Below are 230686 nucleotides of genomic sequence, written 5' to 3' on the forward strand. Positions count from 1 at the left end.
GAGGTCATGAACCAGTTTCAAAAGATGCTCGAACGCGATCATGCCAAGACCAAGATCACGCAAGTGTCTGAGCTCGGTTTGGTTGAAATGACCCGAAAACGTACGCGTGAGTCGTTAGAGCATTTACTTTGTGAATCGTGTCCGACCTGTCAGGGACGGGGGTATGTCAAAACAGCCGAGACGGTTTGTTACGAGATATTTCGAGAAATTTTACGTTACGCGCGAGCTTTTGAATCACAGAGTGGCTTTACTGTTGTCGCACATCCTTCAGTGATTGACCGGCTACTTACGGCAGAAGCGCCAGCCGTCGCGGATCTTGAGCATTTCATCACGCGTGTCATAAAATTCCAAGTTGAAAATTTATACACGCAAGAGCAATACGATATCATTTTGAGTTAAAGATGTAACAAGATTTCGCTTAATCCTTGTTACAACTGAAATTTTACTTTTATTGGCGAATTTTCAATACTAGGGACACAACGTAGCCAAAGACTTTTCTCCCATATTAGTCTTAGCAAATATAAGGGGTCTCTCGCATGAATGTTAGTGAAAGAATATTAACTCAAGGTTTAAAGCATATGATCGACAGCAAAACGGCTGCATCTTGTTATATGGTAGATGATCAAGGTAAAGAAGTTCAGATCACAACCGCAATGATCCGTAATGTGTGCCATCAATTACTTAAACAATGTCGTACCATTAAAAACTAAAGGGCTATTTCAGCCCTTTCGTTTTGTTTGTAATGATCAGAATAACAATAAAGAGATTAGGACGCCGCGGCGTCTTTTTTAACGTCGGTAATAGCGCTTAAATCCGCATCATTGTTTGCAATCACTGCTTCGAAGCGCTGAATTTCATCTTCCAAATGTGTTAAAAGGTTTTGCATACTTGGTAAGGCATTACGGCAAGCGATCAGACCAACTTCAAGTTTGTCTAAATAGCTGGTCATGGTGATATTGAGCGCCTGACCGTCTAATACAATTGAGGCAGGGTACAATGCATCGAGCTTGGCGCCATTCCAGTACAGTGGTTCGCGTGGTCCTGGTACATTGGAGATGACCAGATTAAATGCCTGACGTTTTGGCATAATCCCTGACAAGATATTTAAGCCTGCAGGACCATAAACCACCGCACTATAGTTAAGAATCTGGTCACTGGTCATACGCTTAAAACGCTGTTTCGAGTTTTGTACACTACGACGAATAATTTGCAAACGTTCAAGCGGATCATTTTTATGCGTTGCCAAATTGGCCAGAATCATGGTGATACGGTTACTGGTATCGGAATCATCATCTCGAACAGAAGCGGGAACCATCGCAATGAGCGGCTTTGAAGGCAAGCTGTTGTGACTAAGTAAATATTCGCGAAGTGCGCCCGAGCAGACCGCCAAAATCACATCATTAATGGTCACGCCTAAAGCTTTGGCAATATCTCGAAAGCGATCCAGTTCAAATGATTGCGCAGCAAAGCGGCGTGATGAACTCACGCGCTGATTTAATATCGAGCTAGGAGCCTGAAAGCTTGAAACATGATCGGGATTACGACCAATATCTTTAAAAAGCGTCTGTGAGAGTTCTTGCACTACGGTTGGTGTGGCCTGTAATTGTGTTTTGAGCCCCGTGATAATTTTTTTGATTTTACTGACTTTAGGTTCTTTTAGGCGTTTGGCACGTTTACCTTCGACACACCAAGGTGGAACAATACTTTTTTCATTCACATCGTGAGACAGAGATTTTTCAATCAGGCGCATACCTGCCACGCCATCCACCATGGCATGATGGATTTTAAAATACATGGCAAAACGATTGCCCTCGATCCCTTCAATAATATTACAGGTCCAAAGAGGTTTGGCACGATCGAGCAAGGTACTGTGTTCTTGTGAGATATACACCAGAAGTTCACGAATTCGAGCTGGATGAGGCAGCGCAACATGACGAAAGTGATGATCTAAATCGAACTCTTCATCTTCATCCCAAAACAAACCATTAAGTTTGTTATTGAATGGTGGAACGGGAATCGACTTTGAAATACGAATATCATTTACCAAATCTTGTATGAACGTCGCTGGTGCATTGTCAGGAATTTGGAATAAAAATAATCCCCCGACATGCATGGGCTGTTGTCTTTTTTCTAATGACAAGAAGATAAAATCAATCGGATGTAATGGGCGCATAGCGTGGATTGCCTCACTGCAATGATAATAATAACCCTGATATGAGCTATGTTTTTAGAATTATAGAACCGTACAACTAGTATATCGTTATTCGCCGACATAAATCTAACAAATTATGTTGAATAGCGAGTTCATAAAAAAACCACTGTAATAACAGTGGTTTTTTTTGAATTATTTATTCACATTACCGGCATGTAAACCACATTCTTTTTTGGTGGCTTCTTCCCACCACCAGCGCCCCTCACGCTCGTGCTGGTTTGGCAACACCGGACGGGTACATGGTTCACAGCCAATCGAGATAAAGCCACGTTCATGCAGCGGATTGTATGGAATTTCCATCATGCGAATATAATTCCATACATCGGCACTCGACCAGTTAGCCAGCGGATTGTATTTGATCAGCTGTTTGCCGGGGCCAGAAAATCCAGCATCCGCTTGAACAACGGGAATTTCGTTCCGTGTACCCGGACTTTGATCTTTTCGTTGACCTGTAATCCAGCCATCGAGTGTGGCCAGTTTCTTGCGAAGCGGTTGAACTTTTCGTATTCCGCAGCACTCAGTATGTCCATCTTCAAAGAAGCTAAACAAGCCTTTTTCTTTCACCAACTGCTGTACCGCATCCGATTCTGGAAAACAGATTTCGATCTCGATATTGTAATGCTTACGAACCGTTTCGATAAACTGATAAGTTTCAGGATGCAAACGGCCTGTATCGAGGCTAAAAACGCGAAACGGTTTACGCAAACGAGAGGCCATATCAATCAGCACCACATCTTCGGCGCCCGAAAATGAAATTGCAATTTCACCTTCTTGATTCAGTGCAAGTTCTAAAATTTCAGTTGGATACTTATCTGCATATTCGGTATTGAGTGCATCAACCAAATCGAGAGTAGGGATGGCGGTCATATAGGCTCCTGGCAACAGGCTTGGATGCGTATTATATAGCGCAGCGTTCTTTAAAGTGCCGAATTTAGAATAAATAAATCAACGATCTTGGGGTACACAATGAAATCTTCAACGATGACCCATTTTTGATCAGCTTAATGCTATTATACATCCATTTTTAAAACTGACAGTTGGAGTCTTCCATGGAAATCGTATGTCTTGATCTTGAGGGTGTTTTGGTTCCGGAAATCTGGATTAATTTTGCAAAAAAAACAGGAATCAAAGAGCTTGAAGCCACCACACGCGATATTCCGGATTACGATGTCTTAATGACTCAGCGTCTTAATATTTTAAAGCAACATGGTTTAGGCCTAAATGATATTCAAGCGGTGATCGCAGACATGGGGCCACTACCGGGCGCTAAAGAGTTTGTGGAATGGGTACGTACGCATTTCCAATTGATTATTTTGTCCGATACATTTTACGAATTTGCACATCCGCTTATGCAGCAACTGGGCTGGCCAACTATTTTCTGTCATAAACTCGAAACAGATGAAAAGGGGATGATCAGTGCCTATAAACTTCGTCAACCAGATCAAAAGCGCGAAGCAGTCAAAGCGTTGCATGGCTTAAACTTCCGTGTCATTGCTGCCGGTGATTCTTACAATGACACGACGATGTTGGGTGAAGCCGATCATGGTTTCTTGTTTGATGCGCCAGAGAATGTGATTGCAGAATTTCCTCAATTTCTAGCGATTCATGGTTATGATGCGCTGAAAGAAGCGATTCGTGCCGTATCGCAGCGTGACATTCCGGCGTAAAAACTGAACGATAAAAAAGGCGCTAGATGCGCCTTTTTTATTTGATTCGTGCTTAGAACTTGTAGCCAATTTTCATGCCATAGGCAATAGCATGATTATCACTGAACTCTGCTACATAGTCGCTGCTTCCAGCTTGTGCACCCGTCTGTGCTTTGGCATCACCCAGCCAGAAGTATTTTACCCCGCCTGCAATAAAGTAATTCGGTTGTGGGCTATATTGCACACCCAATCCGACATTCCAGTAGCCTTCGGTTGGTCCAAGTGTAGTGACCGGATTTCCAGCACCTGAATCCCAGCCCACAGAAACGTTGCCGGCCCACTGCTCATTAAGCTTGCGACCCACACCAACATTAGCAGACCACTGATCATCTGAGTATTCAACCAGATTAAAACCATTTGGGCGACTAATCAGCGGACCAACCGCTTCGGATACTTTGCCGAACTTGTAAGGTTGAATTGAAAAATCTTTCCAGTTGACCCAGCGTACATTGGCAAATGCAACGGTATTGGCCATGATTCCGGTTTGGAAATCAAGATTCACCGATTGAGGTGTAGTAATCGTGGTTTTACCATTGCTATTGATTGCTGCTAGTTGTGAACCAGATACACCCAAACCAGAAAGCACAGTTGTTAAGGCTGGAAAGCTGAGTAATGATAGATTTTCATCAATATTGACATCGTGATCAATTTCAGAGCGATAGGTCAAAGATGTCTTTAAGGCAATATCTGGAATTTGATAAGCAACACCAGCTAGCCAGCCTACGCCACTGGTTTCTTTAATATTGGCATCGTAGCCATTATACAGGCTGTAGGCTTGACCTCTCAGTTTTACGTTCCCCTTAACTGTTTGATAGACAGGGCCTGCATAGAAATTCCAGTTTTGGTTGGGTTGAAAGCCAAAAACAAAGGCTAAATTTTGTGAGTCAACCTCAACTTGAGTGGCACCACGACCTAAGAATCCACCTGCTGCAGTCAATGCACCAGCAAGCTGTTGAAACTGAGGGCTAGCTAAAACTTGCGCTCTAGCTACTGCGCGTGTTTGATCTGTGATGGGAATGTTTTGTGCTTTTAATGCTGCCTCAGCTCGGCTGGTGACAATATCATCAATTGCTTTGGCTGATAAAACAGAGTCGGTACCCGGATTCGATACGAACACATTATTGCCAGAATATTCTGCTTTGGCACCAAATGGCTGATCGTAAAGTAAACCAAATGAAAAATGATCGGCCACTTGTAGTTTGAGAACCGCGCTTGGGAAATAATAATCTTCCGCCATGTCGCCAATGTCACGACGTGTGGTGCTGCTTCCTGCTTCTTTACCCGAAACATCTGGATCTAGAATAGAAATGCCTGCTTCAAAATAATTTCCTGGTTGCAAGAATCCCGACATAGACTGACCCGAACGGTCTAGCGCTGCTGCAAAGGCGCCAGTCAGTGGTAAGCTTGCAAGTAATACAGCCGTACTTAAGTGTTTTAATTTCATTGTATTTTCCCTTGAACATCAATGTTTTATTATGGTGTTCCTTCATGGAACTGATGTTTAAACTTTTTCCTTTCGATCTAAATGCCGAAAATCAAAAAGTTACTCCGTGGTACAAAAATAACACAATTCACAGGCGTGTAAATGCTGGAAATGAACCAATTAGTATAAATTTTTCGCTTTACGCATCATTTATGATCTATATTTGATCAACTTGTGTGCAAGATAGAGCTGAACTATGAAATCATTATGGATTTTCGTAGATTGAATTGTGTAGCTAGTTCAATCCATCAAATCGCAATGAGCTTAATCGTTGGACTTTCTCAAGTTTAAGGAGAATCTCATCAAGCTGTTTAATACGCTTGACCTCATCCCATAAACTTTTTGCTTCAGGGTAGGCCTTGGTCATCATGCCCAACCACTGCTTATAGCGGCCAATCATTCCCACTTCGGTTTTGAATTGACCACTCAAAAAGCGTTGTTGCAGCACCACCAGATCTGACCATGTCATGAGTGACTGGTCTGAGTTTTCTCGAATACATAGGGTAAGGTCAGGCGTTGTCACTGCACCACGGCCCAACATTAAGTCCTCACACTGTGATTGGGCTTGACAGGCTTTGGCATCTTGGTTGTTCCAGATCTCACCATTGGCAATTACTTGAATATCAAGTGCGGCCTGAATTGGCTGAATTTTTTCCCAATAAGCTGGTGGCGTATAGCCATCTGCTTTTGTTCGCGCATGTACCGTCAGCCAGCTCGCGCCTGCGGCTTGTATCGCATAGGCGTTGTCCATCGTGTGGTTTTCATCGAGGTAACCCAGACGCATTTTTGCAGAGACCGGAATATGAGCAGGTACAGCATCGCGCACCGCCTTGACCAGTTCATGTACCACATCGGGTTCATCGAGTAGAACTGATCCACCACGATGTCGGTTTACGGTTTTGGCTGGGCAGCCAAAATTCAGATCGATGGCAGGTGCGCCCAAGGCCACCACTTTTTCAGCATTGGCTGCCAGCATATCTGGATTATTCCCCAAAAACTGCACATGGACTGGCGTACCAGCCGCAGTTTTACCGTTATTTTTAAGCTCTGGGCAATAGCTGTAATACACATGGTCGGGCAATACGCTATCGGTAACACGGATAAACTCGGTTACGCACCAGTCAAAGCGGCCAACATGAGTGAGCACATCACGCATGATCGGATCGGTTAAACCTTCCATTGGTGCAAGAATGAGTTTCAACGTATATACCCTGACTGGTTTGAATAAACCAGAGCGTTATACGCATTTTTACAGGCGATGTCCAGTCATGACATGGCTTAAAACAGCAAGCATCAAATACCCAGAATGAGCTCTAAAATCATTTTGCTGCCAATAAATCCGATGGCAAGTAAAATAAAGCCGATCAGGGTAAAACGAATGGCTTTTTGGCCTCGCCAGCCAAATTTTGCATGACCAATCAAGAGAGCGCCATAGATGATCCATGAAATTATGCTAAACACGGTCTTGTGAGCCAGATGCTGACCCAAGAAATTTTCAACGGTAAAAAAGCCAAAAGCCAGCGCGACGGTTAAAAGCACAAAACCAGTACGCAGCAAATCGAATAACAAGGATTCCATGGCCTGAAATGGAGGCAATAAATTCACCCAGAAGCGATGTTTTTGCTTCTTTTTGAGTTCGCGATCTTGAAACCAAAGCAAAATTGCATGAATGGTTGCCATCAGCAGTACAGCATAGGCAGATAGAGACAAGATAATATGTAGGTCTAGACCGAGGCTATGCCTTTCAATGAACTGATCTGGTCGACTAAACGCATAGCCTAAAATAAGGCCCGTGGCTGCCACGGGAATTCCGATCAGATTCAGTGCCAAAATAGGCCGAAACGTACTAAAAATCAGGCTCATGAGCAGCATGAGACCTGAAGTAAATGAAATAAGGTTAAATACGTCGTAATTGATTCCAAGCGGAGTCAGCATACTGTTATATAAAACAGCTGCATGCAACGCCAAACCTAAACTGACCACACTGCCAATAAGCCAAGAGTTGGGATTATGTTTTGACATCAAGTGCATAAACAGATACCAGAATGAGGTCGTATACGCAATAAGTGCCAAAATGGTATAAACCAACGGGAGACTGATCATGTCAAACCTTTTTCGGGATTTAGAATATTCATCTAGATGAGATATAAATTCGCGGCGAACTACAGTATCCTATAGCATCTTATGCATAAATTTTCTATTTTGAGAAAGATTTTTTTGCAACTGGCCATTTTTAGCGGATTTTGCAATGTTTGATACCTTAACAGAACGACTCACGCAGAGTTTAAGAAATGTTACTGGCTCAGGGCAGCTAACCGAAGACAATATTAAAGATACCTTACGTGAAGTACGTATGGCACTTCTTGAAGCTGATGTTGCGTTACCTGTAACTCGTGAATTTATCGCGAAAGTTAAGGAACAGGCATTGGGTCAGGAAGTGATGACTCAGCTTTCCCCTGGGCAGGCATTCGTCAAAATTGTGCATGACGAACTGACCAAAATGATGGGTGAGGCCAATGAAAGCCTCGATCTTGCGGCAAAACCACCCGTGGTGGTGTTACTTGCTGGTTTGCAAGGTGCGGGTAAAACCACCACGGCTGCAAAGCTTGCACGTTTTTTACAAGAACGCCAAAAGAAAAAAGTCGCGATGGTATCTGCCGACGTATATCGTCCGGCTGCGATCAAGCAGCTACAGACGGTAGCGAGCGAAGTAGGCGCGATCTTTTTTGAATCGAATGCCAATGAGAAGCCGATTGATATTGCCAACCGTGCCATTGAGCAAGCCAAAATTCAGTATGCCGATGTACTGATTGTCGATACCGCAGGTCGTTTACATGTCGATGAAGACATGATGGGCGAAATTAAAGCATTACATGCCTCGATCAAACCGACAGAAACCTTGTTTGTGGTCGATGCCATGACTGGTCAGGATGCTGCCAATACTGCGAAAGCATTTAACGATGCTTTACCGTTGACGGGTGTGATTTTGACCAAAACCGACGGTGATGCACGCGGTGGTGCAGCACTTTCTGTTCGTGCAATTACTGGTAAACCGATTAAGTTCTTGGGTATGGGCGAAAAGCTCGATGCTCTCGAGCCGTTCCACCCTGAACGTATCGCACAGCGTATTCTTGGCATGGGTGACGTTTTGTCACTGGTGGAAGAAGTCGAGCGCAAAATCGACAAAGAAAAAGCCGAAAAAATGGCGAAAAAATTGCAAAAGGGCGGTACTTTCAATTTGGAAGACATGCTCATGCAATTTGAACAGATGAAAAAAATGGGCGGCATGATGGGCTTTCTGGATAAACTTCCAGGCATGAGCAATTCAGGTATCCAGCAGGCGATTGAGCAGGCCAATCCTGAAAAGCAAGTCAAGAAAATGGAAGCCATTATTCAGTCGATGACGCCTAAAGAGCGTAAAAATCCAGATATTATCAATCCAAGCCGTAAAAAACGTATTGCGGCTGGTTGTGGTATGGATGTTTCTGAAATCAATAAATTGCTTAAACAGCACAGTCAGATGGCAAAAATGATGAAAAAATTTGCCAATCCGTCTGGCATGAGCAAAATGATGCGTTCATTCGGCAATCTGCAAAAGCAGTTTGGCGGTGGCGGTGGTGTCGGGCCATTGTTTGGCGGAAAAGACGACAAGAAATAAGCTTAAACAGCATAAAAAAGGCGCTACGGCGCCTTTTTTATGCTTTAGGTACAAGCGGGCTGATACTGTAGATAATGCTGTAAGCCTTTGAGTAAAAGATCAGATTCGATTTGCGGGGAATAATGCTGTAAGAATTTAGCAAATAATGGCGCATCGCCACCCGTTAAAACCAATTGCTGCGGTGTACGCTGCATAATGGCTTCAATTGTACTGACCAATCCCAGTAAAATCCCGTGATGTACGGCATCTATGGTGTTGTGTCCCGGATCAAGATCATCAAAGGCAGAATCTGGAATTTTAATTCCTTTGGTATTTTGAATCAGCGCATCACGCTGCAAATATAAATTCGGCAGAATATAGCCACCCAAATGCTGGTGGCCTTGAACCAAATCGATCGTCAGAGCGGTGCCGCAGCCAATCACACATACATTTCGATCAGGCTGGGCAACCGCCAGAACTTGTAGCCAACGATCAATTCCAAGTTGGGCAGGTTGCTCGTAGCCACATTTGAGTTGTGCGTACTCGGCATGTACTTGAGCCATGACAATCGGAATATTTAATCGGGCGAGAATTTGCTGGATACGGGCATTATTTTCTGCATCGAGTACCGATGATACACCGACACGCTGAATTTTCTGATGATTAAAGTGCTGGATAAGGCCGAGTAGTAAATCCGCAGGTGATTGCAAATGCAGCTCGGCAGCATGTTCAATCGTCTCACCGTTTTGAGTGATCCAGTATTTTAATCGGGTGTTGCCGATATCGAGCCATAACTGTTTCATAGTGCCGATCCATCTTCATGCTGAATCAGACGCATACGACCTTGATAAAAATGCTTCAGGCCTTCTTGATCATGCACCATCACCGCGCCTTCGCTATTAATACCTTCAAAACTACCCGTAATGTGACCCTGATGATGCTCAAAACGGATGGCTTGATGCATAAAGGCAGCATAATGGTTAAATCGCTGGTCGAGGTTATAGCAGCCATGATCAAACCAGTCCTTGGCATTTTGAATGGCAAGGTAGAGTTGCGCAATCAGCTCCGTCCGGTCTGCCTGAAGTAGCCCCAAATCGCTCAGCGAAGTAACTGCCTGATCAGTCGGCAACTGCATGGGTGTGACCAGATTCATGCCTACGCCAACAATCGCCTGATGAGGTGATAACGGCTCGACCAGAATACCTCCCCATTTTCCTTGTAGGCTATATAAATCATTCGGCCACTTCACCTGTAATTTAAGCTCGCTTAAAGCTGGCATTTGTAAGATATTTAATGCAATTTCAAGCGCCAGACGGCCATCAAGCGTTGTTTGAGTATTGACCAGTGTGCTTAAATAAATGTTACCTTTGGGTGAAATCCATTCGCGCTGGTGCTGGCCCCGTCCTTGGGTCTGAATCTGGCTGCACACCAATGCAGTTGCAACATTTTTTTGCGCAAGCTCACGCACATCATCGTTGGTCGATGTGGTGCTTTCTTTGAGAAGAAGAATTTCTGGCAGTTGCTGTGCGTCTAAAAGACGTTGTCTGAGTATACGTGTCTCTAAATCCATGTTGAATCTGAGAAAAGTGGAAAATTATTTATGGAGTTAATCATATATCTGGCTATTGGTGCAATCGCTGGATTTGCCGCAGGCTTATTTGGTGTAGGTGGTGGGTTAATTATTATTCCAATTTTATACGTGGTGTTTCATCAGCTTCAGTATGATCCTACCGTGATCATGCACATGGCGGTGGGTACGTCTCTGGCGACCATTATTGTGACCTCGATCAGCTCTGTGATGGCACATCATAAAAAAGGTGCGGTACTCTGGCATGTATTTAAAAATATGGCGCCTGGGCTGGTGATCGGATCATTGGTTGGAGCGGGAATTGCCGATCTATTGTCTGGCCCGCATCTGCAACTGATTATTGGCAGTTTTGCAATTTGGGTAGCATTTAAAATGTTTAAAGGCGCTCATACTGTGGTTGACCAGACACAATCTTTGCCGTCGCGCGCCATGCAAATTCTGGCGGGATGGGGCATTGGTGTAGCTTCCGCTATTTTCGGAATTGGCGGTGGCAGCCTGACAGTACCTTATTTGAATAAAAATGGCGTGGTGATGCAGCAGGCAGTTGCTACTTCGGCTGCCTGTGGCTTACCGATTGCCGTTGCGGGGGCGCTTGGCTTTATGTGGTTTGGTTATCAACAACACGTTTCTGTTCCGAATGCAATTGGCTATATTCATCTCTATGCGTTTACGGGCATCAGTATCATGAGCTTTATCACTGCCAAATTGGGGGCTCGTGTGGCGCATCAGTTATCGCCTGCCATGTTAAAAAAATGTTTTGCTTGCTTATTGACCACGGTAGGCATTTACTTTATTTATCAAGGCTTATCTTAATTAAACCTGAGCCAGTTGATTGATCTTTTTTAAATGATGCAGCGTATGCGGAAATGAACAGTCATCCTGTAAAAGACGGCAATTGGCTTAAAATGCAATAAAATTGTTAGACAAAGACATAGCAATATTAGATTCAAATCAGTTAAAAACAATAAACACCATGCAGGATTGGCACAAGTGCGTCCAATAAAAAATGAAAAAAGGTGAGCCATGAATCTTGATGACGTAGACAGTCTTTCAGAACACATTGCACGACGGATCGGTGAGCAAATTATTGTAGGGGAATTGGTCGAAGGTGAGCGTATTCAGGAGCTTCGCATTGCTAAAGAGCTTGACGTGAGTCGTGGCTCAGTGCGTGAGGCTTTGTTGCTGCTTGAGCGTACGCATCTGATTGACATCTTTCCGCGACGCGGTGCGATCGTGTCCGAAATGTCTTCACAGCAAGTCAAAGCTTTATTTGACAGCAGTGTGTTGGTACTGGGGCACATTGTGCAGCGCCTGAGTGAAAGCTGGCGCGGACATGAAGCAGAGCAATTACAACATTTGCTTGTGCAGCTTGAAGAGCAAGTTAAAGCAGGTGACACCGAAAAATTTTACGATGGCATTTTCGACTATTTGGCTGCCCAGCACGATATCGTGGGAAATCCCTATTTAATGAAATTTTATAAAGAGCTGTTGCCTTCGTTGCGCCGTAGTTATTTTTTAACCTTAAATACCTCCCGACGCGAGTTACAGGAGGCTTTTGCGCTGTTTAAGCTGGTGATTGATGCAATTTTAATCCGAAAATCACATCAAGCCACTTTATTTATGGAAGATTTTTGCCGACACTTGCGTAACTTGGTGTTGGACTCCTTGACGCGCATGAAACAGATCGAACTGGCATGGGCGCGCCGTTCACGTCGTTCTTCGACGCGCTAATCGTTTCAAGTATCCACACCAGATGATGAGATATGTGCCTGCATTTAGGCATGTATAAATAATAGACATCATATTTCTGGATTGATTGAGACACTATGCGTTTAAGCAGTTTAAAACTTGCGGGCTTCAAATCTTTTGCTGATAGTGCCACTTTGCACTTTAAAGCCAACCGTACAGCGGTTGTGGGGCCCAATGGTTGCGGTAAATCCAATGTAATCGATGCCATACGCTGGGTAATGGGCGAATCCAATGCCCGTCAATTGCGTGGTGGCAGCATGCAAGATGTGATTTTTACCGGAACGGCAAAACGTAAACCTGTGGGAATGGCCAGTGTCGAATTACGTTTTGAAAACACCTACGGAAAATTAGGCGGCACCTACAATGCCTATTCGGAGCTTGCAGTACGCCGTCAGGTGAATCGCGATGGAAAGTCCGAATACTTTTTAAATGGTACGCGCTGTCGTCGTCGTGATATTACCGATATTTTCTTGGGAACAGGCCTTGGGCCGCGTTCCTATGCTGTCATCGAGCAGGGCATGATCAACCGCCTGATTGATGCCAAACCCGAAGAAATGCGTGTATTTATTGAAGAAGCCGCAGGTGTCTCACGTTATCAGGCACGCCGCCGTGAAACGCTTCAACATCTTGAACATACCGAGCAGAACTTGGCACGGCTGGACGATATTGCACTTGAGTTAAAAAGCCAGCTCAAAACGCTTAAACGTCAAGCCGAAGCAGCTATTCAATATAAAACGCTAGAACAAGAGATCAAAACGCTCAAAATTGAAATTTTATCTTTTCAATCTGAACAAAGCCTGCACCTACAACAAGAATATACCGTGCAGATGAACGCATTAGGTGAAGAATTTAAACTGATTCGCTCAGAACTCAACACCATCGAACATGATCTTGAGTCGACCAGTGCCTTGTTTCAGCGCTTAATTCAACAATCGACACCCCTGCAAACCGAATGGCAATCTGCCGAAAAAAAATGTGCTGAGCTTAAAATGGTGCTCGAACAAAAACAGAGTTTGTTTCAGCAAAATAGCGTAACGATTGGCCAACTTGAGCAACAAAAAGCGCAAACCAAAGAGCGTATCCAGCTGAGTGATATTCAACTTGAACATTTACATGAACAGATAGAGCAGCAAAATACTGACTGGCATCAAGCTGAAGCCGATACACAACAGGCTGAGCAGCGTTATGCCGATTTACAGACACAGCATGTACAGGTTCAATCGCAATTTGAGCAACTCAAAGCCCAGATTGAAAAGTATCAACAGCAAAAGTCTCAAATGACAGCTCAAATGGAGCAACTGGGAAAATCGATTGATCGTACCCAGCAGCAAAAACAGACCTTACAGCAGCAGCTTGCGCATATTTCATCACAGGTGCAAGATGACGCACAACGTGAATTACAGCATGCACTTGAACAGCAGCAGCATGAGGTTTTCGTGCTTGAGCAAAAACGAGATGAGCTAAATGCTGTACTTACGCAGTTGCACGCGCAACAGGCGCAGCAAAAAGCCCAGCTCGATCCGCTTGAAACACAAATCAAGGTGTTGCAAACAGAGCAGAAAAATCTGCAACAACTGGTAACCAAGCAAAGTAACAAATCTCAGGTAGGTAGCACGCAACTTTTACAAGTATTACAACTCAAAGAAGCGGGGCGTCCATACGCTAGTTTGATCGAGAAACTGTATAACCGCTGGATGGACGCGCATTATTTAGATCAGCATCAACCTTTTCAAAGTGAAATTGCCCGTCAGGTTCGTCCGGTAACTATGGCGCCGCAGAGATCATTTGCCAACTTAGTCGCTTTGGCAGACTGGATTGAAGCACCGCAGCTCTCACTTTGGAATGATATCTGGATCATTGACACATTAGATGCTGCATTAGCTTTGCAATCCTCATTGAGTGTGGGGCAAAGCTTATTGACGCTCGACGGTTATCATGTGGCCAGAGACTGGATGATTGGTCTAGATTATGACCATCAAAGTCAGAGCAGTGGCATGCTCAGTCACCGTATTCGGCTCGAAGAAATAGCCCATGAATTACCGCAATGTATCGCTCAGCGTGAAACGCTGATGAACGCGTGGCAAACGCTTGAGCAGCAATGTGAGATGCAGCAGCAAAATATGCAGCAGATTCAGCGTGAGCTCAAAGATCTACGGCCGCTTGTGCAAAAAACTGAGCTTGAAATTGCACGCCAACATGCTTCCGCACAAGCGTATGTGCTGCAACAACAGCAACTACAGCAACAGCTAACTCAACTTGAGCAGCAGCTTGAAGAAGATGCCATGCAGCGTGATGATCTGGAGATCGACTTGCACGCTCTACAGTTAAAATTAGATGCACATTTGCCGCAATATAAAATTCAGCAACTCGAGTGGGAAACGCTTACCGAGCAAAAAGAGCAGGCATTTGAGCAATTACAGCAGCATCAACAAACACGTGAGTTATGCAGTCGTCAGTTGGCACAGGCCCAGCAGCAAATTGAGCTACTTGAAAAAGATCTATCGTTTTTAAAAACGCAAATGCAGCAGATTGTGGCACAAATGGAGCAGGCGAAAAAATTTGTCGATCCGGTACAACTGGAGCTGCCCGCGTTAGAAACCGAGTTTTCCGAGCAGTTTCAAAAAACTGAAGCCCTGCAAAAGCAGTGGAAAGAGTGGCAACTGGAGCTGAATCATGTTCAGGAAAAACAGCAGACACTGACTGAGCAGCGCCATGATACTGAGCAAAAAGATGAGAAGATCCGTGCTGCACTGGAACAAAAACGTTTGGCATGGCAGGCCACAAAATCGGATTTGGCGCACTATCAAGAACAGCTTGAGGCGCTCAATGCACAAACATGTACCGGCCTAAAAATTGATCTTGAGTCGCATCAGCAACGGCTCGATAAAACCCTCAAGCAGTTTGAAAAGCTCGGTGCAGTCAATTTGGCAGCCTCTCAAGAGTATGAAGAGGTTTCTGCACGTTTTGATGAATTGAATCATCAGATGCAAGATTTGGAAAACACGGTCAATCAGCTCAAAGATGCCATGAAAAGCATTGATTTAGAAACCCGTAAACTGTTTATGACCACATTTGATCGGGTCAATCATGAACTACAAGATCTGTTTCCAAAGGTATTTAATGGTGGCGAGGCTGCATTAAGTCTTGAAGATGACTGGCAATCGGGTGTAAAACTAATGGCACGGCCACCAGGTAAGCGTAACAGTTCGCTGGCGCTGCTTTCCGGCGGTGAAAAAGCATTAACCGCTTTGGCATTGGTATTTGCAATTTTTCGATTAAATCCGGCGCCTTTTTGTGTGCTGGACGAAGTGGATGCACCGCTAGATGACGCCAATGTACAACGCTTTTGTAATTTGGTAAAAGAACTATCTGAGCACGTGCAATTCATTTACATTACACATAATAAACTTGCAATGACAATGGCAACTGATTTACTGGGGGTCACCATGCCAGAACCGGGCACCTCTAAATTAGTTACCGTTAATTTGGAAGAAGCAAAAGAATACGGGTTAGTTACGGAGTCATAGTATGGAAGTCACCACGATTGTGGGTATTGTTGTAGCCGTGATCATCATGATTATTGGGTTAAAACTACTGCTTAAAAGATCAACACCCGCTGAACCTTCTCTCGAAAGTGAATTACACATTGACTCTCAAAGTAATCAGCCGATCATTCCGCGTCATGTGCGAGATCAGCTTCCAGCTCAGGCGCCTGAACAAAACGAGCGTAAAGAGCCTACATTGCAGGCGATTCCAGATGAGCAAGATGATCCAAAATCTGCGTCTGTAGCGACAGAAGCAAATCCAGCAGAACCAGCGTCTGCTGCTCCAGCTGCCACACAGTCCGATGTCGTGGTGCTCCAGCCGCTCAATACAGAACCTACCGCCACGACACCAGTGACTGAATCTGCGGTGAAACCTGAAACTCAGCCAGAGCCTAAGGAGGCTGAACTTAAGCTTAATCCAGATGTTGCAACGGTTGAAATTGCAGAATTTGACGGCGAAAGTAGCCTTCTTGATGTGCATTTATCTCAGCAACAACAGTTTGATGACGAAAGTGCTTTAGCTACAGCGGAACAAATTTTGGCACTGAATGTTTATCCAAATCCGCGCCGTGCGCTTTCGGGCGATAAAACGCTAAAAGTATTGCTGAAATATGGTTTACGTTTTGGTGAACTCTCTTGCTTTCATCGTTATGAAAAAACCGATGAACCAAGCCCGCTCATGTTCTCTGTACTTCGCATGACCGATAACGGTCCGGCAGGTTTTGATCTTGAAGCATTATCGGTCGAGCAAGTACAAGGTTTGGCTTTTTTCTTGGCACTGCCGCATAACAATGCGCTCACTGGCTTTGACATGATGGCAAGTATTGCAGGTCTGGTTGCCCGAGAAATTGACGGTAAAGTGTATGATGAAAACAACAATGAACTGACACCACAGTTGAAAGAACACTGGCGTCACCATGTGATTGACTATCGTTCATCACAGGCATCAGTTTAAGCTAAAAATCTTTTATACTGATAAGCAATACGACAAAATTGAGGGCGGATGTTTCCGCCCTTTTATATGGTGAAATTTTATGATGCAACCTGCTGATATTGTTGCGCAGATGCGGCAGCTGATTCAATTAATCGCAAAACACAATCATGCTTATTACGTGATGGATCAACCCACCATTACCGATAACGAATATGATCAGTTGTTTCATCAGCTTAAAGCACTTGAGGCCGATCATCCTGATCTGGTACAGGCAGATACACCCACCAATCGCGTGGGTGGGCAGGCATTAACAAAATTTCAAACCGTAACGCATACAGTTCCGATGCTGTCGTTGGGGAATGTATTTAATCAAGAAGATTTATTTGCTTTTGCACGCCGGATTGAAGAGCGCTTGCCCAATCAACAGATTCAGTATGATGTCGAGCTAAAGCTAGATGGTCTGGCAATTTCACTGTGGTATGAAGATGGAAAGCTGGTGCGTGGGGTCACACGTGGCGATGGTGAAACAGGTGAAGACATTACCCAAAACGTGAAAACCATTCGCAATTTACCGAAACATTTACATCATAGCTCACAGCCTGTCCCGCGCTTCTTAGAAGTGCGTGGTGAGGTTTTGATGCCAAAGCTCGGTTTTGAACGTTTAAATGCGGCCAACGAGGCCAAGGGTGAAAAAACATTTGCAAACCCGCGTAATGCCGCAGCTGGAAGTTTACGACAGCTTGATCCGAGTATTGCAGCATCGCGTCCCTTGGCATTTTATGCCTATGGTATTGCACAGTGTGAGCCTGCACATGGCTTGACCAGTATGCATGAAAGCTTGCAATGGTTAACAGCGCTGGGTTTTGAGATTGCGGAGCGTCAGTTTCTGTGCTCATCGATTCAGGAAGTCCAGCAGCGCTACGAGCAAATACAGCAAGAGCGGCCTCAACTGGCAGTTGAAATTGATGGCATGGTCATTAAAGTCGATGATCTGAAACAGCAGCAGCAACTGGGCTTTTTAAGCCGTGAGCCGCGCTGGGCCACCGCCTATAAGTTTCCTGCAGAAGTTGCCATGACCACAGTCGAAAATATTGACTGGCAGGTTGGGCGTACTGGAACACTGACGCCAGTGGCACGTCTGACGCCTGTTTTGGTGGGTGGCGTGACGGTATCTAACGTGACACTGCATAATATCGGTGAAATTCACCGTTTAGATGTGCGTATTGGCGATCGGGTCAGTGTATATCGTAGTGGAGATGTGATTCCAAAGGTGGAGAAAGTCTGGCCAGAATTTCGCCCTGAAAATGCAGTTGAAGTGCACTTACCAACACAATGCCCGGTATGTTCATCCCCTGTGGTGATGCCTGAAGGTGAAGCACTGGCGCGTTGTTCGGGTGGTTTGTACTGCGCCGCACAGCGTATCGAAGCCATTCGTCATTTTGTATCACGTAAAGCCATGGACATTGAAGGCTTGGGAGACCGTTGGGTGGAGTCATTGCTGCATCTTGATTTACTTAAAGATGTTGCAGACATTTATCATTTACAAGAGCACCGTGAAAAATTGCTCACCATTGAAAAAATGGGTGAGAAATCTGTACAAAACTTGATTGATGCGATTGAAGCCAGTAAAAAAACCACATTGGCACGTTTTATCTATGCACTCGGTATTCGAGGTGTGGGCGAAACAACGGCCCGAATGCTGGCCAATACCTTCCAGACACTGGATACCTTGAAACAGGCCGATGTCGACATGCTGAAAAAAACGCCAGATGTCGGTGATATTACCGCAGAATGGATCTACGATTTCTTTTTGGCAGAGCACAATGTCGAAGTTATTGAACGCCTACTGGCAGCGGGAATTCACTGGGATGCACCGATTGCTCCGACACGTCAGCCACTCAATGGTGAAAGCTGGGTGGTTACGGGGACGTTAAGTACCATGGGGCGTGACGAAGCCACACAGCGCTTGCAGGCATTGGGTGCGCGTGTGAGCGGAAGTGTATCGAGTAAAACCAAGTGTGTTGTGGCGGGTGAGAAAGCGGGCAGTAAACTCGATAAAGCAGAAAAACTGCAAGTTCGAGTGATGAATGAAGATGAGTTTTTAGCATTTTTAGCGCAATACAGCGCTTAAAGGTATCTCACCGCTTATGGCTCTTGAATCTATATTGGATGATTGATTCAAGCATTATTAAAATAAAAAAGGCAGTCTTTGGACTGCCTTTTTTTTGCCAAAACGAGGTATGACTACTTTTCGCTTATTCGAAAAATTAGATTCGTTTTTTAATGACACCATCATCAAGTAATTGCTGAAAATGCTCACAGACACTTGCTTCTATGTTGCGATAGCGAATTCCGAGTTCTTTTTGACTTCGTGTTGCATCAAAATATATTGGATAGCCCATGTTCAGTTTGATAAATTCACGAGAGTATCCAAGCAATGGCCCAATCAGCGAAAATGCTTTTTTAGGCACAGTAAAATGCGGAAATGGAAAGCGATAACCAAAACACTGCGTCAGTGCTTTACCCATTTCCAAAAGGCTTAAACTTCCGCCAGAAACAATATATCGCCCGTGTGCATCATCATTGAGTGCAGCAGCCACATGTGCATCGGCTACGTCGCGCACATCGACGATACCGTTCCACATAGGCGGAACACCAAACAAGGTCACACCGTTGGCAAACTGTTGTAGTAACTCAATACTTCCAGACTGGCTAGAAGCGGTCAGAGAAGGCCCCATCACCAATGCCGGATTGATACATACCAAAGACCAGCGATCTTGTTGCTCAGCCATTTCCCATGCTTTACGTTCGGCAGCAACTTTAGAATAAGAGTAAGGCTGATGGGTTTCGCTACTGGTTGTATTCCAGCAGCTTTCATCAAATGCGTTATGTGGCGTTTGTTTAATTTCGATGGCATCACCATAGGTAGCGGCAATACTTGAGGTCACCACGACGCGTTTCACCGAGGCTGTACGATTGACCGACTCAAGCACATTTTCAGTGCCTTTTACTGCTGGCTCGATAATATCTTTTACGGCATCCTTGTAATTGGTAATCACAAAGGGCGATGCGGTATGAATCACGATTTCGCAGCCCTGCATCGCCGTATCGAAAGCACCTTGATCGAGAAGATCTGCTTTAAAAAAATGAATTTGCCCAGAAGATTTTTCTGCAATGTCTACGAGATGTTGAAGTTTTTGAGTCTGGGATGGATCTCTTACTGTGGCATGAACTGTAAAGCCTTGACCTAATAGTCGCTCGATAATCCAACCAGCGACATATCCAGTCGCACCTGTGACAAGAATCGGGGTATTTTTTTGCATTTTTATCATCGTTTTGGCAAGTGAAATGAAGGTACTTGAATCATATTAGCTGGCTTTGCTGTTTAATGCAGTTTTGATTTTAAAATAATTTTTAATGATGCATAAAATGGATTATTTTGTGTTTTGTTACAAAAAGATAAACGCTCTAAGGCCTAGGTTAACCACTTAAATTTTTGCTAGAAAATGATCGCAAACCACTCATTTCAATCAACAAAATAGGATAACTCGAACTGTAAATGCGTATGTTTATCATTTTAATTTTATAAAAATCAGTAAGTTAAGGTGTAAAAAGCTTTGCAATTCATCTGGGGTTTGCGCATAATAAGTAAAGAATACGGGAGAATTGAAATGCGTGGCAATCCAGAAGTCATAGACTATCTCAACATGTTGATCGGTGGCGAACTGGCTGCTCGTGATCAATATCTGATTCACTCCAGAATGTATGAAGACTGGGGTTTGAGTAAAATTTACGAGCGTATCGATCACGAAATGCAAGAAGAAGCTTCGCATGCCGATGCCATCATTCGTCGTGTTTTGTTCCTAGAGGGAACACCAAACATGCATCGTGATGACATTGAGGTGGGTACAGATGTCGTTACGTGTTTGAAAGCCGATTTGGCCTTGGAATATCATGTTCGCCAGAAACTTGCTGATGGCGTGAAGCTCTGTGAAGAAAAAGCTGATTATGTGACGCGTGATATGCTTCGTGCGCAAATGTCGGATACCGAAGAAGATCATACCTATTGGCTTGAAAAACAGCTTCGTTTAATTGAACTGATGGGCCTTCAAAATTATATTCAGTCTCAAATGTAAGACTCTTAAACTCAGCTCCGGCTGAGTTTTTCATTTTATTTTTCTTCATAAAAACCAAAACTAAATTGCTATATCTCGCTATTCGACGATCCCTTTCTTTTTTTTATTTTTCAGTATTTAATAGACCTCAAATTATATTATCTAACTATTTGAATTCATTTAATTCTAATTGGGGGGAGATCAATGCCTTTAATCCGTGTGATTGGTAAAGAAAATCATAAAGTCTTGCAAGAGCTTTCAGACAATTCATTAAAACTTGACCAAGCTTCTGTAGTTGTTGCCAATTTACCTTCGGATCAAATTGATGAAATCGTCAAAGACGGCACAAGCATGATTATCAAGCTTAAAGATGGTGAAATTATTATTATCGATCAGTTTTTTAACGAGCATTCAACCAATCAGAACAGCTTAGTATTACAAGATGAATCACAGAAACTCACTTGGGTGCAGTTTATTGAGGCACAAGGCAATTCTCAGCCGCAGTTGGTATTTGAGCGTGTTGAATCTACTGATGCACTGATCTATCACGGCGGTGGAATGGCGATGGAGCCAGTTTGGTCTTGGGCAGTCGTTCCTTTAACCGCAGGGGGTATTGCGCTTTGGGCGCATGATCATAAAGATAAAGATCATGAAGAAAATAATAATGAGGCTGCACCAAACACAACTAATAGCAGTGAAAATACGGTAGTTGTCGTATCTGAATCTTCATCGACTCAATCAGATGATGAAACAGCAACTGACAATTCAGCACAAGATCAGAGCGAGCCATCAACTTCAAATACAGATTCAAGCAGTGATGACGTCGCTATACTAGTCAGTGAAATTTTAGATCAAAGCGATGCTTCTTCTACAACATCGATTACATCGACTGCCAGTAATGTATCATTAGAGATTTATACCAGCAGCACCGATCTTTATACAGATCTAATCAGTAGCAACTCTATCATTGTATAAAGACAAGGTGGGCTTTGTACCCACCTCGCATGACTTTAAAACACAGTTATTTCGCCTGAAAGCGTTTAAGATCATTAAAGACATCATTGGCGTGCGTCTGGGTATCTACGCTGGTGTAGTGATACACAATAGTACCTTTCGGATCGATCAGAAAACTTTCACGTTTGGCAATTTTTACAATACCCAGATTACGTACAATACCAAACTTACTTGCAAGTTCATGGTTGTTATCGGCTAAGATTGGAAAATTAAGCCCTAATTTTTCCGAAAATTTTTGATGTGATTTGACATCATCTAGGCTCACGCCTAACACCACAGCATTAGACTTTAAAAATTGCGGGTATAACGCTTTAAACTGATTGGCTTCTTGCGTACAGCCCGGAGAATTATCTTTTGGATAGAAATACAACACCACCCATTTACCTTTGTAGTCATTCAAACTGTGCCATTTGCCATTTTGATCCTGTAATCTAAATACAGGGGCAGGCTGGCCGACCCATTGTTTATCGGCTTGATTGGATGAACTCAAGGGATTTGCGGCAATCGTAGATGTTGTGACTGTACCTGCCAGTGCCAGTGCGATTGATAAAGCGATAGTTTTCATCATGATAAACCAGAATTGTTATTTTTAATGCCTGTATTTTAGCAGTGATGAAGATCGATTGCTGTAGTGTTGATGTGATTATGCCATGGTCATCGTTTATAACTCTTTTATACTGGGTCAAATTGTTATTTTGTGCTTAGAGTTTTGAAATGGCTCAAATTTTACTCATTACAGGTTGGGGTGGTGGAACAGGGCTACTTGAACCGCTTCAACAGCAATTACAGCAGTGCGGTCATACGGTTACATTAATGAATATCTTTGATGCATTCGATCCTGTTGTGATGCAAGATCGGGTTCAACAGGCAAAGACTGCCGATGTAATAATAGGTTGGTCATTAGGCGGCCAACTTGCCTTGCTTTTGGCTCATGCGTTACAACAAGAGACAGGAGACACGTTGCCCGTGATCACACTCGCGAGCAATCCATGTTTTGTTGCACAGTCAAACTGGGAATGTGCCATGTCACAAGAGACGTTTGCAGCGTTTAAAGCTGGATTTATGCATGATCCGGCAAGTACGCTCAAGCGATTTGGATTGCTGGTCACCAAAGGCGTTACAAGTGCAAAACACGATTGGACTTTTATGCAAAGTTTGTTACGGGCACAACCTATTTCGTTGCTTCAACAAGGATTAAAACTCCTGCAACAACTCAATCTGGTCGATACACTAAAAAGTTATTCAGGAAATCAACTTCATGTGTTTGCAAGGCAAGATGCATTAGTTCCTTGCCAAATTGTTGAAAAAATGCAGTATTTAGCTTCAGAAAAAATTAAAGTAATTACTTTTCATGATGCTGCGCATAGTTTTCCATTTACGAAAGTGATTGAAACTTGCAAGGAAATTGAAAAATTTATTCAAACATCGGTCTAAGCTTTAGCCGAAATGATGGTTCTCGCAATTTATTTCTAAACCGAGCAGGTTTAACATGGTGGCGATTGAAGTATTTAAGCAATAAGGAGTCATCCGTGGTGGATCAGTTTGATTTGGAACATATCTGGCATCCGTATACCTCGATGATGAATCCATTGCCAACTTTTAAGGTTAAGCGTGCTTGCGGTGTTACTATTGAGCTTGATGACGGGCGTCAATTAATAGACGGTATGTCATCTTGGTGGTGCACCATTCATGGCTATAATCATCCTGAATTGAATCAGGCAGCCAAAGACCAGCTTGATCAGATGTCACACATCATGTTTGGTGGTTTTACCCATGATCCTGCCATCAATCTGGGCAAAATCCTGTTAAAAATAACGCCGCCAAGCTTAGATAAAATCTTTTATTCCGATTCTGGGTCGGTGTCGGTAGAAGTCGCACTTAAAATGGCCGTGCAATACTGGACTGCTCAGGGGTTATCGCAAAAAACTAATTTCATTACAACGCGTTCTGGTTATCATGGTGACACATGGAACGCGATGTCGGTGTGTGACCCCGTGACGGGTATGCATCAAATTTTTGGTAGCAGTCTTGCAAAACGTATCTTCGTGCCGGCGCCACAGACGCCTTTCGATGCAGACTGGAATCCAGAAGAAATGCACGTGGTCGAACAGATGCTTGAGGCTCATCATCAAGAGTTAGCGGCATTTATTATTGAACCGATTGTTCAAGGTGCGGGGGGAATGCGCTTTTATCATCCCGAATATTTGCGCCAGCTCAAACAGCTCTGTGATAAATATCATTTACTACTCATTTTTGATGAAATTGCGACAGGATTTGGCCGCACAGGCAAACTCTTTGCATGGGAGCATGCTCAAGTTGAGCCAGACATCATGTGTATAGGTAAAGGATTAACGGGTGGTTATATGAGTCTGGCCGCCACCTTGACCAGTAAACATGTTGCTGAGGTCATCAGTCAGGGAGAGGCTGGTGTATTTATGCATGGGCCTACATTTATGGGAAATCCACTGGCGTGTGCGGTGGCATACAAAAGTACCCAGTTGCTGATTGAGCAAGACTGGCAGAGCAATATTCGCCGTATTGAAACAAAGTTGCAGCAGCTTCACTCGCTTGCGGAGCTAGACCATGTCGCCAATGTACGTATTTTGGGTGCAATTGGTGTCGTAGAGCTGAAATATAATGTCAACATGCGTGAATTACAGCAGCGCTTTGTAGAGCTTGGCATCTGGATTCGGCCATTTGGTAAATTGGTGTACATAATGCCGCCGTATGTGATTACAACGCATGAGTTAGAACAGTTGCTCCAAAATATGATCAAGGTGGTGCGTGAAATGGAACAGGGAGTACATTATGGCGTTGCTTGATCATTATGCTCAGCAACTCGAGCAATTAAAGCTAAGCGGGAATCTGCGTCAGTTTAAGCCAAATCAGCAGCAAGATGCCTACATCGAGATTGCTGGGCAGCGCATGTTGAATTTATCTTCAAATGATTATTTGGGTCTGGCTGCCGATCTGACCTTGCGTGAAGCATTTTTAGATTTACAGCCGTTAGCGCGCTGTTACTTTAGCTCTTCTTCCTCGCGTTTATTGACTGGAAATTTTGCTGAGTATGAGCAGTTTGAACATACCTTGAGTGAGGCTTTTGGTGGTAGAGCCGCGCTTTTGTTCAACAGTGGCTATCATATGAATATTGGTATTTTGCCTGCTTTGGCCGATGCCAAGACCTTGATTTTAGCCGATAAGCTGGTACATGCCAGTATGATTGACGGCATTCGGCTTTCACCAGCCAAGTACGTTCGTTATCGTCATAATGATTTAGCTCATTTAGAAAAGCTGCTGACTCAATATCATGATGATGATCAGTTTGATCGGATTATTATTGTCACTGAAAGTATTTTTAGTATGGATGGTGATGAAACCGACCTAAAAGCGTTGGTGAGCATCAAAAAACGCTTTAGCAAAACCATGCTCTATGTAGATGAAGCCCATGCGATAGGCGTTCGGGGAGAATTAGGTTTAGGCTGTGCAGAACAATACGGTGTGATTCAAGAGATTGATTGCTTGGTCGGGACTTTTGGCAAAGCGCTGGCTTCAGTGGGCGGTTATCTGATTTGTGATCCGATCTTACGAACTTATCTGATTAATACCATGCGACCACTGATTTTTAGTACCGCCTTGCCCCCAATTAGCATCGCCTGGACACATTTTGTTTGGTCGAAGATGTTACATGCACAGCAGCAACGTACACATTTGGCCGCAATCAGCGAGCATTTACAACGCGCTGTGGTTGCAAAGGGGTATAGTAGTCCATCGAGTAGCCATATTGTGCCAATTATTGTGGGCGAAAGTCAGGCTGCCGTTGATCAGTCGAAACGTGTGCAAGATTGTGGTTTTTATGCCATGCCTGTACGTCCACCTACTGTGCCGCAGCATAGCGCACGCTTACGCATTTCATTAACCTCAATGATTCAATTACACGATCTTGATCGATTGGTGAGCTGTTTGTGAAATTAGATAAAACACGCATAGCACAGCGTTTTGCCAAAGCAGGGCAAAGCTATGTCGAGCAAGCAGTCGTTCAAAAAGCGATTAGTCAGAAATTAGCTGAGCTGATGCAACAGTATTGTCCAGTAGCGTTGCCACATGTCTTTGAAATTGGTTGTGGCTCGGGTAATCTCACGCACCATGTATTGGCCAATTTTGCGATCAGTCGGTTGTACCTCAACGATTTGTATGCTGATGTACAACAGCATTTTCTCGATGAACAACCGATCACATGGTGCATAGGCGACATCGAACATATCGATTTACCTACAGCACTCGACGCAGTGATTTCTAGTTCAGCAGTGCAATGGGTGCATGATTTGCCCCAACTGCTACAGCGCTGTCATGATGCCTTACAACCCGGCGCTTGGCTGTGCCTATCAAGTTTTGCTCCATTAAATTTCACCCAAATTAAGCAATTAACCGGGCAAGGTTTAAGCTATTGGTCGCGTCAAGATTGGCAAACGCAGTTACAGCATGCTGGCTTTGAGTGCGTCTATCTGGAAGATCAACTGCTTGAGATGTCTTTTGATACCCCCAAGGCAGTGCTCAAGCACCTGAAACTGACCGGCGTGACAGGAACAACTCAAGGTAATCAGCCGCACTGGACCAAAGGCACCTTACAAAAGTTTTATCAGGATTATCAGCAATTTCAAAATAATGAAGGTCTATATCCTTTGACCTATCATCCGCTTTACTGCTTGGCACGGAGAACAACATGACAGCATCGGTTTATTTTGTCAGCGGTATCGATACCGAAATTGGTAAAACCTTTGCCACGGGTTATCTGGCAAAAAAATGGAGCAGCGAAGGCCAGCGTGTGATCACGCAAAAGCTCATTCAAACAGGCAATCAAGAACTGTCTGAAGATATTCAAAAGCATCGTGAAATTATGCAAACCGGCTTGTTGCCTGAAGATCTTGAAAAGCTGACCATGCCCGAGATTTTTAGCTATCCGGCATCGCCACATCTGGCGACAAAAATCGATGGTCGTGAGATCGATTTTGATAAAATCGAACACGCTACAGCAACGTTGATGCAACGCTTTGATACGGTCTTGCTTGAAGGTGCAGGCGGTTTGATGGTGCCGTTAACCGATCAGTTGCTCACCATTGATTATATTGTGAAGAGAAAATTTCCAGTTATTTTGGTGAGTTCTGGGCGCTTGGGGAGTATCAACCATACCTTACTGAGTCTTGAAGCGCTCAAGCAACGCGGACTTACACTCTATGCGTTGGCGTACAACCTAAACGATGAATCCAAAGATCCGCTGATTTCACAAGATACGGCAGCTTATTTAAAACATTATTTGCAGCAACACTTTCCAGAGGCGCTGTGGATTGATATTCCAAAGTTTTAATTTGTATCTTATAGCTTATATTTTAAAACGTAAAAATATCTACAGAACAGACGACATATAAAAATTGATGTGCGCTGTATATTTAGCCATTCTGTTTGATTAATTTATAAAAAAAGCCAATGTAGCGTTCTACATTGGCTTTTAATGTTTATTGCATAACCTAACAACTAAGACTTACATCTTTTTAAAGCCTTTTTGATAGTTCGGTGCTGGACGACGGGTATTTTTCATGCCGCCTTCACGTGTGTTTTCAGTTTCGCTGGTGTCACGTTTTTGCTGGCGTAAATAGCCGCCACGACGCGCTGCCATCGGCTTTTCGGCCATACGTTCAGTACGACGTTTTGCCATACCGTATAAGCCAGTGCCTTGACGTGGTTTGAGTTCAACCAGTTTGGTTAAGCTATCGATATCGCCTTTGTCGAGTTCCATCCAGCGGCCAGTACGCAATTCACGCGGTAAAATAACTGAACCGTAGCGGGTACGAAGCAGGCGGCTGACTTTAAGCCCTTGAGATTCGAACAAACGACGAACTTCGCGGTTACGGCCTTCTTTAACCACGACCTGATACCAACGGTTGATTCCGTCACCACCGAGCTCAGAAAAAGATTCAAACTTCGCTGGACCATCATCAAGTACGACACCATTGAGTAAGGTTTGACGAATTTGAGGGGTCACTTCACCCATGACGCGTACGGCATATTCGCGTTCAATTTCATTAGAGGGGTGCATCAAGCGGTTGGCCAGTTCACCATCGTTTGTAAACAATAATAACCCAGTACTGTTGATGTCGAGACGTCCCACCATCACCCAGCGATCATTGGCGATTTGTGGCAAATGATCAAACACGGTTGGACGCTGTTCTGGATCGTTACGAGAACAGATTTCACCTTCTGGTTTGTAATAGATCAGTACGCGACGACGAATTTCGTCTTCGATCTGAAATTGTACCTTACGACCATCAATCCTTAATTCATCGCCTGGTTCAATCCGTTCACCAACTTGAGCAATTTGGCCATTCACACTGACGCGACCCGCGGCAATGACCTCTTCCATATATCTGCGAGAACCTAAACCAATTCGCGCTAATACTTTTTGCAATTTTTCACTCATGACAGCATAACCTTAGAAATAATTGTCAACAGTTCACCGATTTATGATTTGGGTGCATGTACATCCAAACCCATAAACGCGTCCTTGGCATCCTGCAGGGGAGGCAATTGACCCAGTGAGACTAGGCCAAACGCATTCAAAAATTGAGGCGTTGTAATTAACAACGCAGGTCTTCCGGGCAAGTCTCTAAAACCAGATTCCTTGATCCAGTTCCATTCAAACAGCAGCCTTAAAATCTGACTGTTATTTGAGACGCCCCGTATTTGTTCAATATCCGCACGTGTCACAGGCTGGTGATACGCAATCACCGCAATCGTTTCAAGAAGGGAGGGAGACAACTTTGTTGGACGTTCAGGCCAAACTTGCGCAATTATATTACGATATTTTGAGCGAACCTGAAACCTAAAACCTTGAGCAGTCTCTATTAATTCAATAGAACGACCATGCTGCAACACGGCAAGTTGTTGTAGAAAATGACGAAGCTGTTGCTTACTGTATTGATTGTTAAATGCTTCTTTTAAACGTGCCAGTGAAACAGGCGCGTCACTTGCAAACAAAATGGCTTCCATTTGCAACAAGACTTCATGATGAATATCTTCAAAAGACAGTGCAGCACTTTGGTCTATGGTCATATCTGAGCTCCTTGAATTGCGAGCGGTGCCTCTACACCAGAAGCGATGATTTTAATTTTTTGCTGGCGCGTCAGTTCTAAAATGGCCATAAACGTGACCACCATACCCATGCGCCCCTGTTGTGGCTTTAACAGTGAGACAAAGTTTAAAATCTCACCCGATTGAACCTGTGCTTCAATATATGCAATACGCTCTTCAAGTAAAACAGGTTCTTGTGCAACGGTATGCATCACTGGTTCGGGACGATTAAAAATACAAAACAATGCATCGTGAAGGCTTTGTACATCATAGCCTTCATATATCGGCGCAATCACACCTAATCCGACATTCGGATGAAAGGTATCACGTTCCAAAACAGGAAACTGTCCAAGACGTTCGGCTGCTTTTTTGACGCGCAAATAGGTTTCTAAACGATCAATCAGTGCTTGTTTAGGGTCTTTTTCAATAGAGAGCGTAGTTGGTTTTGGAAGCAAAAGGCGCGATTTTAAATCTGCAAGTAATGCCGCCATCACCATATAGTCGGCAGTCAGTTCGATATCCAGCGATTTCATGGCGTCCATGTAAGCCAAATATTGCGTGGCAATTGGGGCAATATCAACCTGCAATAAATCGAAACCGTTTTTTTGAATCAGGTAAATTAAAAAGTCGAGTGGGCCCTCGAAATGTTCGAGTAATATTTCAAATGCAGCAGGCGGAATATAAAGATCTTCAGGAATAGACGCTTGCCATTCATCCAATACACGAATATTGGGAAGGTGATCTTCTGAAGAAGGTAAAGCTTGATTCATTACAATATTAGGCCACGCGAATTTTCAAAGGCATGAAAGTGTTTCGTAAGTAACGCATAATCGCTACTTAAAAAGGAGAAGTAAATAAAATATGCGCCATTCTAATCTAAATTTGGTATCGAATACATTGCCTAAAAGAATAAAATCCAAAATTAAATCTATGAAGAGGCACATTGTTGATGCCATCTTCGTGAATTGGTGACATGATTTAACTGCTTACACTACTTATTTAGCATGTTGGTCTTAAGTTTTTTGATCCTCAATGCAAAAACATATTCATATAAAACACATTTCAAGGACTAAAGATGAAATCGAATCAATTTGGTCAGCCCGTGGGTGATGCGGTAGCGCTCGCTGTCCCGATTCAATTTAAAGCCCATACACTTATGGGAAACTATGTCGATTTGCTGCCCATTGAAAAAGATACATTTACTTTAGATTATGCCAAGCAGCTCTGGACATGCGTGAATTCAGAGCCTGATGCAAGGTGTTGGACGTATTTGCCTTATGAAGCACCACAAAGTGAGGTTGAGCTTGAGCAAAATCTGAGGCGTAAGTTTGGCTTTGAACCTTCTCATCATTATTGGATTGTCGTAGAGGGCAAGGCGGTTGGTTGGGTTGCACTGCTAAATTTACGCGCGCAGCATGCAGCAGTCGAGATTGGTAATGTTTACTTTTCGCACCGATTAAAACAAACACCCGCTGCCACTGAAGTGATCTTCTTATTGTTGAGAGATTGCTTTAAACAAGGTATGCGTCGCGTGGAATGGAAGTGTGATGACCTCAACCAACCTTCAAAAAATGCAGCACTTAGATTCGGATTTACGTATGAGGGGTTGTTCCGGCAAGATCGGGTGACTAAAGGACGTAATCGTGATACCGCTTGGTTTTCAATGATTGATATTGAGTGGCCAACGCGTCAAAACACCTATTTGCAATGGCTTGATCCGCTGAACTTCGACAAATTGGGCAAACAAAAAAGACGTTTGGAAGAATGTGCGAGTCAGGAGATTTAAGACTGATCAGCATGTCAGTGCTTATTCAAAAGCACTGACATCGCCGGCACCTCGGCGTACAACTTCCGGATTTTCTCCCGACAAATCTACAATACTGGTGGTAGTGAGCGTACCGAAGCCACCATCAATGAAGACATCGACACGCTTAGCGAGCTGGTTTTCAATATCATAAGGGTCATCGAGTGGATCGTCTTGCCCCGGCAATATCAGGGTACTGGTCAAGATCGGTTCGCCCAGTTCTTGAAGTAAGGCCTGACAGATTGGATTGGTTGGAATACGTAAGCCAATCGTTTTTTTCTTGGGGTGCATCAAGCGTTTAGGGACTTCGCTGGTTGCAGGTAAAATAAAAGTCGTGATCGAGGGTGTGTTGGTCTTAAGTAGACGATACATCGCGTTATCCACTTTGGCATAGGTGGCAATATCGGATAAATCACAACACATAATGGCATATTGATGTTTTGGGCCTAAGCCACGGATTTGAGCAATTCGCTCCATTGCCGATTTATTTCCAATTTGACAACCAATCGAGTACGCCGCATCAGTCGGATAGACCACCACATCGCCTGCTCGGATACGCTCCACTGCTTGATGAATTAAGCGTGCTTGCGGATTGTCTGGATGTATATGCAAATGCAACATATCTGGATACTCCTTGATTCTGTTATTGTTTTAAAGTCAGTGTTTACATTTAAGCATATGCGCTGCGTCGAATGCGTGACCACAAGTAGAGATTATGTAATCTAATCCAGTGCGTTGCGTAAAAATTCATGTGCGCCAAGAAGCTCACCGTCTCGAGTGGTCATACAAATACATTGAATAAAATGCAATGCATCGGCAGGAATTGTGGTCTCGCCTGAAAAAAACTTTTGCACCTGAAGAAAGACATTGTCTTTAAATCGCGAGCCGTCACCACCATCGCCAGTTAAGTTATCTAGAGATACTCTAAATTTACGCCCAAACGCTTGCGCAAATAACCATTCAATGGCTTGGGGTTTGATTTCGACTTGTTCAAAAAGCGCTTGCTGCTCGGCTGTACGGCCATCAGGAGCATACCAATAGCCCAAATCTGGCAATAAGCGTCTTTTGGCGCCGGCAATCGTCCAGTGACTGATTTCATGCAAGGCACTATTAAAGAAGCCATGCGCAAACTGAATACGCGCAGGCGTATGATTTGATGCAGGAAAATACTCAGGTTCTGCTTCACCTTTCACTAAAGTCACATTTTGATGGGAAAACCAGTGATTAAAGTGTAAAATGAGCCAGTCCACCTGATCCTGCTCAGTTTGTAAATTTCTCCATGGTGAGAGTTGCACTGTGTCTATCGACAAGGCAGAATCACACGTGAGATGGGTGCGAACAAGTGATGAAGTTGTTACTTCAGGTTGCGGCTGCAACAGGTGCATTGCTTAATTTACCCCGAGTTCTGTCAGATTTGGTACAAAATTGTATCTTAATCTTTGACAGAGTACTGATGAATTTGTAGAATTGCCGCCTTAATTATGTCAGCAAATACCTTTCCGGCACAGATTGAGCCGTATAAATGGGCTGAACAAGGCTTTACATGGTCAGGAACACTGCCATTGTCTCGCTTTGCTCGTATTGCTCGTGAAGCTGTTGGATCAATTAATGATCAATTGATCTATATAGACTGTAAACTATCAATGGATGCGTATCATCGCGTTGTATGGTTTGATGGTCATGTTGAAACAAAAGTTCCGCTAGAATGTCAGCGTTGTCTGGAGCCAGTGGAAATTCCTCTTGTTTCAGATTTCCGTCTTGCCTTGATCGATGATGAGTCACTGATAGAGCGCTTGGATGAGGATGCTGATTTCATCGTTTTAGGTGAAAGTGAATCGTCAACAAAGGGTGATTTTACCACTCCTGCGACTGTTGATTTGCTCTCATTACTAGAAGATGAACTGTTACTGTTGATGCCTCTGTCTCCCAAGCATGATGCTTGTGAACATAAACATCAGCCTACCGTTCAGGACATTGTTGAAGAAAAACGTGATAATCCGTTTGATGTTTTAGCAAGTTTGAAAGGTAAACTTAACTCATAAGTGTTATACTTGTTGGTTGAGATAACTGAATTTGTTCTGATCCATTTTTTTCGATCTTTGTAAGGAGCCATCATGGCCGTTCAGCAAAACCGTAAAAGTCGCTCTCGCCGTGACATGCGCCGTTCACATGACGCTTTAACCGAGAATGCATTAACAGTTGACCAAACTACTGGTGAAACTCATCGCCGTCACCACGTGACTAAAGATGGTATCTACCGTGGTCGTCAATTATTCGCTAAAGCAGCTGACGCTGAGTAATTTAGTGAATTTGCATTGAGCTTAAGGCTTTAATGTAGAAAAAATGGGAGCGAAAGCTCCCTTTTTTTGTTGTTTTTCGCAATTATAAAATCTATAGAATAATGATAAATTTCCGCCTTAGAAATTAAGCAAAGACGAAATAAAGGATTTTTATATGTCTGCTAAACGACTCGATCAAGTCGCTCAAGCAACGAAAACTGCATTTGTATTTCCTGGTCAAGGTTCGCAAAAAGTCGGCATGCTCGCTGAACTTGCAGAGCAGTTTAGTGGTGTGAAAGAAACCTTTGCGGAGGCTTCTGACGCAGTCGGTTTTGATTTGTGGCATATCGCACAAAGTGGCGAAGGGCTTGATCAAACCGAAAACACTCAGCCGGTACTATTAACGGCAAGTATTGCGTTATGGCGTGTCTGGCTGGATTTAGGCGGTTTGGCCCCTAAATACCTTGCAGGCCATTCACTTGGCGAATACAGTGCGTTGGCGGCTGCGGGTGCGTTGTCGCTCGGCGATGCGGCCAAATTGGTCAATCTGCGTGGTAAATTGATGCAAAGCGCAGTCCCTCAGGGTGTGGGCGCTATGGCGGCAATTTTGGGCTTGGCAGACGATCAAGTTATTGAGCTTTGTAAGCAAGTGACAGCAGCAGGTGAAGGCTCTGTCGAGGCAGCAAACTACAATGCTCAAGGTCAGGTAGTGATTGCAGGTTCGGCAGCATTGGTCAATCAAGTCATGACGCTTGCAAAAGAGCAGTCGGGTAAAGCGATTGCACTGCCTGTTTCAGTACCTTCGCATTGTTCATTAATGAAGCCTGCGGCAGAAAAATTTGCTGAAGCATTGGAACAAACTGCCATTGAGCTACCAAGCCTACCTGTAATACAAAATGTAAACGCAGGAATTGCCTCTGACGTGACTCAATTACGCCAAGCGTTAACTGCGCAGTTGTATCAATCTGTGCAATGGACACGCACCATGCAATATTTACAGGATCAAGGCATCCAGTACATTGTTGAGTGTGGCCCGGGTACAGTATTAAGCAATCTGGCGAAACGTTTACCAAATATTGAAAAAGCATTTGCGATCGATACGAATAGTCGCATGGAAGATGCCCTAAATGCAGTTTTAGTGGCTGAAGGAAAAATTGCATGACACAACAACGTAAAGTTGCATTGGTAACAGGCGCGAGCCGTGGCATTGGTGCAGCGATTGCCCAGCAACTTATTCAAGACGGTTTCTTTGTCGTTGGTACAGCAACCAGCGAATCTGGGGCTGAAAAATTATCTGAAAGTTTTGGGGAGCAAGGTACAGGCCTCACCCTAGACGTACGTAATTTGGATGAAATTGAAGCAGTTGTTTCAAACATCGAACAAAATTATGGTCCAGTTTTGGTCTTGGTCAACAATGCGGGTATTACGCGTGACAATCTCTTGCTGCGTATGAGCGAAGATGACTGGGACGACATTCTAAATATTCATCTGAAAGCGGTTTATCGTCTTTCTAAGCGTGTATTGAAGGGTATGACTAAAGCTCGCTTTGGCCGTATTATCAATATCAGTTCGGTGGTTGCACATTTTGCAAACCCAGGCCAAGCCAACTATTCAGCCGCTAAAGCCGGTATTGAAGCGTTTAGCCGCAGCCTTGCAAAAGAGATGGGTAGCCGCCAGATTACGGTGAACAGTATCGCACCTGGCTTTATTGCGACTGAAATGACTGATGCGCTGAGTGAAGATTTGCGCAAGAAGATGAGTGATCAAGTCGCTTTGGGTCGTCTTGGTGAACCACAAGATATCGCAAATGCAGTAAGTTATTTGGCTTCCGATAAGGCAAGTTACATTACTGGCACGGTATTACACGTAAATGGTGGTTTATACATGGCCTAAGTGCTGATGTATTAACTTTCAAAAAATCCAATATTCAATTACACTAACGGCATTTAAAACGCCACAAGCAATGAGGAGAATTCCTGTGAGCGATATCGAACAACGTGTTAAGCAAGCAGTTGCTGAACAACTTGGTATGAAAGCAGAAGAGATCAAAAACGAAGCATCTTTCATGGATGATTTGGGCGCTGACTCTCTAGATCTAGTTGAACTTGTTATGTCTTTCGAAAATGACTTCGACATCACGATTCCTGATGAAGATTCAAACGAAATCACAACTGTTCAATCAGCAATTGATTATGTAACCAAAAAACTTGGTTAATTAATTGATGTTGATAAAAGCCACCGCAAGGTGGTTTTTTTATGTGTGTGATTTAAGATATGTGATGCAATTTACATTTTATTACTTGATGTAAGGGAATCACCACTTAAATCAGAGTGATTTTCAGTTTTACTAGAAAGGCGTTTATTTGCTTAATGAAAAAAACAACAGGAGAAAATGATGGGCCTTTTTGATTTTGTTAAAGGAATTGGAAAAAAGAATCAGGCACACGTCGAACAAGCATCAACACCAGCCGCTACACCTCAGGAACCCACAGCCCAGCAAATTGCTAATCAGTTACTGGCGCATGTACAGCAACTTGGTTTGGGTGTGCAAGGGTTGGTGATCAACTATAACAGTACTACCGATCTGGCCACGATTCAGGGTAAGGTGAAAAGTCAGGCCGACAAAGAAAAAATTGTACTGGCTGTGGGAAATATCGATCATGTGGCGAAAGTGGATGATCAAATGACAGTCGAAGTGCCAGAACCAGAAAGCCAATTTTATACAGTTAAATCGGGCGATAATTTATCTAAAATCTCAAAACAATATTATGGTGATCCAAATCACTACAATAAAATTTTTGAAGCGAATCGACCATTACTTAAAGACGCAGACGATATTTTTCCAGGGCAGGTACTGCGTATTCCTGCTTAAGGTGTGATAGGTAACTAAGTAAAAGGGCGCAATTAAATTGCGCCCTTTTTGCATTATGGCTATAGCTTGCTATGCTTGTAACGTAATTTTAAGCTCCATCTACAGTGCACATTATAATACTTAAAACCGCTTTGGAATCTTTTGCCCATTTGGAACGGGAGTTTCAGCATTTTTAAGCACACCAAATAACCACACTTCCGCGTGTTGAACCGCGATTTTAAGCTCATCACCCAAAGCCAGACGTCCTGCTATAAAACTGGCCAATGAACATCCTGATCCGTGATATTCACCTTCTAGGCGAGGGCAGGTACTTTCTGCAATCAGTTCACCTTTTACAAAGAGCTGATTGCGAATATGATCTGGTGTTGCTTCATGGCCGCCTTTCACCAAAATCGCCTGCGCACCTAAATCAAATAGTTTTTGTGTGGCGTCTTCAATGTTGTCTAATCCCGTCAGGGCACGCAGTTCGACAGTATTCGGTGTAATGATGGTTGCCAGTGGAATGAGTTCAACAAAGGCTTTCACCAATGTGGCTTGATCGCCTAGCGAGCCGCCGCTGTTGGCCACCAGTACTGGGTCAAGTACATACTGATAGTTAGGATGCGCACGTAAAAACTCAGCCAATGCTGCAATATTTTCAGTGGTACCGAGCATACCCGATTTTACACATCGAATGGGTAAATCACCCACAACGGCACTTGCTTGTGCAAGGAGTAATTCTTTCGATGTTGCTTCAAAACCAAAGACTTGCTGCGAATTTTGAATGGTGAGTGCTGTACAGGCGATTGCTGCATGTGCGCCACTTTGACCAATGGCTTCAATATCGGCCTGTAATCCAGCGCCGCCAGAAGGATCAAGACCAGAAAAACAAAGAACGGTTGGACGCACGACGATCATCCTTAAAATATTGAATTTGAGGTAGTATAGGCAAGTTTAAAAAAACTCTCGACCCTATTTTTTCATCTGACATTGTTTGAGTATGAATTGTGAGCAGCATTAAAAATATTTTGATCGACCTTGATGGCACGTTAACTGATCCAAAAGTCGGAATCACGACATCAGCACGTTTTGGGCTAAATAAAGTAGGTTGTGTGTTGCCTGAAAGTGAAAATATTGACTGGATCATTGGTCCACCACTTAAGGCATCATTGGCAAAAATTTTAAATGTTGAGCCAGAGCATGAACGAGCAGAGCAGGCTTTACAGGGTTATCGTGAGCGATTTTCAGTGGTGGGGTTATTTGAAAATGAGCTTTATCCACATGTGGCTCAAACGCTAGCAGCGCTTAAAGAGGAAGGCTATCGACTATATTTGGCCACTGCAAAACCATACGTTTATGCAGTACGCATATTGGAGCATTTCAGACTGCTTGGCTATTTCACGCATCCTTATGGAAGCGAGTTAACAGGTGAGCGTACCAATAAAGGTGACCTGATTGCCTATATTTTGCAGCAAGAGCAGCTTGATGCTGCCGAATGTGTCATGGTTGGAGATCGCGAGTACGATATTTTAGGTGCGCGTCGTAATGGAATTGAGACCATTGCGGTGGAGTACGGTTATGGCTCTGCACAAGAACTAGATTTGGCAAGGCCAAAATATCGTATTCAACGTTTTGATCAACTTTTAAATATACTGATCAAGCATGAGGATGTAAGGTCTAAGTAACATATATTGAGTTTAAAAATGTTTGATTTTATTTTTAAATATCTAGCTTTACTAAAAACTGATTAAGAATCAGTGGTATTTGCTAAATTTTTAATAGGTTTTAATACAATAAGAATGAGAAAAAATGAGAAGTTATCGGATTGATATATTAAGAGGAGTAGCTATCTTGTTGGTGCTACTTCATCATTTTAATATTCCTTATAAATTACAAGATACTTGGCTGGGTATTTCAGTTTTGGGTGAGCCCTTAAGTGCTTTAGTTGCTCGAAACGGTAATTATGGCGTCACACTATTTTTTGTCATTTCAGGTTTTCTTATTAGTCAGCATACTTTGAGTCGAGAAGGCCATTTATCCAAAATCAATATTCGGAATTTTTATCTGCGGCGTATTGCTCGTATTGTTCCTTGTTTAGTTCTGCTGATATCTATGGTTACACTATTGGGAAGTTTCGGATTGCAACCTTTTCTGAATCAGGCACCCATTGGTATAGAGGTTTCTTATCACCTTACTGTTTTTGCTGCATTGACCTTTTGGATGAATCTTTTAATTATCGAATATGGTTGGGTCAATTATGCTCTAGGAGTGCTGTGGTCGCTTTCGGTTGAGGAAGTTTTTTATCTGGCTTTTCCGCTTTTATGTTTGATACTGGGCAGAAGTAAATTTAAATTTTTTGTTTTATTTCTTATATTGATCATTGTCTATGCCCCATACTTTCGCTTTTTGCATGCGGGCGAAGAAAGCGGTGCATATTTGTATCATTATTTCTCAAGTTTTGATGGGATTGCAATCGGGTGTCTTACTGCGCTGCTGGCACAAAAAATATCAATTCGATTTAGGAATATTCAGCCTGTCATTTTTATTGTGATTGCTCTGATGATTGCTTTATATGGTTATGCGCCGATCAAAGAGGTGAGTACATGGAGTATAAGTGTATTTGCGCTATTAAGTGCAGTATTAATATTTTGCTCTATCCAACCGCAACAAGCTAAAAACTTAACCTTTTTTTCTAAAATATTGGTTTGGATCGGGCAGCGCAGCTATGAGATGTATCTGTTTCACTTGATTGTTTTGGGGTTAATCAAGGTGATGTATATTCCAAAAACAACCTTGCCAGATCAAAAAATCATGCTACTTATTGTTTTTTTTACTGCGACTTTTATTTTGAGCTGGTTAATCGAAAAATATTATTCGTCGCCATTAAACCTAAAGATTCGGGATAAATGGGTCATTAAAAAGCCTCAGATTGACTGAGGCTTTATTATAATTTTTGCTAATTAAAACTGCGGTTTAACCACCACCAGTATAACGACAGCAAATAAAATCAGTGTCGGCATTTCATTAAAATAACGCCAGAATTTGTGTGATTTGTAATGCGCATTTCCAATCAATTTTTTACGATAATACCCGCACACAAAATGATAAATAACCAGCAGTCCCACTAACCCCACTTTAATATAAAACCAAAGCGCTTCATGATAATGCCGAGTGGCATCGCCCCAATCTACTAAAAAGTGAGCCGTGATCAGCGTTGCAATCATGGAGGGCCACATGATACCGCGATACAGCTTACGTTCCATAATTTCAAAGCGACGATGACTAATCTCATCTTCACTCATGGCATGATAAACATAAAGTCGAGGTAGGTAAAATAAGGCAGCGAACCAACACACTACCGCAATAATGTGTAATGCTTTGACCCATAAAAATGCGTCTGATGGAGCATCCATTACAATTCCTTAAATTAAGACAATGGTGGAAAGCTGATGATTTGACGTAACAAAACAAAATGAAATCATCAGGTTTGCACCCAGCGAATATGGACAGTATTCAATGTTGGATTGAATTTTTCAAGAGGGTAATGGCAACCTGCCTTTTACTTATGTCGACGTTGAGATATCGTTCAGCAAGCGTGATGATTGAATTTTAATGTAGTCGTATTGTGAGTAGGCTCAACAAAAAAGCGGAACCATTGTTCCGCTTTTTATATACATATATGTTACTTAAAGAAGGCCAATCGGCTTTGCAAAAATGGCATTAATTCCATTTTTTGAAAATTAAGCAAGCATTCACACCGCCAAAACCGAAGCTGTTGCTCATTACCGAGTTAAGCTTGGTATCACGCTTTTCAAGTACGATGTCGAAGCCTTTTGCGCCTTCGTCGAGTTCAGTCACGTTGATGTTTGGTGCAATGAACTCATTTTGAAGCATTAGGACTGAGTAGATCGCTTCGTGAACACCTGCTGCACCCAAGCTATGACCAGTCATAGATTTGGTTGAGCTGAATGCAGGAACTTTACCTTCACCGAAGGCACGTTCCATTGCTTTAAGCTCTGTAATATCACCAGCAGGAGTTGATGTGCCATGTGTATTGACATAGTCAATCGATTCAACACCGTGTTGCTTGGCTTCATCAAGTGCCATCAAGATACAGCGTGTTGCACCTTCACCGCTTGGAGCAACCATATCTGCACCGTCTGCGTTCGCAGCATAAGCAACAACTTCAGCTAAAATGTTAGCACCGCGTGCTTGAGCGTGTTCAAGTGATTCAAGTACCAAGAAACCGCCGCCACCAGCAATCACGAAACCATCACGGTCAGCCGAGTATGGACGAGAAGCAGTTTCAGGTGTGTCGTTGTACTTTGAGCAAAGCGCGCCCATCGCATCAAACAACAAGCTTTGAGACCAGTGATCTTCTTCACCGCCACCTGCAAGAATCAGGTCTTGTTTACCTAATTGGATGAGGTTATACGCATAACCAATTGCATCTGCAGATGTTGCACATGCGCTGGCAATTGAGTGAGATACGCCTTGAAGTTTGAATGCAACACCAACGTTCGCGGTAATGGTGTTGGTCATGTTACGTGGTACAAAGAAAGGTCCCACTTTACGTGCGCCTTTAGTTTCAAGTAATTCCTGCATTTCAACAACAGATGCAGTTGAACCGCCACCACTGCCACCTACGATACCGTAGCGTGGATTGCCTTCAAGGTCCGCAGCAGTCAAACCTGCATGCTCAACCGCAGCAACTGCTGAGTTATAGGCATACATTGCACAAACACCCATAAAGCGTTTGAGTTTACGATCAATATTGTCAAAATCTTGTTCTGCAGCTGCACTCACATGGCTTTTAAAGTTGAGTTCTGCATAAGTTGGGTTAAAACGTGTGCCTGAGATTCCATTTTGGAGTGAATGAGTGACATCTTCTAGAGTGTTACCAATACATGAGTTAATACCCATACCAGTAATTACAACACGTTTCATTTAAGTATCCCTTATATGGTGATAGTCTTGAGTTTGTTTCAGTGCGCCAAAAAATTTGACCAATCGGGTGCAACCGTCAGGCGCAATAGCTGATTGTTTAAAATTGCATTCATAATAACAGAATGATTTTTTAATTCTTATGGCAAATCTTATATGTATTCCTAACTGTGCTATGTTTCAGCATCAGGCATCGTGGTGTACAGCAATTAACTAAAAGAAACAGATTAAAGTTGAGATAAATCCGTACTCCACCTAGTATTTAGCATTAAATGAAAGAAACAGAATATAGAGGTACTTGATGACCAATTCTAATAATAATCAAAGCCAGAGCCTGTTGTCGACAGCCTTTGGAGTGGCTAAAAAGCTCAGCTCTTCGGGTTTGGATGTCTTAAATCATGTTGCTCCCGGCACAATTTCCAAGATGAATTCCAATATGGATCAGTCACGTACCGTAGAAGGAAAATCACAAATCAAGGGCGCGTTTGAAATTGAAAAGTATGATAATCCTCAGCAGATGTTGCGTCAGCACTTGCCGAAAGTATCACATCAGCTTTTAGGTCGACATTACGGCCGAGTCTATAGTGTTGCAAATTTTCTATCGCCAGATTTCCAAGACAAGATTGCCGACTATCTTTTTGACCGCCTTAATGACTTTACGGCGCAAACCAGTTCGCTAGAACGTGTACTTGAAGAGGCTGGGGTTAAGCGCATTGAAGATCTGACCACCAATCCAGATCGCTCGCAACGATTGAGTCATGCCTTTATTGAGCAAAATAAACTGATTGCAATCGCACAAGGAGCATTCAGTGGCGCAACTGGTGTTGCTGGAGCGGCCCTTGATGTTCCATTGTCACTGCTTCTGGCGCTACGCACTATCTATCAAACGGGGCATGCGCACGGGTTTAATTTAAGTGATTCTACTCAGCAAGATATCGTCGAGTTTGTTTTTAAAGAAATTGATTTGAGTCTGATCGCAGAAAAGCAAACCTTGTTGCTTGCGCTCAAAACCTTGAAGTCGATGTTACAAACACATGATATTAGTCAGTTTCAGCAACTTTTAGGCTCAAGTAATGATGCTGAAGCCATTAAAAAATGGTTTGTAGATGAGACAGGCGAACCAAAATTTAGCTGGTTGAATGGGGTATCTCGCTTTTCTGCTATCGGGAAATTAACGCCTGTCGCCGGTGCTGCGCTAGGTGGAATATATAGCTGGAAACTGATTGAAGATGCAGGTAATAAAGCACAAGCCATTTTTGGTGGAGCTCGTCATTACCTGCTTGAACATCCCGATGAGCAATTAACCCCTTTACAGGCATATCATGCTGAGGCGTCATTATTTAAAGCAGTACCCCTTAAAGAACCTCAAGCTGCACAACAAAATACGGAAGAAACCAAGATAGCTGCTGAGACTGAACAAGTATCTGTCGAAAATCCAGTGGTGGCCAAAGTTAAAGTCACTCGAAAAGCTCCAAAAGCTGCTCAGACTGAAGCTGAAATTGACGATGCAGTACAGCAAAAAATTGAACATCTTGCCGATCACTATGTTGAGCCTCATGAAGAGAGTGAGCCACAACAACCCGCATTAAAAACAACGGAAGTTGAAGAAGGTACTGAGGTTGCTGCGTTTGATGAGACACAAGCAGCACCTGCAAAACCTAAACGTAAAAGAACACCGAAACCGAAAACGCCTTAATGTCATTAAACCGTCAACAAAAGCGTTTATTTTCTGCTGTCTGAAAACGTGCGCAAGTCAAGAGATGGTCAACATTTGCTAACGCTGCCGATGTTGACCATTTTTACATCTTGGCTTACAATTGCATGCCCTCAAAAAGAGGTGTTTTCTTTTTGAGGTTTTCAATTAACGGGAGAATTGCCATATGGCAACAACAAATCAGTTGATCCGTAAGGGTCGCACAACTTTGATTGAAAAATCCAAAGTTCCTGCGTTGAAGGCTTGTCCACAACGTCGTGGTGTTTGTACACGTGTTTATACTACTACACCTAAAAAACCTAACTCAGCAATGCGTAAGGTTTGCCGTGTTCGCTTAACTTCTGGTTTTGAAGTATCTAGCTACATCGGTGGTGAAGGCCATAACCTACAAGAGCACAGTGTTGTTCTTATCCGTGGTGGTCGTGTTAAAGACTTACCAGGTGTACGTTACCATACCGTTCGTGGTTCTTTAGACTGTGCTGGTGTGAAAGATCGTAACCAGTCTCGTTCTAAATACGGTACTAAACGTCCTAAGAAGTAATTCTTAGTTCGATAAAGCCGAAATCCTTTAGCGTTTCGCTTGTTTGAATTCTTTAATGTTTGAAATTCAAGCGACGTATAGTAAGGCCAGCGTAGCGTGCATGACACTTGCACAATCTGCTGGATCATCCTGAAGTGTCATATTTATAGGTAGTTTTAAAATGCCAAGACGTCGCGTAGTCGCTGCTCGTGAGATCCTTCCAGATCCTAAATTCAGCAGCCAAACAATCGCTAAATTCATGAACCACGTTATGCAAGACGGTAAAAAGTCTGTTGCTGAAGGTATCGTTTACGGTGCTTTAGAACGCGTTCAAGAAAAAAATAAAGTAGACCCAGTAGAATTTTTTGAAGCGACGCTTGAAAAAGTTCGTCCTATGGTCGAAGTAAAAGCACGCCGTGTTGGTGGTGCTACTTATCAAGTACCAATGGAAGTACGCCCATCCCGTCGTACTGCCTTGGCTATGCGTTGGTTAGTAGATGCTGCTGCTAAGCGTTCTGAAAAAACTATGGCTTTACGTCTTGCTGGCGAGTTGCTTGATGCAGCTGAAGGCAAAGGTGCTGCGATCAAAAAACGTGAAGACGTGCACCGTATGGCTGAAGCGAACAAAGCCTTCTCTCATTACCGTTTCTAAGCGGATAAAACAGTCCCTCATCAGGAGAATACTCATGCGTACTGCATCTCGATTTAACATCGCACTTTACCCAAGTGGGGGATTTGCGGGTATTTAAGTTGCCCACCTTGAGTGTTCGAGCGCATCAATTTCATGTTGGTGCGTCCTGTTTTAAACAATATATTTAGGAATGTAAGTCATCATGGCTCGTCAAACCCCGATTTCTCGCTACCGTAACATCGGTATTTCTGCGCACATCGACGCAGGTAAAACTACAACGACTGAACGTATTTTGTTCTACACAGGTGTATCTCACAAAATTGGTGAAGTACACGACGGTGCAGCAACAATGGACTGGATGGAACAAGAGCAAGAACGTGGTATTACCATTACTTCTGCTGCAACAACTTGTTTCTGGTCTGGTATGGGCAGCCAGTTTGACCAACACCGTATCAACGTAATTGACACCCCGGGACACGTAGACTTCACAATCGAAGTTGAACGTTCTATGCGTGTTCTTGACGGTGCGTGCATGGTTTACTGTGCAGTTGGTGGTGTTCAGCCTCAGTCTGAAACTGTTTGGCGTCAAGCGAACAAGTACCAAGTACCTCGTTTAGCATTCGTGAACAAGATGGACCGTACAGGTGCAAACTTCTTCCGTGTTGTTGAACAAATGAAAACTCGCCTCGGCGGTAACCCAGTGCCAATCGTTGTGCCAATCGGTGCAGAAGATACATTCGCTGGTGTTGTTGATTTGATCGAAATGAAAGCGATCATCTGGGACGAAGCTTCTCAAGGTATGAAGTTTGAATACGGCGAAATCCCTGCTGACCTCGTTGATACTGCTAACGAATGGCGTACCAACATGGTTGAAGCTGCGGCTGAAGCGTCTGAAGAGTTAATGGACAAGTACCTAGAAGAAGGTGATCTTTCTAAAGAAGACATCATCGCAGGTCTACGTGCACGTACATTGGCATCTGAAATTCAAGTGATGCTTTGTGGTTCTGCGTTTAAGAACAAAGGTGTTCAACGTATGTTGGACGCAGTTATCGAATTCCTACCTTCTCCTACAGAAGTTAAGGCAATCGAAGGTGTTCTAGACGACAAAGCTGAAACTAAAGCAACTCGTGAAGCATCTGACGAAGCACCGTTCTCTGCACTTGCGTTCAAAATCATGAACGACAAATTCGTAGGTAACTTGACGTTTATCCGTGTTTACTCAGGCGTTCTTAAACAAGGCGATCCAGTATACAACCCGGTTAAATCGAAGCGTGAGCGTATCGGTCGTATTGTACAGATGCACGCAAACGAACGTCAGGATCTTGACGAAATTCGTGCGGGTGATATCGCAGCGTGTGTAGGTCTTAAAGACGTTACCACAGGTGATACACTGTGTGATGAGAAAAACATTATTACACTTGAGCGTATGGAATTCCCAGAGCCAGTAATTTCGTTGGCAGTTGAACCAAAAACTAAAGCTGACCAAGAAAAAATGTCAATTGCTTTAGGTCGTTTGGCGAAAGAAGATCCATCATTCCGCGTTCGTACAGATGAAGAATCTGGTCAAACGATCATTGCGGGTATGGGTGAGCTTCACCTTGACATCATCGTTGACCGTATGAAGCGTGAATTCGGTGTTGAAGCAAACATTGGTAAGCCAATGGTTGCATACCGCGAAACAATCAAGAAAGTTGTTGAGCAAGAAGGTAAATTCGTTCGTCAAACAGGTGGTAAAGGTAAATTCGGTCACGTCTATGTCCGTCTTGAGCCGCTTGATGTTGAAGAAGCTGGTAAAGAATACGAATTCGCTGAAGAAGTTGTAGGTGGTGTAGTACCTAAAGAATTCTTCGGTGCAGTTGACAAAGGTATTCAAGAGCGCATGAAGAACGGTGTCTTGGCTGGTTACCCAGTTGTAGGCGTTAAAGCGGTTCTATTTGACGGTTCTTACCACGACGTCGACTCTGATGAATTGTCGTTCAAAATGGCAGGTTCTTATGCATTCCGTGATGGTTTCATGAAAGCAGATCCTATCCTTCTTGAACCAATCATGAAAGTTGAAGTTGAAACTCCAGAAGACTACATGGGCGATATCATGGGTGACTTAAACCGTCGTCGTGGTATGGTTCAGGGTATGGACGATCTTCCTGGCGGAACAAAAGCAATTAAAGCAGAAGTTCCACTAGCAGAGATGTTTGGTTACGCGACTCAAATGCGTTCTATGTCTCAAGGTCGTGCGACTTACTCTATGGAATTTGCTAAATATGCTGAAACTCCACGCAACGTGGCAGAAGGCATCATTTCGAAATTCCAATCTGGCGGTAAAAAAGGTGACGACGAGTAATCTTTCGATTACTATAAGCCCAAACTAATTTTTAGTTAAAAAACCAAGCGCTCATGAGTGACCCTCATGAGCAGTTTATAAAGGAAAAACTCATGGCTAAGGCTAAGTTTGAACGTAATAAGCCACACGTAAACGTGGGCACAATTGGTCACGTTGACCATGGTAAAACAACTCTTACTGCTGCGATCGCAACTATCTGTGCGAAAACTTACGGTGGTGAAGCGAAAGATTACTCGCAAATCGACTCGGCTCCAGAAGAAAAAGCACGTGGTATTACCATTAATACTTCACACGTAGAATACGATTCTCCAATTCGTCACTACGCGCACGTTGACTGCCCGGGCCACGCCGACTACGTTAAAAACATGATTACTGGTGCTGCTCAGATGGACGGCGCGATTCTTGTGTGTGCAGCGACTGACGGTCCTATGCCACAAACTCGTGAACACATCCTTCTTTCACGTCAGGTAGGTGTACCTTACATCGTTGTATTCTTGAACAAATGCGACCTTGTAGACGACGAAGAGCTTCTTGAGCTTGTAGAAATGGAAGTTCGTGAACTTCTATCTACTTACGACTTCCCTGGCGACGACACTCCAGTGATCCGTGGTTCTGCACTTGCAGCGCTTAACGGTGACGCAGGTCAGTACGGCGAGCCTTCAGTTCTTGCGCTTGTAGAAGCACTAGACTCTTACATCCCAGAGCCAGAGCGTGCAATCGACAAAGCATTCTTGATGCCAATCGAAGACGTATTCTCAATTTCTGGTCGTGGTACAGTAGTAACTGGCCGTGTAGAAGCTGGTATCGTGAAAGTAGGCGAATCAGTTGAAATCGTAGGTATCCGTGATACACAAACTACGACAGTAACTGGCGTTGAAATGTTCCGTAAACTTCTAGACGAAGGCCGTGCGGGCGAGAACTGTGGTGTTCTTCTTCGTGGTACTAAGCGTGAAGACGTACAACGTGGTCAAGTACTTGCTAAACCAGGTACAATCAAGCCGCACACTAAATTCGACGCAGAAGTATACGTACTTTCTAAAGAAGAAGGTGGTCGTCATACTCCGTTCCTTAACGGTTACCGTCCACAGTTCTATTTCCGTACAACTGACGTAACTGGTGCAATCCAATTACAAGACGGCGTTGAAATGGTAATGCCAGGCGACAACGTTGAAATGTCAGTAGAATTGATCCACCCAATCGCAATGGACCCAGGTCTACGTTTTGCGATCCGTGAAGGTGGTCGTACTGTAGGTGCTGGTGTTGTTGCGAAAGTAACTGCATAATCACTATTCAGTGAAAAAAGCGCTCCTCTGGGGCGCTTTTTTTATGTCATCAATTCATCGAGATTTAAATAAATCCGTTTTATCTATTACATCTTTTTCTCTTGCGTCGAAAAATCCGTTTCACTCATCACGTCTTTTTCTCCTCATGTCCTTAACTGACATTTCTGTGTCCTAAACTGCACTTACACGTTTTTATGAAAGAAGTATGATCTTAATCAAGAAATTAAATAAGAACGCAGGGGTCTTTTACCCTTGAGGAGTCGTTGGCATGAACGCTAAAGTGAATATTACCAACCGTGCAGGTGCAAGTTTTCCAGTTCGTCGTATGAACTTTGACTTCAACGATGTACCCGAATATTGGATGAATGGTTCTGCAGGTCTGACCCATTTTATGACTGCTTTATCTGCTTTATTTCCGGATGGTGAGAAGTTTTTTATCGATTCGGTTCGTGCAGTACGCTACCATCCTGCAATCAAAGACAACGATGCATTGCAAAAAGAAATCAGTGCCTTTATCGGTCAAGAAGCCATGCATACTCAAGAGCATGTTGGCTTTAATGCCTCGGCACAAAAATATGGTCACGATGTGGCAAGCCTTGAGCAAAGAACAGGAAAAGTCATTCAGACCGGCCGTAAAATTTTTGCAAAACTGGTCAAACCGTTTGGTATGACACAAGAAATGGTTGATTTAACCGCTACTACAGCACTTGAGCATTTTACTGCGACCATTGCCTCACAATTATTACGAAACCCACATATTCAAGCGCTTATGACTGATGATACGATGTCGACCATGTGGTACTGGCATGCAATTGAAGAGAATGAGCATAAAGCCGTAGCCTATGATGTGTTTGAGGGAATCTTTGGTCGGGATTTAAAAGCTTATTCGCTTAGAAATACGGCATTGGTAGTCTCTATGCTGGCTATTTTTATTACTCAGTCATATTTTGTTGCTAAGCTTTTACAAGAAGATGGTAAATTAAATCTGAAAGAGCTTGGCACAATTTATACGTATGCCTATAGCCCATCTAAAGGTATTATTACTGGCATGTTAGATGAAATGTTGGCGTACTTTAAGCCTGGGTTTCATCCGAATGATTTAGATACCAATAACCTGTTGGCAACATGGAAAGCCAAACTGGGTTTATAAGATTTAAAGTTAACTCCGTGGGCAAGCAATTGCCCTTTTTTTATGCCGAGTTGTTGGTTAAGATTGTGCCCCGAGTCTCTTCATCTAAATCTTTATTATGCAAACTCCCGTGATTCGTAAAATGCAACATGACGATGTTGAAGCTATCGTGGCGATTGAGCGCTTGGTTCAAACTCATCCATGGTCAGCACAGCAATTTTATGAAGCGGTGGATTCATATCAAAGTACCGTGATTGAAATACAGAATAAATTGGCGGGCTTTTGTATTTTGCAGCCTGTTCTTGATGAAGCCAATTTGTTATTGATGGCAATTGATCCTCGGCAACAGGGCAGAGGGCTTGGCTTTGACTTACTCGATGCGTCGATCAATCTTTTAAGTAATCAACCTGTGCAAATTTTTCTAGAAGTCCGCGAAAGTAATGCAGCAGCGATTCATTTATATGAAAAATCTGGATTTCACCAAATTGATTTACGACGCAATTATTACCCAAGACCAGAAGGTGGACGTGAGCATGCCATCATTATGGTGAAAGCATGCAGTGATAATTTTGCCGATTTATTTAAGTAAGCAGTGCTTATTTAATCAGTAAGCTGTTCCATTCAGAAGGTAAAATGGTCATCAATGACTCACCCAGTTGATCAATTTCTTCTTGCGACAGTGCGCGATTCAGGCGGCGCCATTGGCCGTCTAAAAGTAATTCGAGGGGAATATACTGAGATTTGTAATTCATCTTTTGTGAATGTGGCACCCAGTAACCTAAATATAAATAATCGAGCTGTAACGATTGCACATATTCGAGCTGTTTAAGAATTGCAAACACACCCAAAGATCGGCGCTGCTCGGCTGGATCAAAAAAGGTATAAACCGCAGATAATCCGTCGTCCATCAAATCACATGTTGAAACGCAGACCAAGCGATCATCTTTCCATAATTCTAAAAAGAAGCTTTCGGTACAACTATGCACCAGAAACTTTTCAAACTGATCTAGACTTGGTGGAAACATATCGCCATCGGCATGGCGTTCATTAATGTAACGCTCATACAAGGCATAATGCACATTTGTGGCGGCATGTGTGGGCACAATCGACATGCGCAGATCCTGATTTCGTTTCCAGGCTTTCTTCTGCATGCTGTTCATTTCAAATTCGTCGACCGGTACGCGGCAAGACAGGCACTGTCTGCACAAATGGCATTCTGGACGATACACAAAGTCGCCGCTACGACGAAAACCAACGCGTGAAAGTTCAGAAAGCGTCACCACGTCAATCCGGTGGATTGGATCGAGAAACACCATGCGCGCAGATTTGTTGTCTAGATAGCTACAGTCGTGGGGCGGGGTAATATAGTACTGTAAGTCATTAAGAAGGGACTTTGGGTGGTAAGATTTCATCGTGTATGTCCCCTCATTGTTATCATTCGGTTAGTTTTGCAATTTGGGCAATTCTTTTACTTGAAAATACACGTTCTGAATACTTTTTCCAATTGATAGGGGGCTCAATAATTACATCTTGTAACGATTTTAAGTAGTCTTGACGAGAAAGTGTACAAGCACCCAAGCTTAATAAATGGTCATTGACCAGTTGACAGTCAATCCAGCGCACTTGATGTTCCTGCCCAATCAGCATGAGCGTATAAAATGCCATTTTGGAGGCATCGGTACGTGTACTAAACATTGATTCTCCAAAGCAGCCTTTACCAATACTCACACCATATAATCCGCCTACTAATTGATCTTCTTGCCAAACTTCGACGCTATAGCCGTAGCCTGCTTTAAACAGTTCGACGTAGCCTTGTACGATATCTTCTGAAATCCAGGTGTCATTGGTGTAATTGCGGGGCAGGGCGCAAGCACGAACCACTTGCTCAAAGGCACGATTAATGGTCACTTGATAATCGTATTTTTTCATACTCCGAATAAGTGTTTTACTTGGCCGATATTGCTCGGGATAGATGACACAACGAGGATCGGGACTCCACCAACAGATCGGATCACCTTCATTAAACCAAGGAAATAATCCATGTGTGTAGGCTTCAAAAAGTGTTGAAGGTTCTAAATCTGCCCCGATGCAAATCAACCCTTGACCCTCTGGGTCGGCTTCAACTGGATCGGGAAACACATACATCGAAGGTAAAATCATGAAGGGAGAGAGAATAAAAAAGATCGGCCTTATTTTAGCCGATCTTTTAATGTGATGAGAACTGCTGTATGACTTAGATGTTTTCTAAGTATTTGTCTGCATCAAGTGCAGCCATACAGCCCGAACCCGCCGAAGTAATCGCTTGACGGTAAATGTTATCTGCAACGTCACCTGCCGCAAAAACACCCGGAACTGAGGTTGCAGTTGCATTACCTTGCGTACCGCTTTGGACTTGAATATAGCCATCACGTAGCTCAAGCTGACCTTCAAACATGCCCGTATTTGGCTTGTGACCAATTGCAACGAATAAGCCTTGTACATCAACAGTTTGTGTGCTTTCGTCTTGAGTCGATTTCAAGCGTACGCCTGTAACGCCCGTATTATCACCCAAAACTTCATCGACTTGATGGTTCCAGATAATGCTGATTTTGCCTTCTTTCTCTTTTTCAAACAGATGATCTTGCAAGATCTTTTCTGAACGAAGGCTACTACGACGATGAACCAGTGTGACGTGAGCTGCAATATTCGATAAGTAGAGTGCTTCTTCAACAGCAGTGTTACCACCACCTACAACCATCACGTTTTGACCTTTGTAGAAGAAACCGTCACAGGTTGCACAGGCACTTACGCCCTGACCCATAAATGCAGCTTCCGATTCTAGACCGAGGTATTGTGCAGTCGCGCCTGTTGCAATAATTAAAGCATCACAGGTGTACTCTTCCATATCGCCTTTTAAAACGAATGGACGGGTATTTAAATCAACTTCATTGATATGGTCATAGACAATGTCGGTACCGAAACGTTCTGCATGCGCCTGCATACGCTCCATCAATACCGGACCGGTTAAACCTTCAGGATCGCCAGGCCAGTTATCTACCTCAGTTGTTGTAGTCAACTGTCCACCAAGTTGTAAGCCTGCAATCAGCGTTGGCTTCAAATTGGCACGTGCAGCATAAACTGCAGCGCTATAACCTGCAGGACCAGAACCAAGAATAATAAGTCGAGAGTGACGAGCGCTCATGACGAGTTCCTTATTAATATCGAAATTTTTGAAATTATACGTGAAAGTTGAGCCAAATGGCGTCGTTTTGATGTGGATAATATTGATCAACTAAATCGAATTGAGCTATATACGATTTTATTGAAAGATGTTAACAACAAGCTTCAACAATCATGCATCATTTTTTACAGAACAGGTGCATAATATGTGAATTAATTCGTTGCCGGTTTTGAGCCAACGAAAGAACAAATGAATTCATTCAAACTGGTTTTACAGGACAGTATATGACTGCGGTGTCGAGCGTTTATGCACAGCGTTTATTAATTACATTATTTTTGGTTTCGTTCGGGATTTATCTGTTTGTCGCGACTGTGACATATACCCCATTCGATCCCGGCTGGATGCATATTTCAAGCGACACTCGAAATGTCTCGAATGCCAGCGGCGTTGCCGGTGCATGGATTGCTGATTTGCTGTTTGGCTTTTTAGGCTGGGCGAGTTTACTGATTCCATTGTTTTTGTTTATTGAAGCCATTCAAGTCTGGTGGCCACGCAGTTTTCTAAACCGACCGTTTCGCTATGCAGCGCAGTTTTTTATTATCTTAGCCACCTCTACATTGCTTTATCTGTACTGGAATGTACCAGCAGATACGCTAGCCAATGCCTCAGGAGGCATTATTGGCTATGAGCTGGGTGAAAGTCTGTCCGGTATCCTGACCATTTATGGTGCAACGCTGTTCTTGCTGGTATTTTGGGTGCTATTGCTCACCTTGGCATTTGGTATTCAATGGAATCGTACATGGGCAACACTCAAAGCAACACCAGCTTATTTACAAGACCTATTTTATAAAAACGTCTCTCCGAATGAGTCTGACTATGATTTGACGGAGCAATCAGTCAAGAAAGCGCCACAATCGGTCAGTGCTGCATCTAAAAGCGCTTCTGCTTTACCAGAACAAGCGGTTCAACCAGAGCAAGAAAACCCAAGTATTGCGCCAGCGGCACGTACCCATCAGTATGTGGCAGATGACGAGACGGTTGAGCGGTTATTCCAAGATGTCGTTGCGAAAGAACAGCGTGCCCAGCAGCAATATCAAGATCCATTACCTGTAGATGATCAGGAATTTGAGAAAGCGCTTGAAAAGGCACATCGGCTTGAAAGTGAATCAAAGCGTTTGGTACCGACCGGAGAGGTATGGAAAGCGCTGCAATCTGATGATCTGACTCACAAACAGGAAATCGATGCATTACTTCGTGCCGCAGATGATGAACATGGACAATTAAATGCACAAGCTCAGCGTGCACACACAGATTCAGTCTCAGCTCATGATCAGTCAAATCCTTTAAATAAAGATAAACTGAACTGGAATGACGATCAGATTTTTGATGAATTACTGGCCGCTATGCCGAATCAATCGGGGTCTGACATTCACACGCCGTTTGTCTCGCAAGCGCAGCCAACTACGCGTTCAGAGACTGATCATTTGATCGAACAAGTCGAGCAGACGCTTAAAGCGTCATCTACAACGCATCAGCCTCAAAATCGATATGCGGCGTATGAACCAGAAGAGCAGTCTGATCTTTTGACTGAAGAAGAAATCAGAGCACCAGAGCCACTCAAACAAGCGCCTGTTGCCAAAGCAGTAACGCCAGAAAGCGAGCAGGCAGCACTTTCAAAAGAAGCCTTCATTGAAGCTTGGCAGGAAACCGCAGGTAAGCCGGTAGAAGATGAGTTTGATTTTGACGCCCCACTCACAGATGCTTCGGGAAGGCCGATGTCACGTGCAATGCAGGTGGCACAAAAGCGTCGTGATTTACCAACGTTACCGGGCTTTGAGTTACTTGATAAAGTTGATCCGAATAAGAAGGTCAACTTCACTGTCGAGCAACTCGAACGTTTATCTGAACTGCTTGAAATCAAGTTACAAGAATTTAATGTGAAGGCCAAAGTGGTCGAGGCTCAGCCTGGCCCGGTGGTTACACGATTTGAGCTTGATCTGGCGCCCGGTGTGAAAGCATCTAAAGTTACCAATATTTCACGTGACTTGGCCCGCTCGATGTCGATGGCATCGGTACGTGTGGTTGAAGTCATTCCCGGCAAGCCTTATATCGGTATTGAAGTACCAAACAGCGCGCGTGAAATGGTGCGCTTGATCGAGCTGCTTGAGACACCGTCATTTAAAGACCCTGCCGGCTTACTCTCGATGGCTATGGGTAAAGATATTTCAGGTAATCCTGTCATTACCGATTTGGGTAAAGCACCGCACATGCTGGTAGCAGGAACGACTGGTTCGGGTAAGTCGGTCGCAGTCAACTCCATGATTTTATCAATGCTGCTCAAATATACCCCAGATCAGCTTCGCCTCATTCTGATTGACCCGAAACAGCTTGAATTGGCCAATTACAACGATATTCCACACTTGCTTACTCCAGTGGTCACAGACATGAAAGACGCGGTGAGTGCACTTAACTGGTGTGTCAATGAAATGGAACGCCGTTACAAGCTGATGTCATTTTTAAAGATCCGTAAACTGGCAGACTATAACCGTAAGGTTGAAGAAGCTATTGCTAACGGTGAAGATTTGATTGATCCAACGTGGAAGCCAAGTGATTCGGCCACCCAAGAACGTGCTCCACGCTTACAACCTTTACCTTCAATTGTGATTGTGGCGGATGAGTTTGCCGACATGATTATGCAAGTAGGTAAAAAAGCCGAAGAAATGATTACCCGACTGGCGCAAAAATCTCGTGCTGCCGGCATTCATCTGCTATTGGCGACTCAGCGTCCTTCTGTAGACGTTATTACGGGATTAATCAAAGCCAATATTCCTACACGCGTTGCACTGCGGGTTAACAGTAAAATTGACTCACGAACGATTTTGGATGCGGGTGGTGCAGAAGATCTGTTAGGTCATGGTGATATGCTATTTCTTGGACCTGGAAAAATTGAGCCTGAGCGTGTACATGGTGCCTTTATTAGCGATGATGAAGTGAATCGGATTTGTGATGCATGGCGCGAACGCGGTGCCCCGAATTATGTTGATGAAATTTTAACACCGTTTGATGAAGAGCCAAGCGCACGTGGTTTTGAAGATGGTGGAGAAGGGGGATCTGATCGAGATATGCTCTATGATCAATGTGTGGCATTTGTTTTGGAAACTCGTAAAGCATCGACGTCATCCTTACAGCGCAAATTTAGTTTGGGCTACAACCGAGCTGCTCGAATCATTGATCAGATGGAAGAAAATGGTATCGTAAGTGCTATGGGCGCCAACGGTAAACGAGAAATATTGGTCTAAACCAAACCATCATAAAAAAACCTGCATCAAGCAGGTTTTTTTAGCACTTATGCAAACTTTGCCAGTACCTCTAAAAAAGGCTCGCGCTGACGCGGAAATTCAGCAATCACATCATGAATACGCTGACCTTCAGGATTGGTCGCGTTCACATCACGGCCATCGGCAACAAACTGAGTCAAAAGACGCTCATAGTCGTTTGGACGCATGTGTTTAAATGCATGATACAACACATGAAAATCGGCATTTACACCGTCTGGAGGAAGTTGGTTAAGGTAGGCAAAAACACGTTCATCTGACCATTCTTCATTGAAAGTTGCTGGCTGTGATAATGCCATAACACGCTCCTCTTACACTTTAAAAGCAAAATTTGAGACAGGATATTTTGAATCTTTTAACGAGACGCACCGTTGTTCAAGTCTACTCGAAGCACAGCTTCTCGTCTTGCGACTGGGCAAAGATGCTCGCTCCAGTCCACTCGAAGCACAGCTTCTCGTCTTGCGACTGGGCAAAGATGCTTGCTCCAGTCTACTCGAAGCACAGCTTCTCGTCTTGCGACTGGGCAAAGATGCTTGCTCCAGTCTACTCGAAGCACAGCTTCTCGTCTTGCGACTGGGCAAAGCGTTGCTTTGCTGATCCAGTCTCATATTTTGCCTTAATTTCTGGGTGATTGACCAATCAGTAATGAAATTATCGTTCTTCAGGTAAATTGATATTCATTTCAAGCATTTCAATATTTGCTTCTGAACGTACCTGCATTTGAATATGGTCTTCACCCACACCACGTACATAACGACTGACCACTTGCATGATCTCTTTTTTCATTTGATCAATTTTGTCTTGACTCAAACGTCGTCCCAAGCCCTGTTCAGAGGCAACAATTACTTTCAAACGATCTTTGGCAGTTTGTGCGCTTGATGATCTCTCGTCAGTTCCGAACAGTTTACTCCAAAATCCTGCCATCGTTATGCTCCAAATAGTCGAGCCAACCAGCTTTTTGGTTGTACTGTAATGTGTCGATAAGGGCGTTCTTCACCTAAAAAACGTGCAACCAAGTCATCATATGATTGGCCTGATTTGGTTTCAGAATATAAGATGACCGGTTTACCTTCGTTTGAAGCTTGTAAAACACCCGGGCACTCAGGAATAACTCCTAAGGTTGGAATGCGTAAGATATCCTTTGAGATATCATCAATCGTCAGCATTTCTTGGCGATCTGCACGTTCTGGATTAAAACGTGTGATACACAAGTGCTTACGAATACGCCCTTCGTTCTGTTCGACTTTTTTTGTTTTGCTGTCCAGCATTCCAATAATACGATCAGAGTCACGTACCGATGAAATTTCTGGATTGGTCACAATAATCGCTTCATCTGCATGATACATGGCTAAAATTGCGCCACGCTCGATACCCGCAGGTGAGTCACAAATAATATAATCAAATTCTTGTGATAATTCTTCAATAACACGAGCCACTCCGTCGTCAGTCAAGGCGTCTTTGTCACGTGTTTGTGAAGCTGGCAAAATATAAAGATTTTCAATATCTTTGTCACGAATCAGCGCTTGTTGCAAACGTGCTTCATTGTTGATGACATTCACAAAGTCATAGACAACTCGACGCTCACACCCCATGATCAAATCAAGATTACGTAAACCTACGTCAAAATCAATCACAACAGTTTTATGACCACGTAGGGCTAAACCTGTTGCAAAAGATGCACTTGTTGTAGTTTTACCTACACCACCTTTGCCTGATGTTACGACAACAATTTTGGCCACCGAATCCACTCCTATTATGGTCATACGCCCGATCTTATGGGCCTATTTGGTGCTTAATTTATACCTTAAAATTCCAAAGCCCGAAATTCAAGTTCTTGCTTATCGTTTAAATATATATGTACAGATTTCTTTAATACATCTTTAGGGATGTCTTCTGCAACACAATACGTGCCTGCAATTGAAACAAGTTCGGCTTCAAGGGCATGACAAAAGATGCGAGCAGCAGGGTTTCCACCTGCACCCGCCATAATGCGGCCACGCACATTTCCATAGATGTGAATGTTGCCTGAAGCAATCACTTCAGAACCGCTGTTCATTCCTGCATTTAAAATAATGTCGCCATGATCTTGTACCAGACATTGTCCGGTTCGCAAAATTTCGTCATGGTAAGATGTTTTGTGCGAAATCGCTGTTTTCGTTGTTGGTGTTTTTGTTTCAGCGTTTTTCTCTGTCACTTTGGCTGACTGAACCACAACTTCTTCTTTCGTGGCCTTGATCCGCTGCAGAGGTTGGTCGGCTGGCATCACAGGAAACTGAATCGATTTGGCCTCATCGCTCAATAGGCCATCTATCACGGCCATTGGCTGTAAGCCCAGACTAATCAGCAACTGAATCAGTGCAATCAGTTCTTGTTCTACCGTACTGTCAAGAATAACCAATGTGCCTTGATAGGCATCTTCATTTAAAATTGCGGTAAGTTGTTGCCGGATGACATCATGATCATTGGTATCGAAGGTTAATCGGGTAAAATTAACCATTCTTCCTGTAATCCGTATATCAGCCATAATGATTCCTTGAGAACTTCTGACGTGCCACTGGCCCTGAAGTTGGGTGAGTAAATAGATCAAATCCTAGAACAAATTATCCGAATTCTCTAGGGACTAGCCTAAATATTTTATCGATATGCTTATTCTTTGGCTTGATCGTGTTGTTTAAGTACTTGCTGCCAATGTTTCACTTTAACTTGTTTACGAATAGATTCCAGACTTTCAAATACAATTGATTCGACCAGTTGTTCAAGTTTTTGGTTATCAATATTCACTTCACTAAGCCGTTTCGATATTAACTGATAATTGGCATTGGGCTGCGCTACAGAGCCTTCAACAAATGGAACAATCAACCCCGATGTAATATTTTCGCCCAAACGCTGACCAATGCTCTGAATTTGCGATTCAATGCGTCCGCCTACAATCGGAATGAGTCGAAGCAGTTGGGTTAGCTCGGGTGTATCTTCAATCGCCTGATTAACAATTTTACCCACACGCTCAGCCATGATCGGTTGCTGGGTTTTTAAAGCCTCTGCCAATGAGTCTTGCAAAATTTCGGCAAAGGTCTGCGCAAATAGTGCCCGATGATGATCAATCAAATCATGTAAAATCTTTTTATGGGTCGAGCTGGTTTCAAGCTCTTGCTTAACACCATCGAGTACCGTGATGACCACTCGATCGGAGAGTTCTTCCATCACAACTTGATAATAAAAACGACCGCGTTTCAGCCAACTGCCTGGTATGACTTGATAGCCCATTTCATAGAGTCGATAGCCAATGATTCCCGCGCGAAACAAACGTAAAAAACGTAATTGCGGCAAAATCGCTAAAATTTCGTACCAGTGAATAAATGGAAAGAAAAACCAGCGCTGATGATGTTTGTACACCACTGCAATTGCCCAGCGAATCAGCAGTTCCACAATTAAAAAGCCAATGAACCACGCTTCGCTGACAATCACCCAAGGGTGCAGTTGGGCGCGGTAAAATGTTAATAATGTTTCAAGGTGAATTTGCTGAAACAGCCACTCGCCAATGCTGCTCATCAAAAAGTAATTGGCGCCTAAGCAAAAAAGGTTAAACACAATGATAAACACCATAAAAATATCGTAAAGCAAAAACAGCTTGAAGGACAAACTGCCGGGCTTTAGATGCTGGTATTTATTTTTAATGTCTGAACTTTTTTGCTTCATGTGGCGTTACATCTTAAGTAGAGCTGTTGGAGTATTTGGCTTTCATTTCGGTGATCAACTGATCCTTTTCAGTCCAGAGCTGATCTACCCAGTCTTGAAAACGTTTACGATAGACTTCGTCATCTTCGTAATCTCCGCCCAATACCCAGTCTGGCAGTTCAATTTTGCGTAAATTCACCGCAATTTTGGATACATCACCTAGCCAGAAATCGCCGTAACCGGGTATACCGTCTGGGTACACAATCGTCATGTCGACCAAAGCATCGATTTTATCGCCCAGAATATTCAGCGCCAAGGCCAGTCCACCCGCTTTAGGTTTGAGTAAATGCTGATAAGGTGAGCCTTGCTGATCATGTTTTTCTGGGGTGAAGCGAGTGCCCTCTAAATAGTTCAATAAGGTAAACGGCTGGCTTAGCAATTGTTCGCAGGCTTGACGTGCTTCTTCAAGATCACGGGTTTTGAGCTCGGGATTTTTCTGGATTTGTTCTTTGGTATGACGTTTCATCATTGGGAAGCCTAAAATCTTGAAGGCTTGTCCCACAAAGGGAATAAAAATAAGCTCCCATTTGGTAAAAAAACGCGTCAACGGCATACGTGTCAGTCCAAAATACTGATTGACCGTGGTATCGACCCAGCTTTGATGATTACAGGTCATGAGATAACGACCTTGCATGCTTAAGTCGAGGGCTTCATCGATAGTGATATCCCATTCTAAATGTGGCAAAACATGGTCGATCAACCAGTTATTAACATTTAACCAGCTGTTAGTGATCTGGATATTGGTTTGATCCACCACCCGCGATTTTTTGAACAGTTTGGTCAAGCCCAACGCCAGTACGGGTGGGCCATGTAAAAACGTACTTCCTGTAATGACACTGCCTACAGTCAGCCCGCGTGTAATTTTTTTTAGCGCCGATTGCTTGTTTGCTTGCGTAGACATATGAAAAGTCCTGACGATCCAATTTCTAAGGGTATGAGGGTGTGATCAATATAGACCGAGTGCTAAAAATAAAAAAGGCATCCCGATAAAGAATGAATAAAATGTGATGAACTGCACAATTAATTGGGTATTAAATATTACAAAATGTAAATAAAAGCGATATTCTTAACAAAATATCAATGGTCTAAGTGGCTTTTTTATTTCATCATTTTCACAGACAACAAGACAAACGAGGAGGCATGCAATGCGTGCACTAGTTATTACAACTGTAGTTGGGGCGGCGGTAGCACTTGCAGGTTGCCAAACAACTGGAAACAATCTTGGTGGCGTAGAATACGATAAAGCTGCCCTAGGTACACTCATCGGTGCTGCGGCAGGTTATGGTATTTCTAAATCCAATGCAAACTCTAGCCGTCAAAATAACCGTGCTGCTGCAATTGGTGCGATTCTTGGTGGTGCAAGTGGTTTGTACCTCGACCAAAAAGAGAAAAAATTACGTCAACAAATGGCGGGTACTGGTGTAGAAGTTAACCGTAACCCAGATGGTTCTGTCGGCTTGGTAATGCCAGGCAACATTACATTTGACACCAACAAGTCGAACATCAAACCGAACTTCTACTCAACTTTGAACAAGGTTGCGCAAACTTTGTCTGAAGATAACCGTAGTGCGATTTTGGTTACAGGTTATACCGATAATACTGGTAACGATTCGATCAACATTCCATTGTCACAAGCGCGTGCACAGTCTGTTGCTAATTACTTGAGCGGTCAGGGTGTATCTTCTGCACGTATCAATGCACAAGGTTATGGTTCATCTAACCCAATCGCGTCAAACGCAACTGCACAAGGGCGTGAGCAGAACCGCCGTGTTGAAATTAGCATTTACGAGCGTCAATAATCGTCGCACGGATATGTAAAAACCACCTTCGGGTGGTTTTTTTATGGTTAAAATCCGTTTCATTACGATGGGCATTGGCGCAATAGATGTCTATAATCACGCTCGGAATCATCAGGGGAATACATATGTCTGCAGCCAGTCATTTAAATGACAAACAACAAGAAGCCATGAAATATACTCAAGGACCGTTGTTAGTGCTTGCAGGAGCGGGTTCGGGCAAAACATCGGTGATTACGCAAAAAATCGCCTATCTGGTTAAACAGTGTCGCATTCCTGCACATCGTATTACAGCGATGACCTTTACCAACAAAGCGGCGCGTGAAATGAAAGAGCGTGTGACGCAGTTATTGTCACGTGAAGAAGCCAAAGGTCTATCTGTTTCGACATTCCATACCTTTGGTTTGAATTTATTACGCATTGAGCTGAAGCATACGCCGCTAAAAAATAACTTTTCAATTTTAGATGCCGACGATTGCAAACGAATTCTGATGGATTTAATGCATCGTGATAATTTATCGGGCGCCGAAAGCAAAGAACTCATCGCCAAGGCCATGAAAAAGATTTCTGACTGGAAAAATGATCTGATTGTGCCAGAGCAGGCACACAGTACCTGTGAAACGCCAGAAGATGTTCAGTTTGCGCACTTATACCAGTTATATGAGCGAAATCTGCGTGCCTACAACGCAGTAGATTTTGACGATTTGATTGTATTGCCAACACGTCTATTGCAAGAAAATGCCGAAGTACGTGACAAATGGCAAAACCGGACCCGTTATTTGCTGGTCGATGAATACCAAGATACCAACACCGCCCAGTATATTCTGGTCAAGCTTCTAGTGGGAGTAATGGGGCAGTTTACTGCGGTTGGTGATGATGACCAGTCGATTTATGCATGGCGGGGTGCCAAGCCGGAAAACATGGCCTTACTCAAAGAAGATTTTCCAAATCTTAAAGTGATTAAGCTTGAACAAAACTACCGTTCGACCAGCCGGATCTTAAAAGCGGCCAACGCCGTAATTGAACATAATCCACATATTTTTGATAAAAAACTGTGGAGCGATAAAGGTCATGGAGAGGTCATCCGTATCATTACCTGTCGTAATGATGATGATGAGGCCGAGCGTGTGGTGAAAGACCTGATGACGCATAAGCTCATGAACGGAAAAAACTGGAAAGATTATGCGGTTTTGTATCGCGGTAACTTTCAGGCGCGTATTTTGGAAACCCAGTTACGCCAGATGCAGATTCCCTATAAGCTTTCGGGTGGACAATCGTTCTTTGCCCGCGCTGAAATTAAAGATGTCATGAGCTATCTGCGTTTGATTATTAACCCAGAAGATGACAGTGCTTTTTTACGTATTATCAATACGCCTAAGCGTGCGATCGGACCAGTCACCCTTGAAAAACTCGGACTGTTTGCGCAGGAAAATCATTTGTCCCTTTTGGGCGCGTCATCGGATCAGCGCTTAAGCATGGTGCTACCGAAAAAGGCCATGACACAGTTGCATGAATTTGCAGACTTTGTGCAGACCTTTACGCGAGAATTACTCGATGACGATGAACCTGTGCCTAAAGTCCGCCAGATGATGAATGAGGCAGGCTATATCGACTATATTCGTGAGCAAGCGGCAACGCCTGCGCAAGAAAAAAGCAAGCTCGACAACATCGAAAGTCTGTATAACAGTATCCAGAATCTACTGAATCGTACCGACGATGTAGATGATAAAAACATTGAAAGCGTGATTCGAAAATTGGTGCTGCTCGATCTGCTCGAACAGCAGCAAGAAGAGGAAGATACCGACAAGGTCAATTTGCTGACCCTACACGCTGCCAAAGGTCTTGAGTTTCCATTTGTGTACATTATGGGGCTGGAAGAAGAACTGCTGCCGCATAAAAACTCGATTGCTGCCGATACTATCGAAGAAGAACGCCGTTTGATGTATGTGGGAATTACTCGCGCACGACAAGGCCTTACCCTGACCTTGGCTGAACAGCGTAAAAATGGCGGTCAGATGAAACAAATGACACCGAGCCGCTTTTTGGATGAATTGCCGCAAGATGAACTTGAATGGCTCGGTCGTAAGAAAAAACTTGCAGCCAATGTCGATCCGAAAGAGCAGGCACAGCAATATCTGGCCAATTTAAAAGCTTTATTAAAACGTTAATGCAACAACTTAGGAATGATGATGAAAGTCCAAGTCAAATTACTGGATCCTCGTGTAGGAAAAGAATGGCCATTGCCAACGTATGCAACAGCAGGATCTGCTGGACTGGATTTGCGTGCTTGTTTAGATGATGCCATTGAGATTGAACCAGGGCAAACGGTACTGGTGAAAACCGGTATGGCGATTTACATTCAGGATACCCAATTCGCAGGCATGATTTTGCCGCGTTCAGGTTTAGGACACAAACACGGGATTGTGCTTGGAAACTTGGTGGGCTTGATCGATTCAGACTATCAGGGCGAGCTGATGATTTCGGTATGGAATCGTGGTCAAACCACATTTCGTTTAGAGCCAGGTGAGCGTCTAGCACAATACGTGCTGGTTCCTGTGGTGCAGGCCGAGTTTGAACAGGTCGAAGATTTTGTCGCAACAGACCGCGGTGCAGGCGGTTTTGGACACACTGGAAAGCAGTAATTTTTCTAATAAATGCCTGTGTAAACAGGCATTTATTTATTTATAATTGAATGTTATAAAAAATTATATTAATAATATCGGGTTATCGATCTGATTTTTTATTTTGGCGTCTTTATTTTGTCATTGTACCTAAATTTTTTTCAATTTTTCCCGTTTTGCTAACATAGGCATAAGAAGAACAGACTTATGGATATAAAGCAGACTTTTCCGTTTCAGATTTTTCGTGCCTATGATATTCGGGGAAAGCTCAATGTGCTGACACCGGAGCGCATCGTGGCCATTGCACATGGACTGGCACAGCAATACCTCGCTGCGGGTCATACAAAGCTTGTGCTCGGCTATGATGCCCGTTTGACTGGTCCTTATTATGCTGCGCTGGTTCAAGCAGTCTTGGGTGAACACGGACTTTGTGTAACCAATATTGGTTGCTGTTCAACACCCCTCATGTACTTTACTGCACGATCACATGATGGCAATGGCATCATGATTACGGCCAGTCATAATCCTAAGACAGACAATGGCATTAAATGGGTGATGGGAAATCAGCCACCAAGTCCCGAGATCATTCAGCAAGTGGGATGGTATGCCTCTCAAATTCGTGTTGATTTAAGTCCTTACTTACATCTCCAATCGACTGTAGTACATCAAGAAAATGCCTATTTCGACCGTTATGAAGATGCACTCGTTCAAGATATTCAGCTGAATCATCGCTTTAAAATTGTATTAGACGGCTTACATGGTTCGGCAGGTGAAGGAACGCGTCGCTTACTGGAGTGTTTGGGATGTGAGGTTATCGCAATTCGCTGTGAGCCCAATGGTCATTTTCCAGATCATGCGCCAGATCCTTCACAGGCGCTACATCTGCAGACACTTCGTCAGTACGTCTTGGCAGAGCAGGCCGATTTGGGTATTGCACTTGATGGCGATGGTGATCGTTTGGTCGTGGTCGATGAGCATGCCACGATTATCAGTGCAGATCGTTTAATTTCACTATTTAGTCAACTGTGTCTGGCTGCACAGCCAGCGCATGAAGTGGTTTTTGATGTGAAATGCTCGACCATGGTTCGCAATACCATTTTGGCCTGTGGCGGGCAGCCCACCATGATTCGAACTGGTAGCACTTTCTTGCGTCAATATTTGGCAAAATCGGCTGGACGGGCGATTTTTGGGGGTGAATACGCAGGTCATTATGTATTTAATGATGGCCGAGGCTATGGCTTCGATGATGGCCCATACGCGGCATTACGTTTACTTGAATACATGGCGGCACATCCGACACAGTCGTTATCGAGCTTACTGGCGGCCTATCCTGAGCGTTGTAGCACAGAAGATCTGTACATCAATACTTATGAAGCAAATCCTGTGCATGTATTGCAGGATATTGAAGCACAAGGGCAGACCTTTCAGGCGCTACTGAGTCGTACCGATGGGATACGTCTCGATTTTCACGATGGATTTGGCATTTTACGTGCATCGAATACCGGAGAGTACTTCACTGCGCGTTTTGATGCAGAAACACCACAACGATTGGCAGAGATTAAACAGATATTCGTGACCATGTTGCAAAAAAAATACCCTAAACTTGCACATGATCTTTCACAGGCCTAATTAAGGAGAGGCGAATGCCACATCAGCACACCGGCATCGATAAAGCAAAAATTTTGACAGAAGCATTGCCGTATATTCAGCGCTTTTCAGGAAAAACACTTGTGGTCAAATATGGCGGTAATGCCATGACCGATCCTGAGCTGGAAAGCTCGTTTGCGCGTGATATCGTTTTGTTAAAAACTGTCGGTTTAAATCCGATTGTGGTGCATGGTGGTGGGCCTCAAGTCGACTCTTTACTCAACCGTTTGGGTCAAGTGTCCGATCGAATTGATGGTATGCGAGTGACCGATCAGGCCACCATGGAAATTGTAGAAATGGTGCTGGGTGGAAGCGTCAATAAATCGATTGTAAACCTGATCAATCAACATGGTGGACGTGCCATTGGGTTAACTGGTAAAGACGGTAACCTGATTCGTGCACGCAAATTGTTGATGGAAAAACAAGATGAGCAAGGCGAGATCAAACATATCGATTTAGGTATGGTGGGCGAGGTAGTCGGCGTGAAAACCGATGTCCTTGAAATGTTTACTCAAGGCGATTTTATTCCTGTGATTGCCCCTTTGGGTGTCGATGAAAGTGGCAACACCTATAACATCAATGCCGATTTGGTTGCAGGCAAAGTGGCTGAAGCACTGGGCGCAGAAAAACTGATTCTGCTCACCAATATCTCGGGTGTACTGGACGAAAATAAAAATCTTTTGACTGGGCTATCGACCAAAGAAGTCGATCGTCTGATCGAAACTGGCGTGATTTATGGCGGCATGATTCCGAAAGTGGGCTGTGCCTTAGATGCAGTTAAAGGTGGTGTGGTCAGTGCGCATATTGTCGATGGTCGTGTACCGCATGCCACTTTATTGGAAATTTTTACCGATCATGGTGTAGGCACTCTGATTACCAACCGAGTTGCGCCTAAAGCAGAGCATTAATTTTTCGAATCTAGAAAAAGACCAGTGATGACTGGTCTTTTTTATGGGTATCGATATTGGTCATATAGTTGTCATGCGGGTGTTTTAGTGTAAGCAAAGAAAAACACGGGGTGAGCTTATGCTAGACAAATTGAATCATTATCGACACCACTTAAATTTTCCATTACTACGTCAAAAACCCTCAACCACCCAATATAAGTTTGAGTGGGTTGAAACCTTAAAAGAATTAGAAGAAGTACAACGCTTTCGTGCTGAACAGTTTGGCCCACAGTTTGGCATTCATTTTGACTCAGGTTTAGATCAGGATGTCTATGATTTTGGCTGTGAGCATGCAGTATTACGTGAAAAATGGTCTGGCGAGATCGTGGCATATACACGTTTGAAACACTTTTTGGGGCATGAACTGGCACAGAGTTATAGTGCTCAAGAGTTTGATGTGGTGGGGCATCTATCGCATGTACCCAGTGTGGTCGAAATTGGTCGAACCTGTGTGCATCCGCAATTTCGTTCTGGTAAAGCACTGTCTATTTTGTGGTTGAATCTGGTGCCTAAAATTTTGTGGTCCATGAAAGCCAAATACCTCATGGGTTGTGTCAGTATTCATCTAGATAATAATGCTGCCCGTGTCTATCATACGCATCGGAAAATACAGCAGCTTACGTCTGCGCAAAGCTTAGATATTGCCTCTAAACACCCTTATGAGCCGCAGCATCCAGCTTATAGCTTTACCCAAGATGAGCGTATTCCTAAGCTGTTTCAGATGTACTTAAGCATGCAAGCTCGATTATCCAAACAGGCATTTTATGATGAAGCCTTTCAATGTTTGGATTATTTTGTATTGCTTGAGGTGAACCAAATTGCCAAGTCTTTTGTCATGAATAAACGCGTTCAGCGCCGGCCTTAGCAGAAAAAGTGCATAAGATGTATCAAAATTGAGATTTGCAAGGCATTGTGCTCTCATGCACAATAGACTTTACATCTAGATCATTCTTGCCTTTACCGTTATGTGCCAGCTACTTGGAATGAATTGTGCAACGCCTACCGATATTACCTTTTCGTTTAAAGGATTTTCACAACGGGCGGGCATTACTTCCGATCATTCCGATGGGTTCGGGATTGCTTTTTTTGAAGACAAAGCCTGCCGTTTGTTTGTCGATAATCAGTCTGCGGTAGAATCTCCGATTGCCGAGTTGGTGCGTAATTTTCCAATTAAATCACGCAATGTGATTTCTCATATCCGCAAAGCCACTCAGGGTAAGATTACCCTTGAAAATTCGCATCCATTTATGCGTGAGCTGTGGGGGCGACAGTGGATTTTTGCCCATAATGGCGATTTGCATCATTTTAATCCGCGCCTGACTGGCCGTTTTGTTCCAGTTGGCAATACCGACAGTGAACGTGCTTTTTGTTATTTGCTGGATCAGTTGGTAGAACGTTTTGGTTATACCGAGCCCAGTATTCATCAGATTTTTACCGCGCTTGAGCAGATAGCGCCTCGAATAGCCGAACATGGAACATTCAATTACTGCTTATCTAATGGTCAGGCTTTGTACAGTTATGCCACAACGAAGTTACACTGGTTAGTCCGTGAACATCCCTTTAAAGCCGCTCGATTGATCGATCTAGATGTCGAAGTGGATTTTAGTCAGGTGACCACTGCCAAAGATCGCGTGGCGGTGATTACCACCGAGCCACTGACTCAAAATGAGGTCTGGATGCCTTATCAACCAGGTGAGATGATTGTGTTTCAAGATGGACGCCCGATTAAGCAAGCTTTAACCCGAGTAGAGCGTTTAGAGCGAGAGGCACTCAACCCTGAACTTAAACGCATTACCCGTGCCGACCAGTATTAAACCCGGTATTCAATAGAAAGGCGTTGCAAAATTGAGATCAATCATTTTGGGTCGAAAACGTTCTGTTTTTGAATAGAAACTTTGATTTTCAGGTCGGACAAAGGCAAAATATCGGCAGACTTTATTCAAGGTATGCATGATGCAGGATTCTCCTTTATCACGATGGCTTTCGCCACTTATGGCGTTTTGTTTGAGCTTGGTGATTATTGTTACCCTCGCGCCGGCAGTCGGTATTCAAATTGATCGTCAGCTTGATTTTTGGTTGTTATGGCTCGGTAGCATGGTGATTTTGGCGTTGCCTGTGTGTTATTTGGAAATTGCACTGGCGCGCCGTTCAAAAACCACAGCGCTGAACGCACTTTCACGCCTAACGCGGGATGCCGATGCGTCTTCTAAATGGCGTTTGGTGGGCTGGTTGGCTGTGGTATTCATTGCATTTTTGGCTGGCGGAATTCTTTCTCATGCCAGCATGCTGTTACCGCAACAATTCACTTTAGGTGTTGCACCTAATCTATTGTTGATTGTACTTGCGGTGCTGGCATTTGGCTTATCCTTTGTATCACGCCAGATTTTGCTGCTCATCACTGCAATTGCGTTGATTGCGTCTATCGCGCTTGGTCAGGTTTATGATGCTGCTCAGCTTCAGCCATGGCACTGGACATCACTTGAATTTAAAGAGTGGGGCAATGCCACTGTTCTGGCTCTTGTGGCGAGTGGTTTAGGTATGGGCCTATACTGGCAAACAACAGTAAAACAGGTCGATCAACAGGCATCAGCCAGTGCTTCTGTACTGCCGATCTGGTTGGCACAATTGGTGGCTGTGATTGCGTTTGGCTTTGTGTCAATTCAGCAAATGGTTCCTGTACTGACTTGGGTGATTGCTGCAATCATGGCATCGGCACTGCTCCTACAACTTGCTCGTGAACAGTTAATTGAGCGTCAGGCTGCGCTGGCATTACAGTGGGCAGTTCCAGTTGTGGCTGTTGTGATCTGGGCAATTCCTGCCATTCAGGCAGAATTTTATATTCTGACCATGCTTTGGGGGCTACTGTTGTGTTTGATCTACGCGATTTTTGCGGGATGGATTATGAAAATCAGTCACTTGCGTAAATCGATGAATTTTAGTAGTGAGCTATTTTATAATCTTTGGCGGATTGCTGTCCGTATTGTCTTACCTTTAGGCATTCTACTGGCGATGATTTCGGTACTTGGACAACTGTTTACATGAGTAATCTTCAGCAGGTCTGGGTGGCTTATGCCGCACCAGATCAACAGTTTCATCTTGCTGTTGCTTTTGAAGCCGGAATGACAGCGATAGAGGCCATTGAAAAAAGTGGACTCTTGCTTGCCACACAGCTAGAAATGCCATTACAAGTGGGTATTTTTGGTATTCGATGTGCGCTTGAACAGCCGCTTAAAGCAGGCGATCGGGTAGAAGTGTATCGAGCTTTAACCATTAATCCAAAGGACATTCGACGCAAACGTGCAGAAAAAAATCCGGTTGGTCGTTTTCAAAAGGGTAATCGCTTTAAGTGATCGCCAGTATATAAAAAACCCCTCGTATGAGGGGTTTCTTTTTTTGAGGAAGCCTTTATAGTGGTGGCGCAGTCAGTATGGCTTCTTTTGAACCTGGTAAGCCCGGTTGAGACTCTGGTAGGGTATCGATACCTTCAATATTGGTGACGATACCAGACTGGTCAAAGTAGATTTTTAGATGCTGACCGCGCGCTGCCGGAATTTTTGCTTTTTTGGCATAAGTTCCCGGAATATAGTTGTACACGTAATCCCAGCGATATGGATTTAATGGATCTGTAATTGTTGGGCTACCGAGTAAAAACTTTACCTGTTGGTAATTCATGCCCACCTGAACTTTTGATGCTTGAGCTTTGGTTAAAGGGGTTCCTTGAGGAATATCAACCTTATAGACGCCGAGCGTTGAACAACCAGCAAGCAGTGAAGTGACGAATAACGCCAACATAAGTTTTTGCATTTTGCTACACTATCCCGATAAATTATGATGCATTTGATCCAAGGATAGATCATACTGCATCTCATCACGATTGCCTATTCCAACTTGAGATTTGTTGAGAGACCCTTTTTTATGCCGATTTCCAATCAAGATTTACGAAAAGCTGGACTGAAAGTCACCCTTCCTCGAATTAAGATTTTGGAATTACTAGAAAATTCAAAACAACACCATTTGAGTGCAGAAGATATTTATAAAACTTTGCTTGAACAAGGTGAAGATGTTGGTCTGGCAACGGTTTACCGAGTTTTAACACAGTTTGAAGCAGCAGGAATTATTCAGCGCCATCATTTTGAAAACAATCACTCTGTTTTTGAAATCATGCAGGAAGATCACCACGATCACCTTGTTTGCTTAAATTGCAACAAAGTTGTTGAATTTACAAATGATATTATTGAGCAAGAGCAACACTCCGTTGCTGAAAAGCACAATTTTACTTTGACAGGCCACTCATTGAATCTATACGGTTATTGCAACAACCCAGATTGCAAAGACGCACTGCGTAAAAAGTAAGGATTTCACATAAATCCAACAATAAAAAAGGGCAGATAATGCCCTTTTTTTCATTTTAGATCATGACGTTGACCGTCAAAGGTGATTTTTCGATCGACTTCAAGCATTTTTTCTTTTTGATCAATTGCGGTATTGGCTTCTTGAGAAAGTTTGATCTGCAAACGCAGATTGTTGGGTGAGTCGGCATGTTTGAGTGCATCGGCATAACTGATTTGTCCGTGTTCGTGTAATTCAAACAAGGCCTGATCAAAGGTCTGCATCCCCAGTTCACCAGAGCGTGCCATCAGTTCCTTAATTTTATAAATCTCACCTTGGCGAATGTAATCCGACATCAAAGGTGAATTGATCATCACTTCAACGGCAGCACGGCGACTTTGACCATCAGGCGTAGCAATCAGCTGCTGAGAGATGACGGCTTTTAAGTTAAGTGATAAGTCCATCAATACCTGCTCACGCCGATCTTGCTCAAAAAAGTGAATGATACGCTCTAAGGTCTGATTGGCGTTGTTGGCATGTAAAGTTGCAAAAACCAAATGCCCGGTTTCGGCAAATGCCAGTGCATAATCCATGACTTCACGTGTGCGGATTTCACCAATCAAAATAACGTCTGGTGCTTGGCGTAACGTATTTTTTAAAGCCACTTCGTAGGAATCAGTATCAATACCGACTTCGCGCTGCGTAATAATACAGCCAGCATGTGCATGTATAAATTCAATCGGATCTTCAATGGTAATAATATGACCGCTTGAGTGTAGATTACGGTGATGAATCATCGACGCAAGCGAAGTGGATTTTCCTGTTCCTGTTGCACCAGAAAACAAAATAATACCGCGTTTAGTCAAGGCCAAGTCCTTGAGAATCGGTGGTAGCTGTAGTTGATCTAGCGTCGGAATTTTGGTTTCGATGCGGCGGATAACCATGCCGGGTAAATCACGCTGCTGAAAGGCACTTACACGAAAGCGCTCAGTACGTTCGCGGTTTAAAATGGCGAAATTACATTCATGGGTTGCCATGTACTCATCGCGTTGCTTTTGCGTGGTGATCGAATCAATCAACTGCGCGATCATGTCACCGTCTAATTTGGTTTTGGAAACCGGGGTAATTTTGCCATTAATTTTTAATGATGGCTCAACACCAGCCGTAATGAACATATCGGAGGCTTTGTGGGTTGCCATTAAATTGAGTAAATCATTAAAGTCCATGCGGTGCTTCCTGATGGCTTTGTGTTGTTGTTTTATAAGGATTCTGGTGATTTTGCCACGGCGCGTGCCGTTGGTAAGTTAATGATGCCTTTGGCGACCAGTTGTTTAAGACTTTGATCGAGCGTGGTCATGCCATGGCTTGCACCCGTTTGAATCGAAGAATACATTTGCGCAACTTTTCCTTCACGGATCAAATTACGAATGGCCGGAATACCAATCATAATTTCATGTGCTGCCACACGGCCGCCACCTTCTTTTTTTAACAAGGTTTGTGAAATAACCGCCTGAAGGGATTCAGACAGCATGGTACGAACCATATCTTTTTCCTCTGCGGGAAATACATCGATAATTCGATCAATGGTTTTGGCTGCCGAGGTCGTGTGTAGCGTACCAAACACCAAATGTCCGGTTTCTGCGGCAGTCAATGCCAAGCGTATGGTTTCCAGATCACGCATTTCCCCCACCAGAATGATATCGGGATCTTCACGCAGTGCTGAGCGAAGTGCCTCATTAAAACCAAGTGTATCGCGGTGCACTTCGCGCTGGTTGATCAGGCATTTTTTGGGTTCGTGTACAAACTCGATCGGATCTTCAACCGTTAAAATATGATCATAGCGATGATGATTAATATAATCGAGCATGGCGGCAAGGGTGGTCGACTTCCCCGAGCCTGTTGGGCCGGTCACTAACACCAAGCCGCGCGGATAGTCACAGATGTCTCTGAAAATTTTTCCGAGTCCGAGTTCTTCAAGCGTCAATACCTGTGAGGGAATGGTTCGAAAAACGGCACCTGCACCACGGTTCTGATTAAACACATTGACACGAAAACGGGCCAGATTTGGCACCTCAAAGGAAAAGTCGGTTTCGAGCTTTTCTTCGTAATCGCGGCGCTGTTTGTCATTCATAATGTCGTAAACCAGCCGGTATACTTCGGAATGTTCAAGTGCGGGGAGGTTAATGCGTCGAACTTCACCATCGACGCGAATCATGGGTGCCAAACCTGCAGACAAATGTAAATCAGATGCTCTGTTTTGGACTGAAAATGCCAGCAGTTCGGTTATATCCATATTTCCCCCAAAAAATCGTTAAAATCTTTCATTATTTTGTAGAATATTAAGTGCTTTTCCCAAAGCTTAACAACATTCAAGGCCGAGGTTAAGTAAAAAATATGTTTGAAATGAGAACCCTGTCAATGAATCCGTTTAAAGATGCGCGAAATCACGTTATCGATCAAATCCAGTCGGCTTGTGCGCGAGTACAGCGTGATCCGGCAACGGTCGAATTACTGGCAGTATCAAAAACACATCCAAGTTCGGCGATACGCGATATGTACGAGCTTGGTCAGCGTTGTTTTGGTGAAAACTATTTACAAGAGGCGCTCGATAAAATTCAGGCACTCAAAGACTTAAATATCGAGTGGCATTTTATTGGCCATGTTCAGCGCAATAAAACCAAATCGCTTGCGGAACATTTTGATTGGGTGCACGGGGTCGATCGTTTGATTATTGCCGAGCGCCTGTCATCGCAGCGCGCCGAGCATGCGGCTGATTTAAATATCTGTCTTCAGGTCAATATTGATCATCAGCAAACAAAAGATGGATGCCAACCTGAGGACGTCGCGGAACTAGTACAAACTATTAGCCGCTTACCCAAGCTGAAGTTACGCGGAATTATGGTCATTCCTGCACCGGAGCATGCAGAGGCTTTTGAGGCAGCCAAAACGCTTTTTGATGCTGTCAAAGCCCAGCATGCACATCCTGAACAGTGGGACACCTTGAGCATGGGCATGTCGGCAGATTTGGATGCTGCCATTGCAGCAGGCTCGACCATTGTACGCATTGGTACGGCTTTATTTGGTGCACGTGACTATAGTCACGGTGTATAAATCTGTAAATTTGATATATGAAATATTTGTGATCATTGAGATTTTTTAATTCAGATTTAATGGTTGGCTCGTATACCACTAACACTGGTTTTCACGAGACATTTCATGGATCTTTTGCATGTTTTTATTTTAGCGGTGATACAGGGGCTGGCGGAGTTATTGCCAGTTTCTAGCTCTGCCCATGTGATCTTGGCAGAAAAGCTGATGGGTTTCGACCCTTCGGCACCAAATATGACTTTTTTGCTGGTGATGCTCCACACAGGCACCATGTTTGCGGTCATTGTGTATTTTTGGCACTCATGGAAAAAAACCTACTTTTCTGATTGGGCGTCATTTAAGCAGCGCGCTTGGTATGTGTTACTGGCAACTGCCATGACGGGTGTATTGGGACTTTTGTTGCAATCACTGATTAAACACGTATTTTTTGGTGGGGCGAGTAGCTTTGAAATAGAGCATTTATTCAGCAATGCCAAATTAATGGCTGCTGCACTTGCTGCGGCAGGTGTATTGATTATTTTATCTTCTCGTTTGGATCGTGGTCAGCAAGGTGATGTCCGTTTGCCAAGTGCCATCATCATCGGTGCGGTACAGGCTTTGTGTCTGCCTTTTCGTGGTTTTTCTCGTTCGGGTGCCACCATTTCCACAGGTTTGTTTTTGGGAATTTCCCGTCAGAAAGCAGAAGAGTTTAGTTTTGCTCTGGCGGTAGTTTTAACCCCAGCGGTAATTGCTAAAGAGCTGTTACGCTTGTTGCATGCCCAACAGACCACCACTGGTACAGCACATCTGACCTTAAGTAGCTTATTTTTGCCGAGCTTGTTTGGAATGGTTTTTAGCTTTCTAACGGGGTTGTTGGCACTGAAGTGGCTTTCGGCGTGGCTGGAGCATGGTCGCTGGTATTTATTTGGAATCTATTGCTTAGCCTTTTCGGGTGTGGTGTTGGCATTGGCTTAGATGTGTGCTTTTACAAAATACGTTGGAGAGCATAGGTTCTCCAACGTATTTTATTTTTATAAGTATTTGTTCAATTGAACGTTGAATACATGATTTAAGACTCAACACGTTCGATAGCAGGTTCAATCGATAACAGTTCGATTTCACCAAATACCGTGGCAAAAGGAACGTCTTTGGCATCGAGTCCAGTGCCGATTCGAACAAACTGATCGATAGGCCCCATGCGTGTGGCATCGAATAATACCCATTGATTTTCAAGATACACTTCAAAGATGGCATGGAAGTCGGGATCTGCATTGTAGAACGGCATGTAACCCACCACAAAGCGCGCAGGAATATTTAAGGCACGGCAAATCGCAATACCTAAGTGAGCAAAATCACGACATACACCTGCACGATTGACCAATATATCGCGCGCTGTGGTGGTACTGTCGGAAGATCCAGCTTGATACACAATATTGTCATGAATCCAGTCACAGATGGCTTGCACTCGTGCATAACCTTTGGGCAATTCACCAAAAGTATTTTGTACCATAGTGCCAATCAGATCTGATTCGCAAAAGCGGCTTGAACCCAGATAAAACAGCGTATAAGACGGCAATTCATGAATTTCACATTCGCGTAATGCGGTATTACGCTCAGGAATATGCGTATCTACGTCGGCATGATAAGAAACACGCAGTTCACCTTCTGGTGCGTGTAACCGAATCAGGCGATTTAATCCGCCGTCGCGCTCATATTGCTCGAAATCGAGCTGAGGTTGAAACTCAAATGACTCCTGCTTACAGGTTTGCCATGGATGATTGGCTGCTTCAAACTGAAAAATAAATTCGGTCGCTTGAATCACCCGGTAATGGAGATGACAGTCAATTTTAAAGCTAGGCATATTAAAGAACTCAAAGAAAAAATAAGATTTAATTCTTCTTCATCTAAAAAATTGATCTTTATTGTTGTCAGAAGAGATCATTTTTTGTTTTGAATCTGAATGAAAATCAAAGCTATCAGTTCTGATGAGTTTTTCAATTGTTGCTCCACCCAAAATGCGTTGTACAAAGGTAAAGCGTGTTTAGCCCACCACCTGAATTCGACTTGAACCTGAACCCAGTGGTTGTACCTGAATCTGGACTGGAATTCGTTCGTGCATATCCTGAATATGAGAGATCAGTACTACCTTACGACCTTGACTTTGCAACTGATCGAGTGCATTCATCACCATATGCAATGAAGATGCGTCGAGCGTGCCAAAGCCTTCATCGATAAACAAGGATTCGATTTTCATCGATCCAGAGGCCATATTGGCAATTGCCAGTGAAATGGCCAGCGCAGTAAGAAAAGACTCACCACCAGAAAGTGAGGCCACAGCACGTATTTCACCGTCCATATCATGATCGACAATGGCGAGACTCAGTGAGTTTTCTAGCCGTTTTAGCGTATAGCGCTGTGAAAGCTGAGTTAGTTGCTGATTGGCATATTCAAGCAGAATATCCAGATTATATTGCTGCGCCAGATCTCGAAATTCTTTACCCTTGGCATCGCCAATCAGGCTTGAGATTTTGTGCCAGCGATGCTCTTGTTGCTGGATCAGTTGAATTTGTGCTGCAAACTGCTGCTGCTTGATCAGATTTTGCTGATGTAACTCGAGTTTTATTTTTAAATCGTCACGCTGATCTGTACATTGCTGTAAAGCCACTTGATTGGTGGCAATCTGCTCAGATAACTGCGCAGCCTCTATCTGAGGCGTTGCCTCAAGATGTATATCGAGCTGATGTTGTAGTGTGTTGAGTGCAGAAATAGCCTCGCTCAAGCCACGATCTGCGTGTTGGATGGCTTGGCGAATCTGCTGTTCTTGAGAAGATGATATCGCCAGTAATGCTAGCAATTGATCTTCTTCAAAAAGAGGCTGCTGTGCCAGCCATGCATTGATTTCAGTGGTGCATTGTGTCAGTGAGTCATGTTGTTGCTGTTGCTTGGCCTTTAATTGCTCGAGCGCATTTTTATGCTGTTCAAAACGTTCGCGTGCGAATTCAAAGCTTTGTTTAATCTGTTGATACTGCTGCTGCAATTGCTGGCGCTGCTGATCATGCTGTAGTAACCATTCATTGGCTTTAAGGTTTGTCGAAGCTGTCATGGTGATGATGAGCTGGTTGGCAGCTTCAGTATTTTGTTTACCCATCGTCTCAATGTCTTTTAATTGCTGCGTACATTCTGTGTGCTGCGCATTGAGCCCGGCGAGATTGGATTTTAATAATAGTAACTGCTGATGTTGTTGCTCTTTGTGTTTAACTAAGCGTTCTGTTTGTTCGAGCAACTGGCTCCGTTGTTGTAGTGCATTTAATATAGTTTGTGAAAATGTCACGCCATGCGTGTACCAAGCCGATTTATCCTCGGTAGTTAAGCACGCGACAATATGCTGAACGTGTTGTTGTAATTGATCGACCGTCTCAAGCTGATGGCTGGTGTGCTGAATACGTTGACTCAGCTGATGTTGCTGTTTACTGGCTTGCTGGAGTTGATGTAACTCATGCTCAAGCTGCTGTTGCTCCTGAGAGGCCTTTTGCATTAAAGCATCAAGCTGAGCGTTCGCCTCTTGTTCAGCCAAGCGCAAGTCGAGCTGTATATTGCACGCCAACAAATGCTGCTGTAATTGCTGTTCATGCACATTTTGTTTTTCATGCAGTTGCTGTAAATCGTCTTGCAATTGCTTGAGCTGGGTTTGACTTTGCGTGTACTGCTGCTGCGTTTTTTGCCAAAGGTCGAAAGACTGTTGTTCCTGCTCAATGGCTTGTTGTTCTTGTTGTTGCTGGAGTTCATACAACGCTTTGGAGAGCTGACTTTGATCTTCACGATAAGGATGTTCGGTACTGCCACACACTACGCAAGCTTCACCGTGTTTTAGCGCTGCGCGTAAATGTTCAATGTTTTCTGCGTGGAGCAAACGTTGCTGTTGCAATATCTGCTGAATTTTTTCGCGCTCTTGCTTTGCCAACACATAGGCTTGTTCGGATGTGTGGGTCGATGCGTCTAATTGTTGATTGTGCTGTTTGATTGTCTCAAATTTATGTTTCAGGCTAGTCATTTCATTGTTTAATTCGAAATAACGCTGAATTTTTTGCTGTGTACTGTGTAAATGGTTGCTATGAACCTGCTGTGCTTGTTTGCGTTGTTGTTTACTCTCGATATGCAGATCAATTTGTGCTGGAGTACCAAACTGCGATATTAAAGCATTTAATTCAGCCTCATCATGCTCAAGCTGCGTTTGTGCATCCCGAATAGAACCTAAACTCTGTTCTACTTTTTGGTACTGCGTAATAAATTGGCTCAACTGCTGCATGTGCGCATTTAAGCCTTGGTCTAGTGGGGCGTACTGAGCACTATTTTTTAATTGTTCGATGCTTGCTGTATGTTGTCCATTAAGCGTGTGAATGGTTTGCTCTAATTGCTGCTGTTGCTCAAGCAATGGCTGTTGCTGGCTTGTAATTTGGGTTAAGCGATGTCTGGTTTTGTTATAGTCTTCTTTAATATGCTCGCGTTTTTGCAAATGACCGCGCAAATCGGCAAGCTCTTTTTGATACTTTTGTTCAAAGGCTTGAAACTGATGTAGGCTTTGTTCGACTTGGCTATAGCGCGTTTTTTCTTGCTCGAATTGTGTGCTTAGGGTATTGAACTCGGTGTGCTGAAGTTGAATTTGTGGAATGAGTTGTTGTAGTGTTTTTTGGATCTGCTGCTGCTGAAATACAATGGGACGTATCTCAGAAAATGTTTCTAACTGGCTCAGCAACAGGCGATCTTTCTCAAGGCTTTCTTGTGCTTTAAGTTGTACATCGTAATGTTGTTGTTTTAAGCGGATATCCTGATCAAGTTTATCGCGTTGCTCAAACCATTGCTGTTGTTGTCTGAATTGCGTCTTTGCTTCTTCAAGCCGCACCACCTGTTGCTGAACCGATTCAAATTGCGCTTGTAACTCAGCTACTTCCTCATCTGAGCGTATCTCGATATAGCCCAAATGACTTTCTAAACTTTTACGTTGATTGCTGATTTCTCTGGTTTTTTCAAATGCCAGTTGTCCAATTTTAGCAAAAATCGCCGAGTTGGTCAGGTATTCAAGCAGCTCACCCCGTTCGGTGTTACGTGCTTTTAAAAAAGCCGTCACCTCAGATTGCGCCAGCAATACCGCACGGGTAAATTGCTCAAAACTGAGCTGCGTGATGTGCTGTATATGTGACTCTACCGCTTTGCTTTTGTCTGCAACCACCACGCCATCGGTGAGGCACTTGAGTGAGCGTTGAACATTTTGCAGTTTGCCGGTGGCATTCTCGCGGGCACGTTTAATTTCCCAGCGCGCCATATAATGTTTTTGATCCTGTGCGACAAAGCAGAGTTCAGCAAAACCGTGCGCACAGCCGCGGCGTAAAACGGTCAAAGGGGAGTTGGTCAGGAGCTCGGAGCCATCGACATCGGTAAGCTTGCCATCGCTTTCTTTGAGTCGTGGAATTTTGTTAAATAAAGCCAGACACATGGCATCTAAAATGGTGGATTTACCTGCGCCTGTTTTACCCACAATCGCGATCAGTCCTGCACTAGCCAAAGGCTCAGATTCAAAATCAATGAAATGCTCGTCAGACAAAGAGGCCAGATTTTTGAGTCGGATGGATAAAATTTTCATGAGATGGCTTTAATTCTTTTTAAGTTCTTCAAGTTGTTGTTGTGCCTGCGCAACAAGGCTCATAAAGTCTTTTTTAACGTCATCATCTGCGCTATAGCCTTTTTTGTCCCAAAGTTGTTCAAACAGTTTTTCAGGCGTTGGCGGTTCGAGATGAACCTGTTGCTCTAGACGACGGCTTGATCCATCTGTGGCGTATTGTCTGGAAATCCGAACCAATCGGTAACGGTTTGCAGGCAAAGCCTGTTCAAATTGTTGACGAAGATTCGGCTGAGGTGGTGTGCGGCTGAAATATTCGATGTCGACGTATTCGCGCTGATCAATCTCTTCAATTTCGCCATGTGGGAGTGCTGCCAAGCTTGTTAAAACGTCTTGCAATTCACCTGTAATTTTATGCAGCTTCACGCTTCTTGGCACCAGCAAGGCATCACATTGAAGATGATTGTCTGAAATTTCTGGCTTAATGGTCACATCCATTACTTGGTGCTTATAGTTGATTTCACTAAACGACAGGGGAATAGGGGAGCCGCTATAGCGAATATGGGTCTGACCTACTTTCTGAGGTTTATGTAAATGCCCCAGTGCGACATAATCGATCGCATCTTCAAAGAGTGCTGTAGAAAGCGCTTCTTCATTGCCAATGATAATCGGACGTTCTGAATCTGAGGTTTCACCGCCCTGCATATGCGCATGTGACATCATAATTAAGGCCTGATCATCGGTTTTGCGGCGTTTGGCCTCGGCAATCAGTTGCTGGTGTAAATAACCAATCGCATTTTGACTGTTACTGGTCTGTTCGTTCACGCCCGTAATTTCGGCCGAGCGTAAAAAAGGAAGAGCAATGCACCACGCCACAATCTGTTGTGCCTGATCGTAAATCGGTAAAATCAAGCGATCAAGATTCAAGGTTTTATCTTGATTCCAGCGAATCACACCCACCGCTTTGGCATTGTATTTTTCTAATAACGGCTCGACCTGTTCAATGCGATAACCCGAATCGTGATTTCCTGCAATCATTAAGGTTTGCATATGCGGCGCAAGGTTATGCGCATCTGCCAGAAATTGATAAAGCTGCTTTTGGGCCTGTGAACTTGGATTAATCACGTCAAAAATATCACCCGCTATTAATAAGGCATGAGGTTGTTTGACCTTGATTTGCTCAAGTAACCATGCCAGAAATTGTTCATGCTCGTAGTGGCGGGAGTGATTATAAAAAAACTGCCCCAAATGCCAGTCTGAAGTATGAAAAAAACGCACGGTCATTGCTGATGAACTACCTGTTTTTGAATAGCAGATAAGGTAGCATAAATCACAATCCAATTCAGATGCTACTCAAGTGAAAAGCTGATTTGGTTTTTACTTAAAACAGAACAAGAGATTCATAATGACCATTCATCAATATGATTTAAAAATTCGTTGGATTGGAAACACAGGTGAGGGTACTCAAACCTATCAATCCTATCAACGTGATTTTGTCGTTGAAAGCAAAAACAAGCCCGCAATTCCTGGCTCGGCAGATCCAGCTTATCGTGGAGAGGCTAGCAGATGGAATCCGGAAGATTTGATGGTTGCAGCAGCATCGGCTTGTCATAAATTATGGTATTTGCATCTTTGTGCAGTGAATCATATTTGTGTAGTCGATTATATTGACCATGCATCTGGATTTATGGACGATGCTCATCCTGAAAAACGAGGCCACATCACGCACATTGTTTTAAAACCACAGATTATTTTAAAAGCAGGTGCAAATCTTGATCTGGCACGTCAACTTCATGAGCAGGCGCATCATGAATGTATGATCGCAAACTCGGTGAACTTTCCAATTATGTGTGAAGCTTCTTTTGTATTTAACGCATAGCCTTTAAAATTAAAGCAATAGATTGAAAACTAAAAAATGGTCTTGGATAAAAAAAACAGATCACTAAAAAATAAAGACCGACGATTCGAGTGATGAGAAATCGTCGGTCAAAAACTTTAAATCACGTTTGGCTGCTAACAAAACATATCTAAAGTGGATGTCATAGTGAAAGGTCTCCGATTTACTGCGGATGCCGTGCAATTAAAATCGGTTGCTGCAGACCTTATACCCTTAATAACGAATGACCGACCAAAATGGTTGACAAGAACATGAAAAAAAATTGAAAAAAACATAAAATAAATTTTTATTGTTGATGTTGTGGTGTGCATGACTGCTTTACGCCGTTATTTTATCTGGTTTTTTCTGATCTGTTTACTGACTACCCTCATTGCAGGCGTAGTGGCTGCAATATTGCCAATAGGCGTGGGTGGAATAGTAACAGCCGTACCGTATTTGGTGGCTATGATTGTAGTGCTCTATCAGTTTTTAAAACGTGAAAAACGCGCCCCAACGCAGCAAGAACGAAAAAAACTGACTTTGGGTTTCACCTTAATTTTCTGGGGCTATAACTGCGCTGGCGTATTGCTGGGTTTGTATTTGTTTTCACGAAATGACCCAGAAATTATTCAAAACTTTTTACTGTATTTGCAACAACCTCAATTTGTGAGCCTGATTGCGATTATGGTACTGGTTTTGGCGATTCCACTATATCTGATTACGTACTGGTTTTATGGTAAGCAGGCGCAACGTATGGCCGACAAAATGTTTCAGTAACAGGGTTTTAGTGGATCAATCGAGTGCGTTACACTCAAGCTTAAGAAGAGCAATAAGCAACGTGACAGACTATGAACCAAAAACTTCCAACACTTTTAATTACAGGCGCCTCAGGCTTTATCGGTAGCCATTTATTGCCTTATTTGCTGCATTTGAATTATCGCATTTATGCCCTGACGCGACATTTGGCGCAATCCTTTCAACATGAAAATTTACAATGGATTGACGATTTAAACCAGATCGATCAGCCTCTCGATTATGTGGTGAATCTGGCCGGTGAAAATATTGGACAGCGGCGCTGGACCAAAGCACGTAAGCAAGCCCTGATCGACAGTCGCATCAAGACCACACAACGTGTCTTTGAATGGCTGCTACAGCATCAGCAACAACCAAAGCGGATTGTATCGGCATCTGCCATTGGTTATTACGGCATTGATGAAAGTGAAACTTGGCAACAGGTATGCGACGAACAATCACCACCGCAGTCAATTTTCATGTCTGAACTCTGCCAGCAATGGGAAAAAACTGCGCTGTCGTATACGCAGTTTGATACCAAAATCATGCGCTTGGGCGTGGTATTTGCCAAAAATGGGGGCATTTTGCCACAGATGATGCTGCCAATTAAGCTCAATACAGTGGGTGTGATTGGTTCTGGGCGCCAACCTGTAGTCTGGGTACATATTGAAGACGTGCTGGCGATTATCGAATTTTTACTGCATGTGCAGAGTGAGCAAATTGTGTTTAATGCCGTTGCGCCCGATCACACCACGCAAAAAGCCTTTGTAAAAACCGCCGCTCAGCAAGTAAAACGCCGTCCGTTTCTCCCTGCGCCGGCGTGTTTGTTTAAAACTTTACTGGGTGAACAATCGCAACTTATTTTAAATGGCCAGTTTGTTGCACCCAAAGCGTTATTGGAAGCTGGATATCAGTTTAAATTTCCAGCTTTAGCGCAGGCCCTGCAAGATATTTATCCTTAAACGCTCAGCTCTATTTCGCTGCCCTGAAATAGTCGCTCGGGCGCGTATGGCTTTGGGTCGGTGAAAGTGGGTTGATCAAGCATAAGCTGGCGTAACAATCGTGCAGAGGCTGGCCCCATGCACAGCCCATTTCGAAAATGTCCGGTGTTGAGCCAGAGATTTTCGATATTTGGCAGCATGCCGATATAAGGCACCCCGGTCGGCGAGCTAGGGCGCAAGCCCGCCCATCTTTTAATGACTGGAAACTGTGCCAGTTCAGGCACCATGTCCAAACAGGCCTCTAAAATACGTTGCTGTGTGGATGTGTCGGTGTCGGTGCTGTAGCCACAGTCTGCCATGCTTGAGCCACATACCACATGACCATCTTGTCTTGGAATCAAATACATCACCTGATTCATACACATGGTGGGTAACCAGTGCGCAGGCGTTTTAAATAACAGCATTTGGCCTTGTACAGGGCGTACCGGCAGACGAACGCCCAGTTGATCGCTCCAGAGTTGACTCCATGCACCCGTTGCCAGCACAAACTGGTCGGCGTGAAAAACTTGCCCTGTAGCACTCTTCATGGCCTGTATGCTGTCTTGATCAAATATAAATTTTTCAATGGGTTGATCATCAAAAAACGCAACGCGTGGATGCTGTTTTAAATACTGCACAATCGATTGCAATAGACGCGGATTACGAATATTAGACAGCGCTGAAAAATAAATCGCGTGCTGATATTTATTGGCTATCCATGGATTAATCTGTTCAAGTGCATCACGCTCGACATAGTCAGCGCGTTGCATAGGCTGATGAAAATGCTCGGCATAATCGAGCCCGATTTCAAAATCGGATTCATCGAAAATAAGCATGCCAGTATTATGGATTTCAAAATCAATACCGGTTTGAGGCAGTAACTTTTCATTCCATGTTTGGTACAGGTCTTTGCCATGCTGGGCAAGGGTATTGACCGCATGTGGATAGCGCCACGGATACATCGGTGACAATATTCCACCACCTGCCCATGAGGCAGCCTGACCGGCGCGCTGCTGATCAAAAATCGAGACCTGACAGCCGTGCTCGACCAGTTCCAAAGCGGTTAATAGGCCACTGATTCCAGCACCAATAATGGCAATATGCATGCTCATGTTCGATTCATTCACACGTGAGTTTAGTTCATCTCTTTAAGTTTTTGGGCTGCAACATCTGCAAAGTAAGTCCAGATTCCATCTGCACCTGCGCGACGACAGCTCATGAGTGATTCAAGAATCACGCTTTCGGATAACCAGCCATTTTGAATCGCACCTGCCAGCATGGCGTATTCACCACTGACCTGATAAATAAAAGTAGGCACGCCAAAGGTATCTTTGACTTCACGTACAATATCTAAATAAGGCATGCCGGGCTTAACAATCACCATGTCGGCGCCTTCTTGCAAATCCAGTGCAATTTCATGTAAAGCTTCGGCACGATTCCCTACATCCATCTGGTAATTGTATTTATTACCGCCTTTTAAGTTACTGGCCGAACCGACCGCATCACGAAACGGCCCATAAAAACTTGAGGCATATTTGGCTGAATACGCCATGATATTGGTATAGATAAAGTTATTTTGCTCAAGTGCCTGTCGAATTGCCCCGATACGTCCGTCCATCATATCGCTTGGTGCAATTACGTCGGCACCCGCAGCGGCGTGGCTTAACGCTTGCTTGACCAGACATTCTACGGTTTCATCGTTGAGTACATAGCCGGTGTCATCGATAATGCCATCTTGACCGTGCGTGGTATATGGGTCAAGCGCGCCGTCGGTGATGAGCACCATTTCAGGCAGTTCTTTTTTGAGTAAACGACAGGTTTCTTGTACCAGACCGTCGTCACGCCAAGCAGCTTCAGCACTCAGGCTTTTGTCTTCTTGCGGGGTGACCGGAAAAAGAGCCAGCTTAGATACCCCAAGTTCGAGCAGCTGTTCAGCTTTTTTTAGCAACAGATCTGCTGACAAACGATGAATATTGGGCATACTTGGAATTTCTTGGCGCTGATTTTGGCCAGGCAATACAAATACTGGATAAATGAGATGATGAGGTGTCAGATGCGTTTCACTGACCATGGCGCGCAGTTGATCATTTTTACGGATACGACGCATGCGGGTTGCTGGAAAAGCGGGACGATTGAACGTATAAGTCATAACAATCTCAAGGTTCAGTATTAAACTTGTGGGATATTGTAGACCCATCAGCAGGCATTTGTACAAACTGAATTAGTGTTAACGCAGATTTATCGATATTGAGTGTTTTATGAGTGAATCAACAAAACTATGGACGGGGCATATTCATTTAGGTGAAGAAATTGACCTAAATGTAATTTTAAACCAGTTATGTCATGCGTTTAATCATTCGCCTTTCTTCTCGCACAATGCCATGACCATGCGGGTGGTCGATGGGCAAATTGAAGGTTATTTTGAAATGAAGCCCAGCCTGATTGGCAATGTTGCCTTTCAGATTTTGCATGGAGGGGTTGCCGCAACCTTACTCGATAGCATTGGTGGAATTGTCGCGATGGCAGAAGTTTATAAACGTACTGAAGCTGCGGATATGCCAGAGGCCATCAAAAAAGTATCACGTTTAGCCACTGTCGATATGCGTGTCGATTACTTGGCGCCGGGGCGGGGTAAATTTTTTATTGCGCGGGCGGAAACCTTAAGATTTGGCCGCAAAGGCTGCACCATGCGCATGACCATGTTTAACCACGAGCAAACCCCGATCGCTACTGCGATTGCCTCATATGCCTTTTAAATAGTCACCCAAAATCCACAAATCTGGGCCACAGTCTTGAAGCGCTTTGCTGCGTGGTCGAGCGTTTGTGGGTTAAAAGCAGTACATCAGGTATCAGATTTATTCAAAAAGACTAAGTGCTGTATTCTCAATACATGCGGTTTTGAACGCTCAAGTTATTTTTTTATTCTCAGCATATGAAAAAAATAAGTAGAATTGCAAAATTTTGAAAATATCAATTGTCATCTTGCGTTTCTTTTAAGGTTCAGTTCAGGTTCTCTTCCTAAACTTAAAATTATCTTAAGAACATCGTGGCAATTTTTACTTGAGCTGATTTAGGAATACCCAATGACTGATTCTCCACAGGCTTCTGCATCCGATCAAAATGGGGATGCTTTAAAGGCGAAACGAAAGAAATTATTAAGTATTTTTGCTTTGGTGGTCATTGTTGCCGCGATTGTGTTTGGCATCTGGTATGTGTTTTTCAATCACACTGTGAATACCGATAATGCCTATGTGGGCGCCGACACTGCACAAATTACCTCCATGGTGACAGGGCAGGTGTCTGAAATTTTGGTCAATGATACCCAGCAAGTGCATAAAGGCGATATTCTGGTCAAAATTGATCCGAGAGATGCCGAAATTGCATTGGCAGAGGCCAAAGCAATGCTGGCCAAAGCACAGCGTACCTATCGTCAAACTGCTGCCAATGGACAATCTCTCAATGCACAGGTTCAGGTGAGTGATGACGGCATTGCCAGCGCACAGGCGCAAGTGTTAAAAGCACAGGCCGATTACAATAACGCCTTGGAAGAACTTAAGCGTCGTCAGGTATTGAGCGAATCGGGTGCCATTTCTAAAGAAGAATTAAGCACTGCCCAAACTGCAGCGCGCACAGCCAAAGCGGCTCTTGATGTGGCCAAAGCCGCACTGTCACAATCGCAATCGAATCGTAATGCAGCACAGAGTACATTCGATGCCACACAGGCATTAATTAAAGGCACTTCTGAAGCTTCTGCACCGGATGTACTGAGTGCGCAAACACAGGTTCAAAAAGCACAGCTAGATCTAGATCGTACCGTGATCCGTGCCACAGTCGATGGTGTGATTGCAGGTCGAAGCATTCAGGTGGGGCAGCGTGTTGCACCGGGTACTGTGCTGATGAAAGTTGTGCCAGTTTCGCAGCTTTATGTCGATGCCAACTTCAAAGAAAGCCAGCTTACTAAAGTACGTGTAGGCCAAGCTGCTACGCTGACCTCCGATCTATATGGCGATGACGTGGTATATCACGGAAAAGTCATTGGTTTTTCAGGCGGTACGGGTTCGGCATTTGCACTCATTCCTGCACAAAATGCCACGGGTAACTGGATTAAAGTGGTACAGCGTTTGCCGGTTCGTATTGCACTTGATCCGAACGAACTCAAACAGCATCCTTTGCGTGTGGGCTTGTCGATGGAAGCCACGATTGATTTGTCTAAGAAGTAAGTTCTCATGACAACCCAGATAAAAACTCCATTTGCTGAACTCAGCGGCGCACGACTTTTTCTGGCCGCCTTCGTGATTGCACTGTCAAACTTTATGGTGGTGCTCGATACCACCATTGCCAACGTTTCGGTGCCACACATTACGGGTAATCTGGCAGTTTCTGCCTCACAAGGCACGTGGGTAGTCACATCCTATTCGGTGGCCGAAGCGATTTGTGTTCCACTGACTGGCTGGTTGGCCAGCCGTTTTGGCACTGTGCGTGTGTTTGTCGCGGGATTGATCGGTTTTACCCTGTTTTCTTTTTTATGTGGCCTGTCGACCAGTCTTGAATTACTGGTGCTGTGCCGAATCGGGCAAGGTTTGTCGGGCGGCCCACTCATGCCGCTGAGTCAAGCCTTACTGATGCGAATTTTCCCGAAAGAACAACACGCGCAGGCCATGGGCTTATGGGCCATGACCACGGTATTGGGTCCGATTTTAGGTCCGATTTTAGGTGGGGTGATCAGCGACAATCTGTCATGGCACTGGATTTTCTTCATTAATATTCCGGTCGGAATTATTTGTGTCATGGCAACTTTACGGCTGTTACGTGTTGCTGAAACAGACACTATGCAATTACGTATCGATCGGATCGGATTGTTTTTACTGGTGCTCTGGATTGGCGCGTTACAGTTAATGCTCGATTTGGGACATGAGCACGACTGGTTTAGTAGCAGTCTTATTGTAAGTTTTGGAGTAATTGCGGTACTCGGCTTTATTTTGTTTTTGATCTGGGAAATGACCGATCAACAGCCTGTTGTGAATTTGAGAGTATTTAGGCACCGAGGTTTTACCGTTTCTGTACTGGCGCTGGCCTTTGGATTTGGTGCATTTTTTGGCAGTATCGTACTCATTCCTCAGTGGTTGCAAATGGATTTGGGGTACACCGCCACATGGGCAGGCTATCTGACTGCTACTATGGGGATTGGTAGTATTACGATGTCGCCAATTGTGGCCAAGCTGGCCAGCAAGCATGATCCGCGCGCATTGGCGTGTTTTGGCTTGATCTTGCTGGGTGTTGTGACCTTGATGCGTGCTTTCTGGACATCCGACGCCGACTTTATGGCTTTGGCATGGCCTCAAATCCTGCAAGGTTTTGCGGTGCCTTTTTTCTTTGTACCGCTCTCGAATCTGGCGCTAGCAGCCGTCGAGCCACATGAAATTGCCTCGGCTGCGGGACTCATGAACTTTTTGAGAACCATGGCCGGTGCAATTGGTGCATCGATTGCGGTTACCTTATGGGATGACCACGCCATTGTGTCGCGCAGTGAGTTGGTGTCAAAACTACAGCCGCAAGAGGTACAAAATACCTTAACGCAAAATGGATTTAGCACTGAAACAGCGCTGGGCACCATTTCCAATTTGGTTGATAAAGAATCGATTACATTGGCCACCGATCATGTTTTCTTGGTGTTTTCATTGGTGTTTTTGGTGGCTGGTCTGATTATCTGGTTAAGCCCTAAACCAAAGCATATGATGGAAGGCCCACCGCCGCATTAAGTCATCTTTGTTTTGATCAAACGTGGCCGTGTGGAGCCACGTTTTTATTGCTTAAGTAAAAAATAATAAAATTCAATGGTATAAAATAATATGCTAGAAAATTGATCGATTGATCAAAAAACATTGTATTTTTTCTCCATATTGGCTTCATAATTGCTGACACAGGACGTTCGATAACAAGTAAAGCATGGAGATTCAATGCAAAAAAAATACACCCTGATTCTTGGCGGGGTTTTAAGTTTAGGATTACTACACGGTTGTAACGATTCTAATGATCAAGAACAAACTCAAAACTACACCATCACCGACAATAATCCCAATAGCTGTAATCAGCTCGCAAGTAATGGCTCAACGGTAGTCGTGGGGAGCGGGCAGGCAGGCGATCCATCAGCGCCTGAGCCAGCATCGGCTTACCGTTTGGGGCTTAAGGCCAAAACCTCAGATCAATATATGGTGGTTGCCAATACACCACTTGCGACCAAGGCTGGCTGTGATGTTTTAAAAGCCGGTGGGAGTGCAGTGGATGCTGCGATTGCCGTACAGGCAGTACTGGGCTTGGTCGAGCCGCAATCAAGTACCATTGCTGGTAGTGCATTTATGATGTATTACGATGCAAAAACTCAAAAAGTGACGGCATACGATGGTCGTGAAACGGCACCTGCGGCTGCCAATGAATATTATCTGGTTCGACAAAATATTGACGATGCCAGCTCATCAGCACCTGTACCTAGCGCAAGACGCAGTGGACGTTCAATTGGGGTGCCTGGCGTGATGCGCATGCTGGAAATGGCACACAATGAGCATGGCAAACTTAAATGGAATCAGTTATTTGACAATTCGGTACAACTGGCTGAAGGCGGCTTTAAAGTACCGGGACGTCTAGCGGCAGCCATTCAAAGCAATGCAGCATCGTTAGCTCTCGATGCCAATGCAGTCAAAACCTATTTTCACCCAGATGGAACGGCCTACGCTGTGGGTGAAACCATGACCAATCAGGACTACGCCAGAACCATCCGTACGATTGCGGCCAATGGTGCACAGGCGATGTATTCAGGCCCGATTGCACAGGCAATTGTAAATAAAGCCCAGCAAAGCGTAGGCGATGATGCAGCCAAAACTCCGATTACGCCAAGCTTGATGACACTCAATGATTTGTCGAACTATCAGGCTAAAAAGCGTGATGCGATCTGCTTTACGTATCGTAGCCAGTATCATGTATGTACCATGCCACCGCCGTCGTCAGGAGGGATTGCAGTGGCTCAGACGCTGGGAATTTTAGAGAATTTTGATCTTGCATCATATGCGCCAACACAGCCTGAAAACGAAGGCGGTGTACCAAGTGTCATGGGCGTACATTTAGTGTCTGAGGCTGAGCGTCTGGCGTATGCCGATCGGGATAAGTATGTAGCAGATACCGATTTTGTGGCTTTACCAGCACAAGGTATTAGCAGCATGATTGATAAAGCCTACCTGAAAAAACGCGCTGGATTGATTAACACTGAAAAATCGATGGGCGTTGCTACTGCCGGTGATTTTAATAGTAGTGCTGCAATTGATAAAACAGTGGAGCATGGCACCACCCAATTTACTATTGTGGATGCCTATGGAAACGTGGTTTCCATGACCTCTACAGTTGAATCGAGCATGGGTTCGTTCCATATGGTCGATGGATTTTTGCTCACCAACCAGTTAACCGATTTTAGCGCACAACCGATGGACAGTTCTGGCAATTTGGTGGCTAATCGTGTTCAGCCAAACAAGCGCCCAAGAAGTACCATGGCACCGACACTGGTATTTAAGGGAACTGCGCCGGGCGACTTTTATATGGCTACAGGTTCACCGGGCGGTGGAACGATTATTCAATATGTGGTGAAAACCTTGGTGGGTGCGCTAGATTGGAAACTCGATGCACAGCAAGCGACCTCACTGGTAAATTTTGGCGCAACCAATAGTGCTACCACCAATGTTGACAGCTCTAATACATCGCTAGATTTAAAAGCGCTTGTGGCAGGACTGGAAGCCAAAGGCCATAAAATCAATTCCGCTGCGCAAAGTAGTGGTGTTGCTACCATTATGCGTACTGCTGTGCAGAACCAAAAAGCGAAGTACGTTGGGGGTGTAGATCCGCGCCGTGAAGGTATCGTTTTGGGCAATGGTGCGTTGTAATCAAAAGCCTTTTTTAACTCTAAAAAAAGCTGCAATTCGTTGCAGCTTTTTGAATTAAATTAACTCAGATTTTGCGCGTTTCAGTGCCTGATTCCACTCAAACAATCGTGATTCACGTTGATCTTGCTGCATGGCAGGCTCAAAGGTACGATCAAGCTGCCAAGAGGCAGAGATTTCATCTAGATTTGAAAACACACCCGCTTTCAAACCCGCCATGGCAGCAGCGCCCCATGCGGTCGATTCAAGCATTTTGGGCCGAAGTACGGGTACATTTAAAATATCGGCCTGAAACTGCATCAGCATATCGTTTTGACTGGCGCCACCATCGACACGTAATTCTTTAAGCGGTTGAGACAAATCAGATTGCATGGCACACAGCACATCCGAAACCTGAAAGGCAATCGCTTCAAGTGCAGCGCGTGCAATATGCGCTTTTGTGGTTCCGCGTGACATTCCACATAGTAGTGCTCGGGCTTCGCTGTCCCAGTGAGGGGCGCCAAGTCCGGTAAATGCAGGCACCAAAATCACGCCGTCACTACTTTTGACTTGCTGCGCCAATTGTTCGACCTGTGCACTGTTTTGAATAATTCCAAGTCCATCCCGTAGCCATTGTACAATTGCTCCAGCCATAAATACGCTGCCCTCAAGAGCATAACGGGTTTGATTTTGGCATTGCCACGCCAAGGTAGTCAGGAGCTGGTTTTGGCTTAATTTGAGGTGGTCGCCTGTATTGAACAGCATAAAACAACCAGTGCCATAGGTATTTTTGGCTGCCCCTGCATCGAAGCACGACTGACCAAACAACGCAGCTTGCTGGTCGCCTAAAATACCGGTAATGGGAATGGTACTGCCGAGTAAGCCAGGTGCCGTGTCTGCAACGTAGGCATCTGATGAAATAATCTTGGGCAGCATTTGATGGGGGATATTAAACTGAGTCAGAAGTTGTTCATCCCATGTTTGTGTTGAAAGATTCATGAGCATGGTACGAGAGGCATTACTGGCTTCAATAATATGCTCGGCACCTTGGGTTAGATTCCATACCAGCCAACTGTCGATGGTGCCAAACGCCACATGGCCTTGTTCGGCCAGAGCACGAAGTCCGTCAATATGTTCGAGTAACCACACCAGTTTGCCTGCACTAAAATACGGATCGATGCGTAGCCCAGTTTTTTGCTGTACGGTATCCAGCATTTGCTGTTCGATTAAATGATTGCACCACAATGCAGCACGCCGATCTTGCCAGACAATCGCTGGCGCCAACGCTTTGCCTGTGCGTTTGTCCCAAACCACAGTAGTTTCACGCTGATTGGTTAGCCCTAACGCTTTAATATCTTTGGCCAGAAGATGAGCGGAAGCCAACGCTTGCTGGATGACCGCAATCTGACTAGACCAGATCTCATTGGCATCTTGCTCCACCCAGCCAGAATGCGGTGTTTTAATACGGGTTTCGCGCTGAGCAGTGGCATGGATATGACCTTTTTCGTCAAAAATAATGGCGCGGCTAGAGGTGGTTCCTTGGTCGAGTGCAAGCAAGTAGCTCATATTTTTATAGTGATGGTCTTGAAAAATAAAATAGTAGCTCAATTATCAGGTTAAATACATGACTGCTGTTTAGTTGGTTATAAATTGCATAGCAATTTTTCAGGGTTGTGCTATAGTGTAAAACTCATCTGGGGATGTTATTGGCTTCGACGCTGGTGATGAAGCTCATAGATGCATGCCGAGAGCGCATTTTCTCTCGTAAATAAAATTTGCATTTTTATAGTCGCAAACGACGAAACTTACGCTCTAGCTGCCTAAGGGCAGCTTGTCCGCTTCCTAGAATACTTGTGGTTTAGGAACCCGACCGAAGCGCACGCACACAAGTCCGTATAGAGCCAAGCCTCGGGGCTTTATACCAAACTTAGAGGATCGCGCCTTGTACCCTGTTCGTCGGGTCGCTTGGTGTTAAATCAATAGACGATATCTAAGCATGTAGTATTCTCGAGTGTAGTGCTGGCGGACGCGGGTTCAACTCCCGCCATCTCCACCAAAATTCGAAAAAGCCCCGAATTCATCATTCGGGGCTTTTTTTATTTTGTTTTAATGTTTTTAAAAATCGGATAACACATTCAATTTTTAGTGAAAAAATTCAGCCACAAACGCCGCTGCAATAAAAGTTCCAAAATTTGCGCATAAAGAAACGACCACGATACGCCAACCCAGTTTTCTAAAAGCAGGAATATCTTTTGCAATTGAAAGGCCTGCAAATGCCAGCATAGGGGTAATTACAGATAATATATGAATCTCACCCACAATTCCTGTAACTGTTTCATGCCAAGGAAACCATGGAGAAGCCATATACATCGCGATAATCGATACATAGCAAACCGTTGGAACTTTCTTGCCAGTAAGATGGTAGATCAGATCTCCCAATATTGAGATCAAAACTAAAATAACACCCGCAATGATCACGGTAGCGCTAAATTTTCCAGTTAAAATGGTATTTGCTGTTGTCGCTAATGCAATAAGTGCAATCCAAGTGAAGGCTTTTTCAGCTAAACTTAACTTGGTTTTTTCCTCTTCAGATTCTTTTACGGTGCTATAAAGAAACTCATTGTCATGCTGTTCTACTTGATTTCTTTTAGAAAAACGCCCTAAAACTGGTTCGAGTATCTTATAAGCATAGATGGCCAACGGGAGTGAAATAAATAAAGTAAAGTAGGTGCCAAGTGTTGTGGTTAATAGATTAGACGCGGCAGCCAAAGCCATCACTTGTTCAGCCGTGGCCGGATCGACTTGAGCAGAAATAGCACCCGCTGCTGCAGCCATCATACTACCAGAGCCAATACCTGAGGCCATAGCTAAAGATAATGGATGAAAAACATTCAAGCTCGCGATAAAACCGGCAACGATTGCAATAAATAAAGCACCAATTAATGTTCCCGTTATGTATTCAGCTAAAACACCACGGCCTTCGGCAGAATTTAATCCATATTTTTCGGTAATGATGGCTAGACTAGGTTCGCGTCCGACAGAAAATGTTGCACCAATTGATTCGCGTTTAATACCTAGTAGCAAGGCAATTGGCATTGCAAATAAAATAGTACCGACAAAATGCCCGAGCTCTTGAAACAATAATGCCCAACCCGATTGAATAATCAGTGGAATCGATGAGCCTACAATCAGCCCTTGTTTGGCGATAAAAACAAGCAGTGCAGGGTAAAGAATATTTGCACTTTTAATCTGTAAAGGCTTATCTATTTTAAGTGGCATCCATTGTTTTTGACTCAGTAAGCCAAATGTACAACCTAAAATCAGAGCCCATACCATCGGAAGTAAGGCAATTTTTCCGGAGCCTAAAGGGATATTAATTGTACCAATAGATTCGGCAATACAAATGATGAGAAATGCAGATAATATTATATATCCGTATCCATAATTTATATTTCTTGCGTTGGTTTTCATATTAAAAACATTATCTCGCATTTTACTTCTTCCTTTTAGTGGGCATAATTTATTTATTAATAAAATTGCAAAATATATGCCATGATTTCCTGTTTTTATAATACGCAATATGTATACAATGCTCAAATGATGTGTATCAAAATAAAAACACTAAATTTCATGTTTAATTATTTATTTTTCAATAACTTGTTATGAATTTTTGGATGGATGGTTGAGTGCTAAAAACATAAAATTTTGTTGCTTAAATTAGAACATAAGGTTTTCAAAATATTTTTTAGAATTAGAATAAATTTGCATAATAAAAGTGCATTTTAAATTTACTAATGGAAATAAAAAATCTCTTATAGAGGCTATAAGAGATTTTTTTAATATTTATTTTGACGATTATTTTGATAAGGTGGTTTCAACCAAACCGATCCAAAATTTTATACCCGTTTCAATGACATTGTCATTAAAATCATAATAAGCATTATGTAGTGGTTTGGATGGTTCTACTCCATCGACGCCTAGCCAAAAATATGCACCAGAACATTTTTCTAAAAAATATGAAAAATCTTCTGATGCCATAGAAGGTTTGACATTCCAGTGAACTTTAGAATCTCCAAATAGTTTTTGGGCGACATCGCGAATGGTGATGGCTGCATCTGTATGATTCATTGTCACTGGATAACCAGAAAAAAATTGGATACTTCCTTTTACGCCGTGTACAGGAGGGAGCGCCTCAACCTGATCTTGAAGGAGTTGTTTCACCTGTTGACGAACTTGAGGGTCTAAACAACGAAAGGTACCTTTGATCGTGACATATTCAGGGATGATATTGATTGCTTCACCTCCCTGAATTTGAGTAATACTGAGTACAGCAGAATCTTGAGCAGCCAATCGTCTAGAGCTAATGGTCTGAATCGACAGAATGAGCTGGGCAGCTGCCACAATTGGATCAAACCCTAATTCCGGCATAGCAGCATGACAGCTTTTACCTTCAAGCTGGATTTCAAAGGTATCCATAGATGCCATCATTGCGCCAGGATTGACGGCAATATGGCCAGCAGGAAGTCCTGGCCAGTTATGTAAACCATAAATAGCAGACATTGGAAACTGATCTAACAAACCTTCTTCAAGCATTTTGGTTGCACCGCCTAAACCTTCTTCGGCTGGCTGAAATACGAAATGCACTTTTCCATGAAAATTTCGGTGTTCACTTAGGTATTTGGCCGCCCCTAAAAGTATTGCAGTATGTCCATCATGACCACAGGCATGCATGGTACCGTGATGACATGACTTATGCGGAATATCTGCCAGCTCGGTAAAGGGAAGAGCATCCATATCGGCACGAAGTCCAATTACTGGGCCAGAGCCATTTTCTAAAGTTGCCACCACACCTGTGCCAGCAATGCCTTCTAGCACATCCAAGCCAAACGAGCGTAACAAATCAGCGATACGTTTTGAGGTTTGAATTTCCTGAAATCCGATTTCAGGGAAGCGATGGAATTGTTGACGCCAAGTAATGACTTCATCAATAAAGACTTTAGAAATGTTCATAGCTTATCCCTCTCCAGCACCATAATTAAAACTAAAAGTGGGGGAATCAGATGTTTCGACCCAAACACTTTTTACTTCACTATACTCTCGAAGTACATCAATTCCTGAAGATCGGCCATAACCGCTGTCACCGTAACCCCCAAATGGTGAACTGACATGAATGGTTTTATAGCCATTAATCCAGAATGTACCCGCATTGATTTGCGCTGCTACACGATGTGCGCGTGCCACATTATTGGTCCAGACTGCACCTGCCAAACCGAAACGACTGTCATTGGCAATGCGGATAGCATCTTCTTCATCTTTGAATGGAATAGCAATGACCACTGGACCAAAGATTTCTTCACGCGCGACATACATGTCATTATGGCCTTTAAGCACCGTTGGGTTGATATAGAAGCCATCTGTCTTAGGCACGGAAATCACATCGCCCACCACTTCTGCACCTTCTTGTGCTGCCTTTTCTAGCATATTACAAACATGGGTATATTGTTTGATATTGTTGATTGGGCCCACTTCTGTATCTTTACTTTCAGGATGACCAACACGAATTTTTTGAGCTGCCTTGGCAACATCAGATACAAATTTTTCGTAAATACTTTCTTGGACCAAAAGACGTGACCCAGATACACAGCTCTGACCTGCGCCACCAAAAATTGCGGAGATTGCACCTTTGACGGCATGATCCCAATGGGTATCTTCAAAGACAATATTGGCAGATTTTCCACCTAACTCTAAGACACAAGGTAAACAACGTTTTGCTGCTGCCATCGCAATATGACTACCCGTTGCAGGTGAACCGACAAAACAAATTTTTCGAATATCTGCTTTGGCAATCAGTTCTTGGCCAATTGTGTGGCCATAACCCAAAATAACATTGACCAGACCTTTAGGTGCACCTGCACGCTCAATTAAAATGCCGACAACCAGCGAACTAATCGGGGTTAATTCGGATGGTTTTAAAATGACGGCATTGCCTGCAGCAAGGGCAGGAGCAACCTGCCAGCCACACGTATTCATGGGGGCATTCCACGGGGTAATCTGCATGATGGTACCCATGGCTTCATAACGCACATAGTTCAAATGGCTGGTCGGTACCGGAATAACTTCACCATGAAATTTATCAACCCAACCTGCATAGTATTCAAACATTTCTGCCACACGAACCACATCACCGCGTGCGTCGTTGTAAGGTTTATTTGAGGTGACACATTCAATGTGTGTTAAACCGTCAACTTCTTTTCTAATCTCGGCACCTATCATGTACATGATTCGACCACGGTCTTTAGCAGTCAGTTTCCACCATTGTTTTTGTGCCTGTTTTGCCGCATCACTTGCTAAGGCAACAATCGACGCATCTGCATCTGGATAGCTAAACGTAACCTGATTGTCATGTGCTGAATGCATTTCAATGAGTTCGCCTTTTCCAATGACGAGTTCACCATTAATCCAGCTTCCGAGTTGTTCTGTACCTAAGTAAGACTTGATGATATTTTTTAATTCTTGAAACATGATGTTCTTTGTCCTTATCCAAAAAATTCGAGATCGGTATGTTTTACAATCGCTGTAAAATCATCTGTGTCGGAGAGCTGTGGCTTACTGCCTTCACGCCACAAAGCCACGATTTTTTTAGATACAGGTAAGTCGAGTTCAAGCGCATCAGCCATATCTTGGGCCAGTCCTACATCTTTGCGCATGAGCCCCATACTAAATCCAGAGTTATAGGCTTTATTGAGTACCCACTGTGGAAACATGGCTTGGCTTGCTGCGCTTCGGCCTGAACCTGCATTAATGCCCGCTAACAGTTTTTCTGGGTCTATTCCGCAATGAACAGCAAGGCTCATGGCCTCTGCGGTGGTAATTAAATGTGCTGCTGCCAAAAGATTATTGGCAATTTTGGTAATATTTCCTGCGCCAACTCCACCTACATGCACTTGTGTTGTACTCATTGCTTCCAGCACAGGTTTAATTTTATGCATGACGTCATCTTCTGCACCAATCACCATACTCATCGTGCCAGTTGCAGCACCTTTTGGCCCACCAGATACAGGTGTATCAGCAAAATACATTTGTTTTTCTGCAAGCGCTGCGGCAACTTTGCGACTCGTTTCTGGTGTCGAGGTGGTTGTATCGACGATAATTAAGCCAGCGTGACCCCGTGTTAGTACACCGTTTTCACCGAAAATAACTGCTTCAACATGTTCAGCTTTGGGTAATGAAATAATTAGAATCTCAATATGATCCAGAAGTTCTTTTAAATTTTTTACTGGCTGTACACCATGCTTTTGCGCTTCGATAATTGCTTGTGTTGATAAGTCAAATCCGTAAACCTCAAAATCTTTTGAAACGAGTGTGGCGGCCATACCCGCTCCCATATTACCTAACCCTAATACACCTACTTTCATATTTGATACTCGTAACGCTCAATGCGCTAAAGATGGTTTAAATCAAGATCTGTGCAAAGCCAAAGCGTATTTAGAAGCGTTTGAGATGTTGACCAAGTCATGATTGGTTTGGTCTGTTTAAGCTTTTATAACGGTCAAATATGCTTTACAAGATTTACGAATACGAGTATAGATATCAGACAAATTGGTTATCAATAACAACGATTCTTAAAGTTTGTTGCTTTTAACGCAACACACAAGTTAGGTTAAAAGAATGAGCTATGTGCACGAAAACCGTATTAAATTTTTCTTTGAAGCGGTGAATAAAGGGAGTGTCCGTGCTGCTGCGGATGCGCTGGATGTTGCACCTTCTGCGGTGAGTCGACAGATCAGCCAACTTGAGCAAGAACTTGCGGTGACATTAATTGAACGACATCGACGTGGGATAAAAGCCACTGAAGCTGGCGAAGAAGTTCTCAAATATTACAAAGCCTATTTAATCCAGCAGGAATTGCTATTAGAAAATCTTCAATCTTTACAGGGATTGCAAAAGGGACACATCTTTATTGCAATGGGTGAAGGATATATTGACGATGTTGCGGGCTTACTCAGTGAGTTTTCTTCACAATTTCCCGAGATTAAGTTGCATTTATCGATTTGTAGCAGTAACGAGGTGATTCGAAAAATAACGGAAGATGAGGCACATCTAGGATTGGTGTTTAATCCGGCAAGAGATCCCAAAATTCGTAGTCACTTAGCAATGGATCATCCGTTGTCTATTATTCTTCATAAAGAGCATCCGCTTGCACAAATAAGTCCAATTGAATTGAGTCAACTGAATCAATATCGACTTGCCTTAACGGATGTTTCACACGGAATTCGACAAATTATTTCTCAGGTGGAAAATCTCACAGGTGTCGTGTTAACCCCAACTTTGGAGTGCAACAATCTATCTACTTTAAAAGCTTATGCGATAAATGGCGGAATTACCCTTTTACCGAAATTCACCATCGAACATCACGCACATTTATATCCTGATCTCATCGCACTTCCGTTGCACCATCCGACATTTGCGCAAACAAAATCGCATATTATTACTCGATTAGGCAGGCAATTGGGCAACGCTGCTAATACGCTGTTGCACATGTTAGTTTATGAAATGAAAAAGCGTGATCACGATTAAACTACTCGAACTTCAAAAGCTTTAAGACAAACTTACAGAAGATCTGCGATACGCTTGATCTCTTCCATCACCGCTTTACAGGCAGGTGTAAGATAACCATGCTTTGAAACCGATAGCGAAATATAACGTTTCAACTCAGGATTTACGATTTTTGCGGCGTTCACTGCAGTATATTGAGATGCCTTGATTAATGCTTGAGGGCCCAACAAGCTATACAGTCCATTTTCAGCAACCAGATGTGTCTGCAGGCTAATTGAATCTGCTTCAAATACAATATTTAGATTTAGCCCGTGTTCATAAGCCATATGATCAAGAAAATTACGCCAGTTACTTGGCCGGCAAAAGGTAACCAGAGGAAGGTGCTCAATGGCTTTAAACTCGATCTCTTTGGCTTGGGTGAGAGGGTCATTTGCGCAACTGACCAGATAGGTATCCGCTTCGGCCAGATAAATATCACCATGTTTAGGGGTTGGACTAAACCGATACAGCAAAGCGAGATCGACATTACCTTCTTCAAGCCATTTTTCCAAATGTACGCCTTGCCCCTCGCGGACCGATAACTTAATACGCGGATATTTTTGCTGAAGTACTTTATAGAGCGTGGTGAGTAATGGGTGCGCGGTAGAAGGTAAGCTGGCAATCCTGACTGTGCCAACAGGCGTATCGGTTGAGTGTAAAATCTCATTATTAAACTGGTCGGTTACATTGATCCATGCATAGATTTTGGGCAATAAATGCTGACCCAAATCGGTCAGTTCGACACCTCGGCCTGTCCGGTTAAATAGCCGGCCTCCACATACGGCTTCAAGTTCATTGATTTGTCGGCTGATTTGCGGCTGATTGGTATTTTGTAGCGTTGCGACTTTACTTAAGCTTCCTAATTCAACTGCATCTAAAAAGGTTTTCCATAACGCGTAATTCATCGATCAATCCTGAATCTTTTTAAAAAAAGGTATACAAAAACAGTATAACTGAAATGCAAGAAATGGTAATTCCTCTATATCTGAACTCTTTCTATACTCCATTTATGTTCTCTGAAATCAAAAATGAACCCTGCTTAAGGGCGAATGAGAATGATAAATCACATAGTATAGGAAGTACGGTTATGAGCTTAGATTTACGTGGACTTACCCCAGCACCAGTAACACCATTCACACGCGATGGTGCGGTAGATCACGACGCGATTCAGCGCTTAGGTTCTTGGTTAGGTAGTATCGATGGCGTAAAAGGCCTGGTGGTTTTAGGCCACGCAGGTGAAGGTACATTTCTTTCACAAAAAGAGCAGATGCAGGTGATTGAAAGCTTTGTCAAATCTGTCGATGATCGAATTCCTGTAATTGCAGGGATCACGCTTGAAGGTACGTCTGTTGCGGCAGAAGAAGCAAAGCGTGCAGTCAGTGCAGGTGCATCGGCAGGACTCATTTATCCTTCGCATGGCTGGCTACGTTTTGGATATCAAAAAGGTGCTCCACAAGATCGTTACAAAGCAATTTATGAAGAGAGTGGCTTACCTTCAATTTTATTTCAATATCCAGATGCCACTAAAGCCACTTATGATTTAGATACCTTACTCGATATTTCTGCACAGCCTGGCGTATTTGCCATGAAAAATGGTGTGCGAAACATGCGTCGTTGGGATGTCGAAATTCCGATTATTCGCCGTGAGCGTCCTGATTTACAGGTATTGACCTGCCACGATGAATATCTTTTACATACCATGTTTGATGTAGATGGTGCTTTGGTCGGCTATGGCAATATTGCTCCAGAGCTATTGATTGAAATGATCAAGGCAGGCAAAGCCAAAGATTACGAGAAAGCACGAGCATTGCACGATCAGCTGCTTCCTGTCACACGTAATGTTTACCACCGCGGATCGCATATGGAAGGCACCGTCGCACTCAAACATGCTTTGGTTGCACGCGGGATTCTAGATCATGCAACTGTTCGTTCGCCTTTACTTCCACTGGCAGAAGGGGCAGAGCAGGAGATTCATGAAGCGATGCGCCAGGCTGGCATTGGAAAGGTCAATCTCGCTCAAGCCATCGCTTGAAGAAAAAAGGCTAGCCTATGCGCTAGCCTTTTTTTAGGTTACTCTGCCTGAGGCAAAAATCGGGCATGTCATTTAAAAATAACAAGAAAATATGCGTGCGATTTTTAGTCAAACGGTTTAGGTATAAAACAACAAAACTACGAGGAATGTAGTTGATAAGGAGAACGGAGATGACCAATCTAGCGGATGTAGAATCAATTCGTCATCATCAACAAAATGCACACATCATTGCACGATTAGAACGACTACCCGTCACTAAACGATTGCAATTCATGCGAATCACCATTGGAATAGCCACTTTTTTTGATGCCTATACCGTACTTGCAATTGCCTTTGCTTTACCCCAGCTGATTACAGAATGGCATTTAACTCCAGCCTACGTGGGTGCCATCATTGCAGCGGGTTATGTTGGCCAACTCATAGGTGCCATTTTTTTTGGTTCTTTGGCTGAAAAAGTTGGGCGGCTACGGGTCTTATTTTTTACCATCATGTTGTTTGTGATGATGGATATTGCATGTTTATTTGCATGGAGCGGATTATCGTTACTGGTTTTTAGGTTTTTACAAGGTGTAGGTACAGGTGGTGAGGTTCCTGTCGCGAGTGCATATATCAATGAGTTTATTGGAGCAGAAAAACGTGGCAAGTTTTTCTTGCTTTATGAAGTGCTCTTCCCGATGGGACTGATGTTTGCAGGAATGGCTGCATATTTTCTGATGCCGATCTATGGTTGGAAAGTCATGTTTATTGTCGGGCTGGTTCCATCTTTACTGGTTATTCCATTACGTTTTTTCTTACCTGAATCACCACGCTGGCTCGCCTCGAAAGGACGTTTTACTGAAGCCGATAAGGTTGTGAAAATTTTCGAACAGGGGGCGTTAAAACAAGGTAAGGCACTTCCTGAACCTGTCGTGAAAGATATCAATCCACAGGCAATGGCGAAAACCAACTGGCGTGAACTATTTCAGGGAATCTATCGTAAACGTACCTTCACTTTGTGGGGAATGTGGTTTTGCGTATATATGGTGAATAACGCTATGGTGACCTGGTTACCTTCACTATATAAACAGCATTTTGGCTTACCATTGCAGACCAGCCTTGGTTATGGCTGGATTACCTCGGGAGTCGGGGTGATTGCTTCGATCATTTGTGCGCTCATGATTGATAAAGTGGGCCGCCGTCCTTGGTATAGTGCTGCTTTCTTTTTGGCGATTATTCCTTTAATGAGCCTGTCTGTGCTTGGCGCAACATCTGCGATACAGGTTGTGGTACTCGCTACGCTCAGTTATGCAATTTTACAAACCATCTCATTTTCTCTATATCTCTATGCTGCTGAGCTGTATCCGACACGTTTACGTGCGATGGGAATCGGCTTTAGTACCGCTTGGTTACGTGCAGGATCTGCAATTGGGCCAGTAATTGTTGGATTAATTGTTGGAGGTTATGGCATTCAGTATGTATTTAGCGTACTGGCAATCGTGGCACTAATTGGTGGATTGGTGACGTTCTGGTTTGCCATCGAAACCAAGGGCCAAGTCTTAGAGAAACTCTCTCCTTAACTTTATATGACATATCTAAAAATTGCCTAGCTGAAAGGTTAGGCAGTGTTTTTATTCATGCTTAAAAAAGGATATTTAAAATGAATAAGGGCTTATTATTAAGCGTATTTGGCTTGGGATACACTGCATTTTGCCATGCAGATATACCTCAGAACTATGGCCAACTCGAACTTAAACTCAATACCCGTTACTGGAATGATCAAGGCGTTGCACATCCAACATTACTCAATCCCAACCCGACGACCAGCCGCTATGAGCAAAGTGCGCTAGGGATGGAACTAAATTACCGTTCGGTATATTGGCGTGACTGGTTGGGAATAGATGGTTCTATATATGCGGTATCGAAACTGTTTGATACGGGTAAACCTACGCCGCAGCTGCTTGAAGTTGAAAATAATGGCAAACTGGCACAGAATTTTGCAGTTTTGGGGCAGCTCTATATTAAAGCCAAATTGGGCGAGGGGAGCGAGATTAAAATCGGTCGTCAGCTGCAAGATTCACTATTATTAAAAAGTACCAATACCCGAGCTGTACCCGATACATTTTCAGGCGTTAGTGCTCAATTTAAGCTGAATCCCGAGCTCAATACTTATCTGTCCTACTATGACCGCTGGAAGCCACGTAGTATGGACAGCTTTGAAAAGTTAGTCACAGATAACAACGAACATATTCCTTATGTGGCTTTGATGGGTGCGAAATATCAAACGCAGCAATGGACGCTAAATACCGAATACTTAAAGAGTAAGGATTATTTAGAAAAGTACGGCACAATGGTTCAATATAAATTACCGTTTGCGTCCAGTACATGGTTATTGACAGGCGGGGCATTCTTTTCAAGAGATGATGGAAATTTGTTTAAGTGCGCAGCAGAAGCGGATCTGGATTGTATAAAAGGACAACAGATATCTAATCGTGGGAACGGCTATTTTTTTGATATTAACTGGATGATCAAGCGCTTCGAATTGGGTGCAGCAATCTCAAAATTTGATGGTTTCTGGATTGAAGATAACTTTTCGACGCATTCAGATCGTATAGGGGGACTGACTCAGGACCATGGGACCAATCCTTTTCCGACGTCTTCTGCTATAGGGCCAGATTTTACCAACAATGACGAGACGGCGGTTGCGCTTCGCTTTAGATATAACTGGTCGGATATGATTCAGGGCCTCAAGACTGAATTAAAATACGCTTATGGATTTGGTGCGCACCAGAGTAACATCAGCAGCGAGATTGAAGGTCAGGAACGTTATTACGATATTGGCTTTAGCTACAGTGTACCTTGGATAAAGAATCTGGATTTTCGTTATTCATATCTGCATTATGATTCCAAATTTGAGCATGCTGCGTTAGGCGAAAAAATTAATGGAATGACCCGAAAAGATTGGGATCAGCATCGCTTACTGATCAATTATCGTTATACATTTTAATGCGCTATTAAACTGTAAATGAAAATTTGGAAATAATAAGTATCTAAGAAAGTGAAACAATAACGACCAGTCCCAAATTCATCATTTGGGTCTTTTATTATTTTTTTTAAATTATAAAGACAAATCTGTCTAAAAAATATTTACAAAAATGTAAAGCTTGCTATTATTTTGTTAACTGGTTCTCACTTTTATTTTACAATAATGAAAAATATGCATGCTCAGCTTCAAATATCTTTTAAAAAAACAGTATTGGCCTTAGCTTTAACGGGTACGTATAGCGCAGCAATGGCTGCTGAACCGAATCCGCAGCAGCAGATTGATGCGGCAAACTATCAGATTTTGCAGCAACAGCGTGATGAGGCCTTACAAAAACAGATTCAGCCATCGGTCAACGTCAATTTGGGGCAAAACGCTCCTGCGCTCACGGCGAATCAACTTCAGTTCCTACAATCACATTCTGAAACGCCGTGCTTTGCCATTCAGTCGATTCTGCTTGAGGGGGATGGTGCTCAGCAATTTCAGTACACACTTAAAGACGTGACGCATGGGCAAAATAATGTCATCGGCAGATGCCTTGGTGTACAAGGCTTAAATCAAGTGTTGAATCTGGTGCAAAACCGGATCATTGCAGATGGTTATGTTACGACACGGGTTTTATTGCCTGCACAAAATATTGCCTCAGGCCAGCTTCGTATGGTGGTGATCCCTGGGCGAATCGATCAGGTCAAGTTTGCTCAAGGCACCTCGGCACGCGCGCACAAAATCAATGCGCTTCCGATTAAATCGGGTGATGTGCTCAATATACGTGATCTAGAACAAGGCCTAGAAAACTTTAAACGTGTACCAACAGTTGAAGCAGATTTTAAAATTCAACCTGCCGAAAATAACAATACACCGGGTTATAGCGATGTCATGCTTGCATGGCAGCAATCGAAACCTTACCGCATCAATTTAAGCCTTGATGACTCAGGCGCTAAATCAACTGGACGTTATCTGGGAACGGCCACCGTATCGCTCGATCATTTACTGACACTCAATGACTTATTTTATGTCAGTTACAACCATGATTTGGGGGGAGGTTCTGGAAAACACGGCAGCGATGGGGTGTATATGAGTTACACCATCCCGTTCGATTATTGGTTGCTCACCAGTAGCTACAGCAAATCGGATTATAACCAGACCGTGGCAGGTGCGAGCCAGAGCTATCAATATAGCGGCGAAAGTGAATTGGTGGGTGTCGATCTCTCTCGTGTGATCTATCGGGATGCGCACAGAAAAACCTCACTCGGGGTGGGAGGCTGGTCGCGTCAGTCTCGAAATTATATTGAAGATGTTGAAGTTGAAGTGCAACGCCGAAAAACTGCAGGCTGGAAAGCCATGCTGGATCATGTTGAATATTTTTCTAATGCGACTTTAGCAACCAATCTGACCTATAAACGAGGCACAGGCTGGCTGGGAGCCATGCGTGCACCCGAAGAAGCATTTGATGAAGCATATACCCGTGTAGGAGTTTTACAGGCCAATGCCAGCTTGCAAGTACCATTTAAAGTGGGCGCGCAGAATCTGCAATATACCGCCGAATGGCGTATGCAACGAAGTAACAAACCTTTAACCCCACAAGACCGTTTCTCGATTGGTAACCGTTATACCGTACGTGGCTTTGATGGCGAACAAACCCTACTGGCCGATAACGGCTTTTTGGTGAGAAATGAATTGAGCGGTTCGATTTTAAGTCAACCGCATTACTGGTATGCCGGTATTGACTACGGTGAAGTGGGTGGACGCACAGCGTATCAGCCGAATCCATTGCCAGGTACAAGCTTGCTGGGCAGTGTCGTGGGTTTACGTGGCCAGATCGCGCCACTGCGCATGAGTTACGACGTCTTTGTGGGCGCTCCGCTGAAAAAACCAGATAACTTTAGAACAGACCATTACACCACGGGCTTTAGTGTGAACTGGAGCTATTGAGCATTAGACGATCAAAGCGACCGTCCAATGATGTGAATGTGTTTTTATAGAAATGAAGATTGAGTAAAACAAATGAATAAGAATTGCTACCGTGTTATTTTTAGTCAGGCCCGTGGTCTATTTATTGCCGTGGCCGAAATTGTCAAAAGTCAAACCAAACAGGCTGGGCAAACTTCCGCCTCAACGTCGGCAGATACGGTGGCAGTCACGGTTTCGCCGATTCATTATAAAAAACTCAATCCGCTTAACTTTGCCGTGATCGGGTGTTTGGGGGCTTTGGTGATCAGCCTACCCATGAGTACGGTGGCAGATACGCAAATTATTGCCGATAAAGGCGCACCAACGTCGCAGCAAGCCACCATCTTAAACAGTGCTAATGGTACCACGCAGGTGAATATCCAGACGCCGAGTGCCGGTGGTGTGTCACGCAACACTTATACTCAGTTTGATGTAGGGCAAGAAGGCGCCATTTTAAATAACTCACGAAATAACACCCAAACTCAAATCGGTGGCTGGGTACAGGGCAATCCTTGGCTTGCAAAAGGTGAAGCCAAAGTCATTTTAAATGAAGTCAACTCGAGTAATCCGAGTCAACTCAAAGGCTATATCGAAGTTGCCGGAAAACAGGCGCAAGTGGTCATTGCCAATCCGTCTGGTTTGGTCTGTGATGGCTGTGGTGTGATTAATGCAGATCGTTTTACCCTGACCACAGGGCAGGCGGTGATGAATCAGGGTTATCTGGAATCGTTCCGTGTTCGCGAGGGGCAAGTGACGATTGACGGTAAAGGTTTAAATGGAAGTCTAACCCCGTTTACCGATATCTATACACGTGCTTTAAAAGTCAATGCAGGCCTATATGCCAATGAGCTGAACACGGTGTTAGGTCAAAATGATATTCAAGTCAAAGACCAAGTAGCGCCTCAAATTACCGCAACGACGGGTGCTACAAGTGCACCGATATCCAACTTTGCTTTAGATGTAGGCCAATTGGGCGGAATGTATGCTGGGAAAATCTTTCTGGTGGGAACCGAGCAAGGCTTGGGTGTACGTAACGCCGGCACGATCAATAGCACTCAAGGTATGCTGAGCCTCAATGCCAACGGGGATTTGGTCAACACAGGCAATGTGATTGCGAATAAAGATCAGGTACAGCTGAAAGCTCAAAATGTTCAAAATACGGGTAACGTGAGTAGTGCCACATCACAAATTTCTGTTGAGAGTCAAAATCTAGACAATACAGGTTTAATCAGTAGTGCCGATGAGTTGCATCTGAATCAACAGAATCGTTTAAATAATAGCGGCACATTGAACGCTGCTCGCGTTGTGATAGATGCGACCAGTTTAAAAAATAGTGGATCTATCGAACAAACAGGTATGCAAGGGCTGGATTTGAAGTCAGGTTCAATGACCAACCTTGGCGGTAAAATCGGCATTGCTAAGAACACGACAGGCAGCGGTACGGGCGGGTCGACAGGTGGAACAGGATCAGAGACCGCTCCATCAAATCCTGCACAAGATGGGGGAAGCTTGCAGGTTGCTACCCCAGTAAACACTACACCAAAAACGTATGACCAAGGTTATATTCATGTTAAAGACCAACTGAATAATGATCAAGGAACCATCATTGCCAATGGCGGTGTAGATGTCGAGAGCCAAAATGGGTTAGATAACCAAGGCGGTCAGCTCAATTTGGGTCATGTGAAAATACAGGGCGAGCGCTTTAATAATGATCAGGGGCAATTGACCGTTAAGCAGGCAGAGATTCAGACCAGTAGTTTTAGTAATCAGCAAGGATTACTACAATCACTCACATCTTTAGATGTAAATAGCCAGTCGGTTGATAATCAGGGCGGTAAAATGAATGCCTTGAATAATATTCGTCTGATCTCAAGTGGAAATATTCTCAATCAAGCAGGGCAAATCGCGAGTTCGTCTGAACTTTATTTACAGGGGTTGGGCCTAAATAACAGTGGGGGTGATCTGGAGGCTGGACAATTATTAAAATTGAGTCTTTCAGGTCATTTAAATAACCAGAAAGGAAAAATAGTCACTAACAATAACTTGGATAGTTCACTTGTAGGTTTAGATAACGACCAAGGTGAAATTTCTGCAAAAAATATTACGATTCAAAACCAAGATCAGGCTTTAAATAACGGCGCTGGAACGATTTATGCTGATCAAATTTTAAAAATTCAAACCGGGTCTTTAAATAATGCAGTCAATGGTACGTTATCGAGTCATGAAAATCTGCAAATTGACAGCCAGCAACTTGCCAATCAGGGCTATATTCGTGCTGATCAACAGTTAAAAATTAACAATACAGGTGTTATGACGCAGCAAGGAGGTATTCTTTCTGCCTATGGAAATATTGATTTAGCGAGTCAGCGCCTTATTGGTGACGAAAAAAGTGTGGTCGCGGTCGGTATCAATGCTCAAGGTGAGCAAGATCCAAATGCTCAAGCCGATTTAAAGATTAAAACAGAACAGTCACTTGAGCATCACGGCAAATTACTGGCAAGTCGTAATATTGATTTAGATGGAGCAAATGTAGATGTATCGCAAGGAACGGCAGCAGCTCAAAATATTACGATTACAGCGCGTGATGGAGATATAAATAACCAGTCAGGTGTATTGCAGGCTGATGCTATTCAATTAATTGCAGTACAAAACGAGCAAAGTTTAATTAACCAAAGCGGTCAGATTCTTGCGAAAAAACTGAATCTGAACATTGGGAAAGACATTAATAACCAACAGGGTTTGATTCAGCACACCGCAACAGATGACCTGAATTTAACTGTTCAGGGAATTATTAATAACCAGCAAGGCCGTATTCTCACCAATGCAAATCAGTTCAATATTCAATCACAGGGACTCAATAGTGACTCTGGTGTGATTTTGCATTCTGGCCAAGCCGGCTTAACTATGGATATACAAAATATTCAGGCGCAAAAGGCTGAATTGAGAACGAACGGCGCACTCAAACTTACGACCAATCAAGCACGATTAGATCAATCAAAAGTGTCTGCTACTCAAGCCAATATTCAAGCCAACCAATTGACTGACCGTAATGGTGAAATGCTGTTGAGTGCTGCAAATGGCCAAAGTTCAATTCGTGTAAATAGTGACTATCAACATCAAGGCAGTGTATTACAAAGTCATCACAACTTAGATATTCAAGCAGGTTCGCTGAATAACCAAAACGGGACCATTCTGGTCACTCAAAATGATTCATCTTCACAACCTGTTCAGCTCAATATTGTCAGCCAAAATGATATTCAAAATGATGTGGGTAATATTGTGAGTGAAGGCCAGCTTACACTAAAAGCTGGAAAGGGATTAAGCAACCAACAGGGTAGTATCGTTAGTTCGAATGCGCTTGAGCTTAAAACAGATCAGTTAATTAATAACCAGTCAGGGCAGATACAAGCGAAGGAGATTAAGCTCTCTGCATCAAACTTAGATAATCGTTCAGGAGTCATTGCGGCTAAAACGGGTGATGTATCACTCAATATTAATAATGAACTCAATAATGGTCGTGTTGAGCAAGCTAAGTCGGCTGGTATTATTCAGGCAGTACAAAATATAGATGTGCAGACTGGGCGATTAGACAATAGTGGTCTGATTTACGCCGGCCAAAATCAACAACTCAAAGTTGCTCAAAATCTTAACAATGCTGGACAGGTCGCTGCTCAAAATAACTTAAATATACAGACGGCTACACTGACCCAGACTTCTGCAGGGAGCATGATTGCTGGTTTAACATCAGAGGGTGCATTAGCAAATCAGGGTAATCTTGGCATTGATGCTACAGGTGCTATAAATGCGCAGGGGCAACTCATCGCGGGCGGTGATTTGAAGAGTCAGGCCGCGAGCCATGTGTTAAATCAAAGCCTTGTTCAAGCAAAAAATATTTCGCTTAGCAGTAAATCTGGTCAGTTGAGCGCTCAACACAGTTCGATTCAGGCCGCAGAGCAACTTAATTTAACCACTCCTGATACGCTAGATACCCAACACGCCAACTTAAAGGCAAATAAAGTTCAAATTAATGCTAAAGACTTAAATAACCAGTCAGGACATATCCAGCAAACAGGTTTAGATGATACTCAAATTTCGTTGACAGGTGATTTAAATAATCAAAACGGGCAAATTGACAGTCTAGGCCAAAAACTACAGATCAATGCCAATCATTTAAATAACCAGAATGGTCTGATCCAGTCTGGCACAGCAGACAGCCAACTAATACTCGCAATTGCCAATACGCTCAATAATAATCAGGGCAATATCAAAACTGCTGGTCGTTTGCAAACCAATAGTTCCGAGTTAAACAATGACGCTGGAACGCTACTTAGCTTCAATGGCTTTAACATCAATACACAGCAGCTTAGCAATCAAGCGGGTCAAATTGTTGAGGCTGGAACACCAGACAATGTTGTTAACCAATTCATTGTTAAAAATCTTCTAAATAATAGTAATGGCAAGATTCAGACCAATCATAATCTTGAAATTCAGGCTGGTGCGTTAAAAAACAGTGCGGGCAGTATTGTCACCGCAGGTACAGCAGGTCTTAATCTCAATACAGCCTCACAACTCGATAACCAGTCTGGAAATATTCATTCGAGTGGTGATCTCAATCTAAATGCACAAAACATTTTGAATGATCAGGGACAAATTCTTGCTGCAAAACATGCTCAGCTAAATAGCCAAAACACCTTAAGTAACCAAGCGGGATTAATCGCAGCACAACAACAATTAATGATTCAAAGTGCCGCCTTAAATAACCAAGCGGGTCAAATTGGGTCGGTCGATGCGGGCATAACGATCCAGACGACTCAGCAAGCACTGAATAATCAAAGTGGTAAGATTCAGGCGAATCAAGCGATTAAACTCGATGTACAGGGGCTTGATAATAGCCAGCAAGGCTTGATTAGTAGTACTAAAGGTGACCAAAGCAACATTCAGATTGATACTCACCAGCAGAGCCTGAATAACCAAAATGGGCAGATGAACAGCGGGAATACCTTACAGATTAGTACCGATAGTCTGAACAATCAGCAAGGTCTAATCAATGCACAGGGTGATCTTGGTATAAACGCCGTGCAACTGATTGATAACCGTAAAACTAATTCAAATTCCACCCAGACAGAGTTGGCTCAAGGTATTCAATCTTTAGGGCAAGTCTTATTACAAACTTCAGAATTAAATAATGAACAAGGTCAGGTTATTGCTGGTAATGGATTAACCATTCAAGCGCCTCAGGTGAATAACAGTAATGCGGGCTTATTCGCCAGTGGACAAAACTTACTGATCGATAGTGTTGGACAAGCAGGTACGATTAATAATCAGAAAGGCAAAATCAGTGCGAATCAAAACATTAGCCTCAATACAGGCCTGATGGGTGGAAGCCAACTCGATAATAGTCAGCAGGGCCTGATTAGTGCGGCAAAGCAAGTCAAAATTGCGAGTCAAAATATTGATAATTCAGACAATGACCAGAATTACGGTATTCAGGCAGGGCAAGTAGAAATAGCTGCAAGTACTTTAAATAATAGTGCTGGGCGCATCTCTGCTGAGCAGCAACTGAATTTAAATATTTTGGATAATTTAAATAATACCAAAGGCTTAATTAGTAGTCTTGATCAACTAACAATACAAGGTCAGCAAGACAATAACCGTCTAATTGTAAACAATCAGCAAGGGATGATTATTGCAGGTGAAGAAGGCTCATCAACTGCAGGTTTAAATATTCTAGCCAAAGGTTTAACAGGCGACGGTAAGGTCTTAAGTCAGGGACAGCTCAATCTTCAGCTCAATGATGATTATGTACAAGATGCTCAAGGTCAGTTGCAGGCACAGGGAAATTTAAACCTAAGCTCTAAAGGTAAAGTGAGCAATCATGGCGCGATCAAAAGCAACGGACAGTTATCTATTTCAGCAAATACAATTGAAAACGCTGTAGATGGCAGTTTGGAAAGCCAGCAAACTCAACTTAAAGCTGTAGGCGTACTCAATAACTATGGACTCATTAATGGTGCAAATACATATGTTCAGGCAGGCCAACTCAATAATATTGCCGGACGTATTTATGGTGACCATATTGCAATTCAGGCGAGTACTTTAAATAACCAAAGCCTCAATGGTTTAGCGCCAGTCATTGCCTCAAGAGGTGATCTGGATCTGGGGGTACAGGTTTTAAACAATCTGGAAAATAACCTTAATCATCAAAGTGGGTCGCAAATTATTGCCATGGGCGACTTGCGTATAGGAGGTTCGCTTGACTCTCAGTGGCATGCGCAAGGAACTGCGCAGCAAGTCAATAACCGAAGTGCTGTAATTAATGCCAATGGCAATATCGACTTGAATGTTGATACGGTGAATAACCAGAATGTTTTTTTTACAATCAAACAACAGCAGACTACAGCGCAACTTGATTACTGGAATATGTATATTTCAGATTCGCGTGCCGGAAGGTACAACCCTGGTTATCAGTTCTTAATTACGCAGGAAATCTATAGCCAGAATCCAGATCTGTTTAGCAAGTTACAGGCCGCAGATCCAACCGTGACACAATACTATAATGCCACGATGGAGGATTATTTAAGCCGTCCAGAAGGCCGCTTCTTTATTGTCAGTAACAGTGGAGACAGTTCGGCTGGCAATATGTTTAAAGGTTATTTGGTTTACAACGGACAACTTTACAGTACTGACCACTATGAACATGTGAAAAGTACTCAAACGACCACGACGACGGTAGCAGATGAGTCAGCGCCTGCTGTGATCAGTGCTGGAGGCAATTTAAGTTTCACAGGCACAATCAATAATGACAAAAGCCAAATTATGGTAGGTCAAAAGCTGATTGGAGATGCCAAAGCAATTCACAATGTCGATGCTAAAGGCACCAAAATTACGCATGAAGAAGGAACGGTAACGCCGAGTTCGGGCAGTTATGACGGTAAGGGGCACGATCGTGTCTGGGCTTCTGGTGAACAGGCTTATAACCCAGCAGATGTGACCAAAGGGGTAGATTTATTTATCTATGAAAATCCGACCACTGCGACGCCTGTTAAAGTGCAAGACCAAACCCAGCAAGTCAACAAAGATAATTTGACTGAACAGGCGCTGAGTCAAAACCATAACGCCAGTGTGATTGATCAGCAAACTACACAGACGAATCAAACCGCAGCAGTTCAACAAACGACAGCTCAATCTGATCGTATTCAATCAAATGACGTTCAAATAGGTCAGGCACAGCTTAAAGGCGTAGTCGGGGCAAACACAGCCGATTATAAAGCCTTGAGTAGTAGCGCAGTCGATCAAATTCAAAACAATGAGACAAAAGCGACATCTGTTGAGGGGCAAACAGCACAGATTGATGGTAGTGGTTTTGAAATTCGTACCAACAATGCCAACGTTAAAGTTCCAAATAATGCGTTATATAGTAAAAATCCAGACAGCCGTGCTCAGTACCTTGTGGAAACAGATCCAGCGTTTAGTAACTATCGCAACTGGCTATCTTCAGATTATATGTTGAATGCATTAGGGCTTGATCCAGCACTTCAACAAAAAAGATTAGGTGATGGTTACTATGAACAACGTATGGTACAGGACCAAGTTGCTCAACTCACTGGCTACCGTTTCTTACAAGGATATGCTTCCGATGAGGAACAGTATAAAGCGCTCATGAACAATGGGCTGAGTTATGCAAAACAGTACAACTTACGCCCCGGTATTGCACTCACGCCAGAACAAATGGCGCAGTTAAGCAGTGATATTGTGTGGTTGGTCGAAAAAGAAACTACCCTACCAGATGGTACAAAAACCAAAGCTTTAGTGCCACAGGTGTATGTTAAAGCGCGTGTGGGTGATTTAAAAGGCGATGGCACTTTAATTAGTGCCGATAGTATTCAGCTTAATTTAAGTAAAGATTTGACCAATGCAGGAACCATTGCAGGACGACAAGTTATTCAAATTAATAGCCAGAATTTAAACAACCTTGCAGGGAACATCCGTGGTAGCGTAGTTAGCCTGGGTACAGAAAAAGATTTAAATAATATTGGTGGTATGATTCAGGCCGATCAAGCCATGAATTTGCAGGTAAAAGGTAACCTGAATATTCAGTCCACCACACAGAGCAGCCAAAATGCATTAGGCCAGAGCAACTATAGCTGGACAGGAATAGATCGAATTGCGGGTCTTTACGTCGGTTCAGCACAACAGCAAGCGTTGAATGATCAGCCAAGCTTAGTGATGAACGTTGGGGGTGACACTCGTATATTGGCGGCAAATATCCAAAATAATAGCGGTGGACAAACGATTATTCGTACAGGCGGTGACCTTAAAGTCGGTAGCCTGAATACACAAGTGACCAACAATGTGGTGGGTAGCTCAAAAGCTTATCATTTAGATACACGACAAGTTGAGGTCGGCAGCCAAATTAAGAGCCAAGGCGATTTAAGCTTACAAGGCAATAATATCCAGATTCATGGTTCACAAATCAGTAGTTCAGAAGGCCTAACCGCGTTACAAGCTAAAGAGCAACTCCAGATTGAAGAGGGTCGAAACAAACTTGATCAACAAGATCAGTCAAGCTTTACTAAGAAAGGTAAATTGAGCAGCTCTACGACCAGCGACTTTAGCCATCGTAGTTCAGATATTGCGGTGGGCAGTATTGTTGAAGGCAAAAAAGTGCTATTGGATGCAGGAAATATCAATGTCCGTGGCAGCAATATAGTGTCTGATGAGTTGACCCAGATACAAGCCAAAGAAAATGTGACGATTGAAGGTGCACAAAACCAGTACAACAGTGAAACCAATAGCGTTGTTAAAAAATCAGGCTTTATGTCTACAGGCGGTATTGGTTTTAGTTTAGGTAAAAAGCAAGACACCACTTTACAGACCGGCCAACAACTTACCAATAGTGCCTCTCAGGTGGGCAGCTTAAATGGCAATACCAATATTATTGCAGGTGAGACCTATCAACAAACAGGCAGTACAGTTTCATCGCAAAAAGGTGATGTAAATGTACAGGCACAGCAAATTAATGTAGAAGCGGCCAAAGAACAACAAGACAGCCTATACAAACATGAGATGCAGCAGAAAGGTCTGACCATTGCGGTGAATGTACCCGTAGTGACTGCGGTACAAAGTGCGGTTGAGTCGACCAAGCAAGTGGGTCAGAGCAAGAATGATCGTGTGAATGCCATGGCAGCAGCCAATAGTGCATTTGATAGCTACAAGGCAGGCCAGACGTTATCAAAATTAAAAGATATCGCCAGCTCAGAAGGCAATCTTGCAAAAGCGGCGAATGTGAGTGCCACGATTACCTACGGAGAACAAAAGAATACCGATCAAACCCAAGTTCAGAGTACCAACGCCAGCGCCAGCCAGATCCATGCAGGTGGTAAAGTGAACCTGAACGCGACAGGCGCAGGTGAACAATCCAATATTAACATTATTGGCTCAGACGTTATCGGGCAACAAGGTACTCAGCTCGTAGCGCAAAACAACGTCAATATTCAAGCAGCACAACAAACCCGCACAGAAGAAAGTAAAAACCAGAGTAAAGGCTGGAATGTGGGCGTTGCAGCAAGTTACGGGCCACAAGGAGGTGCGGCTGGCGTGACGGCAGGAGGTAATGTTGGCAAAGGTAAAAGTAGTGGCAGTGAAACCAGCTATCTCACCAGCCAAGTAGGAAGCAAAGACAGCCAGACCATCATCCAAAGTGGTAATACCACAAACATCATTGGTGGACAGGTGCAAGGCAAAGGCGTAAAAGTCGATGCTAAAGAACTGAATATCGAAAGCCTGCAAAACACAGCCAACTACAACAGCACACAACAAAACATAGAAGGCCAAGTTACGGTCGGTATTGGAACAGGAGTATCTGCTTCAGGAAGTGCGAATAAAACCAATATCAACGCCAACTATGCTTCGGTACAAGATCAGGCAGGAATATATGCAGGCGATGACGGCTATCAGATCAATGTGAAAAACAATACCGATTTAAAAGGCGCGATCATCACCTCAAACCCACTTGCGGAAACCTTGAATAAAAACAGCCTCAGCACAGGCACGCTCACCTATACGGATCTTCACAACCAGACCGAATACGATGCCAAAGGCCTAGGAGTAAGTGGCGGCGTAAATGTGAAAGGTGGATGGGATGGCAGTGGAAAAAATAAAGAAGGACGACCAAGCAATAGCGTTAACAAATCAGTGGGCTTTGGATTAGACAGTGACAAAGACAGCAGCTTGACCAAGAGTGGTGTGAACACTCAAAACATCACCATAACAGAAAGCATTGCCCAGCAGGCACTCACAGGCAAAACCATAGCACAAGCCAAAGCGGACATATACACCACAACCAGTACAGAAAATGCGAAGGAGAACAGCGGAGCGATTGCGAATAACTTTGACAAGGACAAAGTACAAAAAGAGATCGGCACACAGATCGCAGTGACGAAGCGGTTTGACGAAAATAGACAGGCAGCCAAACAAGAAGTTAATACTTTATCGGATACAGCCAAAGAACAATATGAAAAGGGTGAGATTACAGAAGCACAATATCAAGCCAAACGGGAAAATTACAAAAACTTAGGCCTGCTGATCGATACAGTGGCCTCAGGCTTATCCGCTCCGACAAGTTCAGGTCTAGGAATAGCAACCGCGACACTCAGCCCAGCGGCAAGTTATAAGATTGGTCAATATTTCAAAGAACAAGCGAATAAAAATGCAAATGGGCAACTGACAAGTGGTCAAGAAGCGGCACATATTTTAGCGCATACGGTACTTGGCGCAGCAGTTGCGGCGGCTGGTGGAAATAATGCGTTGACTGCGGGACTTTCAGCAGGAGGAGCAGAGGCAGCGGCACCAGTACTATCGAGTTTCTTATATGGAAAAGAGGCCAAAGACCTTACAGCAGAGCAGAAATCTACGATCAGTTCTATTGTCGGTTTGGCAGGCACAGCATTGGGCGCTACAACGGGTGATGTCGCAACTACAGTACAAAGTGGGCAGGTGGCGCAGAATGCGGTGGAGAATAATTTATTTGGTGTAATAACTAACGATAGTAAATTTGATAAGCAAAAAAATAATTATTATTTTCAAGCATTACATGCATGTCAAAATGCAGAGTGCGAAAAAAATGTAATTACTCAAAATGCATTGGCTGCAATGAAAAATGTATCTAAAGTAGTTGATGTGAATAATACAAACTACAAGATCGGTGATATTGTCTCAGATCCAAAAGATGCTTCAGGCTTACGCTATTTGGTAGTAAATGAAAGTGGTGTGCTTAAGGCCAAACTATTACCTATAGAATATCAAGTGGTCTATTCCGTAAATCAATTGAATAGTGGAAGATCTTTGGTACAAGGTGGAGCATTAACTTCTTTAATTGCTAATACAATAAAAAGTGGTCATGATCTTTTTTCAGATAAGACATTATTTACTAAACAAGAAATAACCGCTTTGGATAGAGTATTTGCTGGTTTAGAAGTAGTAGGAAATACTTTACTTATAGGTGGTTCTGTATTACCTAAAAAAATATCGATAGATTCGTCTACTGTTAAAGAAAATAATTTTTATCGAGATAATGATTCAATAACAGAGACATTTAATTATGGAAAAACTATTTCTATTGATCCAACTAGGCTTTCATTTTCTCAAGCAACGGTTTCTCATCAGAAAGGTGGAAAAGCTTACAATTACAACAGTATGGTTGATAGTATGAAGAGAGATGGTTGGAATGGGGATCCAGTTGATATTGTTATTATGTCGAATGGTACAGCAACTAGTATGGACAATACCCGTATTCTAGCTGCTCGCGAAGCTAATATTGATGTGAAAGCTAAGGTTAGAGACTTTAATACACCTTTAACTAAAGCTGAAAGTGAACGTTTTAAAGTAAATGGTAAGACACCTAATACTTGGGGAGAAGCAATAAAATTGAGAGTAGAAAAGCAAGCTAGCCAGAAGGGGACCCCTGATAATTGGTCTATACAATTTCCTTATGGAAGTATTTTTGATCCTAAAGTAATAAAGAGTAAATAAATAGGGTAGATTGTTATGTTTCAAAATACTTTCAAACCATTTAGTGAAGATGAACTGCCACAGTATTTTAACTATCCTGTAAAATATTTGGAATTATCTAAAAACTTGAAACCTTTACATTCTATACCATACTTCTCTTGGTGGTTTCATGATGCTGTGGAACCTTTGGATGAAATTATGGAGATTTATTTTAGCCTTACAGGGCGTAAAAATTTAATTGTATTTGCCAGAGATAGTGATTGGGCAGCTTGTTTTGATGCAACAGATTACAGTGGTAATCCTAAAGTTCTAGTGTACGACCTTGGAAATAGAGAAAATCATTATGAGAAAAAGAATTTTGATGAATGGTTAAAATTCATCATTAGTGAAATCTAATTATTGTATTAATATGATTGAGATAATTTATCTTATCTGATTTTAACTTTTTTAATTATTGAATAAGGCTTCCACCTATGAGTGGAAGCAAAATTTTCATTCTACTGAAAAGAAATAAACTCTACTGGTACATGTTTAACTAACCAGACTTCATTTTCAGCTTGGAAAAATTCGAATCCAATCTTATGCATTTCTAAAGCACGAATCACTAAAATATGTGGTTTGCCATAACGTGTTCCCACAGATAGGGCAGTGTCTTTGCTTTCTGTTAGATGGACATATTGACGCTCTTTAGAGATTAGACCTTGTTCTTTAATGGACTCTACAAACCTTTGGGCCGTACCATGATAAAGAGAAATTGGTGGCACAAGCTTTTTAAGTGTGATGTCGACACTTACAGTTGAATGGCCTTGTACAGCGCGAATAAATTTACCATCATCAGAAATTTGGAAGCGGTTTTTATCGCTATTAATCACAATGTTTTTAATAATTTCTTCGTCTAAAGTCACATTTTTAATTGGTTGTGACTTTGAAATTAATTCTTCAATATTTGCCCAACCTTCACGATCTAATATCAGATCAATTTCTTCTGGTTTGTGTCTTAGAATAAAACTTAAATATTGGCTAATTGCTTTTTCGTTCATAGGTATAGACTATTAGGGTTTCTTATATTTTAATGATTTTATTAACTTATAGGAATGTTAAAAGTAATTTAGTACCAATAAAAATTATTAGAGTACTAATTAAAAAAAGACAGACAGACTAGTATTCAAGGTGGTAACACCACAAATATCATTGGTGGACAGGTGCAAGGCAAAGGCGTACAAGTCGATGCCAAAGCGTTGAATATCGAAAGCCTACAAAACACAGCTACCTACAACAGCACACAACAAAACATAGAAGGCCAAGTTACGGTCGGTATTGGAACAGGAGTACCTAAAAATGAATTTACTGTTACAAAATGGGCCGTAGATCAAAATGGTAAAAGTTTTCCTGCTGAATACAGGGTATTATCAGGCAGTAATAGAGGTACGGAAGTTAGTGTAGATTTGGGTCATACTTCTAGCGGAACTCCAGGTGCTCCACATGTAGGGTGGCAGACTCCAGGTAAGAAAAATACGGTCGGCCATATTTTCTTGGATAATGTTAACGTAAATAGATCAAAATCAAAGGATTAATTAGGTGTTGAATAATATGACTTTCTTTATAGATGATTTTATTGAAGTAACTGAAAAAAATGATATTCATTTTTATACACTATCACAAGAAGAAAGCAAGCATATTTTTCGGAGAGTATTTGATAAGTTTTTTTCAAATAAATTATCTATGGAAAAACCTCTTGAAATTCCTCTTTGGCAATTCTTAAATAAAGAAAATTCAATAGGAGTGCATTTGCCGAATGCTGCTGGACATAGAGAGCTATTTTTAAATCAATTACCGAATATAAAAAATGTATATTTCTTATTTGATTTAGAGTTTTCTAATAAAATATTAAAGTTCAAACTTTTAAGTGATTTGGTAATTGTTTTAGAGGATTCATATAACTTTAATTTCTATATATTTGATGAGTCATTTAATTTTTTATTATCATGGAATAAAGATGAAACATTATTTGGTTCGGGTGATGCAAAAGAATTTGTATTAAAGGTTAAGGAATCATGGAATCTATGAAAGATTAAGACATATAGGCTTTATTACACAAATCTGTTCTTAAAGGCTTCTTCAGCAATATAATTTCTAGATGAAGAAGCCTACACTCAAATCTACCGTACAGCCTGATCCTAGCCAAAATAATGGACAATGCATCCCTATCAAGCCAAACGGGAAAATTACAAAAACTTAGGCCTGCTGATCGATACAGTGGCCTCAGGCTTATCCGCTCCGACAAGTTCAGGTCTAGGAATAGCAACTGCGACACTCAGCCCAGCAGCCAGTTATGAAATAGGACAATATTTTAAAAAACAAGCGAATAATAATCCAAATGGGCAACTGACGAGTGGTCAAGAAGCGGCACATATTCTAGCGCATACGGTACTTGGTGCAGCAGTTGCCGTGGCTGGTGGAAATAATGCGTTGACTACGGGACTTTCAGCAGGAGGAGCAGAGGCAGCGGCACCATTATTATCGAGTTTCCTGTATGGAAAAGAAGCCAAAGACCTTACAGCAGAGCAGAAATCTACGATCAGTTCTATTGTCGGTTTGGCAGGCACAGCATTGGGCGCTACAACGGGTGATGTCGCAACTACAGTACAAAGTGGGCAGGTGGCGCAGAATGCGGTGGAGAATAATTTCTTATCCGTTAAAGAAGCTGCCAGAAAGAGTGCATTAATTTACAATTTATAGGCGCTGTTTGCATTGAAATGATGTATATGAATCACACAGATGTATGTACAAGCACTTTCCAAAATAAGGAAGTTAGCTAACAACTATAACCAAAATGCCTTTCAAAAATTTGCTTAAAGTACTGTGCGCTACTGTAACCAATCTGATTGGCTACATTTTCTACTGAAACACCTTCTTTTAATAAGATTTGAGCATGTTTCATCCGAATTTCTAATAAATAATGACCAATTGTCTTTCCTGTATATTTTTTAAAAAGGCGTTTTAAATCACATTCGTTTATACCAACCCACTTAGCTAAAGTTCGAATCGTAATTTTTTGTTCAAATTCTGATTCTAAAATTGCTATGCTTTTATGAATGGGAGCAGGAATTTGATTTGACTTACTATGTTCATCTAATAGCATGCTCATTAGTTCTAAAGCTGCACCTTCTAAATGTAATAAATCGATAGATGACTGTGCAGGGGGAAGATTTAATAAATAATGTGCCTGATGGAGTATATGTTTATTTGGAATATTGATAGTTTTAAGTGCAGGATTAGAATCTGTTAAGAAAAATTTTGCTATTTCATGATGCTGAAAATTGGCTTGCATAATTTCTAGGAAAGTTTCACTAAAATCTAGTGTAATTAAAGCCATTTTTTTGTGTTCTTGGAGGTAGATGGTCTGTAAACCTAGATTTCCTTTTCTCAAAATAATCATGGGCGAACGAATTTGATATTCATGATTACTATAATGATTTTTAATATGATGTGTGCCTGAAAGAAGAAGCGTGATTCCGTAAGAGTTAGTGGTCGTTTCAGCACTCATTTGTAATGGATGATCAATGCAATATTTACCTTTACCAACACAGAGTTTTCCAAAATCATAAATTTCACTGTAACCATCACCATCTGAAGGATTAAATTGATTCAGATGGTGATTAGGAAGAGATGAACACATATCTAAAAATATATCACCAACTTGTTTTAGTACTGCTTTGTGTGAATCAATATAAATAGACATTTTAAAAGTCCATGTTAAATACAAACAAGAATCATTTTCATTTCAGTCATCATAAAAGTCAATAGCATTTTGTTGTTTTAAAAGCCTTTTTTATCATAAGTGAATCATCAAACTATTTATATATATAGAAAAAATAAGTTTTTTAACCATTAGACTGAAATCCCATATTCTAAAATTAAGCAAAACTTACATTGCTAAACTTTAAGATAATTCTTTTAAAATCAAAATCTTTCCCATAACTATATAAAAAATATCGGATTCTTGGTTTTAAATAATAATGATTATTAATATCATTTGTGCCAAGCCGATTCGTGTAGAAAATTTTAGTGATAGTTCAACTAAAACTACATACGTGTTAGAGCAAAGGAGGCTTTATGAATGATATGAGTTTATCAATTAATTATGCGTTTGAACCTATACAAAACTGCAAATCATCTTGTTTTTTAACAAAAAATTATCAAATTTATACATCTGAACTTATCGAAACAGTTCGATTGGCCGCAGAAAATCAGGAAAAACTCTTAACGACTATCGAAGATATATTTACTCGGTTATCTGAGGATAAAGCGAAAAATCCAGTCTTAGTGGGTGCGATTCCATTTGATACAACACAGCCGTCTACACTCAATATTTATAGTCAACATAAGAAACAAAATACTGAGTCTGTCAAACATTTTATAAAACATCAGAAATGTCATTCATTGACTTTGAGTAGCCAGCAACGACTGGTTGCAAGAGAACATTTTGCAAAGAACATAGATGAAGCTTTACAACAATTTGAGAAAAATAATCTAGAAAAAATTGTGTTGTCTCAGGCAGTCGATTTTGAGCTCAAACATCCACAAAATCCCTATATTTTAGTTCAAACTCTGGCGCAAAAAAATGCGCAAGCATTTAGTTTTGTAATTCCGGTTGAGGATAATGCATATCTTTTGGGAGCAAGTCCTGAACTGCTGATTTTTAAACAAGATCAGGTGGTAAGAAGCAATCCTTTAGCGGGTTCACGTCCTTTGAGTGATGATGAACACATCAATCAAGTAAGAATCCATGATCTTTGTGCATCATCAAAAGATCTCTACGAGCATCAAGTCGTTGTCGATAGCGTATGCAAACACTTAAAACCATTTTGTCAGCATTTAAACATTTCAGAAAAACCTGAGATTTTAAAAACCACAACGATGATGCATTTGTCTACGGTATTTGAAGGTCAATTGAAATCAAAGAAGACTAATGCGCTAGAACTGGCTTTATCTCTTCATCCAACCCCTGCAATTTGCGGTGCTCCAACTCAGTTAGCCAAAGACTTTATTTTAAAACATGAAGGTTATGACCGACATTATTTTGCTGGTCTGGTTGGCTGGATGGATGCGAATGGTAACGGGGAATGGGTGGTGACCATTCGTTGCGGACTTTTGACACAAAGTCATCTTCGATTATACGCAGGTGCAGGGATTGTTAAAGGTTCAGAGGCCGAACTTGAGTGGAACGAAACAGAAGCGAAAATGCAAACCTTACTCAAAACCTTGAATGCAACTTGTGAAACTTGATGATGTCTAACACAGGTTCATAGCTTAGCTTATACCGGCAGATTAACTCTTAAAGACAAACCTTATAACTGACACATGATATAGAGATATCACTATGGCAATTCCAAAGATCCAAAGTTATCCGCTTCCGTTCAAACAAGATTATCCCGCTGCTAAAGTGAAATGGAAAATTGAAAAAAAACGCACAGCCTTACTGATTCACGATATGCAGGATTATTTTATTAATTTTTATGGTGAAGATTCTTTATTGATACAGGATGTGATCAACAATATTGTTCGATTGAAAACATGGTGTAAGGAAAATCATATTCCTGTGTTTTATACCGCACAACCTGCAGAGCAAAAAGATGAAGATCGTGCCTTGCTGAATGATATGTGGGGACCTGGTTTAACAGCTTATCCTGAACAAGCTGAAATTGTCAAAAAATTATCACCAACGCTACAAGATCAGGTGTTAACTAAATGGCGTTATAGTGCATTTTATCGTTCTGATCTTCACAAGACCATGAAAGAAAAAGAAAAAGATCAGCTGATTATTTGTGGTGTATATGCTCATATTGGTGTGCTTCAAACTGCTGCTGATGCATTTATGAACGGTATACAACCTTTTGTAGTGGGAGATTCAGTTGCTGACTTTAGTTTGAAAGATCATTTGTTTGCTTTGCAATACGTAAACCGCAATTTAGGTGTCGTTGAAGATGCTCAAAGTGTGATTGCTTCATAAATTTCAAAATGAATCATCATTTGGATAAGGAATCATCATGATACAAGCACAGGCATCGCGCCACGCTGATACTCGGAAAATTGCATGGGTGACTGGGGTCAATCAGGGTATAGGTGCAGAAATTATGCAACAACTGATTGCTCAAAATATTTATGTGGTGGGTTTTGATCTTTACACCAATAACATCGTCGAGAACGATCGTTATGAGGTTTACCAGTGTGATGTACGTAATTCATCACAAATTTCAAATCTTTGTCAAAAACTACTCAAAACTTCAGTGCCAGATTATTTCATCAATGCAGCAGGCATTTTGCATTTGGGTCGTCACGACATTTTGTCGATTGAAGCTTGGCAACAAACTTTTGAAGTAAATACGTTTGCACCATTTTATTTCTTAAAACATTTAAGTCCGCATTTTCGTGTCAAACGTGCAGGCAGTATTGTCATGGTGTCGTCCAATTCAGCACATGCGTCACGAATCAATATGGCGGCTTATGGCGCATCAAAAGCCGCGCTCAGCAGTTTTAGTAAAACGGTTGGTTTAGAACTGGCTGAATATGGCGTACGTGTCAATATTGTTTCACCTGGTTCAACTGCAACGCCTATGCTCCATCAACTTTGGAAAGATGAATCAGGTAAACAGCAAACGATTCATGGCAGTTTAACGCAGTACAAAGTGGGTATTCCTTTAAAAAAGATAGCACTGACCGAAGATATTGCCAACGCCGTGATGTTCCTAATTAGCGATCAAGCTTCACACATTACTATGCATGATCTGGTGATTGATGGTGGCGCCACTTTAGGTCAGTAGAGGAAGAATGTTAATGCAATTACAGCAAGAGATTACCGCGCAGATTTATCATATCCTTCAAGTAGATGGTAATCAGATTGAGCCTAATGACAATCTGATTGAACATGGTTTGCATTCATTGGCGATTATGCAGTTGGTTGATCATTTTGAGAATAAATACAACACCTCATTGTCTTATGCCGATTTTGCAATGTCACCAACAGTAAAGGATTGGCATCGATTAATTCAGAATACACAGCTGAGCACAGTAGATTCAGACTTAGAGGGAGCAACGAAAAAGACCCCGAGATTATCAAATTGGGTGCAACAGTTACCTACAAATGCAGTGCCATTATCAGATATGCAATATGCCTATTGGGCAGGGCGTGAGACCGAAGGTATATCGGCACATCTATATATGGAATTTGAGGGAAAAGATTTAGATATTCCTCAATTGCAATTTGCCTTTGAGCAGTTAATACAGCGTCATCCCATGCTAAGTGTTTCCATCCGTGAAGGGCAGCAAAGTATTCAGTCGATTAAGCATCATCAGATTCATATTGAAGATCTGACTCAATTGAATTCTGAAAACATTCAGACACATTTAAAAGTAAAACGTGAGTGTTTAAGCCATCAACAATTAAACATAGCACAAGGGCATGTGCTGGATGTGCAGTTAAGTCTTTTGCCAGAAAAACGTCATATTTTACACTTTGATTTGGACATGGCTGCAATTGATCCACAAAGCTTTTTGATTGTCATAAATGACTTAACTGCTTTGTATCTAGGTGAAAAACGTGCAGATTTAAACTTGGATGGTGTTGACTATTTCAACTACTTAAACCAGCGTCGAGATGATCTGGATTTGAAAGCTCAAATTCAGCAAGATCAACAATGGTGGCAGTCACAATTAGATGTAATTTCACCTGCACCACAGTTACCTATGGTCGCTGAAGGCCTAAGAGTAAATCAACATCATTTTGAACGTTTAATTCATATTTTTAATACGGATGAACGTTCCCAATTACAAAGTTTGGCACAAATGCAGGGGGTTTCTTTACGCAGTGTATGTTTGACTCTATTTGCCTTAAGTGTTGCAAATTGGTCATCTACACCTGAGTTTCGTTTGAACTTACCGGCCTTTATTCGTGAGTCTGATTCGCAAAATATTAATCAGGTGGTGGGTGATTTCACGCAGATCAGTTTGTTAAGTGTAAAGTTCAATGGTCATGAAAGTTTACTGGATACTGCCAAACGGATTGAACGCGATGTCGAGCAAATTTATGAGCACTACCGTTATGGAGGGATTCATGTACTGCGTGACTTATCAAAACATCGCCAACAGCCAGAAACTTCTCCGATTGTATTTACATCTGCTTTAGATGAAGGCGAAATATTCTCGAAACAATTGCAAAGTACATTAGGCCGACCTATATGGTGTATTTCCCAAGGTCCAAAAGTTGACTTGGACGTACAGCTTGCCTATTTCAACCAGGGCTTAGCCATCAACTGGGATATTCGTACCCATGCGTTTAAACCGAATGTCATTCAAGCTATGTTCGATCATTATATTCAGTTGATACAGCATATATTGACTATGGGCAGTCCTGCATTTGCACAAACTTTAAATACATTATCTCAACACACATCACAGCTAATTTGGTCGAAAAGACAGCAAAAAGGTCAAATCAAATCACCTTTAACTAAGCGGATCTTAGCAAAATTCCCGCAAGCGCATGTTCATACACCATATCGTATCTTAAACGCTCTGGAGATGGATTGCCCAGCTTGGGTCTTGGGTCGATTATTCTTGAATCTTGGTAATCTGAATTCCAATCCTAAGTCTCCATCAGATCAATCCGAATGGGTTGATATAGGTATTCAAGCCTATACTGATGATCAAGGACAGTTACACTTATTTGAGCAGTCGCATCAGCTTGTTTTAAAAAATGGTCAATGTATTGAGGTACAAAACATTGAAGCAGAAATTTTAAAAATTCCTTTTGTACAACAAGTCAAAGTATATGCAGTTGAAAAACAGGGTAGATCTGTCATCGTGGCTGTCTTAAGGCTTCATCAACAGCTATCATCCTCAGATTTAAACGCAGCTTATAAGCGTGTCTTACCACAGTATTTAATACCTGAGCAGAACTATGTGGTGAATAATCTTCAGCCTTTTACTGCCTATCTATCGGCTGAGAGTCTTCAACATTTTATTGCAACACATATGTCAATAGAAAACACAGAGTCGCAACCAGTACAGAGCACAGCGATTGAACATGTGGTGACTTTTATCATGGCGAAGATTATTGGTTTGCCAGAGCAACATACCCATGGTGATTTGGACTTCTTTGATGAAGGAGGTGATTCTTTATTAGCTACGCATTTGGTGGCAGCTTTGAATCAATATTTCATCAATGCCGAAATAAGTGTGGTTGATATTTTCACACAGCGTAATGTAACCAATATCTGCAAGTTAATTGAACAAAAACTGCCCGACACTGCGCAGCGTATTGCTGAAGTGTTTATGCAAGTCATCGAGGGGAAATAAACAATGAATCCAAAATCATTAACCCCAATGCAAAAAGCCTATCTATTAGGAAAAAGTAAAATGTTCCCGCTGAGTCAGTCTTCAATGCATGACTTTCGAGAGTTTAAAGGACAAATGGATGCTAAAACTTTGGCACAGCGTATGTCCCAACTCATTGAGTTATATCCTGCATTACGTACTGTCATTGATGAAACACAACTGGTTCAGCGGGTTGAGAGCAATATTGATGTGATGCAGCATCTGAAAATTTATGATTTCTCTCATTTTAATTTGACACAAGCGACCATTAAATTGGAAATGTTACGAGAGGAATATCGCCATTTTTCTCATGATTTGAGTACATCACCTTGGCAAATTGCATTGATTCAATTGCCAGAATCTGCTGAAACATCTTCAGTGGTACTGACCAGTTTTGACGGTTTGATTATAGATGGTTATTCAATTTCAGTCCTTTTAGATCAACTCTTTAATCTCAATAACGACTTAAGTCTTTTGTCAAATAATGCAGATCAAGATTCCGGTCAGTCAGACTGCAGTTTTTTTGAAGCTTCGGAAAAAGATCGCCAATTCTGGCATGAGAAATTGGTACAAATCGAAGAAGTCACTCAGTTACCTTGGGTGAATAGCTTAGACAGTATCTCTAAGCTGATTTATTCGCGTCGAACAGTTGTCATTGAAAAAGCACAGTTTGATGCGCTCTCTAAACTTGCTGCACAATATAAAGTCTTTCCAAATGCATTACTGACCACACTCATTTTAGAGGTGATTTCACGATGGACTGAAGAGCAGAAACTGCTGATTTCAATGCCAGTTTCTAATTCAGCTTTACATAAAAAAGTAGGAAATAGCTCTTCCTTTATTGTGCTGGATTATCAATACCATTATGAGATCAGCTTTGTTGATCAGATTAAAGCAACGCAAAAGCAAATTCTGGAGTCCATGGCCCATACCTCATATTCGGGTATTGAGCTTTCTAAATTTCTGATAAAAAACTTGCAAGAATCGATTGTATTGCCTGTGGCTTTGACGAATGGTTTGTCTTGGGTAAAACCGTCTAAGTCGTCGCTACTGCGCTATGTTGGAGGACAAACCCAAACCCCGCAATTGGCTTTAGATATTCGTCTTTCATTTTCTGAAAGTTCAGATTTAGTGATTGATCTTGATTTTATTGAACAGGCTTTAAGCCCAACCATGATTCAAAATATAGCGGATACTTTGTTAAAAAGAATCAATGATTTAAGTTATATAAAAACAGAATTAGAGCAACCGAAACGTGTCTCAAATGTCGTAATATTAGACGATGATGCTGATGTAACAGATGATTATGAACATATTGAGGTAGTGGATTATCTAGCCAACATTCAGCGTCATTTGTTTGAAGAGATTCCAGACAAAACAGCGCTCATTTATGAAGGGCAATCCATTTCTTATGCTGAACTCGGTGCCAATGTCGCTAAAGTTCGTCGTGCTTTAGATTTGGCACAAATTGGTCAGAATCAAGTCGTCGCAATCTGCTTACGCAAAAGTCCAGAACATATCTATAGCATTTTGGCTTGTGCCTTGTCGGGTATTATTTGGTTGCCTGTAGATATGGACTCTCCACAATTCAGACAGCAATACATCATATCCAACAGTCGTGCAGACTTAGCGATTTCGACTGCACCAATTGAAGGTTTACTGACTTTAAATATCGATCAAATTTTAAAAAGTTCAACACACGGATCATTATACTCAGGCAGTGCAGAATCGGTATTTGAATCTGAAATCATCTGGCAACATCGTCATGATGCATCGCCCGCGTATTATCTATATACCTCAGGCAGTACAGGCACGCCGAAATGTGTGGTACTGAATAATCGAGCCACAGCACATGTGCTGCAAGAAACTATCGAGTTTTGGCGTATCAATCAGAATGACATTCATTTGGCAGCAACACCATTCCACCATGACATGTCGATTTTTGATTTGATGGCGCCACTTTCTGTCGGCGGTACGTTGGTTGTCCCAACTTTGGAAGAAGCCAAAAGTGCAGTGGCTTGGGCGCAGTTGATTGAACGTTATCAGGTATCGATCTGGTGTACCGTACCTGCGATGGCTGACATGTTATTGACCTCTGCGGATCCAAAACAATTACAAAGCATTCGCTTGATTAACCAAGGCGGTGATTATGTCAAACCTTCCGTGATAAAAAAGTTACGTGAAATTTTACCAAATGCTCGTCTAATTTCGATTGGTGGCCCTACAGAAACTACCATTTGGAGTATCTGGCATGAAATTACTCCTGAAGATATTAATGTGATTCCTTATGGTAAGGAAATGAAGCATAACCGTTATTACATTTTGAATCCTTGGGGTGAATTCTGCCCACCAGGAGTAGTAGGACAGCTTTATATGTCAGGCATTAATCTTGCCAATGGATATTTGCTCGATGGCAAGATCACTCAGAAGGATTTTGTGCTTCTTACTCTACCCAATGGTGAAGTGCATCGTGTCTTTCGTATGAGTGATAAAGGTTATCTACGTGAAGATGGCAATATTATTTTTGCCGGTCGTGATGAAGGTTATTTAAAAGTTCGTGGAGTGCGAATTGCTGCATCAGAAGTGGAAAATGCCATATTGAAACATCCACGGATCAGCGATTGCGTGGTCACCGTTTGTTCCAATCCTATCTATGAAGGCAATGAATTGGTGGCAATTTATACGATTCGAGATACACATCAACATGATGCTGGTTTAAATGCGATACGACCATCTGAACTACGTCAGTTCTTACAAGATTATGTGCCGAATTCACATATTCCATCTCGTTGGCTGCCTTTAGCGCAATTTCCAATTACCCGTAATAGCAAAATCGACCGCAAAACCTTAAAGCAAACTGCGCAAGATTTTCTTTATCAAAGCTATGCAAAAGCTTCATCGAAACAAACTGTCATGCCATCAGACTCATCATTAAATCAGCAACAGGGAGATACTCAAAAGTCCAGTCACCATGCGATAGGTGTAAGCTTGGCTGAGGGTCAAACTTCGATTGCCCAAGATGTTATCAAACATTTGCAAAGTTCGTTAAACACATCAAATGATTTATCAGATGTATTGCTCGACACTGAAATTTTGGCTCTCGGTCTGACGTCAGCGTATTTAAGTCGTTTAGCCAAACATTTTTCTCAAGAATTCAATACCTCGATTCAATTTTCTGATTTAGCCAAGTGTAAAACGATTGGCGAGATCGTACATAACATCGAATCGCAGCTATATCAGAAATAAATGAGGAAATAGAACATGAGCCATCAGCACAGCATTATGAGTGATGAGTTGTTTAACATATTTGCAAGTAAGTTGCAGGATATTGGACTTTCGGATCAGTCCGAGTCATCTATGATATCTGCATTAAACCCGAGCACGATTATTAAACAAATATCTTTAGAAACCCAAGCACATCAGCACATTTCTTTTGCAGAAGAACGTGCGTGGATGATGCATCAGCAAGACCCTTTGGCATCTTCAGGGCCATTTATTTTAGCGTTTCTTCTCACAGGTAAGATTGATATTGCACGTTTAACTCGGGCAATTGAAAAACTTTATGTTGGACAATCGAATCTAAATTTACGCTATGACTTGAACGAAGAAGGAGTATTGAGCAAATATCATGCTGAACAGGCAGATGTGAATGTGAAAATTCATGTTGTTCAGTCGGAAACAGAGGCGGTTCAATATCTCTTGTCATGGTTACAGCACCCCATTGATTTGGCAAAAGCTCCTGCAATTCAATTTAGTATTTTGCCAACAAATCATGATACGTTGATTTTAGGTATTTTAGGTCATCACATCTTATTTGATGACCTCGCTTGGCAACCGATTTTTAGACAACTTAGTTACTATTATGAACATGCTGATCAAGATGTTGATACTGGTTCGTATGTCCCCAAGAGCAAGCCACAGCATCAAGTGAAAGATATCAATACGGCATTGCAATACTGGAAAACTATTTTTTCTACAGGCTTGGTGCCAGTGCGTTGGCCAAAATTTTGTTTAGCACCACAACTTGAAAATTCAATCATCGAATATGGCAAGAACAGTATTTATCAGTATGTGCAAAAAGCGGTACGTTGTTATAGCTATATAAATATTGGAAAAATTCAAAATCTTAGCCAGCAGGCTCAAGCATCTATTTTCCATACGGTTGTGGCGATATTTGGCTGTTATTTGAATCGCCTATTGGGTCAAAATTCGGTGGATCTTTTTGTTCCGATTGTGGAGCAATACGATGTAATTAGCTTAAGCCACATTCAAACGAGTTCGAATATTTTGCCGATCCGTGTCACACATGATGATCAATCAGAACAATCCCAAACACCGTTGAATGAAATTCATAACATCATCAAAAATGTGCGTGATCAGATTCTGCAAGGAATATCGAATAATGTCTCGATTGAGCAGATTTTGTCGGCAACCAAAACCAAGCGTAACGCGATTCCAAATGTGCTGATTACTCAGTTCGTCGAATCGAGCCAATACCTCAAATTAGAGGGTGTGAAGGCTAAAACGATAGCCATTCCACCGATTCATTCAGATTATGATCTAACTTTAGCATTTCAGGTAAAAGGTGAAGAGATACACTTTGAACTAACCACTGGGGAGAAATTATCTAAAAATATCAGTGCATTACTATTGGAACAATGGCTTGAGTTTATCAATACTGATATTGCAACATGGGCAGATGGTAATTCTATTTTTGCATCAGCCACGCAGCCAAATCTAGATCGATTGGGCAAGCAAGATCTTGATCAAACCATTGAGCCCAATGTACAGACCTTACCTCACATCCATGACAAGACCGAATCTGCTCAAAATATTTATTTATCAGTCACACAATTGATTTTAGAAGAATTTAAAAGTGTGTTGATGAATCCGAATTTACAAGTAGATGACAACTTCTTTGATTTTGGCGGGCATTCTATTCTAGCTACTCGTGTGATTGGTAAAATGCAAAGCCAGCATGCTGTGCGAATTAAAATTGCCGATTTCTTTAATGCGCCAACCGCACGCGAATTGGCACAACATGCAGAGCTATTAAATACACATATTGAAGAACAGCAATCCTTCGATGAAAACCGTGAAATTGTTGCCCCTCTGACGTTATTACAAAAAGCCTTTATGAGCTTTTCGGATCAGGGACGTGATGCCATGTATAACATTCCATTTGCATTCCGTTTTTCTGAAGCAGTGGATGAGCAGGCATTTTATGCGGCATTTTTGGATATTCTAAAACGTCACCATGCCTTGCGCAGTATTTTTTTGCAGGCGGATCAGGGTGAGATTTTCCAAACGGTTATTCCCGTGACACAGTTGCGTGAATATCCTTGGTTTTGGGGATCTGAACATCAAGCTGAACAAAGTGCACAAGAGATTTTGCGTGCAGAAGCCAATCATTCCTTTAATTTGATGCAAGAGTTTCCAATTCGTGTTCGTTTTATGAAAGATGGACAGGGACAGCATATTTTATCGATGTTGTTGTATCACATTGCTATGGATGAATGGTCTTCGGACATCTTAATGCGTGAGTTGATTCAAGCCTATCGCAGTCGTATAGCGGGTCAGACTCCTATCTGGGAAAAGGTACCACGTCAGTTTCATGAATATGCGATGGCCCAAGAGGATTCTACCTTGCAAGCACATATTCAGTATTGGGTTGATACAATTGGGAAAATCAAGAAACAACCACCTTTATTACCTGCTTATGCCACAGATACAGAGCAACATAATCAGCGTGATAAAGAAGATGTTGCGGGTGCAGCGATAGAGTTTGGATTTACGGCTTCACAAGTTGAGCAATTGAATGGATTGGCGCGAGAGTATCGATCTTCTCTCTTTTATGTAGTCTATGCCGCAATCGTATTAGCAACCCATTATTTAGGTGCTGGAAAAAAGATATTAACAGGGACTTCCGTAGCTTGTCGTCAAGATCCACTGTATCAGGACACCATGGGTTATTTCACTAATGTAGTGATGCATTACACCCTATTGAATGAAACTTTAACGATTAAAGACTTAGTACAGCAGGTTCAAAACAATATCTTCAAAGCACAAGAACATGCTGATATTCCATTTGCGATTGTCGAAGACCATATTCGTGCTGAAGGTGAGAAATGGACTGAAAGTCCATACGAAGTGTATGTACAACTTCATGCCCCAAATGCTTTAACGGGGGCATTTCAGCTCGATTCCGAGCATGACATTCGGTTTAAGCTGATTGAACCTGAACGCGATACCGCCAAATTTGGTTTGCATTTTGAAGTCTACGAAGAACCAAGCTCTGAGCATGAACGCTTACGTGTTGTCATTAACTACCGCATCAATCGCTATAACCAAACACAAATTCAACTAATTCGACAGATTGCCGAGCAGGTTTTAACCCATTTCATCGACATCAATACACATTCAGATGAATCGAAGCCTGTTGATGTTAGAGATATACGTCGTCAATTGAGCAGTATTCAATTTCCAGCAATGGCGATTTAAAGGATTTAGTTATGTTTATAGAACAAGATATTCAACAAGGTTTTGTGCCTTTTCCAGAGTCGAGAGTCAAGCAATACCGAGAAGATGGATGCTGGAAATCGCAGACACATTTTCAACTACTGGTAAGTTTAAAAGATCGTTTTCCAGAGCGTGTAGCTGCGATTCAGGACCATAAACAACTTACCTATCAGCAGATGTATGACTATGCCATTCATTATGGAAGTTATTTAAAACAGCAAGGTATTCGGGAAACAGATTTTGTCTTATTGCAATCTCCTAATGTGATTGAAGTTTTTATTATCATTTTTGGTTTATATGCAATAGGGGCTAGACCGGTATTTTGTCTGCATGGCCATGGTTCATATGAAATTGAAAATATTGCAAGACAAAGTCGTGCAGCAGGTTTTATCAAACTCTGTGCATCTGCCCATGAAGCTACAGCAACAGAAGTCTGTGAAGAATTTTCTACACCCAATTTTAAATTGTGGTTTCGAGAAAATATTGTGAGTCAATCAAGCATTAAAGCTTCATTACCACAGTTACAAAGTATTGAACCTGACTTCAACCTGCAAGCACTGAGTGAATCTGAAGATATTGCTTTTTTACAACTTTCAGGTGGAACCACAGGTTTACCCAAACTGATTCCACGCACTCATGCTGACTACATTTATTCAATTGAAAAAAGTATAGAAGTAACAGGGCTGACTCAGGACACTAAACAACTTGTTGTGCTACCTGTGATGCACAATTTCTGTATGAGCTCACCTGGATTTCTTGGTGTATTTTTTGTGGGCGGCACAGTGGTATTGAGTCAATTGACGCAGCCACGTGTTTGTTTTGAACTGATTCAAAAATACCAGATTCAGCAAGTCTCTTTAGTGCCTGCGATCGCGACGCTTTGGCTAAATGCTGAAAGTCTCAAAGATTACGATTTATCCAGTCTACAAGTGATACAAGTCGGTGGAGCCAAACTGCTACCATCACTTGCCGAGCAGATTATTGATACATTGCAAGTCAAATTACAACAAGTTTATGGTATGGCTGAAGGTCTGGTAAATTTCACGCATTTGGATGATCCAGATCAAATCATTATCCAAACTCAAGGTAAAAAGCTGTCACATCTGGATGAAATCCGCATTGCTGATCAGGATGGTAACGCATTACCGGTCAATGCTATAGGAAATATTCAAACCCGTGGTCCCTATACCATTAATGGTTATTACAACTTACCTGACATTAATCGCCGTGCTTTCACGGAAGATGGTTTCTATAAAACTGGTGATATTGGCTACTTAGATGAAAATCTGAATATTATCGTCACGGGACGTGAAAAAGAACAGATCAATCGTTCCGGTGAAAAAATTACGCCAAGTGAAGTTGAAGAATTTATTTTGCAGTATCCATCGGTAAAAGACGTTTGTGTAATTGGCGTCAGCGACAAATATTTAGGTGAAAGGATTAAAGCCATCATTATTCCGAAACTTAAAAACGATGATATCAACTTAAAAGACATTCGTAAGTTTTTAATCGGTAAAAATATTGCTCAATTCAAAATTCCAGACGAGATAGAAGTGGTACCTGATTTTAAATATACCCACGTAGGTAAAGTCAACCGACAAAAACTAGGATGAAGGAGTATAAGATGAGTGCACAACACATTTACGATATCGTGGGTATTGGGGTAGGGCCATTTAATTTGGGTTTAGCTTGTTTGACCCAACCCCTGAATGAACTCAGCACGATTTTCTTTGATGGTAAAAATGAGTTTGACTGGCATTCGGGTATTATGCCTGAAGGCAGTACCTTGCAAATTCCATTCATTGCTGATTTGGTCAGTTTTGCTGATCCAAAAAGTCCCTATACATTTTTAAATTACTTAAAACTTCACAATAAGTTATATCAGTTCTTTATACGTGAAAGCTTTTTTATTTTGCGTGCCGAATACAACTTATATTGTAAATGGGTGGCTGAACAACTGGAGAATGTGCACTTTAAAAGCTTTGTTGAGCGGATTGATTACGACGAGACGTGTAAGCTTTATACCTTACGTGTAAAACAATCTGAAGGTGATATCACGGTCGTGACTAGAAACTTAGTGCTTGGCACAGGCACGACTCCAATCATACCAAAATTCTGTCAGGGGTACCCTGAACAAGTTCATTCTAGTGCGGACTATTCAAGCCATAAAAAAGACTATTTGAATAAAAAATCCATCACTATTGTTGGAGGCGGACAAAGTGGTGCGGAAATTTATTATGACTTACTGTCTGAAATTGATCAGTATCAATATCAACTTAACTGGCTGACTAAAGCACCTCATTTCTTTTCCATGGATTTAGGCAAATTAACGCTGGAATTTACTTCGCCAGATTACACCTCGCATTTTTATTCACTGGATGAGGATAAACGAGATCAGGTCATTGCTTCACAAAATGTTTTGTATAAAGGTATTGAACTGAGTTTTGTTAATCGGATTTACGATCTGCTTTATCAAAAATCATTACATCGTCCGTTGCCAACTCGCATGATGCCAAATTGTGCTTTAGACAATCTTGAAAAAAATGGCAATCACTTAAATCTGACTTTTAATAATTCAGACATTAACAAGCGTTTCAAGTTGGAAAGTGACGTGCTGATTCTGGCACTTGGTTACGAATACAAAATCCCAGAGTGTCTAACGCCAATTCGCTCTCACATTAATTGGGATAGCAAAGGACGTATTGAATTAAATTGGAACTATAGCATCAACGATCAAAATACGATTTTTGCCCAAAACATCGGCATTTATTCACATGGTTTCACTGTTCCGGACTTAGGCATGGGCTGTTATCGAAATGCCATCATCATCAATACCATTTTAGGCCGTGAAGTTTACCCTATAGAAAAGCGGATCGCTTATCAAGAATTTGCACCTTTAGCGGAAGAAATGGTGCCCCCTGTGAAAACGATGCTTAAGTCAAACAATACAGAGCTGTCTTTTTAGGATTTTAATATGAATCTCCCACACTATTTTAAAAGTAATATTCAAGATCATTTAGATGATCTAGTGAAAACTAAAGCTACGCCATTTTTAGTTTTAGATCTCAGCGTGATTGAAAAGCAATATTTAGAACTAAAACAAGGCTTTCCCAATGCAGATATTTATTATGCCTTAAAGGCTAATCCAGCCAACGAAGTAATTGAGCGTTTAAATCAGTTGGGTTCAAGTTTTGATTTGGCATCAGTCAATGAACTAAAAAAAGTGCAGGCCTTTGGTGTAGATCCATCACGCTTGGCTTATGGCAATACCATAAAAAAACGGGCAGATATTCAGTATTTCTACAAACAGGGTGTTCGGCTTTATGTCACTGATTCGGATGTTGATTTAAACAATATTGCGCAATATGCACCGGGTTCAAAAGTGTTTTTCAGACTATCGATTGATGGTTCGGATACAGCTGATTGGCCGCTTTCACGCAAGTTTGGCTGCAATGCAGAATGTGTGATCCGATTAGCAGTCAAAGCCAAAGCACTGGGATTAATTCCTTATGGTATTTCCTTTCATGTCGGCTCACAGCAACGCAAAATCGACTTGTGGGACAGCGCTTTAGAAGAGACCAAAACTATTTTTGACATATTGGCACATGAGCATCAGATTCACTTAAAAATGCTGAATTTGGGTGGTGGTTTACCTGCACAATATGTGCAGGAAACCGAAGCTTTTATTAGTTATTCCAAGCAAATTAATGCTGCACTTGAGATATTTAAACCTTATCAGCTTGAACAGATTATTTTGGAACCTGGGCGCTCTTTGGTCGGAAATGCAGGCATTTTAGTCTCTGAAATCGTATTGATTTCACAACGCCCACAGTCTGGAACTAAGCGTTGGGTTTATACGGATGTCGGCGTATTTAATGGTTTAATTGAAACATTGGGTGAGGCCATTCAATACCCGATCACGTGTAAAAAGACAGGGCATAGTGACGACATTATTTTGGCAGGCCCAACATGTGACAGTATGGATATTATGTATCAGAACAAGAAATACGAGTTGCCACTATCTTTGGAAATAGGTGATCACCTGTACTGGCTGTCGACAGGGGCATACACCACCAGTTACAGCTCAATCGAGTTTAATGGCTTTCCACCCCTGCAATATTATGCCTTGAATTGATCTTTTTTCGGATGCTTTTTAATTAAAGCATCCACTTTGATTTTAAATTCTACTTTCGTTTTTAGAGGATGTTCGTGATGAAGACAATATCAAAATCATTACCCGGTTTTTTTGAATATGCCGAATATCAGATATCCTACGCATTACGTGATGTGTTGTTACCACAGGATTTGTCCTTATTGGTCAAATGGATGCATCAGCCACATATTATACCGCAATGGCAACTGAATAAATCTGAACTAGAACTGGCGGTTTATTTTGAACGAATGCTCTGTGATGATCATCAGCATTTATATATCGTCCAAATTGACGGTCAAGATGTCGGTTATTTGGAAATATATGAAGCAAAACGAGATCGTTTGGCATTGTATTATGACGCCAAAGCCGACGACTTAGGTTGGCATGTATTACTCAGTGAAGATGCGGTGGGTAAGGGGCACTTTCGAGCGGTGATGCGTATGCTGAGCTTTTTGATTTTTGAACATTCCAATGCAGAAAAAGTGGTGGGTGAACCTGATCAGACTATGTCTGTATATGACAGGATAAGACAAGACATTGCTTTGGAACCTCAGGGACTGATTCATCTTCAGGAAAAAACGGCAATGCTTTATCATTGTTTTAGAGAAAAGTTTTATCAACAATGTGGTCATTACTATGAAAAGTTTAAGCTGAAAAAACAGGCTAAGGATTTCATTTACTTTGCCTGATTTGAAGCAAGATGAATGCTTTAAATAGAATATGTTAAGCTTAATTCTTAGTTTGATCCCCTCCTTTTAAAAGGAGGGGATGCTGTCATAATTAATGGCATACTATAAATAAAAAATGATGACATGGTATAAGCAATCACAGCTAAAATAGTGAGTGTAATCAGTATGTCGAGGAATTTTTTTAAATATAATGAACCCTTCTTTTCAGAATTTATTTTAACTCGGATCTAAACTACAAAAGGTCATAATTTCATTTTCTAATTCTAGATATTTCACATTAATTGTTCTAATTGGGATCATTTTAGGTGAGGTTTGAGGCAGATAAAAACTTAGTGTACATGTTTGAGTGTTGAAGCCAATACAATGCATAGCATCAAAAGGTATGAACTGTTGATATTTGTTATAGAATGCCTTGATTAGACTTTCTTTAGCAGAAAATAAAATTAAGTAAAGTGCTGGTGTTTGCTCTAGAAATGGACTTAAAAGTTTGGTTTCTTGAGAACTCATCAAGCTATTTAACATGTTTGGATTTTCTTTAAATAGGTCAGCATTTTGTTTGATCTCAACATCAATGCCTGAAATATTTTTACAATTTTGGTTGTCGTGATGAATGCTATCATCGGAGTTAATATTGGGATTATGTATTGCAGCTGTCGCAATTGCAATTCCATGGGTACAATCCAGCATACTATGGCTAATGCTTCCAGTGATATATTTTGGCCATAACGGTTCACCATGCAGACCTTTTTTGATATTAAAGAATGCATAGTTGCCCAATGACGCCAAGGCAAATTTGGCAGCTAAGCGACCGATAAAAAACTCACACTTACGTTTTAAACTCGCTCTTGCAACGTCAAATGGTATGAAAATATTAAATTTAAAATAATAATGCTTAAGAGTATATTCATTCATTTTCAGCAGTCGAACTTGATGAATTGATTGATCATAGATATTTAATACAGAGTATTGCAAATGATCATCACAAAAAAGCCACCGAGCATGCTGTTGTAATGATGTCGATGGCTTCCTTTGAGGTAATATTGTGGATTGGTTCGAATGAATCATAATTTATGCTGACATACTTTTGATGACCCGATACGTGTTGTTCTGAATAATATTGAGCGTATCTTGCAATATATTTGTGTCTAAAAAATAAAAATGATCGCCGTGAACTTGATAAGCGCCTAACCATTGTTCACTAAAATCTTGCCAACTTTGCATAATTTCATGATTTTTAATGTAAGGATCATCCTTACCATAAATACTCATGAGTGGAACTGTTGATTTTAGAATCGGTTTTTTCATCATATTGTCGCTCAGGATGAAGTCATTTTTAATGATGCGCAAAAAGAATTCTAAAGCACTCGGATTGTTTAAAATCTCATATGGGAAGTTGTTGTAAAGTTTCAGTTCTTGAATGATCTGTTCATCTGACATAGCACTATAATGATGAATCAAACTTTGATAGTGTGGTGAAGGTCGGGCACTGACAATTTTTAGAATTAAGTTATGATCAGGATTGATAAGTTTAAGTTTTTCTTCAATTTCCCAAATCAATGAGCCACCCACACTATGTCCGAAAAGAACACAGGGTGTATTACCATAATCTAAAATTTCTAAACTAAATTGATATGCTAAAAAGTCAGGATCATGGCTGAGAGGTTGCTGAATTTTTCGTCCATGACCAGGATATTCCAGTGCAATGACTTTAATATTCTCAGCACTTATTTTATCCCAAGTACTAAAAATTGATGCACTACTTCCTGCGGAAGGAACACAAAATAAATTAATTTTTGAATTATTAAACATAAGAGTGACTGATAAATTTTGGGCCTAAAATACACAGTTGCGAATGCAAATGAGAATCAATTTAGTATACTATTTAACTGTAGGGTGTCAAACTTAATCTTATCTATGAAACTTGAAATTCATAAAAAATATAATTAATTCAATTAGATTCCTTATTTTATAAAATTATTTCTAATCATTTTTTTTGTTGAGAATGATTCTTGGTATTATGCGCAACATAATTTAAACATTACCTTTTATAGGATAAGAAATGAATACCAGTATCCATTTCAGAAAAGCAACTTTATCGATTAGCATTACATTTTTGTTAAGTCATAATGTAATAGCAGGGGAAAATACTCAGTCAGCTCAACAGCTTCCTACGATTACTGTTAAAGCAGAGGCGACTGATAATACGACTTTGTCGAATGGTCAAGTGACAAAAAAAAGTCAAGTCGGCATATTAGGTAATAAGGACGCACTTGATACGCCATTTAGTATTACGAGTTATACCGCTAAATATATTGAAGATCATCAAGCTAAAACCGTTGCTGAAGCATTACAAAGTGATCCTTCTGTAAGAAATGCGTTTTCTGCCAATGGGTTGGGTGAGTATTTTAATATTCGTGGATTATATACACAAAGCCATGAATTGGCATGGGATGGCGCTTTTGGTTTAGTGCCACATAATCGCGTACCAACCGAATTTTTAGAGCGTGTGGAAGTGTTTCGTGGTACCAGTGGCTTATTGTTTGGTATGTCACTTGGTGGTGCAGTGGGTGGGGTGATTAACGTTGTACCCAAACGTGCTACTGATGAACCAATTACCCGATTTACAACCACCTACTCATCAGATTCAAATATCGGTGAGCATGTCGATATCGGACGTCGTTTTGGTGAAAATAATCAATTTGGTGTGCGTGTTAATGCTTTAAAATCGCATGGAGATACTGCACTAGATAGTCAGACAGAAGATCGTCGTTTAGGATCTATTGCCTTGGATTTTAAGGGAACAGACTTACGTGCTTCATTAGATGTTTATAATATTAAAGAAAAATTATCTGGAGCAATGCCACTACTCACGTCATTTGCTTCATCGACAATTCCTAAAGCACCTGATGCCACAATTAATACGATGCCAGGCGCATATGGCTATACAAAAACGACTGCGGCAATTGGTCAGGTAGAGTATGACTTGTCGGATGATTGGACTGCTTATTTAAAAGGCGGCACTAAACAGCAAAAAGCTGGTGGCTATATGGCCAATAATGCACTCGGTCGAAATGCTCAAGCGAATGGTGATTACATTGCTGTTTCACGCAATACTGCCAACAAAACAGATGTTAATTCGGTAGAAACAGGGATTCGTGGCCATTTAAAAACAGGTGAAATTGATCACGATGTTGTCCTCAGCGCGAATGTAATCGATCAAGACGTCTATATGGGCCTAGCTACTGGTGGGAGTTGGGCATCCAATATTTATTCACCAGCAGCAGTTGGAGTTCTAGCTGCAGAGCCTTCTGTTCTTAAAACCTCAGATATTACCTTAAGCAGTGTTGCGCTTGCGGATACGCTTTCATATGCCGATGACAAATATCAATTGATACTTGGTTTACGCCATCAACAAGTGAAGTCTCAGAGCTACAGTATAACGACAGGAAATGCTATAGCAGGTTCAGATTATAATAAAAGTGCGGTAACGCCAGCACTCGGTTTTGTGGTTAAACCTTGGAATAATTCAATTTCATTATATGGAAACTACGTAGAAGGTTTATCGCCAGGTGAGACGGTGAGTGTAACCACGGCAGCCAATTATGGTGAAACATTGGCTCCTTATAAATCTAAACAATATGAATTAGGTACCAAGTGGGAAAATGGGAGTTTTAGAAATACGTTGAGTATTTATCAGATTACAAAACCATTACTCATGGGAGATACATCTGGCACTTATAGCATGAGTGGCGAACAACGTAATCGTGGGATTGAATGGACAACAGCCGGCCAAATACTCAGTAATCTACGAATGCTTGGTGGCGTTGTTTATATGGATGCCGAACAGACCAAAACAACCAATGGTATTTATGATGGTAAAGATGTTTATGGGATCCCACACTGGCAATCGAATTTGGGCTTTGAATGGGATGTAAACCAAATTGAAGGCCTTACTTTGACGGCCAATACGATTTACACAGGTACAGAGTATGTCGATTCAGCTAATACACAAAAATTACCAAGCTGGTTCCGTTTAGATGCAGGTGGTCGCTACTCAACGTCAATTGCCAACCATAAAGTGACCTTTAGAGGTGGGGTAGATAATATCTTTGATAAACATTATTGGGCAGGCGTCTGGAACGGTATGTTTGTCTCTATTGGTACACCAAGAACATATAAGTTATCTATGCAGTTCGATTTTTAATTCTATTTAAATATTCATGCATTGGAAGGCCTATTATGTCTCGTCATTCTAAACCTTGGTTGTTATTGATCAGTACCTATACCACACAATATATCGGTATTGCATTTATGATGTCTGCTACCTTTGCTATTTTGAGGCAACACGGTATTGCACTCGATAAATTAGCATTATTGAACATGATTGCGCTTCCAATGCTGGGTAAAATTTTATATGCACCATTTGTTGATAGTGTTAGATTATTCACTCAAGGGCAGTATCGAAGTTGGCTTTTGTTTGCACAATTGTGTATGACGGGGCTACTACTAGCGTGTGGCTATTTAGAAATACAGAAACAATTTCCAATCATGCTGGTTCTCTTTATTGTTTATAGCTTCTTTATGAGCATCCAAGATGTTGCTATAGATGGTTTAGCCACAAAGATTTTTGAACCCTCTGAACGACAATTTGCAAATAGTATTCAATATGCCAGTAACTTATTGGGCAATATTATTGGTGGTGGCTTACTGCTTATTTTATATCCATGGTTACAATGGAAAGGTGCTTTTATTATATTGGCACTTTTAACTGTTATTACTTGGATTCAGCTCCTGTTTTATCGAGAACCTGATAATAAGTTTTTTAATCCGCATAATAATGTGTCATCTCAATTCAAAAGTTTGGCTCAGCAACTTAAAGTATTTATCACAAAATACAAGTCTTGGTTTTTGTTGTTATTCATTTATCCAATTGGGTTTACTGCTGTATTTGGCATCCTAAATCCATTATTAGTCGATGCAAAGTGGTCACTGGTTGATATTGGTTTTGCCACAAAAGTTTTTGGTTCGATTATCGGTATCTTATCGGCATTCCTTGCCACGATTTTAATCAATCGATTACAACGAAAAAAAGCACTGATTACGCTGACGGTCATGCAAGGTTTGACCTTACTGTTATTTGTTCCTTTGACCTTAGGATATACCTCAAAACTTATAGTGTACTTGGCGATTTTTGGTTATTTCATTGCCAATCCAGGACTAATTGCCACGATTTCGACACTCATTATGGATCGTGCTGCCAACATGCCAGCAAAAGCAACGTTCTTTAGTTTACAACTTAGCCTAGTGGTTTTTATGGGTTTTGTTTATTCAGCACTTGGTTTAACGCTGGCCCAATATATTGGGTATACCGCTGTAGTAATTTTAACCTTTGTGGCTGCTTTAGGTGTTGCAGTATTGGCATGGAAAATATTGCCATCTGATGCTGAATATCCAGCACATTAGTTCTCAAGATTCATCTCATTATATATTTTTATTTAGGAATTAGGCGGTATCATGACACATTTGACCACGATTAAAGATCAAGATCGTAAGCTTGATATTATGGATCATGTGAATCAAGACCATCGTAAAGAGCTGCTAATCATTGCTCAAAACTATGGTAAAAACAATGATATTCATGATGCTGTAATTTCCGATATTTATGAAGAAGGTATTTTGTTACAGACTCAAGTTCCATCTGTATCCATGAAACAAGATTTGTTTATTCATTTTGAATTAAAAGGCGATTTAGAAGAGCAGATTTTATATTTGGCTTATAATTCATTTGCCAAACAAAAAATTGAGTTCAGTCATAATGCCAAACAGTTTTTTGAAGTAGTGGACAAGTCACAAGTCAGTCCAAATATCACACGTCTTACCATTAAAAGTCAAAGACCATTGCCAAATTATTATGCAGGTTATGCTTATGGTTTTATTTTAAAAATATTAGAAAAAGCTCCTTTAGTTCAACCGAATAACTCCAATAAAAGCGGAACATTAAAAAATTTACTCGATCGGGGTTTCTTATGGTTAATGAAGTATTTATCGACACAAAAGCGTCAAAAACTCATTGAAAGTATGAATAAAGATGTTCGTCTTTATACTTTAAGAAAAGCCTTTGCTGACAGTTCAAATCATGAGGATTTACATTTTGGCTATATCGACATCTTTACACATGGTTCGAGTCCTGGAAGTCAATGGGTACAACAACTGAGTGCAGGCGCTTTAATTTCGAGTCGCACCGAAACCGACGACAAGCACGAGCATTTACATGAGGGACAAGCCGTTCTAATTGCAGATGAAACTGCATTTCCAGCGCTTGCCGGGATTTTAGATTTTTGGAAAAACCCGATTGCACCGATTGTCATTTTACTCAGTGCTGATGCTGCAGATTTTACTTATTTTGATGATTTTTGCTTTCCCCAAAATAGCAATATTCAAAAAATTACTGGATCTGTACATGAGCAAGGTAGTCAAACCGTGGAGCTGTTAAAAAAATTTACCCAGTTAGATCAGGTTTGGGGTGCTTTAGAAAATAATGCCGCAAAACAGATTCGACATTATTTCCGTAATGAACGCAAACTTTCAGGAAAAAATAATCACATTAAAGGGTATTGGCGATTAGATCAAAAACACTAATCGGGTATGAAATCACGACAGATTTTTCTAAAATTTTAAGACTTAAATGCGATGAATATTTTAAAAGACATCTCCCTACCTGTATTAAAACTGGCTCTGCCCTTAATTTTGATCCAGATTTGTCAAGCTTCTTTGGGTGTGATCAATACCATGGTGGCAGGCCGTTATTATTATATTGATCTGGCTGGCATTGGTTTGGGCAGTAATATTTGGACGCCTGTATTTATATTATTTACAGGGATTTTATATGTGCTTGTTCCCAAAATTTCCGCCATGCAACAAGGAGCTAAACACGAGATTACCGTACTGATACAACAAGGTAAAAAAGTAGCATTATTACTGTCAATTTTTGGTTTTGTGTTGATTCAACTGTTGGCATTTTTATGTCCTTGGTTAATTGAAAATCCACAAGTGGCAAGCATTGCTCAGCAATATTTACATTTTGTGGCTTTTGGTGTGCCTGGATTGGTATATATGACCTTATTTAGATTCATCAGTGAAGGTCATAGCTTGCTTAAACCCATTATGCTGACTTACCTCTTTCTACTGATCTGCGATGCTTCTCTTTGTTATGTCTTGGTCAATGGTATTGGTTTTATTCCCGAAATGGGTGGAGCAGGCACAGGGCTTGCTACTGCCATCAGTGCTTATATTGCTTGTTTTTGTATGTATAAATTAGTGGCAAGAGCAGTTCCTGAACTGAAAACAAAACATATCGAAGTCAATATTCAACAAAGTTTGGAATTGCTCAAGCAAGGTTTACCTATTGGTATCACCTTGGTCCTACAAATTCTAGCTTTGGCAACACTGGCATTTTTTGCATCACAGCTTGGGGCAAAGGCGATTGCAGCACACCAGATTGTAATTAATATTGCCATGCTGATTATCATGATTCCAATTGGGATTAGTAGCGCAACGACCATTCGTGTGGCATATTTTTCGACAACCCATAATGATCAGTCCAAGATTGCTACCAGTGGTGCTGTAGTGGTCATTACTCTGATTTATGGCGTATTGATTGCTGGACTTTTAATGACTTTTGCAATCCCATTAACAGGTTTATTTAGTAAAGATTCTGAAGTATTAAATATTGCCACTGGCTTAATGTCTTTTGTGGCAGTTTTCCTAGTTTTTGATGCGATCCAAACAGTTGCATCTGGTGTACTACGTGGTTTGCAACAGTTTATGCAACCACTTTTTGTAATTCTGTTTTGTTATTGGGTGGTGATTATTCCATTGAGTTATTTGATGGGCGTGCGTGGTTGGCTTCAGGAGAGTGCGAATGTAAATATAATCTGGCTGGTGCTGACCTGTGGAATCAGTTTGGCAGCAATATTATTGGTGATTCAAAGTTATCATTATTTAAAGAAAAATGAATTACCAGTTGGTGAGAGCATTTAACCTGATTGAGTCTAAAAAATAAAATGGATCGTGATCGGTTTTTACAGCTTTGTGGTGAAAGTGCTTAAAACACCACGACACTTTTTATTTTACTTTTTATTGATAATGAGTATTATTCTTAGTTTTATTATATTTATCTGTGGGGGTAACATGCGTACAAAACAATTTGCTTTGAGTTTGCTGGCCATGGCGATATCGGGTTGCCTGTATGCAAATGATCAGACCGACTCAAACAGCACGGCAACTGAAAACGCATCTAAAAAAGATGTGGTGGCGCTCAATAAAATTGTCATGACCGCCACCCGAACACCCAAAAGTATTGCCGAAATTGCAGGAACTGTGCAGACCATTCAGGGAAGTGAAATTACGCAACAAGCTGGAGCGGGGCGTAAGGTGGCCGATGTTCTGGCTCAATTGGTACCATCGCTGGCACCGAGCAGCGGGACCACCAGTAACTATGGCCAGACCATGCGTGGTCGAACCATTCTGGTGATGATTGATGGGGTACCTCAAACGGGTTCTCGTGATGCCGCGCGACAGCTCAACAGCATTAGTCCAGAATTAATCGATCATATCGAAGTGGTATCTGGAGCCACCAGTATTTATGGTTCAGGTGCGACAGGTGGCATCATTAATATTATTACCAAGCGTGCCAATCCAGATCAGCCACTTAGTTTGAGTACCAAGGTTGGCATCACATCGGCCGATAATTTCCGTGCAGATGGGCTCGCCTATGAAATCGGTCAAACTGCTGCATTTAGTCAGGACAACATAAACGGATTTTTAGGCACCAACTTTACCAGCCGTGGCGCACAGTTTGACGGTCGTGGCAATCGGATCTCTTTAAGTCCATGGCAAGGCAGCACCATGGATACCGATACCCTAGACATCAATGGACGTATTGGCCTTAACGTGTCAGATACACAAACACTCAGCCTCGGTGCTCAGTACTACAAAGATCGACAAGACACCAAGTATGGCCCAGACTACACCAAAACCAGTGCCGACTATTATGTGCCTATTAAAGGCTGGAATGTACCCGATCAACCTTTTACAGAGCGTTATGGTGTAAACACCCAGTATCAAAATACAGATATATTCGGTCAAATCCTGAATATCGATGCGTATTACCGTAAAGAAAAATTACGCTTTGTGCCTTATGCCGGGGCTTTAGTCACCAATGGTGCAACAGTCAGACAAAGCGAATCTGACAACGATTTTTATGGCCTACGCTCGACCTTACAATCGAAATTTAATCTTCTTGATCGCAATTTGGGTCTGACTTACGGCATCGATTACGATCATGAAAATGATCGCCAGTGGGCGGATCAATACATCGCGTCGGATAATGGTTTGACTTATACCGCGACAGGCGCTGTTCAAAGTCAGGGGCCAGATACAAAAATTGATAGTATTGGTTCATTTGTTCAAGCAGATTATGAACTGACCGATCGGTTGAATCTTCAGGGTGGTGTACGTTATCAATACATTCAGGCAAAAACAGATGCCTATGTACCGGTACGTGAAAGCAAAGAGATTGCAGCTGGCAGTACCGATGCCGATAAGTTTTTATTCAATTTGGGTGCGGTATATAAACTGAACGATGCACAGCAGCTTTATGCAAACTTTTCACAGGGCTTTAGCTACCCAGATGTACAGCGTATGCTCCGAGATGTTTCGACGTATAACATTACCACCGCGAATTTGCAGCCGATTACGGTAAATAACTACGAGCTCGGGTGGCGCCTAGAGCAAAATCAGGGCTTAAATGTCAGTTTGACCGGTTTTTACAATACCTCGGATAAAACCGTGCAATTTAGTAACCGAGCCGCGCGTGTTGTCGATACCGATCAACGTGTTTATGGCGCTGAAACAACCTTAAGTTATCCATTTTTGCAGCAATTTAAAGTCGGTGGAACGCTCGCTTACACGCGCGGTCAGTATAAAGATGAATCTGGTGCATGGCATGAGTTAAACGCCTATCAGGTCGCACCTGTAAAAGGAACTGTATTTGGTGAATGGGATCAAGACGGTTATGGTGTGCGTGTGCAGGCTTTGGCCATTAAAGGCAGCAATAAAGCCTACAAAGACGATCTAGCTTTCGCTGCAAAAGGCTTTAAAGATGACAACAATGCGGCTGACATTTCGGGCTATACCACTATGGATGTTTTGGCACATTTTCCAGCACTCAAAGGTCGTGTAGATTTTGGGGTGTATAATGTCTGGAATCGCCAGTATAAAACTGTGTTTGCCCAACAAGCAGCAATAACCAATACAAATGCCTATCTAGATATTCCAGCTCAAGGCAGAACCTATGCATTAAGCTATACCATTAATTATTAAGTTTGATCATTTTAAATTTTACTAGCCGATAAATACATATTTGTCGGCTGATTTAATAGCACTTTTTTTATTCATAATATTTATTCTTTATTAATCAAAATAACAGAAAATTAAAAAAATAATAGATAGGCTAATGAATAAATCCTGCAATGATTATCACATTTTAATTTTTATAAAAACAAATGCGTTGGCTAAGATAAAAATAAAATTGATGGATGCTCATATGACACATTTTTATCACCCAACGGTCAATACACAGCTGCAACATCGCCCCCAGATCACGACTTCGCAATTGTTTCGGGTATGGGGTGAAGCGGTTTCCACACGCTACGACACGCTCGCAAGCCAGTTTCGTCCTCTATTTGAACAAATTAAACAACATGCATTGCAACGTGAACAGCGTCATGAACTTCCGATTGAACAAATCCAGTGGCTCAAAGACAGTGGATTTACACGCCTACGTTTACCAAAGGCGTATGGTGGATATGAGGCCACATTGCCTGAATTATTTGCCTTATTGATTGAACTGGCCGAAGCAGACTCGAATTTCCCTCAAATTTTGCGGATTCATTTTGGCTTTACTGAAGATGTTCTGGTGTCTCAAGATCCGTTATTCCAGCAACGCTGGCTTGAGCGTCTGGCGCGTGGCGACACAATAGGCAGTGCATGGTCGGAAGGCGGTACAGAATCAATTCACGCCTTTAAAACGCATTTATCGACCGATGAAAGTGGCAAGATTCGCCTGAATGGAGAAAAGTACTATACCACCGGCAGTTTATATGCCAATTGGGTTGAAGTGGGGGTGACCGATCTTCACGGAGAATCCTCAACCGTGATCGTGCCGCGGCATGCACAGGGCGTCGAGATTTTAGACGACTGGAATGGATTCGGTCAGCAACTCACCGCCAGTGGCACAGCACGCTTTACTGATGTACTGGTCGATCCGAGCGAATTTCTGCCAGAAGGAACTCGCTTTAAATATTCTGCTGCGTTTTACCAGTTGATTCAATTGGCGATTATTACAGGCTTAACCCGTGCAGCAACTTACGATGTATCTGCGGCTGTTGCCAAGCGTACGCGGAATTACTCACATGCCAATACACCTTTGGTACAAAATGATCCTCAAATTTTGCAGGTGGTCGGTCAAATCCGCACTGCAGCATACACTGCCGGTGTGTTGGTTGAAAAAGTTGCACAAAGCCTCGAGCGTACCTATTCGGCTGCGCTCGATTCACATAGTGCATCTGAAGCGGATCTCAACGCGCTGGCAGAGCTGGAAAGTGCCCAAGCTCAGGGCGTCATTACCCAATTGGCACTAGATGCTTCGACCTTACTCTTTGACGCCTTAGGTGCATCTGCGGCAGATAAAAAATATGGCTTCGACCGCTATTGGCGCAATATTCGAACCTTGGCATCGCACAATCCGCGTGTATTTAAAGCACGAATTATTGGTGATTTTAGTGTGAATGGAACTTTACCACCCTATCAGTGGCGTATAGGAGATACCTCAAACATCGAGGCTCAAGCAGAACAGAGTACTTTAAACAATGCCTCATCTGTGTCACTGACCCCAACCTAAACTGGCTGCTATGTAGAAGCCCTTGTGCTTTAAATCACCAGACATCCATAAAAATATAAAGATAACCGCTATGACAAAACAGATTAGTTTTAATGCATTCGAGATGAACTGCATCGCGCATCAGTCGCCAGGGCTGTGGCGACATCCCAAAGACCGCTCAACAGAATACAAAGCACTTGAGTACTGGACGGATCTGGCAAAAATTTTGGAAAAAGGCTGTTTCGACGGAATTTTTATTGCAGATGTGCTGGGGATTTATGATGTGTATCATCATAGTGCCGAACATGCACTCAAAGGTGCCGTACAAGTACCGGTTAATGATCCGTTACAGATTGTGCCAGCAATGGCGGCCGTGACCCAGCATCTGGGATTTGGCTTGACCACCTCTATTTCATTTGAGCATCCGTATCCATTTGCGCGGCGTATCAGTACGCTGGATCATCTGACCAGAGGTCGTCTTGGGTGGAATATTGTCACGTCTTACCTAGACAGCGGATCTAAAAATCTGGGACAAAAAGGTCAGGTCAATCATGACAACCGTTACGATATTGCCGATGAATATCTTGAAGTGCTGTACAAGCTTTGGGAAGGATCTTGGCAAAATGATGCTGTACTCCGAGACAAAGTAAACGGTATTTTTGCCGATCCTGCAAAGGTTCATGCAATTGCACATGAAGGCAAATACTTTAGTGTGCCCGGCATTCACTTGTGTGAACCTTCACCGCAGCGAACGCCAGTTTTATATCAGGCTGGCGCTTCACCGCGAGGGCAAAAATTTGCCAGTCAAAATGCAGAATGTGTGTTTATTGCAGCACCGTCTAAAATTGCGGCTAAAAAAGTTGTCCAGTCGATTCGTCAGAAACTCAAAGAAGAAGGGCGTGATCCTTACTCCGTTAAAATATACACGTTATTGTCGATTGTAACGGCAGAGACAGACCATGAAGCACAGCAAAAATTTAAGGAGTATCAATCTTATGGCAGTTATGACGGTGCCTTAACTTTACTGTCCGGATGGTCTGGCGTCGACTTTTCACAATACCGTCCTACCGATCAAGTCGAATATATCAAAACCAATGCCATTCAGTCTTTACTCGATGCCTATGTCAATGCAGATCCAGAGCGTGTCTGGACCATTGAAGAAATCGCGCACTGGAACAGTCTGGGCGGAAATGGCCCCGTTTTGGTCGGAGGGGCTGAAACGGTTGCAGATCACTTGCAAGCATGGATCGAGGAAACTGATATTGACGGCTTTAACTTGGCTTATATATTGGCGCACCAGACCTTTATCGATGTTGTGGATTTTATTGTGCCCGAGCTACAAAAACGCGGTGTTTATAAAACAGAGTACGCTACCGGCACCTTGCGCGAGAAGTTATTTGGTCAGGGGCCTTATTTAAGCGAGCAACATAAGGGCGCGAGCTATCGACAACTTAACCGTGCAACATATGCCCAAGCGATTTAGATAGAGAGTCAAATTAAATAAAAAAAAGAGGGTAACCTCTTTTTTTATTTTTTAAAATTTTATTTTAAGGCTCTTGCTATTCATTTCAAAAATAATGAAATATAAAAATCAGATGAGATTTTCAATTTTAGTTGGTTTATTTTAATTCGATATCGATTTTATATTAAGCCTTTCCAAATCAGGCACTTTTAAAAATGAGTGATTATAATCATCAAACTATTCCAGCGTATGAAATAAGAAGTGCGAAAGATGTCTCGCAACTGGTTTCTCAACATGCAGGTCAGGGTAAAAGTAATCATGTGATTTGGCTGGCGCTAATAGGGGTGTTTATAGATGCCTATGATCTCACCACATTATCGTTTGGTATCGATCAGGTGGTGAGTGAGTTTACGCTAACGCCTGTCATGACCGGTGTGGTTGCCTCTGCCATCATCTGTGGGACTATTGTGGGCAATATTATCGGTGGGTGGCTCACCGATAAAATTGGCCGTTACCGTGTGTTTATGGCCGATATGGTGTTGTTTGTGATTGCCGCGATAGTGGCGGGGCTGGCCCCCAATGTCTGGGTGCTGATTGCGGCACGTTTTGTCATGGGAATTAGTGTCGGTATCGATTTACCTGTGGCGATGTCATATTTGTCTGAATTTTCAAAATTTGAAGGCAAAAGCAATAAGGCGGCGCGTTTGGCAGCATGGTGCCCAATGTGGTACGCCGCTTCTTCGGTGTGTTTTGCTGTGGTGTTGGCACTTTATTTTTTACTTCCACCCGAGCACAGTAACTGGCTTTGGCGTGCATCGTTGATTTTTGGCGCAGTGCCTGCGCTGTTGATTATTTTTGTACGTGGAAAATATCTGACCGAATCACCGATCTGGCTGGCCAATCAGGGTGACCTCCAAGGTGCAGCAAAAATATTACGCCAATCCTATGCGCTCAATGCCAAGGTCGCAGACGACATTATTCCGCAACAAGTGGGTCAGCAGCATCAGGCAAAAAAACTGAGTTTTAAAGTTTTGTTTCACTCTGAATATCTTTCCCGTACGGTCGTTTCCTTAGTGATTCATGTTTCGGTTGCATTTCAATACACCACCATTGCGTTCTTTTTACCGTCAATTCTGACACGGTTTTTCCACACCGATACACTCACCACCATTATCACCACACTTGGGCTTAACTTGATTTTTGCCTTTACAGGCGGGCTGTTGGGTGTATATGTGGCCAGCCGGTTTTCGTCACGGCATGTGCTGCTTGCTGGATTCGGGCTACAGTTTGTGGCGTTGGTTGCACTGGCATGGATTGGAGAACCACAGCATCCATTTTTAATTTATACCGCTGTTATTTTACTGGGTGCCTGGTTATTTGCCGAAGGCTTTGGGCCAGGGGCCCAAATGATGGTTTATCCAACCATGGCGTATCCTGCAGAAATTCGTGGCATTGGGGTCGGGTTTAACCGAGCAGTCACGGGTGTCGCACAAGCCATTGCCATGTTTGTATTGCCCATTTGGATGGTACGTTACCAGACGGATGTATTTTTCATTATTTCATTTTTTGCGGTGGTGCCTTTGGTGGTGATTGGTTTGATGATTAAATATGAACCCACTCGGCATGATGTCGATGCATATCCGCACGCAGCAAAGTAAAAAACAGCACTCAGTACGGATGTCGTGGTCGATTAATATAGAATGGCGACACGCTCAATCATCAGCTTGCAGCCTAAAATACATACCGGTTAAGCTGGTATTGAGTACACGATAATGCTGAACCTCAACTAATTTTATACATTTTGTCTTTGAATGTTACGCCGTTATACGATTTGTAAGATCAGAATAAATTACTTTAGAAATCATCTGCGTGACCGTAATTTAAATGGACACGCATTTTTTTTAGAAATGCGCTCAAAATTGAAACTTCAAAAATAGAGGGTAGATTCATGGCATATGCAACGGTTAATCCCTACACGGGCGAAAAAGTAAAAGAATTCCCGACTGCAACTGAAAAAGAGGTACATGCAGCAATTGATGCAGCTTATACCGCGTATTTAGATTGGAAAGAAACTTCGTTTGAAACACGTGCTAACGTATTAAATCAGGCGGCCAGTATTTTGCGCCGCGACAATGAGAAGTATGCAAAATTTTTAACGCTCGAAATGGGAAAACTATTTAAAGAAGCATTAGGCGAAGTCGAGATTTGTGCACAAATTTTTGAATATTACGCCAAACATGCCGAAAAGTTTTTATCGCCGACGCCACTCACCACTGAAAATACCGACATCGATGCCAAAATTTACTATGAGCCACAGGGTATTGTGATGGCGGTAGAACCTTGGAATTTTCCGTTTTACCAGATTGCCCGTATCTTGAGTGCGCAGCTTGCCGCTGGAAATACTGTACTGCTCAAGCATGCCTCGATTGTGCCGCAAAGTGCAAATGCATTTGAAGAACTGATGCTTGAAGCAGGTTTGCCTAAGGGTGCTTTTAAAAACCTATATTTGAGTCATGAACATATCCCTCTGATTTTAAATGATCATCGGGTGTGTGGCGTGGCACTGACAGGTTCTGAGGGTGCCGGCGCTGAGGTGGCTGCACATGCGGGCAAGGCATTGAAAAAATCGACGCTTGAACTAGGGGGGGCCGATGCACTGATCGTGCTTGAAGATGCAGACCTAGAAAAAGCGGCTGAACTTGCAGTCAGTGGCCGCCATAGCAATGCCGGTCAGGTATGTACCGCATCAAAACGTTTTATTGTGGTCGATCAAGTCTATGATCGATTTGTCGAGCTTTACAAACAAGGCGTGGCAAAGCTTAAAGCGGGTGACCCGATGGACCCAGAAACCACTTTGGCACCTTTATGTTCGCAAGAGGCCGCCGACAACTTGAAAAAACAAGTCGAAAAAGCCAAAGCAGCAGGTGCTAAAGTTGAAGCAATCGGTGCGCCGGTGCCAGAGCAAGGTGCATTCTTCCAACCCTTGCTTATGACGGATATCAGTGATGATAACGACGCACGATACTGGGAGTTTTTCGGGCCAGTCACACAGTTATATCGTGCCAAAGATGAGGACGATGCTATCCGTATCGCCAATGATTCACCGTTTGGTTTGGGCGGCTCAGTGTATACAGCCGATCATCAACGCGGTGTTGAAGTGGCCAAAAAAATCCATACTGGTATGGTTTACATCAATAGCCCAACCACGTCGCAGGCCGACTTGCCATTTGGTGGCGTAGGTCGTTCAGGCTATGGTCGCGAACTGATTGATTTGGGTTTAAAAGAATTTGTAAACCACAAATTAATTGCAGTGACCGATATTGATGCCAAGATTTAACCGAAGTGATGCGAGCTTCTAAATAAATCGTCTCAACAAAAACACCAGATCAGCGATGATCTGGTGTTTTTTTATTGGATTGGTATCTTTAACGTGCTGCTTTATTGCAAGCGGCCAGTTCGGGTGATTGAGAATTCCACACTTTTCCAGCCGAGTTTTTATAGTAACTAATTTTTCCTACCCGCATCACTAAACTTTGGCACGAGTCGAGCGATAGCTCATCGCCCCAAGGGCCAGACATGCTGCATGCTTTTCCGTTACATTTCCAGACCACATTAGGCCCGCTTTCAATAGGTACGGTCACTGTACCTTTATAGGTTGAGCCAGCAGACCAAGTGGTGTTGGCAGCCAAGGCATGTTGGGTGCCGAACAACACTGCACAGCAGAGGAGGAATTTTTTCATTGCTATTCTTCTTTTGGTTGTTATATCGACCAATATAGGTTTTTGCGTCGAATCAAGTCAATGTCGTCCGTAACACAGATTGAATGACGCCAGATAAAGTGAACACACGATAAAAGCGTCCGTTGCGTCCAGATTTAAATGGGTTTTTTTGTCAGTTAACAGGTAGATCGACTCAAAATCATTTGATCGTATTTAACACAAATTAAACACTTTTACTGAAAGATAGCATCTTTATTTACGCTTATGGATGACGCCATGTCCAGTTTCAAGTTGAATGCGCTTTGCCTCTCGATTTTGTCTTGTTCCGTGCTGTTTACAGGATGTAATGATCATGATACCGATACCACATCCGATGCTACCACGCAGCCGCCCAAAGGTTTGGGCTATGAAGATACTGCACCTGTTTCGTCGAATCTTAATGCAGTGGTCGATTCTTGGGCGACTAACCAGCGAGGCGATGCGCGTTATGCCACAGTTGAAACCAATGCGGGCGTTCGAGTTTTAAGTGGTTATCTTGATGTCTGGACACCTTCGAGTTTATTGGTCGATGCAGGCGTATCTGCTGAAGCACGAGACGGATTTCCAGCGGTGAAAGCCTCAAACTGGACCGGAATTCCAAGTGATAGTACAGATGGAACCAAAAAAAATGCAGAAGTACTCAATTACAATATCAATTATTCCGTACAAACCACACATAATCGCAGCGCAGAAGATGCTGTGCGTGCCTATCTCGATGATCGACGCGGTAAAAGCTACAGCGTGACCACTGGTTTGGGCGCACTGACAGATCCATGGCGCAAACTGACTGGGCAAACCACCACCATCAATGCTGTACCCGCTGATGCACAGCAGGTGAAATATGACGACCAAGGCAATAACTCGGGCCTAACAACCGCTCAGGGCAATCTCGATTTTGGTCAGGTGGTCGAATTTATTCAGGCCATGGGGACCAACGCATCGACAGAACCAGCCAAGCGATTTTATAAATATGCACGTCCGTATCGTTGGAGCCGCGATGTCATCGTGGTGCCTAGTTTAGAATCGGCCAAGAGCAATACACCTAATACCGATGGCGGTTTTCCAAGTGGTCATACGGCCGAAGCGGGTCGAAATGCCATTGCAATGGCATATCTGGTGCCGCAGCGCTATCAGGAGCTGATCGCACGCGGAATGGATTTGGGCGATTCGCGTATTATTGCGGGGATGCACTCGGCACTTGATGTAGTCGGTGGGCGTATTCAGTCTATTGCTGCCGATGTCGCAAACCTCAATGCCATGACGCCTGAAAAGCGCCAACAGGCCTATCAGCAGGCACAAACTCAGTTGATGAAAGCCACCAATACTACAAATTTTGAAGCCTTTTATGCTGTAGCAAAAACACCTTACGATCAAAACGATCGGTTCGCAGATCTAAACACATTAAAAGATAAAGTCAGCCTGTGGATGACGTATGGATTTAATCAAATTGCAGATAAAACTCGTGTTGCAAATGTACCTAAAGGTGCAGAAGTCTTACTCGAAACCCGCTTTCCTTACTTAACGGCCAACCAGCGCCGTGTGGTCTTAAAGTCGACCGCAATTGCATCAGGTTATCCTGTTATGGATGATGCCGAAGGTTATGGACGCTTAAATCTGTTTAAAGCAGGTGCAGGTTATGGCAATTTTAATGGTGATGTAACACTGACCATGGATGCCGCATTAGGTGGCTTTAACCAGTCTGATCAATGGGGCAATGATATTTCTGGAGCCGGAAAACTCACCAAACTGGGAACAGGCGCACTCGGCTTAAATGGCAACAATACATTTACGGGCGGTATAGATATTACTCAAGGTACGATTCGTTTATTGTCTGAACATGCAGCAGGGCAAGGCGATGTGTATGTACGCGCTAATAGCAATTTAAATATCAATACCACAACCACTTTACGCCTCAAGAGCAATTTTACACAGCTTGCTAGCTCAACGCTTCTGGTCGATTTTAAATCTGCAATGCAACCTGCCGTACAAATTGACCAGACTGCCAGCTTAAATGGCCTGTTAAACATTCGTACCAGCAGCACTTTGCCGGCAGGAACCTACACCGTACTGACTGCCAAAAAGCTACAGGGAAGCTATCAAAAAGTGACTTTAAATGGGCAGGACATTACGCCGATTTATCAAGACAATTCGCTTCGCTTTAAAATATCGTAACTGATAGGTGCGTACACAGCTGGTTAGTCATACAGGCAAACCAGCTATGTATTACAGAATCAGATTCAGCGCAATTCCCCACATGATAAATCCAATAATAAGATCAAGTACTTTCCATGCATGTGGACGGTTAAACATAGGTGATACAAGCCGCGCACCATAACCGAGTAAAAAGAAAAAAGACCAAGATGCCAGTATGCATCCGGCAGCGAACAGATAATTTTGAGGTGAAAACTGAACAGAAATTGAGCCGACCAAAACTACTGTATCTAAGTACACATGTGGATTGAGCCAAGTGAGTGCCAGACAGATCCCGATTACAGGCAATAGCTGGTGATTTTCCAGATCACTCGGGCGTAATACCGATGACTGCAATGCTGCGTAAAAATGCTTTATGCCATATAAGAATAAAAAGAGCGCACCGAAATACTGGGCACAGATTAATAAAGCTGGAAACTGAATGATTATTTTTGAAAATCCAGTAACGCCCAGATAAATCAAAATAGAATCAGACAACGCACACACCAGACACACCCAAAAAACATGCTGACGTTTAAGCCCTTGTTTGAGCACGAAGGCATTTTGAGCACCAATGGCGACAATAAGCGACAGCCCTACGGCAAAGCCAGAAAAAAAAGCGTTCATAGTGACTCGATCATAAACAAAATAAAAGTAATCCCGAGCCACGTCAGCGTGTGCTTTTAACCGGAATCCAACCTCATCAATGGTAGATGGTTTTTCTAATAAAAGTCAGTAATACTAAGAAGATATCGAGATAACTAAAAAAAATTTAGGTGATTATGTTAGACAGTAAGCAATGCGATGCATTTATGGCTGTTGCAGAACACGGTAGTTTTGATTTGGCGGGCGATACGTTATGTATTACGCCTTCAGCGGTTACGCTGCGCGTACAAGCATTGGAAAAACAACTCGGACAATTGCTTTTGATTCGGGCACGCCCATGCACACTGACGCCAGCAGGTCAGCAACTGTTTGAGCATTTACAGCATACACGTCGTCTGGAGCAGAATTTAATGCATACGCTGGCTGGCCCGCAAAAGGCCAGTTTTTTTCAAGCCGTCATTGCCACCAACGCCGATTCGCTTTCGACATGGTTGTTGCCTGCATTACATGCGGTGCTTATTCAAGAAAAAATACTGCTACAACTGCGGGTTGATGATCAGTCTCACACCTATTCATGGCTACAAAAAGGCATTGTCAGTGGCTGTATTTCGGTGGAAAGTAACCCCATGAAAGGCTGTCAGGCCCAGTATCTTGGCAAAATGAAATATCAGTTAGTCGCGACTCAGGCCTTTACGCAGCAATGGTTTGCACACGGAATTCATCGCACACAGCTACGCAGTGCACCGGCCATCATTTTTAATGAGAAAGATCATATTCATTTTAATGTATTAGAAAGCCAGTTTGGGCTACCGCAAGGCAGTTATCCGTGTCATGTCATTCCTTCATCTGAGTCTTATTTTACCGCAGTGCAACTGGGCATGGGGTATGGCATTGTGCCCGAATTCCAGCTTAAAGCCGCCCAGCAACCGCTGATCAATCTGATGCCTAATTACAGCATCGAGATTCCGTTATATTGGCATCACTGGTCACAACAATCACAACCGTTACAGCGTTTAACTGAGCATATGCTGCATCATGCACGGCATTTTCTGGTGTAAATCTCGACAGGTTTAAATCCACACGCATTTATTTGTTGCAGTCATGGCTACGTTCAATCTCAAAAGCCATTATAATGAGCCGCTTATACGTTCCGTATTGGTTTATCTCATGTCCAAAGCACCATCTGAAAAAAAAATATCCAATAACATTTCGGATCTGATTTATGCACAATTAAAACAAGATATTTTTAGCTTTGTACTCAAACCCGGTCAGCGTTTTACAGAAACCGATCTGGCCGAGCGTTATGCCGCAAGTCGTACCCCGATCCGACAGGCATTGTATCGTCTGGAGCAGGAAGGTTTTGTGCATGTGCATTTTCGAAGTGGATGGGAAATTCGTCCACTCGAATTTAGGTATTACCAAGAACTTTTTGATTTACGCATGATTTTAGAAAAAGAAGCAGTCAAACGTCTGTGTGCACTCGAACAGCCGCAAGAGTTACCCGCATTGCAAGCCTTACAGGCCATGTGGCTGATTCCTCCCGAACGCTATTTAAAAGACACTGCCGCGTTGATCTTACAAAGTGAAGACTTTCACTGTGCTTTAGTACGTGCTGCCGGTAATCAGCAAATTGCCAAGATTCATCAGGAGGCCAGTGAAAAAATTCGTATTGTACTGAGTCTGGGGGCCATGAAGGCATTAGATGTTGCGCATGCATACGAAGATCATGGTGCGATTTTACGGTGTATCTTAAATAAAGATGCCGAACAGGCCATTCACTTGGCCGAGCACCATGTGCTTGAGAGCATCAACGAAGTAAAAAATATTACTTTGCAAATGCTCAGTGTCATTCACTGATTTCCCGGCGTTTTGGCATGACGATTTTGTGGGTGCCCACATAGGCTTGCTGAAACGGTAAATCATAAACCTGAGCCAAAAAATCAGCCTCAGCGGCCTGTGCTTTGTCTTGTGCGCGAATAATCTGGCTGTCTTTAATAAAGAAAAACTCATCTGCATATAAAAATGCAAGATTCGGATCATGCATAATGGCCACAATGGTATAGCCTCGACGCGACAACTCGTGCAGTTTTTGCATGAGAAAAGCCTGATAGTACACATCCAGATGATTGGTGGGTTCATCGAGTAAAATGACTTTGGGGTTTTGCGTCAAGATGCGTGCAATCATGACCAGTTGGCGCTCACCGCCCGATAGCGTGGTGTAATCGCGATCTTGTAAATGCTCAATTTCCAGCATGCGAAGGGCTTCATAGGCTTGGTCGCGATCGATTTGTGAAGGTGCATAACCCGAAAAAGCAGCACGACCAGTCAGTACCACATCTAATACTTTAAAATTAAAAATACTACGATGGCTTTGTGCAAGAAAACCCAGTTGCACCGCCCGCTGTTTTCCTTTGAGCTTTGCCAAGGGCTGACCATCAAATAAAATTTGACCTGACTGAAGTGGATAAATACCGGCCATCAGATTAAATAGTGTCGATTTACCACTCCCGTTTCGACCAAGTAGTACAGAAAAACAGTTGGACTGGAATTCGAGCTGAATGTCGTGCAGCACCGTTTTTTTCTGGTAGGCAAAATTGACTTGTTGAATTGAAATTGTACTCATAACCATCAAGCCCAGTTCATGCGATAACGACGAATAAGATATAAAAACAAGGGAGCACCGAGCAGCATCGTAAAAATTCCGATTGGAATTTCAAAGGTTGAAAATGTCCGAGACAGATTATCGATAATCAACAAAAATGATCCACCCAAAAAAATGTTCGCTGGAACAGTTTTGGCATTATCTGGCCCAATCAGCATACGCACGACGTGCGGTACAAAGAGTCCGTAAAGACTAATAATGCCGGCAACTGCCACAGAAGATGAAGTGGCTAGAGTCACAAATAACACCAACAAAAACTGATCTCGCCTTGGGTCGACGCCAACCGCTTGGGCTTCAAGCTGACCCAGTGCCAGCAAATTCAGCCGCCAGCGCATGCCATACATACCCAGTAAAGACAGGGCAATCGGTAAAACAGCCTGTTCGACTTTGTCCCATGTGGCTTGATGTAAATTGCCCATAGTCCATTGTACAATTGCCTGTAATTTATAAGGATCGCTCAAGTACTGCACGATACTGAGTCCTGCGATAAACAGCCCAGAAACAATCATGCCGGAAAGTAAAATCACCACCACCGAACTTTTTTCATAGCGTTGCTGGGCAAAACCATAGGTCATACATACGGCTAAAATACCAAATAAAAATGCAGATACCTGAACCGGGAGCCAGCCAGTGAGCAGTGCAAGCGCAGCACCTAAAGCCGCGCCAGACGAAATACCCAAAACATAAGAATCTACCAATGGATTTCGAAACAAGGCTTGCAGGGTATTACCCGACGATGCCAGTGCAGCGCCAACTAAAAAGGTAAGAAAGACCCGTGGCATTCGAACATTTACAATAATGTTTTGCATGAGTTCTAGTCGCGCGAGTTCAATATTGCTCAAATGGTTTGGCGTGCTAAAAAAGGCATAAAGTGCATAGCTAAAATCACGTAGACCAAATTGTTCAGATGGCCCAATCAACAAAGAAAATATAATCAGCGGAACAGGGAGCAGATAAATCAAAACAGAAACAGAAGACTTCACTGATTATTCCTTGGATTGAGCCATGTGGATGAGTTGGGTGGCATGCGTTGCCCCATAAAATTCACTTAAAATCCGCTGCATATCATGCGCTGCATCTTGATGCACATCGACTGAACCAGATAACCAGTGTTGTAACTGATTGGCAGCCAACAGAATTTTGGGTGTATGCGGATTAAACAAAAACGCAGGACGCAAGCTATACACCTGCCGTTGCCGAACGGCACTTAAGGTGCTTAGTTCTGGGCGCTCATAAATCTGCTCAGGACGACTGTTCCACAGTAAAATCACATCCGGATTCCACTCCAGAAGTTTCTCTGGATTGACATTGGGTTGATCAATTGAAGTGGTGACCACATTACGTGCCCCGGCAAGTGTCATGACAGTATTGGGCATAGAGTCGATGCCCGAGGTCGAGAAAATCCGCCCTCCAGACCAGCCGTAGTACACGGTTTTTTGCTGCGTTGTATTGTGTTTTTTGGCATTCATCGCGGCAATTTCAGCATCAATAAATTGAAGTAATTGCTGAGCACGCTTACTGCGTCCTGTCAGGGTGCCTAAATCATGTAATTCTTTTCGGGTTTGTTGCAGATTTTCCGACATCACGGCATATACCGGAATCTGCATTTTTTGTAATACCTTGATCACGTCGGTCTGGCCAGCATTGACCACGACCAGATCGGGCTGTAGTGCAACCACACTTTCAATATTGGTCGAGGCTTCCCAGTTACTTGGCGTTGCAATTTGTTTTTGGGCAATGCGTCGATCCAAAATGGAATAAGCACGATACAGATCCGGCGCGCTGTAGATTTTGGCAGGAATGCCCACCAGTGCCGAACCTGCACCCAGCATATACAAATCATCGACGCTGGCCTCAAACAGGCACACAATCCGCTGTGCTGGCTTTTGCAGTTGAACTCTATTGCCGTATCGGTCTGTCACATCTATTTGAACTGTATTTGCCTGATCTGACGGTACATGTACAGGCGTACAGGCAGCGCATACCAATCCCATAAATGTCAGCAAAAAAATGCATCGAAATAAACCAAAAAATTCAGCAGTCATAGTTTAGGCATTGTGCTCGGGCAGCAGATTGGAAAAAATACGTCAAACGACTTATACAAACTTGTGTACAAGATGGTATTTTATTGTAATTTATCGTAATTGCAACTGTTGGATCACCAAAATGAAACTGCGTAGCAGGCACTTTTTATATTCATTTGCACCATTTTTTTGTGTGCTACACACGGGGTATGCGCAAGAAACCGCGGTATTGCAGACGCTTCAGGTCATGGCACAATCGGAAGATCATTCTTATTTAAATACGCTTAGCTCTGAGGCCACAAAGTCGGGAACCGACCCATTTCAAACTCCGCAGAATGTTCAGGTGGTGAATCAGGCGATGCTCCGAGACAGCAATGCACAGCGTGTTGGGGATGTGATTGGCTTGGTCAGTGGTGTGAGTTTACTCAACCCTTTAGGAGGGCTTTGGGACAATTATTCGTTTCGTGGTTTCAATACCGATCAGACCATTGGTGCTGCTGCGTTACGAAATGGAGTCAATGCGTATCTGGGGCTGAATGCTGCGCATGATTTGATTAATATTGAGCGAATCGAGTTTTTAAAAGGGCCAGAAGCTGCACTTTATGGTGCCGGTGATCCGGGCGGAACCGTCAATATTGTGACCAAAAAACCGCAATTTCATCCAGAGTATAGTATCGAGCTTCGGGGTGGCTCCTATGATCAGTACCGTACCGCAATCGATGCTAGCAATGCGTTAACCGACACCGTGGCGTATCGTATTGGGGTGGCATATGAAAACAACCACAGCTTTCGAGATGAAGTGAAAAACAATCGATTGTTAGTAGCACCTCAACTGACTTGGCAACCTAATGATGCGACGCAACTTGACTATGACAGCGAATATACAGTCATCAACAGCCTGTTCGATCGGGGAGTGACCGCTGTGAACCAGCAGTTGGGGAAAATTCCCAATACACGTTTTTTGGGTGAAAAAGACGATGGTCTGATGACCATGAATGATTATTTGCAGCAGCTTAGACTTCGCCACCAATGGGCCAATAACTGGACCAGTACCAGCACCATTAACTACAAAGACAACACTTGGCGTGGATTTTCGTCTGAAGCTTATCAACTTTTAAATGCACAGGGTGATCTCAATCGTGAGCGACGCTATCGTATCTACGACACCACCAGTTATCTGTTTAATCATGATGTACAAGGTGAGCTAGAAACAGCACAAGCCAAGCACCGCTGGTCGATTGGGCTAAGCTATAGCGATTTGACCATTCAAAACCATTTGCTGCGTTATCGCAAAAAAGGATCGACCGAGAGTCTGATCAATATTTACCATCCTCAATACGGGATTAATTTACCGGCGGTGTCGAGTGTTTACAACACACATGAGCGTCAAAATAATGTGGCACTGAGCTTAAGTGATGCGATTGAGTTTTCACCTAAGTGGACTTTATTGATTGCGAGTCGTTTCGATTATTATCAACAACGTTATAACGAGGTTGTGGCGCAGACATCGGGTCAGCAACGCTTTACTCAGTGGAGCCCGAAAGCTGCACTGAATTATCGAGTGGACGATGCCACTTCAGTATTTGTAAGTGCAGGGCAATCCTTTCACTTAAATTCTGGCTTAGATATCCAGCAACAACCGTTTGCACCCGAAAAAGCATGGACCTATGAACTTGGCATGAAAAAAAGTGCCTTTGATGATCGCCTAATGTCATCATGGTCTATTTTTCAAATCAAGAAGCAAAATGTTCTCACCACCAATCCCGTCGACTCGTCGTACATGATCACTGCCGCTGAGGAAAGCAGTCGCGGTATCGAATGGGACTTCACCGCTCAGCCCATCGATGCACTCAACCTAAAACTGGCCTATGCCTATATTGATGCTAAGGTATCAAAAACTGAGGCGGCTTCGGGCATTCAAAAGGGCAGTGCGCTACTCAATAGCCCGAAACATAATGCCAGCCTGATGATGATGTATGATCTTTGGCAGTCTGGTGAGCAAAAAGTTGCTGTAGGCAGCAATATTCAATATCTGTCAAAGCGCTCAGGCAATGTATATGACAATGGTTTTAATCTTCCAGCTTATACTTTGGTGCATTTAAACGCTGCCTATCAGGTGACGCCTCAGCTCAGTTTTCAGTTCAGTTTGAAGAATCTGTTTAATCGAGCGTATTACGTGTCTAGTTTAAAAGACGAATGGGTGACGCCGGGCAATCCGCGCGAAATGTTTGTGACGCTCAATTATCGTTTTCAATAAGATGAAAATAATATGCGATGATTACATTTCGCTGCATAAAATTAAGTTTGAATTAAGTTCCGGGCACTAATCTTCTTATCAAGCCTAGCAGCTTATGCCAATCTCCAATCGGCATCTTGAAATACCCTTCGCCACACCCTCAGATGTGGCTTTTTTTTGCCTGAAAATTAAGGCATGCACACTCATAATGCAGTTAAACAGCTGACATTGCCACAATCTGATGCAGCGCAGTGCAGAATGGGCCTTTAATCTTGCATTTCATTGTGATTTTTTGCAATTTTAGATTGGCATAGTGTTTGCTTGATTTAATTGAGAGTAGAAGCTGTCAACATATAAAAAATGAGTATGTGGGTCATTGCTCTAAGCGTTAGCTTAAAAAAGCGAGACGTTTAGTGTGACTCAATACTTGACTATCATTTTAGCGTATTGGGTCATGTCATTAAAATTTACTTGAATGTGAGTGATAAAAATGAACAGTCGACATTACCCAACAAATGAATTTTCATTGCAGGAACTACAAAAAGAATCACGGATGGGCAGTATAGGCACCGAAACCCAACGTGAAATCCGAATGATCGATTTAAGTGACTTTGAACAGCGCAAATACGAAATAGCCGATCAGCTCTGGTCTGCTGCAATCGAAATCGGTTTTTTTCAGGTGTATAACCATGGAATTTCAAGCCGAGATATCGATCATGCCTTTAAAATGGCCGAGCAATTTTTTGCCTTACCGCGAGATATCAAAGCACAGTATCCCTTAACTCGTAATGCCGGATGGGAAAGCAAAGCACAAATTCGGCCCTCTACACAAACGCCCGATCAGAAAGAGTCCTATCAAATTACCCGGCCACGCATGCAACAGCTTTGGCCAACCGAACAAGAACTTCCACACTTCAAAACCGATATGCTCGATTTTGAACAAAAGTGCTGGTCGGTAGGAATGAAAATTTTATCCTGCTTTGCCTATAAACTCGGTTTTGCAGAAGAGTTTTTTACACAGGCACATGATCCTTCGCAGTCAAGTTATCAAAGTACCTTACGCATGCTGCACTATTATGCGGTCGATCCTGCGCTCAAAGAAGAACTAGGATTATGGCGTGCGGGCGCACACACCGATTTTGACTGTTTAACATTATTATTTCAGCAAGAAGGCCAAGGGGGCTTGCAGGTGTGTCCGGGCAAAGAAATGGACGAGCAGGAGTGGACCTCGATTGAGCCATGTAAAGATGTCATTACCTGCAACATTGGCGATATGCTCACCCGATGGAGTGATGATTTATTGCCATCTAATTTCCATCGTGTCAAAAATCCAGCCGATGATGAATATCAAGGCGCTCGCTATAGCCTTGCATTTTTCTGTCAAGCCAATGAGGATGTGCTGATTCAAAGCCCTCAAGGCAAGTATCCCGACATTACCGCCAAAGATTATTTAGCACAGCGTGTCAGTGCCAATTTTTCTGGAAAATATTGATTTCATTTACAAGTCATTTTTTTGACAAGACAGTCATCAAAATTGAGGCTGTTTTGTCATTAAATCACTCAAATTTAAAGCAAAACTCACATAATTATCATTGTCAGAATACGCGTTAAATTGATAGCATCGAATGGATTCTTGATTGCTAAAAAGTGGCGCAAATGTCTTCAGGACAACAAGTCTTAATAAAACTCAGAAAAATGATTATTGCTGGCGAACTTGCAGGCGGGAGTCGGATTGCTGAAATTCCAACGGCTGAACTACTAGGTGTATCGCGTCAGCCAGTGCGTATGGCTTTTCGACTGCTCGAACAAGAAGGACTCTTGATCAAGAATCCTACGCGTGGTTATCTGGTACGTGAAATTTCTGACCAGTTGATTCAAGATGCGATTGAAGTGCGTGGTGTGCTCGAAGGTTTGGCAGCCAAAACCTTGGCAGAAAAAGGCTTAAACGATGAGCAGAAAAGCACACTTAAAAGCTGTATTGAAGAAATCGAAAAGCTTTTTGCAGCGCACAGCAGTTTCGGCGACGCAGAGATAGAAACCTATGATCATTTTAATGTGATTTTTCATGACACGATTCTTCAGGGGGCAAAAAATATTGCCCTGATGCAGGCGCTCGCTAAGAATAATCAACTACCTTTTGCGTCAGCGCAAGCCATTACCTTCGATTCATCTCAGGCGCTTTCAGAATATCGCCGTTTGCATTACGCACATTTGCAGCATTGCTCCATTTTCGATGCGCTGTTGCATCGACAAGCGGGGCGTGCTGAAAACCTGATGCGCGAACATAGCAGTGTTGCCATTTTGGGAGAGACCGTTCGGCATCTGATTGCAGATTAAAAAACTCCTATACATGGGCTTAAGATGTATAGGAGAAAACCTTTTATCCAAGCTCAATCACTAAGGTCTCTGACTTGGCTCTTGAGCAGCATGGCGTAAAATACTGATTTGACGCATGCTCTTCATCTGTCATAAACACATCGCGATGCTCTGGGATACCAGCAAGTACACGGGTCATACAGGTTCCGCATACGCCTTGTTCACATGAAATAGGCACGTCAAAACCATGCGCAAGCAGTGCTTGGGTTGCTGTTTGATTGGCCGGAACCTCAATCGTTTGGCCGGAACCGAGAACTTCAATTCGAAAAGACCGGTTACTGGTTTGATCGATTGGTGCAGCAGCAAAATGTTCCTGATGCAATTGAGCATTCGACCAACCCGCCTCCACGGCTGCATCCATCACAAACTGCATAAAACCTGTCGGGCCACAAACATAGAGATGATGGTCTGTACTGGCATCGGCTAATACCTGCGCCATATTGCACGCCGTTTCAGGTTGATCTTGAATATGTAAATGAAGATGATCTGGAAAATGCGTGGTTAAATTGCCATAAAATGCAAGCATTTCGTGGCACCGCACAAAATAATGCAGCTCAAATGGAATCTGTTCACGCTTTAATTGATAGGCCATCGATAAGATCGGTGTGATGCCAATTCCCCCTGCAAATAACATGGCACGGCCAGTTTGCGGATGCAGCTCAAATAAGTTACGTGGTGGACTAATCTGTAAACGATCACCTTCGCTATAGTCCAGATGCATACAGCGCGAACCGCCACGTGAATGTTCATCGTGTAACACGCCAATCACGTAACGATGTCTTTCACTGCTACAGTTTGAAAGTGAGTATTGGCGAGTGAAGCCGTTTTTTAAATGCACATCGATATGCGCACCTGCCGAAAAAGCCGGAAGCGAATCGCCTTGTGTCGAAATCAGTTCAAAAGCACGAATATGTGCAGTGAGCTGATGAATTTTATCAATGATCACGTCCATGTCATGCTGCCTTATATCACGCGAATATTGGGAAACTGGCGATCTTGAAGACTTGGCGGTGGCGTTGTTTCTTTGGCCAGCAGACGCTCAATAATTTTTCGTGATTGAACACCACCCGCATCGATATTCAACATTAATAATTTTCTGTGCGGATTGTTCAAAATGTTTTGTTGCTGTTGTTCCAGCATTTGCAAATCTTCGGTAAAGATTTTGCCTTGACCTTCACGAATTTGATCGGTCAATTCATGATTTTCGGGCTGAAAGTGACGTGCCATTCCCCAAAAATACCAATGCGACGTTTCAGTTTCAGGCGTAATAAAGTCGACCACAATCGCCGAGACTTTTTTGTCTGTAGGTGCTTGATATCCGCCATAACCTGCATGCGCCACGCCCACCTCAATATGTACATTACTTGGTGCATAAAAATGGCAGCGCTGCCAGCGATCAACCGGAATATCATCGGCCAAATGGTTGCCACGCAATGCCATTTTCCAAAACGGTGGGGCAATCACATTTTCCATATAGCGTTCAGTAATCACATGATCGCCGTCGACCTTGGTCACAGGCAAAGCTTCGTCAATTTCTTTTTGACCAATACTACTCGAATGTACGTAGGTTTCGTGGGTGAGATCCATCAGATTGTCAATCATTAATCGATAATCACACTGGATATGAAACAGACCTCCGCCATAGCCCCATTCGGGATGATCGGCCCATTCAAGTTCTGGAAGCGTGCTCTCGTCTGCCAACGCAATATCGCCTGGCCAAACCCAGATAAAACCGTATTTTTCCACAGCAGCATAGGCTTTATTGCACGGAAAACCAGTCACGCGTTGTGCTGGCATTGCGACGGTTTTTCCATCACAGCCCATGACCAAGCCGTGATAGCCACAAACCAGATGACCATCTTCGACATAACCGAGTGACAGCGGTGCGCCGCGATGCGGACAGAAATCTTCTACAGCAGCCACTTTATTTTCTTTGGCACGATAAAAGACGATTTTTTCACCACAAATAGTTCGACCTAATGGCTTGTCCTGAAGATCTTCTGGACGGCAGGCGACGTACCATGCATTTTTTATAAACATTTGTGACAGCTCCTTATCACTTATTGGATCCAATTTAATTGAGTTTTGACTATTCGTCAATTTAGATTTTTCTTTAGAACAAAATTAAGTTTGTATGTTTTTTTTACATAGTTCAGTAATTATTTCATGATTCATTATTTTTTTATTTAAATGAGATAGGTTTAATCCACATTTAAGTCATAAATAAAAAATCTCATAGATCGAATTATAAAAGCAATATTGGATCCATATTTGAGGAAATGAAGCTATTTTACTGAACTTGAAGCTTCGCTTGAGAAAAATAAATTAAATGTGCGATCATCAATTTATTTGTACGTTTATCGAACAATAAAATCTTGAAATTGTTGCTTTGATCAATCGAGTTGATCACTATTTAACATGAGCAGGACGCTCCAGAGACCTGAACACTACCGTTATTTATTTTTAGTTATTTAATTCCTTTTAGGCAATTATGGATATGGATATGCATAATCACCCAGCATTTATACTGTTGAATGTGGCGTGTATCGCTGTCCAGACATGGAGATACCCACATGCAACGCGACGTACTCAGCGAAATTAATCAAAACCCCATGAGCCGCTATCAATGGTTTGTGATCGGGATCTGTATTTGTTTGAATATCATTGATGGCTTTGATGTGATGGTGATGGCCTTTACCGCACCGTCAGTTTCTGCTGAGTGGTCACTTTCAGGTGCGCAAATCGGAATGTTACTCAGCGCTGGCCTGTTCGGTATGGCCGCAGGCTCCATCTTTTTAGCGCCATTGGCAGATAAAATTGGTCGCCGTTTTCTGATTCTGATTTGTTTGGGGATTTCCGGCCTTAGTATGTTGGCATGTGCGTTTGTGACCAGTCATGGCATGTTGGCTGCATTGCGCTTTATTACGGGTATTGGTGTGGGTGGTATCTTGGCCAGTAGTAACGTATTGGCAAGCGAGTATGCCAATCTAAGATGGCGTAGCCTTGCAGTGAGCCTGATGTCAACAGGTTATGGTATTGGCGCAACTCTGGGTGGTGTATTGTCTTTGGCCTTTGTTGAACACTTAGGCTGGCGCTCGATTTTCTTGGCAGGTGGCGTGACAACACTGCTGATGTTGCTGGTGAGTTATTGGGTATTGCCAGATTCGCTGGATTATTTATTGGCTAAAAAACCAAAACAAGCACTCGAAAAAATCAATGCTGTCATGCAGCGTATGGGGTTAGTTCGCTTAGACACCTTGCCAATCTACGATAAAAATGGCACCAAAGAAGCAGGTGATATTGCAAAACTGTTTCAGGGTAAACAAGGCTTTTTAACCTTATGCCTTTGGTTTTCATTCTTCTTGGTGATGTTCGGATTCTATTTTGTCATGAGCTGGACACCAAAGATTTTGATCAGCATGGGAATGTCACCAGATCAAGGCGTGAGTACGGGTATTTTAATCAGTATTGGTGGAATTTTTGGTGCGGCAATTATTGGCTTACTGGCCTCACGTGTCAAAATTTTCTATGCGCTCAGTGTGTTTTTAGGTTTAACCGCTGCATGTGTCTGGCTCTTTGTGGCAGTCTCATCGCAAGTCAGCATTGCACTGGTGGTCGGGCTGTTGCTTGGCACACTCATCAATGGCTGCGTGGCAGGCTTGTATTCAATTTCGCCAACCATTTACGATGCCAATATTCGTAGTCGTGGAGTGGGCTACGCAATTGGATTTGGCCGAATTGGTGCCATTATATCGCCAACGGTTGCAGGTATGTTTTTAGACAAGGGTTTGGCACCTGCAACTTTATATGCCTATTACGGTATCGTATTTGTTTTGGCAATCTTCCTGATTTTAAGTCTAGGTAAGGCATTTTATCGTCAGCACGATCAAGATACAGATGTTAAACCTGTTAAATCATTGGCTTGAGTAGTTAATGGTTCGTATCATTCTTGAATGCTGGCTTTACTGAGTTCACTCATGAGTACAATTTAAGGAATGCTTACTGCTTTAAAAAAGATCCTGCTTAAGCAGGATCTTTTGATTTTAAGCGTTACTGGTGTTGGCAAGTTCAGTCTGCCACGCATCGTATTGATAGACCCAGTCGGCGTTACCTTGTTGCTTCATCCATTGGTTGCCACGAGAACCGAGTTGAATTTTAGCGGTACGCTCTTGTCGAGTGAGTTCATAAACTTGAAGTGCCCGTTCAATATCTGTGTGAGAGCTGACCGATGCAAGGCAGCGTCCAAGTACTACCGCATCTTCAATTGCCATACCGGCACCTTGTGCCATAAATGGAAGCATTGGATGACAGGCATCACCCAATAGCGTTACACAACCGACAGACCAATTTTGCAGTGGATCACGTTCATAAAGCGCACTTTTTAGGGTCGTGTCGCAGGCATCAAGCAGGGCACGTGCATCCGCATGAAAATCTTTATAAAATGCGCGCAATTCATTTACGTCACCTTCACTGGTCCATGATTCTTCTGTCCAGCTCTCTTGCCCGGTCGTCGCAAAAATAAAGGTGTCTTTACCTTGATTGAGTGGGAACGTCACAATCTGCTGCTGAGGGACTGGGCCCCACCATTTGGTAAATGCATCGATTTCGGGTACATGTTGTACTCTTTCTGTCGGTACAACAGAGCGAAAGGACACAATTCCGGTAAAGCGTGGAGATTCTTCGCCAAATAAAGCACTACGCACACGTGAATGGATACCATCTGCACCAATCACCACATCAAACTGTTGTTGTGTACCATCTTCAAAACTTAAATCAATGCCGGATGCATGCTGCTCTAAATGACACAGACGTTTGGAAAACTGAATGTGTTCGACAGGAAATAATTCAGCCAAAGCGTGAATAATATCTGCACGGTGGATGGTGACCTGTGGCGCACCATAGTGTTGTTCAGCCACTTGGCTCATACCTAAGCGAGAGGTTTCAAGGCTCGTATCCCAATCACGGCTGATTCGATAAGTCGGCATGGCTCCTAATTTACGAATGGTCTGGCCAGCACCTAAGCCATCCAGTGCTTTAACCACATTTGGGGTGAGATTAATGTCTGCTCCCACACGTGAAAATGTAGCAGCTTGTTCAAAGACCGTGACCTTGTGGCCCGCCTTACTTAAGGCAATTGCGGCAGCCAAACCGCCAACACCACCGCCAACGATTGCAATTCGTAATGTGTCCATACCTGTATTCTCGTTTTGTTTTACCTAAAAGATCGAGTTATTATTTGTTTTAAATACAAAACAAAGTTAAATATATAAAACAATCTATATGATTAAGCTGAACTTGAACAATGTCAAGTCATTCGTTTGAGAGAAAATCATGTTGATTTTTTAAGGTACAGATAAAGTGGGAGAAATCATCAAAAACAATGCAAGACTAAAGATGAGTGGTCGGCAATCCATTGCCCACAACACTAATAAATAAATTTTGAAATTTTTTCAGCAGTTTCAATGACCTGTTTGGATATATCTTGCTTAAATGTTGTTTCGTCATAGGTGCTGATCGGGCAGCTAACAGACAACACCGCCACCATTTCTTTTGAAGACTGACGATAAATCGGTGCTGCACATGCTGCCATGTCATGGTTGTAATGCCCCCAGCTCACCATCGATGCCTGAGTTTTCACAAAGTTTAAACGCAGTAGCAGCTCTTTTAGATTTTTTGGGGTCAGTTCGGAAAAAGTATCCCATTCATCAAACTTACGGTAGCGCTGACGAATTTCTGTTTCGGGTAAATTTGATAACAGTAATTGACCAATGACGGTGGCGTGAGCTGGCCAGCGCGTACCCAAACTAATGGTACTTGTGAATGGGCCGGTCGACTGAATATTATTTACAAAAACAATATGCGTACCTTCCAAAATAGAAAGATGTACTGCAATTTTGGTTTGATCGCGTAAATCTTTCATCAAAGGTGTCGATAAATCGAGCAGTGACAGCTTTGACAAACTGTTAAAACCTAGCTCCATGACTTTGGAATCTAGCGCATAGGTTTTCTGCGATGCTTTGCGCAAAAATCCACAGGATTCTAAGGTGTAAATCAAACGAAATGCACTAGAACGGTTCACATCTAAAATTTCGGCAATTTCAGAAATGGTCATTTCCTGTGCTTCTTGATTGAACGCCTGCAAGATGGCTAAACCGCGTACAAGCCCTGGAACCAAATAGCGATCGTCATTTTTGCTCGCCTCGACGTCTACGACATCTTCTTCTACAGCTATGCTCATTCGATAAAAATTCCTAGAAATAAAAGGGGGAATGATTTTGGTGCAATGTGCTTTATTTTGATTCTATTGTAATGATAAAAAATACTTAAAACAATGTTTATATATAAAACTAAATTTAATTGATAAAACGTAATAAAATATTTAAAAATAATTAAGATTATGAAATATATAAATTTTTATTTATTGACATAAAATCAATTTGAGGATTATTCTTTGCATATGTTTTGGAAATAAACAAATGTTTTGTATATAAAACAATATCGAGGGCTCAAACGATGAGTTGGATTTCAGTTTGTGGCATTGATGATGTCTCGGAAGATGAACCAAAAGCAGTTGAAGTAAACGACAAAAAAATTGGTGTATTCGTTATCGATGAGCAGTACTTTGCAATCGAAAATGTGTGTCCACATGCATTTGCGTTGCTCACAGAAGGCTTTATTGAAGATCAAACCGTAGAGTGTCCATTGCACGAAGCGATTTTTGATATTCAAACCGGTGAACTAAAAAGCGGACCAGGATGTCGTGATCTGTGTACTTATCCCGTGCGCGTGGACGGGCAACAGGTCCAGATTCAACTGTAATAGCAAGCAAGGAAATTTGCCGTGAAACAATTTAACGAAAAACTGGCCAATTGGATTAACGCCACACCTTCACTGGAAGCTGGTATCAACAATATCCAGATTCCGGGTCAAGTAGAGCATTTGGTTTGGCAAAACCGTTATAAATCACCTACTGCATATGAACAGGATTTTGTTAAACACCTGATCCAGGCTTTTGCTTCTGGGGTTACAGAGCTAAATGATCTGGTTGCAGCGCTAAATCAGCAAGGTTTTCGTCGCGAATCTGGTGAAGTTTGGACCATGCAGAGCTTTAGCGAAGAAATGCAGCGTTTGGGTTATTGAGATCAGGGAAGAAAAGACATGAATGCAATCTATCAACAAGCTTCAAGTACAGAAGACTATCTTGAACTGGGTTTACGTGATCAATGGTATCCCGTTCTGGCCAGTTGGGAAGTCAATGCAAATCCGGTTGGAATCACTCGTTTAGGTGAAAATATTGTGGTGTGGCGTGATCATGACGGTCAATTGCATGCACTTGAAGACCGCTGTCCGCACCGTGGCGCTCGTTTGTCGTTAGGTTGGAATCTTGGAAACCGGGTTGCCTGCTGGTATCACGGTGTAGAAGTGAATGGCAAGGGGATGGTTGAAGATGTACCTGCTGTACATGAATGTCCACTCAAAGGCGCTGAATGTGTAAAAAGCTATCCAGTGATAGAAAAGCACGATGCCATCTTTATTTGGTTTGGTCTGGATCCGAACGAACCACCAGCGGAACTAGCTTTCCCGGAGCAATTGGCCAGTGAAGAATGGAGTTCATTTTTGTGTCAGGCCGACTGGAAGGTCAATCATCAGTATGCAATTGATAACGTGATGGATCCTATGCATGGAACGTATCTGCACTGTACCTCGCATTCTATGGCAGAAGGTGAGCGTACAGCCGAGATGAAGCATCGCAATACCGAACATGGCTTTATTTTCGAAAAAGAAGGTCAAACTGGGGTGAACTTCGACTGGGTCGAATATGGCCAAACTGGAACCAGCTGGTTACGTTTATCGATCCCGTATCGCAAAGAATTTGGTCCGGGTGGAGTGTTCTGGATTGTCGGCTTTGCCACGCCTATCGATGCCAATAATACGCGCGTGTTTTTCTGGCGCTGCCGTCAGGTGTCTGGCTGGCAACGCCACGTATGGCGGTTCTTGTATCGCAATCATCTTGAAAAACTCCACTGGGATGTACTGGAGCAAGATCGCATCATTTTGGAAAATCTTGCGCCAAATGCACGTTCAAAAGAGTTTTTGTATCAACACGATGTGGGCTTATCGCGCTTACGCCGTCTGATGAAAAAAGATGCCGAAAAGCAGCTGAAAAAAATCGCGTTGCTGGATACCTCGGCGCTGGCACAAACGCCTTAAGGATTGGTTATGTCTTCTCATACATTACTGCAAGGTAAAAAAATCATTGTGACCGGAGCGGCACGTGGCTTGGGGCTTGGCTTTGCACAAGCTATCGCACAAGCGGGCGCGCAGGTTGTGATGGCAGATATTCTAGATGAACTGGTTGACCAAGAAGCCGCTGACTTGAACCAGCAGGGCCTAACGGTTTATTCAACTGCACTCGATTTGTCACAGCCTGAATCTGTACATCAGTGTGCTGAGTTTGCCATTCAAAAAATGGGCGGGCTGGATGGTTTGGTCAATTGTGCTGCACTGGCAACCGGAGTCGGTGGTCAAGATTTAATGGAATATGATCCTGTGCTATGGGATCGGGTCATGACCATTAATGTAAAAGGCACATGGCTGATGGTGCAGGCATGCGTGCCATATTTGAAGCAATCTGGTAGCGCAAAAATCGTCAATATCGCCTCGGATACCGCATTGTGGGGAGCACCTCGATTGATGGCTTATGTGGCCAGTAAAGGGGCCATTCTTTCCATGACGCGTTCAATGGCGCGAGAGTTAGGCGAATTTGAGATTTGCGTCAACACCATTTCACCGGGCCTAACCTTGGTGGAAGCAACTGAATATGTACCGCAAGAACGTCACAATCTTTATGTCACTGGACGCGCAATCCAGCGTCAGCAGCATCCGCAAGACTTAAACGGCACTGCAATTTATTTATTGTCCGATCTGGCTTCATTTGTGACGGGACAGAATATTCCGGTCAATGGTGGCTTTGTCTTTAATTAGGAGCGTTATGCATGATCAAGGGAATCGAAATTTTAAAATTTGGTGTAGAAGACAGGGCTCAAACCACAAAGTTTCTGCGTGATTTCGGGTTGTCTCAGCATACATCTGATCTGGACAATACTGAACTCTTTCAAACACAAAACGGCAGCAAACTTTATATATTTGATCTCGCCGATTCACGTTTACCTGCTGCAATTGAAGCGGGTTCCACCTTACGTGAAGTGACATGGGGGGTAAGCGAAGACACTGACTTGAATCACTTTGCGCTGTGTTTAAAAGACGTCGACGGTTTTGAGCAAGGTGAAGGTTATGTTCAGTGCCGCGATCCAAACGGTATGACCATCGTATTTCAGCGTTCAATCACGCACGATATACCTGAACAAAAAACAGAAGGTATCAATCAATACGGCAATATCCAGCGCATTAATGCCGCTAGTCCCGTATATGAAAAAGGTGAGCCGATTGCCATAGGTCATGTGGTGTTCTTTACACCTGATTTAGCAAAGACCGAAGATTTTTATAAAGAAAAATTGGGCTTTTACCTATCCGATGCTTATGTCAATCGTGGTGCATTTCTGCGCTGTCGTGGCGAAGGCTATCACCATGATCTGTTCTTGTTGTCCGTTCCAAATAAACCTGCGGGCCTAAATCATGTGGCTTTTGTGGTACGTGATATCCATGAGGTGATTGGCGGTGGTCTACACATGAATCGTTCGCAGTGGTCCACCTTCATCGGGCCGGGGCGTCATCCAATTTCTTCGGCGTACTTCTGGTATGTGAATTCTCCATTGGGCGGTGCATTTGAGTATTACACCAACGACGATTATCTCACTGAGGCATGGCAACCACGTTTTGAAGAACATCGTCTGGAGCTTTTTACTGAGTGGGCGATTGAAGGTGGGCTTGATCATGATACGCGTCGTCAGGTGAAACCTGTATCGCATTAAAAAAGGATTAAAGGAGAGAGGACATGGAGAGAATCGTAGTGGTAGGAGCAGGGCAGGCAGCAGGTTGGGCTGTAAGCACGCTTAGACAAGAAGGCTTTACTGGCGAAATTCATGTGGTTTCAGAAGAAAACCAGATTTTTTATGAGCGTCCACCACTATCAAAGCAAGTGCTGTCGAAAGAAGCTACCTACGACAGTCTAAATTTATTTTCTCCTGAACAAATTGATGCTTTTTCAATCCATCTACACAAACCTGACCGTGCTACACAAATTGATCGTGTGAGTCAGCAAGTCACTTTGGAGAGTGGCAAAGTCCTTGCCTATGACAAATTACTGATTGCCACTGGGAGCCGTGCACGAGTTCCAGCCAATACATGGAAAGATATACCAAACGTTGTGACATTACGAGATGTCCAAGATTGCGAGCGTTTAGCAAAACTACTCGATACAGCACAGTCTGTGGCCATTGTGGGTGGCGGATGGATCGGGCTTGAAATTGCGGCAACCGCACGTAAACAGGGCAAAACTGTAGATGTATTTGAATATGCTGAACGTCTATGTGCCCGTAGCGTTAGTCCAGAAGTGTCTAAGTTTTTGTATGACATTCACACCGCACAGGGCACACATATTCACTTAAACAGTAAAAACTTGCATTTGATCGAAGCCTCTAACGGAAGCGTTAATGTGCTCAATCATCCTGAACCATCGCGTTGTTACGACTGCGTGGTGGTGGGAGCAGGTGCCGAAATTGCCAAAGAGTTGGGCGTTCATGCTGGCTTAGAGGTAAAAGACGGCATAGTAGTGAACCGTTTCGGACAAACTTCCGATGCAAATATTTATGCTGCCGGCGATGTCGCGATTCATCCGGTCTTGGGGTATTGCATCCAGTCTTGGGCCAATGCACAAAATCAGGCAATCGCGGCAGCAAAATCCATGATGGGTGTGGCAACGGAATATGCCGACATTCCATGGTTATGGTCCGATCAGTATCACTTCAATATTCAAATTTTGGGCACCTATCAACCCGAGTTAAATCCGAGCTTGGTGGTGCGTCAATGTAGTGATACCCAGATCAGTTATTTGTATCTGGATGCACAGCAGCGCTTGATCAACATGATTGCAGTCAACGACGCCAAGCTGGTCAAGCTGGCCAAGCGTTGGATTCAAAATGGCACCGTACTCGATCCAGTGCAACTGACAAATCCAGAATTTAATGTCATGAAGCTTAAACCTTAATAAGGCTTCACGACGTCTAGCCAGATCAATCATTTTCAGATCTTTAGCCAAATCGAAGGAACGCTTGCATGTTAAATGATGTAGATGAAAAAAAAGGATTCAAACACTGGATACCTGCATTTGTATTGATGGCCTGTGTGGTACTGGCATTCTTTGACAAGATTAGTATTGCCGTGCTGTTTTCAGATCCGCACTTTCAAGATGCCATGGGGATTGCACAGGATAAAGCAAAACTGGGTTGGTTAATGACCAGCTTTTTATTGGCCTACGGATTCTCATCGATTTTCTTAAGTTTTCTCGGAGATATTTTTAATCCGAAAAAGATGCTGTTTTGGAGCGTCACTTCTTGGGGTGTGCTGATGTTTATCATGGGTTTTACCACCCATTATGGCACCATGCTGTTGTTGCGAGTTCTGCTAGGTATTGCAGAAGGTCCGTTGTTTGCTTTGGCCTATGCAATTGTCAAACAAACCTATACAGATCGTCAGCAAGCGCGTGCATCGACCATGTTTTTGCTGGGGACACCGATTGGCGCTTTTCTAGGCTTCCCAATTACCGCAGCCGTTTTGGCCAAGCATGACTGGCACACCACCTTTTTTGTAATGGCTGGCTTAACCCTAATTGTCATGCTGTTGGTGTTGGTGGGACTACGCAATCTTAATTTACGTAAGTCGATCGAACTCGAAGGGACCGGTAAACGTGTCAATTTTCAGGGACACCTCAAAAATACCAAAGTATTACTAAAAAACGGCGCTTTTTGGTTGGTGTGTTTGTTCAATATCGCCCTCATGACCTATTTGTGGGGACTCAATAGCTGGGTGCCGTCTTACTTAATTCAAGACAAGGGATTCAATCTGAAAGAGTTCGGTTTTTATTCGAGCTTACCATTTATAGCCATGCTAATTGGTGAAATTGTCGGTGCGATATTTTCAGACAAATTGGGGAAGCGTGCTGTTCAGGTCTTTGGTGGATTACTAATAGCCGGAATTTCGCTTTACGTCATGGTGCTGATGACCAGTCCACTTCTCATTATTGCGGCCATGTCGGTCAGTTCAATGGCATGGGGTTTTGGCGTAGCGGCTATTTTTGCCCTGCTGGCGCGTGTCACCACTGCCGATGTAGGTGCAACCGCAGGGGGAATATTTAATGGTTTGGCAAATTTTGCCAGTGCGGCCGCTCCAGTTCTGATTGGCATGATTGTGATGCAAACAGGCAGTTTTAACTTGGGAATCACGTTCTTGGCCGTGGTGGCAATTGTGGGATCGTTCTTTCTCACCCCATTACTCAAACGTTACTAATTCATTTTCAATTTTAAGTAGGAGTCAGTCATGAGTACTCAACAATTTGAATCATGGAATCAACCAGAAGGAACCAGTTTAGAAGAATGGTTAACTACCCGTATCGCCCGATTCGAGACACGTGAATACGATTTCGACGCGCTTAAGTTTCAGGCCGATTATGACCCGAAATACCGCCGTGCACAGATGCGTTACATGGGGTCTGGTGCAACAGGCGTAGGGCAAGATAGCAATACCGTTCCTGCAGAAAACTTTACCTTTTCGACCATGGTCTTGCCGCCACAATGTGAAGGGCCATTGCACATTCATCATGATGTGGAAGAAGTGTTCTTTATGTTGCGTGGTGAAATTGACCTGTTTATCGAGCATAACGGTGAAAAATTTAGTACGCGTTTAAAAGAACGTGATCTGATTTCGATTCCACCAGGAATTTACCGAGGTCTGTTTAATCCGGGTCAAGACGATGCCTTGATGTGTGTGATGCTCGGTGCGGGTAAGCCGACGATTCCGAATTATCCGCCTGAGCATCCGTTGTCTCAAATTAAACGTAACTAAGTGCAGATATAGCGCGCAGCTACATCAATCTTCAAAAACGGGAACTCGACGCACTCCTTGGCGTGCAAAAGTTCCCTATATCGGGAAATCATGATGACACTTGTCGAGAAATTACAGCATTTTCCAGTTCAGATGCTTGAGCTTTCTGGTGCTACACAAGCCTATCGTGAGTCTGGCTCAGGTGAACAGGTGCTGGTGCTATTACATGGCATCAGCTCAGGTTCGGGGTCTTGGGTGCAGCAATTGGAAACACTGGGTCATCATTTTCGCGTTATTGCATGGGATGCACCGGGGTATGGATTATCAGATCCTTTAAACACGGCCGAGCCCAAAGCAACAGATTATGCCGAGCGTTTAAAAGCACTTCTGGATGGTCTGAGCATCGATACAGCGATTGTGGTTGGCCACTCGCTTGGTGCATTGCAGGCCAGTGCATTTGCCCAGTGTTATCCCGATCGTGTGGAACAACTCATCATTGCAAATGTGGCGCAGGGTTATGAGCGTTACAGCGCCGAACAACAGGCTGATGTGTATCACAAACGGCCAAAATTATTGGTCGAGCTAGGTCAAACAGGATTGGCTCAGACACGTGGGCCGCATCTCACTTTTTTAAAAACGCCAGTGATTCTAGAGTTGATTGAACAGGTCATGCAGAACCTGCACCTCGAAGGATTCACACACGCATCTTATTTATTGGCATATGACGAAATTCGAAATTACTTAAACGGTTTAAAGGTGCCTTGCACCGTGATTGCGGGTCAATGTGACAGCATTACACCTGCTGGAGCAATTAAAAAGCTGGCACAAGAAATTCAATGTCGAAACTACATCGAGATTCAAGCGGCAGGGCATTTGAGCTATGTCGATCAGATTGAATCATTTAATCAAATTGTTTTGTCCGTCAAGCAGCATATTAACGAGAGATAATCTATGAGCTTCCAAGTTGAAGGAAAAGTAGCAGTAGTCACAGGTGGCTCTTCTGGTATCGGATTGGCTGCAGTGGAAATTTTAGTTGCAGAAGGTGCCAAAGTGGCATGGTGTGGGCGTGATCAAGTACGTTTAGACAACTCAAAACAATACATTTTAGAGAAGTTTCCAAGCGCACAAATTTACACACAAAATTGTAATGTTTTAGACAAACACGATGTTCAACAGTTTGCGCAAACGGTACATCGTGAACTGGGCAATGTCGACATGCTGATCAATAATGCGGGTCAGGGGCGCGTCTCGAGTTTTGAAGATACTCAAGATGAAGACTGGATGAAAGAAATCGAGTTGAAATACTTTAGTGTACTGCATCCCGTACGCGCTTTTTTAGACGATCTTAAACGTTCGGAAATCGGTTCAATTACCAATGTGAATTCTTTACTGGCGTTACAGCCTGAACCTCACATGATCGCAACCTCATCTGCACGCGCAGCTCTGCTTAATTTAACCCATTCGTTGGCACATGAATTTAATCAGTTTAAGGTGCGGGTCAATTCAATTTTACTGGGCATGGTCGAATCGGCGCAGTGGAAGCGTCGTTATGCCAACCGTTCAGATCAAGAACAATCTTGGGAAGAGTGGACTGCCAATATTGCCAAAAAACGCGGAATTCCAATGCAGCGCTTGGGTAAACCTGAGGAGCCTGCTCGCGCACTGGTATTTCTTGCATCGCCGTTAGCGTCTTATACCACAGGTTCAACAATTGATGTTTCTGGCGGATTTAACAAGCATTTATAAGGTGAATGCAATGAAGCAATTAATGATGATTGGATTTGGTGCAATGGCTTCTGAGGTTTATGCGCACTTGCCCCATGATTTAGCGCTGAAATGGATTGTGGTTCCTGAGGGAAGTATTGACAGTGTTAAACAAAAAGTCAGTGCCGATATTCAGGTGATTTCCGATATCGATCAGTGTGAAGGCACGCCAGATTATGTGATTGAAGTGGCCGGTCAGGCAGCGGTAAAAGAACATGCCAAGAAAGTCTTGCAGCATGGTTGGACCATTGGACTCATTTCTGTGGGTACCTTGGCCGACAGCGTGTTTTTTACTGATTTGCAGCAAACAGCCGAAAAAAATGGTGCGCATCTGCATTTGCTTGCAGGGGCAATTGCAGGTATCGACGGCATAGCCGCGGCCAAAGAAGGTGGGCTTGAACAGGTCACCTATAAAGGCTGCAAAAGCCCGAATAGCTGGCGAGGGAGTTATGCAGAACAGTTGATTGATCTCGATCAGGTTCAGGCACCCACAGTGTTTTATCGCGGAAGCGCACGTGAGGCAGCACTTAAATTTCCGGCCAATGCGAATGTGGCCGCAACCATTGCACTGGCAGGTATAGGAATGGACCAGACCCAAGTCGAACTCATGGTCGATCCGGCAATTCAACAAAACAAACACACCATCGTGGCACAGGGCCGATTCGGGCAAATGACCGTTGAAATGATTGGAGTGCCGCTGGCATCAAATCCAAAAACCTCAACACTGGCTGCTTTGAGTGTCATTCGTGCATGCCGTAACAGTGTTGAAGCTATTCAGATTTAAAAGGAGCTCAAAATGGTCAAGGAACTTTATATTGCAGGTGAATGGCGTTTGGGCCGAGGTAAAGTGATTCAAAGCATCTTTCCGGCAGATAATTCGGTAAATGCAGAAATCTCGACGGCAAGTCCTGACGATATTGAAGAAGCGATTGTTAAAGCTGATCAGGCATGGCGGTCACCTGAGTGGCGTGAGCGAATGCCGCATGAGCGTGCCAAAGTGCTGTACAAGGTTGCCGAGCTGATTGAGGCACGTGCCGAAGAGTTATCGAAGCTGCAAACTCGCGATAACGGTAAACCTTTAGCCGAAACCAAAGCGCTGGTCATGAGTGCTGCTGCTACAGCCCGATATGTTGCGGCTGCCTGCGAAACCATGAATGATGATATGACCACGCAGCGTGCCGCAGACTTTATGACTTTTAGTGTGCATGAGCCTGTTGGTGTGGTGGCTGCAATTACGCCTTGGAATTCTCCGATCGCGAGTGAAGTACAAAAACTTGCACCAGCTTTGGCAGGCGGTAACGCAGTGATTTTAAAACCCGCTGAAGCCACCTCATTAATTGCATTGGAGCTCGCCAAAATATTTGAAGAGGCGGGTTTGCCCAAGGGCTTGCTGAGTGTCTTGGTCGGCAAAGGATCTGTGGTTGGCGACGCGATCGTGAAGCATCCACTGGTACGTAAAATCTCATTTACTGGGGGAACCAGCACAGGTCGTCATTTAGCGCATATTGCAGCCGATAAACTGATCACCACATCGCTTGAATTAGGTGGCAAATCACCTACGATTGTCTTGCCAGATGCCGACATCGAACTTGCAGCCAAAGGTATTGCTTACGGTATTTTCAGCTCTGCGGGTCAAGCCTGTATTGCGGGTTCACGTTTATTTATTCATAGCAGCATTTACGATCAATTTTTAAAGCGTCTGGTCGAAATCACCAAAGGCCTTCGCGTAGGTCATCCTGAGCAGAACAATGTACATATGGGGTCACTCATTAACGCAGCGCATCTGGCATCGGTAGATCGTTATGTACAACTTGCCATTCAAGAAGGCGGCGAGATTGTCACGGGTGGTCATGCACTTACCGAAGGCGATTTTGCAAAGGGCAGCTTCTATTTGCCGACTATTATCACTGGCCTAAAAAATCATGCACAGGTCTGTCAAGAAGAAATTTTCGGGCCAGTGCTGGTAGTAATGAAATACGACAATGAAGCGGATTTGCTTGAACAAGCCAACGACAGCTGCTTTGGATTGGCCGCAGGCATCTGGACAGAAAACTACCGTAAAGCATGGCGTATGGCTCGCGCACTTGAAGTAGGAACGGTTTGGATCAACACCTACAAAAAGTTTTCTATTTCAGCACCGTTTGGTGGATTTAAAGACAGCGGAATCGGTCGTGAAAAAGGACGCCAAGGCATTTTGTCTTATATGCAGCAAAAAAGTATTTATATGGGGCTAAATGAACAGCCAAACCCGTGGGCAGATTAAGCCAATTTTAGCCAAGATATTTATTTAACAAAATTTTATACAAAATTCAGAGGAAGATGTTCATGACAGAACGTGTCAATGTTGGAGAGGCAATTGCCCGTTTACTTGAAGCACATGCGGTGAATAGTATCTATGGCGTGATTTCTATTCATAACTTACCAATCGCCGATGCGGTAGGGCGCCGTGAAAAAATCCGCTTTGTTGCGGCACGTGGTGAGGCAGGTGCAGTGACCATGGCCGATGCACATGCTCGTTTTAAAGGCTTAGGCGTTGCACTAACCAGTACAGGCGCAGGTGCTGGTAATGCCGTAGGGTCATTAATTGAAGCCATGAATGCAGGTAGTCCAGTACTCCATCTAACTGGACAGGTTGAACGAGAATATCTTGATCGTGATGCCAGCTTTATTCATGAAACCAAAGATCAATTAACTTTTTTACGTGCTTCAAGCAAAGCGGCATTTCGTATCACCAGCCCAGATCATGCCATTGGTATCATCCGTGAAGCCATTCGCGTGGCAACCACAGTGCCAATGGGGCCAGTAAGTGTGGAGTTACCCATTGATGTGCAGGCAGCTGAAATCGATTTACCTCACGATTTGTCACCTGTACAGCCACTACAGCTTCCACAGGTCGATGAAAGCCATGTCGATTATTTGGTGAGCCAGTTGCAAAGCGCGAAACGCGCCGTGTTCTGGATCGGTGGAGGTGCACTCGATTGTGTAGACGAAATAAAAGCGATTGCAGATTTGGGGATTCCCGTGGTGTCCTCAACGCATGGACGTGGCATTTTAGCCGATGCCCATCCACGCAGTTTGGGGGCATTTCATAATTCGGCGCATGTAGAAGCACTTTTAAAAGCGGCTGATTTAGTCGTGGTAGTGGGTTCGCGCCTTCGCAGTAATGAAACCAAAACCTATTCGGTTGAATTTCCGGCCAATCTCATTCAAATCGATGCCAATCCAGTTGCACAGCAGCGTAACTATAAAGTTAATCGGTTTATTTGTGCAGATGCCAAAGATATTTTGGCCCGTGCATTGAGTAAATTATCGAGCATTTCAAAAGTCGATCCTGACTATGATCAAGCCATTGCGGCAGCTAAAGCCTCAGCAGTTGAAGCACTTCGCAAACAGCTCGACCAGTATGCTTTGATTTGCGATCACTTACGCGAGGCGCTCCCAGAAGATGGCATTTTCGTACGTGACATTACCATGTCGGGCAGCACGTGGGGCAGCCGTTTATTTCCGGTTCAAGCGCCTAACCGTAATATTCACTCGCTTGCCGGTGCGATTGGGCTTGGACTTGCACATGCGATAGGTTCAAGTATTGCCAACCCAGATAAAAAAGTCGTAGGGTTGGTCGGTGATGGTGGCCTAATGCTTGGAATTGGTGAAATTGCGACCATGGCGCAAGAAAAAACAGATCTAGTGCTGATGATCATGAATGATGGCGGTTATGGCGTGATGCGAGGCATCCAAAATAACTACTTTGGTGGGCGGCAGTACTTTAATGAACTCCATACACCAGACTATCAAAAGTTAGGTGAATCTATGGGGGTAAAAAGCTGGAAAGTTTCCAGTGCCGATGAATTTAAAATTGCAATCAAACAAGCCATTGAGTTTAAAGGACCAGCCGTAATTGAGCTCGATATGCACGCAATTGGTCCACTCAATTTTGCAGGCCCGCCGCAGAAAAAACTCTACTAAGACATTTTTACAACCCGACAACTGATTGGTCATTTTGCTGCTCAGGCAGCAAAGTGATCTTAACTAAAAAATGATAATGGGTCATGGAGAGGGTGTTAAGGAAAGACACGTCCCCATAATAAAAGGCACAAATTTTTTTTAGTTAAAAATTAAATTAAACAATGTTTTGTATGTAAAACAAAATGTGCCTGTGCTCGACACAGCATCAGTAATAAGGATTTTGGTGATGAAAAAAAATATGATTCGCATATTAAGTTTAGCAGTATGTTGTCTTGGGGGACACACAGCCACATGGGCAGCGGATTCTCCATTGGAGTGGAAAAGCGATGATGGTACTGCTTCATTTAAGGTGGGCGGCGTGATTCGTGTTCAGCAACGCTATGAAAGCTGGAAAGAAAGTCAAAATCGAGGTTTTGGTAAAGCAGATTTTGATGTATTTCGCCTAGATTTAAAGGGAACCTACGATAACTTTTATTTAAATTCAAGCTTTCTACTGCAAGATCAAGAATTTACATCAATCGAAAAAGCCTATATTGGCTATAAATTTAATAGCAACAATAGCGTAGAGGCAGGATTGGTCTATAAACCCTTCGCGATTTATCCGTACCCGCAAAACGGCTGGACGTATCATATTCCTTTCTTTTTAGGCTATGGCAATAATATTGCGCCGGGCCTCAATTGGAACTATACCGATAAAGACTGGGACATCAAACTCGGCTATTACCCGGAAATGCTGAAGACCAATATGCGTTACTCGCCGGAAAGTGGCACCTACAATGACTTGAAAAATACCTTTCCAAATCAGCGTGCCTATCAAAACGAAAAACGTAATCAGGTGAATGCGCGATTCGTTAAAAAGTTTGACACCTCAGTAGGCAAGCAAGAAGTAGGGCTTTCAGGCGCGGTTTCTCAACTTCATAATAAAGTGACCGATGATGATGGCAAATACTATGCATTAGGGCTACATGCCAATACCAATATGAATCGCTGGAATGTGCAAGGATCTGTGATTCACTATAAATACGATGCAAAAAATCCGGATGGCGTCAGTAATGACGTGACTTTAATGGGAACGAACGGCCTGACACCATCTTATTTTATTGCCTCTGAAGGGACTGTATCGAGCTTTAATGTGGCTTATACCTTACCCGTTCAAGATCTATGGAAACTCAAGGCAATTAAATTTTACAACGATTATAGTTATTTCGATAAAGAACGCAGTGACTGGTCTGCCTCTCAGCTCAACACCACGGGCATGATGCTGATTGCATCACCGTTTCTGGTTTGGGTGGATTATACATGGGGCAAAAATGCCAATTTTATTGGTGGATCGATCAATAGCACTGGCTATACTTCTGCAAGCTCACAAAATAGTGACAAATGGTTGTACCGGATCAACTTAAATTTCGGATTCAATTTTTAAATAGAAAATCTGATCTAAAGTTTATAGCCACAAAACCATTAAGCCCGGGTTTGTGGTTTTTTTATCGTTGAAGTTAGGCTGTTGTATATAAAATCAACTATACTAACGAAGTAATTTTCTTTATGTCGCGTTATGGCTGTCCATCATTCTTCTCCTCGTTTTTGGCGTGATTTTTTTGTTTTATTGCATCGTTACGCCGGGCTTTTTATTGCGCCGTTTATATTTATCGCTGCCCTAACAGGGCTGCTTTACGTACTCACACCGCAGCTAGAGCAGTATGTCTATCGAGATGTACTGTATAGCCAACCCGACGGCCACCGTGCCGGCACGCTCACCCAGCAAATTCAGGTGGCTCAGGCGCAACTGCCACCCACCGCACAAATCGTTGCAGTACGTCCTGCGCCGACACCTCACGATACCACTCGCGTAATGTACAGCGATCAAACTCACCAGATCAATAATCAGGCCGTCTTTGTCGATCCGAATACTTTAGCCGTAAAAGGTGAGCTAGGCGTGTATGGCACCAGTGGGATTTTACCATTGCGTACACAGCTCGATCGTTTGCATCGAGATCTTTTGCTTGGCGAGTGGGGACGTATTTATAGTGAGTTGGCCGCGAGTTGGATGGGGCTTTTGGCCTTGTCGGGCCTTTATCACTGGATGATTCGTCGTAAAAATACTTCAGGTGCTGTTTCTGGTACACGTGCTCAATTACTCAAATGGCACCGCTGGATTGGACTAGTTTTATTGCCATTGCTGCTATTTTTTTCGATTACTGGTCTGACATGGTCAAACTGGGCAGGCTCTAATATTTTAAGCTTGCGTCAGGCTTTGGGCTGGCAAACGCCTAGCTTAAATACAGCATTGTCAGGGCAAACAGCTACCGATGCACATGCGGCACATCATGAACACCACCAAGGTATGGTCATGCAAATGCACAGTATGATCAGTGCGCATGATTTTGAGCTCGCATTAAAATTGGCACGAAACGAAGGGATTAGCGCAAATAAAATTCAAATTCGTCCACCTGCGGCGCCTAATCAAGCATGGATAGTGGAAGAAATTGATCGTGGCTGGCCAACTCAGGTCGATAGCGTAGCGATTGATTTACAGCAGCAGCGTGTAATTGATCATGTTGACTTCGAGCGATTTCCGCTGGTGGCCAAATTAACCCGATGGGGAGTAGATGCCCACATGGGGGTGTTGTTTGGCTGGCCCAATCAATTGCTCTTGGTGCTCTTTGCACTGGGTTTATGTGCTGCGATTTTGATGGCCTATCGCGCATGGTGGAAAACATCAAACTTTAAGCAAAGCACGATTATGTTTTCCCAACACAGCCTCACGATTTGGCAAAAGGGCAGTATGAGTCAGCGCATTGGCTTGGTACTCCTTTTGGGAGTAACCAGTTTGTGTTTGCCTATTTTTGGTCTGAGCATTCTGGTCGCGCTTGTGCTGATTCTGCTGCGCCGGCAACGTCTTTAAATTGATTTGAGCATATGCAGGGTGTCGTAATCCTGTATCCATTCGCGCCGAATTAAATGAAAGCCCTGTTGCTGCCAAAAGTATTCGGCTGCTGGTAAAAATGGATGGGTATGCAGATAAAAATGTCTGATATTTTGAGTGCGCGCATATTCAAAAAGCGCCTGACATAATCTGCTTGCCAATCCTTGTCGACGATAGTGAGGTTCAACAAATAGTTTGACCACTTCTACACATGGGCTGGGTAACTCAAGATCAAATCGGGCATCATAGCTTCGATAAGCCACCATTGCCACGATGGACTCGCCGTCTTTTATGATGAAGCACGCACCCATCGGCCTTACCACATAAGTTTCACCAAAATGGGTGAGATCGTGCGGTAAATTGGTTTGATAAACCTCAGGAAACAATAACTGTCGGGTTCGAATGGCAAAAGCTTGTGCTGCTTGCAGGTTGTCTTGATCTAGCAGGCAAGGGGTAAGTGAGGAAGTCATGAATCAGCTCAAACTCAGATTTTTTCTAAATGCATTAAAGATCCGTTTAGCAACACAGACCTTAATTTCTTGCATTTTACCCATAACATTGCCGAATACCTAATCGAAATAAAAATATTCAAACATAAAAAAAGTGGCCCAATTGGGCCACTCTAGTCATCAATAAGGCTTAAAACTTCCACTGCATAGAAAGTGAAGCGTTAATTGGATCGCCCGGTTGAATCCACATTTCACTGTAGCTCTCGACATAGTATGTTTTGTCAAATACGTTATTTAAATTGAACTGATAACGGAATTGATCATTTGGTGCGTAGTAGGCATTCAAATTCATGATGGTATACGCCGGTAACTTTAGATTGCCTTGATCATTTTGGGTACCGTTTCGTTGCCCCACATAGACGATATTGCCACCTATACCAGCTTTACGCTGACCATCATCAACCAATAAATAGTCCAGACTCAGATTGGCATTGTGTTTTGGAATACTATTTAAACGCGTACCTTTGGCAATATTGGTGTCTTTAGTAATAATGGCATCCGTATAGGTATAATTGGCCAGAACGTTAAGTTTTGACCACAATTGTGTTTGCGCCGTTAATTCCATACCTTGGCTACGTGCTTCACCTGCTGCATATTGATAGCTCGGATCATTCGGGTCGATGGTTAAGGCATTACGCTTGTTCATATGAAACAGAGCAGCACTCAAGAGGCTTATATCGTTGGGTTGAAATTTAGTTCCAATTTCATAACCTTCACCTTTCTCTGGTGCAAATACGTTGCCGCTGACATCGGTACCCGTATTTAGTGCAAATGACCGGCCATAGTTGCTATAAAATGATAAATGATCATTAAATTTATAATTTAAGCCAAAACGTGGTGATACCTCATTAAATGTTTTTGAAGAATAAATGCCACCCACATAGTTATCGAGGCTTTGTTTAATGCGATCAAGACGACCGCCCAATAGCACACTCCAGTGATCATTGAAGAACATTTGATCTTGTAAATTCAATGATGCATAGTCTTGCACTTCGTGAGTATCAGTAAATAATCCCATTTCTTTCGGGTAGTTACCGTATTGCGGAGCGTTTACATTGATCTGATTCACACAATAGCGTTTTGGATTACTGTATCCACCATTAACACGCCCCGTACGACCATTGTCGCATCGAAGCTGACTTTGATTGAATACCAGTGTGCCAAGCTCTGCGCCAACTAAAACTTCGTGTTTTGCCCATGAACTGTCAATTTTTCCAAGTAGTTCAGTTTGGGCCAAGCGGTCGGCGGTGTAGGTATAGCGCTGGCGGCGCTGACGATTTAATGTTTGGGCATCCGCTTCAAAACTACGTGGCTCGTTGGAACTCCCGGCAATCTTACCTTGCTTGTAACTGATGGCGCTGTTGAGCGTCCAGTCCTCATTGAAGCTATGCGCGAGATGTAACTGATAAAACTGATCGCTGACTTCATTTTCATCTGCTGAAGGTTCACCTGTAAAGGTTTTACGATCCATTAAAATCTGACCTTTATAAGCACTAATACCACGATCAAATATGCCTTTTTGGCGCGTGATTTCACTATCAAAATTGAGCTGGGTTTGATCGGAAATTTTCCAGCTTAATTGAGGTGAAAAGAACCAGCGGTCACTGTTGACATAATCACGAAAGCTTTGATTATCTTCATGTGCAACGGCCAATCGATAAGCGACCTGATCATTAATCGGTGCCGTATATTCAAAACTGCCGCGATATTTTTCTTCTGTATTGGCTCTCAGGTTAATTTCACCTTGTGGTTGCCACTGCGGTTTTTTGGTAGTGATATTGATTAATCCTCCCATTTCGCCGCGACCATACAGCGCAGCAGCAGGGCCTTTTAAAATATCGATGGAGGCAATATTGACCAGATCGCGCGGCGCGCTCAAACCACGGTTCACACTTAAGCCATTTCGAATAATAGTGGCGCTCACGTTTGGGTCGGTAGTGAAACCACGAATAGAATAATTATCCCAGAATCCACCGCCGTAATTGTTTTGCGCATAAACGCCCGTCACCAGCTGAATCGCTTCATCGATGCGCTGAACATCTTGTTGCTTCAAAATTTCCTCAGATAAGAAACTGCGACTAAATGGCACATCTACAATATCATGCGCAAATTTAGTTGTTGCCGAGGTTTTCTTTTCGGTTTCCTGTTCGGTAGCAGCTTGCAAAGTAATAGTGGAGAGAACGTTACTCGATTTATCGTCGGCCCAAACTAATCCTGGAAAAAAAGAAAGCCCCAAAACAGACGAAATTAAATAAGATGTGCGTTGCATAAAACGGCTCAATCGTAGAGACAAAATTTAATATTTGTAATACTATAACATTACGGATTTAAGTTTTACAGTCATTATGTCTCACCTTAAAACATTCTCTCGATTACAATCTATCGATGCCCTACGAGGGCTTGTCATGGTGATCATGTTACTCGATCATGTTCGGGAAACATTTTATCTAAATAAACAAGTCACTGATCCGATGAACATTTTAGAGACTGAGCCGGCCTTATTTGGAAGTCGTGCTTTGGCGCACATTTGTGCCCCCGTTTTTGTGCTACTTACGGGGCTTTCAGCTTATCTTTATCAAATGAAAAACACGGTAGCAAGTACACGCAGTTTTTTACTTAAACGTGGCTTGTTTTTGATCGTGTTAGAGCTCACCTTGGTCAATTTTGCATGGACTGCCAAATTCCCACCCGATGTCATTTATTTACAAGTGATTTGGGCGATTGGTATCAGCATGGTGGTGTTGGCCTTATGTGTGGGTCTGCCTAGAAAAGTTTTACTTGCAACCGGATTATTGATCATTTTTGGACATAATCTACTCGACACAATGACTTTTAGGGGCATTTGGGGTTTAGAGCAGCTCTGGTATGTGTTACATGAGCGTAGCTGGATAGAGTTCGGCGCTATTAAAATTCGGACCTCTTACCCGGTTTTACCATGGTTTGGCGTGATTTTTGTCGGCTATGCGTTGGGCTACTTCTTTGAACAACGCTTTAGTCCAGCTCAGCGTCAACGTTATTTACTCGGCCTTGGCTTAGGTAGTATTGCATTGTTTGTGCTGTTGCGCTTGATCAATGTGTATGGTGATCAACCTTGGGTTAATTATGATTCATCTCTCATGACGTTCATGAGCTTTATGAATCTGACCAAGTATCCGCCTTCTTTATTTTTTATTCTGTTCAATGCTGGAATAGGGCTGATGATATTGGCGATATTTGAGCGTCTGAATCACTGGAAAGGTCTTAAACCTTTAGTAGTACTGGGTTCAGTACCAATGTTTTTTTACCTGATTCATTTGTATGTACTTAAACTATTCTACGTGGTGTGCGTGAGTATATTCGGTTATACAGATGGCAATTATTTTGCGGTAGATTCCATGCGTAGTGTTTGGGGAATTACTGCATTACTGACCGTGATGCTCTATCCTGTTGTAGCGTGGTTCTCGGCATTTAAACATCAAAACAAACAAATCACTTGGCTAAAGTATTTTTAACTGAGTAGGCGTGTGCCCTTGTTTACCACTTAATAAGTGAACTTATAGGGCACCATATTTTTGCCACGTTTCGCCATTATGCAGTGAATCGTAATAACCCTTTAAGTAGTCCAATTCATAGTATTGAACTGCAGCCAATATAATAAAAGACATCAATAAAATGGTTTTTAAGGCATTCAGTTTTTTTGGTTCATTTGATAAAGCGGGTAGTCCAAAAAGCGTTAACGCAATGGCAGGCAATAGCGCGACTGCTTTTAAATGACTCAAAAAACCTAAACCATGAGTATAAAGTAAGACCGCAACCAGCACGATCAGGCCAAAGCCAGCCAGATTACGCGTATGCTCAGAGGGGCGCAGAGCCATCACTGACTGCACAAATAAAATTACACTCGCAAAAAAGTAAAAGGTCGTTCCACCAATAATAGCCGTATAAGTGGCATTGAGCACACAATACATGCCGATTACGACCAGTACGAGCACATATAAAGTCGAGTAAATTTTATGTGACGTTTCTCTTGTATTGGCCATAAAAAAAGAATTCTCCATTACATGTAAACGTGAATTTAGCATACGAATTTTGACAGCTCATATCTACTTATGAGATGTAAGAAATGTATGTTTATGCTGCTTTATTTTTGATTTGAGTAAATCTCGTTGTGATAAGCCAATTGCGAGTGAAATCATGAGGCAGGCGCCACCACTCACTAATGTAGCGGGTACAACCGTCCATAATCGTGCAAAGAGACTGGCCTGAAAGGCACCGATCTGATTACCTGATGTGACGACAATTCCATTCAAGGCAGCGACACGCCCAAGGAGTGATTTACACGGGAGTAACTGCAACAATGTCTGGCGGATAATCATGCTCATGCTATCAAATGCACCCAGTCCAATTAAAAGCACAAAGGACAACACCAATGAGCGTGAGCAGGCAAAAGTCACAGCACACAGACCAAAGCCGAGCGTTGCAACCAGCATATTACGCCATGCATGTTGTGTCAGATCATAGCGCATCAGCGCAAAGGTCATACACAATGTGCCAATAGCAGGCGCAGCACGTAACAGCCCCAGACCAGAAGCGCCACTTTTTAAAATTTCCTCAGCAAAAATAGGCAGTAATGTGAGTAAAGCACCAAATAGTACCGTACTTAAATCAAGGAGCATGGACCAAAAAATCATGCGATTGTTTAGCATAAATTGAATCGCTTGCTGCATACTTTGAATCATGGGCTGTCGTGCCACAGCAGGAAAGCATCGTGGACCAATCATGGCCACAGCACCGCTACCAACACACAGCAACACTAAGGCTATGCTCAGTGCAATGTAAATGCCAAACTGTCCCATCATCACGCCCGCAAGAAGCGGCCCAAGCATGGCGCCAATTTGCCAAATCAATGCTGTCCATGTATTGGCATTACTGTAAATTTTCTCAGGAACCAAAAAAGGTCGTAAAGAGTTAAATGAGGGGCTATAAATGCCTCTTAACAGCCCTAAAACAAAAATACAGCCATAAACGCCAAGTAAAAAAAGAGGAAGCTCTATACTCTGTTGGGCGTGTAGAAAAAATAGCAGTGCCAAACATGCCGGAATGGGGCAGGTCAGAGCAAAGCCCCATTTTAAAATGGTCTGCCGGTTGAAATAATCGGCGATATAACCGCCCCACAACGACAAGACAATAAAAGGAACGAGTTCGACTAGACCGATCAGACCAAGCATGAGCGGGTTTTTCGTGATTTGATAGAGCGAATAAGCGACGACGACTTCTTGAATTAAAATGGCTAAGGTTAGACACAACTGATTCAGGCTGAGCAGCGAAAAATCTCTGTAGCGCAGTGCAGCAAAAAAATCAGAAGATGATGACATGATAAATACAGCACATTAATCAATGAAGGAGAGGAGATAAAATAAAAAAGGATGAGCTATTGCTCATCCTTTTTTTGAATCTTTAAAAATTACTTCGATTGTGATGCAGCAAGCTTAGCAAAGTCTGCTGGTGTCAGCGGTGTATAGTGCAAACCTAAAGTCTGGCTGGTGTACTGACGTACTTGGTCAAGCAATACTGGATCTTCGCTTAACTTCTGTTTGTACGATTTTACCATCTCGTGCAGTTTTGGATTCCACTCACCTTCAACTTGTTGTGGGAAGGCTTTTTCAAGCAAACTCAACATAATGTAAGGAGAAGTTGAAGCACCCGGAGACGCACCCATTAATGCAGTGACCGAACGATCTTTAGATACAAACACTTCAGTACCAAATTGAAGCTTGGCTGGTTTGCCTTCTTCTTTTTTGATGACCTGAACACGTTGACCACCTTGGTTCAAGCGCCAGTCTTCGCGTTTTGCATTTGGATAGTACTTTTTCAATTCGTTAAAACGGTCTTCATCGGTCATCATGACTTGGCTCACCAAGTATTTCACCAAATCAAGATTCTCCATACCAACAGCAGTCATTGGCAATACGTTGTTTTTATTGGTCGATGCCAATAAATCAAACTGAGAACCTTCTTTCAAGAATTTATTCGAGTAAGTCGCAAATGGTCCGAATAACACATATTTTTTACCGTCGATATAACGTGTATCAATATGTGGAACAGACATTGGCGGCGCACCTAGATCAGCACGACCATACAATTTTGCTGTATGTTCTGCGGCAATTTTAGGATTGTCCGTCATTAAGAATACGCCACCTACAGGGAAGCCAGCATATTGCTTCGATTCTGGTAAACCAGTCATTTGCAGCAATTTAACGCTTGCACCACCCGCACCGATAAAGACAAAACGTGTTTTTACATGATCGGCTTGACCAGTTTTCATATTTTTAAATGAAACAGTCCAGGTTTTGTCGTCATTTTGGCTGATGCCAGTCACTTCGGTAGACGTAGAAAGCTTGAAGTTTTGATGCTTGTTGAGGTTATCTACCAGTTGCGTGGTGATCGCACCATAGTTTACATCAGAACCAATTTCCATACGTGTTGCTGCCACTTTTTGTGCAGGATCACGGCCTTCCATGGTGAGCGGTGCCCATTGTTTGATCTGGTTTGCATCTTCAGTCATCTGCATACCGTAGAACAATGGATTTTTAATCATTGCTGCATAACGCTTTTCAAGGAACGCAACGTTGTCACCCCATACAAAAGCATGGTGCGGAACTGGATTGATAAAAGTAGATGGCTTGCCAAGTACGTTTTGTTTCACTTGATAGGCCCAGAACTGTTTTGAAATTTCAAATTGTTCTGCAACTTTTACAGCTTTAGAAATGTCCATCTTACCGTCTTTTTCTTCGGTATAGTTCATTTCCATGAAGCCAGAGTGGCCTGTACCCGCGTTGTTGAATCCGTTTGAACTTTCCTGAGCAACTTTGTCTAGGCGTTCGTACATACGAACTTGCCAGTTCGGTTCAAGCTCAGTCAAATAGGTTCCAAGCGTGGCACTCATGATACCACCACCTACCAGAACCACATCTACAACAGGCTCACTAGCAGCGGTTTGAATTTTTTTGGAAGCAATTGGCCTAAAAAGGAAGGCGATCGCTGCAATTAAAAGAACAACAATCAATACCAAAAGGTATCGTAGAAACTTTTTCATGCGATAAAGGACCTTGGGGTAGGTGATTAGCATCGCGTAAAGGCGAAATAAAGAAAAATACTAAATCAAGAGAGAAATCGACTCTGGAAATGATGGCAAATTTAAGTTCAGAGAGAGGGAGTAAAATGTCTTAATCCATACAGCAAATGAATCAATTCACTTTTTAAATTTGACCATACATTTCCATCGGAGGCGTATTGTAGATGAATTGTGTATTGACAATATAATTTTTATTTGAAATGTTGAAATTAGTTTAATAAATATTAGTTATATTGTTAAATAAATGACATCAATTCAATTACTTATAATTTTTTTAACATTTGGTAAAATGCTTAAATTTATTCAAAAACAGATAAAAAATGCATCGCATCACATATAAAGTGAATTGTAAATAATCAAATAGAGACCTCCAAAAGACCTTAAAAGAAAAAAATGTACGCTAGATAGTCAAATATGACGATATTCGAACACGATGCAAAATGCATCGTGTTCGAAAACAACTTGAAAAAATTAGCGTTACGATGCGCGATAATACGGAGCAGTAGAACGCGGGAGTGGGGCATGACCACGGATTTGATCGGCAATTTTTTCTGCCATCATAATGGTGGTGGCATTCAGATTGCCTGTAATAATCAGCGGCATGATTGAGGCATCTACAACACGCAAACCTTGCATGCCGTGCACGCGTCCCTGATGGTCCACCACAGCCATTTCATCTTCACCCATTTTACAGCTGCACGATGGATGATAAGCCGTTTCACCATGATTACGAACAAAATCGTCGAGTTGTGCATCTGTCGAAAGCTGATTACCAGGACTAATTTCTTCACCACGATAAGGATCTAGCGCAGGCTGATGCATGATTTCACGGGTAATACGAATGGCAGCGCGGAACTCTTGCCAGTCCTGCTCAGTCGACATGTAGTTAAACAAAATGCTTGGATGCTCAAACGGATCTTTCGATTTGAGTTTGATATGCCCACGTGATGGAGATCGCATCGAACCGACATGTGCTTGAAAACCATGTTCTTTTACTGCATTACTACCGTTATAGTTAATCGCAACAGGCAAGAAGTGATATTGAATGTTTGGCCATTCAAACTCGTCAGACGAACGAATAAAGCCACCTGCTTCAAACTGATTGCTGGCACCAATGCCTTTGCCTAAAAATAGCCATTCTGCACCGATTGCTGGCTGGTTATACCATTGCAGTGCAGGGTAAAGTGACACAGGTTGTTTGCACTTGTACTGTAAATACATTTCCAAGTGATCTTGTAAATTTTCACCTACACCCGGCAAATCATGAACCACATCAATGTCCATCGATTTTAAAAAGGTGCTTTGACCCACGCCTGAGCGCTGCAAAATTTGCGGTGAAGCAATCGCACCAGCACATAACAGCACTTCTTTATTGGCAAGGACTTTTTTCAGATCGTTTTTGTTGGCGCCTTGAATATATTCCACACCAATGGCCTGTTTGCCATTAAACAAGATCTTATTGGTCATGGCATGCGTAACAATGGTCAGATTCGGTCGGCCTTTGGCCATATCCAGATAGCCACGAGCCGTACTCGAGCGGCGACCGTTTTTGGTGACGGTACGATCCATCGGGCCGAAGCCTTCTTGCTGATAGCCGTTTAAATCGTCTGTGCGTGGATAACCAGCCTGAACACCAGCCTCAATCATGGCATGAAACAAGACATTGTTGTCTGCTTTAGGCGTTGCAACACTAACCGGTCCGCTATCGCCATGATAATCGTTACCACCGATATCGCGCGTTTCTGCTTTTTTGTAATAAGGTAGACAGTCGGCGTAGGTCCAGTTTTCTAAACCCTTAAGCTTGGCCCAGCCATCGAGATCCATTGCATTACCGCGAATGTAACACATGCCGTTAATCAGTGATGAGCCACCCAGTCCTTTACCACGACCGCACTCCATACGGCGGTTATTCATATGCGGTTCAGGTTCGGTGAGGTAGGCCCAGTTATAGCGTCGGCCTTGAAGCGGAAAGGCGAGTGCCGCTGGCATTTGCGTACGAAAATCCAGACGGTAATCGGGACCGCCTGCCTCCAAAAGTAATACCGATGTATTGGCATCTTCAGTTAAACGCGCGGCCAGCACATTACCTGCAGAGCCTGCGCCAATAATAATATAATCGTAAGATTGAGTCGTCATTGCTATTCCTTAATATTGTATGCGTCACGCTGTGATAGCAGCAGTGACATCAGATTTATGAGGAAACTTTAAAAAGGGCGTCGCGTGTTTTAGAACACGCTCTGGTAATCGCCCATTTCGACTTGAATCGATTTTGTTCGGGTATAGTGGTTGAGCGTCGAGATACCATTTTCACGCCCTACGCCCGATTCTTTATAACCACCGACTGGCATTTCGGCTGGGGATTCTCCCCACGTATTAATCCAGCAAATACCGGCTTCCAGTTGGTGAATAATGCGATGTGCCAAGGAAATATCCTGAGTGACCACACCTGCTGCCAAACCAAAAACAGTACTATTGGCGCGTTGAACGGCTTCTTCAATTGTCGCATAAGTCAAGATACTCATGACGGGCCCAAATATTTCTTCTTGTACGATTTTCATATCATCAGTACAGTCGGTAAATACAGTTGGCTCTACAAAAGCGCCGTCTTTAAGCGCTGCTTGCGTAGCGCGCTGTCCGCCAATGAGTACTTTTGCACCTTGTTCCTTACCGGAAGCAATATAAGACAACACCTTGTCCATATGTGCAAAACTCACCATTGGACCAAAATTCGTATCATCGTGCTGCGGATCACCCATTCGAATGCGTTTTACACGCTCAACCACAGCGGCTTCAAAGGCTGATTTAAGCTGTTCAGGAACAAAAACACGCGTACCGTTGGTACAGACTTGGCCTGAGCTGAAAAAGTTGGCCATAACGGCAATATCAGCAGCGCGATCAAGCTGGGCATCATCACAAATAATCAGCGGTGACTTTCCACCGAGTTCCATAGTCACGTCTTTGAGGGTTGAGCCTGCGGCACTGGCCATAACTTTTTTGCCAGTTTCCACGCCACCAGTAAATGAAATCTTTTCAATCACAGGATGCTCGGTCAGGTAAGGGCCGATATCGCGTCCTGAGCCTTGTACGACGTTAAAAACACCAGCAGGTAAACCAGCTTCGGTATAAATTTCTGCAAGTTTAAATGCAGTAAGTGGTGTGACTTCACTTGGTTTAAAAATCATGGCATTGCCTGCGGCCAAGGCAGGGGCAGATTTCCATAAAGCAATCTGGATTGGATAGTTCCACGCACCAATTCCAGCCACTACGCCCAATGGCTCACGGCGGGTATAAAAAAAGCTGCTTTCACGTAAAGGAACCTGTTCACCTTGAATGGCAGTGGCCAGTCCAGCGTAATATTCAAGGACATCGGCACCTGTGACAATATCGACGCTGCGTGTTTCGCTCAAGGCTTTACCGGTATCTAATGTTTCAAGTGCAGCAAGCTCGTCATTGCGTTCACGTAAAATATCGACTGCGCGACGTAAAATACGAGAGCGTTCCATGGCAGTCTTAGCAGCCCATTCTTTTTGGCCTTGCTGTGCACTTTTTACAGCGGCATCGATATCTTCTTTTGAGGCTTGCTGAATCGTGGCAATCACTTCACCTGTTGCAGGGTTGATACTGTCAAAGGTTTTGCCGCTGGTTGCATCAACATATTGTCCATGAATGTATAAACGATGAAGTTGAACATCACTCATTTTGTCTCTCCTGCCTAATTTGCTTTACCAGCCGTAGCTGAGTCTCGACATAGTCATATGCAATGGTTCGAGCAAGTGCACTGTCAAATTCAGTGTCTCCACTTAAACTGCCACGTAACCAGAGTCCGTCAATCAATGCGGCCAAACCGCGTGCTGCAATGCTGGCCTGATCCTTGGGCATTAACTCCAGAAAGTGAAACTTCAGATTGGAGTAGAGCCGCTGGTCATTGATGCGCTGTAATCGGCTGAGTTCCGGCATGTGCATACTTGCAGACCAGAAATCAAGCCAGATACGCATTGCTCTTTGATTGACCTGACTAATATCAAAGTTTGAATCAATAATCGCTTTAATCATATTCTCGGGTTGTAACTCATTTACTTCAGCTTTGTACTGCGCCGTTTTACGACGTAGTACATTGAGCATCTCTAGCATACAAGCGTTAATGAGACCCTGTTTGTCGCCAAAGTAATGACTGACGATACCCACCGAGAGTTGGGCTTTTTTCGCAATTTGAGCCATGGTGGTGTTGGATAACCCCACTTCAAAAATCACGTCATATGCGGCGTTTACAATTTCTTCACGACGCACGTGCTCGGGTTTTACTCTGCGTTTGTTCATGTATGTCCTTAAAAATATAAGGTTTTGCTTCAATAAATGATCTACAGAACATGATAGCACCTTTTTATGATACTTTTAATTGATTGAACGTTCAATCAATTAAAAGTATCATTATGCAAATTTCCGTTATTTCTATGAATGTACGGAAATTTAAAAGTCGCCAGCATTTAGCAAACTCGTGGGATGGAATTTCATGAGAGATGCGCGCCAGCAGTATCAATAATGACGAATCACATCCGTGCAAGGAGCAATGTTATGTGGTCAAAACGTAACACACAAAACGTCATCTTACCGATTCGCCTGAATCCTTTCGTTTTTTGGAGTTCGGCAATCAGTATCAGTCTTTTCGGCTTGTTGTTTGTGCTATTTCCTAGCGCCAGCCAAAATGGACTGATGTGGATTCAACAGCAGGTAAATCAGTTGTTTGGCTGGTATTACATGCTGGTGGTGGTACTTTCTTTAGGTTTTGTTGCTTGGCTGGCTTTTTCCAAAGTCGGGCAAATTCCTTTAGGTAAAGCACATGACCGTCCTGAATTTGGCTATCTGGCATGGACATCTATGCTTTTTTCTGCCGGAATCGGGATCGCATTACTGTATTACGGCGTGGCTGAGCCCGTCGATCATTTTTTGCGACCTCCTGAAGGGCAAGGCGGCACCGTTGAAGCCGCTCAAAATGCCATGATGTATAGCTTCTTGCACTGGGGCATACATGGCTGGGTGCTGTATGCGTTGGTGGGTGTCACACTGGGTTATTTTGCCTTCAGGCGTGATTTGCCTCTGGCATTACGTTCGGCACTGTATCCTATTTTTGGCGAACGAATTCATGGCTTGATTGGTCATATGGTCGATGGTTTTGGTATTTTGGCCACGATCATTTCTTTGGTGACCAATCTGGGGATTGGTGCGCTGGTTTTAGTGTCAGGAATTTGCTACTTGTTTCCGGCGATTCCAAACTCCAGCCTAACGCTCATTACCACAGTTGTTTTAATGATGGTGGTGGCCACCATGACTACCGTGGTTGGTATTGAAAAAGGTTTAGCGTGGTTGTCACGAGTGAATCTGCGCTTGCTTTATCTGCTTTTAGCTTTTGTGTTTTTTACCGGACCAACCAATCATTTGTTAAATGGGCTGGTGCAAAATACTGGAGATTACTTAAGTCACTTCGTGCAAAAAAGTTTTGATCTGTATTTGTATGATAAAAAAGCCACAGGCTGGCTGGCATCGTGGACGATTTTTTACTGGGCATGGTGGATTGCTTGGGCGCCGTTTGTGGGCATGTTTATTGCCCGTATTTCAAAGGGGCGTACCATTCGGGAAGTGGTTTTGGGTGTATGCCTCATTCCGTTAGGTTTTACACTGGCGTGGATTTCAATTTTTGGCAACACGGCAATTGATTTAATTTTAAATCAGGGTCAGGGTATTTTAGGAACTTTGGTACTCAAAGATCCAGCCATGTCTTTGTTTAAGTTACTTGAATATTTGCCTTTTCATCCATATGTGGCTGGAATTGTTGTGGTGATTTGTTTCGTTTTATTTTTAACCCCAGTGGGCTCTGGTACACTTATGATAGCCAACTTGTCATCTCAAGGTGGCACAAGCGATAGTGATTCACCGGTTTGGTTACGCATTTTTTGGTCCGTCACGATCACCATCGTGAGTATCGGACTATTACTCGCGGGCAGCTTTAGTGCCATGCAAAGTGCGGTAGTGTTATGTGGTTTACCATTTTCCGTGATTTTACTGCTTTATATGTTTGGGCTTGCGAAAGCATTAAATCAAGAAGAAACACACAAACCGCACGCTGAGGCACAGATGACCCAAACGCGAGCATCTGTACAACCAGCCAAAGAAACCAGCTCCGTGTAATTGTAGATGGCAATGTTTTATTCCTGACCGGTTCAGGTAAAAACAACAGTGTAGTTTAGTCAATCCTTGAGCAGCTCATGCAGGTGCTGAAGGATTGGCTTTTGTACTTTTCTTTTTCTTTTATTTTCTTGAGGATTGTATGGCAACAGATAATCCAAGAGCAGTTGATGATCAAACGACTCATCCGAAAGATCGTTTAAATCGTGTGGTCTTTTACGTTTCTGCGCTTATTATTTTAATATTTTCTTTAACGACGATTTTATTCAATGAGTTTGCCAATCACATCCTGAGTGCTGTGCTTGGCTGGGTGAGTGCCACTTTTAGTTGGTACTACCTGCTTGCTGCAACGCTGTATATGGTGTTTGTGATATTTATTGCCTGTTCGCGCTACGGCAATATCAAGTTAGGGCCCAAACACTCCAAACCAGAGTTTAGTCTATTAAGCTGGTCAGCCATGCTGTTCTCGGCAGGGATCGGCATCGATTTGATGTTTTTCTCGGTGGCAGAGCCATTGTCTCATTATATGAACCCACCTGTGGGGCAGGGCCAGACCTATGAAGCAGCACGTCAGGCGATGGTCTGGACACTGTTTCACTATGGACTCACTGGCTGGTGTATGTATGCACTGGTCGGAATGGCTCTGGGTTATTTTAGTTATCGTTATAATTTGCCACTTACGATTCGTTCAGCGTTATATCCTATTTTTGGAAAAAAAATTAATGGACCCATTGGACACAGTGTCGATACTGCGGCCGTAATCGGGACCATTTTCGGGATTGCCACCACCTGTGGTATTGGGGTGGTGCAGCTCAACTATGGCTTGCATGTGTTGTTTGATTTACCTGAAAACTTATGGATTCAAACTGCATTAATTTTGGTGGCAGTCATTATCACCATTATTTCGGTAACGTCTGGTGTCAATAAGGGCTTACGGATTTTATCGGAAGTCAATATTTATGTGTCTGTTGGCCTGATGCTGTTTATCTTGTTTTTAGGCAATACTGAGTTCTTATTAAATGCACTGGTACAAAATGTGGGGGACTATTTAAGTCGTTTTCCTACTTTGGCACTGGAAACCTTTGCATTTACTCAACCGAAAGAATGGATGAACAACTGGACGCTTTTTTTCTGGGCGTGGTGGGTGGCATGGTCTCCTTTTGTGGGGCTATTTTTGGCACGTATTTCACGTGGACGAACCATTCGCGAGTTTGTCAGTGGAACTTTAATCATTCCATTGTTATTTACCCTGACTTGGCTGTCTATTTTCGGAAACAGCGCACTCCATAATGTCATTTTCGATGGCAATATTGCACTGGCACAAACCGTTTTAGTCAATCCTGCGCATGGATTTTACGACTTGCTTGCACAATATCCGTGGTTTCCTTTTATTGCGGGTGTCGCTACCATTACCGGCTTGCTCTTTTATGTCACGTCGGCAGATTCTGGTGCACTAGTTTTGGGGAACTTTACTACTCAATTTACCAACATCGATCATGATGCACCGCGCTGGCTCAGTGTTTTTTGGGCGGTGGCGATTGGTTTGCTCACGCTTGCAATGCTCATGACCAACGGGATTACCGCACTACAAAACGCCACCATTATTATGGGCTTGCCTTTTAGTTTTGTGATGTTCTTGGTGATGGCAGGTTTGTACAAGTCGCTGCGGCTAGAAGATTACCGGCAGGCCAGTGCGAGTCTCAATGCAGCCCCAGTGGTGGGGAACGTGGACATTCTGAACTGGAAAAAGCGTTTATCACGCGTGATGCATCATCCGGGAACTTCAGAAACCAAGCGTATGCTGAACGAAATCTGTAAACCTGCGGTTCAGGCAGTTGCCGATGAGCTTGAGAAGCGTGCAGTCACTGTCGATGTGCAGGAGGTTGAACTTGAAGAAGATCCAGAGCTTTATCATTTGGATATCACGATTCACCTTGAAGAGGAACAAAACTTTATTTACCAGATCTGGCCTGTCCGTTATATTGCGCCCAACTTTAGTGAACGCGGTAAACGTGGCAAACAGTTCTATTATCGTTTAGAGACCTATCTATATGAAGGATCTCAAGGAAACGACCTTGTAGGTTATACCAAGGAACAGGTGATTAATGACATTCTGGATCGTTACGAGCGCCATATGACATTCTTGCATATCAATCGTATCAGTCCGGGGAACCGACCACTATTTCCAGACCCTAAAGCCTAAGGAGAGCCGTTGAATGTTGACGCCGTATATTCATTCCTTTGCCTTGTTTTTTTCGTTGCTCAATCCATTTTTGATGAGCATTTACATGATCGGCATGATCCGAAATTCTGAAGCAAAGGTCTTTAATAGAGCATTGATACAAGGTTGTATGATTGCATTTATTGTCTTTGTTTTATTTGCTTGGGGTGGCGAAACCATCTTTAGCAAATATTTGAATGTACGTTTTGAAGCATTCCAGATTTTTGGTGGGCTTATCTTTTTGGTGATTGGTTATCGCTATGTGTTTCAGGGTGCAGATACCATTGGTGAAATGCGTGGTGCGCCTGAACATTTGGCTGGCACCATTGCAATGCCGTTTATGATTGGCCCGGGTACGATCAGTGCGGCTGTAGTGACCGGAATCGGACTTCCTATTGGTGGTGCGGCGCTGATTATTGCTTTAACACTGACCGTGACCTGTAGTTTGCTCATTTTAATGAAATTTGCACACGATCATCTACGCTATAAACATGCCAAATATATCGATCGTTATGTAGATATTGTCGGGCGTTTATCTGCGTTACTGATTGGTACCATCGCGATTGATATGATGATTACCGGAATCACGGGGGTAGTCAAAGACATACCGCTGGGTTAACTGACTTTAAGCAAATAGAAAACGGGAGCGATATGCTCCCGTTTTTTATTGATCAGGATGTATTTCAGATTGACGCCATGGTCTGTTTTATACAAGCGCTGTATATAGAAGTGAGGAGTACATATCTGAAATTCATACACAGATAAGCTTTTGCCGAAACGGACATGGTTATCTAGAGTAAATTGTTTCATAATGAACGCCATAACGTTTTCCCGTGTAGAGCGAAAGAACACTATGTCTCCATTAGATCAAATTACACAAACTTCTGAAGAACAATCTGAATTGACTATGTCGGTCTTAATGACCCCAGATATGGCCAACTTTTCAGGAAATGTCCATGGGGGAACCATCTTAAAATTGCTCGATCAGGTGGCTTACGCCTGTGCAAGCCGCTACTCGGGTAGCTATGTGGTTACGCTGTCGGTCGATAAAGTCACCTTTAAAGAGCCAATTTATGTGGGTGAGCTGGTGACTTTTCTGGCCAGTGTGAACCATGTGGGTAAAACCTCGATGGAAATCGGGATTCGTGTAGAAGCACAACATATTCAAAAGCGTACAGTACGCCATACCAATAGCTGCTATTTCACCATGGTGGCAGTCGATGAAAATGGTAAACCGAAAGCCGTGCCAGCCTTAAAGCTTGATACCGAGTGGAAACGCTGTCGTTTTGAGGCAGCAGAGCAGCGTAAACAACGCCGTTTACAAGACAATTCTGGCCCGTCTTGCAGTCTATTTAAAACGAGTCAGCAGGCATAAAGCGCTATGGCTGAGTAGTGGTCTGGTTGTTAGATCACATAAAAAAAGAGCTAAACCGCAGCAAGAGGTTAGCTCTTTTTTGTTGCAATCAAGATATGCTAATCAACTCAATTGAATGAGCGGCTTGATTGTTTAGCTGATGATTATTGAGCAGGCTGAGCCGGTTGGATTGGTGCATTACCTGATTCAGCCGCATTTTCAGTGCTAGGTTGTGCCGCAGCTGGTTGTTGTGTTGCAGCCGAGGTTTTCGAAGAGGTTGCATCAGGTAATTCTTGAGTTGACACTACAACTTTTTCATCTGCTTTAGTTTGATGTTTATCGTGAGCTGAGGCAGCAAAAGTAGTGGTTGCAGCAGTCAGAGCAAATGTTGTTGCAAGTAAAGTTTTTACAAGTTTCATAGGAGGCATCCTTTGGTAATTTAAAATACACTATGACCATCGCAGCCTATAGTTTAAGTTTGGCTGTCGACTTGTTGATCATGCTAAAAGCCAAATCTGGATATGACAATCAATCCAACAAAGTGAAACAGACTGGATTACAAAGCGTTCACACATATAAATCCTGTGTATGTTTCATGTAAAAAAAATAGAAAAAAATCGCCAAAAACTGTTTGAAGATATTTCTTTTTGGTTATTTTTTAATCTGTATATTTACCAAAGCAAAACATGTCACTGTGGGCTGAGCCTACAGTCAAAATTGTTTTTCCCATTAAATATAATTATCTCAATCTTTTTATCCATTTAAATAAGTGATGAAAGTCGCATAGATCTTGCCATTTGGTAAGGCTATAGCAACTTTATACTGATTCAAATTATGATCATTTCTATTCTTTCGAAGACAGCAGCAATATATGAAATACGTTAGACTATAACTTTTAGTGAGTGCGTATTCGACGTGAAACTGGTCATTCCTCAAGCGGTTCCGACACATATTATTTCTGGTTTTCTCGGTGCTGGAAAAACGACCTTGCTTCAGCAGCTTTTGCTACAAAAACCCAAGCATGAAGTGTGGGCGGTATTGATGAATGAATTTGGGCAGATTGGTATCGATCAGCAAATACTTCCCAATGAATCTGGCTATGAAGTGAAAAAATTGCTCGGTGGTTGCATGTGTTGTAGTAGTCAGCTGCCCTTACACATCGCACTTGCCCGGTTGCTCAGCGAAACCAAACCTGATCGATTGTTTATTGAACCGACAGGACTTGGACATCCTGCTCAGTTACTTGAACAGCTTTCAGAACCGCATTGGCACAGCAGTATTCAAATGCGTGCATTGATCACAGTAGTTGATGGCAGTCGATTACACGACCAAGCTTGGGTCGAGCAACATTTATATCAAGATCAACTCAAAGCTGCACAATTGGTGGTGGTGTCACATCATGATCAGATGACCCATGCCGATGAGCAAGCATTAGAGCAGCTTCAGCAAGAGTACGCACCTTATGCCCAAACATGGTTTGAGGTATCCAATGGAATACTGGCTTTGGCTGCAATTGATCGGCCCTCACTGGCTACGGTAAAACGCATGCAACCACTTCTGGTACAACAGCAGCGTAATATCGAGATCAAGCAGGCACCACAAGAGATTAAACAATTGCCGTATCATTATGTTGAAAGTAATGGAGAATATAGCGTGGCTGGCTGGAAGTTTTCACGTCATTGGCAATTTGATTTTGATGATTTATTTGATTTGCTGAGTAGCCTAGAGGGCTGGTTAAGAATCAAAGCGATTTTTCATACCAACCAAGGCTGGATCACCTTTAATTTCAATCCAGCACAGCTCAATTACAAAACAGGGCAGGCCAATACAGACAATCGTATTGAGATCATTACTCCATTGTCACAAGACTGGCTCGCCTTTGAACAAGCCTTGCTGGCTTGCCGCTGTAATGAAGATGATCAGGAATAACGCAGATCTGTGCTATTTCTGATCATGTGTTCAGTTAGAAAACTTCTTGTTAGTGCTTTTGCTCAAGCATGGCCTTGGCTTGAGCATGATCGATGTCTTTTTCCCAATGTGCAATAACAACAGTTGCAACACAGTTACCAATCAGGTTGGTGCATGCACGAACAATCCCAATAAACCAGTCAACCGATAACAACAGCACCAGACCAATGGCAGGTAAACTTGGAATAACGGATAAGGTGGCGGCTAAAATCACCAATGCTGATCCAGGAATGCCATGTGCACCTTTTGACGTAACCAGTGACACCAGCAAAATCATAATCAGATCATGCATAGACAGATCAATATTACAGGCCTGCGCAATAAAAATAACACCTAAGGTCAGATAAATAGAGAAACCATCCAGATTAAATGAATATCCGGTTGGAATAACTAAACCGACCGTAGAGTCTTTAATCCCTAATTGTTTCAGCTTTTTCATGATTTGCGGAAGTACCGAATCTGAGGAGGCTGTACCGAGTACAATCGAAAGTTCTGCTTTAAAATAGTTCAAAAATTTGAAAATATTAAGGCCAGTGAATTTTAAAATTCCACCGAGAATAATCACCACAAATGCAATACATGTGGCATAGAATAAAAGCACCAAGTAGCCCAGTTGAACCAAAGAGTCGATACCAAACTTGGCCGTGGTGTAGGCCACAGAACCCAATACCCCAAGTGGCGCCAATCGGATAATCAGTCCCATCATTTTAAAGAAAATTTCTGAAAATGCTTCCAGTGCCTGCCGAACAATTTCTGCCAGATGGCGCGGAACCAGTAACATCCCGACGCCAAATAAGATTGCAATCAGGAGGACCTGTAAAATATCGCCGTTTGCAAAAGCACCAAAAAGGGTTTTAGGAATGATGTGCAAAATGAAGTCTGAACCTGAACTCATTTCATGGGCACGTTCGGTATAAACCGTTAAATCTTTGCCGTCGAGTTTGGACAGATCAATATTCATTCCTGCGCCAGGTTTAAAGATATAAGCAATCGCAATGCCTAAAATGAGTGCAATTGTGGTGACAATTTCAAAATACAGGATCGTTTTTGCACCAACTTTACCCATTTTTTTAATGTCATTTGCACCATAAATGCCAAGCACCACCACACAAAAAACAATGGGTGCAATTAACATTTTAATCAGTGAAATAAAGCCATCACCTAAGGGCTTTAAATTTAAAGAAAAATCATGAAAGCTGACACCAATTAAAATACCTAACACCAGCGCGATGATGACTTGCAGGAACAAGTTAGACTTCAGTTTTTGCCACATTTTCTGTTCATCAATCCAATAAGACTGGTCAGACCAGTGCAAGAAACTCGCCAACTTTGATATTTGCCTGAAATTTTTTTGGGTGCTGATCCTTTCTGGAGTTGAGCAGCGTAAGGGCAGGATAGAAATATCAGCCTATATATAGGTCAGTCATCAAAAATCGAGTATGCTAGGCGCCATTCTGGAGGACGGTTTTTTATGGCGCTTAAAGCTACTATTTATAAAGCAGATTTAAATATTGCAGATATGGATAGCCACCATTATGCAGACTATCAACTCACCTTGGCTATGCATCCGTCTGAGACGATTGAGCGTTTGATGGTGCGTATTTTAGCTTTTGCTCGTTTTGCAGATGAACAGTTGCAATTTACCAAAGATCTATTTGAAACCGACGAACCGGCGCTATGGCAAAAAGATTTGACTGGGCAACTTGAACAGTGGATCGAATTGGGGCAGCCCTCTGAAGATAAGTTAAAAAAAGCCAGTGCGCGTTGTAAGCGGGTTGCGGTCGTGACTTATGGTCAGCAGGTCGACGAGTGGTGGAAACGTAACAGTAAAGTGAAAACATTGAGTAATGTCGAGGTTTGGCAATTGGCACCCGAAACAACGGCCCAAATTCAAAACTTATGTGAACGCACCATGCAACTGCAACTCAATGTCATGGATGGTGAATGGACTTTACTGAACGACCATGAACAGGTTGAGATTTCGTGGACAAAATTGCAATAATGCACCAAGGCTGCTGTCTGAAAGATGGTTTAAAGTATAAATAGGTATCGAAATGAACGAATTAGAAATTATTGATTTAAAAGTGGGCGAAGGCAAAGAGGCTGTGAAAGGTGCTTTGATTACGACCCATTACACGGGTTGGCTTGAAGATGGTACCAAATTTGATTCATCGATTGATCGTGGTAATTACTTCGAATGTGTCATTGGTACTGGTCGTGTGATCAAGGGATGGGATCAAGGGATTATCGGCATGAAAGTTGGCGGTAAGCGCAAGCTGAACGTGCCTGCACATTTAGCCTATGGTGAGCGCAAAATGGGTAACATCATTCCTGCTAACTCCAATTTGATTTTTGAAATTGAACTATTTGATGTCAAAACACGAGACTAGAGAAGAAAAAAAGCCCGTTTCGGGCTTTTTATTTGTTTATTGAATGAATATGATTTTAATATTCGATTATAATAATATGTAAAATTCTTATAATATGATATTTTGTTATTATAAATTTACTATGTTTCTGTTTTATTAATTTAAAATTAATCTTTTATTAAAATGTCAAGCGGCTAAATTTAAATAACCATAGTGAATTAGTCGAATATGTTCATCATAAATATTTAATTAACTTCCAAAATTTTTAAGAATTTTTTCAGTTTGTTGCGGTATAACGTAAACTATCTAATCGTCTGATCGCTTTAGTTAATCATCAAATAAAAGTATTTTTAAATGCTTTAAATTGATTGTAAAAGGTATTCAGAAAATATTTTTTTGAAAAGATGGTATATATGCTTACTCGCTTTCTTCTGAAACAACTCGCATTCAGTGTATCCATTGTCTTAAGTACGACAGTCGCAATTGCACATGCTGAGAATCTAGCTTCAAACACTGAAAATCCTGTGGTGAAGGAGATTCCGCTTGTGACCAATCCGCATACTGGTGAAGAAGCTGAAGAAGCACCTAAAATTGATGTGTCTACGCTGACCATCATTGGTTATCATGAAATTACCTCTAAAGAAGCGATTATTCCAGATTACGCCGTAACACCACAGCGCTTTGAAATGCACTTGGATTGGCTGATCAAAAATGGTTATCACTTTATTAGTGTTGATCAATTAATTAAAGCCAATGAAGGCAAATTAAAATTACCGCCAAAACCGGTTTTACTGACCATCGATGATGGCTATCAATCATTTTATGACTATGCGTACCCGATTTTAAAGGCACGTAAAATTCCAGCCGTACTTGCCGTTGTAGGTAAATGGCTGAACGTCAAGCCAAATCAAATGGTACAGTTTGGTGACGACAAGCTTGCGCGAAACAAGTTATTAACTTGGGCTGAAATCAAGGAAATGCAAGACAGTGGCATTGTCGAAATTGGCAGCCATAGCTTTGACTTGCACCATGGGGTGATGGGTAACCCACAAGGCAACTCAGAACCTGCGGCAACTACTCGTATTTACGATCCTAAAACCAAAACGTATGAATCAGACAGTGCTTATGAAAAACGTATCACCAATGATTTAAAGAAAAATATTGAAACGTTTAAAGAGAATGGTATTCGTGCGCCACGTGTAATGGTCTGGCCGTATGGACGCTATAATCTGGAAACGGTGCGTATTGCCAAAAAACTGGGCATGCCAATTACCATTACTCTAGATGATGGTCCAGATCATGTGACCAAATCGCTCGGGCATTTAAACCGAATTTTAGTGATGAAAGGCGAAAGTACAGACGATCTGGCACAAGACATTATTAACCGTCAAATGAATTTGACCGATAATAATCGTCCGCAAAAAATCATGCATGTCGATCTGGACTATATTTATGATAAAAATCCAGAACAAGTTGAGCGTAACTTAGGTCATTTGCTCGATCGAATTCGAGAAATGGGAGTTAATACGGTTTACTTACAGGCCTTTTCAGACCCAGATGCCAATGGCTCTGCCGACATGGTGTACTTTCCAAACCGCTATCTTCCAATGCGAGCTGATTTGTTCAACCGCGTCGCTTGGCAAATTTCGACACGTACCAGTGTGAATCGTGTCTATGCGTGGATGCCATTAATGGCGTGGGAATTGCCAAAATCGAATCCGGTTTCCAAAAAGCTGGTGGTTACTCAGCAGCCAAAAAGCTCCGATCATTTAAACATGGGTTATATCCGTTTAAGTCCGTATTCGCCTGAAGCGCGTAAAGTGATTGAAGGCATTTACACAGATTTAGCCAAGTCATCTACGTTTGATGGTATACTGTTCCACGACGATACAACGCTATCGGATTACGAAGATGCCAGTCCAGACGCGTTAAAGGCCTATGCCAAAGCGGGTTTGCCGACTGATCTTGAAAAGATCCGCAACAACGATGCGCTATTATCGAAATGGACTGATTTTAAAATCAAAACCATCGATAATTTTGCGATGAAACTGGTTTCAGACGTTCGTTACTATCAACCTTTCTTGATGACTGCCCGTAACTTGTATGCGCAAGTTGCTCTGTCTCCTTATGCCGAAAACTGGTATTCACAGTCGTTGGAGCAGTCACTCAAGCGTTACGATTTTACTGCGATTATGGCCATGCCTTATATGGAGCAGGCTGAAGATCCGACCAAGTTTTATCAAGACATTGTAAAACGTGTCAAACAGTACCCAAATGGTATCAAGAAAACGGTGTTTGAATTACAAGCAACCAACTGGCGAACCAACAAGCCTGTTCCTTCACAGGAAATGGCAGATACCATTCGCTCGCTTTACCAGCAGGGTGCCATGCACGTGGGGTATTACCCAGATGATCCGTTTAAAGATCATCCTGACACCAAAACCATGCACGACGTATTTGCGACTAAACCGTCCAAGTTAGTCCCGTAACAGGAATTGACCATGTCAACGACTTTACATCATTTGTGGCAGACAGCGCTGAATTTTGTATTCTATTATCCGCTGTTTATGTCCTATTTATGGATGATGGGTGCGCTCATATTTTATTGGAAAGAGCGCAAAGATCCTCCATATCAACAGCCAAAAGCATTGGAATCGTATCCAATGGTGGCTGTGCTTGTGCCTTGTTTTAACGAGGGCGATAATGCTGAGGAAACCATTACCCATGCACTTGGACTAGATTATCCAAATTTTGAGGTAATTGCCATTAATGATGGTAGCTCGGACAATACTGCTGAGGTACTGAATCGTCTGGCTGAACAACATGAAAAACTGCGTGTGGTTCATTTGGCGCAAAACCAAGGCAAGGCCATGGCGCTACAAGCGGGTAGCTTGCTGACGGAAGCCGAAATTCTAATTGGAATCGACGGTGATGCCTTACTGGACTCACATGCGGCAAGCTGGATGGTGCGTCATTTCCAGCAAGACCCAACCGTAGCCGCAGTCACGGGAAATCCACGTATTCGTACGCGCTCGACCTTGCTTGGCCGTATTCAGGTGGGAGAGTTTTCTTCGATTGTGGGCATGATCAAACGTGCGCAGCGTAGCTTCGGGCGCTTATTTACAGTATCTGGCGTGATCACGGCATTTCGTAAATCTGCGGTACATGAAGTGAATTACTGGTCACCCAACATGCTGACCGAAGACATCGATATCACTTGGAAATTGCAGCGTGCAGGTTGGGACATACGTTTTGAACCGAATGCACTGGTATGGATTTTAATGCCAGAAACCTTTACCGGGCTTTGGAAGCAGCGTTTACGCTGGGCCATGGGCGGTGCACAGGTTTTGCTTAAAAATCTGGATGTATTCTTTAAACCTAAACTCAATTTTTTATGGCCGCTGATGTTTGAGCTTTGCCTGACATTGGTCTGGTCATACTTGATGTTACTGTTGGCGATCTTGTGGGTGGTGCATTTTGTATTCCCGCTAGGTCAGCTATCAGGAATCAGCTCTCCATTCTTGCCGTATGGAAGTGGAATTTTGCTTGGGGCAACCTGTCTGATTCAATTTGCGCTGAGCAAATGGATGGACAGCCGCTATGAGCCAAACTTAGGCAGAAATTATTACTGGATGATTTGGTACCCGTTTGTATTTTGGTTGATTACCATTACCGCTACAATTGTGGCCTTTCCAAAAGTCCTGCGTCGTGGAAGTGAAAAACGTGCGCGATGGGTTAGCCCTGACCGTGGTATTCGTATACAAGATTAAGCATATTGCTGAGTAGATGTTCATGAAATCAAATAATTTGATTATCGATTTGCGTCGCCAACTGCCTTGGCATAAACGTTATGTTTCAACGACTACGACTGCCATGATGTGGGCAGGTTGGTTATTGTTGTGGCGTCCGTTTTTGTTGGTTTGGTTGTTGGTCGAGTTACAAAAAACTCATTTGGTGCATCGTGTCTTTAGTGCAATGAGTGTTGGGGTTGAGCACGGCATTACATCATTGATTGTATGCTGTATAGCGCTGTTACTGTGGAGTAATTTTATTCCAGCAAAAAGTGTAAAAAAGACCAAACAGAAAGAAATTGACGATTATGCGCGTTATTTTGAGTTGACCCAGCATGAAATTCAGCAAGGTAGAGCTCAAAAAGTAGCGGTGATTCATCATGATGAAACTGGACGGATCACACATATCGAGTGATCTGAGCCGAGCTGTTCAGTAGAATTATTCATATCATTATGCCAGTTTACCCCCGTGAGCTGGCATTCATGTTCTTGACATATCAAAATCATCCTGCATGTGTGCAACAGTATCGCTAACGTTCATCAATGCGGCATTGTGCTGACAGACGGATCGGAAAAGAGACCCACCTTATGCAACACTCAAGCAAATTAAATGCTGTGGAAAGTATTCGCGGTTTAGCCTGTCTGGCCGTGGTATTTTCGCACTTAAGCTTGAGTTTTTATCCGTATTTACATCATTTTGACGACCATGATCAGGCCACAAATGTGCTGGTATATTGGATTCATCATTCACCGTTTACGTTTTGGTATTCGGGAACTGCGGCGGTTTATGTTTTTTTCGTGCTGAGCGGGTTTATCTTATCTTATGTGATTGGCAATAGCCGCGCACCGAAGCAAAAAATTAAATCAATGCTCATCAAGCGTTATCCACGGCTGGCCATTCCGGCACTCATTTCATGTATTTTACTCTGGGCTGCGCTGTATTTTAGTGATATTGATAGCTCGCAAGTACAGTACTGGCTACAAGTACTGGCTCAGCAAAACTCAAGTTTTGGGCAGGCTATATACGAAGGCACGATCGGTTCGTTTTTATTTGCTGAATCAAGTGTCAATTGGGTACTTTGGACCATGCAAGTTGAGTTGATTGGGTCTGTGGTTTTGTTTGCCTTGTTGTACCTTAAACAATATAGCTTAGGGTTGTTTTTGACCCTTGTACTGATGTTTCCCCTGAGCTTTGCACTGTTTAAAAATATGGATTTGTATTTGGGACTAATCAGCTTTCTTTTAGGGTCGCTTATTTTTTTCTATGGGCGCCGTATTGCTTCAAATGCATGGGCAGGGCTACTTCTGGCTTTAGGGTTGTACCTTGCCGGGGCGCATAACTCCAGCTTGGCTTATCAGGGAATTTATCAATTTTTAGGCGATAAAACCTACGATTACTGTAATTTTCTTTCGGGAAGTCTGATTGTGTACAGCATTTTAATGAGTCCGCTATTGTCTCGTATGCTGGATCGACCAGTCTTTGTTTATTTAGGCAAATTATCATTTTCGGTATATTTATTACATCTGATGTTACTCTATATCGTTTGTTTACCTGTCTTTAATTACTGTGTACAACATGGTTTTAATTACGACAGCGCATTCATGGTGGCGTCTTTGGTTTTTTTAGTTGCGATACTGATTTGCTCTGATATATACAGTCGCGTGGTAGATCGTTTTGCAATTTTTATTAGTAATAAACTAGCGCAATATTGGGCAGGCGCTTAACGACAAGCCATTCGAATGTGTAAGTTGGTGGCTGTTTTTTTCTTTATGGGTGTGGGTGACGATAATGTCTACTCTTGAAATTGTTGCTGTCTTGATCAGTGTGATTGGCGTGACACTGACTGTTTTACGTAACATGTGGTGCTGGTGGTTCAACTTTATTGCATTTTTGCTTTATGGCTATTTGTTTTATACCTATAAACTATATGGTGAAACGATTCTTCAAGCATTTTTTGTGGTGGTCAATTTTTATGGCTTTTACTACTGGCTTAAAGGGAAGCAGACCGATCACGATATTCGCATCGAACCACTTGCGCCGCAAACAGCATTATTTCAAATGTTAATAGCAGCAGTAGCTGGCTTAAGTTTTGGTCTAATATTAAAACATTTTACCGATGCGGCAGTGCCGATGTTAGACGCTCAGTTGGCTGCATTTAGTTTGCTGGCCACCTACTGGACCAGCCGTAAACATATTGCCACCTGGATATTGTGGGTGGTGGTTGATATTGTTTATGTGGGGATGTTTATTTATAAAGCGCTGTTTCTTACTGCGGTGCTTTATGCTGCTTTTGTGGGACTCGCTGCTTTTGGTTGGTGGCAATGGGAGCGCGTAAAAAGTAAACAAGATGTGGCCAGATCTGCATGACAATTTTGGATTTAGAAGCATACAAGATACAGCAATTTGAACGCATGGCCGAAAAAATCATCAAAAATCCTGGGTACTATTTGGATTTTGATTCGGTTGCAGATTTTTATAAGGCTGTGTGGCTCAACGATTTCCCGCAGGGGACTGCTTTTTCAGCGACAGGCTTAGATGATGGCGCTGAGTGTTTTTATGCTGTCATTGAATACAAGCAGAAAAAGATCAGTATCACTATTGATCACGATCGCTATCATGTAGATTATCTAAAAAAAGATTTGATCTAGAAGATAATTGGCAGAGCTTTTTTATTCATATTTAATGTAATAAAAATATAACTTCTGTGGGTACAAAAAATAGCAAAAAGCTTGTGAATACGCGGAGTTGCTAAATTTCACTCGAGAAACTACTTCAATTGGTTAAATAATCTGCAAACAAATTTATACCAAATAAATTTGTGATTGATTTCATAAAACTGTGATGTACTGTTAAGATAATAGCGAAACAACAAATAAACATCACACTCAACCATGAGGTATAAATGCCAGTCAAACTTATCGCAGTCGATATGGATGGAACGTTTTTAAATTCAGAGAAGAAATACAACAAAGCGCGCTTTTTAAAGCAATACGCGCAGCTCAAACAACGCGGAATCAAGTTCGTTGCTGCCAGTGGCAACCCGCTCTATACCCTTCAAGCTTACTTTCCCGAAATCGCACATGAAATCGCTTTTGTTGCAGAAAATGGCGTGTATGTGACCGATCAAAATCAAGAAATTCATTATAGTGCATACGCACCTGACACTTTAGAGCGCATGGTGCGTGATTTAGAATCTGAGTACGGCAGTAGCGTGATTTTATGTGCTAAATCTTGCGCGTATGTTCGCTCGGATGTATCGCAAAAAATACTGGATAAATTAAATATCTACTTCAAAAGTATTCAGCAGGTCGATAGTCTCCTCGATGTTAAGGAGCCAATTGGTAAAGTCACGCTGACCACTGTTGAGCACGATTTTAAGAGCATGGAGCAGTATTTAAACCAGCAAGATTATGTGCAAAATCAGCTGACCAAAGCAGTCTCAAGCGGTTTTGGATTTATTGACTTGATTATCCCAAACAAGCACAAAGCATTTGGTCTATCATTTTTGCAAAAAAAATGGGGCATTGCTGATGATGCCATGCTGACCATTGGCGATAACAACAACGACATCGAGATGGTTCAAAAAGCGGGGTACGGCTTTGCCATGCAAAATGCAATTCCTGCGCTAAAAAAAGTAGCCAAATTTCATGCTCGAAGCAATGAAGAAGAAGGCGTGCTCGATGTTATTGATCTGGTGCTGCAATCGAAAGGGTTCTCTGAAGATCTTTTTTGTGAACCCGAGGCGATGTCTTAATGCAGCCAATTTTGCCAGTAGCGCAGCGGGGAGAAGCGATACTTAAACTCAAAGCAGCAGCAGTTGCAGAGTCTGAGTTTAATTCTTCATGGCTACTGCATTTGGCAGAAGCACTGCAAGCGACTATGCTGGCCAGAAACGGCGTCGGCATTGCTGCACCTCAGGTTTATGTGTCGAAGCGCGTCATTATTGTGGCTTCTCGCCCAAATCCGCGCTATCCCGATGCACCCGAAATGCAGCCCGTGGTCATGATCAACCCTGAGATTTATGCACAATCTGAACACCTTTGTTTGGGTGAAGAGGGCTGCTTAAGCGTACCCGATCAACGTGCACAAGTTGCCCGTGCAGAGCAGATTCAACTTCGTTATTTTACTTTACAAGGCCAGCTTATAGAGGCGACGTATACAGGTTTTATTGCGCGCATCGTTCAGCATGAGATTGATCATCTGGATGGAATTTTATTTGTCGATTGTGTTACGAGCAGTGATTAAATTCTGATCTTCCATCATTTCATAACTTTTGAATTGTTGTGGGGTAATACCCAAATGGCGTTTAAACATGGCACTAAATGCACTCGGGCTACTATAACCCAGCGCTTCGGCAATACTTGACATAGATTGACCATCTGCGATTTTACTCAATGCCAGTGCAATATGCATTTGCTGTATCCAGCCACGATATGATAACCCTGTTTGTTTTTTAAATAGACGCATAAGTGTGCGCGAGCTGGTTCCCATTTCGTCTGCCCAAGTGTTTAAATCTTTCGTATGCTGGGGAGATTGCATCATCAGCTCACATATACGGCTTAAACGTTTGTCTTTGGGCCATGGAATTTGAATAGGGAGCGAGTTTGCAGTTTGAATCTCATCAAATATCAAAATTTCCAGTGCATTTAATAAAGCTTCTGCATGAGTTTGGTTGGCTACAGATTCAGCTTCCAACAGATTTAACCGAATCAATAATTCGTGGAGCAAATCGCTGACTCGGATTAAAAAACATGAATTCCCCATTACTGCCGCAGCTTGTGCATCAATGAGAGCGGTATTGAGTTTAACCTGACTCAAACAAATCATACTGTGTTCTACACGTGCTGGAATCCAGACAGCGCATTTGGGCGGTACGATCCACACCTGATCGTTACACAATACCTGAATGGTGCCGTGTGAAGCATACAGGAGCTGCGCACGTAAGTGCATGTGCGGATACGACACTTCTTTATAAGAGCGCTCGGCATATAAGCCAATCACCAGTTTATTAGATTTCATACTTAATGTTTAAGATGTCACTTAGACAACAATTATTGGAAGATAAACGTCTAAATGACAAATTACAATAGTTGTTCTGCTTCTGTTTTTGGAGTTTTTAAGGATGACGTCTTCTGTACAGTTGAAAGACACACCCAATTTAAATACCGCACCGATACAACCACAAAAAATGATCATTCACATTGTGGGTGCCGTGGCGATTGCCCATTTGCTCAACGACTTGATTCAAGCTGTTTTACCTGCAATCTATCCAATGCTCAAGGCCAATTTTGCCCTGAGTTTTGCACAAGTTGGGCTGATTTCGTTTGTTTATCAAATTACGGGTTCGTTGCTGCAACCTTGGGTTGGACTGTACACCGATAAACATCCTAAACCCTACTTACTCCCGATCGGGGCTGGCGTGACCTTAAGTGGTGTATTATTGTTGGCATTTTCACCGAATTTTATGGTGTTACTACTTGCTGCTGCATTGATTGGCGTGGGCTCTGCAACTTTTCATCCTGAAGCATCGCGTGTGGCTCGTCTTGCATCGGGTGGCCGATTTGGTACAGCACAATCGACTTTTCAGGTGGGCGGAAATTCAGGAACGGCAATCGGGCCAGTTTTGGCAGCTTTAATTATTGTGCCTTTTGGTCAGCATGCACTGGCATGGTTAGTGGCTTTAAGTATTTTGTCGATTTGTATTTTATCTCGGGTGAGCCGCTGGTCTATCGAGCATGCCAAATCTAAAGTGGCGACCAAAACCAATAGCACTCTTCACAAATTACATGGGCGTCAGCTTTTTATGGCGATTGGTACGGTGTGCATACTGATGTTTGCCAAGTTTACGTATATTGCCAGTATTAGTAATTATTTTACTTTTTATCTTATTCATAAATTTCAAATCAGTTTACAAACTGCGCAGCTCCATTTGTTTGCTTTTCTGGCTGCTGTAGCAGTGGGAACCTTTGCTGGTGGACCGATTGGAGACAAAATTGGCCGTAATGCTGTCATTTGGGTGTCTTTTGTGGGGATGGCACCTTTTGCATTGATCATGCCTTATGTCGATTTATTTTGGACTACTGTACTTTCAATTCTTGCAGGGCTCATACTCTCATCTGCTTTTGCCGCCATGGTGGTCTATGCACAAGAGGCAGTTCCGGGGCGTGTGGGCATGATTTCAGGTTTAATGTTTGGTTTGATGTTTGGTGTGAGCGGAATTGCAGCCGCAGGGCTAGGATATTTAGCCGATATAAACGGGATTGAATGGGTATTTAAACTGTGCTCATTTATGCCGCTATTGGGGCTAGTAGCATTTTTCTTGCCTAAAACCAGATAAGACTTGATTCGCTGAGCACCCTTTATTGTTTTGAACAATAAAGGGTGCCACGATAAAAGCTTAATTTTGCACACCAAATTTAAAGACGGTTTTGCTTTGAAAGCTTTGATGCGGATCTAGACGCGTCGAAGGAAAATGTGCTTGATTCGGACTATCCGGATAATGCTGTGTTTCGAGTGCAACAGCATCTCCTTGTCGGTACAGGACGCCGTTCGCGCCTGCAATTTGACCTAGCAAGTGATTGGCAGTGTACATCTGAATACTGGGTTCGGTCGTTAAAATTTCTAAAGTCCGTTTAGATTGAGGGTCGAAGACAAATGCTGCACGTTGTAACTTATCTTGACCTGAATTGATGATCCATGTTTGATCATAGCCATAACCAAACGCCAATTGCTGGTTATTTTGTCGAATATCTTTCACAATGGCTTTGGGCTGTCTGAAATCGAAAGGAGTGCCTGCTACACTTTTAATCTCGCCAGTGGGTAAAGAGTTTTTGTCGGTTTGCAAAATGCGATCGGCATTGAGTTGTACGATATGATTCATCACACCATAAGGGCTATTTTGCGCGCCCGACAGATTAAAATAACTGTGATTGGTTAAGTTAATCACGGTCGGTTTATCTGTTTTCGCTTTATATTCAATTGTAAAGGCGTTGTCATCCGACAAACTATAAATAACTTCTACATTAAGTTTCCCCGGAAATCCCTGATCTCCATCTGGACTGGTCAGTTTTAACGAAGCTTTAACTTCTTTGCCTTTAGAAATAAGCGGTTGCACCTGCCAGACGCGTTTATCGTAGCCCAAGCCTGCACTATGTAGAGTATTGGGACCATTATTCTTTTCTAAATGATACGTTTTGCCATCTAAGGTAAACGAACCATGCCCAATACGGTTGGCATAACGTCCAATTAACGAACCAAAGTGAATGCCTTGTTCAGTATCAACCACTTCATAACCATGTAAGTTATCAAACCCTAATACAATATTGTCTTTTTTGCCTTGAGCATCGGGTGTCATGATGTGAGTAATGACGCCACCAAAGCTGATAAACGATACCGATGTACCTCGATCATTCTGCATGGTATATAATTGGACAGCTTGTCCATCTTTTGTCGTACCATAGGGCTGCTGTGTTAATGTGGCTGCAAAGGTCGTTGAAGCAAACAACAGACTGAACAGATTCAAATAAGCTAATTTTTTAAAAATCACTCGATGTTCCTCTTTTAGATATATTTTTTAAATCAATTTTAGGTGTCAATAATAGCCATGGGTTTTGTAAGATATTCTTATTGGATCAATCCTGTATCAATATAAAAACTGATCAACATATGTTGAAACGCGATTCTAGCATTCCAATTATTTGTGATTTCCTATTCTTTTGTCATGAATGTAATGATAACTCCCATCTTTGCCGAATTTTTGAATAAATAATTGATAATGGTTATTGTTAATTTTTGTATTATTAATATAATCGGTTCTTATTTCAAGGAAGAATCCTCTTGTTTAAAGTCAGTTTTCAGTATCTTTGTCTCCTATCTGTCGGCATGTATAGCCATACCCATGCTCAAGATCAAATTAATCAATTGCCTGTCATTATGTTGCAGTCACAAAGTGATCAAGCACATGCATATCACGTAAAAACATCTGATTCTGCAACTCGAACCGATACTCCACTTAAGGATACACCTCAGTCGGTCAGTGTCATTAGTGCTGCTATATTAAAAGATTTGGCGCCATCACGACTCACAGAGGCGCTTGATGTGGTCGGCGTAGGGCGTGGCAATAATTTTGGAGGACAAGGACTGACCACGTACACCGTACGCGGTTTTACCAGTGGTGAATATTTTCGTAATGGTTTTCCAATTAATCGCGGCTATCCAAACGCGCCTAACCAATATAACGTAGAGCGAATTGATGTGCTCAGAGGTCCTGCATCCAGTTTGTATGGACGAACTGACCCCGGGGGAACATTTAATATAACGAGTAAAACACCTAATACAGAATACACAACAATTCTAGGTGCGGGTTTAGACAGTGAAGGTTTGTATCAGGCTACACTTGATACGACTGGCGCAATGAATACAGATAAGACGCTGACCTATCGTTTAAATATTGCAGGTGAAAACGGTGAGACGTATCGTGATCATGTAAAATCCAAGCGTTTTAGTATTGCACCAGTACTTCAGTGGACACCATCTGACTATACCAAGCTTACATTTGAAGCCGACATATTACGTAACCGTCATCCGCTAGATCGTGGCTTTACCCGATATCCAAATCAGCAAACCACGTATTTTGATTCCAAAGAATATTGGTGGGAATCTGGCAAGCAACGTAATTTACTTTACAACAATAATGATATGTTACAACTCAGACTGGAGCATCAACTCAATGATGACTGGACGCTAAATGTAGGCGGACAATATCTAAATGGTGAGTTATATGGCTATGCGGTTGAAGCCAGCGGGCTCAAAGCAAATACCGATGGTCAGGTGATCAAGCGTAACTATAACTGGAGAAGATTAGACTGGATTGATAAAAATATTCAGGCAAATGTGCAAGGAAAATTTAATTTATTTAACATGCAGCATACGCTGGTCACTGGCGTTGAGGCTGAACAGTACGACTATAAATCTTATATCATTCGTTCATCGGGCAATAATTTTGATCTTGATATTACAAATCCAATTTATGGCGCATCGTTGCCTGCTTTAGACAGCCCAGCACTTGATGATCGCGAGAAATTACGTAGCCTTGCCTATTTTGTACAAGATCAGATTGATTTGAATGACAGACTCAAAGCATTGATTGGTATGAGATACGAGCATTATCAGCATGAATATACAAATCATTTAAATCAAAGCCAGTGGTCCAAAGATTTTAATGCACTGGTACCACGTATCGGATTGGTATATTCATTGACAGATCAATGGAATATATATGGCAATATCAGTCAGTCATTCAAACCGAATACTGGTTCAGACCGTTTCGGACAAGGTTTTGATCCAGAGAAAGGTATGTCTTATGAAATTGGTTCGAAGTTACAATTATTAGATGATCGCTTAGCATTCGATAGTGCTATTTTCTTTGTTAAAAAGAAAAATGTGCTGACACCAGATCCAGTGAATATCAATAAATCAGTGGCAGCGGGCGAGGTACAAAGTCAAGGTTTTGAGCTCAATCTGAGTGGTCATATCACACCACAATGGAAAGCGATTGCCAATTATACTTATTCAGATACTGAAGTGGTGAAAGACAATATTTTATTGAAAGGAACGCGTCTGGCGAATATTCCTAAGAATACGCTGAATCTATTGACTCTTTACGACTTTGATTCAGGCATCTTGAATGGTTTGGGGCTTGGAATTAATCAGCGCTTTATTTCAGATCGTAAAGGTCAGACATCGAACACAACTTATAATATGAAAGCATATGCTGTGACAGATTTAATCGCTTACTACAATGTATCAAAAGCACTGCGCTTAAATGCTAGCGTGAAAAATATTTTCGATAAAAAATATGATGATAGTGCCTTTAATGCTTATGTATATCCAGGTCAAACACGTTTGTTGCAGGTCGGATTAAATTATCAGTTTTAACTCAATCCCGCATTTGTCATCAGGCGCAGCATTCAGGCTGCGCTTCTTTTTAATCCATATAGAGCAATCAGTATATCTGCAAAGAACGCTCGTGCTTGATTGTCGCGCTGATTCAAGTTTGAGGTATAATGGACGATTGAGTAACGCTACGGGCATAATTTATGAAATCTGAAGTTTATCAGGGCAAAATCAAGCAATACGACGCCACTAAAGGCTATGGTTTTATTGGCGGCCTAGAGCAAGATGTCTTTTTTCATATTTCAGACTTTCCACTTGAAGACGGTGAGCCTAAGCGCAATGAACGTGTGAAATTTATGGTGGTCGAAAATAACGGTAAGTTTAAAGCGGTTAAGATTCAGCGTGTCGTCGATCAGTCTGCAAAAGCTAAAAAATCACGTGCAGTGGAAAATAACACGACGATTACGTCGGCTTTACTCTCAAATTTTAAAAATAAATGATTTAAAAAAATCCCTCGTTGAAGAGGGATTTTTTACTTTAGTTAATCGAATCATCTAGATTTGGTGCTAACCAACGTTTCGCTTCATCCAGTGTCCAGTCTTTACGTTTGGCGTAGTCTTCAAGCTGATCCTGAGAAATCTTACCGACATTAAAGTATTCAGATTGCGGCAAGCTATAATAAAAGCCGCTGACACTTGAAGGTGGCCACATGGCAAAACTGCTGGTCAGATAGGTTCCAATCTTATCTGTTGAACCTAACCAGTCAAACAACACTGCTTTTTCCGAATGCTCTGGGCACGCAGGGTAACCGGGTGCAGGTCGAATTCCGACATACTTTTCCTTAATTAAGGCATCGTTGTCGAGATTTTCATCTGGCTGATAGCCCCAATATTCTTTACGAATCCGTTCGTGCAAATGTTCGGCAAAGGCTTCGGCAAAACGATCTCCCAAGGACTGAACCAGAATTGCAGAATAGTCATCTCCTTTAGCTTTATATTCATTTGCGAGTTCTTCTGCACCAAAAATCGAGACGGTAAATCCACCTAGGTAATCGGTATGTTGCTCGGCTGGGCTAATAAAATCTGCAAGTGACAAGTTTGGTTTACCTGTCACTTTATCGGACTGCTGACGCAAATGCTCAAAGCGATGTGTGGCGTTACCTTGCATATCGTAAACAGAAACCGTGTCATCTCCCGTTCGTTTGGCAGGGTATAACGCAAATACAGCTCGGGCATCAAAGCGCTTATTTTCAATAATATCTTCAAGCATCGCCTGAGCTTGATTATATAAATCAGTCGCGGCTTCTCCCACCACATCATCAGTTAGAATTTTTGGAAATTTTCCGGTCAAGCTCCACGAGATAAAAAACGGAGTCCAATCGAAATATGGCACCAGTTTTTCAAGCGGATAATGGCTAATGACCTTTTCGCCAAGCAGATTTGGTTTAGGTGGTACGTAGGCATTCCAGTCAATGTTAAAGCCATTTTTTATTGCTTCTAAATAGCTAAGCTTGGCGGCTTTTGGCTGCTTGTTGGCGAGACGCTCACGAATTTTGGCGTATTCGGCACGTTGTTCTTCAATAAATGCACCGCGCATTTCTTTAGAAAGCAGGGTGGTGGCGACACCCACAGCACGTGAGGCGTCTGCGACATAAATCACGGCGTCATTTTGATACTGTGGTTCAATTTTGACTGCGGTATGCGCTTTTGAAGTGGTTGCTCCACCAATGAGAAGGGGAATGCTAAAGCCTTTACGCTGCATTTCTTTGGCTACAAACACCATCTCATCTAGGCTCGGCGTAATCAGTCCAGACAGGCCAATAATGTCACACTTTTCATCGATCGCAGTTTGCAAAATTTTCTCGGCGGGCACCATCACGCCCAAATCGACAATATCGTAACCATTACAACCCAACACCACGCCCACAATATTCTTGCCAATATCATGAACATCACCTTTTACCGTGGCCATGAGTACTTTGCCTTTGGTTTGTCCCTCTGCTTTTTCCGCTTCGATGTACGGATTCAGCCATGCCACCGCCTGCTTCATTACACGGGCCGATTTAACCACCTGCGGCAAAAACATTTTTCCAGAACCAAACAGATCACCCACCACGTTCATACCATCCATCAGCGGGCCTTCAATGACATCCAGCGGGCGTTTAGACTTCAGGCGTGCTTCTTCGGTATCTTGATCAATAAAGGTAGTAATGCCTTTGACCAAGGCATATTCCAGACGTTTTTCGACCGGTTGATTTCGCCATTCCAAATTTTCGGCTTCTTTGACCTTACCGCCTTGGCTGCGAAATTTCTCAGCCACTTCAAGCAATTTTTCAGTGGCATTTTGGCCTGATTCACCTTGGTTTTGATTCAGGATTACATCTTCAACAGCGTCTTTTAATTCTTTTGGAATATCGTCATAAATGGCCATTTGGCCCGCATTGACAATCCCCATGGTCATGCCTTGCTTGATGGCATGGTATAAAAATACCGAGTGAATGGCTTCACGGACGGGTTCATTGCCACGAAAAGAGAAGGAGACGTTAGATACGCCGCCAGAAATCATGGCATGAGGTAAATTCTGTTTGATCCAGCCAGTTGCTTCAATAAAGTCAACCGCATAATTATTGTGTTCTTCAATACCGGTTGCGACCGCAAACACGTTTGGATCAAAAATGATATCTTCAGCCGGATAGCCGACTTCATTCACCAAAATATCATAGGAGCGTTTACAGATTTCGCGCTTACGTTCAGCGGTATCGGCCTGACCGACTTCGTCAAACGCCATCACAATGACAGCCGCGCCATATTGACGGCACAGACGCGCTTTTTCGACAAACTCATCATAGCCTTCTTTAAGCGAAATGGAGTTGACGACAGGCTTACCCTGAACACATTTTAAGCCCGCTTCAATAATTTCCCACTTCGATGAGTCAATCATGATGGGCACACGAGAGATTTCAGGCTCAGAGGCCACCAGATTCAAAAAATGCACCATGGCATTTTGAGAGTCGAGCATGCCTTCGTCCATATTGATGTCGATGATTTGAGCGCCTGCTTCAACTTGTTGCTGTGCAACTTCCAATGCCTCGGCAAATTGTTCTTCACGGATTAAACGCAAAAACTTTTTCGAACCCGTGACATTGGTACGTTCACCGACATTCACAAACAATGAATCGTCATAGATATTAAATGGCTCTAAACCACTTAAACGACAAGCAGGAACTGTTTCAGGCACTGAACGTGGCTGAATATCTTTTACCGCGTTGTAGATTGCACGGATATGATCTGGCGTTGTACCACAGCAACCACCAGTAATATTAATCAAACCGCTTTCGGCAAACTCTTTTAAGAAAGCCGCTGTTTGTTCTGGCGTTTCATCGTATTCACCAAATGCATTCGGCAATCCGGCATTTGGGTGCGCTGAAACAAAAGTATCGGCGACATCGGAAATGGTTTTAACATGCGGACGCATGGCATCTGCACCGAGTGCACAGTTAAAGCCAATCGAAAGTAAATCGCCGTGGCGTACAGAGTTCCAAAATGCCTCAGCCGTCTGACCAGTGAGAGTACGCCCTGATGCATCGGTAATGGTGCCTGAGATCATGAGGGGCAGTTCACGACCGATCTGCTTAAAGACTTCCTTAACCGCAAAAATTGCCGCTTTACAGTTTAAGGTATCGAAAACGGTCTCGATAAGAATGATATCCGAGCCACCTTCAATCAAGGCATGTGTGGCTTCAATATAGTTGTTTTTAAGTTCATCGAAGGTGACGTTACGAAATGCAGGATTATTGACATCGGGAGAAATGGAACAGGTACGTGATGTCGGGCCCAATACCCCTGCAACAAAGCGCGGTTTATCTGGGGTACTGTATTTCTCACACGCGGCTTTTGCCAAACGTGCTGCTTCGCGGTTAATCTCGGGAACCAATTCCTCCATATGGTAATCCGACATCGACACGCGAGTACCATTAAAGCTATTGGTTTCGATAATATCGGCACCCGCTTCAAGATACGCTTCATGAATACCTTGTATAATTTGAGGCTGGGTTAACACCAGCAGATCGTTATTGCCCTTGAGGTCATGTGCCCAGTCTGCAAAACGCTCACCACGATAATCTGCTTCTTCAAGCTTATGACGTTGAATCATGGTACCCATCGCACCATCAATAATGAGAATGCGCTTGGCAAGCAGCTCTTTGAGGGTGGCTAGCGTCGACATGGAGAACCCCTAACGATTTAAAAATGCGCATTATTGTAACAGAAGCCATAGTATTTGATGTCATTTTCATCAAGAACTGATGCGATCAAAAAAATGCGATGAGTCATTTTTTACTTTAAGCGCTGAAAATTTCATCAAAGTGAAATAATTAACTTTCAAAATGCTTAAACAGGCAGCAGCTTAGCGCTTCATTTAAGTTAAGTGTCATTTTTTTCGGCAATTATGACAAATTAAATTATAAGCCTGTCATAAACTTATTAAAACTATTAAGTTTTTGAAATATAAAAACATAATTTTATTTTGCGTTAAAAAAATAGCGCAATTTAGGCGAAAAATGAAGTTAATTGAGCAAAAATTGACTTCATTAGGGCGTCGTTTGTCATATAATTGTCATAATTTAATTTAAGAATAAGGGGATTTTATTGATCCCCTTGAACCGTCTGCATGAATTCAAATCTTCCCCCTGTTTCGGATTCAAAGCCTGTGGAACCTTCACATGCGAAATCGACGAATGTACACGTACCGACACCGAAGTTCTTTATGCCGGTGTTTCTTACGGTCATCGTTGCGACTCTGATTTATATTGGATTTCAGGTCAATGCTGATTTAGCGCATGTTCCACCTTTAAATTTGTATTCTATTATTCTCCTTTCAACGGCATTGTTTATTGCCTTGGGATTTGAATTTGTAAATGGTTTCCATGACACAGCCAATGCTGTGGCGACGGTCATTTACACCAACGCCTTACCTGCACCTGTTGCAGTGATGTGGGCGGGCTTTTGTAACTTTCTTGGCGTGATGGTGGCCAGCGGTGCAGTTGCCTACGGTATTATTGCGTTACTTCCTGTTGAACTGATTATGAATGTCAGCAGTGGTGCCGGATTTGCCATGGTGTTCGCGCTCCTAATCGCAGCGATTATCTGGAACTTAGGTACATGGTTTTTGGGTATCCCAGCATCAAGTTCGCATACCTTGATTGGTTCGATTTTAGGTGTGGGCATCATGAACCACATTTTAAATGCATCGACGGGTACCAGCGGTATCGATATGGATCAAGTGATCAAGGTCGGTAAAGCGTTACTCTTTTCTCCTTTAATCGGTTTTGCATTTGCTGCGATCTTATTTTTGCTGGTGAAAAAAGTATTCCGCCGTCAGCTTGAATTGTTCCAGCCACCAGAAGGCAACAAGCCACCACCACCATTGATTCGTGCAATTTTGATCTTTACCTGTACAGGTGTAAGTTTTGCACACGGATCAAACGATGGTCAGAAAGGTATGGGCTTGATTATGCTGATCCTGATTGGCTTGGTTCCTTTGGCGTACTCGCTCAACAAGAACTTGGATGCACAGTATCTTAAATCGTTTGAGCAACTTTCAGGTGAAACGGCAATT

187 protein-coding genes, 1 other RNA gene and 3 pseudogenes (2 of these 191 only partly in view) are annotated in these 230686 nt (G+C 42.7%); 125 read left to right on the forward strand and 66 right to left on the reverse strand.

Translation table 11 applies throughout. From position 1 onward, the window contains the following. Together rng and KCV09_RS00290 are read left to right on the forward strand one after the other, a co-directional pair. Positions 1–399, forward strand: partial view of a ribonuclease G gene (rng, locus tag KCV09_RS00285; protein ID WP_004945752.1) — the end only. It extends 1056 nt beyond the left edge of the window; the window shows 399 of its 1455 coding nt (coding positions 1057–1455); its start codon lies off the left edge, out of view; it ends in the stop codon at positions 397–399. Between the two features lie 137 nt (positions 400–536). Then, positions 537–710, forward strand: coding sequence for a PA1571 family protein (locus KCV09_RS00290; protein ID WP_004935285.1), 174 nt, complete (start codon positions 537–539; stop codon positions 708–710). Between the two features lie 56 nt (positions 711–766). Here KCV09_RS00290 and KCV09_RS00295 read toward each other — a convergent pair whose 3' ends face one another. Both KCV09_RS00295 and KCV09_RS00300 read right to left on the reverse strand, forming a co-directional pair. Continuing rightward, complete coding sequence (locus KCV09_RS00295; protein WP_004935288.1) at positions 767–2173, reverse strand: WS/DGAT/MGAT family O-acyltransferase; 1407 nt, start codon at positions 2171–2173, stop codon at positions 767–769. Positions 2174–2344: 171 nt separating this feature from the next. Beyond that, positions 2345–3079, reverse strand: coding sequence for a phosphoadenylyl-sulfate reductase (locus KCV09_RS00300; RefSeq protein WP_004935291.1), 735 nt, complete (start codon positions 3077–3079; stop codon positions 2345–2347). 182 nt (positions 3080–3261) lie between these two features. On the opposite strand from KCV09_RS00300, the gene thrH reads away from it, so the two are divergent. After that, positions 3262–3879, forward strand: coding sequence for a bifunctional phosphoserine phosphatase/homoserine phosphotransferase ThrH (gene thrH, locus KCV09_RS00305; protein WP_151815442.1), 618 nt, complete (start codon positions 3262–3264; stop codon positions 3877–3879). Positions 3880–3931: 52 nt separating this feature from the next. Here thrH and KCV09_RS00310 read toward each other — a convergent pair whose 3' ends face one another. From KCV09_RS00310 to KCV09_RS00320, 3 genes are all read right to left on the reverse strand, one after another. Continuing rightward, positions 3932–5362, reverse strand: coding sequence for an outer membrane protein transport protein (locus KCV09_RS00310; RefSeq protein ID WP_111812222.1), 1431 nt, complete (start codon positions 5360–5362; stop codon positions 3932–3934). A 274-nt stretch (positions 5363–5636) separates the two neighbouring features. Further along, positions 5637–6602 (reverse strand): tRNA dihydrouridine synthase, encoded by a 966-nt coding sequence (locus tag KCV09_RS00315; protein ID WP_212515363.1) that lies wholly within the window; start codon positions 6600–6602, stop codon positions 5637–5639. Between the two features lie 92 nt (positions 6603–6694). Further along, a complete protein-coding gene (locus tag KCV09_RS00320; RefSeq protein WP_004935303.1) occupies positions 6695–7504 on the reverse strand; it encodes a cytochrome C assembly family protein in 810 nt (269 codons plus the stop codon). A 145-nt stretch (positions 7505–7649) separates the two neighbouring features. On the opposite strand from KCV09_RS00320, the gene ffh reads away from it, so the two are divergent. After that, positions 7650–9059, forward strand: a complete 1410-nt coding sequence (gene ffh / locus KCV09_RS00325) for a signal recognition particle protein (protein WP_151815440.1) — start codon at positions 7650–7652, stop codon at positions 9057–9059. A gap of 44 nt (positions 9060–9103) precedes the next feature. Here the strand turns inward: ffh and KCV09_RS00330 are convergent, their stop codons facing one another. Together KCV09_RS00330 and KCV09_RS00335 are read right to left on the reverse strand one after the other, a co-directional pair. After that, on the reverse strand, positions 9104–9841 hold the full coding sequence (locus KCV09_RS00330; RefSeq protein WP_076032931.1) for a pantothenate kinase: 738 nt from the start codon (positions 9839–9841) through the stop codon (positions 9104–9106). Continuing rightward, on the reverse strand, positions 9838–10608 hold the full coding sequence (locus KCV09_RS00335; protein WP_004935311.1) for a biotin--[acetyl-CoA-carboxylase] ligase: 771 nt from the start codon (positions 10606–10608) through the stop codon (positions 9838–9840). Before KCV09_RS00335 ends, KCV09_RS00330 begins: the two co-directional genes overlap by 4 nt. Positions 10609–10638: 30 nt before the next feature. Here KCV09_RS00335 and KCV09_RS00340 point away from each other — a divergent pair, with 30 nt between their 5' ends. From KCV09_RS00340 to ligA, 5 genes are all read left to right on the forward strand, one after another. Beyond that, positions 10639–11439, forward strand: a complete 801-nt coding sequence (locus tag KCV09_RS00340) for a sulfite exporter TauE/SafE family protein (protein WP_212515364.1) — start codon at positions 10639–10641, stop codon at positions 11437–11439. Positions 11440–11649: 210 nt separating this feature from the next. Beyond that, entirely contained in the window at positions 11650–12357 is a 708-nt protein-coding gene (locus KCV09_RS00345; protein ID WP_004935317.1) for a GntR family transcriptional regulator, read from the forward strand. Between the two features lie 95 nt (positions 12358–12452). Then, positions 12453–15902: a chromosome segregation protein SMC gene (gene smc / locus KCV09_RS00350; RefSeq protein ID WP_212515365.1), complete on the forward strand. Its 3450-nt coding sequence runs from the start codon at positions 12453–12455 to the stop codon at positions 15900–15902. 1 nt (position 15903) lies between these two features. Then, the gene (locus KCV09_RS00355) at positions 15904–16875 is read left to right on the forward strand and encodes a cell division protein ZipA C-terminal FtsZ-binding domain-containing protein (protein ID WP_151815437.1); all 972 of its coding nucleotides are present in this window, start codon (positions 15904–15906) and stop codon (positions 16873–16875) included. Positions 16876–16954: 79 nt separating this feature from the next. After that, positions 16955–18985 carry an NAD-dependent DNA ligase LigA gene (gene ligA, locus KCV09_RS00360; protein ID WP_212515366.1) on the forward strand — a complete coding sequence of 677 codons (2031 nt, stop codon included), beginning with the start codon at positions 16955–16957 and terminating at the stop codon, positions 18983–18985. Between the two features lie 136 nt (positions 18986–19121). Here ligA and KCV09_RS00365 read toward each other — a convergent pair whose 3' ends face one another. Beyond that, the gene (locus tag KCV09_RS00365) at positions 19122–20177 is read right to left on the reverse strand and encodes an SDR family oxidoreductase (RefSeq protein WP_025094545.1); all 1056 of its coding nucleotides are present in this window, start codon (positions 20175–20177) and stop codon (positions 19122–19124) included. Positions 20178–20525: 348 nt separating this feature from the next. On the opposite strand from KCV09_RS00365, the gene ftn reads away from it, so the two are divergent. Both ftn and KCV09_RS00375 read left to right on the forward strand, forming a co-directional pair. Then, on the forward strand, positions 20526–20990 hold the full coding sequence (gene ftn, locus KCV09_RS00370; RefSeq protein ID WP_004935333.1) for a heteropolymeric bacterioferritin subunit Ftn: 465 nt from the start codon (positions 20526–20528) through the stop codon (positions 20988–20990). A 183-nt stretch (positions 20991–21173) separates the two neighbouring features. Next, on the forward strand, positions 21174–21944 hold the full coding sequence (locus KCV09_RS00375; RefSeq protein ID WP_212515367.1) for a BapA/Bap/LapF family prefix-like domain-containing protein: 771 nt from the start codon (positions 21174–21176) through the stop codon (positions 21942–21944). Between the two features lie 46 nt (positions 21945–21990). Here KCV09_RS00375 and KCV09_RS00380 read toward each other — a convergent pair whose 3' ends face one another. After that, a complete protein-coding gene (locus KCV09_RS00380) occupies positions 21991–22551 on the reverse strand; it encodes a peroxiredoxin (protein WP_212515368.1) in 561 nt (186 codons plus the stop codon). A gap of 146 nt (positions 22552–22697) precedes the next feature. On the opposite strand from KCV09_RS00380, the gene KCV09_RS00385 reads away from it, so the two are divergent. The 5 genes from KCV09_RS00385 to bioD all read left to right on the forward strand — a co-directional run bounded on the left by KCV09_RS00385 (position 22698) and on the right by bioD (position 27345). Further along, a complete protein-coding gene (locus KCV09_RS00385; protein WP_212515369.1) occupies positions 22698–23417 on the forward strand; it encodes an alpha/beta fold hydrolase in 720 nt (239 codons plus the stop codon). Positions 23418–23512: 95 nt separating this feature from the next. Beyond that, entirely contained in the window at positions 23513–24805 is a 1293-nt protein-coding gene (bioA, locus tag KCV09_RS00390) for an adenosylmethionine--8-amino-7-oxononanoate transaminase (protein WP_212515370.1), read from the forward strand. Then, the gene (locus tag KCV09_RS00395; RefSeq protein WP_212515371.1) at positions 24792–25949 is read left to right on the forward strand and encodes an 8-amino-7-oxononanoate synthase; all 1158 of its coding nucleotides are present in this window, start codon (positions 24792–24794) and stop codon (positions 25947–25949) included. The genes bioA and KCV09_RS00395 overlap by 14 nt, the downstream gene beginning before the upstream one ends. Beyond that, entirely contained in the window at positions 25940–26707 is a 768-nt protein-coding gene (bioC, locus tag KCV09_RS00400; protein WP_228301596.1) for a malonyl-ACP O-methyltransferase BioC, read from the forward strand. The genes KCV09_RS00395 and bioC overlap by 10 nt, the downstream gene beginning before the upstream one ends. Beyond that, the gene (gene bioD / locus KCV09_RS00405; protein WP_076032921.1) at positions 26704–27345 is read left to right on the forward strand and encodes a dethiobiotin synthase; all 642 of its coding nucleotides are present in this window, start codon (positions 26704–26706) and stop codon (positions 27343–27345) included. The genes bioC and bioD overlap by 4 nt, the downstream gene beginning before the upstream one ends. A gap of 174 nt (positions 27346–27519) precedes the next feature. Here bioD and rluB read toward each other — a convergent pair whose 3' ends face one another. Genes rluB through KCV09_RS00420 form a run of 3 tightly spaced genes read right to left on the reverse strand, consistent with a single transcriptional unit; the run spans position 27520 to position 29875 of the window. Beyond that, entirely contained in the window at positions 27520–28455 is a 936-nt protein-coding gene (gene rluB / locus KCV09_RS00410; protein WP_004935357.1) for a 23S rRNA pseudouridine(2605) synthase RluB, read from the reverse strand. A 41-nt stretch (positions 28456–28496) separates the two neighbouring features. After that, on the reverse strand, positions 28497–29087 hold the full coding sequence (gene scpB, locus KCV09_RS00415) for an SMC-Scp complex subunit ScpB (protein WP_004935361.1): 591 nt from the start codon (positions 29085–29087) through the stop codon (positions 28497–28499). Continuing rightward, on the reverse strand, positions 29084–29875 hold the full coding sequence (locus KCV09_RS00420; protein WP_025094554.1) for a segregation and condensation protein A: 792 nt from the start codon (positions 29873–29875) through the stop codon (positions 29084–29086). Before KCV09_RS00420 ends, scpB begins: the two co-directional genes overlap by 4 nt. A 305-nt stretch (positions 29876–30180) precedes the next feature. Between KCV09_RS00420 and KCV09_RS00425 the strand changes: the two genes are divergently transcribed. Then, positions 30181–30891: a GNAT family N-acetyltransferase gene (locus tag KCV09_RS00425; protein ID WP_151815737.1), complete on the forward strand. Its 711-nt coding sequence runs from the start codon at positions 30181–30183 to the stop codon at positions 30889–30891. A gap of 21 nt (positions 30892–30912) precedes the next feature. Here KCV09_RS00425 and KCV09_RS00430 read toward each other — a convergent pair whose 3' ends face one another. Further along, positions 30913–31530: an L-threonylcarbamoyladenylate synthase gene (locus KCV09_RS00430; RefSeq protein WP_004935370.1), complete on the reverse strand. Its 618-nt coding sequence runs from the start codon at positions 31528–31530 to the stop codon at positions 30913–30915. A 101-nt stretch (positions 31531–31631) separates the two neighbouring features. Continuing rightward, a complete protein-coding gene (locus tag KCV09_RS00435; protein ID WP_104124646.1) occupies positions 31632–32294 on the reverse strand; it encodes an elongation factor P hydroxylase in 663 nt (220 codons plus the stop codon). A gap of 96 nt (positions 32295–32390) precedes the next feature. On the opposite strand from KCV09_RS00435, the gene KCV09_RS00440 reads away from it, so the two are divergent. The 6 genes from KCV09_RS00440 (at position 32391) to lysM (ending at position 36060) form a co-directional block, all read left to right on the forward strand. Then, on the forward strand, positions 32391–32951 hold the full coding sequence (locus KCV09_RS00440; protein ID WP_025094556.1) for a YceD family protein: 561 nt from the start codon (positions 32391–32393) through the stop codon (positions 32949–32951). A gap of 72 nt (positions 32952–33023) precedes the next feature. Next, complete coding sequence (rpmF, locus tag KCV09_RS00445) at positions 33024–33209, forward strand: 50S ribosomal protein L32 (RefSeq protein WP_004922151.1); 186 nt, start codon at positions 33024–33026, stop codon at positions 33207–33209. Positions 33210–33363: 154 nt separating this feature from the next. Beyond that, positions 33364–34350: an ACP S-malonyltransferase gene (gene fabD / locus KCV09_RS00450; protein WP_212515373.1), complete on the forward strand. Its 987-nt coding sequence runs from the start codon at positions 33364–33366 to the stop codon at positions 34348–34350. Continuing rightward, positions 34347–35081 carry a 3-oxoacyl-ACP reductase FabG gene (gene fabG / locus KCV09_RS00455; protein ID WP_048766228.1) on the forward strand — a complete coding sequence of 245 codons (735 nt, stop codon included), beginning with the start codon at positions 34347–34349 and terminating at the stop codon, positions 35079–35081. The genes fabD and fabG overlap by 4 nt, the downstream gene beginning before the upstream one ends. 85 nt (positions 35082–35166) lie before the next feature. Next, entirely contained in the window at positions 35167–35403 is a 237-nt protein-coding gene (gene acpP / locus KCV09_RS00460) for an acyl carrier protein (RefSeq protein WP_004935385.1), read from the forward strand. A 180-nt stretch (positions 35404–35583) separates the two neighbouring features. After that, positions 35584–36060 carry a peptidoglycan-binding protein LysM gene (gene lysM / locus KCV09_RS00465; protein ID WP_004945821.1) on the forward strand — a complete coding sequence of 159 codons (477 nt, stop codon included), beginning with the start codon at positions 35584–35586 and terminating at the stop codon, positions 36058–36060. 120 nt (positions 36061–36180) lie between these two features. On the opposite strand, the gene KCV09_RS00470 is transcribed toward lysM, so the two are convergent. Next, positions 36181–36948, reverse strand: coding sequence for a hydroxymethylpyrimidine/phosphomethylpyrimidine kinase (locus tag KCV09_RS00470; RefSeq protein WP_212515374.1), 768 nt, complete (start codon positions 36946–36948; stop codon positions 36181–36183). Positions 36949–37046: 98 nt separating this feature from the next. Between KCV09_RS00470 and KCV09_RS00475 the strand changes: the two genes are divergently transcribed. Together KCV09_RS00475 and KCV09_RS00480 are read left to right on the forward strand one after the other, a co-directional pair. Beyond that, the gene (locus KCV09_RS00475) at positions 37047–37724 is read left to right on the forward strand and encodes an HAD-IA family hydrolase (protein WP_212515375.1); all 678 of its coding nucleotides are present in this window, start codon (positions 37047–37049) and stop codon (positions 37722–37724) included. Positions 37725–37848: 124 nt separating this feature from the next. Beyond that, complete coding sequence (locus KCV09_RS00480) at positions 37849–38976, forward strand: acyltransferase family protein (RefSeq protein ID WP_212515376.1); 1128 nt, start codon at positions 37849–37851, stop codon at positions 38974–38976. Positions 38977–38999: 23 nt separating this feature from the next. Here KCV09_RS00480 and hemJ read toward each other — a convergent pair whose 3' ends face one another. Beyond that, complete coding sequence (gene hemJ, locus KCV09_RS00485) at positions 39000–39452, reverse strand: protoporphyrinogen oxidase HemJ (protein WP_004935408.1); 453 nt, start codon at positions 39450–39452, stop codon at positions 39000–39002. A 307-nt stretch (positions 39453–39759) separates the two neighbouring features. Then, positions 39760–40986, reverse strand: a complete 1227-nt coding sequence (locus tag KCV09_RS00490; protein WP_004935411.1) for a beta-ketoacyl synthase N-terminal-like domain-containing protein — start codon at positions 40984–40986, stop codon at positions 39760–39762. 298 nt (positions 40987–41284) lie between these two features. Here KCV09_RS00490 and KCV09_RS00495 point away from each other — a divergent pair, with 298 nt between their 5' ends. The 7 genes from KCV09_RS00495 to rimI all read left to right on the forward strand — a co-directional run bounded on the left by KCV09_RS00495 (position 41285) and on the right by rimI (position 49190). Further along, on the forward strand, positions 41285–42679 hold the full coding sequence (locus KCV09_RS00495; RefSeq protein WP_151815740.1) for an EcsC family protein: 1395 nt from the start codon (positions 41285–41287) through the stop codon (positions 42677–42679). A gap of 184 nt (positions 42680–42863) precedes the next feature. After that, complete coding sequence (rpsL, locus tag KCV09_RS00500) at positions 42864–43238, forward strand: 30S ribosomal protein S12 (protein WP_004648013.1); 375 nt, start codon at positions 42864–42866, stop codon at positions 43236–43238. Positions 43239–43398: 160 nt separating this feature from the next. After that, positions 43399–43869 carry a 30S ribosomal protein S7 gene (rpsG, locus tag KCV09_RS00505; RefSeq protein ID WP_004750610.1) on the forward strand — a complete coding sequence of 157 codons (471 nt, stop codon included), beginning with the start codon at positions 43399–43401 and terminating at the stop codon, positions 43867–43869. A gap of 181 nt (positions 43870–44050) precedes the next feature. Continuing rightward, a complete protein-coding gene (gene fusA, locus KCV09_RS00510) occupies positions 44051–46189 on the forward strand; it encodes an elongation factor G (RefSeq protein ID WP_004935414.1) in 2139 nt (712 codons plus the stop codon). Positions 46190–46281: 92 nt separating this feature from the next. Next, entirely contained in the window at positions 46282–47472 is a 1191-nt protein-coding gene (gene tuf / locus KCV09_RS00515) for an elongation factor Tu (protein WP_004932358.1), read from the forward strand. Positions 47473–47740: 268 nt separating this feature from the next. After that, complete coding sequence (locus tag KCV09_RS00520; RefSeq protein WP_004935416.1) at positions 47741–48622, forward strand: metal-dependent hydrolase; 882 nt, start codon at positions 47741–47743, stop codon at positions 48620–48622. Positions 48623–48731: 109 nt separating this feature from the next. Continuing rightward, the gene (gene rimI / locus KCV09_RS00525) at positions 48732–49190 is read left to right on the forward strand and encodes a ribosomal protein S18-alanine N-acetyltransferase (RefSeq protein WP_212515738.1); all 459 of its coding nucleotides are present in this window, start codon (positions 48732–48734) and stop codon (positions 49188–49190) included. Positions 49191–49197: 7 nt separating this feature from the next. Here rimI and KCV09_RS00530 read toward each other — a convergent pair whose 3' ends face one another. The 3 genes from KCV09_RS00530 to trxB form a co-directional block, all read right to left on the reverse strand. Further along, positions 49198–50013, reverse strand: coding sequence for an arginyltransferase (locus KCV09_RS00530; protein WP_004935419.1), 816 nt, complete (start codon positions 50011–50013; stop codon positions 49198–49200). Between the two features lie 22 nt (positions 50014–50035). Further along, positions 50036–50761 carry a leucyl/phenylalanyl-tRNA--protein transferase gene (aat, locus tag KCV09_RS00535; protein ID WP_004935421.1) on the reverse strand — a complete coding sequence of 242 codons (726 nt, stop codon included), beginning with the start codon at positions 50759–50761 and terminating at the stop codon, positions 50036–50038. A 73-nt stretch (positions 50762–50834) separates the two neighbouring features. Beyond that, positions 50835–51782, reverse strand: coding sequence for a thioredoxin-disulfide reductase (gene trxB / locus KCV09_RS00540; RefSeq protein WP_004935423.1), 948 nt, complete (start codon positions 51780–51782; stop codon positions 50835–50837). A 263-nt stretch (positions 51783–52045) separates the two neighbouring features. On the opposite strand from trxB, the gene KCV09_RS00545 reads away from it, so the two are divergent. Then, positions 52046–55060, forward strand: coding sequence for a DNA translocase FtsK (locus KCV09_RS00545; RefSeq protein WP_212515377.1), 3015 nt, complete (start codon positions 52046–52048; stop codon positions 55058–55060). Between the two features lie 47 nt (positions 55061–55107). Here the strand turns inward: KCV09_RS00545 and KCV09_RS00550 are convergent, their stop codons facing one another. From KCV09_RS00550 to KCV09_RS00575, 6 genes are all read right to left on the reverse strand, one after another. Next, positions 55108–55395, reverse strand: coding sequence for a PA4642 family protein (locus KCV09_RS00550; RefSeq protein WP_004935429.1), 288 nt, complete (start codon positions 55393–55395; stop codon positions 55108–55110). Between the two features lie 352 nt (positions 55396–55747). Continuing rightward, on the reverse strand, positions 55748–56020 hold the full coding sequence (gene minE / locus KCV09_RS00555) for a cell division topological specificity factor MinE (protein WP_151815658.1): 273 nt from the start codon (positions 56018–56020) through the stop codon (positions 55748–55750). A 2-nt stretch (positions 56021–56022) separates the two neighbouring features. Further along, entirely contained in the window at positions 56023–56835 is an 813-nt protein-coding gene (gene minD / locus KCV09_RS00560; RefSeq protein WP_004935432.1) for a septum site-determining protein MinD, read from the reverse strand. Positions 56836–56900: 65 nt separating this feature from the next. Then, positions 56901–57620 carry a septum site-determining protein MinC gene (gene minC / locus KCV09_RS00565; protein ID WP_004945850.1) on the reverse strand — a complete coding sequence of 240 codons (720 nt, stop codon included), beginning with the start codon at positions 57618–57620 and terminating at the stop codon, positions 56901–56903. A 122-nt stretch (positions 57621–57742) separates the two neighbouring features. Beyond that, positions 57743–58792 carry a preprotein translocase subunit SecA gene (locus tag KCV09_RS00570; RefSeq protein ID WP_212515378.1) on the reverse strand — a complete coding sequence of 350 codons (1050 nt, stop codon included), beginning with the start codon at positions 58790–58792 and terminating at the stop codon, positions 57743–57745. 13 nt (positions 58793–58805) lie between these two features. Continuing rightward, a complete protein-coding gene (locus KCV09_RS00575; RefSeq protein ID WP_025096197.1) occupies positions 58806–59732 on the reverse strand; it encodes an acyltransferase in 927 nt (308 codons plus the stop codon). Between the two features lie 244 nt (positions 59733–59976). Between KCV09_RS00575 and KCV09_RS00580 the strand changes: the two genes are divergently transcribed. The 9 genes from KCV09_RS00580 (at position 59977) to KCV09_RS00620 (ending at position 69192) form a co-directional block, all read left to right on the forward strand. Further along, entirely contained in the window at positions 59977–60630 is a 654-nt protein-coding gene (locus KCV09_RS00580) for an OmpA family protein (protein WP_004935445.1), read from the forward strand. Positions 60631–60755: 125 nt separating this feature from the next. Beyond that, positions 60756–62795, forward strand: coding sequence for a UvrD-helicase domain-containing protein (locus KCV09_RS00585; RefSeq protein ID WP_004935448.1), 2040 nt, complete (start codon positions 60756–60758; stop codon positions 62793–62795). Positions 62796–62816: 21 nt separating this feature from the next. Beyond that, positions 62817–63269: a dUTP diphosphatase gene (gene dut / locus KCV09_RS00590; protein WP_004935452.1), complete on the forward strand. Its 453-nt coding sequence runs from the start codon at positions 62817–62819 to the stop codon at positions 63267–63269. Between the two features lie 186 nt (positions 63270–63455). Next, entirely contained in the window at positions 63456–64877 is a 1422-nt protein-coding gene (locus KCV09_RS00595) for a phosphomannomutase/phosphoglucomutase (RefSeq protein WP_004945855.1), read from the forward strand. A gap of 14 nt (positions 64878–64891) precedes the next feature. Then, positions 64892–65803, forward strand: coding sequence for an acetylglutamate kinase (gene argB, locus KCV09_RS00600; RefSeq protein WP_004935457.1), 912 nt, complete (start codon positions 64892–64894; stop codon positions 65801–65803). Between the two features lie 118 nt (positions 65804–65921). After that, positions 65922–66707: a GNAT family N-acetyltransferase gene (locus tag KCV09_RS00605; protein ID WP_111812727.1), complete on the forward strand. Its 786-nt coding sequence runs from the start codon at positions 65922–65924 to the stop codon at positions 66705–66707. A gap of 100 nt (positions 66708–66807) precedes the next feature. Continuing rightward, positions 66808–67656, forward strand: coding sequence for a class II glutamine amidotransferase (locus KCV09_RS00610; RefSeq protein WP_004935463.1), 849 nt, complete (start codon positions 66808–66810; stop codon positions 67654–67656). 139 nt (positions 67657–67795) lie between these two features. Further along, complete coding sequence (locus tag KCV09_RS00615; RefSeq protein ID WP_212515739.1) at positions 67796–68884, forward strand: hypothetical protein; 1089 nt, start codon at positions 67796–67798, stop codon at positions 68882–68884. Continuing rightward, entirely contained in the window at positions 68881–69192 is a 312-nt protein-coding gene (locus tag KCV09_RS00620) for an RnfH family protein (RefSeq protein ID WP_048763864.1), read from the forward strand. The genes KCV09_RS00615 and KCV09_RS00620 overlap by 4 nt, the downstream gene beginning before the upstream one ends. A 55-nt stretch (positions 69193–69247) precedes the next feature. Here KCV09_RS00620 and KCV09_RS00625 read toward each other — a convergent pair whose 3' ends face one another. Next, on the reverse strand, positions 69248–69646 hold the full coding sequence (locus tag KCV09_RS00625) for an outer membrane protein assembly factor BamE (RefSeq protein WP_004935473.1): 399 nt from the start codon (positions 69644–69646) through the stop codon (positions 69248–69250). A 111-nt stretch (positions 69647–69757) separates the two neighbouring features. On the opposite strand from KCV09_RS00625, the gene fur reads away from it, so the two are divergent. Then, the gene (gene fur, locus KCV09_RS00630; RefSeq protein WP_004935475.1) at positions 69758–70195 is read left to right on the forward strand and encodes a ferric iron uptake transcriptional regulator; all 438 of its coding nucleotides are present in this window, start codon (positions 69758–69760) and stop codon (positions 70193–70195) included. Between the two features lie 50 nt (positions 70196–70245). Here the strand turns inward: fur and KCV09_RS00635 are convergent, their stop codons facing one another. Both KCV09_RS00635 and KCV09_RS00640 read right to left on the reverse strand, forming a co-directional pair. Further along, entirely contained in the window at positions 70246–71397 is a 1152-nt protein-coding gene (locus tag KCV09_RS00635; RefSeq protein WP_053469784.1) for a PilT/PilU family type 4a pilus ATPase, read from the reverse strand. Between the two features lie 32 nt (positions 71398–71429). After that, positions 71430–72464, reverse strand: coding sequence for a type IV pilus twitching motility protein PilT (locus KCV09_RS00640; RefSeq protein ID WP_004935479.1), 1035 nt, complete (start codon positions 72462–72464; stop codon positions 71430–71432). Between the two features lie 125 nt (positions 72465–72589). On the opposite strand from KCV09_RS00640, the gene KCV09_RS00645 reads away from it, so the two are divergent. Continuing rightward, positions 72590–73282 carry a YggS family pyridoxal phosphate-dependent enzyme gene (locus KCV09_RS00645; protein WP_025095909.1) on the forward strand — a complete coding sequence of 231 codons (693 nt, stop codon included), beginning with the start codon at positions 72590–72592 and terminating at the stop codon, positions 73280–73282. Positions 73283–73387: 105 nt separating this feature from the next. Continuing rightward, positions 73388–74233 (forward strand): undecaprenyl-diphosphate phosphatase, encoded by an 846-nt coding sequence (locus KCV09_RS00650; RefSeq protein WP_104124524.1) that lies wholly within the window; start codon positions 73388–73390, stop codon positions 74231–74233. Between the two features lie 94 nt (positions 74234–74327). Here the strand turns inward: KCV09_RS00650 and KCV09_RS00655 are convergent, their stop codons facing one another. The 3 genes from KCV09_RS00655 to KCV09_RS00665 form a co-directional block, all read right to left on the reverse strand. Next, positions 74328–75119, reverse strand: coding sequence for a transglutaminase-like domain-containing protein (locus tag KCV09_RS00655; RefSeq protein ID WP_076032902.1), 792 nt, complete (start codon positions 75117–75119; stop codon positions 74328–74330). A 180-nt stretch (positions 75120–75299) separates the two neighbouring features. Beyond that, positions 75300–78896, reverse strand: a complete 3597-nt coding sequence (locus tag KCV09_RS00660) for an AAA family ATPase (RefSeq protein WP_212515379.1) — start codon at positions 78894–78896, stop codon at positions 75300–75302. Between the two features lie 9 nt (positions 78897–78905). After that, complete coding sequence (locus KCV09_RS00665) at positions 78906–80156, reverse strand: exonuclease SbcCD subunit D (RefSeq protein ID WP_111812735.1); 1251 nt, start codon at positions 80154–80156, stop codon at positions 78906–78908. 121 nt (positions 80157–80277) lie between these two features. Between KCV09_RS00665 and KCV09_RS00670 the strand changes: the two genes are divergently transcribed. The 3 genes from KCV09_RS00670 (at position 80278) to KCV09_RS00680 (ending at position 82502) form a co-directional block, all read left to right on the forward strand. After that, positions 80278–80751, forward strand: a complete 474-nt coding sequence (locus tag KCV09_RS00670) for an OsmC family protein (RefSeq protein WP_076032899.1) — start codon at positions 80278–80280, stop codon at positions 80749–80751. Between the two features lie 327 nt (positions 80752–81078). Continuing rightward, complete coding sequence (locus tag KCV09_RS00675) at positions 81079–81525, forward strand: ABZJ_00895 family protein (protein WP_048763854.1); 447 nt, start codon at positions 81079–81081, stop codon at positions 81523–81525. A gap of 71 nt (positions 81526–81596) precedes the next feature. Next, positions 81597–82502 (forward strand): TIGR01777 family oxidoreductase, encoded by a 906-nt coding sequence (locus KCV09_RS00680; protein ID WP_004945893.1) that lies wholly within the window; start codon positions 81597–81599, stop codon positions 82500–82502. Here the strand turns inward: KCV09_RS00680 and KCV09_RS00685 are convergent. Together KCV09_RS00685 and hemB are read right to left on the reverse strand one after the other, a co-directional pair. Next, entirely contained in the window at positions 82499–83626 is a 1128-nt protein-coding gene (locus KCV09_RS00685) for an NAD(P)/FAD-dependent oxidoreductase (RefSeq protein WP_171402673.1), read from the reverse strand. The genes KCV09_RS00680 and KCV09_RS00685 overlap by 4 nt on opposite strands. 29 nt (positions 83627–83655) lie before the next feature. Next, positions 83656–84669 (reverse strand): porphobilinogen synthase, encoded by a 1014-nt coding sequence (gene hemB / locus KCV09_RS00690; RefSeq protein WP_004935513.1) that lies wholly within the window; start codon positions 84667–84669, stop codon positions 83656–83658. 109 nt (positions 84670–84778) lie between these two features. Between hemB and KCV09_RS00695 the strand changes: the two genes are divergently transcribed. The 4 genes from KCV09_RS00695 to KCV09_RS00710 all read left to right on the forward strand — a co-directional run bounded on the left by KCV09_RS00695 (position 84779) and on the right by KCV09_RS00710 (position 90445). Next, on the forward strand, positions 84779–85276 hold the full coding sequence (locus KCV09_RS00695; protein WP_004935516.1) for a thioesterase family protein: 498 nt from the start codon (positions 84779–84781) through the stop codon (positions 85274–85276). Positions 85277–85603: 327 nt separating this feature from the next. Further along, a complete protein-coding gene (locus tag KCV09_RS00700) occupies positions 85604–86740 on the forward strand; it encodes an HlyD family secretion protein (protein WP_119690793.1) in 1137 nt (378 codons plus the stop codon). Between the two features lie 6 nt (positions 86741–86746). Further along, positions 86747–88279: a DHA2 family efflux MFS transporter permease subunit gene (locus KCV09_RS00705; protein ID WP_004935520.1), complete on the forward strand. Its 1533-nt coding sequence runs from the start codon at positions 86747–86749 to the stop codon at positions 88277–88279. A gap of 198 nt (positions 88280–88477) precedes the next feature. Further along, complete coding sequence (locus KCV09_RS00710) at positions 88478–90445, forward strand: gamma-glutamyltransferase family protein (protein ID WP_212515380.1); 1968 nt, start codon at positions 88478–88480, stop codon at positions 90443–90445. Between the two features lie 54 nt (positions 90446–90499). Here KCV09_RS00710 and glpK read toward each other — a convergent pair whose 3' ends face one another. Beyond that, entirely contained in the window at positions 90500–91987 is a 1488-nt protein-coding gene (glpK, locus tag KCV09_RS00715) for a glycerol kinase GlpK (protein ID WP_212515381.1), read from the reverse strand. A gap of 130 nt (positions 91988–92117) precedes the next feature. Between glpK and ssrA the strand changes: the two genes are divergently transcribed. Then, positions 92118–92477: a transfer-messenger RNA gene (gene ssrA, locus KCV09_RS00720) on the forward strand. Between the two features lie 86 nt (positions 92478–92563). Here ssrA and KCV09_RS00725 read toward each other — a convergent pair. The 4 genes from KCV09_RS00725 to KCV09_RS00740 form a co-directional block, all read right to left on the reverse strand. Beyond that, a complete protein-coding gene (locus KCV09_RS00725) occupies positions 92564–93913 on the reverse strand; it encodes a DUF3100 domain-containing protein (RefSeq protein WP_212515382.1) in 1350 nt (449 codons plus the stop codon). Positions 93914–94276: 363 nt separating this feature from the next. Then, complete coding sequence (locus KCV09_RS00730) at positions 94277–95431, reverse strand: M20 aminoacylase family protein (protein WP_004935694.1); 1155 nt, start codon at positions 95429–95431, stop codon at positions 94277–94279. A gap of 3 nt (positions 95432–95434) precedes the next feature. Next, complete coding sequence (locus KCV09_RS00735; protein WP_076032893.1) at positions 95435–96943, reverse strand: aldehyde dehydrogenase family protein; 1509 nt, start codon at positions 96941–96943, stop codon at positions 95435–95437. 14 nt (positions 96944–96957) lie between these two features. Beyond that, positions 96958–97836, reverse strand: a complete 879-nt coding sequence (locus KCV09_RS00740; RefSeq protein WP_025095765.1) for an NAD(P)-dependent oxidoreductase — start codon at positions 97834–97836, stop codon at positions 96958–96960. 253 nt (positions 97837–98089) lie between these two features. Here KCV09_RS00740 and KCV09_RS00745 point away from each other — a divergent pair, with 253 nt between their 5' ends. Continuing rightward, positions 98090–98998 (forward strand): LysR family transcriptional regulator, encoded by a 909-nt coding sequence (locus KCV09_RS00745; RefSeq protein WP_151815623.1) that lies wholly within the window; start codon positions 98090–98092, stop codon positions 98996–98998. Between the two features lie 32 nt (positions 98999–99030). Here KCV09_RS00745 and KCV09_RS00750 read toward each other — a convergent pair whose 3' ends face one another. After that, positions 99031–99921 carry a LysR family transcriptional regulator gene (locus tag KCV09_RS00750; protein ID WP_004935706.1) on the reverse strand — a complete coding sequence of 297 codons (891 nt, stop codon included), beginning with the start codon at positions 99919–99921 and terminating at the stop codon, positions 99031–99033. A gap of 182 nt (positions 99922–100103) precedes the next feature. Between KCV09_RS00750 and KCV09_RS00755 the strand changes: the two genes are divergently transcribed. The 6 genes from KCV09_RS00755 (at position 100104) to KCV09_RS00780 (ending at position 118422) form a co-directional block, all read left to right on the forward strand. After that, positions 100104–101048, forward strand: coding sequence for a dihydrodipicolinate synthase family protein (locus KCV09_RS00755; RefSeq protein ID WP_048766158.1), 945 nt, complete (start codon positions 100104–100106; stop codon positions 101046–101048). A gap of 170 nt (positions 101049–101218) precedes the next feature. Beyond that, positions 101219–102604 (forward strand): MFS transporter, encoded by a 1386-nt coding sequence (locus tag KCV09_RS00760; RefSeq protein WP_004935711.1) that lies wholly within the window; start codon positions 101219–101221, stop codon positions 102602–102604. An 80-nt stretch (positions 102605–102684) separates the two neighbouring features. Then, positions 102685–104031, forward strand: a complete 1347-nt coding sequence (locus KCV09_RS00765) for an OprD family outer membrane porin (protein ID WP_212515383.1) — start codon at positions 102685–102687, stop codon at positions 104029–104031. 285 nt (positions 104032–104316) lie between these two features. Next, positions 104317–105999, forward strand: coding sequence for a ShlB/FhaC/HecB family hemolysin secretion/activation protein (locus KCV09_RS00770; RefSeq protein WP_228301576.1), 1683 nt, complete (start codon positions 104317–104319; stop codon positions 105997–105999). Positions 106000–106071: 72 nt separating this feature from the next. Then, a complete protein-coding gene (locus tag KCV09_RS00775; RefSeq protein ID WP_228301568.1) occupies positions 106072–118047 on the forward strand; it encodes a two-partner secretion domain-containing protein in 11976 nt (3991 codons plus the stop codon). A gap of 15 nt (positions 118048–118062) precedes the next feature. Next, positions 118063–118422, forward strand: a complete 360-nt coding sequence (locus KCV09_RS00780) for a hypothetical protein (RefSeq protein ID WP_212515385.1) — start codon at positions 118063–118065, stop codon at positions 118420–118422. A gap of 101 nt (positions 118423–118523) precedes the next feature. Here the strand turns inward: KCV09_RS00780 and KCV09_RS00785 are convergent, their stop codons facing one another. Beyond that, complete coding sequence (locus tag KCV09_RS00785; protein ID WP_212515386.1) at positions 118524–119066, reverse strand: RNA 2'-phosphotransferase; 543 nt, start codon at positions 119064–119066, stop codon at positions 118524–118526. Positions 119067–119171: 105 nt separating this feature from the next. Between KCV09_RS00785 and KCV09_RS16445 the strand changes: the two are divergent. From KCV09_RS16445 to KCV09_RS00800, 4 genes and pseudogenes are all read left to right on the forward strand, one after another. Then, positions 119172–119354 (forward strand): annotated as a pseudogene (locus KCV09_RS16445) (hemagglutinin repeat-containing protein); the annotation flags it as partial. A gap of 54 nt (positions 119355–119408) precedes the next feature. Further along, a pseudogene (locus KCV09_RS16450) lies at positions 119409–119600 on the forward strand (polymorphic toxin type 47 domain-containing protein); the annotation flags it as partial. 4 nt (positions 119601–119604) lie between these two features. After that, entirely contained in the window at positions 119605–120093 is a 489-nt protein-coding gene (locus tag KCV09_RS00795; protein ID WP_119025098.1) for a DUF6756 family protein, read from the forward strand. Between the two features lie 144 nt (positions 120094–120237). After that, positions 120238–120747 (forward strand): annotated as a pseudogene (locus KCV09_RS00800) (VENN motif pre-toxin domain-containing protein); the annotation flags it as partial. A gap of 94 nt (positions 120748–120841) precedes the next feature. Here the strand turns inward: KCV09_RS00800 and KCV09_RS00805 are convergent. Beyond that, entirely contained in the window at positions 120842–121768 is a 927-nt protein-coding gene (locus KCV09_RS00805; protein WP_212515387.1) for a helix-turn-helix domain-containing protein, read from the reverse strand. Between the two features lie 374 nt (positions 121769–122142). Between KCV09_RS00805 and KCV09_RS00810 the strand changes: the two genes are divergently transcribed. The 10 genes from KCV09_RS00810 (at position 122143) to KCV09_RS00855 (ending at position 138759) form a co-directional block, all read left to right on the forward strand. After that, complete coding sequence (locus KCV09_RS00810; RefSeq protein ID WP_212515388.1) at positions 122143–123315, forward strand: isochorismate synthase; 1173 nt, start codon at positions 122143–122145, stop codon at positions 123313–123315. 94 nt (positions 123316–123409) lie between these two features. Next, positions 123410–124039: an isochorismatase family protein gene (locus KCV09_RS00815; RefSeq protein WP_076032882.1), complete on the forward strand. Its 630-nt coding sequence runs from the start codon at positions 123410–123412 to the stop codon at positions 124037–124039. Positions 124040–124076: 37 nt separating this feature from the next. Next, positions 124077–124850 carry a 2,3-dihydro-2,3-dihydroxybenzoate dehydrogenase gene (gene dhbA, locus KCV09_RS00820; protein WP_151815826.1) on the forward strand — a complete coding sequence of 258 codons (774 nt, stop codon included), beginning with the start codon at positions 124077–124079 and terminating at the stop codon, positions 124848–124850. A gap of 13 nt (positions 124851–124863) precedes the next feature. Further along, positions 124864–127380 (forward strand): condensation domain-containing protein, encoded by a 2517-nt coding sequence (locus KCV09_RS00825; protein WP_212515389.1) that lies wholly within the window; start codon positions 124864–124866, stop codon positions 127378–127380. 3 nt (positions 127381–127383) lie between these two features. Then, the gene (locus KCV09_RS16425; RefSeq protein ID WP_212515390.1) at positions 127384–130644 is read left to right on the forward strand and encodes a non-ribosomal peptide synthetase; all 3261 of its coding nucleotides are present in this window, start codon (positions 127384–127386) and stop codon (positions 130642–130644) included. 15 nt (positions 130645–130659) lie between these two features. Further along, on the forward strand, positions 130660–133899 hold the full coding sequence (locus tag KCV09_RS00835; RefSeq protein ID WP_212515391.1) for a condensation domain-containing protein: 3240 nt from the start codon (positions 130660–130662) through the stop codon (positions 133897–133899). Positions 133900–133910: 11 nt separating this feature from the next. Beyond that, on the forward strand, positions 133911–135530 hold the full coding sequence (locus KCV09_RS00840; protein WP_151815830.1) for a (2,3-dihydroxybenzoyl)adenylate synthase: 1620 nt from the start codon (positions 133911–133913) through the stop codon (positions 135528–135530). 11 nt (positions 135531–135541) lie between these two features. Then, positions 135542–136882 carry a lysine N(6)-hydroxylase/L-ornithine N(5)-oxygenase family protein gene (locus KCV09_RS00845; protein ID WP_151815831.1) on the forward strand — a complete coding sequence of 447 codons (1341 nt, stop codon included), beginning with the start codon at positions 135542–135544 and terminating at the stop codon, positions 136880–136882. A gap of 9 nt (positions 136883–136891) precedes the next feature. Next, on the forward strand, positions 136892–138052 hold the full coding sequence (locus tag KCV09_RS00850) for a type III PLP-dependent enzyme (protein WP_119025089.1): 1161 nt from the start codon (positions 136892–136894) through the stop codon (positions 138050–138052). Between the two features lie 77 nt (positions 138053–138129). Further along, positions 138130–138759, forward strand: a complete 630-nt coding sequence (locus tag KCV09_RS00855) for a GNAT family N-acetyltransferase (RefSeq protein ID WP_151816341.1) — start codon at positions 138130–138132, stop codon at positions 138757–138759. A 216-nt stretch (positions 138760–138975) separates the two neighbouring features. Here KCV09_RS00855 and KCV09_RS00860 read toward each other — a convergent pair whose 3' ends face one another. Together KCV09_RS00860 and KCV09_RS00865 are read right to left on the reverse strand one after the other, a co-directional pair. Then, complete coding sequence (locus KCV09_RS00860) at positions 138976–139671, reverse strand: 4'-phosphopantetheinyl transferase family protein (protein WP_228146692.1); 696 nt, start codon at positions 139669–139671, stop codon at positions 138976–138978. Between the two features lie 156 nt (positions 139672–139827). Further along, the gene (locus tag KCV09_RS00865) at positions 139828–140568 is read right to left on the reverse strand and encodes a thioesterase II family protein (RefSeq protein ID WP_151815414.1); all 741 of its coding nucleotides are present in this window, start codon (positions 140566–140568) and stop codon (positions 139828–139830) included. A 250-nt stretch (positions 140569–140818) separates the two neighbouring features. Here KCV09_RS00865 and KCV09_RS00870 point away from each other — a divergent pair, with 250 nt between their 5' ends. From KCV09_RS00870 to KCV09_RS00910, 9 genes are all read left to right on the forward strand, one after another. Then, positions 140819–142963 carry a TonB-dependent receptor gene (locus KCV09_RS00870; RefSeq protein ID WP_151815415.1) on the forward strand — a complete coding sequence of 715 codons (2145 nt, stop codon included), beginning with the start codon at positions 140819–140821 and terminating at the stop codon, positions 142961–142963. A 35-nt stretch (positions 142964–142998) separates the two neighbouring features. After that, the gene (locus KCV09_RS00875; protein ID WP_151815416.1) at positions 142999–144222 is read left to right on the forward strand and encodes an MFS transporter; all 1224 of its coding nucleotides are present in this window, start codon (positions 142999–143001) and stop codon (positions 144220–144222) included. Positions 144223–144273: 51 nt separating this feature from the next. Beyond that, positions 144274–145398 carry a siderophore-interacting protein gene (locus KCV09_RS00880; protein ID WP_151815417.1) on the forward strand — a complete coding sequence of 375 codons (1125 nt, stop codon included), beginning with the start codon at positions 144274–144276 and terminating at the stop codon, positions 145396–145398. A 51-nt stretch (positions 145399–145449) separates the two neighbouring features. Further along, positions 145450–146799, forward strand: coding sequence for an MATE family efflux transporter (locus KCV09_RS00885; RefSeq protein WP_119025083.1), 1350 nt, complete (start codon positions 145450–145452; stop codon positions 146797–146799). A 150-nt stretch (positions 146800–146949) separates the two neighbouring features. Continuing rightward, the gene (locus tag KCV09_RS00890) at positions 146950–149142 is read left to right on the forward strand and encodes a TonB-dependent receptor (RefSeq protein WP_212515392.1); all 2193 of its coding nucleotides are present in this window, start codon (positions 146950–146952) and stop codon (positions 149140–149142) included. Positions 149143–149365: 223 nt separating this feature from the next. Beyond that, positions 149366–150721, forward strand: a complete 1356-nt coding sequence (locus KCV09_RS00895) for an acyl-CoA dehydrogenase family protein (protein ID WP_212515393.1) — start codon at positions 149366–149368, stop codon at positions 150719–150721. Between the two features lie 70 nt (positions 150722–150791). Next, positions 150792–152183 carry an LLM class flavin-dependent oxidoreductase gene (locus tag KCV09_RS00900; RefSeq protein WP_151675920.1) on the forward strand — a complete coding sequence of 464 codons (1392 nt, stop codon included), beginning with the start codon at positions 150792–150794 and terminating at the stop codon, positions 152181–152183. A 194-nt stretch (positions 152184–152377) separates the two neighbouring features. After that, a complete protein-coding gene (locus KCV09_RS00905; protein ID WP_212515394.1) occupies positions 152378–153820 on the forward strand; it encodes an MFS transporter in 1443 nt (480 codons plus the stop codon). A gap of 290 nt (positions 153821–154110) precedes the next feature. Then, a complete protein-coding gene (locus KCV09_RS00910) occupies positions 154111–155499 on the forward strand; it encodes an NAD-dependent succinate-semialdehyde dehydrogenase (protein WP_004945998.1) in 1389 nt (462 codons plus the stop codon). 88 nt (positions 155500–155587) lie between these two features. On the opposite strand, the gene KCV09_RS00915 is transcribed toward KCV09_RS00910, so the two are convergent. Further along, positions 155588–155902 (reverse strand): hypothetical protein, encoded by a 315-nt coding sequence (locus tag KCV09_RS00915; protein WP_212515395.1) that lies wholly within the window; start codon positions 155900–155902, stop codon positions 155588–155590. A 255-nt stretch (positions 155903–156157) separates the two neighbouring features. On the opposite strand from KCV09_RS00915, the gene KCV09_RS00920 reads away from it, so the two are divergent. After that, positions 156158–158092 carry an acid phosphatase gene (locus KCV09_RS00920; RefSeq protein WP_212515396.1) on the forward strand — a complete coding sequence of 645 codons (1935 nt, stop codon included), beginning with the start codon at positions 156158–156160 and terminating at the stop codon, positions 158090–158092. A 51-nt stretch (positions 158093–158143) separates the two neighbouring features. Here the strand turns inward: KCV09_RS00920 and KCV09_RS00925 are convergent, their stop codons facing one another. After that, positions 158144–158737: a LysE/ArgO family amino acid transporter gene (locus KCV09_RS00925; RefSeq protein ID WP_212515397.1), complete on the reverse strand. Its 594-nt coding sequence runs from the start codon at positions 158735–158737 to the stop codon at positions 158144–158146. Between the two features lie 155 nt (positions 158738–158892). Between KCV09_RS00925 and KCV09_RS00930 the strand changes: the two genes are divergently transcribed. Further along, positions 158893–159774 (forward strand): LysR family transcriptional regulator ArgP, encoded by an 882-nt coding sequence (locus KCV09_RS00930; RefSeq protein WP_104124470.1) that lies wholly within the window; start codon positions 158893–158895, stop codon positions 159772–159774. A gap of 109 nt (positions 159775–159883) precedes the next feature. After that, entirely contained in the window at positions 159884–160573 is a 690-nt protein-coding gene (locus KCV09_RS00935) for a GntR family transcriptional regulator (protein ID WP_039909863.1), read from the forward strand. Here the strand turns inward: KCV09_RS00935 and KCV09_RS00940 are convergent. Genes KCV09_RS00940 through KCV09_RS00950 form a run of 3 tightly spaced genes read right to left on the reverse strand, consistent with a single transcriptional unit; the run spans position 160563 to position 163372 of the window. Further along, positions 160563–161339, reverse strand: coding sequence for an ABC transporter ATP-binding protein (locus KCV09_RS00940; RefSeq protein ID WP_228274187.1), 777 nt, complete (start codon positions 161337–161339; stop codon positions 160563–160565). The two genes, KCV09_RS00935 and KCV09_RS00940, sit on opposite strands and share 11 nt — an antisense overlap. 5 nt (positions 161340–161344) lie before the next feature. After that, complete coding sequence (locus tag KCV09_RS00945; RefSeq protein WP_004935853.1) at positions 161345–162361, reverse strand: FecCD family ABC transporter permease; 1017 nt, start codon at positions 162359–162361, stop codon at positions 161345–161347. Positions 162362–162364: 3 nt separating this feature from the next. Beyond that, complete coding sequence (locus KCV09_RS00950; protein WP_111813109.1) at positions 162365–163372, reverse strand: ABC transporter substrate-binding protein; 1008 nt, start codon at positions 163370–163372, stop codon at positions 162365–162367. 172 nt (positions 163373–163544) lie between these two features. Here KCV09_RS00950 and KCV09_RS00955 point away from each other — a divergent pair, with 172 nt between their 5' ends. From KCV09_RS00955 to KCV09_RS00965, 3 genes are all read left to right on the forward strand, one after another. Beyond that, positions 163545–165659 (forward strand): TonB-dependent siderophore receptor, encoded by a 2115-nt coding sequence (locus KCV09_RS00955; RefSeq protein ID WP_212515398.1) that lies wholly within the window; start codon positions 163545–163547, stop codon positions 165657–165659. Between the two features lie 469 nt (positions 165660–166128). Beyond that, positions 166129–167130: an isopenicillin N synthase family dioxygenase gene (locus tag KCV09_RS00960; RefSeq protein ID WP_212515399.1), complete on the forward strand. Its 1002-nt coding sequence runs from the start codon at positions 166129–166131 to the stop codon at positions 167128–167130. 164 nt (positions 167131–167294) lie between these two features. Continuing rightward, the gene (locus tag KCV09_RS00965) at positions 167295–167975 is read left to right on the forward strand and encodes a GntR family transcriptional regulator (protein ID WP_151868441.1); all 681 of its coding nucleotides are present in this window, start codon (positions 167295–167297) and stop codon (positions 167973–167975) included. 43 nt (positions 167976–168018) lie between these two features. On the opposite strand, the gene KCV09_RS00970 is transcribed toward KCV09_RS00965, so the two are convergent. Next, positions 168019–168966 (reverse strand): PDR/VanB family oxidoreductase, encoded by a 948-nt coding sequence (locus KCV09_RS00970; protein ID WP_212515400.1) that lies wholly within the window; start codon positions 168964–168966, stop codon positions 168019–168021. An 11-nt stretch (positions 168967–168977) separates the two neighbouring features. Beyond that, positions 168978–170054 carry an aromatic ring-hydroxylating dioxygenase subunit alpha gene (locus KCV09_RS00975; protein ID WP_212515401.1) on the reverse strand — a complete coding sequence of 359 codons (1077 nt, stop codon included), beginning with the start codon at positions 170052–170054 and terminating at the stop codon, positions 168978–168980. Positions 170055–170587: 533 nt separating this feature from the next. Here KCV09_RS00975 and KCV09_RS00980 point away from each other — a divergent pair. Further along, on the forward strand, positions 170588–171940 hold the full coding sequence (locus tag KCV09_RS00980; protein WP_004946021.1) for an MFS transporter: 1353 nt from the start codon (positions 170588–170590) through the stop codon (positions 171938–171940). Between the two features lie 117 nt (positions 171941–172057). Here KCV09_RS00980 and KCV09_RS00985 read toward each other — a convergent pair whose 3' ends face one another. Together KCV09_RS00985 and KCV09_RS00990 are read right to left on the reverse strand one after the other, a co-directional pair. Next, positions 172058–173206: an FAD-dependent monooxygenase gene (locus KCV09_RS00985; RefSeq protein WP_151809220.1), complete on the reverse strand. Its 1149-nt coding sequence runs from the start codon at positions 173204–173206 to the stop codon at positions 172058–172060. 233 nt (positions 173207–173439) lie between these two features. Beyond that, positions 173440–174252 carry an IclR family transcriptional regulator gene (locus KCV09_RS00990; RefSeq protein WP_004935867.1) on the reverse strand — a complete coding sequence of 271 codons (813 nt, stop codon included), beginning with the start codon at positions 174250–174252 and terminating at the stop codon, positions 173440–173442. 275 nt (positions 174253–174527) lie between these two features. Between KCV09_RS00990 and KCV09_RS00995 the strand changes: the two genes are divergently transcribed. The 15 genes from KCV09_RS00995 (at position 174528) to KCV09_RS01065 (ending at position 189648) form a co-directional block, all read left to right on the forward strand. Beyond that, positions 174528–174833 carry a non-heme iron oxygenase ferredoxin subunit gene (locus tag KCV09_RS00995; protein WP_111812001.1) on the forward strand — a complete coding sequence of 102 codons (306 nt, stop codon included), beginning with the start codon at positions 174528–174530 and terminating at the stop codon, positions 174831–174833. Positions 174834–174854: 21 nt separating this feature from the next. Beyond that, positions 174855–175154: a recombinase-like helix-turn-helix domain-containing protein gene (locus KCV09_RS01000; protein ID WP_212515402.1), complete on the forward strand. Its 300-nt coding sequence runs from the start codon at positions 174855–174857 to the stop codon at positions 175152–175154. An 18-nt stretch (positions 175155–175172) separates the two neighbouring features. After that, positions 175173–176225 carry an aromatic ring-hydroxylating oxygenase subunit alpha gene (locus tag KCV09_RS01005; protein ID WP_004935879.1) on the forward strand — a complete coding sequence of 351 codons (1053 nt, stop codon included), beginning with the start codon at positions 175173–175175 and terminating at the stop codon, positions 176223–176225. A gap of 9 nt (positions 176226–176234) precedes the next feature. Beyond that, positions 176235–176999 (forward strand): SDR family oxidoreductase, encoded by a 765-nt coding sequence (locus KCV09_RS01010; RefSeq protein ID WP_212515403.1) that lies wholly within the window; start codon positions 176235–176237, stop codon positions 176997–176999. 11 nt (positions 177000–177010) lie between these two features. After that, entirely contained in the window at positions 177011–177946 is a 936-nt protein-coding gene (locus KCV09_RS01015) for a VOC family protein (RefSeq protein ID WP_104124459.1), read from the forward strand. Between the two features lie 23 nt (positions 177947–177969). Continuing rightward, positions 177970–179181, forward strand: coding sequence for an NAD(P)/FAD-dependent oxidoreductase (locus tag KCV09_RS01020; protein WP_212515404.1), 1212 nt, complete (start codon positions 177970–177972; stop codon positions 179179–179181). Positions 179182–179249: 68 nt separating this feature from the next. Then, on the forward strand, positions 179250–180479 hold the full coding sequence (locus tag KCV09_RS01025; RefSeq protein ID WP_004946034.1) for an MFS transporter: 1230 nt from the start codon (positions 179250–179252) through the stop codon (positions 180477–180479). Between the two features lie 30 nt (positions 180480–180509). Then, entirely contained in the window at positions 180510–181034 is a 525-nt protein-coding gene (locus KCV09_RS01030) for a cupin domain-containing protein (RefSeq protein WP_004935895.1), read from the forward strand. 90 nt (positions 181035–181124) lie between these two features. Further along, positions 181125–181961: an alpha/beta fold hydrolase gene (locus KCV09_RS01035; RefSeq protein WP_212515405.1), complete on the forward strand. Its 837-nt coding sequence runs from the start codon at positions 181125–181127 to the stop codon at positions 181959–181961. A gap of 3 nt (positions 181962–181964) precedes the next feature. Further along, a complete protein-coding gene (locus KCV09_RS01040; protein ID WP_004946038.1) occupies positions 181965–182759 on the forward strand; it encodes an SDR family oxidoreductase in 795 nt (264 codons plus the stop codon). Positions 182760–182769: 10 nt separating this feature from the next. Next, entirely contained in the window at positions 182770–183561 is a 792-nt protein-coding gene (locus KCV09_RS01045; protein WP_151791071.1) for an aspartate dehydrogenase, read from the forward strand. A 12-nt stretch (positions 183562–183573) separates the two neighbouring features. Then, positions 183574–185040, forward strand: coding sequence for an aldehyde dehydrogenase (locus tag KCV09_RS01050; protein ID WP_212515406.1), 1467 nt, complete (start codon positions 183574–183576; stop codon positions 185038–185040). Positions 185041–185102: 62 nt separating this feature from the next. Further along, the gene (locus KCV09_RS01055) at positions 185103–186743 is read left to right on the forward strand and encodes a thiamine pyrophosphate-binding protein (RefSeq protein WP_151815388.1); all 1641 of its coding nucleotides are present in this window, start codon (positions 185103–185105) and stop codon (positions 186741–186743) included. 226 nt (positions 186744–186969) lie between these two features. After that, positions 186970–188166: a hypothetical protein gene (locus KCV09_RS01060; protein ID WP_212515407.1), complete on the forward strand. Its 1197-nt coding sequence runs from the start codon at positions 186970–186972 to the stop codon at positions 188164–188166. Between the two features lie 132 nt (positions 188167–188298). Further along, a complete protein-coding gene (locus KCV09_RS01065) occupies positions 188299–189648 on the forward strand; it encodes a PepSY-associated TM helix domain-containing protein (RefSeq protein WP_151815386.1) in 1350 nt (449 codons plus the stop codon). Here the strand turns inward: KCV09_RS01065 and KCV09_RS01070 are convergent. Continuing rightward, positions 189645–190139 carry a GNAT family N-acetyltransferase gene (locus KCV09_RS01070; protein ID WP_212515408.1) on the reverse strand — a complete coding sequence of 165 codons (495 nt, stop codon included), beginning with the start codon at positions 190137–190139 and terminating at the stop codon, positions 189645–189647. The two genes, KCV09_RS01065 and KCV09_RS01070, sit on opposite strands and share 4 nt — an antisense overlap. Positions 190140–190308: 169 nt before the next feature. Next, positions 190309–192447: a TonB-dependent siderophore receptor gene (locus tag KCV09_RS01075; protein WP_151815385.1), complete on the reverse strand. Its 2139-nt coding sequence runs from the start codon at positions 192445–192447 to the stop codon at positions 190309–190311. A 76-nt stretch (positions 192448–192523) separates the two neighbouring features. Here KCV09_RS01075 and KCV09_RS01080 point away from each other — a divergent pair, with 76 nt between their 5' ends. Then, on the forward strand, positions 192524–193669 hold the full coding sequence (locus KCV09_RS01080) for a DUF1624 domain-containing protein (RefSeq protein WP_151795795.1): 1146 nt from the start codon (positions 192524–192526) through the stop codon (positions 193667–193669). A gap of 42 nt (positions 193670–193711) precedes the next feature. On the opposite strand, the gene KCV09_RS01085 is transcribed toward KCV09_RS01080, so the two are convergent. The 6 genes from KCV09_RS01085 to betI form a co-directional block, all read right to left on the reverse strand. Then, positions 193712–194197, reverse strand: a complete 486-nt coding sequence (locus tag KCV09_RS01085) for a hypothetical protein (RefSeq protein ID WP_004946059.1) — start codon at positions 194195–194197, stop codon at positions 193712–193714. 63 nt (positions 194198–194260) lie between these two features. Then, complete coding sequence (locus KCV09_RS01090) at positions 194261–195532, reverse strand: MFS transporter (protein ID WP_212515409.1); 1272 nt, start codon at positions 195530–195532, stop codon at positions 194261–194263. 89 nt (positions 195533–195621) lie between these two features. After that, the gene (gene mqo, locus KCV09_RS01095) at positions 195622–197253 is read right to left on the reverse strand and encodes a malate dehydrogenase (quinone) (RefSeq protein ID WP_004935935.1); all 1632 of its coding nucleotides are present in this window, start codon (positions 197251–197253) and stop codon (positions 195622–195624) included. Positions 197254–197769: 516 nt separating this feature from the next. Further along, entirely contained in the window at positions 197770–199428 is a 1659-nt protein-coding gene (gene betA / locus KCV09_RS01100; protein ID WP_004935937.1) for a choline dehydrogenase, read from the reverse strand. 89 nt (positions 199429–199517) lie between these two features. Then, a complete protein-coding gene (gene betB, locus KCV09_RS01105) occupies positions 199518–200990 on the reverse strand; it encodes a betaine-aldehyde dehydrogenase (RefSeq protein ID WP_004946066.1) in 1473 nt (490 codons plus the stop codon). Continuing rightward, positions 200983–201609 (reverse strand): transcriptional regulator BetI, encoded by a 627-nt coding sequence (gene betI, locus KCV09_RS01110; RefSeq protein ID WP_004935942.1) that lies wholly within the window; start codon positions 201607–201609, stop codon positions 200983–200985. The genes betB and betI overlap by 8 nt, the downstream gene beginning before the upstream one ends. A gap of 255 nt (positions 201610–201864) precedes the next feature. Here betI and KCV09_RS01115 point away from each other — a divergent pair, with 255 nt between their 5' ends. From KCV09_RS01115 to KCV09_RS01130, 4 genes are all read left to right on the forward strand, one after another. Beyond that, positions 201865–203475 (forward strand): BCCT family transporter, encoded by a 1611-nt coding sequence (locus tag KCV09_RS01115; RefSeq protein WP_212515410.1) that lies wholly within the window; start codon positions 201865–201867, stop codon positions 203473–203475. Positions 203476–203614: 139 nt separating this feature from the next. After that, entirely contained in the window at positions 203615–205675 is a 2061-nt protein-coding gene (locus KCV09_RS01120) for a choline transporter (RefSeq protein WP_088459467.1), read from the forward strand. Between the two features lie 13 nt (positions 205676–205688). After that, entirely contained in the window at positions 205689–206312 is a 624-nt protein-coding gene (locus KCV09_RS01125; protein WP_004935953.1) for a MarC family protein, read from the forward strand. A 234-nt stretch (positions 206313–206546) separates the two neighbouring features. Next, on the forward strand, positions 206547–207068 hold the full coding sequence (locus KCV09_RS01130; protein ID WP_004935959.1) for an acyl-CoA thioesterase: 522 nt from the start codon (positions 206547–206549) through the stop codon (positions 207066–207068). Positions 207069–207211: 143 nt separating this feature from the next. Here the strand turns inward: KCV09_RS01130 and KCV09_RS01135 are convergent, their stop codons facing one another. Beyond that, positions 207212–207466, reverse strand: coding sequence for a hypothetical protein (locus tag KCV09_RS01135; protein WP_004935962.1), 255 nt, complete (start codon positions 207464–207466; stop codon positions 207212–207214). 496 nt (positions 207467–207962) lie between these two features. On the opposite strand from KCV09_RS01135, the gene KCV09_RS01140 reads away from it, so the two are divergent. After that, a complete protein-coding gene (locus KCV09_RS01140) occupies positions 207963–208976 on the forward strand; it encodes a CobW family GTP-binding protein (protein WP_151746738.1) in 1014 nt (337 codons plus the stop codon). A gap of 49 nt (positions 208977–209025) precedes the next feature. On the opposite strand, the gene dctA is transcribed toward KCV09_RS01140, so the two are convergent. Then, entirely contained in the window at positions 209026–210288 is a 1263-nt protein-coding gene (gene dctA / locus KCV09_RS01145) for a C4-dicarboxylate transporter DctA (protein ID WP_039909870.1), read from the reverse strand. A 198-nt stretch (positions 210289–210486) separates the two neighbouring features. Here dctA and KCV09_RS01150 point away from each other — a divergent pair, with 198 nt between their 5' ends. The 10 genes from KCV09_RS01150 (at position 210487) to def (ending at position 219421) form a co-directional block, all read left to right on the forward strand. Further along, positions 210487–211017, forward strand: a complete 531-nt coding sequence (locus tag KCV09_RS01150; RefSeq protein WP_004935969.1) for a YaeQ family protein — start codon at positions 210487–210489, stop codon at positions 211015–211017. Positions 211018–211069: 52 nt separating this feature from the next. Then, positions 211070–211405, forward strand: a complete 336-nt coding sequence (locus KCV09_RS01155; RefSeq protein ID WP_004935971.1) for an FKBP-type peptidyl-prolyl cis-trans isomerase — start codon at positions 211070–211072, stop codon at positions 211403–211405. A 392-nt stretch (positions 211406–211797) separates the two neighbouring features. Beyond that, positions 211798–213873 carry a poly-beta-1,6-N-acetyl-D-glucosamine N-deacetylase PgaB gene (gene pgaB / locus KCV09_RS01160; RefSeq protein WP_048763599.1) on the forward strand — a complete coding sequence of 692 codons (2076 nt, stop codon included), beginning with the start codon at positions 211798–211800 and terminating at the stop codon, positions 213871–213873. Between the two features lie 12 nt (positions 213874–213885). Next, positions 213886–215154, forward strand: a complete 1269-nt coding sequence (pgaC, locus tag KCV09_RS01165; protein WP_004935977.1) for a poly-beta-1,6-N-acetyl-D-glucosamine synthase — start codon at positions 213886–213888, stop codon at positions 215152–215154. A 22-nt stretch (positions 215155–215176) separates the two neighbouring features. Then, positions 215177–215590: a poly-beta-1,6-N-acetyl-D-glucosamine biosynthesis protein PgaD gene (pgaD, locus tag KCV09_RS01170; RefSeq protein WP_004935979.1), complete on the forward strand. Its 414-nt coding sequence runs from the start codon at positions 215177–215179 to the stop codon at positions 215588–215590. 173 nt (positions 215591–215763) lie between these two features. Continuing rightward, positions 215764–216900 carry an acyltransferase family protein gene (locus tag KCV09_RS01175; protein WP_212515411.1) on the forward strand — a complete coding sequence of 379 codons (1137 nt, stop codon included), beginning with the start codon at positions 215764–215766 and terminating at the stop codon, positions 216898–216900. Positions 216901–216964: 64 nt separating this feature from the next. After that, a complete protein-coding gene (gene pnuC / locus KCV09_RS01180) occupies positions 216965–217543 on the forward strand; it encodes a nicotinamide riboside transporter PnuC (RefSeq protein ID WP_151753788.1) in 579 nt (192 codons plus the stop codon). After that, positions 217540–217824, forward strand: coding sequence for a hypothetical protein (locus tag KCV09_RS01185; RefSeq protein WP_151753787.1), 285 nt, complete (start codon positions 217540–217542; stop codon positions 217822–217824). Before pnuC ends, KCV09_RS01185 begins: the two co-directional genes overlap by 4 nt. Positions 217825–218078: 254 nt before the next feature. Next, on the forward strand, positions 218079–218930 hold the full coding sequence (locus KCV09_RS01190; RefSeq protein WP_212515412.1) for a Cof-type HAD-IIB family hydrolase: 852 nt from the start codon (positions 218079–218081) through the stop codon (positions 218928–218930). Beyond that, positions 218930–219421 carry a peptide deformylase gene (gene def, locus KCV09_RS01195; protein ID WP_212515413.1) on the forward strand — a complete coding sequence of 164 codons (492 nt, stop codon included), beginning with the start codon at positions 218930–218932 and terminating at the stop codon, positions 219419–219421. The genes KCV09_RS01190 and def overlap by 1 nt, the downstream gene beginning before the upstream one ends. On the opposite strand, the gene KCV09_RS01200 is transcribed toward def, so the two are convergent. Next, positions 219389–220195: an AraC family transcriptional regulator gene (locus KCV09_RS01200; RefSeq protein ID WP_212515414.1), complete on the reverse strand. Its 807-nt coding sequence runs from the start codon at positions 220193–220195 to the stop codon at positions 219389–219391. The genes def and KCV09_RS01200 overlap by 33 nt on opposite strands. A 103-nt stretch (positions 220196–220298) precedes the next feature. On the opposite strand from KCV09_RS01200, the gene KCV09_RS01205 reads away from it, so the two are divergent. Next, a complete protein-coding gene (locus KCV09_RS01205; RefSeq protein ID WP_212515415.1) occupies positions 220299–221513 on the forward strand; it encodes an MFS transporter in 1215 nt (404 codons plus the stop codon). 60 nt (positions 221514–221573) lie between these two features. Here the strand turns inward: KCV09_RS01205 and KCV09_RS01210 are convergent, their stop codons facing one another. Beyond that, a complete protein-coding gene (locus KCV09_RS01210) occupies positions 221574–222722 on the reverse strand; it encodes an aldose epimerase family protein (protein WP_407651947.1) in 1149 nt (382 codons plus the stop codon). A 335-nt stretch (positions 222723–223057) separates the two neighbouring features. Between KCV09_RS01210 and KCV09_RS01215 the strand changes: the two genes are divergently transcribed. Then, positions 223058–225112: a TonB-dependent siderophore receptor gene (locus tag KCV09_RS01215; protein ID WP_212515742.1), complete on the forward strand. Its 2055-nt coding sequence runs from the start codon at positions 223058–223060 to the stop codon at positions 225110–225112. 161 nt (positions 225113–225273) lie between these two features. Further along, on the forward strand, positions 225274–225570 hold the full coding sequence (locus tag KCV09_RS01220; RefSeq protein WP_004936009.1) for a cold shock domain-containing protein: 297 nt from the start codon (positions 225274–225276) through the stop codon (positions 225568–225570). 37 nt (positions 225571–225607) lie between these two features. On the opposite strand, the gene metH is transcribed toward KCV09_RS01220, so the two are convergent. Then, a complete protein-coding gene (gene metH, locus KCV09_RS01225) occupies positions 225608–229294 on the reverse strand; it encodes a methionine synthase (RefSeq protein WP_048763612.1) in 3687 nt (1228 codons plus the stop codon). A 444-nt stretch (positions 229295–229738) separates the two neighbouring features. On the opposite strand from metH, the gene KCV09_RS01230 reads away from it, so the two are divergent. Further along, on the forward strand, positions 229739–230686 hold the 5' portion of the coding sequence (locus KCV09_RS01230) for an inorganic phosphate transporter (protein WP_004936016.1). The gene runs 681 nt beyond the window's last position; only the first 948 of its 1629 coding nucleotides appear in the window; it begins with the start codon at positions 229739–229741; its stop codon lies off the right edge, out of view.

The organism is Acinetobacter soli (assembly GCF_018139125.1).
In the GTDB taxonomy this organism is placed as follows: Bacteria; Pseudomonadota; Gammaproteobacteria; order Pseudomonadales; family Moraxellaceae; genus Acinetobacter; species Acinetobacter soli.

Coding starts and splice junctions, on each gene's coding strand:
- KCV09_RS00290 (WP_004935285.1), top strand. CDS start 537: ATGAATGTTAGTGAAAGAATATTAACTCAAGGTTTAAAGCATATGATC.
- KCV09_RS00295 (WP_004935288.1), bottom strand. CDS start 2,173: ATGCGCCCATTACATCCGATTGATTTTATCTTCTTGTCATTAGAAAAA.
- KCV09_RS00300 (WP_004935291.1), bottom strand. CDS start 3,079: ATGACCGCCATCCCTACTCTCGATTTGGTTGATGCACTCAATACCGAA.
- thrH (WP_151815442.1), top strand. CDS start 3,262: ATGGAAATCGTATGTCTTGATCTTGAGGGTGTTTTGGTTCCGGAAATC.
- KCV09_RS00310 (WP_111812222.1), bottom strand. CDS start 5,362: ATGAAATTAAAACACTTAAGTACGGCTGTATTACTTGCAAGCTTACCA.
- KCV09_RS00320 (WP_004935303.1), bottom strand. CDS start 7,504: ATGATCAGTCTCCCGTTGGTTTATACCATTTTGGCACTTATTGCGTAT.
- ffh (WP_151815440.1), top strand. CDS start 7,650: ATGTTTGATACCTTAACAGAACGACTCACGCAGAGTTTAAGAAATGTT.
- KCV09_RS00330 (WP_076032931.1), bottom strand. CDS start 9,841: ATGAAACAGTTATGGCTCGATATCGGCAACACCCGATTAAAATACTGG.
- KCV09_RS00335 (WP_004935311.1), bottom strand. CDS start 10,608: ATGGATTTAGAGACACGTATACTCAGACAACGTCTTTTAGACGCACAG.
- KCV09_RS00340 (WP_212515364.1), top strand. CDS start 10,639: ATGGAGTTAATCATATATCTGGCTATTGGTGCAATCGCTGGATTTGCC.
- KCV09_RS00345 (WP_004935317.1), top strand. CDS start 11,650: ATGAATCTTGATGACGTAGACAGTCTTTCAGAACACATTGCACGACGG.
- smc (WP_212515365.1), top strand. CDS start 12,453: ATGCGTTTAAGCAGTTTAAAACTTGCGGGCTTCAAATCTTTTGCTGAT.
- KCV09_RS00355 (WP_151815437.1), top strand. CDS start 15,904: ATGGAAGTCACCACGATTGTGGGTATTGTTGTAGCCGTGATCATCATG.
- ligA (WP_212515366.1), top strand. CDS start 16,955: ATGATGCAACCTGCTGATATTGTTGCGCAGATGCGGCAGCTGATTCAA.
- KCV09_RS00365 (WP_025094545.1), bottom strand. CDS start 20,177: ATGCAAAAAAATACCCCGATTCTTGTCACAGGTGCGACTGGATATGTC.
- ftn (WP_004935333.1), top strand. CDS start 20,526: ATGCGTGGCAATCCAGAAGTCATAGACTATCTCAACATGTTGATCGGT.
- KCV09_RS00375 (WP_212515367.1), top strand. CDS start 21,174: ATGCCTTTAATCCGTGTGATTGGTAAAGAAAATCATAAAGTCTTGCAA.
- KCV09_RS00380 (WP_212515368.1), bottom strand. CDS start 22,551: ATGATGAAAACTATCGCTTTATCAATCGCACTGGCACTGGCAGGTACA.
- KCV09_RS00385 (WP_212515369.1), top strand. CDS start 22,698: ATGGCTCAAATTTTACTCATTACAGGTTGGGGTGGTGGAACAGGGCTA.
- KCV09_RS00395 (WP_212515371.1), top strand. CDS start 24,792: ATGGCGTTGCTTGATCATTATGCTCAGCAACTCGAGCAATTAAAGCTA.
- bioD (WP_076032921.1), top strand. CDS start 26,704: ATGACAGCATCGGTTTATTTTGTCAGCGGTATCGATACCGAAATTGGT.
- rluB (WP_004935357.1), bottom strand. CDS start 28,455: ATGAGTGAAAAATTGCAAAAAGTATTAGCGCGAATTGGTTTAGGTTCT.
- scpB (WP_004935361.1), bottom strand. CDS start 29,087: ATGACCATAGACCAAAGTGCTGCACTGTCTTTTGAAGATATTCATCAT.
- KCV09_RS00420 (WP_025094554.1), bottom strand. CDS start 29,875: ATGAATCAAGCTTTACCTTCTTCAGAAGATCACCTTCCCAATATTCGT.
- KCV09_RS00425 (WP_151815737.1), top strand. CDS start 30,181: ATGAAATCGAATCAATTTGGTCAGCCCGTGGGTGATGCGGTAGCGCTC.
- KCV09_RS00430 (WP_004935370.1), bottom strand. CDS start 31,530: ATGTTGCATTTGCATATACATCCAGACAATCCGCAAGCACGCTTAATT.
- KCV09_RS00435 (WP_104124646.1), bottom strand. CDS start 32,294: ATGCACCTGTTGCAGCCGCAACCTGAAGTAACAACTTCATCACTTGTT.
- KCV09_RS00440 (WP_025094556.1), top strand. CDS start 32,391: ATGTCAGCAAATACCTTTCCGGCACAGATTGAGCCGTATAAATGGGCT.
- rpmF (WP_004922151.1), top strand. CDS start 33,024: ATGGCCGTTCAGCAAAACCGTAAAAGTCGCTCTCGCCGTGACATGCGC.
- fabD (WP_212515373.1), top strand. CDS start 33,364: ATGTCTGCTAAACGACTCGATCAAGTCGCTCAAGCAACGAAAACTGCA.
- fabG (WP_048766228.1), top strand. CDS start 34,347: ATGACACAACAACGTAAAGTTGCATTGGTAACAGGCGCGAGCCGTGGC.
- lysM (WP_004945821.1), top strand. CDS start 35,584: ATGGGCCTTTTTGATTTTGTTAAAGGAATTGGAAAAAAGAATCAGGCA.
- KCV09_RS00480 (WP_212515376.1), top strand. CDS start 37,849: ATGAGAAGTTATCGGATTGATATATTAAGAGGAGTAGCTATCTTGTTG.
- hemJ (WP_004935408.1), bottom strand. CDS start 39,452: ATGGATGCTCCATCAGACGCATTTTTATGGGTCAAAGCATTACACATT.
- KCV09_RS00490 (WP_004935411.1), bottom strand. CDS start 40,986: ATGAAACGTGTTGTAATTACTGGTATGGGTATTAACTCATGTATTGGT.
- KCV09_RS00495 (WP_151815740.1), top strand. CDS start 41,285: ATGACCAATTCTAATAATAATCAAAGCCAGAGCCTGTTGTCGACAGCC.
- rpsL (WP_004648013.1), top strand. CDS start 42,864: ATGGCAACAACAAATCAGTTGATCCGTAAGGGTCGCACAACTTTGATT.
- rpsG (WP_004750610.1), top strand. CDS start 43,399: ATGCCAAGACGTCGCGTAGTCGCTGCTCGTGAGATCCTTCCAGATCCT.
- fusA (WP_004935414.1), top strand. CDS start 44,051: ATGGCTCGTCAAACCCCGATTTCTCGCTACCGTAACATCGGTATTTCT.
- tuf (WP_004932358.1), top strand. CDS start 46,282: ATGGCTAAGGCTAAGTTTGAACGTAATAAGCCACACGTAAACGTGGGC.
- KCV09_RS00520 (WP_004935416.1), top strand. CDS start 47,741: ATGAACGCTAAAGTGAATATTACCAACCGTGCAGGTGCAAGTTTTCCA.
- KCV09_RS00530 (WP_004935419.1), bottom strand. CDS start 50,013: ATGAAATCTTACCACCCAAAGTCCCTTCTTAATGACTTACAGTACTAT.
- aat (WP_004935421.1), bottom strand. CDS start 50,761: ATGATTTTACCTTCGATGTATGTGTTTCCCGATCCAGTTGAAGCCGAC.
- trxB (WP_004935423.1), bottom strand. CDS start 51,782: ATGAGCGCTCGTCACTCTCGACTTATTATTCTTGGTTCTGGTCCTGCA.
- KCV09_RS00545 (WP_212515377.1), top strand. CDS start 52,046: ATGACTGCGGTGTCGAGCGTTTATGCACAGCGTTTATTAATTACATTA.
- KCV09_RS00550 (WP_004935429.1), bottom strand. CDS start 55,395: ATGGCATTATCACAGCCAGCAACTTTCAATGAAGAATGGTCAGATGAA.
- minE (WP_151815658.1), bottom strand. CDS start 56,020: ATGGCAGGATTTTGGAGTAAACTGTTCGGAACTGACGAGAGATCATCA.
- minC (WP_004945850.1), bottom strand. CDS start 57,620: ATGGCTGATATACGGATTACAGGAAGAATGGTTAATTTTACCCGATTA.
- KCV09_RS00570 (WP_212515378.1), bottom strand. CDS start 58,792: ATGAAGCAAAAAAGTTCAGACATTAAAAATAAATACCAGCATCTAAAG.
- KCV09_RS00575 (WP_025096197.1), bottom strand. CDS start 59,732: ATGTCTACGCAAGCAAACAAGCAATCGGCGCTAAAAAAAATTACACGC.
- KCV09_RS00580 (WP_004935445.1), top strand. CDS start 59,977: ATGCGTGCACTAGTTATTACAACTGTAGTTGGGGCGGCGGTAGCACTT.
- KCV09_RS00585 (WP_004935448.1), top strand. CDS start 60,756: ATGTCTGCAGCCAGTCATTTAAATGACAAACAACAAGAAGCCATGAAA.
- dut (WP_004935452.1), top strand. CDS start 62,817: ATGAAAGTCCAAGTCAAATTACTGGATCCTCGTGTAGGAAAAGAATGG.
- KCV09_RS00595 (WP_004945855.1), top strand. CDS start 63,456: ATGGATATAAAGCAGACTTTTCCGTTTCAGATTTTTCGTGCCTATGAT.
- argB (WP_004935457.1), top strand. CDS start 64,892: ATGCCACATCAGCACACCGGCATCGATAAAGCAAAAATTTTGACAGAA.
- KCV09_RS00605 (WP_111812727.1), top strand. CDS start 65,922: ATGCTAGACAAATTGAATCATTATCGACACCACTTAAATTTTCCATTA.
- KCV09_RS00610 (WP_004935463.1), top strand. CDS start 66,808: ATGTGCCAGCTACTTGGAATGAATTGTGCAACGCCTACCGATATTACC.
- KCV09_RS00615 (WP_212515739.1), top strand. CDS start 67,796: ATGCAGGATTCTCCTTTATCACGATGGCTTTCGCCACTTATGGCGTTT.
- KCV09_RS00620 (WP_048763864.1), top strand. CDS start 68,881: ATGAGTAATCTTCAGCAGGTCTGGGTGGCTTATGCCGCACCAGATCAA.
- KCV09_RS00625 (WP_004935473.1), bottom strand. CDS start 69,646: ATGCAAAAACTTATGTTGGCGTTATTCGTCACTTCACTGCTTGCTGGT.
- fur (WP_004935475.1), top strand. CDS start 69,758: ATGCCGATTTCCAATCAAGATTTACGAAAAGCTGGACTGAAAGTCACC.
- KCV09_RS00635 (WP_053469784.1), bottom strand. CDS start 71,397: ATGGACTTTAATGATTTACTCAATTTAATGGCAACCCACAAAGCCTCC.
- KCV09_RS00640 (WP_004935479.1), bottom strand. CDS start 72,464: ATGGATATAACCGAACTGCTGGCATTTTCAGTCCAAAACAGAGCATCT.
- KCV09_RS00645 (WP_025095909.1), top strand. CDS start 72,590: ATGAATCCGTTTAAAGATGCGCGAAATCACGTTATCGATCAAATCCAG.
- KCV09_RS00650 (WP_104124524.1), top strand. CDS start 73,388: ATGGATCTTTTGCATGTTTTTATTTTAGCGGTGATACAGGGGCTGGCG.
- KCV09_RS00655 (WP_076032902.1), bottom strand. CDS start 75,119: ATGCCTAGCTTTAAAATTGACTGTCATCTCCATTACCGGGTGATTCAA.
- KCV09_RS00660 (WP_212515379.1), bottom strand. CDS start 78,896: ATGAAAATTTTATCCATCCGACTCAAAAATCTGGCCTCTTTGTCTGAC.
- KCV09_RS00665 (WP_111812735.1), bottom strand. CDS start 80,156: ATGACCGTGCGTTTTTTTCATACTTCAGACTGGCATTTGGGGCAGTTT.
- KCV09_RS00670 (WP_076032899.1), top strand. CDS start 80,278: ATGACCATTCATCAATATGATTTAAAAATTCGTTGGATTGGAAACACA.
- KCV09_RS00675 (WP_048763854.1), top strand. CDS start 81,079: ATGACTGCTTTACGCCGTTATTTTATCTGGTTTTTTCTGATCTGTTTA.
- KCV09_RS00680 (WP_004945893.1), top strand. CDS start 81,597: ATGAACCAAAAACTTCCAACACTTTTAATTACAGGCGCCTCAGGCTTT.
- KCV09_RS00685 (WP_171402673.1), bottom strand. CDS start 83,626: ATGCATATTGCCATTATTGGTGCTGGAATCAGTGGCCTATTAACCGCT.
- hemB (WP_004935513.1), bottom strand. CDS start 84,669: ATGACTTATACGTTCAATCGTCCCGCTTTTCCAGCAACCCGCATGCGT.
- KCV09_RS00695 (WP_004935516.1), top strand. CDS start 84,779: ATGAGTGAATCAACAAAACTATGGACGGGGCATATTCATTTAGGTGAA.
- KCV09_RS00700 (WP_119690793.1), top strand. CDS start 85,604: ATGACTGATTCTCCACAGGCTTCTGCATCCGATCAAAATGGGGATGCT.
- KCV09_RS00705 (WP_004935520.1), top strand. CDS start 86,747: ATGACAACCCAGATAAAAACTCCATTTGCTGAACTCAGCGGCGCACGA.
- KCV09_RS00710 (WP_212515380.1), top strand. CDS start 88,478: ATGCAAAAAAAATACACCCTGATTCTTGGCGGGGTTTTAAGTTTAGGA.
- glpK (WP_212515381.1), bottom strand. CDS start 91,987: ATGAGCTACTTGCTTGCACTCGACCAAGGAACCACCTCTAGCCGCGCC.
- KCV09_RS00725 (WP_212515382.1), bottom strand. CDS start 93,913: ATGCGAGATAATGTTTTTAATATGAAAACCAACGCAAGAAATATAAAT.
- KCV09_RS00730 (WP_004935694.1), bottom strand. CDS start 95,431: ATGAACATTTCTAAAGTCTTTATTGATGAAGTCATTACTTGGCGTCAA.
- KCV09_RS00735 (WP_076032893.1), bottom strand. CDS start 96,943: ATGTTTCAAGAATTAAAAAATATCATCAAGTCTTACTTAGGTACAGAA.
- KCV09_RS00740 (WP_025095765.1), bottom strand. CDS start 97,836: ATGAAAGTAGGTGTATTAGGGTTAGGTAATATGGGAGCGGGTATGGCC.
- KCV09_RS00745 (WP_151815623.1), top strand. CDS start 98,090: ATGAGCTATGTGCACGAAAACCGTATTAAATTTTTCTTTGAAGCGGTG.
- KCV09_RS00750 (WP_004935706.1), bottom strand. CDS start 99,921: ATGAATTACGCGTTATGGAAAACCTTTTTAGATGCAGTTGAATTAGGA.
- KCV09_RS00755 (WP_048766158.1), top strand. CDS start 100,104: ATGAGCTTAGATTTACGTGGACTTACCCCAGCACCAGTAACACCATTC.
- KCV09_RS00760 (WP_004935711.1), top strand. CDS start 101,219: ATGACCAATCTAGCGGATGTAGAATCAATTCGTCATCATCAACAAAAT.
- KCV09_RS00765 (WP_212515383.1), top strand. CDS start 102,685: ATGAATAAGGGCTTATTATTAAGCGTATTTGGCTTGGGATACACTGCA.
- KCV09_RS00770 (WP_228301576.1), top strand. CDS start 104,317: ATGGCTGCTGAACCGAATCCGCAGCAGCAGATTGATGCGGCAAACTAT.
- KCV09_RS00775 (WP_228301568.1), top strand. CDS start 106,072: ATGAATAAGAATTGCTACCGTGTTATTTTTAGTCAGGCCCGTGGTCTA.
- KCV09_RS00780 (WP_212515385.1), top strand. CDS start 118,063: ATGTTTCAAAATACTTTCAAACCATTTAGTGAAGATGAACTGCCACAG.
- KCV09_RS00785 (WP_212515386.1), bottom strand. CDS start 119,066: ATGAACGAAAAAGCAATTAGCCAATATTTAAGTTTTATTCTAAGACAC.
- KCV09_RS00805 (WP_212515387.1), bottom strand. CDS start 121,768: ATGTCTATTTATATTGATTCACACAAAGCAGTACTAAAACAAGTTGGT.
- KCV09_RS00810 (WP_212515388.1), top strand. CDS start 122,143: ATGAATGATATGAGTTTATCAATTAATTATGCGTTTGAACCTATACAA.
- KCV09_RS00815 (WP_076032882.1), top strand. CDS start 123,410: ATGGCAATTCCAAAGATCCAAAGTTATCCGCTTCCGTTCAAACAAGAT.
- dhbA (WP_151815826.1), top strand. CDS start 124,077: ATGATACAAGCACAGGCATCGCGCCACGCTGATACTCGGAAAATTGCA.
- KCV09_RS00825 (WP_212515389.1), top strand. CDS start 124,864: ATGCAATTACAGCAAGAGATTACCGCGCAGATTTATCATATCCTTCAA.
- KCV09_RS16425 (WP_212515390.1), top strand. CDS start 127,384: ATGAATCCAAAATCATTAACCCCAATGCAAAAAGCCTATCTATTAGGA.
- KCV09_RS00835 (WP_212515391.1), top strand. CDS start 130,660: ATGAGCCATCAGCACAGCATTATGAGTGATGAGTTGTTTAACATATTT.
- KCV09_RS00840 (WP_151815830.1), top strand. CDS start 133,911: ATGTTTATAGAACAAGATATTCAACAAGGTTTTGTGCCTTTTCCAGAG.
- KCV09_RS00845 (WP_151815831.1), top strand. CDS start 135,542: ATGAGTGCACAACACATTTACGATATCGTGGGTATTGGGGTAGGGCCA.
- KCV09_RS00850 (WP_119025089.1), top strand. CDS start 136,892: ATGAATCTCCCACACTATTTTAAAAGTAATATTCAAGATCATTTAGAT.
- KCV09_RS00855 (WP_151816341.1), top strand. CDS start 138,130: ATGAAGACAATATCAAAATCATTACCCGGTTTTTTTGAATATGCCGAA.
- KCV09_RS00860 (WP_228146692.1), bottom strand. CDS start 139,671: ATGAATGAATATACTCTTAAGCATTATTATTTTAAATTTAATATTTTC.
- KCV09_RS00865 (WP_151815414.1), bottom strand. CDS start 140,568: ATGTTTAATAATTCAAAAATTAATTTATTTTGTGTTCCTTCCGCAGGA.
- KCV09_RS00870 (WP_151815415.1), top strand. CDS start 140,819: ATGAATACCAGTATCCATTTCAGAAAAGCAACTTTATCGATTAGCATT.
- KCV09_RS00875 (WP_151815416.1), top strand. CDS start 142,999: ATGTCTCGTCATTCTAAACCTTGGTTGTTATTGATCAGTACCTATACC.
- KCV09_RS00880 (WP_151815417.1), top strand. CDS start 144,274: ATGACACATTTGACCACGATTAAAGATCAAGATCGTAAGCTTGATATT.
- KCV09_RS00885 (WP_119025083.1), top strand. CDS start 145,450: ATGAATATTTTAAAAGACATCTCCCTACCTGTATTAAAACTGGCTCTG.
- KCV09_RS00890 (WP_212515392.1), top strand. CDS start 146,950: ATGCGTACAAAACAATTTGCTTTGAGTTTGCTGGCCATGGCGATATCG.
- KCV09_RS00895 (WP_212515393.1), top strand. CDS start 149,366: ATGACACATTTTTATCACCCAACGGTCAATACACAGCTGCAACATCGC.
- KCV09_RS00900 (WP_151675920.1), top strand. CDS start 150,792: ATGACAAAACAGATTAGTTTTAATGCATTCGAGATGAACTGCATCGCG.
- KCV09_RS00905 (WP_212515394.1), top strand. CDS start 152,378: ATGAGTGATTATAATCATCAAACTATTCCAGCGTATGAAATAAGAAGT.
- KCV09_RS00910 (WP_004945998.1), top strand. CDS start 154,111: ATGGCATATGCAACGGTTAATCCCTACACGGGCGAAAAAGTAAAAGAA.
- KCV09_RS00915 (WP_212515395.1), bottom strand. CDS start 155,902: ATGAAAAAATTCCTCCTCTGCTGTGCAGTGTTGTTCGGCACCCAACAT.
- KCV09_RS00920 (WP_212515396.1), top strand. CDS start 156,158: ATGTCCAGTTTCAAGTTGAATGCGCTTTGCCTCTCGATTTTGTCTTGT.
- KCV09_RS00925 (WP_212515397.1), bottom strand. CDS start 158,737: ATGAACGCTTTTTTTTCTGGCTTTGCCGTAGGGCTGTCGCTTATTGTC.
- KCV09_RS00930 (WP_104124470.1), top strand. CDS start 158,893: ATGTTAGACAGTAAGCAATGCGATGCATTTATGGCTGTTGCAGAACAC.
- KCV09_RS00935 (WP_039909863.1), top strand. CDS start 159,884: ATGTCCAAAGCACCATCTGAAAAAAAAATATCCAATAACATTTCGGAT.
- KCV09_RS00940 (WP_228274187.1), bottom strand. CDS start 161,339: ATGAGTACAATTTCAATTCAACAAGTCAATTTTGCCTACCAGAAAAAA.
- KCV09_RS00950 (WP_111813109.1), bottom strand. CDS start 163,372: ATGGGATTGGTATGCGCTGCCTGTACGCCTGTACATGTACCGTCAGAT.
- KCV09_RS00955 (WP_212515398.1), top strand. CDS start 163,545: ATGAAACTGCGTAGCAGGCACTTTTTATATTCATTTGCACCATTTTTT.
- KCV09_RS00960 (WP_212515399.1), top strand. CDS start 166,129: ATGAACAGTCGACATTACCCAACAAATGAATTTTCATTGCAGGAACTA.
- KCV09_RS00965 (WP_151868441.1), top strand. CDS start 167,295: ATGTCTTCAGGACAACAAGTCTTAATAAAACTCAGAAAAATGATTATT.
- KCV09_RS00970 (WP_212515400.1), bottom strand. CDS start 168,966: ATGGACGTGATCATTGATAAAATTCATCAGCTCACTGCACATATTCGT.
- KCV09_RS00975 (WP_212515401.1), bottom strand. CDS start 170,054: ATGTTTATAAAAAATGCATGGTACGTCGCCTGCCGTCCAGAAGATCTT.
- KCV09_RS00980 (WP_004946021.1), top strand. CDS start 170,588: ATGCAACGCGACGTACTCAGCGAAATTAATCAAAACCCCATGAGCCGC.
- KCV09_RS00985 (WP_151809220.1), bottom strand. CDS start 173,206: ATGGACACATTACGAATTGCAATCGTTGGCGGTGGTGTTGGCGGTTTG.
- KCV09_RS00990 (WP_004935867.1), bottom strand. CDS start 174,252: ATGAGCATAGCTGTAGAAGAAGATGTCGTAGACGTCGAGGCGAGCAAA.
- KCV09_RS00995 (WP_111812001.1), top strand. CDS start 174,528: ATGAGTTGGATTTCAGTTTGTGGCATTGATGATGTCTCGGAAGATGAA.
- KCV09_RS01005 (WP_004935879.1), top strand. CDS start 175,173: ATGAATGCAATCTATCAACAAGCTTCAAGTACAGAAGACTATCTTGAA.
- KCV09_RS01010 (WP_212515403.1), top strand. CDS start 176,235: ATGTCTTCTCATACATTACTGCAAGGTAAAAAAATCATTGTGACCGGA.
- KCV09_RS01015 (WP_104124459.1), top strand. CDS start 177,011: ATGATCAAGGGAATCGAAATTTTAAAATTTGGTGTAGAAGACAGGGCT.
- KCV09_RS01020 (WP_212515404.1), top strand. CDS start 177,970: ATGGAGAGAATCGTAGTGGTAGGAGCAGGGCAGGCAGCAGGTTGGGCT.
- KCV09_RS01025 (WP_004946034.1), top strand. CDS start 179,250: ATGTTAAATGATGTAGATGAAAAAAAAGGATTCAAACACTGGATACCT.
- KCV09_RS01030 (WP_004935895.1), top strand. CDS start 180,510: ATGAGTACTCAACAATTTGAATCATGGAATCAACCAGAAGGAACCAGT.
- KCV09_RS01035 (WP_212515405.1), top strand. CDS start 181,125: ATGATGACACTTGTCGAGAAATTACAGCATTTTCCAGTTCAGATGCTT.
- KCV09_RS01040 (WP_004946038.1), top strand. CDS start 181,965: ATGAGCTTCCAAGTTGAAGGAAAAGTAGCAGTAGTCACAGGTGGCTCT.
- KCV09_RS01045 (WP_151791071.1), top strand. CDS start 182,770: ATGAAGCAATTAATGATGATTGGATTTGGTGCAATGGCTTCTGAGGTT.
- KCV09_RS01050 (WP_212515406.1), top strand. CDS start 183,574: ATGGTCAAGGAACTTTATATTGCAGGTGAATGGCGTTTGGGCCGAGGT.
- KCV09_RS01055 (WP_151815388.1), top strand. CDS start 185,103: ATGACAGAACGTGTCAATGTTGGAGAGGCAATTGCCCGTTTACTTGAA.
- KCV09_RS01060 (WP_212515407.1), top strand. CDS start 186,970: ATGAAAAAAAATATGATTCGCATATTAAGTTTAGCAGTATGTTGTCTT.
- KCV09_RS01065 (WP_151815386.1), top strand. CDS start 188,299: ATGGCTGTCCATCATTCTTCTCCTCGTTTTTGGCGTGATTTTTTTGTT.
- KCV09_RS01070 (WP_212515408.1), bottom strand. CDS start 190,139: ATGACTTCCTCACTTACCCCTTGCCTGCTAGATCAAGACAACCTGCAA.
- KCV09_RS01075 (WP_151815385.1), bottom strand. CDS start 192,447: ATGCAACGCACATCTTATTTAATTTCGTCTGTTTTGGGGCTTTCTTTT.
- KCV09_RS01080 (WP_151795795.1), top strand. CDS start 192,524: ATGTCTCACCTTAAAACATTCTCTCGATTACAATCTATCGATGCCCTA.
- KCV09_RS01085 (WP_004946059.1), bottom strand. CDS start 194,197: ATGGCCAATACAAGAGAAACGTCACATAAAATTTACTCGACTTTATAT.
- KCV09_RS01090 (WP_212515409.1), bottom strand. CDS start 195,532: ATGTCATCATCTTCTGATTTTTTTGCTGCACTGCGCTACAGAGATTTT.
- mqo (WP_004935935.1), bottom strand. CDS start 197,253: ATGAAAAAGTTTCTACGATACCTTTTGGTATTGATTGTTGTTCTTTTA.
- betA (WP_004935937.1), bottom strand. CDS start 199,428: ATGACGACTCAATCTTACGATTATATTATTATTGGCGCAGGCTCTGCA.
- betB (WP_004946066.1), bottom strand. CDS start 200,990: ATGAGTGATGTTCAACTTCATCGTTTATACATTCATGGACAATATGTT.
- betI (WP_004935942.1), bottom strand. CDS start 201,609: ATGAACAAACGCAGAGTAAAACCCGAGCACGTGCGTCGTGAAGAAATT.
- KCV09_RS01115 (WP_212515410.1), top strand. CDS start 201,865: ATGTGGTCAAAACGTAACACACAAAACGTCATCTTACCGATTCGCCTG.
- KCV09_RS01120 (WP_088459467.1), top strand. CDS start 203,615: ATGGCAACAGATAATCCAAGAGCAGTTGATGATCAAACGACTCATCCG.
- KCV09_RS01125 (WP_004935953.1), top strand. CDS start 205,689: ATGTTGACGCCGTATATTCATTCCTTTGCCTTGTTTTTTTCGTTGCTC.
- KCV09_RS01130 (WP_004935959.1), top strand. CDS start 206,547: ATGTCTCCATTAGATCAAATTACACAAACTTCTGAAGAACAATCTGAA.
- KCV09_RS01135 (WP_004935962.1), bottom strand. CDS start 207,466: ATGAAACTTGTAAAAACTTTACTTGCAACAACATTTGCTCTGACTGCT.
- dctA (WP_039909870.1), bottom strand. CDS start 210,288: ATGTGGCAAAAACTGAAGTCTAACTTGTTCCTGCAAGTCATCATCGCG.
- KCV09_RS01150 (WP_004935969.1), top strand. CDS start 210,487: ATGGCGCTTAAAGCTACTATTTATAAAGCAGATTTAAATATTGCAGAT.
- KCV09_RS01155 (WP_004935971.1), top strand. CDS start 211,070: ATGAACGAATTAGAAATTATTGATTTAAAAGTGGGCGAAGGCAAAGAG.
- pgaB (WP_048763599.1), top strand. CDS start 211,798: ATGCTTACTCGCTTTCTTCTGAAACAACTCGCATTCAGTGTATCCATT.
- pgaC (WP_004935977.1), top strand. CDS start 213,886: ATGTCAACGACTTTACATCATTTGTGGCAGACAGCGCTGAATTTTGTA.
- pgaD (WP_004935979.1), top strand. CDS start 215,177: ATGAAATCAAATAATTTGATTATCGATTTGCGTCGCCAACTGCCTTGG.
- KCV09_RS01175 (WP_212515411.1), top strand. CDS start 215,764: ATGCAACACTCAAGCAAATTAAATGCTGTGGAAAGTATTCGCGGTTTA.
- pnuC (WP_151753788.1), top strand. CDS start 216,965: ATGTCTACTCTTGAAATTGTTGCTGTCTTGATCAGTGTGATTGGCGTG.
- KCV09_RS01185 (WP_151753787.1), top strand. CDS start 217,540: ATGACAATTTTGGATTTAGAAGCATACAAGATACAGCAATTTGAACGC.
- KCV09_RS01190 (WP_212515412.1), top strand. CDS start 218,079: ATGCCAGTCAAACTTATCGCAGTCGATATGGATGGAACGTTTTTAAAT.
- def (WP_212515413.1), top strand. CDS start 218,930: ATGCAGCCAATTTTGCCAGTAGCGCAGCGGGGAGAAGCGATACTTAAA.
- KCV09_RS01200 (WP_212515414.1), bottom strand. CDS start 220,195: ATGAAATCTAATAAACTGGTGATTGGCTTATATGCCGAGCGCTCTTAT.
- KCV09_RS01205 (WP_212515415.1), top strand. CDS start 220,299: ATGACGTCTTCTGTACAGTTGAAAGACACACCCAATTTAAATACCGCA.
- KCV09_RS01215 (WP_212515742.1), top strand. CDS start 223,058: ATGTATAGCCATACCCATGCTCAAGATCAAATTAATCAATTGCCTGTC.
- KCV09_RS01220 (WP_004936009.1), top strand. CDS start 225,274: ATGAAATCTGAAGTTTATCAGGGCAAAATCAAGCAATACGACGCCACT.
- metH (WP_048763612.1), bottom strand. CDS start 229,294: ATGTCGACGCTAGCCACCCTCAAAGAGCTGCTTGCCAAGCGCATTCTC.